This is a genomic window from Shewanella sp. Actino-trap-3, from assembly GCF_002836275.1.
Lineage (GTDB): Bacteria > Pseudomonadota > Gammaproteobacteria > Enterobacterales > Shewanellaceae > Shewanella > Shewanella psychromarinicola.
Window position 1 is genome coordinate 1 of the sequence record NZ_PJCE01000001.1, and the last position, 230,686, is coordinate 230,686.

The following is a 230,686-nucleotide window of genomic DNA, read 5'->3' on the forward strand; positions in this document are numbered from 1 at the left end:
TTTTATTCCTTACATACTTACTCATACAATTAATCAGACTGGGCGTTATCAGGAAAGTTCACCCATAAAATGATTTTTTTGAATAAATTTTATCAAGCTAAAATATATTGAGCTAAAAATAATCACGAGTCTTATGGAATACGCATTAATCTTATTAAATAATTATTAATAACAATACGTTGTTAATCGTTATACTAAGATCATAATGTCTACATTCAACCTGTTGGTTTTTCCCGAGTGCAAATGGGGCCTGCGGTTGGTTATGGTAGCCGTCGATGATGACTTTTGGCTTGGTTTATACCAATACGTAAAGAGAATTCACAAAATGAGCCTAAAAAAAGGGCAACCAATGTGGTTGCCTAAGTCGTTCTTTGTGGGTTGTGAATAACGGTGCGCTAGCGTGTTAACACTCCCCAAATAGGGATGATGATGAACAATAAACATAAACTGTAGTGGCAAGTAAATAAGAGCTTTGAATACACACTAAACCGTTGGAGGAAGACGTTTAGTGAGTTCGTGTTCTTACTTGCTACATATACTATGACTAGGGCTATTTGGAAAAGTTCATTAAATGATGTACTAAATTTAAACGTCATTAATTGTGAGGATTTGTTCATCTTTGATGGTCGAAAGTGGTTCGATATACACGGGTGTTAATCGAGATGTACAGTATGTTTTCTACTTAGTTATCGATTGTTAGTGTGTCGTGATGACACTTAACAAGTCCTACTTAATCTCAATTCTGAAAGGCGATCGGATAACTTGTTAAAAAAGGGTCTATTTCAAGTCTGTAATATTAAACTTTCCATGTCTTTTGTTAACAAGATCTATTGCAAGTCGATACAACTTCGACCGCGGGGAAAAGCGCTGTTTGATAACGGGTTATGAGCCCCTGTTGAGGTAAGTTATTATAAGTAAGACACAAATAGTGGCACAACGCCTCTAGAAAGTTCAATAAATGGTAAATATGCGATCAAATCTATAGACATAAAAAAAGGCAATCAAATAATTGCCTATCGATCGACTTAGCGATCAAGGGGACCGCGCTAGAAGTCCCAGGGAGATGATGAACAAAAGTGAATATCACTGTTACTAAGTTTGAGTACGTGGTGGTTTAAAAGTTCAATATAAATGTATTTTTTTAGCCAAATAATGATGTTTATTTTATATTGCATATTTATCATAAACTTAAGTTTTGATGTGTTTTGATGTGTTTTGATGTGTTTTGATGTGTTTTGTAATGTGTTTTTTGTGGTTTGAGCGTATTTAATTTGAGCATGTTCAATTCGGGCATATCGTTAAATGGAAATGTTATTGACTTAACATGGTCATGGAGCGTCCGCCTATGCCCCAAGAAGTAAAGTAAGGCGATTAACATGACATCAATCGCCCAAAGCAAACTCGCATACATTATGGATTAACGGTATTCGATTACAGGTAAAAGCCTCGGCTAACTTAGCAGCTTTTCAATAATAGCGTTAAGGTCTTCTGGCTTAGTGGTTGGCGAATAACGTTCAATAACATTTCCTTGTTTATCGACTAAGAACTTAGTGAAGTTCCATTTGATAGACTCACTAGCCAAAAGGCCTTTGGCAGACTTTTTAAGGTGTTGGTACAAGGGGTGACTATTAGCACCATTAACATCAATTTTACTGAATAGCGGAAACGTAACCCCAAAGTTGAGTTCACAAAATTGGCTGATCTCGTCTTCATTACCTTGCTCTTGCTTACCGAATTGATTACAAGGAAACCCCAAAATAACTAAACCACGATCTTTATATTGTTGATATAAGGCTTCAAGACCTTTGTATTGCGGTGTAAATCCGCATTTACTTGCCGTGTTAACAATGAGCATAACTTTATCTTTAAAGTGCTCCATAACAACGTCTTTGCCTTGAATGTCTTTTACGATAATAGGGTAAATTGCAGCGGTCATGTGAAGCTCCTTTATATGAAAAGTAAACTATAATATAAATATGGTTGGCTGGCAATTTAGTTGCGCACAACTTAATTTATCTATTTGCTTATAAATACTAATTTCAATATAGTTTGCGCATAATTTACTATCAAGGATTAAGGACGGGCTTATGAATGAATTGAAGAACGAACTTAACTCTGAAGATGAAATCGACTCCAATTCGCAGCCACAAGCTGATGTCAGTCACGTGGTACATTTATTAACGGAAGCCGAGGGTGATGAGCAGGCCGAAATGTTCAGTGAGATTTTGACTGAAGCTGAACCAGGTACAATTGCTTTACTTTTAGAATCGTTACCGCTGGATGAGCGTTATGATCGTTGGCAGCAAGTTGATGTAGAAGAGCGTGTTGACGTTTTAAACTTAATGCGTGCAGATCCTCGTTTAGGCATAGTGAAAAAAATGCCAGACGAGGAGTTAGACCTACTCTTTTCGCAATTAAGTCCCGAAGATCTTATCGAGTGGAGTGATACGTTACCAGACAATATTACCGATCGTGCATTAGCACAGATGGGGGAACGTCAGCGCAAGCACTTCGAACTGTATGATCAATATTCTGATAATGAAATCGGTCGTTATGCTGATCACCAAATGTTGGCGTTAAGTCTTACGTCTACGGTCGCGCAAGGGCAACGTTTTTTTCGTCGAATTGATTTAGATTGTAATGACCACCTTTTTTTGGTGGATAATAACGATAAATATCTAGGGACAGTGCGTCGTTATGATGTTTTTAAAACGACCGATCTTGATACCCAATTACAGGTATTAATATGGGAAGACAGCCGGGTTATCTCTGCCGACTCATCTTTGATCGAAGCGGCCGAAGCCATTGAGCATAGTCGTGAGCTTGAATTACCGGTTGTCGATGATGACGGTATATTGATTGGCCGAATGACACTGAGAACGGCTACAGCCCTAGTGCGTGAGCATTACGAAGCACAATTAATGGCAACCGCAGGTATGGATGAACACGACGATTTGTTTGCTCCTATTATGGTGGGAGCAAAACGTCGTGCAGTGTGGTTAGGGATTAACTTACTCACTGCTTTTTTAGCTTCTGCGACCATTGGATTATTTGAAAATGTGTTGTCGCAAGTGGTGGCATTAGCGGTATTGATGCCTATTGTGGCTTCAATGGGCGGTATTGCAGGTAGCCAATCGTTAACACTGATGATCCGCGGTATGGCAATGGGGCAGATTTCTGCCGGTAACGTGATGTCGTTGATGAAAAACGAACTCGGGATCGGTGCACTTAACGGCATGTTGTGGTCGATTGTCATTGGTATTGTTGCCGGGTGGTGGTTTAACGATACGATAATGGGCATTGTAATTGGTTGTGCCATCTTAATTAATATGGCGGTTGCGGCTATTGCGGGTGTTATGGTGCCAATGATCTTACAACGTTTTAATCAAGATGCGGCATTATCAGGATCGGTCATTCTCACCACTGTCACCGACGTGGTAGGTTTTTTTACCTTCTTGGGATTGGCCACCATATTGTATCTGTAAAGGTGCGGTATTGCTTACATCAAAATGCACTGAGTCAACATTGGGCTAGCCTTTGGTTAACGTTGTCCAGCGCCTCGACGATTATCACGTATGCTGTTATTTAGCTTCAATTCGCCTTGCGGGTAAAACAAATGACACTTTTAATATAGCCTGACTTGAAAGAGACTTATTGCTATCGGTTTAGCCTATATCTTATTCCAAGTTGAGGTCATTTAAATGCTCTTGAGTCTCTCAAGGTCATTTTTTGATAATAAAAAAGCAAGTTACAGGTAACTTGCTTTTTAAACTCGATGAGACAATGCGGTTAAATTATTTCCACTTAGGAGGCGCTAACTCCATTTCTGGATTATCGTCAAAGTAGCCTCGCTTGGTATCTCGGCGGCGTTGTTTTACTTTTTTCGATTTTGGTTTTCCCTTTCCCTCGATGTTATCGCCCCATGGCGCATCGTCTTCATCAAATTCAAATGAGTGTGACATTTTTAACATTCCAGATAACTGTACCTTTTTTGGTACAACCCCTTTTTTACCTAAAGTTAATAATAAGCTAAAGCGAAATATTTAATCCTTGATGGTAAAAATTATTGCACGTAGAAATGACAATTCAATTTTTGGCGACAAATAAACATTCTTTGCTGTGTTTGAGTTCATTTAGGCATAGGGATAATTGTTGTTGCCAGGGGTTTTGTGTGGCAATGGTGTGTGATAAATCGCTATCTAGCGCACTAAATACTGGCCTATTGACGATTGAAGCATATTGTTCTGATGTTATAGGCTGTAAATAAATCGGTTGACGTAATAAGCCTAACCCTATCGCTTGTGTTTTTATCGCTTGTGCAAACTCATACCAAGTGCATATGCCAGCATCACTCCAATGGTAAATAGCTGACCATTGTTTTTGTAAACACAGTTTCCACAAAAAACGCGCAAGATCATCAACCATTGTCGGGCTGCCGGTTTGGTCATTAACAATATTAATCGGGTTTTCTTTACTTGAGCCTATGGCTGCCTGATTATGCGTCTGTGACATTAACTTCAGCATAGTGGTCAGAAAATTATTGCCAGTATGATGGTAAAGCCAAGAGGTACGTACAATGCAAAATAGATCAGATTGGTAGCTCAGTAGTGTTGCTTCTGCGAGTAATTTTGATTGCCCATAAGTATTAATAGCCGCTGGTTTTTGTGTCACCAAATAAGGTGTCGATGAGCCGCCATCGAATACATAATCTGTTGACAATTGGATCAGTTTAATCCCATAAGCACTAGCCGCTTTAGCGATATACTCAACGGCTAATGCATTGGTTTTTATCGCGGACTCAGGGTTAATTTCGGCTTTTTCGACGTTGGTATAGGCTGCGCAGTTAATGATGATATTGGGTCGATAATAAGCCAATGCTTCGTCAATACGTTGTGGCTGAGTAATATCAACTTGTTGGTGGCTGAGCTGGATCAGTTCCAGCGTATTAGGCTGAGTACGTTTTAAGGCTCGGGCTAGTTGACCTGTTTGACCAAAGGTTAATATTTTCATTGAACGTGAGCCAAATACCATTGGACAGTGCGGTATAAGCCATTAAAGAAGGTATGTTTAGGTGTCCAATTCAATGTTGTGGCCAATTTACTGGCATCAATGGCATAGCGACGATCATGTCCGGGTCTATCTTCAATATGCTCAATGAGTGAGGTAAAGCCATTGCCACTAGCAAGGCGATGATCCGGGAGTAATTGGCTAAGGTGTGCGCAAATCGACCTCACTACCTCAATATTAGTTTGCTCATTATTGCCGCCTACCGTATAGGTTTCACCCACGTTGCCTAAGGTTAATATTGTCAGTAAAGCTTCAACATGATCATCGACATAAAGCCAGTCTCGAATTTGTAGACCATTACCATAGATAGGAATTTGCTCACCCGCTATAGCGCGGGTAATGGTCAATGGGATCAGTTTTTCTGGATGTTGGTATGGGCCATAATTATTAGAACAATAACTGATTAAAATGGGTAAACCATAGGTTCGATACCAGGCTTTGACTAGATGATCGCTTGATGCTTTACTTGCTGAGTAAGGTGAGCTGGGTGCATAAGCACTTTGCTCATTGAAAAAGCCTGTGCCGGGTAAGTCACCAAATACCTCATCAGTCGAAATATGATGGAAGCGAAATCGTGCAGCCTTAGCGCTCAATAAACCATTATAAAATTGTCTGCTGGCTTCTAAAAGTTGATAAGTACCGACTATATTAGTCTGAATAAATTCTGCAGGACCTGAAATGGATCGATCAACATGAGTCTCTGCCGCTAAATGCATGACGGCGTCGGGTTGAAACCGATTAAATACTTGGGTTAATAATTGAGCATCACAGATATCGCCTTCGATGAAATGGTATCGTTGACTTTGGTTTAGCATTTTAAGGCTGCTGGGATCCGCTGCATATGTCAGCTTATCGATATTAATGACACTGTGATGGGTAAAATTAATGATAAATCTGATTAGTGCCGATCCAATAAATCCACAACCACCAGTAATCAGTATTGCGAGTGCTTGTTCGTTTCTGTGTGTCATTGTTTTAGGCCAAATGAGATAACCTTAGGGTTTAGCATCGGGTTATCTTTGTCTGAGACGAGAGGAGCAAGGTGCTGTTTTAATGGCCATTGAATATTGAGCACGGGATCATTCCATGCGATGGTTTGATCATCATCTGGTCGATAATATTGTGAACATTTATAAATAACATCAGCGATGTCAGACAATACGTAAAAGCCATGAGCAAATCCCGCAGGGATCCACATTTGATAGCCATTTTCGTCTGAGATTTCTTGGCCTATCCACTTACCATAGGTTGTAGACCCTTGACGAATATCGACAGCAACGTCAAAGATGCTTCCTCTTGCTACCCGGATTAATTTACCTTGAGGGAAGTGTTGCTGGAAGTGAAGTCCACGTAAGACATTATTAATAGAACGCGATTGATTTTCTTGGACTAGTTGAGGAACATCTAAGTTGTTTTGGGTAAACGCGTCACTAAAGGTATTTTGGCGTAACGTTTCCATAAAGAATCCACGCTCATCAATGAACTTACGTGGGCTAAAAATCATCACGTCTTTGAGTTGAGTGTTAATCCATTTCATCTGGAAAATTCTTATTTAATAGAGACAGTAAGTATTCACCATAACCACTTTTTAACAGTGGCTTAGCCAGTTTTTTGAGTTGTAATTGATCAATTAATCCCATCGAATAGGCTATTTCCTCAGGGCAGGACACTTTTAAACCTTGGCGTTTTTCTATTGCAGCTATGTATTGTGTCGCTTCTGCCATGGCATCGGGTGTACCAGTGTCTAGCCAAGCGGTTCCTCGGCCTAAGATATTGACTTGAAGATTATTATTATCAAGATATTGATTTATCACATCCACTATTTCGAGTTCTCCTCTTTCAGAGGGGAAGACTTGCTTAGCGTAATAGCTTGCCTTGTTGTCGAAAAAATACAGCCCTGGCATGGCAAAATTTGATTTGGGTTTAGCGGGCTTTTCTGTAATAGAAAGTACTTGATTATGTTTATCAAACTCAATAACACCATAAGCTTGTGGATTAGCAACGTGATAACCAAAGACGGTGGCAGATGATATTTTATTAGTTGATTGTAGAGTGTGTTGTAATTGATGGCCATAAAATAAATTATCCCCTAAAATCATTGCACAAGGACTACCATTCAAAAAAGGTTCAGCAATAATGAGTGCTTGTGCGAGTCCTTCAGGCTTTGCTTGTGTTGCAAATTCAATGTTAATACCCCATTGATGGCCATTGTGCAGCAGTGATTTAAAAAGAGGCAGATCGGTAGGCGTGCAAATAAGCAAAATCTCTGTAATACCAGCCTGCATCAATGTGCATAGCGGATAATAAACCATAGGTTTATCGTAAACGGGTAATAACTGTTTACAGACAACTTGGGTGATAGGAAATAGTCGAGTGCCTGAACCTCCAGCTAATAAAATACCTTTTCTCATCAATCTTTCTTTAAGTGACTCATAAATGAATTTTAGCACAGCTAAAATCAATTAAGCAGATTTGTTATGGGTGTTATTTACCTAAGCCTTCAATTATATCAAGGCTATATCGCTCTGCATCAGGGCCTTTAATTCGCTGAAATTTCACATCTAATAAATAGAAGTGATCTGAATAGACTCGATAAATATGCTCGCGATCTAAATGATAATATTACTCGTTTGATCCTATTTGAAGGTGCCTTTACCTCGATAGGGATGAGGATCGCTATCTAAACCTATGGTGTGGATGGTGCATGTAAGTTCGAGTTTGGGCAAGGGAACATGCCACGATAAACACCTGCCATTGCAAGGTTGCTTTGCAGCTTGTTGCTATATCAATCGTGAGATTGTCTAGTTGGTTGGCTGCAGCCTAAGATTACCCATCCGAGTACTAAGCATAAATTTTTCATCTAAGCCCCCTTTAGATACAAAATTGTCGTGCATATGATCCTCGGCAGTTTTGGTGTTATGTGTCTACATTCAATGATAAAAAATCTACAAAAGGATTTTCTAGAGTAGGTGATACTATTTTAAATGGTTGTTTTTAAATTGTTGTTTTTAATAGATTATTTTTAAATGGCTATTTAACTCAAGTTAAACCAGTATCATGAGGATTACTTGATAATAGGTGACCAGAGTGTACTCGTGATTTTATCATCAATCGATCCAAGCGTTAAAATATAGCTAACGCATAGATTTTGCGCCTTAATGGTTAAACTTTAGTCGGGATATCAAAAAATTGTTTTATCTCATCTATTCTATCCATTGCATCTTGATAACCCAAATCAATCAAGGTTGTGGTATAGCTTTTTTCGAATAATAGATATGAGACGATACTTGAATCTGACTGTCGATTAATGCCAAAAAACTTCAATAAGGTTTTGATTGCAAATGGCATATCATCATAAAATCGATCCGCAATTCGGCTGAGATCTTGACTGGGCTTTATGACCAATGTCTCTATATGGCGAAGATTTAATGAGTCACGTCCTTCTTTCGACATGAATGACAACGTTTGATTTCCTTTCTGTAACCTTTCTAAATCACTGTTTAATGTATCCGAAAAAATCGTGTCTAATAAATGTCCTCCTATTGTTGCTGTTTTAGGATGATGTTCAAACTCGATAGGGAAATTTTTGTGTGGACTTTCTAAATTAATAACAAATATTTTATTGGCACCAAGGTGGACCGGACTTGATAAGGGAGAGAGTTGATGGACTGACCCATCGCAATAATAAGCCTGATTAAGTTTAATTGATGGAAAGACCATCGGGATAGCAGAGCTTGCAAGTAAATGCTCAGTATTTAATAAGCTGCGAATACCACTTCGTTTAGCACTTTGCCAATTTTCAATGTGTTTATTGCCCTGATAAAAACTATATGATCGTGAATTGTTATAACTCGAGGCGTCGACACTTATCGCCTTGAGTGCATTGTTACTGATGTTGCGGTCGATTCTTTTAAAATCGATAAGTTTATCCAATAATTCACGTAATGGTTGATTATCAAGTAGGCTTGCTGCGTCCGTACTCACCTTATCGTCTTGTAAGCCTTTGATTGCCATTCGCCCCAAATGTCTTAACACTTGGGGGATGGAAGCCCGATAGACTTTATGGGTTTCAAAATGACGCCACACCCAATCCAGTTTTTTTATGCCCAAATGAAAGCAAGATGCGTGGGTTGCCAGAGATGTTGCGTTAATGGCTCCTGCCGATGTCCCGCAAATGATATCAAATGGGACATTATGGTTGCGTGGGTAAAACTGCACTAGCGCTTTCAATACGCCTATTTGATACGCAGCTCTTGCCCCACCGCCACCTAAAACTAATGCTGTTGATACTGACAATATCTATCCTTAACGTTTTAAATGTACTTATTTTTAGTATGAATTCTTTTTCGAGTTTACACCAGTTACCAATAAGTCGACTATGCTATTTATTGTCTGTTTCTCATCTTATTGCGAGTAAGCAGTCTATGAGTAAGCATTGAACATTAAATATTACTGATCAAAAAGGTATCATCTGTTTTTCTAGAAGCAATAAAAAAACGCACCATAAAGTGCGTTTTTAAAATGTATTGTTGTGAATTATTAAGGGTTAACCTTTAGCTGCCTTGGTTAAAAACGCTACAATCTCATCAAATGGGATATCTTGTTTCTCACCAGTACGACGATTTTTGTACTCAAATACGCCTGCATCGATATTGCGGTCGCCAATAACCACAACATGGGGTAAGCCGATTAATTCCATATCAGCAAACATAACACCAGGACGTTCTTTACGATCATCCATTAATACTTCAATACCGGCATCCGCTAAGTCTTGGTAAAGTTTTTCAGCGATGTCAGCAACACGATGGGATTTATGCATATTCATGGGTAAAATACCCACCGAGAATGGTGCAATTGCTTCTGGCCAAATAATGCCGCGATCATCGTTGTTTTGCTCAATGGCAGCAGCCACAATACGGCTCACGCCGACACCATAACAACCCATCAACAACACCTGTGCTTTACCGTTTTCATCTAACACTGTGGCATTCATTGATGTAGAGTAACTTGTTCCTAACTGGAAAATATGGCCGACTTCAATACCACGAGCCATTGCATAAGTACCAAGGCCATCTGGGGTAGGTTCACCTTCAACCACATTACGAATGTCAGCAGCGGTTGCTAAAGGGAAATCTCGCTCCCAGTTGATACCGAAATAATGCTTATCTTCAGCGTTAGCACCCGCGGCAAAATCGCTCATCACAGTAACACTGTGATCAACAATAATCGGCATAGTTAAGCCGACAGGTCCTATAGAACCAGGACCTGCGCCAACGGCATCTCGAATTTCAGCTTCTGATGCAAATTCAAATGGCGATGCTACTAATTCAAGTTTGTCGGCTTTGACTTCGTTAAGTTCATGATCGCCACGGATAACTAATGCCACCAATGGTGCTTCTTCAGTCGCGCCTTTAACAATTAAGGTTTTAACTGTTTGGGTGATGACGACATTAAATTGCTCAACCAATTCGGCAATTGTTTTTGCGTTAGGTGTCGCGACCAACGTCATTGCTTCAGTTGGCTCTGCGCGTGTTTGGGTTGGCATAGGTGATTCAGCTTTTTCAATGTTAGCGGCATAGTCGCTGCCCGTTGAATAAGCGATTAAATCTTCACCACTGCTTGCGAGCACATGGAATTCATGCGACATGCTGCCACCAATAGAGCCCGTATCAGCTAGTACAGGGCGGAACGATAAGCCCATACGAGTCAGTATATTGCTGTATGCGGTATGCATTGCATGGTAAGTACTGTCCATGGTTTGTTGATCTAAATGGAAAGAATAGGCATCTTTCATCAAAAATTCGCGCGCGCGCATGACGCCAAAACGTGGACGTACTTCATCACGGAATTTGGTTTGTACTTGGTATAGTGTTAACGGCAGCTGTTTGTATGAGTTTAGCTCTTTACGGACTAAATCGGTGATCACTTCTTCATGGGTTGGTCCCAATACAAAGTCACGATTATTACGGTCTTGGAAACGCAATAACTCAGGACCAAATTTGTCCCAACGGCCTGTTTCAACCCATAGATCAGCAGGTTGTACTAACGGCATTAATATTTCGATAGCGCCTGTTTTGTTCATTTCTTCACGAACAATAGCTTCAACTTTACGTAATACACGTAAACCTGACGGTAGCCAAGTGTAGAGACCTGAAGCATTACGACGGATCATACCGGCACGTAACATTAACTGATGACTAACCACCTCTGCATTTGCAGGGGTTTCTTTTTGTGTTGAAAGCAGGTACTTGCTAACTCGCATTCCCAATGTCCAAAATAGTTACTATGAATGAGCATCATTTTAGCACCTGCTTCAATGATGTCACCTGCTAATTCGACTCAAAAGTAGGCTTTGTGGTGCTTTAATGGCGGGATATTATTATTTAACTTCCGCGCCGGATAATAAACGGTTATCAAACCACTCTTTGTCCTGCTATCTGTTTTGTATTCTCTTATACATTAAAATGCCATAGGCACGCTATTGACGCATCAATGCGCCTTGTTGGTAAACAAATGGAAAGTTTGATATTGCAGACTTGAAGTCAATCCGTTTTATCGATTTATCTCATCTTCTATTTCAAGTGGAGGTTATTTTTTACGCCTATCACCAATGACTCGGGCAGGATTACCAGCAACAATGGCGAAGTGTGGAACATCTTTTGTGACAATGCAGCCCATACCAATAACAGCATGATCCCCAATGGTCACACCGTCAACAATGCCTGCTTGAGCGCCAATCCATACATCTTGGCCAATCACGACACCTTTTGATGTTGCGGGTTGTTGATAAACGGGTGTTTCGGGTGACATGCCATGATTAAAGGCATAAATAGTCACGTTATTAGCAATGCGGGTTTGGCTGCCAATTTTGATGCCGTTGCGGCCGCCATCTAAACTACAGCCATGATTAATGGCCACTTCATTGCCTAGGGTAATTGGACCATGCATAAACACATCGGCGGCAATCATGCATTGATCTCCAATGCTGATGTCTCTACCGGGTTCGGCAAAAAGCTGAGCTTGTGGCGCTATAAAGCATTGTTCACCAATATGAATAGTTTCAAGCTGACGCAACCGCTGCTGAATGTCATCTTGCCAGGGCTTTGCCCATGTTAAATGTTTTGCTTTAAGCGAAAAATACAGCCATGGCATCCATGACAAACGTTTTTTGTGTTGAGCTTGGTAATCAATGTCTGTCATTGGCTTAATCCTTTAATAATGTCACTTTGGTCGGTTTAAGCTCTAATACTTCGATACCTTGAGAAGTGATATGCCAAAAAATATCTAAATCGTACAATGCAACTTGATATAATTTGGGGTCATCTTTATTTTTTTTATAAGCGGGTCGCGGGTCTTGAGATAATACCCCGTTAATTAATTCGGCTAAGCCTTGGTATTGTTCTATAGCAGCATATTGAGCTATTTGTGTCAGCGCTATTGCGGTATAAGTTACCGCAATAAGTACGGGAGCATCTTGGGCTATGCCGCTTTTTGCATCGACAATGGCATCAGAAAAAGGAATATACGGTTTAATATCAATGATGGGAGTACCGTCTAATAAATCCATCCCCGATATTATTAAACAGACTTTACCTTTGCGTTGAACCACGCCATGGAGTTTGACCACTGACTGGCCAATACCATTGGGGCGAAACGTTGAACGTGTGGCAAATACGCCCAATTTTTCATTACCACCTAAACGGGGAGGGCGTACCATCGTTTTCCAGCCTTGTGCTATATTTTCATGGAAACAAAATAATAACCATAAGTGCGAGTTTTGTTCTATCCCTCTGACGGCATCAATGTGATTAAAAGCAGGTTCAAATTCAATATAACCAACCACATCGACTAAGCCGGGCTGACGCGGAATACCAAACTTTTGTTTATAAGGTGTTCGGCATATTGCAACAGCATTTAATTGGCTGCTAAATGGAACGCGAGATCTGTTATTTATAGGATCTGTTTGACCGTGTTGATCGTTACCTTGTGTCATGCAATACCTGGATTAAACATAAAAAGGAAATCAGACATAAAATATAAAAAATCTTGATGAGTATTATATGGGCACTCATCATTTATAGGCTACCAATATATTATATTGAGTTATTATTTTTCTGTAGGCGTTTTAATGGCTTGACCTACGCATAGTGCACGACTAAAACAACTGGTGTCCGCTTCTGCAAGAATAAAGCAACTTTTAACCACGAATCCATTAGCGCCCAAATCGGCTGCTGCTCTTCTAGCATTAGTACGTGCAACGGCCATTTGTGGCGGTGCATCTTGACTGCTTTCTTGACAGGCTTCACCTTCAACTAAGCCTAATACTGCAAACGGTCCTTTTGGTAGTTGGTTACCTTCGTATAATTGGACATCACTGGCTTTAAAGTAATCATTGATATTTTTACTGTCTAAATTACTTTTGAATGTGTAATCACTTGCACAAGCACTCAATAATAATGTGATACCGGAGACAATAAAAATAGGTTTAAGAGGAAAAGTCATAGCCGTAACCTTCTATTAATGGGAAATGGATCAACAAGGGTGAGTTTACCTTGTCTGATGGCGATGATAAAGCGATTAAAGGCCATAAAAAAAGAGCTTACCGAAGTAAGCTCTTTTCAAATTTAAGGGGTAATTGTGTTGTTAACCATTAAGTCAGAAAAATTATTCCATACCAGGAATTAAAAATTCAGCCATGTTCTTTCCGCTATCAACTTGTTGTTTGAATACGGTTGGCATACGCCCTTGACCAGTCCATTGAATTAATTTGTCATCAATGGTGATTTGATATTTTGGTGGACGTGGTGCACGTTTTTTGGTCGACGTTTTAGCTGAAGAGGTAACTTCACCTAAATCTTCAATTGATAAACCACTGTTTTGAATTTGGGCAAGAATTTCAGCAATACGTGCATTACGCTCAGCATTAGCTTCGAGTTCTAATTTCTCTTCTTCTTGACGTTCGGCAATAATTTTTTCTAATTTTGCAGCGGCTTCACGCAAATCATCAAGCGACAATTCTTTTACTGCAGCTTTAAAACGGCGACCGTGGGTTAATATGTGTAAAAGTCACTCATGATATGTAGTTTCCTAATGATTGATTTATAAAATAAACAGTTATAAGATATAAAGTTATTAACGTTTCAGTGCCACTGATGGTTTATTTAGTCGTTATTCTTAATCTAAATCAGATATAAATCAGATTATTTGTCTAATTATTACCAATACAGCTAAATAAATACTGAATATAGATGTAATAATAGAAACTATTTGGCATTGAATCAAATTAAATTATCTGTTTATGAAATAAAATTTAACTCAGCGTTCTCATTAAGCCCTAATTCAACTCTGTTTGTTTAGTTTGATTGCCACCATAACAACAAAAAATATGTAAACAAGCGTTTGACTTTGATTGACGTTCACGTTAACAGGACGTAAAGTTAACCCATCTTGCATTGGCAAACGCCAATGTGTTGTCCAAATGCATTGAAGGTGTAGGAAGGAAACCCTATGAAAGTATTGGTGCCAGTTAAACGCGTAGTCGACTCCAATGTGAAGGTCAGAGTAAAAGCTGACAACACAAGTGTTGATATGACAAACCTTAAAATGGCGTTAAACCCATTTTGCGAAATTGCGATAGAAGAGGCTGTTCGCTTAAAAGAAGCCGGTATTGCTACTGAAGTTGTGGTAGTGAGTGTTGGTTCTAAAGCGGTGCAAGAACAATTAAGAACAGCAATGGCATTAGGTGCAGACCGAGCGATTCATATTGAAACCGATGAAGAGCTAGTGCCGTTGTCTATAGCAAAGCTTTTAAAAGCGGTGCAAGAAAAAGAGCAAGCGCAATTAATTATTTTTGGTAAGCAGTCAATTGATGGCGATAACAATCAAACTGGACAAATGTTAGCGGCTTTAACTGATATGCCACAAGCAACATTTGCATCAGAAGTCAACGTTGAGGGTGATATTGTTACGGTTATCCGTGAGGTAGATGGTGGGTTACAAACCTTAAAAATGCCATTACCTGCGATTGTTACGGTTGACTTACGTTTGAATGAGCCTCGTTATGCTTCATTACCTAATATTATGAAGGCTAAGCGTAAGCCATTAGAGATAATGACGGTAGCAGATCTTGGTGTGAGCTTAAAGACACATCAAACGGTACTAAGCGTTACGCCTCCTGTTGAGCGTAAAGCAGGCATCATGGTGTCTTCTGTTGAAGAGTTAGTTGATAAGTTAAAAAATGAAGCGAAGGTGATCTAATATGACCATTTTAGTATTAGCAGAACACGATAATATCAGTCTGAAAACTGATACGGCTAAAGTGGTTAGCGCTGCTGCAGCCATTGGTGGTGATATTCATGTATTGGTTGCTGGTGTTGATTGTTCTGCCGCGGTAAGTGCAGCACAAAGTTTAGCGGGTGTGAGTAAAGTCTTAGTAGCAGATGCGGCATTATATGGTGCTCAATTAGCTGAAAATGTTTCAAAACTGGTCGTTGAAATAGCGGCGGATTACGAATACATTTTGGCTGCGGCTTCGAGCGTAGGTAAAGATACCTTACCGCGTGTGGCAGCATTATTAGACGTTGCTCAGATTTCTGAAGTGATTGAAGTGGTAAGCAGTGACACTTTTGTACGCCCTATTTATGCTGGTAATGCACTTGCTACAGTACAGAGCTTGGATGCTAAGAAAGTCATGACTGTGCGCTCAAGTGCCTTTGATGCTGCGGTCTCAACAGGCAGTGCTGAAGCGATAAACTTAAGCCAAGCAATTGATGCCCGCACTGAATTTGTATCTCAATCGTTAACTGAATCAGTCCGTCCTGAACTCGGTAATGCAGGCATTATTGTGTCTGGTGGCCGTGGCATGGGTAACGGTGAGAACTTTGCTTTATTAGAGCAATTGGCAGATAAACTAGGCGCGGCTGTTGGCGCATCTCGTGCGGCTGTGGATGCTGGTTTTGTGCCAAACGATTTACAAGTGGGTCAAACGGGTAAGATTGTCGCACCTGACTTGTATATTGCGGTAGGTATTTCTGGTGCGATTCAACATCTTGCCGGTATGAAAGATTCAAAAGTGATTGTAGCGATTAATAAAGATCCAGAAGCACCTATTTTTCAAGTGGCTGATTATGGACTGGTTGCCGATTTATTTGAAGCGGTACCAGCACTGAATAATCTCGTATAATCGGGCTTAAATTAGAGAGATGCGAGTTGATCTAGTCAGCAATGGCTACTGATGTAGAAGTGTTATTGAGCGTCTTGTCGATCGATTCTAAAAGGTTTCTACTCACTAAGGTAGAAACCTTTTTTATTGGATTACTTTTGGATCTATCCTGATCTTGAAAAGAGGTTTCCGTTCAAATGTCGACGCTTGTATGCCGTTGCTATTTCTGTGCCCGTTAGGCTAGCGTGTGTTTTATGTAAAAACGTTACATTAATGCTATGAGGTTGTGGTTTAAGTTGGTGTTATTGTTATTTGCACTTCCGTTAAGTGTTTTTTTGCTGGTATTGCATAGGCTACTTATGGTTGTATGTCCGCGCTGTTTGTAATGAGCTTTAAGTACAAACAACAAAAGTAGAGGTGCGTTGCATAAAAGTCATGTTGAATTGGGTGATGCCAATAATTCAACATAAAAGGATGCAATGCCGAAGCAAATGGGTCTATCAAGCGCATTTGTTGGGGCAGTTCTTGAAAGGGACTGCACTGTCATGGTGTTTTTTATCGATAAGATAAAAATAATGATATTCATATTAAATGGGTATTGCTGTGGAGTGCTACTAGTAAGTTGTGCATATGCTTTCTGTGTATGCTTAGTCTTATTTCTAGTGTTGCTTCATTCGTATCCAACGAAGACATAAATTAACTATTATGATGACAAGTTATGCCGATTCGGCTCTTTCTGTATTGCCTCCTCTTGTGGCAATTGCGTTAGCCATTTTAACCCGTAAAGTTTTATTATCCTTAGGTTTAGGTATTATTTTTGGTGCCTTATTACTCACTCAGTTTTCGCTGGTTGGAACGGGTGAGTATATCGTGCAAACCGCTAGCCAGCTTGTCTGGAAAGACGGTGAGCTGAGTTCATGGAATGTCTATATTCTAGGGTTTCTAATTGTACTTGGGATGATCACTGCGCTGATCACCGTGAGTGGATCGGCTCGAGCGTTTGCCGATTGGGCTAAACTGCGCATTCGTAATAAGCGTGATGCTAAGTTAATGACCATTTTTCTCGGTTGTGTAGTCTTTATTGATGATTACTTCAACAGTTTAGTTGTGGGTTCTATTTCTCGACCTATTACAGACAGATATCATATTTCACGCGCTAAACTCGCCTATATTCTTGACTCTACTGCAGCTCCTATTTGCGTTATTTCTCCTGTATCGAGCTGGGGGGCATATATTATTGCGCTCATTGGCGGTATTTTAACGGCGCATGGTTTTGCTGATTCTGGTCATCTAAGTGTGTTCATTCAAATGATCCCAATGAACTTTTATGCGTTGTTCTCGTTACTGTTATTAGTGTGTGTGGCGATTTTTGGCTTAGATGTGGGTCCAATGCGCCAGCATGAATTTAATGCACTTCGAGGTAACTTATTTGATGAATCAAAAGGCAAGCCACCTGGCGCCGTGACCGATTTACCGGAAGCTGACACCGGTAAAGTGATTGGGTTGTTTTTACCTATCGCCATATTAGTGTTTGCGACCGTTTACTTTATGGTTTCCAGTGGCGCTGAGGCATTAGTAGCCAAAGACCAAGTGTTTAGTGTGTTAGGCGCATTCGAAAATACAGACGTCAGTTTTTCTCTATTTTTTGGATCTTTAGTGGGATTGATTGTCACCATATTGTTAGCGTTCCAGCAGAAAGTTGAGCTGTCTATGCTGTTCAAAGGAATGTCTGTTGGTGCACGTTCAATGCTACCTGCAATTTACATTTTATTATTTGCTTGGACTATTTCCAGCGTAATTGGTCAGCTTGAAACCGGTAAGTACATGGCCAGTTTGGCTACTGACAACATTCCATTTGCTTTGTTACCAGCAATGTTATTTTTATTAGCTGGCATTACCGCATTTTCAACCGGAACGAGTTGGGGCACCTTTGGCATTATGCTACCGATAGCGGCCGATATGGCGATGGGCAGTGATAGCACAATGATGTTACCTATGCTGGCAGCGGTGCTTTCTGGTGCTGTATTTGGTGATCATTGTTCGCCTATTTCAGACACCACGATTTTGTCATCAACCGGAGCCAGTTGCCATCATATTGACCATGTTGTGACTCAGTTGCCTTATGCACTTATTGCGGCCTTGATTAGTTTAGTGGGTTATATCGTACTTGGTTTTACCGGTTCATTAATGGCCGGGCTTGTTTGTTGCTCGATATTATTTGTGATCAGTATTGTGATCCTGCGCTTTTGGGCTAGAAAATGCGCGATATGAATAAGGCTGCTTTTTGTAAATGATGGTCTTGTTCAGCTGAATGGTCTCACTTTGTGTCGCATTGAAAAATGGCGTATGGGTAACGAATACGCCATTTTTGTTTTTCATTACGATGCTAGAAAAGGTAATATGGACGATATTATCTGGCTAAACATTAGGACGCTTAACTTTGGCGCAACTGTATTTTTACTATTCGGCGATGAATGCCGGTAAATCAACTTCATTACTGCAGTCTTCTTATAATTATCGTGAGCGCGGTATGCACACGTTAGTGATGACGGCATCAATAGATAATCGTTATGGTGTTGGTAAAGTGGCATCGCGTATTGGTATTGAAACTGAGGCACAGGTCTTCGGTAGCACCGATAATTTAACTGAGTTAATTTCGACTTCGAATCATGAGCAAAAAATTCACTGTGTATTGATTGATGAATGTCAGTTTTTAAGTAAAGCCCAAGTCAGGCAGATAACACATGTTGTAGATAACCTCGATATCCCGGTGTTATGTTATGGCTTGCGCAATGATTTTCAAGGTGAATTGTTTACGGGTAGTCATTACTTATTAGCGTGGGCAGACAAGCTAGTCGAACTGAAAACCATTTGTCATTGTGGCCGTAAAGCCAACATGGTGGTTCGCCTTGATCATGAAGGTAATCCAATGCGCGAAGGTGAGCAAGTTGAGATTGGCGGTAATGAAAGTTACGAGTCGGTTTGCCGTAAACATTTTCGCGAATTTTTGTGGGATTAACACTTAATTACTGCGACAGAATAAAATAAAAACCGCTTCAATGGATATTGAAGCGGTTTTTTTTAGGATTTTTTACGGTTGTTTTGACAGCATCATACCGTGATTAAAAGTCGGCTTCTGCGAAATCGACAATATCGGCGCTGCTAGACTCAATTTGTTTGCGTAGGCTGCGAGTTTGGCTGCCCCAGTAGCTCATGAAGAATTTTGCAGTATTAAGCTTAGCTTGATAAAACTCGGCTTCTTCAGTGCCAGCCTCTAATGCGGCCAATGATGTTGCCGCCACACGGGTCCACATCCAAGCGAGTGCGGTAATACCAAAGAGTTGCATATACGGCATTGATGCTGCGCCAATAAGGTCTGGGTTTTTGCTGGCTGATTGCACTATAAAGCCAGTGGCTTTTTCAAGATCGCCCGCCGCATCCATTAACCCTGCAATATAAGGCTTCATGGCTTCGTTGCTAGCGTTTTCTTGAATTAACTGTTTCACCATGCCCGACCATAACGTTAATGCTGCGCCTTTGTCGCTCAGTAGTTTTCGGCCAACTAAATCGAGGGCCTGTACGCCATTTGTGCCTTCGTAAATCATCGCAATACGAATATCACGCACATACTGCTCCATACCCCATTCATTAATATACCCATGCCCGCCATAAACCTGCTGGGCATCAACACAAGCTTTAAAGCCTTGGTCGGTGACAAAGCCTTTAACAATAGGCGTAAACAAGGCGGCAAGTGCATTAGCTTGTTTAGCTTTTTCAGGGTCTGCATGACGTTCTACTTGGTCAAGCCATAACGCCTGTTGGCCCATTAGCGCACGTGTACCTTCATTGAAAGACTTTTGTGATAACAACATACGTCGAATGTCACCATGCACTAACAAAGAGTCTGCGGCTTTCTCAGGTTGTTTAACACCACTTAAGGCGCGGCCTTGAATACGATCTTTGGCATAGACCAATGCATTTTGGTAAGCAATATCGGATACGCCTAAACCTTGAATACCGACACCTAAACGCGCTTGGTTCATCATGGTGAACATGGCTTTTAAGCCTTGATGCGCTGCGCCAACTAATTCGCCTATTGCGCCGTCAAAATGCATTACACAAGTCGAGTTGCCGTGAATTCCCATTTTATGTTCAAGGCCTGTCGCACTCAGAGTGTTTGCTTCGCCTAGGCTGCCATCGGCATTGATTAAAAACTTAGGCACTGCGAATAACGAAATCCCTTTAACGCCTTCTGGCGCATCAGGCAGGCGAGCTAATACTAAGTGAATAATATTTTCGGCTAGATCATGATCACCCGATGATATAAAGATTTTCTCACCACTAATGGCAAAAAGCTCATCACCGGCTGGGACAGCCTTGGTGCGAAGTAAAGCTAAATCGGTACCAGCATGGGACTCGGTTAAGTTCATGGTGCCGGTCCACTCGCCACTGACTAGCTTGGCTAAGTACTTTTGCTTTAATGCATCACTGCCGTGCACATGAATAGCCGAATAAGCACCATGGGTTAACCCTGGATACATAGCAAAAGCCATGTTAGTAGCCGTTTTCATTTCGGTAGCAAATGTGCCAATAACTTCTGGCAGACCTTGGCCGCCAAACTCAGGATCGCAAGTTAATGTGGCCCAACCATCTTCTACATATTGCTTATAAGCTTGCTTAAAACCAGAAGGGGTAATGACCTTGCCATCGACCAGTTTACAACCTTCCAAGTCACCACTAGCATTGAGAGGCAACATGATGTCGGTAGTGAAGTCGGCGACACCTTGTAAAATTGCATCAGTGAGATCTGTGTCTAATTCATCAAAGCCGCGTAAATCAGTTTGCTGATAAACATTAAGCAGTTCAGACAGAATGAATTGATAATCACGAAGAGGAGCTTGGTAAATTGGCATAAGGTCGTTCCTTGGTTATGTTATATTTAAGTTTGGTCTCGGTAATAAGTCGTAACCATTGCTACTGGTCGAATCAGATTATGTATGCTTATCTAACATACGCAAATTCGAGTAAAAACTCAGTTTTTTACATCAGGGTAAACTTATCTTTTTGGCGAAGCTGTAACGATTTATTTACTCTTTAATCTCTCTGTTGCTTACCTCTATGTTAATACCTTACTTGGGCTTGGAAAGATCAGTACTAATAAAAGCGTTTTTATATACAGCAAGCGGATACAAAGTGGGATTTGTCCGGTCTATATAAGCTCAACATGGAATAACAGATGGAATAACAGATGGGATAACAGATGGGATAACAGATGGGTTAAATTAATCTATCAAAATAATGTTGAAGCTTAAGATCCTAAAAATATAAGTATTTGAAGCGGCTGAAATCTCACTGGCTAGCAGGAGTTAAGACGTTGCAAGATTTAATCAAGGATCCACAAGCATGTTATTCAATTCGTGGGGATACTTCGGGATTTAAGCCAATTTTATTATGTTCTATTAAGTAACTTATCTCACTGAGTCTACATAGCATCCAGCAGCAAAAGAACCAGAATCACAAGAACTAAGAGTAACAATAGAGTGGTCGCAATTGACCAACGCTGCAAAAAGTATTCACCGGTGTCGAACGCGTTTTGCCAGCCTCGCTTTTGCCAGAATCCCTTCCATCTGGCAAACCATGAAGCACGCAGTTCTGGCAACGTCTCGTTTCCCATCCACCTTCCCCAACGAATGAAGGCATCAAACCAGCGCTCTACAGTCAATTCCGTGAGGTTCTCATTGCTCGATGCGGATGTTTCCCCTCTATCCTTGAACCATTCTAACCCTGCGGTCATCAATGCCAGCCCCCATCCTAGAGAGGCAACGATGACATGGGCCGAGTCTCCATATTGGTTCCATAGGGCAGGTTCTATCAACCCCATCCCCAAGCCTATAACAAAGCCTCCCGTCGAAATGAAGAAAACACAGATAAGTCGCTGTTTCCATTGAACCCACAAAACCGACAGCATGGCATAAAGGATTGTCGCAAAGCCGATAGCTATCAGCACGGCCCCAGCCATGGGTGCGGTTAGTTCACCCAACGGCAACCAACGCAGGCCACAAAGCAAGCCAGTGGCGACGGGGCCGAGCCACAATAGCAGCGCCATCGCCGGCCGAACCGAGTAATAGGACAGAGATAGCCATCGATGTAATGGCCACACTCCTACCTTGAGGGCGATGCCGACAATGACCATCGATAGATAAAAAGAGGATGACTTTGATAGCGTCATTGCTTTGGCTAAGGTGGCGAAGTCCAGATATTGTGTTGTTGCTGTGGCCATCATCATGGCCTCGAATAGCAGGATGTCTGCCAGGATCAGTAGCACCAAATATATCCGCCCAGCGCGGCGCGTAGTTTCATCACCATGAGCAAGCAAGAGGCCAATACACGAGTAGCTCATCAGAGTCGTAAAGCTGAAGAAGACCATCATATCCGTCGCCAGCACTGCGCCAATCTGCCCCACCATAAATAATAGCAATAAACTAGTCTGTGGATTATAGATATTACGTTTGGCTGGCGTAGGGAAAAAGGCTGCTCCAACGCCCCACACCACCACCGACATAGCCAGCCACCAGCGGGATAGCGCGTCGACACCCAAGCCAGCGCCCTGCCAAAACCAGGGCAGTTCAATAGCAAAATCCACAGGGATAAACACGAGCATAACAGCTGGCAACAGCGCCATATGTATCGGCCTGGGTAGGTGAGTGTGCAGTGCAGGGAACGCCAACAGCAGCGGCAAGCCTAGTGCGGATAAAAGTAGGAATACACTCACTATGGCGTTCATTAGGCAAATCCTCGACTTACAATTAATCGAGTCCATTCCAATAGGTTAAACGGTGCAGACGCCAGAAGCCCCAAAGCCAATGTCAACAGCGCGGTAACCACGGGGGGGAGAAGTAATGTCCAAGCGGTCTCTTTATTTCCAAAAGATCGTTCGGCCGGCCAGTTATCGGGAGGGGTCTTGAACCAAGCAGTATACAATATGGGTAAAAAGTAGGCTGCGTTGAGGACACTACTTACCGCCAGAACATATATCACCCAGCCTTGCCCAGCGTCCAATGCCCCCAGCCCTAGATACCATTTGCTAAAAAAACCTGCGAGCGGCGGCGCACCTATCATACCGAAGGCGCCAATGGTGAATGCCGCCATGGTCCAAGGCATCCGACGTCCAACCCCGTTCATCTCGCTGATTTTATGAATTCCTAAGGTCTCGGCGAGGTTACCTGCGCACATAAAAAGGGTGATTTTTTGCACCCCCTGATGCACTAGATGGATCAGACCTCCCAGCGTCGCGATAGGACTGGCAAGCGCTATGCCTAGCACGATATAGGACACTTGGCTGACGGTAGAAAATGCGAGTCGACGTTTAAGTTCGTCCTGAAATAAGGCACGCAGCGAGCCATAAATTATGGTCGCAGCAGCCAGTGTCGCTAGGGGCAAGGTTAGCCCCAAACTGTTAGCGAACTCAATGCCATATACTTCATAAACAACCCGTATTATGCCAAATGCGCCCGCCTTTACCACAGCAACGGCATGCAGCAGCGCACTTACGGGCGCAGGGGCAACCATGGCCTGAGGTAGCCAGCCATGCAAGGGGATCAAAGCCGCTTTTACACCCAAGCCGGCAATCAACAAGCCGAAGATTATCATCAGCGTTGGGTGCAAAGAGGCATCAAGACCAGATAGGAATCCGCGATCGGTAAACTCTAGGGTGCCAGCAAGCGTATAGAGCCACACAGATGACAGCAGCAGCAATGCCCCCCCAATGATAGTATAAATTAGGTAATTTCTGCCGGCCTGGCGTGCTATGTCAGTTCCGCGGTGGACAATCAGCGGGTAAGTACACAGGGTCAGTAGTTCATAAAACAACAGGAAGGTAATCAAATTCCCCGCAAGGGCAACACCTGTAGTGGCAGTGACACACAGACTGAAGAAGCCAAAAAAGCGGCTGCGATGAGGTGACTCCTCCAGATATCCAATTGCATAAACGGTAGTGACCAGCCACAGTCCGGAAGAAAGTGTCACGAAAAGCATCGCCAATGGACCGGAACGCAGAACCAAATCGAGTCCTGGCAAGAGGGCTAGGCGAGCCTCAAAATGATAGCCATGTAACATGCCCCAAAACATTCCCCCGACCAGCACAATCTTAAATAGCGCACCTGCCAGATTAAGCATTGTGCGGGTGACGACACGATCCTCGGGTAAACAGAATATTATCAGTCCCGGCAAGAAAGAGCTGGCAAGGATCAACAAGGGCAGAGCCGTATTCCAATTCATCCACTATATCCTGTGCCAATAGGGGAACCCATTTCTAACATTGCCAACGGCCAGTAAGTGAATATGCCCAAGAGCACTGCTATTAAAGCCAACCCCAAAGCGCTCCACTCCATCGTGGCCGGCAGCTTTCCAGCTTGGCTTGTCGGCTCGTCATGGGTGAAAACATGGCCAATGACTTTGAACACATAGCCAGCGGCCAGAAATCCACCAAGGAGCAGAATAATTCCCCACCACCACTGTCCTGATTCTATTGATGCCTGCAGTAATAACCACTTGCCAATGAACCCCCCGCTGGGCGGTAGCCCCATAATACTGATACCTGCTAGGGCGAATGCCGTCAATGTCAACGGCAAGCGTTGGGTTATAGGTCCGAGTTCCGCTATGCGGTCATGCCCCCCAAAAAACTGAATATTACCCGCAGCCATGAACATCGCCGCCTTAGCCATGGCATGGGAAAACAACATATATAGCGCCCCCTTCCAGGCAAGGCTAGTCCCCAGCGGAAAAGCCAGAAACAGATAGCCCAGCTGCGATACTGTCGAGTAGGCAATAAGTAATTTTAAGCGTGTCTGGCGTAGCGCTTGGATTCCGCCCCAAAGGACGGCCGCGGCGCCAAGCAGTCCCAGCAAATTAGCGAATGAACCACCCTGCGTTTGAAAGAACTCCAGCCACATGCGTAGCAAAATATAGAAGGAAGCTTTCACCACCAATGCGGACATGAGCGCACTCACGGGGGCTGGGGCTGAAGCATGGGCGGGCGGCAACCAAAAATGCATTGGGAAAAGAGCGGTTTTGAGCAGTAGGCCGGTACTTATCAATCCCACTGCCGCCCACACCGCAGGCGACGGTTCTACTCGTTGTGCTATTATTGCGATGTCCAGACTACCAACACTGTGGTAGATAAGGGCAACGCCCAACAGATAGAACAAGGAGCCCAGTAGGCTGACCAATAGATAACGCATGGCTGAGATCAGAGCGTTGGCGCTACCGGCTAACGCCACAAGAGCTACCGCCGTTAATCCCAGTAATTCCAATGTGACATAGAGATTGAAGATATCAGCTGACAGAAATAGTGCATTGAGCGCCCCGCACAGGAGTAACCACAACGGCCAAAAATGGTTCGCTTTATCGCGACTGAAATAACTGCTGGAATAGATGCTGATACCTAGACCTACTAGCGCCGCCATCAGTAGCATTAGCAGACTCAGACCATCTGCGTAAAGATCGATGCCCAATGGCGCCCCCCAGCCACCTATGGGGTAGCGCAGCGATCCTAGAGCTTTGAGTTGCCAACCGAGCCCAGTCACACATGTCAAAATAACCAGCGAAGTCAGCAGGCTCAGTGATTTAGCTTTTGCCGGAAACAGGAAGCAAAGCATACTCCCTATTAAGGGGAAGATGATCGGCATCACAATCCACGGAACTTGCTCCAATATTAACGCCATGCAGCGGTCTCGTTCTTTTTAGTGTTCAGAGCCTGTCCTTAAATTACTGCAGAACTCTTTTACGAACCCCGACAGCTCAACAAGCCGGGGCCTGCCAGTTCCAAATATGGCCATATACCATCGAGTGGATCGCAGGCCTGAAGCATAAAAATTCGACTAATTTGTCTGGTAGTCCTTTCTTGCTGTACTGCAATATTTGGTTGTGAAGTCTGCATGGCACTCAATCATTGAGACAATATGACATGGCCGATATTTTCTCGGTCCCAGACACCAAGATATCATTCACAATCTCTGTCCACGAGTTCGATTTTTCCGATTGCCTTTTTTATCCTTAGCATCAAAATGAGTGCCAGCGCAGTCGCTGACACGGCAACCACGATACCGGTAATCACCATGGCATGAGGCACAGGATCTGGTTGGACATCATTATTACGTGAAGCCAATGATACCAAAACCAGAAACACCCCGGTGCACATCACATTGATAGCCAGTATTTTGCGCAGCAAATTAGCATAAACGATTAAAGCGTGCAGGCCCAAAACGAGCAAACCCAACCCAAGTAGTGCATAGAGGTAAATATGGCTCACTTGTCTTCCCCCTTCGGCCGCCCACCGAGGAACAGTGCCGCCAGTGTTGCACCGATGGAAAGGGTAGCCGCCGATTCGATCATCAACATCAGTTCACTGGCCAAAGTTGGTGGATATTGTAAGAATTCGTCTCCGATCAGCAACGCCCCCGTACCGGCCATGATAAACATACCTAGACCCAAGACTAAAAGTACTCTCAACGGAAGCCCTGAGTAACGGTTGTCTATCCTCCATCCGCAAATCCGAAGCAGTACACCAGCCGCTCCCAGAAGAGCACCTGCTTGAAAGGCTCCCCCCGGCGCATCGGCGCCTGTCCACAGCAGGTACCCGGCGACTAAAATAAACACGGGAACCAGCTGACGTGACATGATGTCCAGAATCAGGTCCGGGTCTGATCCGCGATAAGCCGGCATATCGCCCAAAGACCACACGCCAAGCAGAGCTGCCAGCAATACTGCCATTTCCAGCAAAGTATCGTAACCGCGAAAATTCAGAAGCACCGCACTCACAGGATTGTGCGCGCCACTGATCGTGATGCTGTCGGCCAGCAATGTTGGCAGATCTTGCGCAGGTTCAGGTATAGACAATACGGCATAACTGAGAACAACACCGAGCGCCAGCAATAACGGCAACAACAACCAAGGCTTGGTATCCATATTATCTCTCCTAGTTTTGCGCTGCCGCCAGACTTTGACTGGATTGCAGTTTATAAAAGGAAACAACACTGAAGTCGCTGACAAGGGGAAGGGGAGTCATAATGCCGCCAGTGTCTATCAGTGAAATGTTATTCATATCAGGTTCGAACTGATTCGGGTTATCCAGTATCTTTTTACTCCCCATTTGTTTCTCCCTCAATCGAATTATGTGGAATAATTTTCTGACCTTCCTCACCATCAGACACATCGACGCAGGGATCCTTAAGCCGCGCAAACGCCGCCAGCAACAGGGCGCCAGTCAGGCCAGCACCAATAGCCGCCTCAGCCAGGGCAAGATCAGGAGCATTAAGCCTTACCCAAGCTAAAGCCATTAACAATCCAAAATTGATAAACAGCACAATCGACTTGAACATATCCGGGCTGGCGAGTGCCTGCCAGGCTAGGTAAAACAAGCTCATTCCCAACAGGCTATCAAAGCCCCAGTAAAGCAGGTTTAACGTTTCCAAGGCTTGATACCTCGCTGCAATGCACGTCTTGCAATCAAATGGGACGTGGTTGCGCTAGCGAGCATAACGAACGCCCAGATAAGCAGCAGTTTCCCAACGATGAACCAGCTTTGTGCCTGAACAGCCAATCCTGCGACCACCAGACCCAGACCCACGTTGTCGGCTTTGGTCAAGGCATGCAAGCGAGTGTATACATCTGGAAACCGCAATAAACCCAGAGTGCCTGCTAGGAAGAAGACGCCCCCAGTGAAGAGCAGTATGCTGGAGAGGACATTAATGGGTGTCATGCTTTGTCTCCCTATCGCCCCAGACTCGCCGGACAAAGGTTACCGCGGTTACCGCCGCAAGTAAGGCTAATACCAACGCCACATCATGAAGGGCTGGTTTATCCGTCGCCTGAGCTAGTAATAACATTACAGCCACTGATGTGGTGCCGAACAACTGAGCCGTCAACATGCGATCCGCTTCAGTGGGGCCACGCAACACTCGCCACATTCCAACAATGAGATTCAGCAAGAGGAACAAAGCCAGTGAGATATATAGAGTTTGCATAGTGATTTAATCGTCCAATATAACCGGGGTTTTAAGGCCCAGTGGTTTGACCGCGAGTAGGAAGCAATCTTTTTGATTCAGGATTGATTTTGCAGTATTTCCCATAACAACAAGATCGGCATCGATACGCCTAGCCAGCGCAGGTATTTGTTTACAAACCGCTTCCTTTACAAGATGGGTTTTGGGGTTAAGATAGTTAAAAGTATTCTGCACCATATTGACGCTTACCTCGCACACTAGATTATTCAGAATAGCCTCGTGTTGTGCCCAACATGCTGGACACAGGCGTTAATTTCTCTTTCCTATAACGCTTTAATTGCCATAACGTATGGATACATTTCAAAATATAGTTAATGCATGCACGATATGCCACTCGGCAGCATCGGCCAGAGCCAGAATACTGACAATTTAGTTTATGCCGAAATTCCCTCTCCGGTTGTAGATAAGTGTCATCGACATAGACTAGGGTGACTCTGTGGGTCTTTGGCACGACTTGATTAACCAAACTGTACATAGGCACTTGGGCAAAATATGCATATCGTCACTGTCAAACAACCGTGCTAACCAATTTTGATATTCAGGTACTACTATCACTATATCGTGGCCGTTTTGCACCATATCACGTATGACTTTCAAGAAAGGAATACCAACGAACACCTTAGTTTCGATCTTAATCCGTTTAGCTAATTGATCGACGAATGCTTCTAGTCGTTGTTTGTGTATACTAACCATTGCGGCTGCAAATCGGCTAAGCCTGTGCCACCATCAGACATCCCAACTCTTCACATTAATGTATGGCGCTTCGTTAACTACCATTAAGCAGGCCTGATTATTCTCGGCCAAAGTGACGCTACTCTCCAGCTCTTGTGCGCAAATGTCATTGGTTCCAACTGGAAACGTCTGTCTTTAAATATCTTGATTGCATTTATCTTCTTTAGCATCTTGCAAAGAGATCTTGAACATTTTGGCCACTATTTTTTCTAACGTCATTAGTTCCGACAACACATTTTTTCGTGTATCAAGCACATGAACTTTTAAATGGTTTTTTCCCAAATTGACACTTAATGTACCAGGTAACAGACTGACCGTATTAACCATAAATACACGGGATATTCCCGGTGGCAGATGTAAGGGAAAATCAATTAGGCCCGGGGCTATGGGTATTTTTGGATTTAATGCGCACCACGCGACATCGGCACCACCACGAAGGGAGTTCCAAATAAAAAAAGGTATGAAGCGTACAGAGTGAATCACCGAGCAGGAAAAAGGAGACACCAGTACCATACTTATCAACGTAGCAACGAGCACTACCGGAGCGCCAACCAACCATGAGTTGACTGACCCCTCAGTGAGCATCACCCACATAAAGGCAAAAGCAACCACGCGAAACCATGCTATTGGAAAATGAATATTCATCAAATCGTTAAACCAGCTTTTACTTGATAATCTACTCATCCCTCATCCCTTATCTCCTAGAACCATTTCGTCGTATAATGTAATACACCCATATACGGCATCATTACTAGGGGCAACTCCTATTTCTCCTAACCAGCGACAGCAGCCAATCTATAATCTGCTAATTCACTAAATATGCTTTGGAAAATGCTCGTTTATTCGTTTTATCGTGCTCCACCAAAGTGTAGGAGTGATCCCGTCTAGTTAGTCGTATTTCTGAATGATTACCGTTGGACTCCACCAGAAAAGAACGCTGCCGGTTCTATTTACATCATTAAATGACGAGAAGGCTTTTTTAATTTAGTTACTTCTCGTTATTGATAGAAGCACTATTTGCCTACATTTATGTAACGGAACCTAGCGCACTGCAGAGCGTTTCTGCTCAGCTGGATCAATTTTATTACAACTCCGAGTGACGAATATTATCGTATTTAATGGCTTATTTCATCATCGCAAACTCCGTTACTTCAATGTAATACACGCTAAAAAGATTTTATATTCAGAGTGTTAGTCATCCAATAAGCACATTTTTACGATTCCACCATTTGAGGTCATCACAGTGTATTAAAGGGAAACTCCAAAGGTAGTGGTCAACAATTATTGGCCAAGGTTTTTGGAGCATTCCAATATAACCATGTAGATTAATTTGACATCAGCCCGCAATCATATTGAGGAGCTTGGTTTCACTGTAATGTTGACCTTTTATCTGCTTCCTAAAAATGGGTACAACCACACGTCGGTATCCTTTCTTATTTTCGACTTCAAAAAAAGCGTTCAATTGGAGTATTAATCTTGCTGTGATTTATCCGACTACGATTGGCCCCTCTGTCGGTTACTAAGTTCATCCAAAACTCTACCAGCAACCAGAATGAGTGACATAACAAAGTTGTCTATTGCCATATCTCTCCCCTAAGTTGGTTAATATATAATTGATTCATATTGCTTTACAAAAGTTGATTTCGATCAACTTTTGTACCGATACTTAAGCACAAACTTACGCTATTGGCTAATCTGAAAATAGTGACTTGTTCACGTTTTGCTCAGTTTTTTAACCTCATTTTTGCTGGTGGAATATTAGAGTGATAATTTATTGGCTACTCTAAAGATAGTTACTTGCTCTCGTTTTGCTCAGTTTTTTAACCTCATTTTTGCTAGTGGAATATTAGCGTGATAATTAGTTGGGGAAGCCTGCTCGTCAGCTTTATTAAGCTTACCGATAGATGCTTGTTTAATGACGTGAATTGAGTTTTTTTCAAGCGTTTTACACAGTAAAAATTAGCTTGTATAAGGAGATTTAAATGGACAAAGTGTTTATTATTGCTCAAATGGAACAGGCACATACCGACGCGGTCGCCAGCGGATTGCAACTGGCTAAGCAACTGAACAAAACGGCGGAAGTCTTTGCTTATACTTATGCCTATTTCAGCGGTGCTGAAAGCTATAATCCTCGTTTAGTCAGCGTTGCTCAAAAGCAGTTAATGGATCAACGCCAAACCGACTTAAAGCAGCACTTAGCGGCGCTCAATGATGAGGATGTTCCGGTACACATGGTGTGGAGCAAATATTTATTTGAACATGCTTGTCATCATTCGATCCGTCATGGATTCGACCTTATGGTAAAGGCGGTGCATCATGCCGATCATTACTTACCTACAGATTGGCAATTAATACGCCATACTCGGATCCCGTTGTTATTGTTAACGGATAATCCGCTCCATAAAAGCAATACTATTCTGATGGCTGTCGATCTCGCTACCCATGATCCCATTAAACAACAGCTCAATAGCGTTGTGGCGGCTTATGGTAAGCAACTTGCCAAGGCTACGGGGGCTCAATTGCATTTAGCCTATATTCTTAGAGTGCCCAAAGTATTGCGCGATATGGATTTACTTGATTGTGATGCCCTGGTGAAAAAGGCCTATAAAGACCATCAAAAACAGATAGCTAAATTTAATATGGATCCTGGATCCGTGCATATCATTGCTGGTGAACCAGAGCTGTGTTTATATGAGTTAGCCTGTAGACTGAAGAGTCAATACTTTGTGATTGGTGCGCGGCAACGACAGGGGGTTTTAGGACATATTATAGGCAATACTGCCGAATCAGTTTTGGGCCGCATGCGAACAAATGTATTGATTATTCCTGCGGATGATCAATTGCTTGCACCTTTAACCTAGTCGCTTAGTGTACACATTTACCGCCATACCCGCCGTCAGATCTGATCTCTGTTACTGAGCGGTTCATTTTCTATAATAAACAAAGCCCGTATCATTGAGTATATCAAGAGTCGCGGGCTTTGTTGATATTGACCGTTTACGCTTAATTAAAACGTCATTTCAGGTACGTGTGCTGGGACGATTAACTTACCAGCGGTTTTGGCCACAATTTCTTCAACGGTAACGCCGGGCGCGCGCTCAAGTAAATGGAACGCACCTTCTTTAATTTCCATAAAAGCTAAATCGGTCATCACCCGTTTAATACAGCCGTAACCGGTTAGCGGTAACTCGCATTTTGACAATAGTTTAGAGTTGCCGTATTTGTCTGCGTGCATCATGGTGACAATAATATTGTCAGCACCGGCGACTAAATCCATCGCGCCGCCCATACCTTTAATCAGTTTTCCGGGGATCATCCATGAGGCAATTGAGCCGTTAATATCCACTTCAAATGCACCCAATACGGTGAGGTCGACATGGCCGCCACGGATCATGGCGAAGCTTTCTGCTGATGAAAAAAATGAAGCCCCTTTTACCGCTGTCACCGTTTGCTTACCAGCGTTGATAAGGTCTGCATCTATATTGTCTTCAGTAGGAAACTCGCCCATCCCCAACAAACCATTTTCTGACTGCAACATCACTTGTATGCCATCAGGAATATAGTTAGCTACAAGGGTAGGGATGCCAATGCCTAGGTTAACGTAAAAGCCATCTTGTAATTCTTTTGCTACGCGCTGGGCGAGTTGTTCTCTGGTCAATGCCATGGTGTTATCTCCCTTATTTTGCCGCAGCGGGTGCTGTTTTGACTGTGCGTTGCTCGATACGTTTTTCAAAGCTGGCTTTGATCACGCGATCGACATAAATACCCGGTGTATGAATGTGGTCTGGATCGAGCTCGCCAGGTTGAACAATTTCTTCTGCTTCAACTACGGTAATTTTACCCGCGGTGGCCATCATCGGATTGAAGTTAGCGGCGGTTTTGCGAAACACCAAGTTACCCATAGTATCGGCTTTCCACGCTCGCACTAAGGCAAAATCAGCGCTAAGTGATTCTTCTAATACGTAGTGACGACCTTTGATTTCACGGGTTTCTTTACCATCAGCAATGGGCGTGCCGTAACCTGTGGCGGTAAAAAACGCAGGTATGCCAGCGCCGCCAGCACGAATTTTTTCAGCTAGTGTGCCTTGCGGAGTTAATATAACGTTGAGCTCACCCGATAACATTTGTTGTTCAAAAGTGGCGTTTTCACCCACGTAAGAAGCGATCATGGTCGAAATTTGGTGTTGTTTCAGTAATAGCCCTAAACCAAAGTCATCGACACCGGCGTTGTTTGATATTGCCGTTAAGCCTTTAACGCCCAATTTAACCATGTGGTTAATTAACCCTTCTGGGATGCCACACAAACCAAAGCCGCCGACCATAATGGTCATGTCATCTTTTAATCCTGCTAGTGCTTCTTCATAGCTGTGGACGACTTTATTGAATCCTGCCATCTTGTTGTCCTTATGGTTATATTTATATCAACTGCCAGCGTTATGTCGTGCCAACTATTTTCAGTATATGTGATTATGCTCTGATTGCATTTGCTACTTTGGACCCATTAGTGCGCCCCAATGCGCGACTAATAGTGTCGCCAGCTAGTGCAAGTTTTGTTAAGTCTATGCCCGTTTCTATGCCCATGCCATGGAGCATGTAAACAAGATCTTCTGTGGCTAAATTACCCGATGCACCTTTGGCGTAAGGGCAGCCTCCAAGGCCGGCTACCGAAGCGTCAAACACGCTGACACCTGTTTCAAGGCAGGCGAGTATATTGGCAAGTGCCTGACCGTAAGTGTCATGAAAATGCAGGGCTAATTTATCCACGGGTACCACATTAGCAACGGCTTCGACCATTTTACGGGCTTGGTTTGGTGTGCCAACGCCAATGGTGTCGCCAAGGGATATTTCGTAGCAACCCATCTTATAAAGGATTTCAGATACTCTAGCGACTTCACTGACGTTAATATGGCCTTCGTATGGGCAACCGAGTACACAAGACACATAACCGCGCACGGCAATATTGTGCTTTTTGGCAGTTTCAATCAGCGGAATAAAGCGCTCTATTGACTCATCAATGGAGCAATTAATATTTTTTTGGCTAAAGGTTTCTGATGCCGCGCCAAAAATGGCCACTTCATCAGCGCCAGCAGCGAGCGCCAGTTCAAAGCCTTTTAAGTTAGGCGTTAATGCACTGTAAACCACGCCAAGGCGGCGATTAATTTGACGTTTAAGTTGCTGAAATACCGCATCCGAGTCGGCCATTTGTGGCACCCACTTAGGCGACACAAAGCTGCCAGCTTCAATACGCTTAATACCCGCATCGGCTAGTTGCTCAATCAGTGTCAGCTTGTCTGCGGTTGTTACCGGCGTTTCATTTTGCAAACCATCACGGGCGCCGACTTCAAAAACGCTCACTTTAGTGGGCAGCATTTATGCTTCCTCGACGCTGGTTTCATTCACTAATGGCTCAACATTTAACAGTTGGGCACCATCGCTGACAAGCTCGCCGCTTTGGAAGTAAAATTCACTGACTACGCCATCAAACGGCGCTTCAATGGTGTATTCCATTTTCATCGCTTCCATTACGAGCAAACCCTGGCCTGCTTTGACTTCATCGCCCACTTCCACTAAATGGGTCACCACGGTGCCATTCATTGGCGCTTTAAGTTTATCTGCATGGTTAACCACGTCCTCGGCCACTTGTGCCAAGATTGCTTTAAAGTGGTAACTGCCTGACGGTAAGAACAGGGTGAAGTCATCACCTTGATGGCTTACTGGGATTTTACTTTTATGGCCGTTAATTTCTGCTAAGAGTAAATCGGCTTTCAGCTCACCCGCTAACGTCAGTACTTGGTCGTGTAAACACAGTTGATATTGCTCGCCAACGGCGGTGAGTAACAAATCATGTTGCTGAACATCGGCTGCGGCATCGGTTAATAACGACACCCGATGTACGCTGGAGCTGTTTAATCTAAAGCCGCTCACTAAGCCCCACGGTGAGTATGGGTCAGCGCTATTAATTGCCAATGCTTTAGCCGCATGCTTACGTGACAGTACTTGAAAAAGCCCTGCTAGGGCTAATGCGGTATCGGCTTCAATGGCCGCATCACCAATTAAGGTGTCGCCATAACGTTCAATAAAGTCAGTACAGAAGTCTGCAGCAGCAAAGGCTGGGTGTTCAGCTATGTTGGCTAAAAACTCGATGTTATGTTTAAGGCCACTTATTTGGTATGACTCAAGCGCATGTACTAAGCGTTGCAGTGCGCTTGGTCGCGACTCATCCCACACAATCAATTTGGCGATCATTGGGTCATAAAAGTTACTGATGACATCGTTTTCACGAATGCCCGAGTCGATACGCACATGGCGATTTTGCTCAGGTTCACGCAAAAAGTTGAGCTTACCGCTGGCGGGTAAAAATTCGTTTTGGGGATCTTCAGCGTAAATACGCACTTCAAATGAATGACCATGAATACGCACTTCATCTTGGCGAAGCGGTAATTCATTGCCACTGGCCACAAGAAGCTGCCATTTGACAAGATCTTGGCCGGTGACCATTTCGGTGACGGGGTGTTCGACCTGTAAACGGGTATTCATTTCCATAAAGTAAAAGCTGTTGTCGGTATCAAGTAAAAACTCAACCGTACCGGCACCGACGTAATCAATCGCCTTAGCGGCGGCAACCGCGGCATTACCCATCTGGGCGCGTAAATCATCTGATAAACCCGGTGCAGGCGCCTCTTCAACGACTTTTTGATGGCGACGTTGAATGGAGCAGTCTCGATCGGATAAGTAAATGGCATTACCTTGACTGTCGGCAAACACTTGTACTTCAACATGGCGAGGTTGACGTAAGTAGCGTTCCATCAAGAGTTTATCGTTACCAAATGACGAGCTGGCTTCACGGCGTGCGGAGTTAATCGCTGCAAGGATTTCGCCGTCGTTTTCGACGATGCGCATACCTTTTCCGCCGCCACCATAAGCCGCTTTAATTAATAGCGGAAAGCCAACGGCTTTAGCTTCGGCAATCAAGGTAGCGTCAGTTTGATCTTCACCATGATAACCCGGCACTAGCGGTACATTGGCCTTAGACATGATTTCTTTAGCGGCACTTTTACTGCCCATAGCATCAATCGCGTCACTACCTGGACCAACAAAGGCGATGCCATTTTGTTCACATTTGCGGGCGAAATCGGCATTTTCAGACAGAAAACCATAACCAGGATGGATGGCTTCTGCGCCTGACTTTTTTGCAATCTCGATAATTAAATCGGCTTTTAAATACGAGTCAGCAGGGGCACTACCACCTAAGTAAAACGACTCATCTGCCATGGCCACATGACGGGCGTCTTTGTCGGCGTCAGAATACAAAGCAATGGTGCGTACCCCCATGGTTTGGGCCGTTTTAATAATACGACAAGCAATTTCACCACGGTTTGCGATCAGTAATTTGGTAAACATTATTGGGCTCCTTGTGGATCAGATTTGGCGGTTTGCCATGCTGGGGGTCTTTTTTCAAAAAAGGCATTAAGACCTTCTTGACCTTCATCTGATACTCGAATTCGAGCAATCTGCTCGCTGGTGAAATTGAGCGTAGCGTCGTCGATCACGCCATCTTCTAATCGTGATACTAAGGTTTTTACCCATGCCATGCCTTGTGGACTGTTGGCATTAAACGCGGCAATAAATGGCGCAGCAGCGGCGTCTAAATCATCATTGATCTCGTGGACCACTTGATGGGTTAAGGCTACATCGGCACTAAAACGTTCTGCGGTCAGCATAAAGCGACGAGATTGGCGGTTACCCATGGCGCGCAACACATACGGACTTATTACTGCGGGAATAAGACCGAGTTTCACTTCGCTTAAACAGAAGCTAGCGCGAGCAGTGGCAATGGCAATGTCGCAGCAACAAATCAGCCCTAATGCACCACCAAAGGCGGCACCTTGAACGAGGGCTATGGTTGGTTTGGGAAACTTGTCCAGTACATGCATCAGCTTGGCAAGCTCATGGGCGTCAGCAAGGTTTTGGCCAACGTCCATTTTTGCTTGTTTACGCATCCAGTTTAGGTCTGCACCTGCACTGAAGTTTTTGCCATTGGCACGTAAAATGAGCATATTGCATTGACTGTCACTGGCAAAGGTTTCGATGGCGTTGATCATTTCGCTGATCATCACTTCATCAAAAGCATTGTGAACTTCGGCCCGGTTTAAGGTGAGCTGTGCAACGCCTTGCGCTACACCACATTCAATGTGTTTATATTGGTTTGATAACATTGTACTTACTCCTAGTTAGTTGAATTAACCGCATGAGTTACATGCGAAACACCCCAAAACGGGTGTCTTCAATAGGAGCATTTAACGCTGCCGATAAAGCTAATCCGACAACGTCACGAGTTTGTGCTGGGTCAATAATGCCATCATCCCAAAGACGGGCGCTGGCATGATACGGATGACCTTCTTTTTCGTATTGTTCAACAATGGGTTTACGGAAAGCTTGTTCATCTTCTGCAGACCATTCAACCCCTTTACGGGCTAAACCGTCACGGCGCACGGTGGCTAATACACCCGCAGCTTGTTCGCCGCCCATCACTGAAATACGGGCGTTAGGCCACATCCACATCATGGTGGGTTCAAATGCGCGGCCGCACATGCCGTAGTTACCGGCGCCATAACTGCCACCGATAATTACAGTAAATTTAGGTACATTGGCACAAGATACCGCAGTGACCATTTTGGCGCCGTGCTTGGCAATGCCTTCATGTTCGTACTTTTTACCCACCATAAAACCGGTGATATTTTGTAAGAACAATAATGGGATTTTACGTTGGCAACACAGTTCAATGAAGTGAGCGCCTTTTTGCGCCGACTCGGAAAAAAGAATGCCGTTATTAGCCACAATTCCTACCGGATAACCATGGATGCGAGCAAACCCGCACACTAAGGTTGCGCCGTAGTTGGCTTTAAATTCGTCAAAGTCAGAATCGTCAACCACACGGGCAATCACTTCTTTTACATCGAACGGCTTTTTAAGGTCGGTACCGACAATGCCGTACAATTCATGGATATCAAATTGTGGCGGCTTAGCTGGACTTAATAAGCTTTTGATGTGTTTTTGGTGATTCAAACGCAGTACAGCTCGGCGAGCAAGCTCGAGTGCGTGGTCGTCATTTTGCGCCAAGTGATCCGCAACACCAGATATTTTAGTGTGAACATCTGCGCCGCCGAGCTCTTCTGCACTGACTTCTTCTCCGGTTGCCGCTTTCACTAGTGGCGGACCCGCTAAAAAGATGGTGCCTTGATCTTTAACAATAATAGATTCATCTGCCATCGCTGGCACATACGCGCCGCCCGCGGTACATAAACCCATTACCACCGCAATTTGCGGAATACCTTTAGCTGACATTTGTGCTTGGTTATAGAAAATTCGGCCGAAATGATCGCGGTCTGGAAACACTTCATCTTGGCGGGGTAAATTGGCGCCCCCAGAATCAACTAGGTAAATACACGGTAAGTGACAGCGACTGGCAATGTCTTGGGCCCGTAAATGCTTTTTCACGGTGATAGGATAATAAGTACCGCCTTTTACTGTGGCATCGTTGGCGATGATCATGCATTCAACACCACTGACACGGCCGATACCAGCGATAACGCCGGCTGCAGGCACTTCTTCGTCATAGACTTCGTAGGCGGCAAATTGCGATAACTCTAAGAAGGGTGACCCGGGATCGAGTAGCTTTTCAACGCGTTGACGAGGCAATAATTTACCTCGCGACAAGTGACGTTCAAGGGCAACAGGGCCACCGCCTTGTTCGATTTTTGCCAGCTTTTGTTGGAGATCGTTGACTAATAACGCCATGCTGTCTGACTTGGTTTTAAATTCGTCACTGCGAGGATTGATGCGGCTGCTCAGTTGCGTCATTTCTATGTCCTTAATGAAGCAAAAAATAGGGGGCTTGATAAGGGCGACATGACACGTTGAAGATGTCGCCCTACAGAGGGCAAATGTTGCTTACTTTGACTCGTTAAATAATTCGCGGCCAATTAACATGCGACGAATTTCTGAGGTGCCCGCGCCAATTTCGTAAAGCTTGGCATCACGCAGTAAACGACCAGTGGCATACTCGTTAACATAACCATTGCCGCCAAGAAGTTGAATTGCATCTAAGGCCATTTTAGTCGCAAGCTCTGCGCTGTATAAAATGGCACCTGCTGCATCTTTACGAGTCGCTTCACCACGGTCACAAGACTTGGCCACGCTGTAAACATAAGCCTTTGCGGCATTCATGCCAGTGTACATATCGGCTAACTTACCTTGCACTAATTGGAATTGACCAATCGATTTGCCAAATTGTTCACGCTCATGAATGTAAGGTATGACGATGTCCATACACGCTGACATAATGCCTAATGGACCGCCAGATAACACAACTCGTTCGTAATCAAGGCCACTCATTAACACTTTAATGCCGTTATTGAGGCCGCCTAAGATGTTTTCTTCTGGTACCTCACAGTCTTCAAACACCAATTCACAGGTGTTTGACCCGCGCATACCCAATTTGTCGAGTTTTTGTGCCTGACTGAAACCTTTAGAATCGCGTTCAACAATAAACGCGGTAATGCCATGTGCACCCTTGTCTAAATCTGTTTTAGCATAAATAACATAGGTGTGAGCGTCTGGGCCGTTAGTTATCCACATTTTGTTGCCATTCAGAATATAGCGATCGCCTTCTTTACGGGCATGTAGCTTCATTGACACCACATCTGAACCGGCATTAGGTTCGCTCATAGCTAAGGCGCCAATATTCTCTCCACTGATCAGTTTAGGCAAATATTTTGTTTTTTGAGTGTCATTTCCATTACGGTTAATTTGGTTAACACACAAGTTTGAGTGAGCACCATAACTTAGGCCGATGGATGCCGATGCGCGTGAAATTTCTTCCATCGCAACGACATGGGCAAGATAGCCCATGTTGGCGCCACCATATTGCTCATCAACGGTTACGCCTAATAGCCCCATATCGCCAAGCACTGGCCATAATTGATTAGGGAAGGCGTTGTCGATATCGACTTGGGCGGCCATTGGGGCAATCTCGTTAGCGGCAAAACCACGAACGGCATCACGTAACATGTCTACGTCTTCACCTAAACCAAAGTTTAGGCTGGTATATAAGTCGCTCATATGCATGTGTCCTGTTGAATTTATTATTATCTGGCAAAACATTATCTACCAACGCTTATATGCGTTTTTGGCAGTGGAGTATTACGTTAGACTTAATTGAGTAAGCCTTTTATTATTATCAGTATTATGTCGCTAATTGGCTTACTTGCTCTTTTTGAGGCTATTGTCTTCTAACGCGACTCGGCATTGCTGCTCGGCCGAATTCAGCTCCATTAGCACCACTTTAATGTCGTCCATTTGCTGTTGTAGAGCCGATTTTTTTTCATTAACTAAGTCAAGCATGGTGTTGAGCTGCGTTGAGCTACTTTTATCTGCATCGTAAAGTTCAAATAGACGACGCGTTTCTGCTAACGAAAAACCGAGGCGTTTGCCGCGTAAAATGAGTTTTAACCGCACTCGGTCTTTCAGGCTGTATATACGGGTTTGTCCGCGACGCTTAGGTTTAATCAAACCTTGGTCTTCGTAAAAACGAATACTGCGGGTGGTGATATCAAATTCTTTTGATAAGTCACTGATTGAATACGTTGATTGAGGGCTATGGGTTGTGCTCATCATGTCACCAAAAGTGTTTCTTTTGATGCAAGATATATGAAGTTTACGTAAAGGTAAAGTTTGCATGGCTTTTTTCGATATATTACCGACAGTTAAAGTGTTATTTTTGCTTTCCACTCTATCGATTGAAGAGCCCTAACTAGTTGTTATATTTATTTTTATGTTAATAACTTGAACGCTCAACCTTAAGCTAAACACTTGGATGGGTCTAACGGTTTTCTTATTGATTATCGTGGCTATTATCCTTTTGTCTAATAGGGCAATTTAATGAATTCTGCTCATAATCATTGTAATACAAGTTGATTAACGGAGAGCGATATGGCTGATTTAGGACTATCAATGCACGCACAATCGATAGCCGAACCCGAAGTATTCTGGTTACAAGCCGCCGAAGCCATCAGTTGGGATCTTACTCCTAAAACGGTATTAGACGACAGTCAAAAACCTTTTTATCGCTGGTTTGCCGATGGCAAGATGAATACCTGTTTTAATGCGGTAGACCGTCATGTGTTAGCTGGCAGAGGCGAACAAACAGCGATCCATTATATTAGCCCTGTGACGCAACATGAATATTCCGTTAGTTATCAATCGGTACTGGCGCAGGTCAAAAGACTGGCGGGCTTAATGGTCTCGCTGGGTGTAAAGAAAGGTGACCGTGTGGTGATTTACATGCCCATGGTGCCAGAAACGGCCTATGCCATGTTGGCGTGTGCGCGTATTGGCGCGATTCATTCAGTGGTCTTTGGTGGTTTTGCGGCCAATGAGTTGTCTACGCGGATTAATGATGCCAAGCCAAAATTGATTTTGTCTGCTTCATGCGGTATCGAACCTTCAGGTGTGGTGCCTTATAAACCGCTACTAGATGATGCTTTAGCTCAAGCTAGCCACCAAGTCGATCACTGTATTATTTTAAATCGTACTGAATACAAGGCTGAATTACTCTCGCCCCGCGATCTTGATTGGTACAATGCGCTGGTGGATGCGCCTGATGCTGATTGTGTATCGCTGGATGCAACTGACCCATTGTATGTGCTGTATACCTCAGGCACGACAGGACAACCAAAAGGGGTGGTGCGTGATAATGGCGGTCATGCAGTTGCATTGGCGTGGTCGATGAAACACATTTACGACACAGGTGTCGGTGATGTGTTTTGGGCTGCATCGGATGTTGGCTGGGTGGTAGGGCATTCATATATTGTTTATGGACCGCTATTGGTAGGTGCCACCACCGTTATGTATGAAGGTAAGCCCATTGGTACTCCTGATGCTGGCGCCTTTTGGCGGATTATCGAACAAAAGCAAGTTCGCAGCTTTTTTACTGCACCGACTGCCATTAGAGCCATTAAACGCGAAGACCCTGAAGGCGACTTCATTAAGAAATTTGATTTAAGCTGCCTCAAGCAAATGTATTTAGCGGGTGAGCGCTGTGATCCAGACACCTTAAATTGGAGTCAGCATCATTTAGGTAAACCTGTGATTGATCATTGGTGGCAAACTGAAACAGGTTGGCCAGTAGCGGCAAACTTGATGGGAACCGATCCGATAGAAATTAAACCGGGATCGCCAGCGCGTGCCGTGCCGGGTTATCAAGTGGAGATCCTCGATGCGATGGGGCAACAAGTGGCACCCAATGAAAGCGGCAATGTGGTGATAAAGCAGCCATTACCTCCTGGCACATTAACGACCTTGTGGCAAAACGATAAACGTTATATTGACAGTTACTTATCTATGTATCCTGGATATTACTTAACTGGTGATGCTGGCTACATAGATGAAGATGGCTATTTGTACATTATGAGTCGCATCGACGACATTATTAATGTCGCAGGACATCGTTTATCAACAGGCCGATTTGAAGAAGTACTTTGCCAACATGAGGCGGTAGCCGAGGCGGCGGTGATTGGTGTGCAAGATAAACTAAAAGGCCAAGTGCCTCTTGGGTTGGTGGTGCTTAAAAACGGCGTTACCTTGTCAGATGAAGCATTGTATAAAGAGTTGCTTGCACTGGTACGCCATGAAATTGGCCCCGTGGCTTCTTTTAGGCTAGTGAGTGCAGTACAAAAATTACCTAAAACCCGTTCAGGAAAAATATTGCGAGCCACAATGCGTAAAATTGCTGACAATCAAGACTACACCATGCCGGCCACCATTGAAGATCCACAAACCTTAGACATAGTACGTAATGCACTCACTAAAATGGGTTATGCCAATGCGTTAACGACTGAGTTGACTAAATCTTAGTTCAGAGCTTTCAGTGGTACTCATCCCTTGTAATGAGACCATTACTCAGGCACAGCGGTGTTAGTCGACCTGCTAGTATACTTTTTAGTCATTTTATTTTAGCTTCAGTAGCGCGTCGACATTGTATTCGACTAATAAAAAATCAGAAACGCCAATGGTGTTTCTGATTTTTCTATTGTAGCAATCTGTTAATTAAATTGAGCATACATTGTAAAAAACAGCGTTTCCGCATTTTGTTACTGGTAATTTAGTTACAAGAATCGCTATAATTGCCAACCAAATGGATTCGCACTACGCGATTAATCTCTGTGACCTGTGGGAACTACACTAATGAATAACCACATCCAACAATCACACGTCGGCGTTATCGGCCTTGGTGTTATGGGCAAGAACCTCGCATTAAACATTGCTGACAACGGCTACCATGTTGCAGTTTTCGATTTAGATACTCCAAAAGTCAACGCAGCTGTGGCTCAAGAAGAAAATGAGCGTAAAGCGGGTACGGCACCGCGCATGCAAGCTTGTAATAATCTTACAGAAATGCTTGCTAATTTAGTTGAGCCTCGAGTCATTGTATTATCTGTGCCTGCAGGAGCGCCTGTTGACGGAGTCTGTAAATCGTTAATCGAAGCTGGTATTGAAGCCAATGATATCGTTATTGATACGGGTAATAGTCTTTGGACTGACACAGTAGAGCGAGAGTCTCGCTATAAAGGACAGTTTATCTTTTTCAGTTCGGCTGTTTCAGGTGGTGAGGTTGGCGCGCGTTTTGGCCCTTCATTAATGCCTAGTGGCGATGAAAAAGCATGGCGTTATGTTGAACCTATTTGGAAAGCGATTGCCGCTAAAGTTGATTCAACAACTGGTTTACCTATAGAACGTTTTGAGCCGGGTAATCCGGTCACCGAAGGTGAGCCTTGTACTGCGTATATAGGTCCTGCAGGTTCTGGTCATTACGTTAAAATGGTTCATAACGGTATTGAATATGCGGATATGCAGCTTATTTGCGAAGCCTATCAATTGCTTAGCGATGGTTTAGGCATGTCAGCTCATGATGTCGGTGACATTTTCAATGGCTGGAATAAAGGTATTCTTAACAGTTACCTTATGGGCATTAGCGCTGAAGTCTTGCAACAAGCCGATCCGCTAACGGGTAAGCCATTAGTTGAAATGATCCTTGATAAAGCAGGTCAAAAAGGCACTGGTTTATGGACGGCAGTGAGCAGCTTGCAAATTGGTTGTCCGGCGCCAACGATTGCAGAAGCGGTATATGCTCGTGCTGTCAGTACTCAAAAAAACTTGCGTATGCAGCTAAGCACAACGCTAGCGGGTCCAGCTCCCGTTAGTTTTAGTGGTGCAGAGAAAACGGAATTTATTGCCAATCTTGAAGATGCTTTATATTGCGCTAAAGTCTGTTGTTATGCTCAGGGATTTGAGCTCATGGCGATGACAGCAAAAGAGCAAAATTGGGCTTTAGATTTTGCTGAAATTGCTAAAATATGGCGTGCAGGCTGTATTATTCGCGCGACGTTTTTGCAGTCAATTACTCAGGCTTATCAAGAAGATGTAAGTCTTACAAACTTATTGATGGCCGATACTTTTAGTCAAACCTTGTCACAGAAGCAGCTTAACTGGCGTAAAACCGTTGCGGCCGCTGTTATGCAAGGCATTCCAGCACCATGTATTAGTTCGGCGATTGCATATTATGACAGTTACCGCAGTGAAACGTTACCAGCGAACTTACTACAAGGCCAACGTGATTTTTTCGGCTCACATACTTTTGAACGTACTGATAAGCCAGCGGGTGAGAAATACCATTTAGATTGGAGTGCGAAGCAGCGTACTTTATCTAAAGTGTAATGACCTTCACACTTTAAAAAGGCGCCTGATTTTATAATGAGGCGCCTTTTTAATTATTCAGGACGTTAAGTGATAGATGACATTTAACAAATAGGACATTCAGGTTAGTGAAAAGTACAATCCAACGCTAAACAGCACGCTGAAAATCATAGTTAATTTAGCGGTTTGTCCCAATATCGGATTCAATGCTTCACCAGAATTCTCGTGAAATTCGCGGCTGAGATTACGCGCAATGATTAACGAGGCTCCCGATAACAATACCGGTAATCCATCCAATGAACCTAATAAAAATCCCGCGATAATGATACCAAAAGGTAAGTAGACAAAACTTTGATATAGCACTTTAGCCTGTGCTTCACCAATTCTTACCGCAAGGGTGTTTTTACCTGCTTTGGTGTCGGTTGAAATATCTCTAGTGTTATTGACCAGCATGATGGCAGCATTAAAAAAGCCAATGGCACAACCGAGTAACCATGCTGTTATGGTGGTAGTTCCTGCTTGTAAATAGTAACTGCCAACAACGGCCACTAAACCAAAAAAAACAAATGCTGCTATTTCGCCTAATCCATGTGAGGCAAGTGGATAGGGACCGCCGCTATAACATAACGCGCCTAAAATAGAGGCTGCAGCAAGAATGGCAATAGGCCATCCTCCGTGAAGTATTAATAATGAACCGACTAATAATGATGTGATCAAGCATCCTATCATGGCATTTCGAACTGATGAGGGCGCTAGGATACCACTTTGAGTCACTCTTAAAGGTCCGATACGCTCTTCAGTGTCAATACCATTTTTAAAGTCAAAGTAGTCATTAGCGAGATTAACTGAAATTTGTAATAATACGGCACATAGCATTGAGGTAAACGCGATGAGTAAGCTAAAGTGTTCGAGTCCAATTGCCAGCATGTTTCCGATTAATAATGGACCAATTGCCGCAGGGAGCGTTCGAGGACGAATAGCAATAAACCATGATTGCATTGAGCTAGGTTGCATAATATTGTGAAACGCAGTGTTGATTAGTCATGTTAATAGCATACCAAAAATTCAATTACGGTGCAGATATGAATCTTTGCGTTGCATCACTCTTTTGCGATTTGTCATAAGATAGCTGAAATACAACAATTACCATAGAATAAGCTAGAAAACATAAGCTTAACTAAGGTAACCTTAACGTTAATCCATGTCGTAAAGAAGGTGTTATGAGTCAGGTATTAAACGATTTATTGTCATTGTTGTCACTTGAGCAAATTGAATTAGGCTTGTTTCGTGGTCAAAGTCAAGATTTAGGCTTCGGGCATGTGTTTGGGGGCCAAGTGATGGGACAAGCGTTAAGTGCTGCAAAACAAACGGTTAGCGAAGATCGCCATGCACATTCTTTACATTCATACTTTTTGCGTGCCGGTGATGAAAAGTTACCGATAATTTATGATGTTGAAAATATGCGTGATGGAGGCAGTTTTAGTGCGCGTAGTGTGAAGGCTATTCAGAAAGGTCGACCCATTTTTTACATGATATGTTCGTTCCAAACAGTCGAAGAAGGCTTTGAACATCAAGATCTCATGCCTGATGTGCCAGGACCTGAAGGTTTATTGAATCAGCAAGAACTCGCGATGACCATGCGTGATAAAGTACCTGCGAAAATGCTCGAAAAATTTATGGCAGATTCTCCGATTGAAATGCGTTTAGTTCACCCCGTTCATCCTATTGCGCCAAGTGCCACAGAGCCTAAACGGTATGTATGGTTGCGTGCCAATGGGCAAATTCCATCGGACCACAGCATTCAAGAATATTTATTAGCTTATGCATCGGATTTTAATTTTTTAATGACGGCAACTCAACCGCACGGTGTGTCATTTTTAACCCCAGGCATGCGTATGGCCACCATTGATCATGCTATGTGGTTCCATCGTCCATTTAATATGGGAGAATGGCTCCTATACTGTATTGATAGCCCTAATGCTGGTGGTGGACGTGGATTTGTGAAAGGGCAGTTTTTTGATCAGCGAGGACGTCTTGTGGCTTCTGCCACACAGGAAGGTTTACTCAGGATGACCAAGTAGGACGCTAATATGATAATAATTAACAAAGGCATACAATTAGCGGTTGTCGCTTTGATTGCTATGATGTTACATGGATGTACGACAATCGAGCCTGAAAAACCCATTATTGTTAATGGTTATGCAGGATATGCAGAAAAAATTACCTTGCCAAAGGGTTGTAAAATCAATATTGCATTAATTGATTTCAATACCCCAGGGGCCATAATTGCTCAAAAAAACTTTGATATTGCCAGAGTGCCTGTTCCGTTTAAATTTAGCTTACCAGCAGGGCTAATTAGTCGTGGTGTCGATTATGGTGTGGTGGCGATGATCACTTACCAAGGTAATGCGATTTTTCAGACCTATGATAAGTTCCGTGTGATCAACAACGGTCAATTTACCACTCAAGTGTTAATGAAACGCGTTAAATAGCCGCTTCGTAACCTTGCTCACAAACTCTTATCCCCGCCATTGATTAATATACTCGGCGGGTAATAATCTTTTTCCTGCCCTATTTTGTTGTTTAGGTGGTCTATGACAGAGTTTACGCCAACGTTGCGCTCCCATGCTGAAACGCGCCTAATTTGGGCGTTGTGCTTAGCTTCTATGGTGATTTACATTAACTTGTACACATTGCAAGGTATGCTGCCGTCTATTGCGGAGCATTTTGATGTGTCGGGCGCACAAGCCACGTTAGTGTTGTCTGTGACTAGCTTTACCTTAGCTTTCTCGTTACTTTTCTATGCTTTGTTATCCGATAGAATTGGACGCTTAGTGCCCATTGTTATGAGCTTATGGTTGCTGGCAGCATCAAATATTTTATTGGTTTTTGCACAAAGCTTTGATGCTTTAGTGTGGGTTAGATTACTGCAAGGGATATTATTAGCAGCAGTGCCTGCTATTTCAATGGCCTATTTTAAAGAGCAGTTAGATCCAGTTTTTATGCTTAAAGCGGCTGCTGTGTACATAATGGCAAACAGCATTGGTGGCATTGCGGGTCGATTATTGGGCGGGTTAATGGCCCAATATTTATCGTGGCAATCTTCAATGGGATTAATTTTTATTGTGACACTCATGGGGGTTGCGTTTGTTACATACTTATTGCCACGTAGGGAGATTAAACCTTCTGTTATAAAGGAAAAAATTAATTGGCGCCGCAAAGCCAAACAAGATTTTAATGGTTTTATGTTTCATTTATCTGATACTCAAATGCGTTTGGCTTATATAATTGGCGGCTTAGCATTTATGATGATGGTTAATCAGTTTAGCTTTATTCAGTTACATATTATGGCCGAACCTTATGGACTCAGTCGTTTTCAAGCCACATTAATCTTTCTATGCTACCTGAGTGGCACCTTTGCTGCGTGGCTGTCGGCTAAATGGATTGTACGATATGGGTCAATGCCGTTATTTAGAGTGGCATTATGCCTAATGGTTGCAGGCACATTATTAACCTTGGTGGATACCTTGACTGCGATTGTGGCCGGCTTTTTGATTACCGCTTGCGGTTTTTTCTTAACTCACAGCTGTTGTAATTCGTTTGTGGCTATTCGTGCCACGAGTCATCGTGCTAAAGCGACGTCGTTGTATTTATGTTGCTATTATCTTGGTGCATCTTTAGGTGGGCCATATTTAATGCTGTTTTGGCATAAAGCTGAATGGAATGGCGTGGTAGTGGGCTCTATGAGTCTTTTGGTGTTGCTCCTTGTTACTATTTGGCGCTTAGGGAAACATCAAAAGCAAGTTATTGATGTTTCCAAAGCCGATTAACTCTCGATAAAGTCGTAAGCGCCATTTTTTGAGCGTCTACGACCATAGCCATATCACCAGACCGGTGAATAGTACCACTGGCAATTCAACGTCTTGCTGTTTCTGTTGTTGCAATAAACTCAAACCATCGAGTTGCGGCATATTAATATCATATATAGCAATGCCCAGCCAATTAGCGGTAAGTTAAAAAATACTTTAACAACTTACTCACCGGGTAAACGCTGTTCTATCAATTCTTTAAACTTAAGTGCTATTTGTCCTTTTGGCGTGCTCTCGGCCACGAGATGCGAAAAAGTAATTTCTATCGTTTTAGCAAAAACATTAAAACTCGCCGCGAAAACTGAAGCAATAGTTGCTAGCTTAGCCATTGACTTTAGTGGCGGTGTAAAAGGTGATTGTTGATTTTTTTATGATAATTAGCTTCCTTTTTTTAGGGTTATATTTTCCTCAAGGAGCTGACTTGCTCTAGAACAAGTACGCCATAAATACTTATGAGGATAGATAATAAGAAGCAAGCATCTGGCCGTATGTTATTAATATGTAACTAATTGAGGTGTAATAGCTTTAATTTATATAGCTATGTGGGAAGTTATTTTGTGTGAGGATTGTCACGCAGCGAGAGATGGTCATGGTTGGAAAGTCATACGTTAGCGTTGATGGTGATGTTATAGGGTAGTGGTGGCCGAAAAATATGAGTTTAAATGGATTAAATAAAGAGAATTATAAGGTAATAAAAAACCACCCGAAGGTGGTGTTTTATTAATGTCATATACTGAATATGCATTAGTTACCAAATATTTGGTGGAGCTACACGGGATCGAACCGTGGACCTCTTCACTGCCAGCGAAGCGCTCTCCCAGCTGAGCTATAGCCCCAAATTCTAGCTAATATAACTAAAATTTGAATATGGTATCCCATAGGGGATTCGAACCCCTTCTAGACGAATGGGACACAGTTGATACGTTATACTCTGTATCGAGTGAATACTCGTCAATGTCTGTAGGCTAAACATCAACGCTTTATAGATCATCAAACAACTCTTTCGAATTATGTTCAACCATCTTAAATATGGTATCCCATAGGGGATTCGAACCCCTGTTACCGCCGTGAAAGGGCGGTGTCCTAGGCCTCTAGACGAATGGGACACAGTTGATACGTTAAACTCTGTATCGAGTGAATACTCATTGGTGTCTGTAGGCTAAACACCAACGCTTAATTACCTATATTGAAATTCAAAACCCTAAGGATCCGAACCCCTGTTACCGCCGACTCTTTATAAACCAAAGTGGGCGATGTCCTAAGCGCTATTTCTAGACGAATGGGACACAGTTGATACGTTATACTCTGTATCGAGTGAATACTCGTCAATGTCTGTAGGCTAAACATCAACGCTTTATAGATCATCAAACAACTCTTTCGAATTATGTTCAACCATCTTAAATATGGTATCCCATAGGGGATTCGAACCCCTGTTACCGCCGTGAAAGGGCGGTGTCCTAGGCCTCTAGACGAATGGGACACAGTTGATACGTTAAACTCTGTATCGAGTGAATACTCATTGGTGTCTGTAGGCTAAACACCAACGCTTAATTACCTATATTGAAATTCAAAACCCTAAGGATCCGAACCCCTGTTACCGCCGACTCTTTATAAACCAAAGTGGGCGATGTCCTAAGCGCTATTTCTAGACGAATGGGACACAGTTGATACGTTATACTCTGTATCGAGTGAATACTCGTCAATGTCTGTAGGCTAAACATCAACGCTTTATAGATCATCAAACAACTCTTTCGAATTATGTTCAACCATCTTAAATATGGTATCCCATAGGGGATTCGAACCCCTGTTACCGCCGTGAAAGGGCGGTGTCCTAGGCCTCTAGACGAATGGGACACAGTTGATACGTTAAACTCTGTATCGAGTGAATACTCATTGGTGTCTGTAGGCTAAACACCAACGCTTAATTACCTATATTGAAATTCAAAACCCTAAGGATCCGAACCCCTGTTACCGCCGACTCTTTATAAACCAAAGTGGGCGATGTCCTAAGCGCTATTTCTAGACGAATGGGACACAGTTGATACGTTATACTCTGTATCGAGTGAATACTCGTCAATGTCTGTAGGCTAAACATCAACGCTTTATAGATCATCAAACAACTCTTTCGAATTATGTTCAACCATCTTAAATATGGTATCCCATAGGGGATTCGAACCCCTGTTACCGCCGTGAAAGGGCGGTGTCCTAGGCCTCTAGACGAATGGGACACAGTTGATACGTTATACTCTGTATCGAGTGAATACTCATTGGTGTCTGTAGGCTAAACACCAACGCTTAATTACCTATATTGAAATTCAAAACCCTAAGGATCCGAACCCCTGTTACCGCCGACTCTTTATAAACCAAAGTGGGCGATGTCCTAAGCGCTATTTCTAGACGAATGGGACACAGTTGATACGTTATACTCTGTATCGAGTGAATACTCGTCAATGTCTGTAGGCTAAACATCAACGCTTTATAGATCATCAAACAACTCTTTCGAATTATGTTCAACCATCTTAAATATGGTATCCCATAGGGGATTCGAACCCCTGTTACCGCCGTGAAAGGGCGGTGTCCTAGGCCTCTAGACGAATGGGACACAGTTGATACGTTATACTCTGTATCGAGTGAATACTCACCAATGTCTGTAGGCTAAACATTAATGCTAATTATCTAATTAAAGATGAACAAGTAAGTGGTGGAGCTACACGGGATCGAACCGTGGACCTCTTCACTGCCAGCGAAGCGCTCTCCCAGCTGAGCTATAGCCCCTCTTACTTAATGCTTTTGAATATGCTACCAGAATAACCTGACATCATGTCTCAACTGCGAGGCGCATTCTATGCAGCATACCCAAAAGTGTCAACTCGTTTTTTAGGAATTTATTCTATTTGCTACAAATTCAATCGCTTTGGATATTCTTTGCGCAGATCTTTCTTTTCCGATTAAGAACAAGGTTAAATCTAACGCTGGAGACTGTCCTGCGCCTGTAACCGCAACACGTAACGGCATGCCAACTTTACCCATACCAACATCAAGTTCCGTGGCAGTGGCTTCGATAGCGTGATGAATATTCTCTACACTCCAATCATTTAGTTCAGATAACTTTTGATTGAACAATGTTAAAGGCTCTAGTGCCACACCTCGTAAGTGCTTTTTAGCTTGTGCTTCGTCGAAATCGCTAAAATCTTCATAGAAATAGCGACTAGAAGCGGCTAACTCTTTTAATGTTTTAGCGCGTTCAGATAATGCAGTCACAATTTCCGTTAACGCAGGGCCATTACTGATATCAATTTTTTGGTCATCCATGTGCCACTGTAAATGTGTTGCTACATAAACAGGATCAAGTGACTTTATATAATGCTGATTTAACCAAATTAGCTTATCGGTATTAAAAGCAGAAGCCGCCTTATTGATATCATCTAATTTAAACAGCGTTTTCAACTCTTCCATTGAAAATACTTCTTGATCGCCATGTGACCAACCTAAACGAACAAGATAATTTAATAGTGCTTCAGGTAAATAACCATCATCACGATATTGCATCACACCTACAGCACCATGACGCTTAGATAACTTGGCACCATCGTCACCTAAAATCATCGATACATGGGCATATTCAGGAATTGGAGCACCTAGTGCTTTAAGGATGTTGATTTGGCGTGGAGTATTATTGATATGATCTTCACCACGAACAACGCAAGTAATGCCCATATCCCAGTCATCAACGACAACACAGAAGTTGTAAGTAGGAACACCATCGGTGCGCTTAATGATTAAATCATCAAGCATATCATTTGAAATTTCGATGCGCCCACGAACGTGATCATCAAATATCACACTGCCTTCGACGGGGTTTTTAAAGCGAACAACAAAAGGCTCGTCAGTATCACGAGGAGCAAGGTTTCGACAGCAACCGTCGTATTTTTGTTGTAAACCCTGTGCCGATTGCTCTTCACGCATTTTTTCAACACGTTCACGTGTGCAATAGCATTTGTACGCAGAGCCATTATCTAGCATTTGCTCAATAATTTCGTTGTAACGATCAAAACGCTTAGTCTGATAATAAGGACCCTCATCCCAAGTCAAACCTAACCAGTTCATACCATCAAGAATAGCATCACAGGCTTCTTGAGTTGAACGTTCAATGTCTGTGTCTTCAATACGCAGTACGAATTCACCATTATTAGCACGTGCGTGTAACCATGAATACAGAGCAGTACGGGCACCACCTACATGAAGAAACCCTGTTGGACTTGGGGCAAAACGCGTCTTAGTTGTCATAATCGGACACTAACCTATTTATAAACGTCTATAAAAAGACAAACAAAAAAATGTAGCGTCATTCTAACAGTCTAACTGAGTAGTTGAAATGGCGGACGCGCAAACCTGAGGCGGTTTTTGAATTTTCTTTATTATTAAACTCAATCTCTTGTTTAACAAAGCATCAAAGCGAACAATTTTAGCTCGACTGACATTTTTTTAAATAAAAAGCGTTGACAGGCTTTGCTCGCTCCCTATAATACTGCCCCACACAGCGAGGTCGATTAGCTCAGCTGGGAGAGCACCTCCCTTACAAGGAGGGGGTCACTGGTTCGAGCCCAGTATCGACCACCATGATTTTATTTATGAAGTCAATGTTGTTAATTATATCCCAGGTCGCTTAGCTCAGCTGGGAGAGCACCTCCCTTACAAGGAGGGGGTCACTGGTTCGAGCCCAGTAGCGACCACCATATAATTAACTAAACTGTTAGAGTCCCAGGTCGCTTAGCTCAGCTGGGAGAGCACCTCCCTTACAAGGAGGGGGTCACTGGTTCGAGCCCAGTAGCGACCACCATTTCTCTCATAGAGTGGTGGACTTGAAAGTAAAATATCCCAGGTCGCTTAGCTCAGCTGGGAGAGCACCTCCCTTACAAGGAGGGGGTCACTGGTTCGAGCCCAGTAGCGACCACCATATTTTACACGCTTTTTTACAAGAATAGATTGATATCCCAGGTCGCTTAGCTCAGCTGGGAGAGCACCTCCCTTACAAGGAGGGGGTCACTGGTTCGAGCCCAGTAGCGACCACCATATCAATTTAGATTTTGCGTTATATCCCAGGTCGCTTAGCTCAGCTGGGAGAGCACCTCCCTTACAAGGAGGGGGTCACTGGTTCGAGCCCAGTAGCGACCACCATATAGCTTTACTGTTAATCTCATCACATTATCTCGCTGCATCTAATAAACCCCCTAAGCTTTACGATTTTTTGTATATCAATAAATTTTCTATTTGCTAAGTCTTTAATGTAGATGTTTTTGTTGGATTGGGTTATCTCGGCAAACCGCAATAAAAAACCACTCAAAGTTGAGTGGCTCATATTAGTTTATTTTAATAATTTAAGTACTTAATTAATCTAACCCTAAAAACCCTCCAGTTTGATGGGCCCAGAGTTGCGCATAGATGCCGCTGGCATTAATGAGCTCTTGATGGGTTCCTTGTTCAACAACACAGCCTTGATCCAATACAATGAGTCTATCCATAGCCGCAATCGTTGACAGTCGATGCGCTATTGCTATCACGGTTTTGCCTTCCATTAATTTATAAAAGGATTCTTGAATCGCTGCTTCAACTTCAGAATCGAGTGCTGAGGTTGCCTCATCAAGCAATAAAATCGGCGCGTTTTTTAATAAGACACGTGCAATGGCAATTCGTTGACGTTGACCACCTGAGAGTTTGACTCCACGTTCGCCAACTTGAGCGTCAAGACCTTTATTACCAAATGGGTCAGTTAAATTTTCAATAAACTCTGCCGCTTGTGCTTGAGTGATTGCCGCCATTAATTGTTCATCACTTGCATGGGGATCGCCGTACAAGATATTTTCACGAATTGAACGGTGCAATAACGACGTATCCTGAGTCACCATACCAATATTGGCACGTAATGAATCTTGGCGAATATCCGTTATTGGTTGATTATCAATGAGTATTTCACCTTTTTCCACATCATGGAAACGCATTAGTAAGTTCACTAAGGTCGACTTTCCTGCGCCTGAACGTCCAACCAGACCGACTTTTTCACCCGCTTTAATGTTCAGGTTTAGCTGCTCAATAACGCCCGTTTTCTCGCCATAATGAAAACAAACTTGATTAAAGTCTATTTTACCTTGATTAACAACAATGTCTTTGGCGTCGGGTTTATCTTGGATAGCAATGGGTTTAGATAGCGTGTTCATACCATCGGTCGCCGTGCCAATATTTTCAAAAAGTGAGCTGATTTCCCACATGATCCACTGTGACATGCCATTTAAACGCAACGCTAAACTCACGGCTATGGCAATGGCGCCAACCGTAATCGCACTGTCAGCCCATAACCAAATAGACACTGCGGTGATGGTAAATGCTAAAAGGTAATTGATGATTTGTACCAAAACATTAATTATCGTCACCAAACGCATTTGGCCATAAACGGTTTTTAAGAAACGCGTCATACTATCTTGGGCATAGTCGGCTTCTTGGGTGGTATGTGAGAACAGTTTTACGGTTGAAATGTTGGTATAACTGTCAACAATACGCCCTGTCATCGTTGAACGAGCATCGGCTTGTTCTGTGGATATTGCTTTTAGCTTTGGCACTAATTTCCATTGAATCAAGATATAAGCAGCCAACCATAGGAGCATGGGTAACACTAAGCGCACATCAGCAGCGGCAATCATGACAAGCATAGAAGTGAAATACACTAAAATATACATCAGTACGTCCAGCAATTTCATTACCGTTTCACGTACCGCAAGCGAGGTTTGCATGACCTTTGTGGCTATTCGTCCAGCAAAGTCATCTTGATAGAAAGAAATACTCTGTTTGAGTAAATAACGATGCGCTTGCCAGCGAATGGCCATGGGGAAGTTACCCAAAAGCGTCTGGTGCACGATAGACGAATGTAGCCAAACAATCACAGGAATGACCACTAAGACAACCACCGACATGGTAATTAACGTCGTGCTTTCATCTTGCCACAAAGTTTGCGGGTTTTTGGTCACTAACCAATCGACTAATTTGCCCATAAAGCCAAACAGTGATACCTCCAACATCGCCAGCACCGCCGTAAGCACCGACATGATAATTAATGGCCTACCAAATCCGCGGGTATAATGGCGGCAAAATGCATATAAGGTATTGGGTGGCTGACTCGGTTCTTCTTGTGGTAATGCTTGGGTCAATGATTCAAAAAATTTAAACATCTAATGCTCTAACTTCATGGTGATAGTTCTGCTGACTAGGATAACGTAAAATGGCCAAATGTAATCGGTTAAATTGTTACATGATACGAAACGATTGAGTTCCGTTTTCCGCTAGTCGTGGTGGTTGTGTTTCGGTAAAGTAATCACTTAAGTACGCAGTGCAGGGAAAATGGTTCAGTTTTCGATTGAACCTGATTAACGTAAAGAGGCTAGCGAGACTAATGGTACAGATCCACAGCGATTGTAATGTTGCAGCACAGATTTGCCGGCAGGCTAGATTAAGTCGTGACGCTCGCTTTGATGGTCAATTTTTTACTGGGGTGCTAACTACAGGTATCTATTGTCGATCAATTTGTCCCGCGCCTGCGCCTTATGAGAAAAATGTGCGTTACTTTGATTCTGCTGTAAAAGCAGCTAATGCTGGATTGAGGCCTTGCCTTCGATGTCGACCAGATAGTGCACCAAGCTCATTTGCGTGGTTAGGGACTCAAACAACGTTAATGCGGGCAATAAAGTTGATTGAGCAAGGCTTTTTAAAAGGCGACAATCCAGGAACTGTGGTCAAGCTGGCAGAGAAACTAGGTATTAGCAGTCGGTATTTGAATAAACTCTTTAGCCAAGGATTGGGTAAATCCCCTAAACGCTTTGCGTTGTACCAACAGTTGATGTTTGCCAAACAGTTATTGCACCAAACACCATTATCGATGACTGAAGTTGCCATGGCTGCGGGTTTTAATAGCATCAGGCGGTTTAATGAAATATTTAAACAAGAATTACGATTAACCCCAAGTGATTTACGCCAGAAAAGTCGGTCCTCAACGAATGTTATTCACCCTCACAAAGATAACCAAGTGAGTACTTATATTAAACCAATAACATTAGCCTACAGACCACCCCTCAATTGGGCGAAGATGTTGGCTTTTTATGTCTTTCGCCAAGTCGACAATATGGAAGTCATTGATGATATTACTGGCCGTTATGGTCGAACGTTTTCATTTGATGGCGTGGAGGGTTTTTTTTACATTTCACCTCATAAAGATAAACCCCAACTTGATGTGAGTATTTACTTAGTTGATGCCAATGATATTAAGTTTTTACACGATATAGTGTTGCAACTTCGTCGCATGTTCGATTTAAATGCCGACATGGATATAATCCAGCAGGCATTATTACCCATCATCGAATTAGGTGCCAAAATTGATAGTGGTTTGCGTATTCCTGCCGCGGGCAGTGTGTTTGAAGCTGCTTGTCGAGCCGTTTTAGGGCAACAAGTGAGTGTCCTGCAAGCGACTAAATTATTAAATTTGCTGGTCGAGCATTATGGTACCTCACTGGTAATTGATGGTAAAACTTGGCGATTATTTCCGACGCCAGAAACTATTGCTACGGCATTATTAGATGAACTTAACATGCCTGGTGCGCGAAAATTAGCCTTAAATGCCTTGGGGGAATTTGTGCATCAACACCCAGATTCTATGCCTGATGATTGGCTTGCGGTAAAAGGTATTGGCCCGTGGACAGTTGCTTACGCTAACATGCGAGGCTTGAGCGATCCTGATGTTTTTTTGAGCTCTGACTTAGTCATTAAAAATCGCCTGCATGCGTTACATGAGCAATCGGGTAAAGCCATTGAAACACCTAAATCATACCTAAATATTGCCGCTGAGATCGCAAAACAAGCATCACCGTGGGGCAGTTACTTAACATTTCAGCTTTGGGATAACGATCCTGTTATTGCAAAAAAAGGATAATATTATGCCCCAATTTGCCTTACCTAAGCTTCACGCTTTAGTGACAAGTCCTGTTGGTTTACTCTCGCTTAAAGCCTCTGAGCATGGGTTAACGCATTTACAGGTTGAGGATCTCGTTCAAATAAGTTCAACAGTAGAAATTCAAACTCAAGTTACATTGCAGCAAAGTGACATAGTGCATGCTCAAGCTTTACTGTTACAGGCTCAGCGACACATTGATGAAACTGTGTTCCAGTTAGCTGAGTATTTCGCTAAGCAAAGGCAACAATTTGATGTGGCCTTAGCGCCGAAAGGGACAGTGTTTCAACAAGAGGTTTGGCAAGCATTGAGTCAATTAACATTCGGTCAGCGTTGCAGTTACAGTGATATCGCTAATACTATTGGGCGACCTAAAGCCGTTAGAGCTGTGGGGGCCGCAAATGGTGCTAATCCAATTGCCATTATCGTCCCATGTCATCGGGTGATAGGCAAAGGTGGTAAGCTAACAGGTTATGCTTATGGGCTCGACATGAAGCAATGGCTACTCGACCTAGAAGGGATTGACGAAATTAACTGATTTATCTGACTGCTGCGCCAAAGTACGTTAAAATGACCGATTGATAACCTTTTTTTGAGCGCATTTGATACATGACCCAAGCTTCTTTAGTCACGACTTTTGCTGAATTTGGCCTGCAAACCCCATTGTTGGCAAGATTAGCTGAGCTTAATTATATTCAGCCTACACCAATCCAAGCTGAAACCATTCCCAGTACGCTAACCGGTAAAGACTTACTGGCGGGTGCGAATACAGGCTCAGGTAAAACAGCGGCTTTTGCTCTGCCGATTTTACATCAATTAATGAATCGTCGGGCAAGATCATCTGCTAAAGGTAATTTTGTGAGTGCATTAGTCTTGGTACCCACACGGGAATTAGCCAAGCAAGTTGCTGACAGCTTTAAATCCTATGCGGTTCATTTAAATGGTGACATTAAAGTGGTTGCTGCATTTGGTGGCGTATCGGTTAACACTCAAATGTTAGCATTGCGTGGCGGCGCGGATGTGGTAGTGGCAACCCCAGGCCGTTTACTCGATTTAGTCTCTTCTAATGCACTCAGGTTGTCTCAAGTGTCAACGTTGGTGCTTGATGAAGCTGACCGTATGCTAAGCCTTGGTTTTACTGAAGAACTGACTCAAGTACTCAACTTCCTCCCTAAGCAAAAACAAACGTTATTGTTTTCAGCGACTTTTCCTGATGAAGTTCGCCAATTAACGCAAGCGTTGTTAGTGGATCCTCTTGAAATACAATTACAAAGCGCTGAGACGAGTACCTTAGTGCAGCGTGTAATGACGGTTAACCGTGAAAAAAAGACGGCATTACTTGCACACTTGCTACAACAACATCAATGGCGCCAAGTATTGATCTTTGTTAATGCCAAAAATAGTTGTAATCATTTAGCTGAAAAATTAGCTAAACGTGGTATCACTGCAGAAGTCTTTCATGGTGATAAAGCCCAAGGCGCGCGAAGCCGGGTATTAGACGGTTTTAAAGCGGGTGAGATTCAAGTACTCATTGCGACAGACATTGCTGCCCGGGGTCTCGATATTGAAAAATTACCTGTGGTAATTAATTTTGACTTACCGCGCAGTCCAGCAGATTATATGCATCGAATTGGTCGCAGTGGACGTGCGGGAGAAATTGGTTTAGCGTTGACCTTATTGTCTCATGACGAGTATCATCACTTCTCTGTAATCGAGAAGAAAAACAAAATTCGCCTTGAACGTGAACAAGTTAACGGATTTGAGGCTGATGATGTTGTGCCTGAAACCGTACTCGAACAACCTAAACCAATGGCTAAGCCAGAAGGTAGTGGTAAAAAAAAGCGCAAAAAAGTAGCCTCCGTTAATATTGGTATTTGGGCTAAGAAATCTGATTAGTAGTAGGTAATATGAAAGATATTTTTTGGTTAGTTGATAAGCAAGTCGCAGGCCGTAGTGGTCCAAACAAAGATGCATGGGACTTAGCTGAATTAAAGCAAGCTGGTTTTGCTGCTATCGCATCATTAAATAATGGTGAAGGTTGTGATGTCGATGCTATGGCAGAATTAGGCTTGCGTCATAAAGTGTTTAATTTACCTGATAATATGCCACCTAAACCACAAGATTTAGCCATTTGTGCTGAGGTATTACCTCAGGTATTAGCATTCATTCGTGAATGTGAAAGTGAGCAAAAGCCAATATTATTGCACTGCAGTTCGGGAATTAATCGTACTCAAATGGTGATGGCTTATTATTTGATGGAAAACGGTGCCGCCCCTTTGCATGCTGTTAGCCAAGTCAGAAATGCCTGCGGGTTAGCGTTTGATGCTGAAGGCTGGGATCAATTTGTTTATGACGTGCTTTACGAACTGCAAGCCGCTTCGAACTGATTTATTTGAGTTTTAACCTCATAGTTTTAGACCTCATAGTACTAGGGAGACAATTGATTGGAGCTGTAACTGATTAAATCAATTGACTCCCTTTGTTGTTTTTACCGAACATCTCCACATTCTCGAATGTTATATTCAGCCCTCTATCCGATATTCATCGGCAGTAAAGCTTATTACAGTGGCCGTGATGATTTACATTGTAGTCGGAACATTTCAACCATTATCGACTATGCCCGTTACACTGACTGTTTGCCGAGAAAAGAGCATTAAATACTACAAGCCTGTTTTACATTGCGAGTAAGCGATATCTCTTTTACCAACAGTGGGGCTTGATTGAGTGTAAATCGAATATCGTCTAGTAATAGCTGCATTGATTATCGGATGAATTGCTAATTTTGTGATTTATAATGATATTTGCAGATAAAATAGCTGGCTAAAGTTAGTCTATATTCTGACGATAAATGCTATAGTGAAGCTTATTTCAGTCTTCAGATGAAGGGGTAGTGATGAGTCCGAAAACGAGCAAAGCGAATCAATCGCAGGGTCTATTGCTTTTTAAGTTAAATCAAACACAACTGTTTGCTTTAGGTACTTTAAAAATTCGTGAACTTGTGCCGTTTACTCCTTTAAATAAAATTCTGCACTCCCACTCTTCCATTATGGGTGCAGCCACTATTCGGGGGATAACTATTCCGGTTATCGATATGGCTGCTGCCATTGGTTATAAACCTGTGACCGAACAAGAGCGTAAAGATTGCCACATCATTATTACTGATTGCCAGCGAATGGTGATAGGTTTTCTTGTGCGTTCAATCGATAAAATTATTGAGTGTAACTGGCGTAATATCGAGGCGCCTTCCAGCAACTTAGGTAAAAATGCCTTTCTAACCGGTGTAACTCGTTTTGATGATCAGTTAGTTCAATTACTGGATGTCGAATTGTTACTATCAAAAATCTTTCCTGATGATCCTCTTCGTAATCGAGCCATATTAACCGATGTTCAACGTGAAAAATTAACACCATTACAAATTTTACTGGTGGATGACTCAAAAGTGGCCCGTAAACAGCTGTCTGATGCACTAGACTCGATTAACATTGCCTATCAAGTGACGGCAGATGGTCGCGACGCACTAGATATTATGCAACAAGCCGCTACAGACCGAAAACCAATTGATTTACTGGTGAGTGATATTGAAATGCCTGGTCTTGATGGTTATGAATTAGCCTTTGAGGTTAAAAATAATCCCGAAATTGAACACGCGTACATAATTTTACATACATCATTATCCAGCGAAATTAGTGTCAGCCAAGCTAAACAGGTCGGAGCCAATGAGGCATTAACTAAGTTTGATGCTCAAGAGTTAATTGAAGCGATGCTTAGAGGCGCTCATGCATTGCAGTCTGCTTAATATTTAATAGTTGTTTCACTGTTAGTCTTTCATGGCTTTTAACATTGATAACAATTTAGCATCAAAAAAAGTGCAACCATTAAATTAACGTTTACTTTGCGAACGATGGTTGAATTTTTTTACTCATTTGGCATCAAGACTAGACTTATTACACACCATCCTGATATACAGCTATAAGGCTTTTACAGTGTCAGTATATTCGATGTTCATAAGGTAATGCTTAACCGTTAATGAGGGAGTGCTATCCCTGAAAACGAATTGATTGAAGTGTATTTATTGAGTGTGAGTTAATTGCACATTAATAAGTAAAATGAGCAGGGTGTTTTTAGTAATAGCATTGTTATTATCGATAATGTCATGAGTATCGTAGCATACGTGTTATATCACTATATGTTGTAAGGTGGTTAATGTGGATGTTACCAGTATTGTGATGTTTCCTTTTTAAAGATAAGCAAAATCTTGATCATAAAAAGCCATAAATATAATAATCATAGGTTAAACAATGAATCAAAAAAAATCACTGTTAGCTCGTATCGCTAGCGGTAGCCTTGTGCTACAAATTATCAGCGGGATCATTTTGGGCGTGATTCTGGCAAGTATTTCAACAACGGGTGCCAATAATGTGGCTTTTCTGGGCTCACTCTTTGTGGGGGCACTGAAAGCCATTGCGCCGATTCTGGTTTTTGTTCTGGTTGCATCATCGATTGCCAATCAAAAGAAAAATAGTCAAACCAATATGCGCCCGATTATTATGTTATATCTTCTGGGTACCTTTGCTGCCGCATTAACGGCGGTATTATTCAGTTTTGCGTTTCCAACCACCTTACTGTTAACCGCAGGCATTGAAGGCTCAAATCCTCCTCAAGGGATTGGCGAAGTTATTAATACCTTATTATTTAAAATTGTCGATAATCCAGTTAACGCATTAGTAACGGGTAATTATATTGGTATTTTAGTATGGGGAGCAGGCTTAGGGATAACCATGCATCATGCCAGTGACAGCACCAAGCAAATGCTTTCAGATGTCAGTGACGCTGTATCAAATATTGTCCGCTTTGTGATCCGGTTAGCGCCGATAGGTATTTTTGGCTTAGTGGCTGCTACGTTTGCCGAAACAGGTTTTGAAGCACTAGCCGGTTACGGCCAGTTACTCATGGTACTCGTGGGCTCTATGTTATTTATTGCCTTGGTTGTTAACCCCATTATCGTTTATGCCAAAATCAAACGTAACCCTTATCCCTTAGTGTTTAAGTGTTTACGTGGCAGTGGTGTTACGGCATTTTTTACTCGTTCAAGTGCTGCCAATATCCCGGTCAATATGGCCTTGTGTGAAGAGCTAAAACTGCATAAAGACACTTATTCGGTATCGATTCCATTAGGTGCCACCATCAATATGGGCGGCGCTGCTATCACCATTACGGTATTAACCTTAGCTGCAGCTCATACTTTAGGTATCGAAGTTGATTTTATGACGGCATTGTTATTGAGTTTGATGGCTTCTGTTTCAGCTTGCGGTGCTTCAGGTGTTGCGGGCGGTTCGCTATTATTAATCCCACTGGCGTGTAGCTTGTTTGGTATTTCTAATGATGTTGCGATGCAAGTTGTGGCTGTCGGATTTATCATTGGTGTGATCCAAGATTCTGCAGAAACCGCATTAAATAGTTCTACTGATGTGATCTTTACTGCTGCAGCGTGTGAAGCTGCTGAAGCAAAAGAGGCCTCTCAAGCCGGCTAATATTGTAAAGATATATTGATTGAAGAAATGCCGACGCGATTGTGTCGGCATTTTTTTTATTTAATTAGCTGCGAATTAAAATGGATGCTGACTAAAGAAAGTCATCTCGACTTGGCTGTAAGGGTGGGTAATCGTTAGCAATTGCGCATGTAAATTTAAGCGCGTACTGGCATTAATTGTCTCCATATCGCCATAAAACTCATCACCTAAAATGGCATGACCAAGCGACAGCATATGAACCCTAAGTTGGTGAGTGCGACCTGTGTGCGGTTTCAGTTCCATCAAGGTTGACTGTGGCCTATGTTCAAGCACTTGGAAGTAGGTCAACGCAGCTTTGCCAGAGTCGGTGAGCATTTGGAATGGTGGCGAATCAGGATTAGGCCCAATGGAGACGTTTACTTTGCCTTGTTGTTCATTGACGTAGCCCATGACTTCGGCAATATACACTTTTTTAGCTTGGCGATTTTGAAATTGAATTTTTAAATGCGATTCTGCTTTTTTAGTTCGAGCAAAAATCATGATCCCAGAAGTGTCACAATCTAAGCGATGGATCAGAATGGCTTCAGGATAGCTTTGTTGCAAGCGAGTGATTGCCGTATCGTGTGTGTCAGGTGAACGTCCTGGATTTGATAATAGGCCTGAAGGTTTATTGATGACGATAATGTCACGGTCTTTATAGCGTATGTCCAACCATGGGATCGAAGGAGGTTGATATGTAAAGATGTGCATTATGGGTTATTCTCTTTAATTGAGTCAGATTCAGGTATTCGTATTACGAAAAATTAACGTCGCCAATACTACCGCCGCGAATACTAACAAAGTTTTACTCATAACAAAAAATCAATTGTCCAGTTGAACAGAGGCGTTTAACTAAAGGCGGGTGACCAAGTCGCTAACCACAAGCGCAATGACATTCCCCAACCGCTGGTCACGCCTGAGGTAACAAAACGGATATTATTGTTGGTATCAATGATATAAATAGCGGGTAAAGCCATTGCACCCCATTGTTGGCTTAATAACGCAGCCTGAGGTTGGTATTGTTGATTGATCACTTCAAAATCATAATGATGTTGTTGCATAAAGCGACTAATTTCAACATCAGATCCTGAAGCTACCGCAATGGAAATGACCTGATAATCTTGATTAAGATTAACCGAGTTGACCATAGGAGAGGTCACTTTGCACACCGGACACCAAGTACCCCAAAAATAGATCAAGGTGGGTTTATTGTTGGTATTCATCGGTCTGATATTTATTTGCGTGTTAGCAGAGGTTGAGGTAAACAATGATATGGGTTTGTTGGCTATCGTGTGGGCTTGAATTGGCGTGGCGATACCTGTTCGCATATCTCGTTGTAAATAACTGGCAAGCGTGAACAATACCACTGCGATGAGTATTATATCGCGAAGGCTAGTTAGCCAAAACCGCCCGGATGTGAGTGTGGATTTTAGGTTAGTTAACCATGATGTCATACTTAATTAACTCCATTATTGCTCAGTGTTAAGGTAAATATTCAGCCGGAGTTTTACGACTATAAACTTTGCTATAGGCCATTAATTGCGGATAAAAGGTTCTAAATGCAATTTCAATATCAATATAAATCTTATCAATATCGTTAATGGCATGATCAAACAGTTCCGGTTTTGATAAGCGACGACTCACACCTTTAATCGCTTGATCTAATCCTTGCCTTGTTTGGTAACTACTTAACCAATCTTGCTCAATAATTTGTGGCGCAATTGCCTGTAATGTCGGGGGTAATTCAGGTGTCGTGCTAAGTTGATGGTATGCTTTTTGGCAAAATTCATCCAATGGCTGGTGATGATACTCTTCCCAATAAAACGCTAAGTAATGATCAAAGACTAAATCAACCAGTATCGGTGCAACGCGGCGTGAGGTTTTAGGGAATAACTTGAGTAAGTCGATAATAATTTCATGACTGTCAGTAACTTGGTCTATCTGACGATGAAGCCATATCCCTTGTTGCAGATGTTTTGGATGTTGCTGTATATTACCTTTTGCGAAATCGCCCGACAAATTAGCGACTAGGTGAGTATTGCTGATGTCGGCTAAATGTAAGTGAGCTAAAAAGTTCATAAATTGTACTTCTAATTTTATTATTTTACAGTATGATACTAACCGATTGTAACAAAGCGTTACGAAGTGGCGAGTGTGTGGACCTAATGATAACGCTTTATCGAAAAATGTCATTGAGTATTGAGCATTTCTCGTTGTGACGGCTAGAGGTAAGTGCTTTTAAAGGGTATAGGATTAATTATAGGGATCAAGGATGATGAAAGATTGGATTAAAAAATTATTGGGCAGGTCTACAGCGACCAAAAGAAATAAAGTATACATCGACATGCGTTATGAAGTGCATTCATATAAATCGAATGAAATCTTTTACGCTGCTAAGTCAGATCCGATTACTCGCGATGATCTCGACACTGAGATCATAGAGCAAAAGCCGACAACATAATCAGTAAACTTGATCTTAACCTTTGCTCGCCATAGACTAGCGGCCGTTTTTACTGTTGAGATAATACTATGCGTGTTGCAGATTTTTCATTCGACCTACCAGATGAGCTGATTGCTCGCTATCCGACAGCACAACGCAATGCCTCGCGTTTACTCACGCTAAGTGGCGAAAACGGTGAGCTTGTTGACAAAAAATTTACTGATTTACTCAATATGATCAATCCTGGTGACTTGATGGTGTTTAATAACACTCGAGTCATACCAGCGCGTTTATTTGGCCAAAAGTCCACTGGCGGTAAGCTTGAGATCCTCGTTGAACGTATGCTGGACGATAAACGTATTTTAGCCCATGTTCGCAGCTCTAAATCCCCTAAAGTTGATACACTTATCGATTTAGACGGCGGATACCAGATGAAAATGTTGGCGCGTCACGATGCCTTATTTGAACTTGAGTTACTTTCTGATAAAACCGTATTAGAAGTGCTTGAAGACGTCGGTCATATGCCTCTACCGCCTTATATTGATCGTCCAGATGAAGATGCTGATAAAGAGCGTTATCAAACGGTATATAACCAAACACCAGGCGCTGTTGCAGCACCGACCGCAGGCTTGCACTTTGACGACGCTATGCTGGCTGAACTAAAAGCTAAAGGCGTCAATATTGCTTTTGTGACATTACATGTTGGCGCGGGTACCTTTCAACCAGTTCGGGTCGATAATATTCTGGAGCACAAGATGCATTCAGAATGGGCAAACGTTCCTCAAGATGTCGTTGACCTCATTGCGCAAACTAAAGCCAACGGCTATCGTGTGGTTGCCGTTGGCACGACGTCTGTTCGTTCACTTGAAAGTGCAGCTCGTGCCAGTGGCGATGGTCCACTAAAAGCCTTCAGTGGTGATACCGATATTTTTATTTACCCTGGCTTTCAATTTAAAATAGTCGATGCCATGGTGACCAATTTTCATTTGCCTGAGTCGACATTAATCATGCTATTAAGTGCTTTTGCCGGTTTTGATGAAGTGATGAACGCCTATCAGCATGCGATTACGCAAAAATACCGCTTTTTTAGCTACGGTGATGCAATGTTTGTGACGAAAAAAGCCCCCTAAGCAACGAATTTGATTTAAAATACTCGCCCACAGTAGTGGGCGTTTTTTTGATTTAATGTGTCAGTAACCTTGAAGTGCTAAAATTCGCCCTCATTACTATAGAAACTAAACGAGTCAGACTGTTTATCTGGCAAGGTGATTTATGAAATTTGAATTAGATACAACAGATGGTCGTGCTCGTCGCGGACGTCTTATTTTTGATCGTGGCACTGTTGAAACGCCTGCATTTATGCCAGTGGGAACTTACGGTACGGTAAAAGGGATGACGCCTGAAGAAGTGCGTGCTACCGGTGCCGATATTTTATTGGGTAACACCTTCCATTTATGGTTACGTCCTGGTGAAGAGATCATGCGTAAGCACGGTGACTTGCACGACTTTATGAATTGGCAGCGTCCTATTCTAACGGACTCAGGTGGATTCCAAGTGTTTAGTTTGGGCGACATCCGTAAAATCACTGAAGAAGGTGTCCATTTCCGCTCACCAATTAATGGTGAAAAGATTTTTTTAGATCCAGAAAAATCAATGCAAATTCAGAATTCTTTAGGTTCTGACGTGGTAATGATTTTTGATGAATGTACCCCATATCCTGCAACACATGACGAAGCGCGTAAGTCGATGCAAATGTCACTGCGTTGGGCAAAACGCTCGCGTGATGAATTTGACCGCTTAGAAAATCCAAACTCTTTGTTTGGCATTATTCAAGGTGGGGTATTCGAAGATTTACGTGATGAGAGTGTAAAGGGTCTTTTAGACATAGGTTTTGATGGCTATGCCGTTGGTGGCTTGGCTGTGGGCGAGCCTAAAGCTGATATGCACCGTATTTTAGAGCATGTTTGCCCGCAAATTCCAGCTGACAAACCTCGCTATCTAATGGGTGTAGGTAAACCTGAAGACTTAGTGGAAGGTGTTCGTCGTGGCGTCGATATGTTTGACTGTGTGATGCCAACGCGTAATGCCCGTAATGGCCATTTATTTACCAGTGAAGGTGTGATTAAAATTCGCAATGCACGCCATCGTGATGATACATCACCATTAGACACTAAGTGCGATTGTTACACTTGTAAAAACTATTCACGTGCTTATTTGTACCATTTAGATCGTTGTAATGAAATTTTAGGTGCGCGTTTAAACACCATTCACAATTTACGTTATTATCAAATTTTGATGGAAGGTTTGCGCGGCGCAATTGAGACAGGTACATTAGACGCCTTTGTTAAGGAGTTCTACACCAGTCTAGGTCGTGAAGTACCTGAGTTAATCGATTAATTTTAGCTAATAAGAAGAGAGAACTATGTTTATTTCAAATGCATATGCAAGTCCAATAAGTGGAATAGCCGGTGGCGAAACCATGCAATTAATTTTCATGCTCGTCATGTTTGGATTAATTTTTTACTTTATGATTTTCCGTCCACAGTCAAAGCGTGTTAAAGAACACAAAAACCTAATGGCGTCGATTTCAAAAGGTGATGAAGTGTTAACCAGTGGTGGCATTCTTGGTAAAGTGACCAAAATCGCTGATGAAAGTGATTATGTGTTATTAGCCATTAATGATAATAACCAAATCACAATTAAAAAGGATTACATCGCAGCGGTATTGCCTAAAGGTTCTATTCAGTCGTTATAAGCCAAGAGGGCTATGGTGTGTTAAATAAATACCCAATGTGGAAAAACATCATGGTGATGCTTATCATCGCCGTTGGTAGTTTTTATGCAATTCCAAATTTGTTTGGTGAAGATCATGCAGTACAGATCGTCGCGACTCGCGGCGCTGAAGTCACTGTATCGACACAAACGACTGTCGTTGATCTATTAGAGAGTCAGGATATTGCCGTAAAGCGCGCCGAGCTTGAAAATGGTCAGTTATTAGTTCGCGTACAAAATCCTGAGCAGCAGTTGGTGGCGAAAGAGGCTATCGCTGAACTACTTGGTCAGAAATATACCGTTGCGTTAAATTTAGCACCGGCAACCCCAGCATGGCTTGAAGCTGTTGGTGGGTCGCCAATGAAGCTAGGTTTAGACTTGCGCGGTGGTGTTCATTTCTTAATGGAAGTGGACATGGGCGAGGCGGTCCGCAAAATGGAAGCGGCTAAAATAGCTGATTTTCGCAGTCAGCTTCGTGAAGAGAAAATTCGTTACGCCGGTATTCGTAAAACCCCGAAAGGGATTGCGATTAAGTTTCGTGATGCTGAAACGGTTGTCGAAGCTGAGGATTTTTTAAAAATCCGCAGCAATGACATGACCTATACCGATGCGAGTAGCGGCGATGAGTTTATGCTTCTTGCTACCATGAGTGATGCCTACCTTACGCAAATTAAGGAAGAAGCACTGAAGCAAAACATGACCATCCTTCGTAACCGTGTCAACGAGCTTGGTGTCGCTGAGCCTGTCGTACAACGTCAAGGCGCAGAGCGCATTATTGTTGAACTGCCAGGTGTACAAGACACTGCTCGTGCAAAAGAAATTTTAGGTGCTACAGCATCGATTGAATTTCGTATGGTTGACGACAAGGCGGATGTAAGTGCCGCGGCAAATGGTCGTGTACCTGCCGGAGCAGAAGTGTACAAACGTCGTGAAGGCGGGATTGCCGTATTGAAGAAAGAAGTCATGCTCACTGGCGATCATATCACTGGCGCGCAACCGACTTTTGACCAATACAGCCGTCCACAGGTTGCGATTAATCTTGACGCCGAAGGCGGCTCGATTTTCTCGAACGTCACCAAAGACAATATCGGTAAGCCAATGGCTACATTGTTTATCGAATATAAAGATAGTGGTACACGTAATCCTGATGGCACAGTGAAAATGACTAGGATTGAAGAGGTCATTTCGGTTGCCACGATCCAGGCTCGTTTAGGTCGTAATTTTGTGATTACGGGTCTTGAGCACTCTGAATCACAGAGCTTAGCGTTACTGTTACGTGCCGGAGCGCTTATTGCTCCTATTACTATCGTAGAAGAAAGAACGATTGGTCCAAGCTTAGGCGCTGAAAACATCCAAAACGGTGTTCAAGCAATGGTTTGGGGCATGGTTGTTGTGCTTATATTCATGATGATTTACTACCGTGCGTTTGGCTTTATTGCCAACTTGGCATTGATGGCTAACTTAATCATGGTTGTTGGTGTGATGTCGATGATCCCTGGTGCGGTGTTAACCTTACCTGGTATTGCTGGCATGGTATTAACGGTGGGGATGGCAGTAGACGGCAACGTACTTATTTTTGAACGTATCCGTGAAGAACTCCTAAACGGCCGCAGTGTACAACAAGCCATCCATGAAGGTTATGGTAATGCGTTTTCAACCATTGCCGATGCCAACATTACTACCTTTATGACAGCGTTAATTTTATTTGCTGTTGGTACCGGTGCGGTTAAAGGCTTTGCTGTTACCTTAATGATAGGTATCGCGACTTCGATGTTTACAGCCATTATTGGCACACGCTCAATCGTGAATGCGGTTTGGGGTGGTAAACGCGTTAAGTCATTGTCTATCTAAAGGAGAAGTTGAATATGTTTAAGATATTTTCAGTAAAGAACACCGTCGACTTCCTTCGTCATGCAATGCCTATCAGTGTGATGTCGATGATCTTAGTGATAGCCTCCTTTGTGTCGCTGGGTGTCCAAGGCATTAACTGGGGATTAGACTTTACCGGTGGTACTGTTGTTGAAATGGAGTTTTCAGCTCCTGTTGACTTGAGTGCTTTACGCGCGAAGATGACTTCAGCGGAAGCTGAAGGGGCGGTAGTACAGAACTTTGGTTCAAGCCGCGATATATTGGTTCGTTTACCGGTAAGAGAGACCTTAAAAAGTGATGTGCAAGTAGCAGCAGTATTAGCAGCTGCTCAAACTATTGATTCTGCTGTAATTCAAAAGCGAGTTGAGTTTGTTGGACCACAAGTGGGTAAGCAATTAGCAGAGCAGGGTGGCTTAGCTGTTATTGTTGCGCTTATTTGTATTCTTATCTACGTATCATTTCGTTTTGAATGGCGTTTAGCCGCAGGTTCTGTTGCGGCGTTAGCCCATGACGTTATTGTGACTTTAGGGGTGTTTTCGGTATTACAGCTTGAGTTTGACTTGACTGTATTGGCAGGTTTATTGACCGTTGTGGGTTACTCACTTAACGATACTATCGTGGTGTATGACCGTATCCGTGAAAACTTCCTTAAAATGCGTAAAGGTAGCCCTATAGAGGTTGTGAATACCTCAATCACTCAGACCATGAGTCGTACAGTGATAACCACAGGTACTACATTAGTTACCGTTATTGCGCTGTTCTTAAAAGGCGGCACAATGATCCATGGCTTTGCGACGGCATTGTTATTAGGTATTTTTGTTGGTACATACTCATCGATTTTCGTGGCCAGTTATTTAGCCGTTAAATTGGGTATCAATCGTGAGCATATGTTACCTGTAGAGATTGAAAAAGAAGGTGCAGATCAACCTGCAATGATGCCTTAATAGGCATGATTAATATCAATCACTAAAAATAAACCCTGGCTTTGCTGGGGTTTATTTTTTTATGACCAGGTTATTTCTTTGTTGGCTTAAATGAACTTCACAGGCAGCGACTAACGTTTTGTACCACAGCGTGTGTGGATCGATTATCAATGCTTCCCACCCATCACAGCCTAGTATGTCAACGGTGCTAAAAAGCAATCCTGATGGCGTGAGCTTGACCGTGGTTCTAAACGTGCCGACATCAGTGTCTAAACGAGAAATGGTTACCTTAGTCATGATATAGGGTGATGGTGTAATCAGCTTGACCATTTTCGGTTGAGGTAAACTCTCCGTGGCCAAGATAGTGTTGCAGGTTATGGGTCCCCGAGTCCGCTATTACGCTAAATTGGCTTTGTGCAACGCCTTGTGAAAATAATCCATCATGTTGTAATACTAATGTACCCGCTATCTCGGGGGTATTTATGGTTAAGTGCTCTATCCCTACAAATACCGCAGAGCCATCTTTTTGATACGACATCACAAAGCGGTTCTGTGCAGCACCACTGATATCACCAGAGTAAGTTTGGGCAATTTCTGCAATGGTTTGTTTGCTGCTATCGTCATGTTCTGCATAAGCAGATTCATTCCAAGCAGTGATTTGAAAGATACCTTTTAAGACTATTTTTGTCATCTAGCATCCCATTAATGATGTTATTGAGTGCGAATGACTCATACAGCGTTAAGATAATCATTGTTTATGATAAATGTCCAATTTATAAACAGTACTCGACAGATTTTGATTGAGGCAGTAGGATGAAATTAATTTGCCAGCAAGAGCAATCACGGTGGATAACGCATGGAACAACGAAAAGTATTATTGGCCGGTGGTAATTTATTACAGGCTCACACATGGAAAGGGCTACTGGAAACCAGCGGAATAGACGTTGATCTTAAAGGTGAAGCTCTCATTGGTGGTGTAGGAGGTTTGCCGATTGAAATGCAGACGGTTGAGTTATGGGTAGCAGACAGTCAACTTGTCGCGGCACAAACGTTACTGGATGCACATGATATCGAACAGCCTCAATGGCAATGTGTTCAATGCCACGAAATAAACGAAGGAAGTTTTGAATTGTGCTGGCAATGTAGTTCGCAACAAAGTGAAATGCATAACGAATAAGCGCTTGTATAAGATTATTTTTTTCTTAAACTAGTGAGTAAACCACTTTTAGGTTTATGACGTATGTAGTGCTAATTTGTCGCTAATGAGTGACTTTACTTAATTTAAGGAAACCTTATGCAAGCAACCCCAGCATTCGCCAGTTTGGTCGATTCTGTTATGCCTCATGTCACCTTGTTAACCATTGAACAATATCAACAACAAGATCAATGGCTATTAATTGATGTACGAGAAGATAACGAGTGGCTGCAAGGACATTTACCCAATGCCAAACACTTGAGCCGCGGCATTATTGAACGCGATATAGAGCATCGTTTTCCTGACAAAAACACCCCGTTATTGCTTTATTGCGGCGCGGGTCAACGTGCAGCGTTATCGGCCTATAATCTACAACTTATGGGCTATACACAAGTCGCTTCAATGATTGGTGGGTACCGCGCTTGGATCCAACATCAATTTCCTATTGTTGAAGACTGAGTAGATTAATGCAATATTTCCCATTGTTTGTGGATACTCAAGGTCTACAGGTTTTAGTCGTTGGCGCTGGTGAGGTCGCCACGCGTAAATTGGATTTGCTGTCTCGTACTGATGCTCATATTCATGTAATAGCGCCTGTGGTCGCTAATGACATTGAAAACTATCATACCCAAGCTCGGATCCAGTTGTCTCGTCGTGAAGTGTGCCGTGATGATATTGCCAACGTCGATATCATTTACCTCGCCACTGCCGATGAGCAGTTGAATATGGAGTACGCAGAATTAGCGACTGAGCGTGGCATTTGGGTCAATGTAGTCGATAATCCTAAGTTTTGCAGATTTATTACACCTTCAATAGTGGATAGAGGCCGGTTAGTCGTTGCCATCAGTACCGCTGGCGCCGCGCCAGTTTTTGCTCGAACTATCCGTTCACGACTCGAAACGATGTTACCGTCATCGTTAACGCCTTTATTTGATTTTGTTGCCAGCAAGCGAGAGGAAGTTCAAGATAAATTACTTGCAGGTAAAGATAGACGTTTGTTTTGGGAACGATTTTTTACCACTAACCAAGATAAATTTGATACGTTAACCGAGCAGCGTTTCCATAACGCTTTTCAAGATTTTAGCGTTAAAGGTGACATTATTCTATTAACTGAGGATACGCCAGCACATTTATTGCCTATCGCAGCAATGCCCTTGCTACAGACGTTAGACGTTGTCTTCAGTGATAACCCGCTTGACAGCGAGTTTAATGAGTTATTAAGGCGTGATGCAAGCAGAGAAACGCTACCATTATTAAGTGATATTACCCATCAATATGAACATGGAAGTCGTATGTTAATAGTGTCTTCTGTTGCAAAAGTTGCCCAGTTAAGTGCGCATTTTCCCATGGCTAAACATTTACGCCCTGGCGCTATTTAACCCGATAAGTACGATGTCCTATTATGCCGAGTCTACTTTGTAGTAGACTCGGTTTTTTTATGTTAGTTGGAACCCTTTATGGCCGCTAAAGCTACCGTTTTTAAAGTATTACTGCAGATAGCAGATATGGATCGTCATTATTATGCCGATCATCAATTTACCTTAGCGCAACATCCCTCTGAAACGGATACCCGTATGATGGTTCGTTTATTGGCGTTCGCCTTAAATGCCTCTGAGTCATTAGTGTTCAGCAAAGGGTTAAGTGTTGATGATGAAGCAGAACTTTGGGATAAAAATCTAACGGGTGAAATCGATCTTTGGGTTGAGTTTGGCCAAGCTGATGAGAAGTGGCTCAGAAAAGCCTGTGGTCGCTCAAAACAAGTCATTCTTTATACTTACGGTGGCAGAAGTGTACCGATTTGGTGGCAACAGAACCAACAAGCGTTTACCCGTTACGATAATTTAGCTGTAATTAATCTTCCAGAAGATGCAGTGAAACAAATGGATGTATTTGTTAATCGAAATATGACATTGCAAGTGAGCATTAGTGAGGGACAAATATGGTTGTCGGATGCAAACAATAGCGTATTAATCGAGCCTGAAACCTTAAAATGATCGAGATTGCACATGGTGGTCGTTATCATATTTAAGACCACAAAAAAGTGAATTTAACCTTAATTTAGCAAAAGTTAATTAAATTTAATCAAAAGGGTCTTGTACTAATAAAAACACAGGCAGATAATTAATTCATGTAGTGGACATCATGAAAATATATAACTGATTAATATATATGGTTTTTTGTTTCTTGATGATTGTTGATTAAGGATGTTATTGTGAAGAAGTTAGCCCTATACCCAGTAGAAAAAATTGATGAATTAACCTCTCCTGATGTTCATGAAGATATATCAGTACTATCTTCAGCGCTAAATGTGTTCACTGACTTTAAGAAAGTGACTCCGCTGGTTATTGAATCAAATACATCCGCTGTTAACGTTGAACATTTAATGCAGAAATCTCATGTTCGTCTTAAATTAGTGATTGATAATGCAGATCGATTTATAGGTTTAATCAGTTTTGAGTCTTTACATAATCAAGAGATATTAAAACGTGTTGCAGCCGGGCATCAACGTGAGCAATTAAGTGTAGCGGATTTTATGATCCCTAAAGAAGACCTTAAAGCGATTGATTATGAAGATTTAAGTTATGCAAGAATTGGCGATGTGATAGAAACATTAAAATCTGCGGGACAGCAACATTGTTTAGTATTAGACCGTGTAAACCATGCTATCTGTGGTGTGTTGTCTGCTAATGATATTGCTCGGCGATTAAAACTTGCTGTCGATGTGAGTACGCCCAATTCATTTGCTTCAATATTTGAAGTTATTTCGAATAGTCAGCAGCCATCAGTGTTGCAATCACCGCAGCCTCATGTTTAATCTATAAATAATAAAAATAGCCACATCACGTGGCTATTTTTGCGTTCAATTGAATATATTATTGAAAGCTTAAGCTCCAAGTGTCGATATATCCGCTGTCTTGGTTTGCATTATCAACGGCTTTTAATGTCCATATACCACTTGATTCAACACCTGCCATATTAGCTGTGTAAGTCTGGGTTAGGTTATCGGTTCCGCCACCTGTGTTGTTATGAAGAACAACCGTTTGACCTGTAGGGCTAACTAACTGGATTTTTAAATCACCGATATAAGTATGAATAATCCCGATAGACACCGATACCGTTCCTGAATCGCCAGTGCGGTTAACATTAATAGGGCTGACTATGCCAGTAGTATTATTATCTGGAATAGTATAATTACCCGTATTAGTGTAGCTTGCTGGACCTCCAGTGTTACCACCACTCGTATTACCAGCAGTGTAATTAGCGACTAAACTGACACCGCTAAATGCACTGTAACCTTGTACCATCACATAATAAGTACCAGATTGAGGCGTCGCAATTGGGCAAGACTCTGCATTACCACTTTTCCAAGGACGACAGTCGTAACTGCTGCTGGTAGGTGATGCGCCATACTGCACATACAAGTCAGCATCGCCTGTACCACCACTCATGGTAAAGCTTAAGTCTTTTGCACCTGTTGGCACATCTAACGAGAAATATAGTTCATCACTTTTTGCACCAGCTAAACCGGTTTTAACAGCGCCTTTTTCAAGTACACTGTCTCCAGATCCGGTTCCCGGATCGGTTGGACCATTACATGATTCGTCTAGATAAGCTTTTGCTGCAACGGCATTAATCATCCCGTAACCTGTTTGGTTATCACGACCCGCAACGCTTAAGTCATCTGCGGTTGCATTGAGTGCAGCACGCACTTGGCTAGCGCTACATTCTGGATGATAACTCCACACTAATGTGGCGACACCTGAAACATGCGGCGTTGCCATTGAAGTACCATTATAATATGCATAATCTCGGTTCCCTTGGTTGCTCACCGTGGTTGATTGCCCCAACTTGGTTTTAAGAGCAAGCCCTGTTGTCCGATCGATAGAAACTGAAGGCACTGTAATGTCACTATTTGCATCAACCAGAAATGGATTTTGTAAGCCAGGTAACGCACTATTACTGTAAACAATGATCCCAGCTGCCCCAGCATCTTTACAGGCTTTGGTTGAGTTTATTTCTGGATAGCTTGAGCCTTGATTGCCGACTCGCTCGACTAAACAGATTTTGTTACTCATATTACCGCAGTTAACACTAGTACCACTCACGGTACATTCTGCCAGTGTGGCCGTTGCACTTGCGTTAATAGGTGCAGCAGTGTAACTGCTTCCAGATGGTGTCAGACGGTTATGCGGCACTACGCCATTACTAAAATACGACTGAGCACCAATGGTGATATCGGCCAAACGTCCTTCACCAACCGTTACGGTTGAAAGAATCGCTTCACCGGGGCCGGATATTTCAACTTGATCTGTATATTGTGAAAACGCGGCATGATCCAGATTGCTATCAACCGCTGCCACCGACATCACACCGTCGTAAGATGCTGGATAGCTGTAACTACTGTCTCCTGCGTTGCCTGCTGCTGCAATTAATAATACCCCATTATTATAATGAGTATTCAATGAATTACGCTCAGTAGTAGTTGAACCGCTGCCACCTAAACTCATTGTGACTACATTGGCGCCACCTGAATTGACACACGTATCGATAGCGGCCACGAGTGATGATGAGTAACCCCAGCCTGCTTCGTTAAACACTTTTACCACATGAATATTGGCATTTTGGTTAGGCATAACCCCGACCACACCTTCGTTATTTGCAATTGCCGCAATAGTACCTGCCACATGGGTTCCATGGGCATTATTGTTACCTGGTTGATACCAGTTCCCTGTACCTGAGTTATTGGTTCCCGTAACGTTGTTTGCATTTAAATCGTTGTGGCTACGATCGTAGCCAGAGTCGATAATACAAATAGTGCGATTACCTGCTTGGCTGTCACTGAGTACTGTCGCGCCAACAAAGGTTTGTCCCCAAGGTGTTGTTTCTGCAAGTAGTCTACGTGGTGAATCCTCTTCAACATATTCAACATCTTGGCGTAAACGCAATGCATTAATAGAAGGCGAGTCGAGTTTGACCGAATAACTATTGCTACGACCAACGCGTTTCATTTCTCGCGCTTTTACGCTGTTCAAGGCGCGAAATTGACTGAAGACTTCATTTGAGCGAGGCTCATAAGACATGCTATTTGTTTCTGATTGCACGTCCACATTTTGTACTGCAGAACTGTTGCTGAATGTTTGCGCTGCGTTGTCATTTCTAAACTTAACAATATAACGTTTTGGTAACGGAGATTGTTGTTCAATTTGTTGGTTAGTTGCAGAGAGTTGCAAGGGGGTCGGAGCAGCATTGATTTGAGTTGAAATGGCTAACGCGAGTGCTGTCATGCTAAGCACGACAGCTGGGTTTTTATGCTTTTTCATATTATCTTCCATGTTACGAGGGTGACGTAATGTCTTTTATAATTATGTTTTATTGATAAGCTTATTCTGCCTATCTGTATAAAAGGTAATCACTTTTTCGGTACATGTAAACAAGATGTTAATTGGTGTCGTTAGTAAACGAGTATCTTAAACTCTACTATGTGAATACTTATTTGTTATATTTGAATTTAAAATCATATTTCCGCCCTAAAATATAACGTTATCTATCTAATTATAATAGAGTTAATGTTATAATCCGTTTAACTTAAAAGTGAATAGATAAAGCTGTATATGCTAATAAATAATTAACTAATACTAAGTGTAAACAATACTTTGCGGAATGATGAATATGGAACGATACTGATAAAACAGAGTGTATTGATACTAGGGGGTTAGCAAGGCAAGCCATTAGATTCTTGAACTTAAAACCACAGTAATAAACCTGTGGTTTTAGACTTGGTTGATTTAGCTGGTTGCTAAGATTATCGTGATGACATCAAAGTGTCGAAACCGCCAGCGTTATAGGTGTTGCTGTAACCTTGTTTTACTAATGATTCCTGTGCAATACCACTACGGCGACCGCTACGGCAATACAATACAAGGTCAGTATCTTTGGCCAAGTTAAGTTTTGCAAGTTCTGGCACTATTTGATCAAATGGAATGTTAATCGCACCGTCAATATGCCCCGCAGCAAACTCTTCAACAGTGCGAACATCAATTAACGTGACACCGCGATCTATTTTTTCCCATGCAACGCTAGGATCTTGCTCTGTTGCCCAAGTTGGCATTATTGCTGCCGATAACATGACTAATAGCGCCGATATGATTTTAACAGACAGCAGCATAGATTTTTTAAACACAATAATTTCCTTGTTATTTATTTAAGGCTATTTCAGCTGCGGTTTTGATCCCAAATTTTTTCATGACCATTGCCGCAGGACAAAAGCCTGTGAAGGCACTCTGGAATAGATTAGCGCCTACAAACACGGTTAGCCATACAAAATGTGGACTGACGGTTGCGGTTAACACAATGGATAATAAAACCATGAAGCCTGCAAAGGCCATAACACTTCTCTCTACTGACATATCGAGCTCCTTATTGGGCGTTGCCCAGTTAACAACATAATCTTGTTACTTAGCTGTGATAACGAGTTTATTTTTCATCACCGAAAAATACAATACAGGGATCACCACTAACGTTAAAATGGTTGAGATAAAAATTCCAAAAATTAAACTGATGGCTAAACCGTTAAAAATAGGGTCATCAATAATGAATAATGCGCCAATTATTGCCGCTAATGCAGTCAACATAATCGGCTTTGCCCTTACCGCACCTGAGTGGATCACGGCTCGCTCTAAGGGCACTCCCGCAGCCGTTTGTTGATTAATGAAATCAACCAGTAAAATAGAGTTTCGAACAATAATGCCTGCTAATGCAATCATGCCTATCATTGACGGTGCAGTAAATTGTGCGCCTAACAAAGCGTGTCCAGGCATAACCCCGATAATGGTTAATGGAATTGGCGCCATGATGATTAACGGCACGATATAAGATTTAAATTGACCCACAACGAGTAAGTAAATCGCAATCATACCGACGGCGTATGCAATGCCCATATCACGGAACGTTTCATAGGTGATTTTCCATTCACCGTCCCACAAAATGGAAACGTCGGTTAATCCGTCTGGCTGATTCACCAGATTTTGTTTAATAGGATAACTTGAGTCACCTTGTTCATTTTGTTGATTAATTTGACTGACCATATCAAACATGCCGTAAAGTGGACTATCTGTTGGTCCAGCCATATCGGCAATGACCATGATCATTGGCACCATATTTTTATGAACAATAGGTGCATTAATCACTTGTTGTTGCACCTCAACCAACTCTGTCAGTGGTACTGTTTCACCTGACTGACTCGGTAAACGTAATAACAGTACTTGCTTTAGGTCAATTTTAGCGGCTTCATCAAGTTGTAATCTAATTGGTGTGGGATGTGTTAACTGTGCTTGGTGCAAATAACTGACATCCTTGCCATCAACGGCGGTGCTAATGGTGTCGACGATACTGGCGTAAGACACTCCCAATAAACGGGCTTTATTACGGTCAATAACCACTTGCCACTTTTGTTGTTGCGCAGGCAAATAGATATCCATATCAACAACGTGTTCGGTGTCTCTAAAACGCTGTAATAAGTCATTGGCTGCTTGCTCGCGTAACTCAGTGTTGGGCGCATAGACCTCAGCAACGATGGGTGACCAAACGGGTGGTCCAGGTGGTACTTCAACAATTTTGATATTGGCTTGATAGCGTAGACCAATTTGTTGTAGCGGCTCGCGTACTGATGAAGCTATGGTATGGCTGTCGCGGTCTCGATGTTTTTTATCAACCAGATTGACTTGAATTTCACCGAGCTCTTGGCTGCTGCGTAAAAAGTAATGACGTACTAAGCCATTAAAATTCATCGGGGCATGGGTGCCTGCGTATAACTGTAAATGCTTGATTTCTTCAACAGAGGTAAGATATTGACTGAGATCTTGCAGTACTCTTTGAGTTTGTTCTACTGGTGTGCCTTCAGGCATGTCGACCATTACCTGAAACTCTGACTTATTATCAAAAGGCAGCATTTTTAACACTACAGCTTGCATAGCGGGCAAGGCAATAGCGAAGCCAATCAATAAAATGATCCCTAAAGCCAGACCTTTACGTGCTTTTGGAGCATGCTCGCCGAGTAAAAAAGGACTCATTATTCGCGTAAATAGACGTGTTAATCGATTGTCTTCTTCTACTGGTACGCCAGTATCAGTCGGTGCATTATTTGAGCTATGTGATTTTTTGTGAGGTTTTAACAACTTACTGCTTAGCCATGGGGTCATAATAAACGCGATTAATAACGAAATAATCATTCCCATACTGGCATTAATCGGGATAGGGCTCATGTATGGGCCCATGAGTCCTGATACGAATGCCATTGGTAATAGGGCGGCGATAACAGTAAAGGTAGCTAATATGGTTGGCCCACCGACTTCATCAACGGCAATAGGGATAAGTTCGCTAATGGGTTTATCACTCATTGCCATATGCCGATGAATATTCTCTACCACCACGATGGCATCATCGACCAAGATGCCGATGGAGAAAATAAGTGCAAATAATGAAATACGGTTTAAGGTAAACCCCCATGCCCAAGAGGCAAACAAGGTAATGGCTAGGGTAATGATAATGGCAACGCCGACGACGGCGGATTCACGTAACCCCATGGTGAACAATACTAAGAGTACCACTGCCGAAGTGGCAAAAATCAATTTAAACAGAAGGGTATTCGATTTATCTCCGGCGGTTTTACCGTAGTTACGGGAGATAGCGACATTGACATTATCGGGAATTAATACGTTATCGACGGCATCGATTTTAGCTAACACGGCATCAGCAATGTCGACAGCGTTTTGCCCGGCCTGTTTGCCAATGGCGATAGTTACAGCAGGGTAAGTTCCCTTATCGGTTACATGCCAAACGTGTTGTTTTGGGATATCACTTTTAAGACTCACATCGGCGATATCGGATAAATATACTGCGCGGGGAAATGGACTATTATCCGTTGTTGTATCACTCTGATTAACTTTAATCAGCAGATTATCGACATCATCAGGCGTCTGTAAAAACTGCCCAGTTTGCAGTTTTATTTCTTGATTAAACTGCGTCATCGAGCCGACTGTAGACAGTTGGTTATTATCTTGCAAAGCCGCACTAATATCATTGAACGTCACGCCGAAACTGTTCATCTTGACAGGATCGATACGCACATTTAACACCATTTCGTGGCTACCTTGGCTATAAATCTCTCGAGTACCCGGTATTCGTTTTAGTTCGGTTTCTAGGCCTAATGCAACTAAGGTAAGCTGTTCTGCGGTTATGTTAGGGTCTTGAGACCAAAGTGTTAATCCTACGATAGGTACATCGTCAATACCTCTAGGTTTGATTAACGGCTCACCAATGCCCGCCGCATGATTAAACTTATCGCGGTTTGAATACAGTTGATTGTATAAATTAACCACGGCTTCATCTCGTGGAACGCCGACGTCAAAAATAGCGATAATGAGCGCGCCATCGGGCTGAGAAAATGAGTAAAGGGTATCAATGCCTTTTATTTGAGAAATGATCCGTTCTGCAGGCAAGGTGACCTGGTTTTCAACTTCCGTTGGTGTAGCACCTGGGTAGGGGATAAACACATCTGCAAAAGTGACATCAATTTGCGGCTCTTCTTCTTTGGGGGTAATAATCACTGCAAAAAGGCCGAGTAATAAACCTAAAATAGCCAGTAATGGAGTAATAGCACTGTGTTGAAATGCCTTTGCTATAGAGCCTGAAATGCCGAGTTTCATTGATTCAGTTGGTGTTGTCATCAGGTTTACTCCTGACCTTTCGCTGCTGAGGACATAATTAAATATCGTCCAGCATCGATAACAATTTCATCGCCTTCCAGTAGCCCTGATAATACTTCAGCAGTATTATGTTGACGATCTATTCGGCCTATACGTACTTGGTTAAGCACTATTTCCCCCGCATTTTTGCGATACACAGAGGTTAAGTCACTGACTTGGTGTATGGCCGATAATGGGATCATCAAACTCGTTCTGCTTGGAAAGTTTACTATTACTTTGGTCCATTGACCCACGATGACATCTTGCATATTACTGACATCAAGATTGACTCTAACTTGATGTTGGTGTGTCAGAGGATCGGCAAATTGATACACTTGGATATCATTCGAAGTGATTTCATCGCCGTTTAATAATTGAATAGTAACTTGATCTTGTTGTTGCACCTGAGCAACATCTTGTTGGGGAATTTGAAATACCGCTCTAAGGTGCTGAGTATCATAACCGGAGAATAAAGCTTGGCCGTAGGATATGGTTTCACCTTGTTCAACGAAGCGGTGGGTCATTCGGCCACGGAAAGGTGCGCTCACTACGGTGTAACTCAAACCTTCTTTAGCTTTTACTAATTGTGCTTGAGCGGCGCTAATAGCTTGTTTGCTGGATTTGGCTTTGGCAGTGGCTTCATCCATTGCACCTTTTGATATCGCCCCTTTGGGGAATAATGCTTTATAACGAATATACTGTGCTTGAGCTTCAGTGTTTAACGCTTCTGCTTTGGCGAGTTCAGCTTCAGCCCCTGCTAATCCAGCCCCTTGTTCTTTATTGGTAATTTCCAATAAAGCCGCGCCTTGTGGAACTAGGTCATTAACATCAAAATGGATATTCATGATCCGTCCCGAGGTTTGCGCAGACACAGTTGCAGCTTTAATGGCTTCAATTTTCGCATCGTATAATCGCGGTTGATATTGTTCGGAATACACCAGCTTTAATGTATCAACATCAGAGGCTTGGGCTGCGCTGGGTAAAACTATTGTGGTGAGTATGGCACCAAGGAATAAATAATTGGATAAGCGAGACATATTGATAGCCTATTCGGAAGTCTATAAGAAAATTCTAATGGACTTTCGCCTGTTACGCAACCGATATATTATAAAACTTTATAAATTAGAACTCAGTGATATAACAGCTATAAAAAAAGCCGCCAATTTAAGATGAAGGCGACTTAGTTTAAAAGGGTGATGCTGTTCTTTAGTCTGTGGTGAGTGGACGAAAAAAACAGTAAAGACTAATGATTAAATAGTAATAATTGAGTACTGCTAATTAAAAACTGTAGTTATATTGTACTGAGTAATAAATAGCATTAGATCGGGTTTGTGCTGAAATCTCACTGTTGTAGCCAGGCACTTGAGCAAGAAGATTGCTATTTTCTAATACAGTAACATCTTCTCCTCGGACAAAAGCAATGCCTAAATCAACGCTCGATTTTTGATTTAAATCGTAACTGACACCCGCGGTATACCAAGTACGATCAGAATCAGGGATAGATAAAGATGAATGCTGATTAACTACGCCTTGATCTGTTGCGATACCAGCCCGTAGAGTCCAATCTTGAGTGAGGTTATAGGTTGCACCTAAACTTAGGAACCACGAGTCTTTCCAGTGATATTCTTTTAAGTCTGCTTGGTCGACACCATTTGAACCGTCTTTAACCACGATTTTGTCGAATGCACTCCAATTAGTCCATTGAGCAGTATAATGCACGGCAAATTTATCCGTTAGCTGGTGGAAACCGGCAAACTGAGCAATATCAGCGATAGGAATATCTATTTCATTGTATTGAGAGTAAACGTAGTTTACATCACCTTTGGCGGACAGTTTTGGGCTAATACGATAGCTTAGACCAAAGCGGTTATCCGGGTTAACTTCATAAATCACGCCCACAATCCCACCCAAAGCCCAGCCATCAGCATCAACATCAACTAAGTTACCAACCTGTGGGTTTTCGCTTGTACGTGTCAGAGTTCCGCTGCCATAAACTGCATCAATACCAAAACCAAAACTGAACTCATCATTCACACGATAAGACATACTGGTGTTGAAGTTAATGGTAACCACTTCGGTGTTACCCAATAAATCTACCGGCGGGGGCAGCGGTACAGCATTGCCGTTAATAGTAGGGGTTCTGTTTGCCAAGTCGCCTAAATCGGTGCCGGTGCCATAGTTACTGAATACGGCAACACCGAAAGCCATTTTATCGTTAATTGGGTTGATGTAGTAAAAATTGGGGATGACTTTTGCTTCTGCAGCATGATGTTCACTACCAAAATCAACACCTTGTCCGTCAAAATTTCCTTCAGCATCCGATACCGATACATCGATATCAGCATAAATGATGCCCAAAGATAACGCGGTTTCATCAAAAAGAGCCATTGCTGCAGGGTTACGAGATAAGACAGATGCATTGTCAGCAATAACCGCATCTCCAGCCATAGCACGACCGATACCGGTAGCTGATTGGCTATTTAACTGGAAACCGGCTGCGGATGCTTGGGTACTAATTAAGCCTACAGCCAGAGCAATAAGGGTTTTGTGGAACTTATTCATTATGATTTCCCATTTATTATTACCGTTTTGGTACAAAGTTTATTCATTTCAGATATTTGACGGTTAAAAATTAGGGCATTTTAGGTAAATGTGAACAATGTGACAACTCCGACCAGATGTTAGTTGTTGTTAATGTTATGTTAATTGTTATTTTTAATGGTGAAGTAGGTGTTTGATAGCATGACAGTATAGGTAAATTATCGTCAGTATTAATACGACAATTAATAGGCGGGGAGATGTCAATTAACGTTTATTTATACTGAATGATGTTAAATCAAACAAATAACGATTAACCATAATCGGCTTAATATGACGTAACGTCATCTTTTTTTGAATTTTTTGGTAACTTAACGCCATTACGGTAGTGAATAACTCAACCTCTGAGGGAGAGACGCTGAGTTATCAAGATCAGTGAACGACATAAAAGTACTATGATTTTAATGATTCACGAAAAGCCGTAAAGTCGGCGATAGTTTTTTGTGTTGGTGGTGATACTTTACTGACGATGACGCCAATTAACATTGCAAAAATAAATCCAGGTACGATTTCATATAAATCAAAAATACCGCCAGTCATTTGTTTCCATATCACTACCGTTATCGCACCCACCAAAATGGTTGAAATCGCACCATTCCGACTATAGTTCTGCCAAAAAAGCGATAATAACACCACGGGGCCAAATGCAGCTCCAAACCCCGCCCATGCATAACTGACGAGCCCTAAAACACTGCTTTCAGGATTGAATGCAACCACTCCAGCCACTAATGCGATAGCGATAACGCCAATTCTTCCTACTAGCATTAATTCTTTACTGCTGGCTTGGGGACGCAACCATTTAAGATAAAAATCTTCTGTGATCACACTGGAACAGACTAATAGTTGTGAATCAATCGTGCTCATGATGGCAGATAAAATAGCCGCAATGAGTAAACCGCCAATCCAAGGATTAAAGGCCACATGAGCTAAATAAATAAATACCGTTTCTGAGTTCTCAAGTGGATCGGCAGCAAAGTAAAGACTGCCAGCAATACCTGTGGCTAAGGCACCCATTAGCGATAATATCATCCAAGTCATCGCGATACGTCGGGAAAGCACTAAATCATTCGGGTTGCCGATAGCCATAAAACGAGACAAAATATGCGGTTGACCGGAATAACCTAATCCCCAGGCCAGTAGAGAGACAAGTCCAATAACCGTGGTGTTTTCATTAATAAATGACAACATGGCTGGATCAATTTTTTCAAGACCTGCTTGTGTATCTGGTTGACTAAAGATAGATATTGGCACGATGATTAATGCTATTAACATTAAGCAACCTTGAAAGAAGTCTGTCCAACTAACGGCAAAGAATCCCCCCACAAAGGTATATGAAACAATAATAAATGAGCCGATTATTAAGGCGACGGTATAATCGAGACCAAATACCTGTTCAAATAATATCGCGCCGCCCACCATGCCTGAAGATGCGTAGAAGGTGAAGAATATGATGATAGTTAACGCTGAGATCGATTTTAATAGCCCATGAGAGTCATTAAAACGGTTTTCAAAAAAATCGGGTAACGTTAAAGAATTATTGGCAACTTGGGTATAAATACGCAAACGTTTGGCGACAAATAGCCAATTAAGCCAAGCGCCAAACACTAATCCAAAACCAATCCATGCTTCGCCTAATCCGCTTAAATATACGGCACCGGGTAAACCAAGTAATAACCAACCTGACATATCTGATGCACCCACACTCAGAGCGGTTACCGCGGGGCCCATTTTTCGACCACCGAGAATGTAATCATCGACAGTATCGGTTTTACGGTAGGCCCAGTAACCAATGCCCATCATTAAAGCCAAGTATCCGATAAAGGTAATGAGGATCGGTGTTTGAATTTCCATATGGCTTCCAATTAATTATTTTTATGGCCAACATGCTTGTAGAAGTTAAATATAGTTCACACCTTGAATTATTCAAGTGTAAAAAAATCCGCTATTCAATGAAGTAGCGGATTTTAGATTGTCATCAATATCATTTAAATAAAGGTGCTTTCAACTTCTTTTTTGATAAAATCAAGATCCGAAGCGGGTTCTCCAACCAAGACCATATAGGCATCAGCTGTTTGAAAACTTTTGCCTTTATATTGGTTATCAGCAAAAGCTTCTTCTAACACAATACGGCTTTCTATGGGAACAATGAACAAGGTGACCTTGTTTCCGTGCTCGTCGGCCATCACCAAGTGCAATGATTTGACACCTTGGAAGTCACAATATGAGGTGTAAAAAACGCGCCCAGGTTGTTGGATAAACTTCGAATCACGTAATCCATCTAAACTGGCTAGTTTAAAGTTTACGTCATTAAAACCAATATCTTGTTCCATGATTAATGCTTTGGTTTCATGGTGAACATGAGCCAACGAGTTTTCGCCTAAGTTTACGGGCGTAAAGCGCAATAAACTAAAGCTGACACCCACAATAAATGCGACCGATGCAGCCATTGCCATCATATAACGAGAGTGTTTTTTACTCTTTTGATGTTGACTCAATTGCTGTCGTAAAATCAATTTATCAGCCAAATCATTAGGTACGCTAATATTGAGTGCTTGGATGAGTTTATGGTCAAAAGCTTTTAGGTCTTTGACAAATTTAGCATCGTCTTTATTTTCAGCTAAATGAGCTAAAAATTCATCGGACTGATTATTGGGGTCACCATATGCTTGGCGACGAAACTGTAGATCATCCATTTGATTGACCTCTTACCTCAGGTGCTTCGAGAGCGTCTTTTAACTGGTTTCTGGCTCTAAATAAACGTGTCATTACCGTATTTCGATTGAGCTCGAGCATGGTGGCAATTTCATCACCACTAAACCCGCCGATCAGCTGCAATAACAGAGGTTCTCGGTATTCGATATCGAGTTTACCTATTTGACGACGTAACCAATACTGTTCAGTATCTTCTTCATGACTTGTTGAGCGAACATCTTCAAGTAATTCTTGTTCCACGTCGCTGTAGTTAAATTGTTTACGCTCAAAACGTCTGGCATTTTCCCGTCTTAAAATGGTAATTAACCATGCTTTAGCGGCTTTATCGTCATTTAAAGAGTCCAATGCTCGCCACGCTCTTAAGAACGTTTCTTGAGTAATATCTTCGGCGACATGTTTATCACCACATAACCAAAAGGCGTAGCGAAAAATGTCGGTATGAAGGGCCCTGACAAGGCTATCGTATCGTCGTTGTTTTGTTAGCATCTCAGATAAGACCGCGGGTTCGGACTTTTTCTTTCGCAGGTAATCAAACATTTTTTAACTTTTTTGAGTTAATAATATGTAACAGCTTAAAAAGGGGATGGCTTAATAGCAAGCTAAATAGCAGAATTCACCTGCTACCTAGCCTTTTGATACTAGGGGTTAAGCTCTGCAATTAACGATTTTTTATAGGCAATGGATGGTTGCTGATACGCTAAAATCGCATCCATTAGCGTTTTTTTGTCCATTGCTTGTGGTTGGCTACTGTATCTATCAGCTTGTAATTTATGAATGGCAAACGCAAGCTGTGTTGATAGTCTGCTTATTTGGGTCAAACTCATAGGTTGACCTAAGCACTGACTAAAATATTGTTGTACGGCCTTTATTGCACCACTGCTGTCATTACGATCACAGGCATGAATAATGGCATTTAATCCCGTTGTCGCATTTGTTGTAGGTATTTTTTTACGTTTGGGTGTTTCATCACTAATGGCAACGTTTGCTATCACGGCTTTACGCCATAATATGAGGGTGATTATCCAAAGTACTGCCAATATTGCGCTTATATAAGGCCAATAACCTGCGGATTCATTCTCGGTAAAACGAGCTGTTGATGGAATATTTGTCGGGGTAACAGTGCTGCCAATCACATTAATGGTGCGAGCAGGAAGCGTGGCAAATTGTTGTTTTTTAAGATGCGGATTCCACCAAGGAACACGTATCTCGGGTAGGGTATAGGTGCCTGGTTTTGTTGGCACAATGGCAGTGGTTAAACTGTATTGAGATACCACTTGATTATCACGTACAAAAGTTTGTCGTAACGGCTTTTCTGGGTACGCCTTTAATCCCTCAGCAAGCGGAATGTCGATATCAGGTAAGCTGGTGTTATCGGTATTGGAAGCGATTAAACTGATAGTGCGAGTGATCGGGCTGCCCACTTCAAATTCGCTGATATTATCTGGCCAGGTTTCTTTTAACACCGCAATATCACTGACCAACCATTTTCCTTGATAGCTTGGTGGCGTTGGGTTGATTTGAATGACTTGCCTTTGTGCTTCAGTTTGTATTGGACGACTTTCGTTAAAACCAAACATACCATCACGTCTTGCTGCTTCCACTAACACATCGCCTGAAAAACTCGCGCCATTAATCACCAACTCGCCTGGAAGATCGGCAATAATACCGTAGGTGCGCTCAATCACTCTAAAGCGACGACCCTCGACAATTTCGCTGCCGTCTTTGTCATCACCGATTTGCTTGACTTGCGCCCCTTCAATCACGGGGGCACTTAACACTCCGCGCTGTAATTCTACTGCAAGGTATAATTTTACTTTATAAGTGATTAATTGCCCGACATAGGCGTCGGATGCAGGGGTGTCAACATCAATAAACACATTTTGTACTTCACTTGGCTGAGCACCTTGTGGTATCACTTTTAGAGTGATGGGTTGAGAGCTAACGCCAGTGATATTGAAAGCAGGTATGGTGACATTACCTAATGATTTAGGTGACAATAATATCTGCCAGCGGGTTTCTTTGCTGGTGTCAAAATTAATCATTTTGGTGCTACGGCCAACACTGGTTCTGCCGACAATAAAGTCATTGAGCAATACCGAGGTATCTAATGCGCCGGCATTGAGATCATCATCGGCAATAACATCGAGTACTAGGTATTCACCAGCAACAACCGGGTTACGGTCTACGGTTGCTTGCACTTGGCTAAGTGCAAAGACGGGGGCTGCAATGATGAATAGCAATAGGCTAAAAAAGGTTCTAATTACCACTGTTCATTATCCTTGGTAGGTTGGCTATTTTGACGACGTTTTTGGTATTCAAGTTGCATTTTGTTGCGGATCAACACTTGTGGGTCTTCATTAATGGCACGTAATGCACGCTGCATGTCAGCAGGTAAATCATCTTGGTTCATTTGCGAAGCCGATACCACTTCAGCAGAATCACTTGCTGGCTTATCTGTTGTACTTTCCTCTGTAGATGATGCACTCAATGGTTGTTTTTCGGTAGGCTGATTTTGTGCTTGGCCTGACTCTGCTTGCATGCTGGCTTCGTTACTCAGTGATTTGTCATCGCTCGGTTTTTTATCACTTTGCTGAGATTGGCTATTACTCTGTGAAGGTTCTGAATTAGCTTGCTCACCAGCTGCTTGGCTATTGTCGCTGTTGTCTTGTTTATCACTTTGTTGCTGCTGAGGATCAGACGGTTGATCTGTACTTTCCTCTGACTTGCCTTGCGATGGTTCTGCTTGATCGCTTCCAGTCTCGTTTTGTGACGGGTTCTGTTTCTGCTCATCGCTTTGTTGATTATTTTGCTCATCGTTTTGCTGATTTGATCGTGACTGTTCAGAGGACGACGAATTAGAGTCTTGCTTAGATTTGTCTGAATTTGATGGGTCAGACTTTGAGTCATCTGACTGTTGGCCATCACCTGATGGGTCTTGATTTGACTGATCAGATTGTTTTTGTTGCTCTCGTCTTTTTTTAGCCAGCTCAAGGTTTTGCTGTGCTTCAGCAAATGGAGAACGTACCTCTAGGGCTTGTTGATAACGGTTAATCGCTTCTTGATAATTGTTAAGCTGCATCAGTGCATTACCTTGATTATACAATCCGTTTGCACTGTTATCTTGCTCAAATCCTGCTAGTGCTTGTTGATAATTACCGGCTTTGTATTGCGCAGAGGCTTGCCATTGTGGGTTCTCGAATGTTTCAGCGGCTTGGGTAAATTCACCTTGCTCAAACGCTGATTGTGCTTGTTGATCTTGGGTTTTCCATAAGTCTTGCCAGATTGAGGCTTGTGCAGGTTGGCTATTGACGGCACTTAAGCTCATTAAGGTGCCAAGTAATAGTAATGGATTCAATATTAGAGTGAGCAATCCTTGTCTAAAACTCATTAACATCGGAATAATTAATAACATGGCAAGATATGGCCCCAGATCTTGCCAGGTTTCACCAACAAGTTCAGTTTCGGTTGCATCGCCTTCTGACGTTAGCCAGTGGGTTAACGTTGTGACATCGCTGCCATCGGTTTGGGCTGGCACAAGGATCCCTTGATGTTGTTGCACAAGTTGTTGCAACAAAACATAATCGGTTTTAGTCACTACCACTTCGTTACTATTATCACGCAGTAATTGGCCGTCAGCTAAACGAATGGGTGCGCCTTGCTTACTGCCAAAAGCCATGATTGATAAACGATAACGGCCGTTGAGTGCATTTGTGGCTTGATCATATTGTTGTGCAGAAATGCCATCGGTCATAACAATGATATCACCACTGACATGGCCCCCTTGAGCCAGCAGCTTTTCTGCTAGTGATAATGCTGCCGTTAAGTTTGAGCCTTTGGTCGGCATAATATCGGGTGATAATGTAGGCAGTAAATTTAAAATGGTGCCACTGTCTCGGGTTAACGGACTAATAGTGTAAGCATCACCTGCATAGGCAATCAGCCCGGTTTCGCCTTCTTTTAATTCGTTGAGTAAATCGGTCGCTCTAAATTTAGCATAGGACAAGCGGTTCGGGCTTAAGTCAGTGGCATACATGGACTGGGACATATCCATAATGAGCACTCGTCCTTGCTCGGTAGCAAATACTGGCAGGCTTTGTTTATTCAATGCCGGTCCTGCAAGCGCGATCACTGCAATCATCCAACAGGCAATTAATAGCCATTTAGGTTGATGAGTTTTATCGACTGTTTGAGTGATCAGCAACTGACTTAAATGCGGAGCAATATACTGCTTCCATGCAGATTGCTGGCTATGTTTACGCCAAAATAATGCACTTAATATCACCACCGGAATAAACCCGATTAGCCACTCTGGGCGAATAAAATGAACCATTACTTTTTCGCCTCTTTATTAGCGTTTGTTTTAGGCACTAACTGAGCAGGCCATTGCTGTTGCAAGCTGATTAAAAAACTGATTAATAATGACATTAATAACGGCCAATAAAATAATTCACTTTTGGGGCGGTAGCTCAATTGATCTCGACTCACAGGTTCTAACTTGTCTATTTCTTGATAAATGCTTTCTAGTTCTTCACTGTTTCGGGCTCTAAAGTAACGACCTTTGGTCATGTTGGCTAATTTTTTGAGTTGGACTTCGTCTAAGTCCATTGATGGGTTAATGCGCTCTTTGCCAAAAATAGTTCGCCGTTCTAAGATTTCTGCGCCAACACCAATAGTGTAAATGGTGATATTACGTTTAGCGGCAATTTGGGCGGCAATATCGGGTTCAATATTGCCGGCATTATTAGAACCGTCCGTGAGTAAAATCAGTACACGGTTACTTTCATCTACTTTATCAAAGCGTTTAACCGCCAGCGCGATAGCTTCACCGATAGCGGTTTGCTTACCGACTAAACCTATTTGTGCATCGTCTAGAAATGTGGCCACAGAGCGACGGTCTAGGGTCAGTGGTGCTTGTAAATAAGCATGGTCAGCAAATAAAATCAGTCCGAGTCGATCACCTTTACGGCGTTCGATAAAGTCACTTAGGACATGTTGTATCAGGGTAAATCGGTCCACTGTTTGATTGTTTATTACCATGTCTTCAATTTGCATGCTGCCTGATAAATCGACCGCTATCATTAAGTCACGACCTTTTGAAGGTAATTCAATTGGATCGCCTAGCCATTGTGGCCTAGCTACCGCTAACAATAGACATATCCACATTAACCAATAACGTTTACGGCCGCCTTTATGGCTTATTGAGTTTGTTTTTGTAACCGTAGTGGTGATGCCGGGTAATTGTAAATGTCCGCCGACATTGGTTAAATTGATGCGCTTAATTAACAACGGCAACGGCAGTAAGATTAATAACCATGGCCAGTAAAATGCTAACATTAGGCCTCCTGATGGGTATGGTTGGATGTTAAGGTCGCATCACTAAAAGGACGTTTATTGCTTAGCCAGCCTTTTGCTAAACGGTGTAATTGTGCATTTTCGGTTTGATCTAAGCCACTCGCTTGATGACGCTTAACTAATAATGGACCGATTTTATGTTGTTGCCCAGGCGCGAGACGAGTATCTAACCAATCAAACCAAGGTTGACCATTGAGTTTGGCGAGGTGCTCGCGTGGTAAATAGGTTAGTGCAGTGCGTTTGAGTAAGCTATTGACTTGTGCAGCAAAGGCATCATCGTCAATATTATAATTTTCTAGCAGCGCCAGCGCTATTTTTCGTGGTGCATGATATTGATGTTGCTTGTAAAAACGGTAACTCAGCCAACTCGCTAAGGCGACAAATACTACCGCGATTATCCAATATCCTAGTGCAATAGGCATAGCGCTAATAGGATCGGGTAACGCAATATCTTGCAATTGCCCTAAAGCGGATGCTTTAGTATCGATTGGCATTGGTTGTGTTGGTAAATTCTGAGTGGTCATTTAACGTAAAATATCCAATTGTGCACTGAGAGGTTTGGCAGCATCAATGAATTTGGGTTGTACTTTGATCAAATTCATTAAGGCAAGAAATTGTTGCTGCTGTGCTTGTTGATCCGCTAACCAAGCCTCATAACTTTGCCGTGTTAAGGTTAGTTGTTGTTGGCCATCACGAACAGGTAAGGCAAATTGTTTGGGTAACGCTAAGGTCCCTTGTCTTAATGGGTCGGTGACCACAAACGCGCCGATATCACAGTGACGCGATAATTCAGTTAAGGGCGCTAAACATTGTTGGTTAATATTTTGGCCGTCGGTGATGATCCAAATAAGTGATCCCGGTTTGGCAATACGTTGCAACCGTTGGCAGGCTTTAAACATGTGACCTGGATCCGATGACAATTGATTAATTTGGCTTAATTGCTGTTGATGAACATTAATAAGTCCTGAGGTTAACTGTAAAATCCCTTGGCGACGGCTTCGCGGTTTGAGTTCTAAATGAGTACTTTCACTAGCAATTAATGCCCCGAGTCTATCGCCATGGTTAATGGCATTCCAACCTAAGGTTGTGGCTAAATGGGCCACTTGAACTGATTGTAATAGTAGCTGGGAGCCAAAATATGCACTGTGGCTTAAGTCAATTAACAACAGAATAGGGCGTTCACGTTCTTCAACAAAAAGCTTGGTGTGCGCGACGCCTGTACGAGCCGTTACTCGCCAGTCGATAGTACGAACATCATCACCATTTTGGTAATGACGTACTTCGGCAAACTCCATCCCGCGGCCTTTTATCTGGCTGTTTCTGTGACCCGATAATGTTGCTTTAGCCCGCGATGGGCGATCGGGTATCGCGCGCGATAAGCTTTGACAAGCAATAAGTTCCTGCTCGTTTAAGCTCATACCATCACTGTAAAGTGGTAATGAATTAGTTTGGTTCATCATAATCTAATCATGTTTAATCGTTGGTGTCCGTATTGTAATATTTACGGTACGGCAACTTGGCTAAGAATGTGATCAATCACCTGATCTGCAGTGACACCTTCCGCTTGTGCTTGATAACTGAGCAATAAACGATGACGTAAAACATTGGGTGCAACCGCTTGAATATCTTCTGGCGAGACAAAGTCGCGTTCATGCAACCAAGCACGTGCTCTTGCACAACGTTCTAATGAAATCGTGGCTCGAGGGCTGACACCATATTCAAGCCATTTGGCTAAATCAGTGCTGTACCTTGCTGGTTGGCGAGTGGCCATAACAATTTCAACAATGTATTTCTCTAACGGTTCAGCTAAATAAATCTCTAATGCCTGATCCCGGGCGGCAAATACGTCGGCTTGAGCGACAGGCTCAATGGTCGGCAATTGATGTGTTTTGGCCTCTTTACGCGATTGGCGTAAGATTTCGCATTCTGTTTCAGCGCTAGGATAATCAAGATTAAGATGCATTAAAAAACGATCTAATTGTGCCTCTGGTAGCGGGTAAGTGCCTTCGTTTTCAAGTGGGTTTTGTGTCGCCATGACTAAAAATAGCGGCGGTAATGGATAGCTGTGTTTACCGACGGTAACTTGACCTTCGGCCATGGCTTCTAATAAAGCAGATTGTACTTTAGCTGGGGCACGGTTAATTTCATCCGCTAAAATAAGATTATGGAAGATTGGCCCCGCTTCAAATTCAAATGTACCCGTTTGCTGACGATAAATATCGGTACCGGTTAAATCAGCTGGCAGTAAATCTGGAGTGAACTGAATACGGTGAAACTCGCCTTCTACGCCATCGCATAATGCTTTTACTGCACGGGTTTTAGCTAAACCTGGCGGTCCTTCAACTAATAAATGTCCGTTGGCGATAAGTGCGATCAGCAAGTTTTCAGTTAATACGGGTTGGCCTAACACTACAGTATCTAAATAGGTTCGTAGTGAGTGGAAACGACTTAACGACATAGCGGTACTCAATTTATTTAGTTTGCATTGGGGTTATTAAAACCTATGTTATGAATTCTATTGGTTTTTGGCTAGTAGGATTAACACATTTTAACTATTAATGAAGCAGATAGTTATAAACGCCTGTTTAAAACCATGCAATAAAAAGTTAGACTTAGATCACGCTTTGATGGTCTGACCAGACTATCTAACAAAATAGAAACTTACCGGCCGAGCCGAGATGAACTAACAATAATAGAGGGTGGCACATGAGTGATAGACAACAGGTAACGAATTCCCGGGGTGAACGCATTGCGATTGTTGCCGGTTTAAGAACACCATTTGCGAAACAAGCAACCGCTTTTCATGGCGTATCTGCGCTGGATATGGGCAAAATGGTGGTAAATGAGTTGCTGTCTCGCTCTGAAATCGACCCTCAATTAATTGAACAACTTGTTTATGGCCAAGTGGTACAAATGCCCGCAGCGCCAAACATAGCCCGTGAAATTGTACTCGGTACGGGAATGAATGTGTCAACTGATGCCTATTCGGTGACCCGAGCTTGTGCGACTAGTTTTCAATCTGCCGTCAATGTGGCTGAGTCAATTATGACGGGTAACATTGAAATCGGTTTAGCGGGTGGTTCTGATTCGTCGTCAGTATTACCGATTGGTGTGTCAAAAAAGCTGGCACATGCCTTTGTCGACTTAAATAAAGCGCGTACTTTCAAGCAAAAGTTTGCTATTGCACGTCGTTTAGGCCTGAAAGATCTTATGCCAGTACCGCCAGCTGTTGCTGAGTATTCAACTGGTTTATCGATGGGACAAACTGCAGAGCAAATGGCTAAAACCTATCATATTAGCCGTGCTGATCAAGATGCATTAGCGCACCGCTCGCATACATTGGCGACAGAAGCGTGGAATTCAGGTTATCTGCGCGATGAAGTCATGACCGCTCATATTCCTCCGTACAAACAATTTATTGATCGCGATAATAATATTCGTGAAGACTCAGTATTAGAGTCTTATGCCAAATTGCGCCCAGCCTTTGACCGTCAACACGGCACGGTAACAGCGGCGAACAGTACGCCATTAACTGATGGTGCCTCTGCAATCATTTTAATGAGCGAAGGTCGTGCCAAAGCCTTAGGCTATCAGCCAATGGGTTACATTAAGAGTTACGCGTTTACTGCTATTGATGTTTGGCAAGATATGTTGATGGGTCCATCGTATGCCACACCTTTAGCATTAAAACGTGCGGGTATGGAATTAGAGGATTTAACCCTGATTGAAATGCATGAAGCGTTTGCAGCGCAGACATTAGCGAACATGCAAATGTTTGCTTCTAAAAAGTTTGCCCAAGAAAAATTAGGTCGAGATCGTGCCATTGGTGAAATCGACATGAGTAAATTTAACGTATTAGGTGGTTCATTGGCTTATGGCCATCCTTTTGCGGCAACCGGTACTCGATTGATCACCCAAGTCTGTCGTGAGCTTAAGCGTCGTGGTGGTGGTACAGGTTTGACAACGGCTTGTGCAGCGGGTGGTTTAGGCGTAGCAATGATTTTAGAGGTGGAGTAATGAGCATGGAAAAGACATTTAATTTAGCTCGTCGTGATGATGGTATTGCGATTTTAACCATGGATGTTCCTGGCGAAACCATGAACACCTTAAGGGCGGAATTTGGGCCTGAAATTACAGAAATTTTAGCTGAAGTTAAAGCTGATCCAAGCATTACAGGTTTAGTCATTATCTCTGGTAAAGCGGATTCATTTGTTGCTGGTGCTGACATTAGCATGCTCGCGGCATGTAAGAGTGAGCAAGATGCTAAGGCATTATCACAACAAGGTCATGTGCTATTTTCTGAACTTGAAGGATTATCTATTCCGGTTGTTGCTGCGATACATGGTGCTTGTTTAGGCGGTGGCTTAGAGTTAGCGCTAGCATGTCATTTACGGGTATGCAGTGATGATAAAAAAACCATGCTAGGTTTGCCCGAAGTACAACTGGGTTTGCTGCCTGGCACGGGTGGTACCCAGCGTTTGCCTCGTTTAGTCGGTATTACTACAGCACTTGATATGATGTTAACCGGTAAGCAAATTCGCCCTAAACAAGCGTTAAAAATGGGCTTAGTGAATGATGTCGTACCTAATTCAATTTTATTAGAAACCGCAATCGAGCTGGCTAAAAAAGGCAAAAAAGCCATTAAGCCAGTGGTGCAATCTAAAATTAATCAGTTTTTAGAATCAACATCATTTACGCGCGACATCATTTTTGATCAAGCGCGTAAGCAAGTGTTAAAGAAGACTCAAGGTAATTATCCTGCTCCGACTAAGATCATAGACAGTGTTCGCCAAGGTATGAGTAAAGGTATGGTGAAAGGTCTTGAGGTCGAAGCGACTCATTTTGCTAATTTGGTGATGTCTAAAGAATCAGCCGCACTGAGAGGACTCTTTTTTGCTACTACCGAGATGAAAAAAGAGACTGGCGCTGAAGGCGCTGTACCTCGTAAAGTCAAAAAAGTGATGGTATTAGGTGGTGGCTTAATGGGCGGCGGTATTGCGTCTGTGACCACAACGAAGGCTAAAATCCCCGCTCGAGTGAAAGATATCTCTGAACAAGGTTTGAGTAATGCCTTAGCTTATGCTTACAAGCTATTAGATAAAGGGGTTAAACGTCGCCATATGACGCCTGCGGCCCGCGACAAGTTAATGGCGTTAATGACCACAACCACTGAGTATAAAGGCATTAAAGATGCTGATATCGTTGTAGAAGCAGTATTTGAAGACCTCGCATTGAAACATCAGATGGTGAAAGATGTTGAACGTGAGTGCGGTGAAAACACCATTTTCGCATCCAACACTTCATCTCTGCCGATTGGACAAATTGCCGAAGCAGCAAGCCGTCCTGAAAATGTCATTGGTCTACATTACTTCTCTCCAGTAGAAAAAATGCCGTTGGTTGAAGTTATTGCGCATAAAACAACGTCACCTGAAACCATTGCAACGACCGTGGCTTTTGCTCGTAAGCAAGGTAAAACGCCTATTGTGGTACAAGATGGTGCTGGTTTTTATGTTAACCGGATTTTAGCGCTATACATGAATGAAGCGGCGCAGTTATTACTCGAAGGCCAACGAATAGAGCATTTAGACGGCTCGTTAGTGAAGTTTGGCTTTCCTGTCGGTCCAATGACTTTACTGGATGAAGTGGGTATTGACGTTGGCGGCAAAATTTCGCCTATTTTAGAAAAAGAGTTAGGCGCACGTTTTAAAGCACCTGCTGCATTTGAGAAGTTACTCGCCGACGATCGTAAAGGTCGCAAGAATGGCAAAGGTTTCTACCAATATGGTCCTAAAGCGAAAAAAGCTAAATCAGTTGATGAGTCAGTTTACAAAGTGCTCGATATTTCAATTGCTTCAGATAAAGAAGCAAAAAATGTGGCTGAGCGTTGTACTATTCAAATGCTCAATGAGGCCGTTCGTTGTCTTGAAGAGGGGATCATTGCTTCTGCTCGAGACGGTGATATCGGTGCGATATTTGGTATTGGTTTTCCGCCATTCTTAGGTGGCCCGTTCCGTTACATTGACACATTAGGTGCAAGTAACTTAGTGGCGACATTACAAGGTTATCAATCACTCTACGGTGAGCGTTTCTCACCGTGTGATACGTTAGTCAAAATGGCCAAGGATGGAAGTCTGTTCTACACAAAGTAAACTCTTTGTTGTATAGATAGCTTTTTAGTTATCACATTGTAATAAAAAAGCGGCAATAACTTGCCGCTTTTTTATTTGTTAAAGGCATACTTTTGCCTGTTTTTTAATCGATACGTTACTTCTTTTCGGTATAGTACACATTCTTAAGTATGATAACGTTATTTGATCATGGGATCAGATGCCGCCATTAAGCTGTCATCGCACGGGTAATGTGATGTTAATATCATCACTTACAAGTTAAATAAGCGTCGAAATGGTGTATAGGCAGGGATTAGATTAACTGAGTTATTTGAGGTTCAGTGATAATGCAGTTTAGTTATTCATACTAGTTTTATCGAGTATTAGTTGTGGTTTTTTTATTTAGTTTGCTGCTTATCAATATGGAATATAAATAAAGTATTGGTGATGCATAGGCTGTATTCTAGGGCCACTCACCTATGTTTAGCAGGCACTAACGCTTGGCTGATATGAAAGTATGTCGACATGGTCGATATAGAATGGACGGCTAAGCCTATGTAGTCTGCGTCAGAAACTCAACAAAAAAGGAGCTAATGCTCCTTTTTTGTGGCTGATGGTGAACCATCCGTCAGTACTATACCGACTACTTCCACCACGCTTTAGCTTGGATCACTTCGAGGTGGTTTAGACCTTCAGGTAATTTTACTTTCTTACGAGCTGGTTTTGCTAAACCAAGTGCAATTTTTAGAGAAGTAAACATAGGATTCTCCTTAAGCTGTTTGAGTGTCAAGAACTTTAATGTATGGAATACCAGCTGTTTGGGTATCGAGAACTTTGATGTATGGAATACCGGCTATTTGGGTATCGAGTACTTTGATGTATGGAATACCGGCTATTTGGGTATCGAGTACTTTGATGTATGGAATACCGGCTATTTGGGTATCGAGTACTTTGATGTATGGAATACCGGCTATTTGGGTATTGATGTATGGAATACCGGCTATTTGGGTATCGAGTACTTTGATGTATGGAATACCAGCTGTTTGGGTATCGAGAACTTTGATGTATGGAATACCGGCTATTTGGGTATCGAGTACTTTGATGTATGGAATGCCAGCTGTTTGGGTATCGAGTACTTTGATGTATGGAATGCCAGCTGTTTCTAAATCATTGTTCTGCTCGATAACTTTTATAGTTAAATTTTTGGCTGATTTAGTTTCAAGTCCATTTTCCATTGCAAAGCTACCAATAGATAATGCCGATAAAACTGCTACAGTAATTATTCCTTTAATCATTTTAATCTCTCTTATATTTGGTAATTCAAGCTCAGGGTTAAATAACAATATTATTTTTACAACTGAACCTAGAAATGCATTTGTCATGCCAAATATATGAGGAGATGATTTATTTTTTAATTAACCTGCCGTTTAGAGTGTCAAATTTGAGTTTGTCTGCAGTGAGCATTAACTCAAAGTCTGCTTCTTTGATAGGCTTACTGTATATATACCCCTGAATTTCTTCACAGTTAAGTGCTTTTAAAATGTTGAGTTGTGAGGTTTGTTCTACACCTTCACCAACGACCGTCAACCCCATATTATGGGCAATGGTAATAATAGAATCGACCATCTTGAGGTCGCGGTCTGATTTATCAATATCATCAACAAAGGTTTTATCAATTTTTAAACAGTTGATAGGGAATCGTTTTAAATATGATAAAGAAGAGTAACCGGTACCAAAATCGTCAAGAGCGAGGCTAATACCCATTTTTGCCAATTGTTGCATCACTTTAATGGCTTGCTCTGGGTTTTTGATGACAGTGCTTTCAGTGATTTCCAGTTCTAAGTGTTCAGCCGGTAGCTTTGTGAGGCGTAAAATAGACTCTATGCGTAATAGTAAATCAGGAAGTGCAAATTGTTTTGATGACAAATTGACCGCAACGCGACCACTAAATAGTCCTAGTTCCAACCATTTCTGCGCAGCAAAACAGGCTTTTCGCATTACAACATCACCAATTTCAACTATCAGGCCGTTTTCTTCAGCAAGTGGAATAAATTCATTCGGTCCTATCAGGCCTAATTTAGGGTGATTTAATCTCACTAACGCTTCCATTCCAGTGAGGCGATCTTTTTTTACATCGACTTTAGGTTGGTAATAGACTTCAAATAAATCATCTTTTAGTGCTTCCCGAATTAAACTTTCGATTTCCAGTTGGCGTAAAGCATTTTGGTTTAATGATTCTGAATAGAACTGATAGCGGTTACCACCCCCTGACTTAGCGTGATACATGGCGATGTCCGCTTTACGCAATAAGGCTTGCTCGTTTTGCTCATCTTCAGGATAAAGCACAATGCCGATACTAATACCTAATACTAGCGAGTCATTATTAACAGTGAAGACGGGTTTTAGACAGTTAATGACTTGGGTAGCTATGGCGGCACAAGAACCTATATCTGGGAGTTGATCGACGAGTAAAGCAAATTCATCACCACCGAGACGGTATAAGCTGGCATGTTTTGGAATGGTTGACTGAATTCGCTCAGCAACACCAATCAATAAATCATCACCAATTTGATGGCCTAAAGAATCATTGATACGCTTAAAGTTATCTAAATCGAGTACCATTAAGGTGTGATGAATGTCTTTTTTGACTAAGTTGCTTAAGGTCACTTGTAAACTAGAACGATTAGGCAGCCCGGTAAGTAAGTCATTATTAGTCAGTTTTCTGAGCTCTTCTTCTTGCTGTTTACGGCGGGTAATATCGGAAAACACGCCAACGTAATGACTTGTTTCGCCTTGCTCATTGTATATGGCGTCGATTGTCAGCTCGATTAAGAAGAAACCGTCTTTGCCTTTACTTGCTTCAATTTCACCGCTCCAACGACCTTGTTGTTTTAGTAAATTTCTTATTTGTTCAGAATAACTTGCTGGATAGCGAGTGAAATTGAGTATTTCATGGACAAACTTCTCTTTTGTAGAGGCTGTTAGTTCACAACAGGCATTATTGACTTCAACAAATTGATACTTCTCATCGAGAATAAACATCCCTTCAGAGATATTCTCAATTGCTCTAGCGAACAAGCGTAATTGCTCTTCTGCTTGTTTAATATTATTGATATCTTTAATGGTGCCCGTCATCCGCAGCGGCTGATCTTTTTGATCGCGTTCAACTATTTTGGCTCTGTCTAATATCCATATCCATTGCTGGTTACGCGCTTTAACACGATAAGCAATTTCAAAATGGTCGGTTATCGCATTAAAATGATCGTTTAACGCTTTTGTGACTCTATCTCTATCGAGAGGGTGGATATTACTTTCTTCGTCAGCATTACCCGAGCGGCGACCATCTTGAGGGAAGTCTAAAGAACCCCAAATGTTAGAACGGTAGATTTTGCCACTTTCAATATCCCAGTCCCACATTTCATCGCCACTACCCCATAAAGACAGCTTTAACCGCTCTTCACTCTGGGCTATTTGTTTCTGAATTTGTCGACGACGGATAATTGCTTTGAATGATAGTAAAATTATAATAAGAGTTAATAAACCATATACTAATTTAGCTTGTCTTGATAACCACCAAGGAGGAGTAATTAATATAGATAAGCTTCTGATATCTGATTTTTTACCTGATAGTTTATTTACCGCATAAACTTTGAACTCATATTCTCCTGCAGATAAATTGGTATATGTTACAGTATTATTACCATTTGTTGGCAGCCAGTTTTCCTCAAGATTTTCTAAGTAGTAAAAAAACTCATAATTAAAACTTAGATCTCCTAAGATATTAAATTTAATAGTAAATGGATAGTCAGAATGCTTTAATGTTATTTTATTTTGATCATTTAATGGCTTTTTAAGAATGCCATCTCCGATATTTGTTGGAGTATTAAATAAAAGAAGTTCTTGGAAGTTGATAGTCTTTACTTGTTCTTCATCTAATTTTTTTACAATATTATTTGGGTTAATTAAGCTTACTCCATTACTGCTGCCTAATAATAACCTATCATCTAAAACTAGCGATGCTTGAGTGTTGTAATCCTCCGATGATCCATTGTTCGTTCCTAATGTATAGTTAACTTTATCAGAAAGATCGATGATGTTAACTTCTCGATTGGAGGCTGCGATTATTTTATTATTTAATTTAGTTAACGAGTATATTATTTTATTTCTACTTAATATTTTTGATGCTTTTGATATTTCTAAATCTTCACTGTTTTCTATTAAATATACTGAATTTCTTGTTCCAAAATATATATCACCATCAACCTCAAGTAAGTTGAATACGAAATCGTCGTCAAAAAATGACTCTATTTTATCATTTTTATATCGAAGCAATCCATTTTGAGATGCTATCCATAGTGAGTTATTTATCAGTAAGGTGTCATAAACAGGATAACTAGATTTTGTATAAATAACTTCCACAATCTCGCCATTAACTTCCATTTTATATATATTCCCAGTGAATGTAGATACATATAGGAAATCATTATATTTTTTTATATTAAATACATTCTCGTTGATTAACTTCTTTTCAATGCCGGATGTTAGATTTTTCATATATAAACCAGAAGAAGTCCCGATAAAAAGGTTTTCTTGGTCAACTAATATAGATTTTGGACCATGAGGGACATTAACTTTTTCTTTTTATGAAGTGTAGATTTTGTTGTAAATATTTAATAAACTATTATCGCCTATTAAGTAAATTTTCTCATTATTTGAAGATATAGACCATACACTTTCTTTTTATATTTATTCTATTAATGTAATTTGCATTGTGAGCTATTACTATAAATCCATCGTTATAGTTTGATATATATTATTGTTTTTCTTTGATAAATGTTTTTAAGTTTCTTTTCTCAATGTTTAGCTGACCTATTTTTGCTATAAATTTTTATTGTAGCTTAATGAATAAATCTCATTCTCGTTAATAGATACCGTTTTGTTTCGTATATTGGTGCTTATGTTTGTTAATTTTAGGTTTGATATTTTCTTTATACTATTAGAAATATCAAAACACCATCTTTAGTAGTCGTTACTACTTTTTATTTATTAGGCCAAATCATTTGTGTTAGATAATATTTTGTCAACGTATTGTCTGTTATAGAAAATAAATTCTTCATAATTTCTTATATATTTCTTTGTTAAGAATAACTATATTCTTAATCTCTTTTATTGTGTTGTTTTCGAATGAGTAGTTAACTTTTAAACTTTTATAGTCATAAGACAAAAACTTATTATTTAAACCAATGAAAATTTTATCATCTTGTTTTGATATTGACCAAATGGCTTGATCACCAATTTGAGTAGAAATACTGTTTCTACTGAATGACTCTGTTTCTTTATCAAATTGAACGAGACCTTTATCCGTCCCAACTAACAGCACGCCATTATCATCTATAAGCAAATTGCGGATAAAAGAACTGGGGAGAGACTTTGCATCGTCACCAGCATAGAACTGTTTAAACTCGTTACCATCAAAACGGTTTAAGCCATTGATGGTACCAACCCAAACGTAGCCCTCTTTGTCTTCTACAATGGCGGTAACGGTATCTTGTGATAAACCATCGGCAACACCATAATTGGTATGATTGAGTAGAATATCAAAATTTGATTCGGTGTTGTCAGCTTCAATGGCTGTTACGCCAAAGCTACAAATAAAATAAATACAGATTAACAATAAAATTTTAGGCATAATTTTTATACTTATTCTCTTTCGATGCCGCAAAGAAGTTGATGAATTGTCTACTTTTTCAGAAACCTGAGCCTTTGTCAAAAGCATGTTAACAAAAAAGGTGTGATTGATAGGATATTACCTAAAAATTACGATAGCATTGTCTAAAAGTCGCCTTTTAATCAATAGCTTATGGGATATTAACGTTTTATTTAGTATTTTGCACCGTTAATATTGGTAGCGACTATTTTGTAACCGTAATCGCTGTCTCTTTTCTGAACCTTTCTGCCGTAGACATTTACTAAAACTTAAATTTATCCGTCTGTTGTTTAAACGTTTTTAAGTCTACAATCATATTATTTGAACGCAGGCTCGCTTGACTGTGATGTTGTTTACCGCTGTTAAACAGGACTAAGCGGTCACAATCTTTACTGCGCATGTGAGCCACCATAAACTTAATCAAATCTGCTCTTGTGAGCTTTTCTACTTCAGCCACGACCATCTCACGTTGATTAAATTCATAATCACGGTTTCCTAAGCTCACCCAATAGCGTTGGCTGCGTGTTTTTAGGTTAGTATCGTGCTCCATTATTTGACCTATCATGCCTCGTTTAGTACTTTCCCATTGTTGATTGGTTATTTGCATCACGGCATAATTAAAGTCGGCGATGAACTCATCTATGGCTTCGAGTAGTTGTCTTGGACCTGTAGTGGGGGATTGAACATAGAAAATCATCCCTGGATGTCGGTTTAATGGCAAGTAGCCTGTTCCTACCATGTAGCCTAATTGTTGTTTAGTGCGTAACTCATGGAAAAAGGTTGATGACATTGTATGGTTTAGTAGGCTAAATAATGCCATACGATCAGGTGTTGCCATACGAGACTGATAGTAAACAATAATCGCGCTGTCTTGGTGATCCATGGTTTTTTCGCGAAGCAATGAGCCTCTTTTATCGAGATTGATAAGTTCGCGAGATGCTTCAGCGCTTGGCTTTGTTACCAAAGATAATAAATGCTGCAAACGCTTGGCGAGTAGCTGAGCTTCTTCAACGAGCCAATCCCCGAAAACTAATCCTTCAAGATAAATCTTTTTGTAAAATGCGCTAACATGATTATGCAAATCATCAAGGGTCAGTAGCGTGAGTTCTTCAGCCATTGTTGTCGGTTCAAAACTGCTTTTTTGTAGTGTGACCGTTAAGCTGGTAAATAATTGTGATATTGGCTTAGCTTGAGCAACATTATTCCAACTGCGTAATATCTGTTTTTTAATCATGTTAAAGCGCTGCTCGGTAAAATTACGCTCGCGTGCTTTTTTGATTATTAAGGTTAATAGCTTTTCTTGGTTACCAGTAAAGCCGGTTAAATGGAGGGTAATGCCCCCTTGGTGGGGGTAGATATTGTAGTTAAGGCCAGCAACCTCTGCTTGATATGTTGGTTCTGTCAGGTAATCGATAAGCATTTCGACGTACAGTCTTGTTAATGCTGCCTGTCTTGGCGTTGAGCTAGCTTGATCGGAATCTAATGATAAGTATAAATGCCCTTTAGGGACATTGAACTCATCATCTTTTTTATGCCAAATACGGTAACCTTCACCTTCAGCAACAATAGTGGGTACTGGTGTATTACTTTTGTTTGCTCGAGCTTGTGGATCCGAGACAATAAACGGATTTTTTTCAGGTAGTTTAAGATCTTCTCTTATTGAAACCGTAGACCATTTTTTTATTTGTTGAGCTTGTAATGGCCTAACTTGGTAAGGGGTGTCGTACCATTGGGCTTGATTATCGACCTGAGACTCTTTTGCTACCGTGAGGAGACGCATATTGGTCGCCGACATCAATGAAAGGAGGTGTTTTGTTTCATCCTCAAGCATCTCATCCATGCGATAGTCGCCATAAATAATGTTTTCAATATCGTAATGGTGCATGTTGATGCTGAGATGACTCGCTAAATCCAAGGTTTTGATCTGTTCTTGGAAACGAAAGGCAGTATCAAGTAGATTGGCACGTTCTTGGTAACGCCATGCTTGAACACCTTGTTGCTTTATCAGTTCGATATATTCAAAGACACAAGAGACCACTTCATTTAGTTCAGTAAATCCCTTGTCGGTTAGCTGTATGCTGATCGAATAATCTTTGAAATTGTAGCCATTTATGCCACCGCCAGCAGATAAATGGTTGGCTAATCCGTGTCCTTTTAAATAAGACAATAAACTCCCCGGACTTTCATTACCGAGTAAGTGGCTAATAAAGGTGAGAGGTTTACGTTTATAAAATTGGTCTATCTCTGGGAGTGAAAAGCAAATACTGAGTCGTTTTTGATCTTTCAACGGTACAATTTGTATATGTGTTTGTTGCTGAACCTCGGTTATCAGTGCTTCAGAAGGATAGTGTTTACTTACATTTCTATTGAGTATTTTTGAAAAATATTGTCTAACGATGGTGTCGAGTTCTGCGATAGGACGAGGCGCTACAACGCACAACGTCATAATATTAGCACTGTAATGTTGCTGATAAAAAGCCAGCAGTTCATCCCGAATGTCTGCTTGTTTACCTGCTAATGTCGCTTGGTTACCCACAGAGAATTTTGAAAACGGATGTTTTGGGTTAACGGTTTCTTTTTGAACTTGGTAGACTCGACGAATGTCATCTTTTAATTTTAAACTAAACTCCGATTCTATTGCCTGCCTTTCTCTATCCACTAACTCTAAATCAAACTTGGGAGCAATGAAAAATTGACTAAACCGGTCTAACGAACCTTCTAAAGCTTCTGCATTAATGCTATAAAAAAAGTTAGTTTGTTCTGTGCCTGTCCACGCATTATTGTTTCCACCATGTTGATTAATATAAGCATGGTATTCACCTGAGTCTGGATATTTTTCTGTGCCTAAAAACAACATATGCTCAAGAAAATGCGCCATACCAGGCCGTTCAACGGGATCGTCAAAATGACCAACACTGACAGCCATTGACGCTGCAGCTTGATTCGATTGCATATCTTCAACCAATAATACTCGAAGTTGATTGTCTAACACTCGATATTGGTACTGACGATGATCATTTTGGCTTTTATAAACTGCTGGAAATTCAGGCAAGAGGAGACTCCAGAAAAGATAACTTGTTATATATTGATCTTGTTATTACTTTTTAGCAAATTACCTTGGCTTGTTTTATTCGATTATCGACTAAAGTTTATCGAAATAAGCTCAATTCTAGGTTTGTTGTTGCGCTGATTAACGCTACAATTGGCTAAGAATGATAATAAAAACATCACGAGAGAAGTATGCAGCTATTTTTGATGCGCCATGGTGAAGCGGGTTTTGATGCACCGTCAGACAGGGAACGAAAGTTAACTGATATTGGCCGTATTCACACAGGTTTTATGGCTAATTGGTTAGCAAAACAGGTTAGCCATTTTGATTTGGTTATTGTGAGTCCTTATTTACGTGCACAACAAACATGGCAAGAAGTCAGTAAACACCTATCCGATCCCCGTAAGTGGTTAGTGCTTGATGATGTCACTCCCTCTGGAGATGCCAAAATGACTGTTGATATTGTGCTTGCTTATGCAGAGCAATATAAAGCGGATAATGTATTGGTTATTGCACATATGCCTATTTTAGGCTTTATGGTTAGTGAACTTGTGGCAGGTATTGAGCCACCGTTGTTTGCTACGTCTGCGGTGGCTCACATTGACATGCATGGCCAGCACTCTAGTTTTGTGGCTATGACTGCACCACATCAAGTTATTGTGTAATGGCAATATTGGTTGTAATCATGTGTACTCATAAAAAGGTAAGTCAGCACTTACCTTTACTAACACTTTTTGCGCTTATTACCTCGAATTAACGTCGGTGAGGTTGCTCACCAATATCAATTAATACCAATAACGCTGCATCGCCACCCCATTCTTTTGGCGCTTGATGGAATGCTTTTACGTTTGGATGTTGCGCTAACCACATTGGTGTTTGCTGCTTTAAAATCCCCATACCATAGCCGTGCATGACACAACAACATATTGTGCTTTGCTTAACGCATGCCTGGATAAGTGCTGCTAATTCAAGTTTGGCTTCAGCTTGACGCATCCCGTGTAAATCAAGCAGTAGGTCAGGTGAATAGTCACCACGTCTTAAACGTTTTAATTCAAGCTTATCTGTATTGGCATTAATCCAACGCATAGGACCATTAATCGGCAGAAGCGGCTGATATGTATCCGAAAAATAACTGTCAACATGGATCTGACGTTCTTTTATTTCGAACTGTTGTTTGGGTTTGACAGGCTGTTTAAAGTAGTGGGTATCTTGTTTTAGTGGTTTGATACCATCGATTAATGTACTAAACAGCGATAAGTCTACATAATTATTGTCTTTCATCGGCGTATTGTATTGAATTTTAGGTCATCTTAATAGACATCAGTTACAATAGCTGAGAAGAATTTTTAAGGAGTGTGTTTTGGATAAGATCTTTGTAGATGAAGCTGTCACTGAGTTACGTACCATAGCTGATATGTTGCGTTGGGCTGTCAGTCGTTTTAATGATGCTAACATTTATTATGGCCACGGAACGGATAATGCCTGGGACGAAGCGATTGCATTGGTTTTTGATGCTCTACATTTACCCGAAGAAATCGGCCAGCAGGTTATTTTAAGTAATTTAACCAGTAGCGAAAAACACAAAATCGTTGAATTGATTATTCGCCGTGTACGTGAACGTTTACCGGTTCCGTATTTGACCAATAAAGCCAATTTTGCCGGACTCGAATTTTATGTTGATGAGCGCGTACTTGTACCACGCTCACCGATAGCAGAAATGATCAATTATAAATTTAGCCCTTGGTTATATAATAAACCTGTTAATCGCATTATGGATTTATGTACCGGCAGTGCTTGTATTGCCATTGCTTGTGCCTATGCGTTTGAAGATGCTGAAGTTGACGCCTTAGATATTAGTGAAGATGCACTTGAAGTGGCCCAGATTAATGTTGAGTCTTTGGGTGTGTTAGAACGTGTTTTCCCGATTCAATCCGATTTATTTTCGGCGATCCCGAAAGGTCCTCATTACGATTTAATTGTATCTAACCCTCCATATGTTGATGCTGAAGATATTGGCGATATGCCTCAAGAGTATCATCATGAACCTGAGATTGGGTTAGCGTCTGGTAATGATGGCTTAGATTTAACCAAACGCATTCTGGCGAATGCGGCAGATTATTTGACCGAAACCGGTTTACTTGTGGTTGAGGTGGGTAATTCAATGGTGCATTTGATTGAGCAATATCCTGATATGCCGTTTACTTGGGTTGATTTTGAATTTGGCGGTGATGGTGTGTTTGTATTAACTCGTGATCAGCTAGTTGAAAATGAAACACTTTTCGCCATCTACAAAGATGGTGAATAATCGCGATAACATTAGCGACAAAAATAGCACTCAATAACGTGAATAATTAATAGAGGTAGTTAACGCGCATGTCAGGAAATAGTATTGGCCAAAACTTTGTTGTGACAACATTTGGTGAAAGCCATGGTGTTGCTCTAGGTTGTATCATTGATGGTTGTCCTCCAGGGCTTGAGTTAACCGTTGAAGATATGCAACGTGATTTAGACCGTCGTCGTCCTGGCACGTCACGCTACACTACTGCCCGGCGTGAAGCCGATGAAGTGAGAATTCTGTCAGGCGTCTTTGAAGGTAAAACCACTGGCACCTCTATTGGTTTGTTGATTGATAATACCGATCAACGCAGCCAAGACTATTCCGACATAAAAGACACGTTCCGTCCTGGTCATGCCGATTATACCTATCAGCAAAAGTATGGCATGCGTGATTACCGTGGCGGCGGTCGCTCGTCTGCGCGTGAAACCGCAATGCGCGTTGCTGCCGGTGCGGTTGCTAAAAAATACCTTAAACAAGTTCATGGCATTGAAATCCACGGCTATCTTGCTCAATTAGGGCCAATTTGCGCCGAGACCATCGATTTAACTCAAATTGAACAAAATGCATTTTTCTTTCCTGATGCCAGTAAATTACAAGCATTGGACGAGTATATGCGTGGTTTACGTAAATCTGGTGATTCGATTGGTGCCAAGATAACTGTGGTGGCAACTGGCGTACCTGTGGGGTTAGGTGAACCAGTATTTGATCGCCTCGATGCTGACATTGCCCATGCACTAATGGGCATTAATGCAGTGAAGGGCGTTGAAGTGGGCGATGGCTTTGGGGTTGTCACTCAAAAAGGCTCTGAAGGTCGCGACTTAATGTCACCACAAGGATTTGCGTCGAACCATGCTGGCGGAGTTCTGGGGGGGATTTCATCCGGTCAACCTGTTGTGGCTCATATTGCGCTAAAGCCGACCTCAAGCATTAGTGTGCCTGGTCAAAGCATGACAGTACAAGGTGAAACGATTGAGATGATCACCAAAGGTCGTCATGATCCTTGTGTCGGAATTCGTGCCGTACCCATTGCTGAAGCGATGCTTGCTATCGTGTTAATGGATCATTTATTAAGACATCGTGCTCAAAACCACGATGTGACCAGCCAAACGCCCGTTATCGGAATGCGCTAATGTCCTCAGTTATATGTCCTGAGCCGGATTTACGCTGGCTCAGTGCTTGTTATTTCTTTTTCTTTTCTATTCTTGGCATCATGGTCCCCTATTTGGGGGTTTTCTTTGACAGTCGAGGCTTCAATGCCCAAGAGATAGGTTTTTTGTTGGCGATATTAATGGCTACTCGCATTGTCGCACCTAATGTGTGGGCGGCGGTTGCTGATCGAACTGGCATGCGTTCAGAACTGATTAAATTAGGTTCTTGTGCCGCGGCGATCACCTATATCAGTTTTTTCTTTGATGGCAGCTTTGTCTATTTAGCGATTAGTCTGGCGATATACACGTTTTTTTGGAATGCGATTTTAGCTCAGCTAGAAGTGATTACCTTAGAAACGCTAGGTGACAAAGCTGAGCGTTATGGCGCTATTCGCAGTTGGGGCAGTGTGGGTTATATCGTGTTGGTGATCAGTGGTGGTCTTGCCATTGATTATTGGGGCCCTGAAGTGTTGCCCTATATGGGCATGATATTGTTTTTAGGTTTGTTTGCGTGTTCGTTACCTTTGCCTGCTAACCGCAGCGTTGTCGTCAATAAGTCCGAACGACCTAAGCTCAAGCTTGATGCCTCATTAGTGTGGTTTATGTTGTCTGCAATGTTACTCCAGATGAGTGTCGGACCATTTTATGGCTTTTTTGTATTGTATCTAAAACAGGTTGGCTACTCTGAGACCATCGCGGGTTTGCTGGTTGCCTTAGGCGTTCTAGCCGAAATCGTTATCTTCTTTTATTCATCTCGCCTTATTCGCCAATACGGTATCCGAGTATTACTCGTGGTGAGTATTTTACTGACGGTTATTCGCTGGCTACTTTTAGCCTTTGGCGTTGAATACGTTTCATTATTGATAATCAGCCAATTATTGCATGCATTTACCTTTGGTTTAGTGCATGCGGCCTCAATCCATTTTATTCATCGACACTTTAATGTCAGTCATCGCAGCACAGGACAAGCATTATATGCCAGTGTCAGTTTTGGTGTGGGCGGCGCATTAGGCACATGGATAAGTGGCATTATTTGGGGGGATGGTAGTCAAATTATGTGGGTTTGGATATTTGCAGCAGGTTGTGCTTTTTTATCAATGCTTGCGGTTATGATGATCCCAAATATTAATGGCGCAGCATCCGCAAACGCACTACAAAGTTAATCTCAAATTGTGTTGTCGCAACAGCAAGGAGTCGACGTGAAACGTTTTCGCTTAGGGGTAATTATTAATCCACTGGCAGGATTAGGTGGGAGTGTCGGTTTAAAAGGCTCTGATGGTGTTGCTAATGATGCCATTGCCAAAGGAGCCATACCTAAAGCGCAGCAGCGGATGCAACAAGCCTTAGCGGTAGTGCTACCTTTTGCTGACACGATTGATATTATCACTGCATCGGGCGACATGGGTGCAGATTTGTGTCGTCAAATGGGGTTTCAAACAGATGTTGTGTATACCTGTAGTGCAACGACATCTTCGCTAGATACCCAGCAAGCGGTAACTTATTTACTTGAACAACAGTTAGATTTACTGCTTTTTGCGGGGGGGGATGGCACGGCTCGCGATATTTCTGCCGTGGTTGAAGACAAGCTACCTGTATTAGGCGTTCCTGCCGGAGTCAAAATTCATTCAGGTGTTTATGGCATTACGCCTCATGCTTCAGGGCTCGTGGTGAGCATGTTGTTAAAAGGTGAGTTAGTCAGTTTAATGTCTGCCGATGTAATGGATATTGATGAAGTTGCGTTTAGGCAAGGCACTGTCAGAGCCAAACGCTTTGGCGAAATGATGGTTCCTGCTGAGCCTAGATATATTCAAGCGGTAAAAATGGGTGGCAAAGAAGTTGATGAACTCGTGTTAGCTGATATTGCCGCTGACATTATCGAGTCAATGGAAGATGAGCTTTATATCATGGGTTCAGGTAGTACCGTTGCGGCGGTTATGGAAGACTTAGGCATTGATAATACCTTGTTGGGTGTCGATGTCATTCAACATAAAGCGCTAATTGCCAGCGATGTTACTGCTAAGCAATTACTTGAACTCACAAATGATACAGAATCTTGTCCTGCTAAATTGGTGATAACCTTAATTGGTGGTCAAGGTCACATATTGGGCCGCGGTAACCAACAATTATCGCCAGAATTAATAAAACGCATAGGAAAAGACAATATTTTAATCTTAGCCACAAAAACTAAGCTTAAAGCACTTGAAGGCAGGCCATTAATTGTGGATAGTGGCGACCCTGAATTAGACAAAGCACTCACAGGCTATTACAAAATAGTCACTGGCTACCATGATTACGTGATGTACCAGGTTGCCAACCCAGATTTAGTGGAGAACTAAACCATGTTAGAACTGTACGATGCCGCATTAGAGTCTTGGATGGAAGACAGTGTTAGCAATAGCGACGATGATGCATTATTTGCGTGTGGGTATTTACAAGGTCACATAGCGGTAGTATTAGCCGAATTAGAAGTGGAAACAGAACAAGATCTACCAGCTCTGGATCTCAAGTTGGTGAAATGCTTAGCCTTGGCAAATGAAGAGTTAGAAGAACACGATTTTTCATTAGTAGAAGCTGCATGGCTGCAATTACGTCAACGTATTGTGGTTCAAGCGGCATAACCGGAAAAGATTAATCTGCTTTATGGCAAATATTCAAACGAGAGTGACAATTGGATTAGTTAATCCTAAAACCCCAGTCAATGTCGGTGGCATCATGCGTGCTGCAGGCTGTTATCGGGTCGATAATGTTTGCTATACCGGTAAACGTTACGAATTGGCCGCTAAGTCGGGTGATGCTCAATACGATGTGGACACTAAAGATGCTGCAAAGCGCATTCCTTTGGTCGGCGTCGAGTCATTACTCGATAGCGTGCCTGACGGAGCAACGATTGTGTGTGTTGATCTCGTCGTTGGGGCAACGCCATTGCCTTTATTTACTCATCCCGAAAATGCATTTTATATTTTTGGTCCAGAAGACGGCACTATTCCTCAGCAATTGATTGATGCAGCAACCGCGGTAGTTTACGTACCAACCGTTGGCTGCATGAATTTAGCCGCATCAGTGAATGTACTGCTTTATGATCGCCTTGCAAAAATGACCCAAATGGATGCTGGTGATGAGCTGATTAGACAAAGCCGCGATAATAACAATCGAACCAAAGTGAAGCATTGGTTAAAGTAATTTTCCTGAGAATACAATAAATGCCGGATGAGAAATCATCCGGCATTTTTATTTAAGCGTTTTAAGGTAAAAATTCACTGACGCTAAGGGTTACCAAGTCACATAGACAAAGCAGCGGTGTTTATTGGCCTTGTTAATTGATTGACATGATATTAAGCGCAATAGCATAAACATGCCAAATAGAAACTCGAGAACGTGGTTATTTGCTAATGTTAGATTTTTAGACGCGGTTTAAATGTGGAACATTCATTGATAAAATCTTGAATTATGAACTTAAGTGGTAGAAGTTGTGTGTAGGAAAACAACCGTCGAAGCGCCCTTAAATGCGAATAGTGAGGTTTGTGCTAAAGGTCAAGTAACCGTCATTAGATTGATGACTTCGTAAGACTTAATGGTTCAGAATGAAGCCTTTTTAGGAATATATAGATGTCGATATTAACGAGTTTATCTCAGTGGTTACCGTTTGGAAATGTGTCAGAAATGAACGCCGAAGAGGTGTATAAGCGTCTTAAGACAAATGATATTCAGATTGTAGATGTACGATCGAAAATGGAATGGAATAAGTCACATATCGAAGGCTCGTTAAATCTGCCCATAACAAAGCTTTCAATTGACACGATAAAACAGCTTGATCTATCACAAGAAATAACCACCGTCGTGATATGTCTATCAGCCCATCGTAGCATCCCAGGCGTTAGAAAACTTAACCAGTTCGGGTTTGAGGATGTTTATCAACTTGAGGGAGGAATGCTTAGCTGGTGGCAGTCAAAGTTGCCAACATCAACTATGACACATTAGGGCAGAGAGACTAAGTATGACGTTAATATTTTTGCATGGTTCAGGCTGTACTCGTGTTGTCTGGGAGCAGCAACTGTTTTGCTTTAATAATTGCTTAGCACTTAACTTACTGGATCACCCTGAAGGTAATGCGTTAAATAACGTGAGTGATCTCGCATAGTGGTGGGTCATTTACACTAAATAGACAAACCTGTTAGATGTGGTATTAATCTTTGAGGTACGCTCCTTTTCTACAAGATCATTTACCTAATGCTGAGATAGTGATTATTGCAGCTGGAATACACATAATCTTCGCTGAACAGCCATATTTAGTCAACAACAAGATTCAGGGATTTCTAGTAAGCCTCTAAAAAGTATGAGTATTGAGTCAGATGAGATATTAACTGCTGTGTTTTGCTCTAAGCATGAACATTCATAGTGATTTTGATTAGATAAATAAAGCGAGCAGATTAAAAGTCAGGAAAATGACTGTAGGAGTTGGATTGCTTACTTCTGATACGTACGAACTTCGCCAGTGGGTTATGAATAGCTGAGCCCGACGAGATATTAACTGCTTTTTATAACTAAATGGATTATAAAATACATTAATTTAAAATAAGTTAGGTAAAGCTAGGAGGTTTTAAAAAGAGGAATAACGATAAAAATGGTTGCGGGAGTAGGACTTGATAAAAAACTACAACCTTCGACTCTTTATTTATAAAAAGCTGAGCCCGACGATCTAGCAATTGTTCCATTATGCATCTGACAACGCTATCAATTATTTTAATTCTATTGACTAAAGAAATGGTTGCGGGAGTAGGACTTGAACCTACGACCTTCGGGTTATGAGCCCGACGAGCTACCAACTGCTCCATCCCGCGTCCGATAAACGCTATCAATTGTTTTTATTCTATTGATTAAAGAAATGGTTGCGGGAGTAGGACTTGAACCTACGACCTTCGGGTTATGAGCCCGACGAGCTACCAACTGCTCCATCCCGCGTCCGATAAATACTGCTTCAATCTGTCATGTTAAACTTGCTAGTTAGCGCGTTTAACTGTCTGCTTCAAAGCGGGGCGAACTATAGCGATCCCCGTTTATATTTGCAAGTAAAATCTAGGGGTAGTCTTTTATTTGCTGGTAAAATAAGCGAGTCACTGCTTTATCGTACGATATTGAGAAATTAACCCTAAAATAAGCGAATTTTGCAGCCCATTTCGATAAGTCATTGGGGTTATGTGTTTGTGCAGGTATAATGTTGCACTGAATTTTGCGTAACCGATGACTGACTAATACATGTTTAATTTTTTTGCTGCAGCCCCAAAGGGGTTCGAATATAGCCTTGCTTCTGAACTTAAAGAGTTTGGCGCAACCGACGTTAAAGAAAGTGTTGCTGGAGTGTATTTTTGTGCTCCACTAGAACTGGCTTATCGAATTACATTATGGACTCGCCTAGCGAGTCGTATCGTATTAGTGATCTATAAAGGAGCTTGTGATTCTGCTGAGCAACTTTATAACGCAGCATACTGTATTGATTGGCCATCGCATTTTTCCCATAAAAAAACCTTCAGTATTGATTTTCATGGCACGGGTGGTTTTATTAATAACACTCAATTTGGTGCGCTGAAAATTAAAGATGCTGTTGTTGATCGCTTTCGCGATGATGGTACAGCGCGTCCGGATGTTGAACGTGTTAATCCAGATTTTAAAATTGATGCTCATTACCGTAATGGTCAACTAACTATTTCAATGAATTTCTCTGGCGCTTCATTACATCAACGCGGATACCGTTCAACAACAGGTGAGGCACCATTAAAAGAAAACCTTGCTGCCAATATGTTGGTACGTAGTGGCTGGCAAGCAAATCCAATTACTGTGCTTGACCCATTTTGTGGTAGCGGTACGATATTGATTGAAGCTGCATTAATGGCTGCAGACATTGCTCCTGGACTTAAACGTGAAAAATTTGGTTTTGAAAATTGGCAGAGCCACAATAAAGCCATGTGGCAGGTTATTTTTGACGAAGCTCAAGCGCGTGCAACCTTGGGTAAAACACGTTGTAAACTCAAATTTTACGGATCAGACATAGCACCGCACTTGATTTCTATTGCTCAACGTAATGCTGAAAATGCTGGCGTAGCTGAATTAATTGAATTTAGTGTTTCAGATGCGCTGGATGTGATGCCTCCCGTAAGTGAAGGCTTTTTAATTTCGAACCCACCCTATGGTGAGCGTTTGGGAAATGTCACTGAACTTTTACAACTCTATTACCAGTTAGGTGATAAGTTTAAGAAAGAGTTTGGTGGCTGGAAAATTGCCATGTTATGTAGCGACATAGAGCTGATTTCATCGCTTAAATTAAAAGCGGATAAGCAAATGAAAATGTTCAACGGTGCATTAGAATGTGCTTTTAACATTTATACCTTACACGCAAACAGCACTCGTCGAGATGTGCCTGTATTGCCAGAAGGTGCTGATATTACTGATATCGCCCCAGCATTTGCTAATCGTATTAAAAAGAATATTAAACAGTTTGAAAAATGGGCTAAAAAAGAGCGCATCGACAGTTACCGTTTATATGATGCAGATTTACCAGAGTATAACGTTGCGATTGATAAGTATGTCGATTATGTGGTTATTCAAGAGTATTCAGCTCCAGCAACCATTCCAGAAGCAGTGACTAAACGTCGTCTTAGTGACGTGCTATTAGCATTGCCAGGCGCATTAGGTATCCATCCCGATCGCATTACCTTAAAAACCCGCGAACGTCAGAAAGGAGCCAATCAGTATCAAAAGATTGACGAGCGTAAATTGGAAGTTATCACTCAAGAATATGGTGCTAAATTCAAGCTTAACTTAACCGGTTATTTAGATACTGGTTTGTTCCTTGATCATCGTGTTACACGTAAATTGGTCGGTGATAAATCAAAGGGCAAAAATGTCCTTAACTTATTCGCTTATACTGGTTCTGCATCTGTACATGCTGCGATTGGCGGGGCTAAATCGGTCACTACAATCGACATGTCTAATACCTACATCAATTGGGCTAAAGAAAACTTCGCCTTAAATGGATTGTCTGGTAAGCAATATGACTTTATTCAAGCAGACTGCTTACAGTGGATTAAAGACAACAGTCAACAGAAGTTTGACCTTATTTTTATTGATCCTCCTACGTTTTCAAATTCAAAACGCATGGAAGACAGTTGGGATGTACAACGGGATCATGCAGAGATGTTAGGCGGATTAATTAAACTACTGTCTCCAAATGGCGAACTTGTTTTTTCAAATAACAAGCGTAAATTTAAAATGGATATCGAAACGTTGAACCAAGCGGGTATCGACGTGACTAATATCGACCATCTATGTTTACCGCTGGATTATAAACGTAATCCACATATCCATAATGTGTGGCTACTGACTCATGCAAAAAAATAGTGCAGTAGCTTATGTGCTTTATCACACAGAGGGTTGCCATCTGTGTGATATAGCCCAAGCACTGGTTGAGCAAACCGCAATACATTATCAGCACATCGATATTTGTGATAACGCATCACTTACAGAGCGTTATAGCATGAGCATTCCTGTATTTGTACAGGGAGAGCGTGAGTTATTCTGGCCTTTCGATGCCGCACAATTACAAGAATTTTTAGGAGTTTAGATTGAGTCTGGTACGGATTAATAATGGCTCGTTAGCCTACGGTTACATTCCTTTGCTGCTAAATGCAGACTTTACCATTGAACCTGGTGAGCGCGTGTGTATCGTCGGTCGTAACGGCGCCGGTAAATCAAGTTTAATGAAAGTGCTATCAGGTGATGTATTACTTGATGATGGTGAGTTTAATATTACAAATGACGTTAATGTTAGTCGTTTACAACAAGACCCACCTAAAGCAGAAACCGGAACTGTTTACGCTTATATCGCGGCGGGTCTTAAAGAAATTGGTGAAGCTTTAGAAAAGTATCATCAATTATCTCATGATGTTGCAGAAGCTAATCCTGAGCAGATGGATCGTATGCTCAATCAAATGCAGCGTCTGCAAGAAGTGTTAGATCACAATGACGGTTGGCAATTAGATTCGCGTATTATTCAAAACTGTCAGTTATTAGGCTTAGATCCCGATCAGCCATTGAATGAGTTGTCTGGCGGTTGGCAGCGTAAAGTGGCATTAGCTCGCGCACTCGTTGTTAACCCTGATTTACTGCTGCTTGACGAACCTACTAACCATTTAGATATCGATACCATTGAGTGGTTAGAGCAATTCTTATTAAGCTTTAAAGGCGCAATCGTGTTTGTAAGCCATGACCGTGGCTTTATTCAACGAATGGCAACACGTATTGTCGATTTAGATCGTGGTGTGGTCATTTCGTTTCCAGGTAACTACCAAGCATATTTAGATGGTAAGCAAGAATGGTTACGGGTAGAAGCCGAGAAAAACGCTCATTTCGATAAAAAACTTGCTGATGAAGAAACCTGGATCCGTCAGGGTGTTAAGGCTCGTCGTACTCGAAATGAAGGTCGTGTTCGAGCGCTAAAAGCATTACGAACTGAACGTAGCGAGCGTTTAAATCGTCTAGGTAACGCCAAAATGGCCGTGTCTGACGCCGATCGTTCTGGAAAGTTAGTCTTTGATATTAAAGATATTAACTATAATTTACCGGATAAAAATTTAGTTAAAAACTTCAGTACTACGGTAATGCGTGGCGATCGTATAGCATTAATTGGTCCAAACGGTTGTGGTAAATCGACATTAATCAAACTGTTGATTGAAAAGTTACAACCTCAGTCTGGCGAAATTAAAGTCGGCACTAAGTTAGACGTTGCCTATTTTGACCAGTATCGTGAAGCGCTTGATCCTGAGAAAACTGTAGAAGAAAACGTGGGTGAGGGTAAAAGTACCGTCACTATTAATGGCCAAGATCGTCATATTCTGAGTTATCTACAAGATTTCTTGTTTTCACCCATGCGTGCCCGTACGCCGGTCAAAGCACTTTCTGGTGGTGAAAAGAATCGTTTGTTATTGGCGAGATTATTATTACGTCCAGCAAATCTAATTATTCTAGATGAACCAACAAACGATCTTGATATTGAGACCCTAGAGTTGTTAGAGTCACTACTTGCTGATTTTGAAGGCACATTACTCATAGTCAGTCACGATAGAGCATTTATTGACAATACTGTTACCAGTAGCTGGTGGTTTGCAGGTAATGGTCAGTGGGCCGAATATGTTGGTGGTTATCAAGATGCGGTGGCTCAAGGCGCAAAATTTTATTCTGAGGAACCAGTTGCCAGTAATGTTGTCCAACCTGCAGCAGTGGTTGAAACAAAGTCTGTAAACATCCCTGAGAAAACAGTCAAAAAACTGTCTTATAAATTGCAACAAGAATTAGATACGCTTCCGGGCCAAATGGAACAGCTCGAGCAAGAAATTGCGCAAATGCAGTTAGCCGTAGGTGGTGCTGATTTTTATAATCAACCGCAGGATTCGGTTAATAAAGCACTGCAGTTGTTGGCAGAAAAAGAACAAAATTTAGACGTTTGCTTTGAGCGATGGGAAGAGCTTGAGTCACTGAAGTAAAGCATAATAAAACAGGAATAGTTACATGAAGTTAAAGTTTGATAAAGCCTTATCCCTTGTTGCGATAGGTGTATTAAGTGTCATTGGAACAGTTCAAGCTGCGCCAGTATATGAGATTGTTAATATTGAAGATTTCAACCTAAATGGCACCATTAACGGTACACGTAATGGCTATGCCATGGCGGTGAACAGTGAAGATGAAGTTGTCGGTATTTCAAAAGGTAAAAAGAAACTTAGCACCGAAGACATTGAAGGCGGCATCATTGATGTTGAAGATGGTATTTCTGATGCAGAAGAAATTACCTATTCAGTATTAAAGCCAATAGAAGCAAATAACTTCACCGTCACTACCAGTGCAAATGCCGCTGAAGGCGCTTGGAAACCTTCATTTTATAGCCTAGCTGGTACGACTAATCCTACTGACGAAGACAGTAATGGTGAAGTCATTGTTAATTCAATTGATAGCTTCTTCTATGGCCTTAACAGTAATGGCACTAAAGTAGGTGCTTATACTGGCGTAGAAAAAACCTTAGCTTATGAAGGAACCAGTACCACCCAAGAGCTTTGGTATTATCGTGATTTTGAACTGCGCGCTATCGCAGTGAAAGATGACGTCGAATATTCATTGCTTCCTCCTTACACTACCTATGAACGTCTACAAGACGGTGATACTAGCGCTGCGACCGTTGAGTTAGGCGGTTCATCAGTAGCAGCGGACGTAAACGATAATAACCTTGTTGTCGGTTATGGTAGTACCGCATTAGTGTCATCAAGTGTTAAATATGTAGATAGCTGTATTACAAGCGCAGAAGACACCGATGCAGATAATCCTACGCCACTCGCTGTTTGTATTCAAGATTCTCAGTATCCAGACACTAACAGCCGTCGTGACATTCTTTATCAAACACGCGCTTTAGTGTGGGATTTAAATAATATTGATGTTGATGGTGTACCTGAGCGGACTCAATTACCGTTAGGCTTAACCCCTGCAGCAAATTCGACGCTAATTTATACTGCCCAAGCATTGGGTGTGAACAGTAACGGTGATGTTGCTGGACGCTCTCATGTTTATCGTGATGATAATACCGATAAATTATATTTTGATGCTGCTTACTGGAAAAAGAATGCCAACGGTGAATATCAATATAATTGGGTAGATATGGATGACGACGTCACTAGCTCTATCGCATATGATATTAACAATGATGGTATGTTAGTGGGCAGTTATCGCAAATATATTGGTGGTTATTTACGTGATAAATTCTTCACGTTAGATACCAATAATCCAGAACAAGGAATTGTTACGCCGAATGACTTCCAAACCACATTGTCGGATTTAAGTAGCAAACCTAAAGATATCAATAATAAAGGTCAAGTTGTCGGTTATATTGAATCCACTTACGACAAAGAAACGCCTCGTCCAAAAGTGGGGTTCTTATTTGACAATAACACCAGTGAGTTTGTTAATTTAAATGATCGCCTTACCTGCGGTTCTAAAGGCTACGAACAGAATACTGATGGAGAGTGGGCTCGTCATCAAGTGAGTATTCAAGACGGCACCGGTGAAATTCTAAACTACAACACCGACATTCAAGTCGTTGAAGCTAATAATATTAATGAAGACGGCACTATCGTAGGTACGGCGTTTATTCGTAAACCACAATATCAAACAGATGCCATTACTGGTAATGTGCTTGTCGGTGAAAATAACCTACCGTTATTTGAACTAGACGGTAACGGCGACCCAGTGACAGCGTATTTGCCGCGAATGGTGATTTTGAAGCCAACTTCTGGTGAAGCGTGTACCACATCGGATGCCGTTGAAGAAGAGGCTTATGTACGCAAAGGTGCGGCCAGTTTTGCTTGGTTATTCACCTTGCCATTATTATGGTTACGTCGCCGAGTGAAAAAATAGGCTTACGGTAATCACAGTCATCTAGCACCTCAAACATGGGGTAGTCTAGAAACACAGAAAATCGAGGATAAATTCCTCGATTTTTTTTAACTTAATTCTCAATACTTTAATAAAAAAGCATTGAAATGAGGTTATTTTTAATTGATTTTGGTCGAAAAACGTTCTATTCCTATGTTTAAGGCTTCAGCTTCATCATGTCAAACAGAAGCCTGTCACTGAAGAGGACGTATGCATGAAAAGACAGAAAAGAGATCGTTTAGACAGAGCATTTTCAAAAGGATTTCAAGCCGGAGTAGGAGGGCGTTCTAAGGAGATTTGTCCCCATTCGAATCTGGATTCACGGTCTCAATGGTTAGGCGGGTGGCGTGAAGGTATTGATGGCCGTCTTAATGGCCTATTTAATAAGTAACACTTAACTTAACGAGCAACACTTAACAAAATGCCCTCACGACGAATGTCGGAGGGCATTGAATAACGTAAATTAACGCTGTCACCACATAAGCGAGTGTATTTAGAATGTTGATGTGTCGCTGAAAATACCCACTTTTAAATCAGTTGCTGAATATATTTGACGGCCATCGACTTCCATCGTGGCATCTGCAATACCCATCACCAGTTTGCGGTGAATCTTACGTTTAATATTAAGCTTGTAAGTGACTTTCTTTGCATCGGGCAAAACTTGTCCGGTAAATTTCACGTCACCGACACCTAATGCACGACCTTTCCCTTCAGCGCCTTCCCAGCCTAGGAAGAAACCGACAAGTTGCCACATCGCATCCAGGCCTAAACAACCAGGCATTACTGGGTCAGTGATAAAGTGACAATCAAAAAACCAAAGATCTGGGGTGATATCGAGTTCGGCAACAATTTCACCTTTACCATATACACCGCCATCTTGATTAATGGTAATGATACGATCAATCATCAACATATTGTCGACAGGTAAACGTGGTCTATTTGGCCCTAAAAGGTTGCCATGACCACATGCGACAAGTTGCTCTTTAGTGAAACTATTAGCTTTTTCCATTTAAATCGGTACCACTTAATTGATTGATAATCCCAATAAGATAGCGAACACGTGTAAGCTAAACAACTCCGATCACTAAATAATCCGTAATCGAGCTAACAATTTAGCAAAAAAGTTCAATTCCACGTCGTCATCATCTTGTCCTGCTAATTTATCTAAACGCTGTTGTACTAATCCGTACAGCGTATTTTCAGCAAAGTCGTTCTCTTCATTGGCGACTCCAGCAGGCATTTGCATCAGTAGTTCAACCGCTTGATCCATATGCTCAATAGCATGGATATGAAATAATCCTGTATCAATGGCTTCAATTACAACAGGTTCGAGATTAAGCTGTAATACATTGGCTTTAGGCATAATAACACCTTGTTCACCTGTTAAGCCCCGACGTTGACATAAATTAAAGAAACCTTCAATTTTTTCATTCACACCACCAATAGCTTGTACATTGCCAAACTGATCTAATGCGCCCGTTACCGCTAAACTTTGGATAATGGGCTGTTCTGCTATGGCAGACATTAAACAGCAATACTCAGCGAGTGAAGCGCTATCACCGTCGATTTCTTGATAAGACTGCTCAAACACAATATTAGCATTGAGATGTAGAGGCGCATCACGGCCAAAAATACGGTACAAGCAAGCCGAGAGGATCATCATGCCTTTTGCATGAATATTTCCACCCAGCTCTGATTTACGTTCAATATCTGCTACTTCACCGTCACCGTAATGAACAGACGAGGTAATTCTTGCTGGTTCACCGTAGGTATAATCGCCTGTATCTATAACAGTCAGGGCATTAATTTGGCCTACCATAGCGCCTTTAGTGGGCAGATTTATAAAATTGTCATCAAAACTTTGAGCCGAATATACTTCAGAGCTATTGTGACGGAACTTTAATTTTTCGAGTGCTTTCGCTATCGCAGAAGCATTTAATACAGATTGACCAGAATAAGCTTTTGCTTGTCCTAATAGCTGCCTAAACTCCAACATACTTAAGCTCAAACGTTGCTGATGTTCAACCAAACGAGAGCTATACCAAAATAACGGTAATAAACTTGATAGCTCTAACTCAACCGATTCAGCATGGGCAAGAACGTTCAGCCACTGCACATATGAAGATTCAGGATGCTGTGTCAAATCGACTTCATTGCTCATTTCAGCCAGTAACGGGAAGTGACGATTAAAGTTGCGATCTTCAACACGAAGCTGACTATACGATAACCCAGAGCCCACAAGCACAATCTTACAATTAAGTGGGATCGGGGTTAACTCATTATTGATACGATAAAAACCATCATGGATAATTTGCATCAACAAATCCCACAAGCTTTCACGCTGCCATAATGACGTTAAGCAAATAAACACAAAATGATTTGTCGCCAATGCACCAGGTTTATACACGCTGGATTTATCCGTTTTAATCATTTTCCCGAGCAGATCTGCCCGGCGAATCGTTCCTTGTAAATAACAACAAAGCGACTCTTGTTTGGCAATAATACCCACATGTTCAGGGGGGAGTGTTTGCTGCCATTTAAACTGAATATCTCCATCTTCTTGCGGCTTTTTAGTGGCAACAAGGTAATGGTTTGAAGGCGTATTCGCTTGGGTAACCAACGCATCGATAAATAGTGGTCTATCGACACCCAAAAAATCAGCAAGAAATAAATGTTGCGAATCAATTTTACTCATTAGTTTGAAGGTATCAACAACGCGTTCTTGGCCAAGTAATATATGACTTGGAAAAAAAGCTGAAGTCGATGGATCAGGTAAATGATATTGAGGAGCGAGTTTGGCACTAGGCAGTAACGTTGAATTCATATAGTGGTAATTTAGCTGCGACAACGAGAAATAATGCAATGATATTAGCATAAAGCGCCGTAAAGCCTTAGCAGATTCCACCCTTAGAGGTCATCTCATGATTATTGAGGTGATTTCAGTCTACAAAAGTCACCCAACGGACCTCGGCGATATTAAATAATGCTTCAATGATGACAAAAATATGAACATGCTGATTAAATGCTATGCATTCAGATGTTTTTTTTAAATTTATGGTTTACAACCAAACGCGTTACTTATATTATTCAGCCCGTTCGGAGGGATGGCAGAGTGGTCGAATGCACCGGTCTTGAAAACCGGCAACGGTTTATCCCGTTCTAGGGTTCAAATCCCTATCCCTCCGCCACATTCAACAAAAAGGCCTTATCGAAATGATAAGGCCTTTTTGTTTGGGCGAAAGATAGGACTTTGAACCCAAGGGTTCCTCTTTGTTACAAGCAAGCTATCCCTCCTCAAGATTCAAGACAAAGGCCATCAGAAATGATAAGGCCTTTTTGTTTGGGCGAAGATAGGACTTTGAACCCAAGGGTTCCTCTTTGTTACAAGCAAGCTATCCCTCCGCAAGATTCAAGACAAAGGCCATCAGAAATGATGAGCCTTTTTGTTTGGACGAAAGATAGGACTTTGAACCCAAGGGTTCCTCTTTATTACAAGCAAGCTATCCCTCCGCAAGATTCAAGACAAAGGCCATCAGAAAAGATAAGGCCTTTTTGTTTGGGCGAAGATAGGACTTTGAACCCAAGGGTTCCTCTTTGTTACAAGCAAGCTATCCCTCCTCAAGATTCAAGACAAAGGCCATCAGAAATGATGAGGCTTTTTATTTCTAGCGTTTGAGGAGCTCTCCATAAGGATTGACTCAGACAATGTATCTGCTTTTTACATAAGTAGAGCGCCAAATAACGTAAACTTTACACGTATCTGTTTAGCCAAATCGTTACGCGATAAGGGCTTCCCCTTTGATGTAAAAGTGTCGCTGCTGACTCGTGATAGAGCTGAAGCGCTATATCCCTAATAATCAGCCGTAATCTTAATGTTGCAGGCACACTCAAGAAAATTATCAAGTCTATTGACCATACAACCCGTATCAATGACTTTATCCGTTATGTCGATGAGGTGATTAACAGCCTTAGAGCCCAGTTTGATGATGACTCTGATGTTACGATCAACATCACGCCAAAACGTCATGCCATCCCCATTAGAGACACTAAATTGTCTCAACATCGCGAAACTACCGCTATCGCTCAATCAATGCCTGCAATAGCGTTAGAAGAAGCGTTAACATCATTTATTATCTCAAAACAAAAATCAGCCATTAGGCCGCTATCTAGAATGAAACAAACTGACCGCGCAGGCATTTTTCCAGCAGCAGGCCTTGCGGTTCATGCTTTGAGTAAGCTTATGTTTTATGATCAGATCTCGATATACATGCGAACAATACTGGCTGCCTATGTCGCGATGAACTATCACGTTCTTGGGGAACCCTCGGCGAAACAAGGCCATATTCAACGCATCACAGGGTAACTGCGCCGTCATGCGCTGGCTCATCTAACAGCCAATCACGGCTCGTGAATAGACATCGATAATCACCGCCAGATACAGCCAGCCTTCGCTGGTGATTAGGTACGTGATATCGCCGACCCATTTCTGACTCGCGCCAGTCGCGTCAAAGTTCTGCTCCAGCAGGTTTTCTGCCACGGGAAGCTGATGGTTGCTGTCAGTCTTGACCTTACGTGCTGCTTTAGCTACTAAATTTGCTTTTCCAAGCTGTTAATAATGGTTTTTACGCCAGCATGCACAATCTTCAACTAAATCGACTGCTCCATAACGTGCTTTACGTAGGTCAAAAATGGCTTAAATATTGTCATCTCTGCAGTACCTTTTTTGCAATCGTTCACTTGATTCTTGACCTGATTTTCGCCCGGCATAATACCTACTTGGCGTGACACTCAGCACCCGCGCCATTGCTTTGAGACGGAATTGATGCTGGTGTTCAAGCATCAATTCGAATCGGCTTATTGTTGATTTTTCGCGAAGTAGTCGGCCGACTTTTTAGGATAGCTAAATCCTCTGCTTGCTCGGCCAGCTGGTGTTTAAGTTTCATGATTTGAGCGGCTTGCTCGCTTCACACTTACTGATACTGGATTTTTTATCAATCGCCGAGCGCCAGTTGTAGAGTTGCGACTCATAGATTTTTAGTTGTCGTGCAGCTTCTGCAATACCAACACGTTCAACTTCAGGGTTTCGGCTTTAAATTCAGGGGGGATGGGTCTTGCGGGTCTTTTGGGTTGTCATATTTACCTTGATAAGTCATTTTACTCACCTAGCGTGGTGTCCAAAAGTATTGGATCAGATCTGAATGCCACTTACACAGTTATTTTTACACTCTCAGCAATGGCTTTGGTGCGTCGTTTAAGACGGTATATCAAGTCGTTGTTCCAATATGTTTTTTATAGATTTGTCGCATCAACCTAACCTCTTACGCAATTACACATGCAGCATCAAGCTGTTTAGCCTAGTTACTCTTTTCTAAGCTCAGTCGATCTAAGCATTTTCTATGAGCTTGTTCAGGATATTGTCTTTGGCTTAAATCATGAGTTGGAAGCCGCCCTAAATCGCTGTCAATACACTTGATCAAGGTTCAAATTGATTGGCTGACCATTTTTTTGCTTGGTGAGTCCTAGGGCTATGTCGTGGATGATTGCCCTTTAAATGCAGGTCTAACTTTTTTTAGTTGTTAGTCTAATTTACATCAACATTTTATTGTGGCAGGGAAAGGATTTAACTCACAAGCAACATAATTCTTATTGATTTTTACAAATTAATAACTAACATGGACAAAAGTAAGCGCTTACATTTTGGGTTTGAGTGTCAGAATTAAGAATAATCACGACATGAAAACTTAATTAATCTTATAATAAACAGTAGGTTGGACTTAATTGATGAAAAAAAGTTCTGGTACGACCAAATATTTGTCCCTTGGTATCTTAGCGTTGGCTATACAGGGGTGTGGGGGAGATACTAATACTTCCACAAATTTGGACAAGGTGAATATCTCAGGCCCTGCTACGGGCTGGGAAATGGTATGGAGCGATGAGTTTAGCGGTACCAGTATTGATGCGGCTAAGTGGTCCCATGAGATCGACTGTGCGGGTGGCGGAAATCAAGAAGCACAATGCTACACCGATGCTCCTGAAAACTCTTGGGTTGCAGATGGCATCCTTAACATCGCAGCTTTAAAAGCCGCTGAGGGGGCCGAAAAACCTTACACTTCTGCGCGACTTTCTACTAAAGGGAAGGCTGACTTTCTGTATGGACGTATCGAGATGCGTGCCAAGTTGCCAGTAGGACAGGGCAGTTGGCCAGCATTTTGGATGTTGCCATCTGAAAATGTTTACGGTATTTGGCCAAGAAGTGGCGAAATCGATATTGTAGAAGCGGTTAACCTGAAGGCTAAAGATGCCGAAGGTAATCCAGAGGCACACGTATACGGTACGCTTCACTACGGTCGTGAATGGCCCAAAAATGATCAATCGGGCAAAGCTTATACCCTGCCTGACAATATTAATCCTGCTGATGATTTTCATACCTACTCAATTGAATGGCAGCAAGGTGAAATTCGCTGGTATGTGGATGATTATTTGTATGCGACTCAACGTCGTTCAGAACTTAGATATAACGCCAAAGAGCAGCCCGTTGGTTTAGCGTATAAGGGGTGGTATACCGAGTATTATGACCAATCTAGCGGGGACTTGAATTTAACTTGGAGCAATCAGCCCTTTGATGAAAAATTCCATCTGATGCTCAACTTTGCCGTGGGTGGCGACTGGCCAGCATCGGTGAATGAAACCGGCATTGATGAGACCGCCTTTAATAGTGAAAACAAGTATTTAGTTGATTATGTTAGGGTTTATCAGTGTGTTTCTAACCCAGATACTGGCAAAGGTTGTGAAACTGTTCGCCCTGGTTACGATAATCTTGATGATGCCTTGGTTGAAGGTAAGGCGCCCGTGCCAACGCCTCCATCGGATGGTGTGGCAAAGGATTTACTCATCTTTGACAGTACGCCAAACCCAAACTGGGCCGCGTGGGATTGTTGTGGTGGTTCAACCCCAGATTTAGTCGACGATGCAGACAAAGGTGATGTGTATCGTTTTGTGGTGGGAGAAACCCCAACGGTTAATGGGTTTATCAGTCGTTCAGCGTTTATCACTGATCCTGCAGGTGTGCCAAGTCCTTTTGATGCCTCGCCTATAGAATCAACTGGTGTGCTAAGTTTTGCCATGAAGTTGGTTAGTGCGCCCGCAACGGCCGATGCCACATGGTCAGTGAAGTTAGAAAGTAATGAAGGTGCAACAGCTGTGGAGTTGCCCATTACTGATAGCACTGAAGGACTCGCCCCAACGGTAGGCCAATGGCAGACTTATAGCTTTTCGCTTTCTTTGTTAGCGTCCAAAGGTCTGGATCTATCTGCTATCGATGTGTTGATGGTGTTCCCTGCATGGGGAAGCGGCAATGGTGCCGAGTATCTAATGGATGAAGTCAAGATTGCTCGACCTAATTCAAGTCTGCCCTCTTTGGTGGTCTTTACCGATAACGAAAACCCTGATTGGCCAATGTGGGATTGTTGCGGAGGCTCTACGCCTTCAGTCGTATCCGATGATGCGGAACATGGAATAGTGTCGGAGTTTACCATTGGCAGTGCACCGACAGTGATGGGTTATACCAATCGCACCGAGTTTGGTGGTTCTGGCACTGCGTTTGATGCCACCGCTATATACGAAAAAGGTTTGATCCAGTTCGATCTTAAAGTGGTCAATGCTCCGAATACCGCGGATGCACCTTGGTTGTTCAAGGTGGAATCAAATAATGGTGATTCGGCCGCTGAATTGGCGTTAACCGCGAGTGTTGAAGGACTTACTCCCAGTGCGGATTGGCAATCATTCAGTTTCCCCTTAGTGGATCTAGCGGCAGCAGGCCTTGATATCAGCGCGATTGATGTGTTGATGGTGTTCCCAGCTTGGGGGCTGGGTGAGGGCACCGTATATCGTATCGATAATGTAAAAATCTCACAACCCGGTGCAGACGGCCCTTCTACTGATAGTTTAACGCTGTTTGTCGATCAAATTGCCGATGCTTGGTCGATTTGGGATTGTTGTGCAGGCAGTACTCCTGAAGTCGTGTCTGACGACAATGAGCATGGCGCCGTCGCAGAATATGTGATTGGTGAGCAACCAACCGTCGTCGGCCTTTTCGCTGACGACGGGGTTTACTACGATGCCAGTGCTGCCGTCTCTACGGGAGTGGTTCGCTTTGAGATGAAAGTAGTCAGTGCACCAAGCGACCCGAGCGCGGAATGGAAATTCAAGATCGAATCTGGTGATGCAAGCACTTCAGCGGAGCTTAGCTTGTCAGGTAGTCTTGAAGGGATCAATCCGGTTGTTGGTCAATGGCAGACGTACACTTTTCCACTTCAAACACTAGCGGATGCTGGACTTGATTCCAGTGCAATTGATGTCTTGATGGTCTTCCCTTCTTGGGGCACAGGAAATGGCGCGGTATTCAGACTTGATAACGCCATCATAGGTACGCCTTGATTGATGAGGTGACAGTGCTCAATCAAATAAAACCAGTGGAATAAGACTGTTTCAATTCAAAGAATAATGAGGCATTTATGTGCGAACAAAAATTCAGACTCAATAGATTGTCAGCCGCCTTGGCCGCTATTATGGGCATAGCAATCGTCCCCAGTGCTTTCGCAGCAGAGGAAGTACCTGCGATTGATGAATCAACAATCGAAGTGATTGAGGTTCGAGGAATAAAGGGAAGCCTATACCGCTCCATGGATATTAAGCGTGGCTCAAATGGTGTGGTAGATGCGATCTCTTCTGAGGAGTTAGGTAAATTTCCAGATACCAACCTTGCAGAGTCATTGCAACGTATCACAGGGGTGACCGTCAGCCGTGCTAATGGGGAAGGTAGTCAGATCACCGTGCGTGGTTTTGGCCCTGAATACAACCTGATCACCGTAAATGGCAGACAGATGCCTGGTACAGGCTACACTCGTTCATACAATTTAGAAAACCTATCATCCGAAGGGGTTAAAACACTTGAAGTGGTTAAAACGGCTCGTGCTGAAACGCCGACAGGTGGACTTGGTGCTACCGTAAACATCGTTACCCAAAAGCCGTTAGATAATCCGGGGCAATCTTTTAACCTATCTGCTAAAGGGATTTATGATGAGTCCAATGAGCTGGGAGATGATATTACCCCTGAACTAGCGGCTGTTTACAGCAATACCTTTCTCGATGACGATTTTGGCATCATGGTATCGATATCACAGCAGGAACGTGATTTTCGTCAGCAAACAGCCAATGTTCAGGGGTGGATTGCCCAAACTGATAATAGCCGTTTGCCGGTTCTTTCGGGGAGTCAGGGCATAGACCACCGCCAAACGGATGCGGATGGCAACCCCATAGCACATTTCAAAGATGCCGATGGCAATGACATTGCACCATTTTTTATGCCAAGGGACATGAATTTCAGTATCAATGATGTTGAACGCGAACGTACCAATGGCATGGTGTCACTGCAATATAGCCCTATTGATAGTCTAGTGATCACCGCTGATTATACAGGCACCCGTGCACTAACTGCGACCAATGGTTATGGCTGGGGTATTTGGAACTCTTCAACAGATGGTTCACCGCTCATTGCCTATGAAATCGATGAGAATGGGACTGGGGTTTATTCGCAGACCCGTGGTGGCGATGGCTCATTTACTGCCGAGCGCAACACCACAGAAGTTAAAGCCGACAGTATTGGTTTAAATCTTGATTGGAGTGCTAATGACAATTGGCGCTTTGCCTTCGACTATCACGATTCATCGAATAAGATCGATAACGGTGCCGATAAAGGATTGGGCAGCGCTGGTCAGATTATCTTAGGTTCGGATCAGTTGACCTCTAAGGTTTATGACTACCGTACTGGCGATATTCCCCATTATTTGATCAACTGGAATAATGGGACTAACCAACTAGATCCTGGTGAGATTGACTCTAATTTTAGTCAGTTTATTCATTCTCCAGGTGAGAGTGATATTCAGCAGGCTCAGTTTAATACTAACTGGTACCCTGATTTTACTGATTATTTAGTTAAAGTTGATTTTGGCGCCTCTTACACTAAGCAGTCTATGTCCGGCACGACTGCATGGAGTGGCTTGCGTGGTGGCCCAGGTTTTAATCCATCTTACACAGAGATCTTCCCTGATGGCATGTTTCAGCTTAATGATGCTTCAGGCCTATTAGACGCTCTAGGGGGGGGGAGCATAAATCCTGACTACTATTATACCTTTAGTTTTGATGAGGCTATTGCACGTCAACTGGCTTACATTACCCCGGAGGTCGCGGGTGATAATTACTACTCAATCGACCCCTATATGGACGGGATTGATAGCTCAAGCCTAGTGGAAGAGGAAAGTCTGGCGCTATATTTGACAACCCAATGGGGTTTTGACATTGGTGATGTTGCTGTGAACGTAAATCTGGGTCTGAGATATGAACAAACGGATACATCGAGCACGGTTAAACAAAGGGTTGAAGAGCAAGTTGTTTGGGCGAGTCCTACAGAATGGATCATGAAGTATGTGGATGGTGGAGATGATAACTATTTCACCCAAACCGGCGATTATGATGTTTGGCTGCCTATGCTGGACATTGACGCCGAGGTGATGCAAGACGTTGTGGTTCGTTTTTCGGCAGGTAAAACTATTGCACGTCCGTTACTGGGTGACATGGTTGCTGGCAGAAGCCTAAGTGGTAGCCCTAAAATTGGTGCTCGCCGTGGAGGAAGTGGTAATCCTGGTCTTCTCCCTTTGGAATCGTTTAACTTAGATCTGTCTTTAGAATATTACTATGCCGATGCCAGTTATGCGGCCATTGGTCTATTCCATAAGGATGTAGATAACTTTGTCTCGCGCTCGACGTCACAAGTGACTATTGACGGTTTGAACGATGTCTATAATAGTCCGCGTTATCTTGAGACTATTACCCAGCTAGAGACTGCAGGCACCGCTGTCAATGAAAATACTATTTTCGAGCAAATGATTGCCAATGGTTATGGTAATGCAGATGGTCAGATTGCGGCATTAGACTCTGATCCTCTAATTGTCTGGGATCTAACCAGTCCAGTAAACAGTACTAGAAAATCAGTACAAGGGATTGAATTAGCGTTACAACATGTATTTGGTGAGTCGGGCTTTGGTCTTGGAGTCAATGGCACATTTGTCGAAGGCGATGTTGAGTTTGACCCTTACAGCTTAGCGCAGCAACAACCGCTTGAAGGCTTAGGTAATTCAGCTAACTTCCAAGCTTTCTATGAGAAGGATGGGCTATCGGTGAAGTTCACTTACGCTTGGCGTGATCGCTATCTGATCGGTGTGGGCCAATCTCAGGGTTCTGCTGATGCGCCGCCACAGTATGCCAAAGATTTTGGTCAGCTTGATGCGAGTATCAACTATGATGTTAACGAATATCTAACGGTATTCTTGGAAGGGATCAATATTAACAATGAAGTTGAGCAAGGCTACGGTCGATTTGAAGAGCAGTTCCTATTTGCTCGTCAGTACGGCAGCCGTTATGCGTTAGGTGCACGAGTATCCTTCTAACGCCTAATGTAGAGGAGTTATAAAGAGGTACACAATAAAAAAACGCTGAGCGCTTGCTCAGCGTTTTTTTTGCGAATTTCCCCAATATGGTGTGTGACTTTTTCGTTATCGTGTTTGTACTCTAGTCATTGAGAGTTTCACAGCTGCAATAGTTTTTCGTATTCAAGTTCAAGCCGTTGCTCGGCCTCAGCAATGGTTAATGTAAACATGGGGTTTTGCTAAAACCTTTCTGCGGATTTAACATGCCTTCCCCCCCCCCCCCCCCGATTGTTGGCTAAATATCAAACAATAACCTTCGCTTTATTTACCCTTTAAAAATAGTAATTGAAGATGGCCAGACCAAGACAAACTATCGTTAGCTTAGAATATACGCCTTACTATCACCGTTGTTTGCGTGTGGTGCGTAAAGCTTTTCTGTGTGGCATTGACAGCTCGACAGGTGATAATTTTGAGCATCGTACAGAATGGATGGCTACTCTCATTATTGAGCTGTCTATCATCTTTGCCATTGATATTTGTGCTTATGCATTCTTGTTAATAAGCCGGGAGTAACCATTTGCATGTGGTGATTAAAGTCGATGCAGACAAGGCTAAACACTGGTCAGATAAAGATGTACTTATGCAGTGGCATAAAGGCTTTAAAGACAAATTATTAACTCATAAGTATGTCAAAGGGGAAGACCTTAACCAATTTGAGCGTCAAACAGCCGATGAATGAATTATGTTAATTGATATCAGTTGGTTTATGCGCTCCTTGAGCGAGCCGATTGCTCGAATGGCTAACAAAGAAGGTAAGTGCACAGGCAGATTCTATTCGCCGCCATTCATGGCGCTCTCCCTTCGGGCCAGCTAAAGCTGTTCAAATTCATTCCCGATGAGGGCGGTTTAAATCTCAGGTGTTACTCGACGAAGCAGCTGTTCTGAGCTGTATGGCTTATGTTGACCATTTTTAATAGAAAGGCCTATCCGTGCCAAGATGGCCGCAACCCCTGAAACCTCTGATTACATCAGTATTCAACGTCGAATCAATTCAGCCATAAAAGGCGAGCAACCAACAGAGTTGTTACTTTTTGTGGGTAATGAGCACTTAAACATGCCTAATGGGTTAATGTTTAGTGTAAAAGACTACATTGAACTGGTCGAAGATATAGGCAGGATTATTCGAGAGGATAAACATGGCGCCATTAGTGCGGGTAACCAAAATATTCTTAATAGATTAAACATTGCTCCTGAAAACTGGTTAAAAATCACCACTGAATTTGACGGGTTATTCAAAGGTGCGGTAGGGGGGCTTTGCCTGCATTAACAGACATTGCTAGCATTTGGACCGAAAACGACGACAAAGTACAGCCAACTGCCAGCGCTGGCAGTGTGCATAAACAATCACGTCTTAATCCCACAAAACCATTTTCTACTTGATTGATATCAAGCTTTTCTGTTGTATTGATTCTAGCTAATGAGTCATTTTGTGGCTATTGAGTGAACATTTTTTAAATCATGCGGTTGAATCTGTTCGTTTAGAAAATGATAGTAGGTGTTGGCAACTCAAAACGAAAGGAGTTATGTGTTACCTTAAAAATGGGTGGCATATTTTAATTGAGATAGTGATCTTATGCTCTTGGTTAAGAGCATATCATGAGCTCTGTTCACCCTGACTGAGTAAACTAGACCATATATGGCTTGATTATTGTTACTATTGTGCCATGAAATAAATGGCAACATAGGCTGAAAACTCCACATTAATGCCAGTAGAAGCAATCATATTCTGCACGTCCCATCATATCCTGCACATATAGACAAGAATTAACCTAAGGGGTCTTTTAGAATGAACAAAGGAAAGAATAGCGGCAGTCTTAATTTGCCAGTTGACACTTTCAGTAGCCACACCCCTACACCAACATCAGTTTCGCACTCCATACCCACGGGTTTCGTTTGCGTGCGCGGCGCCCGAGAGAACAACCTGCAGAACGTCGACGTTGATCTGCCCCGGGATTCGATAGTCGCCTTCACTGGGGTGTCCGGCTCCGGCAAATCCTCCTTGGCCTTTGGCACCATTTTCGCTGAGGCCCAGCGACGTTTCTTCGAGTCCGTCGCGCCGTACGCCCGGCGTCTGATCCAGCAAGGCCATACGCCTCAGGTGGACGAAATTACTGGATTGCCGCCAGCCGTCGCACTGCAGCAGCGCCGAGGTACACCCAACTCACGCTCAAGCGTAGGCACAGTCACCACCCTATCGAACTCCCTGCGGATGCTTTATTCCCGAACAGGAATCTACCCTGATGGGGCTTTGCGCCTCGAGTCGGACTCCTTCTCACCCAACACCGCCATGGGCGCCTGCCCTAAATGCCAGGGACTCGGAACCGCACACACCGTCACCGAGGCATCGCTGGTGCTCGACCCTTCACTGAGTATCCGCGAAGGCGCCGTCACGGCTTGGCCTGGAGCGTGGCAGGGTAGGAACCTGCGCGACATTCTGACTGCGCTCGGCCATGACGTGGACATACCTTGGAATCAGCTGTCCCGCGCCGATCGCGATTGGATCCTGTTCACCGAGGAACAACCCGTGGTCGACATCATGCCGGAGCGGGAACGGCCCCGGCCCTACAAGGGAAAGTTCTGGAGCGTGCAAAGTTACGTGATGCACACGCTCGCCGATTCAAAAAGCGCTTCGGTGCGTAACCGTGTACTGAAATATGTCGAATCTGGGCCGTGCCTAATATGCGCGGGCAGCGGACTGCGCAGCGAAGCACTCGCCGTTACCTTTAACGGCCGCACCATAGCCGAGCTCAACAGCTTGTCGCTCATCGAGCTCCGCCGCGTGCTTGACCGTCCGGCGGCTGCCAATACCCCGGGTGCGACTATCACCAATGATCTCACTCGCCGCCTCGTCGTGCTGCTCGATCTAGGCCTCGGATACCTGAGTCTAGGCCGTGCAACACCCACTCTATCTCCTGGTGAAATGCAGCGACTGCGCATTGCCACCCAGCTGCGCTCTGGGCTCTTCGGCGTAATCTACGTACTCGACGAGCCCTCCGCTGGGCTGCACCCGGCTGATGCCGAGCCGCTCCTCTCCGTACTCGACGAGCTCAAATCTAGCGGTAACTCAGTTTTTATCGTGGAACACAATATGGATGTGGTGCGCCGCGCCGACTGGGTCATCGACGTCGGCCCGCGTGCGGGAGAGCAGGGCGGAGAGGTCCTCTACAGCGGACCGACGGCGGGACTCAAAGAGGTACCCGCCTCGATCACGCGAAAATTTCTCTTTGCAAGCGAGCGCCCCGTTCCGGCCGCACGCGAGCTGCGACAACCGCTCGGCTGGCTTGGCCTGACGGGGATAACCCGCCATAATCTACGCGGCCTCGACGCTGAGTTTCCGCTCGGCATACTGACCGCGGTCACGGGTGTCTCGGGCTCAGGCAAGTCCACTCTAGTGAGTCAGGTACTCGCCGAGGCCGTTGGCCTGCACCTTCATCCTGATCTGGACCCCAGTGCTGGGATCGCATCCACTGCCTCGGCGATCAAGGATAAGGATGATCAACCCGAGCCTAAACCCGTCGAAATCACCACGGTTGAGGCGATCACCGGGGCGGATCTTATCGATCGACTGGTGCGCGTTGACCAGAAACCGATCGGTCGTACACCGCGATCCAACCTCGCCACCTATACCGGCCTGTTCGATGCCGTGCGCACCACATTCGCCGCTACCCCCGAGGCTCGGAGCCGAAAGTTCGGTGCCAGCCGGTTCTCGTTCAACGTGCCGGGCGGCCGCTGCGAGACTTGCCTTGGCGAGGGATTTGTGGCGGTCGGTCTGCTTTTTTTGCCTGGCAGTTACACGCCCTGTCCCGATTGCGACGGCACGCGGTACAACCCTGAGACCCTCGAGGTGACATACTGTAACAAGAATATAGCCGAGGTGCTGGGGCTTACCGTGGATGCGGCAATGGTGTTTCTCGCCGATGTGCCCTCGGCGTTGCGTAGCCTTAAGACCCTTAGTGAGGTGGGGCTCGGCTACCTGCGACTAGGCCAACCCGCCACCGAGCTTTCCGGAGGCGAGGCGCAGCGCATCAAGCTCGCGACCGAGCTGCAGCGGGCACGCCGCGGGCATACGCTGTACGTTCTCGACGAGCCCACAACCGGGCTGCATCCTGCCGACGTGCTACTGCTGCTCACCCAGCTCAACCGGCTCGTCGATGCCGGCAATACCGTGATCGTGGTCGAACATGATATGGACGTGGTTGCCGCCGCCGATTGGGTTATCGACATCGGCCCCGCAGGCGGTGACAAGGGAGGCAGCATAGTGGTCGCCGGCACGCCCCATGCCGTGGCCGCCCACCCGGCGAGCCGAACTGCGCCCTACTTGGCCCAGTGCATCTCTACCACCTGAGTTTACTGCCTGTCGTGGCAAATTCAGCAGACCTGACGCGACGGGCCCCCAACCCCCGCGCCAGTTCATAAGCCGCAATGGATCCCACGCAGACTTGCTGAGTATGATGTGGGTCAATTAACATGGCCAGACCAAGACAAAAAATCGTTAGTTTAGAAGATACGCCTTATTATCACGGTTGTTCGCGTGTGGTGCGAAAAGCTTTTCTGTGTGGCATTGACAGCTCGACAGGTGATAATTTTGAGCATCGGCGGGAATGGGGTGATTCTCGCATACTAGAGCTTGCCACCATCTTTACCATTGATATTTATGCTTATGCACTCTTTATAATGAACAGGGAGTAATCACATGCATGTAGTCATAACCGTCGATGCAGATAAGGCTAAATACTGTGCATGTCAATAATATGGCTGCCCAGCCTCGCTGGCTAAATATTAAACACTAAAATTTCATTTACGAAACAAGCGAATTTATATTTAAAACAATATAGGAATTGATTTAATTGACATTTTTCTGATTCAGCAATAAGGGAATTTAAGTAAGCAATTGTGGGTTTTATGTTAGATTAACCTACCTACCAACCAATCGAAATTAAACGACTAATTTTATATTGAACACGAGATACTTGGGTTCCTATTTTTAACAACACCCTCCATCCGCCACATTTCTGTTTGGCGAAAGAGCATAGATGTGAATTCGGTCATTTCTTTTTAAAAAGCAAAAACAAGCGTGGTGCGCTCAGTCACCGTAGCCTGAGTAGTATAGACGGCTCAATATTCCCGCAGAAAACGGGCTTAACATAAGCAAATATTTTGATTACTTTTTTTTACGGTAAGCTAGGGTCATAGCAAGCCCTGAGTCAATATTGTCAACACTGGGGTGTAAAGGCGGCAAAGCGTTCCGTGTTAGCAAACACAGGCTATATGGCTAAGCGTTTAAAGCTTATTCTTTGTGGCATATCTTTATCGATAATATGAAACAGTTTGAAGCCTGTGGGCATATAGTAGCCCAGCCGTCGGCTGTGCCGATCTAGCATTATCTATAGCAATATCGTATGGACATAAAAATTATCGTGTTAGCCGATTACTAAGGGGCGTTAGGCTATGATGATTGAGTTTTATTGTGGTAAATCTTTGAGGCAAAGCTAACTCACTTTTACCTCAAAAGACTTATCCAGGTATTAACTGGCATTAGGCAGGATGCTCTTGCTTAGTAATAAGCCTGCACTAGGCCAATAACGCAGGCTTACAAAATGAAGGTGGCGACTTTCTTGCTCAAATCTGTTGCACGGTCTTTGAGCATTTTAGCTTGGTTTAGATGGGTCATAGCCGATGAGGTGATCTGATCGGTGACATCTTTTATCGCGACTGTATTCTTCGTTATTTCGCTCGTCACCTGTGTTTGCTCTTCTGCTGCTATGGCAATTTGTCCCGCCATGTCAGAAATCACATTCACCGCTTGGGTGATCTCTTCGATAGCTTGTGCTGCAGCGTTAACATCATCAACACTGTTACTCGCCAATCCCTTACTACTATCCATCAAGTTAACTGCTTGTTTCGTGGTATTTTGCAAGGTTTCGATAGTGGTATAAATCTCTGCGGTAGAGTCTTGAGTTCGGTGGGATAACACTCGCACTTCATCTGCAACGACAGCAAAACCTCGACCTTGTTCACCAGCACGTGCAGCTTCAATGGCCGCATTGAGTGCCAATAAGTTAGTTTGCTCTGCAATCCCCTGAATCGTAGTTAAAATGCCAGAAATTGCTTGTGCATGAACGCTTAATTCACCCATCACTGTCGTGTTTTCATCAACTTCCGATGCTAATGAATTAATGGTGGTGCGGGTTTTATCGACCAAAGCTTTACCTTGAGTACTGCTTTGGGCTGATTGCTGCGCCGCCGCGGCTGTACTTTCAGCATTAGTAGCAATTTCCTGAGTTGCGCTCGACATTTCGGTAACTGCAGTGGCAACCATTGCCACTTCTTGTTGTTGGCGTTGTAGTTCATCGACACTAGATTGGTTTGTGAGCAGACTCTGCTCTGCATCTAAATTCAGTTCGGTCGCCAGTTGACGAATATGGCTGATCAGTTGATGTTGACTGCTCACAAAGCGGTTAAAGCTGTCTGCTAGCACGCCGACTTCATCTTGACTGTCGACTGTGATGCGTTGGGTTAAATCACCATTGCCGTCAGCGATGCGTGATAAGGCTTGAGACACTCGGCTTAATGGCCCAAGTAACAGGCTTAATAACCATGAAATCGCTAGCACACTGATAATTAATACTAATATAGCCAGCCCTAATTGGGTTAACATTAAACTGGTCAGTGGTGCTTCTAGAGTTAGTTTGTCGAGTACAAAAACGAGTTGCCAATCGGTGTTAGGGATCTCAACACCCCATAGCAGTTTATCTCGGCCTTCAGAGTCAAAATAAGCTGAAGCAAATTGACCTGACTGGCGGCTCGATTGGATTAATTGACTGTTTAGCTGAGCGTCAATATCGGTAACTTTGCCCATCAATTTACTTGAATCTTTATAGGCAATTACGGTACCGTCTTTATGCATCATGATGGCATAGCCGTTGGCTGGCAGCGACATTTCGTTGACGCTATCCACTAAACTGGCAATCGATAAATCACCACCGACAACGCCATTGCGGGTCGGTTGAGCCATAGTGACGATCGGTACTTTAATGGCCACACCCATGTAAGGCTTGGTCATAATTGGCCCGCCTGCTTGTTGCGTTTGACGGTACCAAGGACGGGATCTAGGATCGTAGCCGGTACGATCAATGCTCGGATCTGCGTCGACCATGACGCCATTGCTGTTACCGAAATAGGCCAGCTGAAAATCGCCGGAGATTTGTGCTTGCTGCAAGGCATTGAGCGCATCACCTTCGACCTTAGTGGCGACAGAAGAGATGACTCGTTGGCGATCAGCCAACCATTCTCCAATTCGCATCGCTTGTTGTTTACCAGATTGGTTTACCTGATCAACACTACTTTGCAGTAACAAGGTTTTTTGGGTGGAATAGCTGTGCCACGATAGCAGTCCAATGACAACCGCAAGGGCGAGGACAACCGATAACAATATCTTTTTCTTTAGTGAATATGACTTCATATTGAGTGCTAATACTGTTGTTGAATTAAATTGAAAAACGGAAATAAATACAGCCATTTGGTAGCTGAATTTAGAATGTGAATGGAGATGGAGAACCATCTGAATCGTGTAATTATTTTCGCATACATAATAAAAAAACGAAATAAAAGTCAATGATTTACAGTGTAACCTTGATCTGTGTAGCGATTAATCAATATGATTGACTAATTAAGAATATTTATTTGTAGTTGAAATATCAGCCAATGTAAAACCCCGCAACTATATAAATCTCACTTGTAATATCCTTGTTTGAAATCGTTACATCTAGTGTGTTGACACTCAACGGGATTAAAACCCAGTCGCCCAAGAATTCTGGTCAACATTTAACCATTACTCTTGTCTTTAGTTACCTTTATTGACTTGTAGGTAATGAATGATGGTCTTATATTGTGCCAAGGTGTGGGATGCTAGCCAACACCGAGGAAGCCTCGTTGTCTTCGCCTTATTCTCATCGCTCTTATAACAACATTGATAAAAGTATCCATCACCATCCTATAAACTGCAGGTTGATAGTCAGCTATATACGCTCTATGGGTGAGTTATGCTGGCGCCAGCCGTTAACTGATGTGGCATCACAAGTGAGCATCATTAGACACAATATTGCGTTAGAATCTTGCATTAGAATCATGCGTTAGAAGAGCTCATCGAAATGCTCTACGGGTTTGAAATTGCTGTGGGTGATGCTTTGGAACCCATTCAAACGCAAAGAAGGGATGACTCAGACGGGCAAGAGTCTAGTCAATTGGCGTTTTGCTCAAGCGTAAAAATATTTAGCATTAGACTGAGTCCTATCTAATCGGAAAAGTCACACTAAATTAGATCCCGTACACCCAATAACACATCTTTCAACTAGATCCCTTTGGTGTACTGATTTGATATGGTGGGTTGTACCTGCTCCGTAATCCTCTCAATTGCTGCTTGATCACCTGCAATCAATCTGCGTAATGCCTCGATAAAATCAGCTTTTGACCCATTGATCTGTGTGGATGTTTTAATATCTCGTAAATCCACCAACAGGCTAGTGAACTTGCCGGCCAAGTCAGCGACAATATCCAAATTCAGGAAGTTGTGATTGTTGTATAAACTATTGTGTGAACCCTTTTGTTTATCAATAATAAAAGCATGGTCCTTCAGATTGATGATTGATGCATGCTTAGCGCACTTCGGCAGGCACTGGTTATCTATTTTATCTTTTTTACAACCGGTGACTTGGTGGAAAAAACACTGGCGGCTGGTCATTAATAATGTGGGATGATAAATGCTGTAATGTAGCTCGAAAGCTTCTGGGCATTTAATCGATCTGATTTGCTTTCGTGCGAGTTCGTTCGAGATAAAAGCGCCGCTACAATGAAAAGTCCGTTTTAGCGCTTCAAGACTAAACGAGTTACTCAGGTTGAGTTGGGGGCCTGCTATCCAGTCAATATTGGCTTTAAATGCTTCAAACCCGATACCAGTATTATTAGCCACAATATGTTTAGGCTTGACGGCTTTAAGCAGGGCAACGGCTTGGGAGAAGTCATCGCCAATAAGGATTGATGGAAACCAAGGAACCAGATTTGGATTGTCGTTAAACAATTTAACCAGCCGATTGAAGTGCTTGCCTATCTTTTCGGGTATTAGGTAATAGCAAATGTCAGCGATTTCACCCAGTTCAATGTCTTTGTCACTTGCAATCAATACTACCAGCTTTGCTGCGCGGACTTCCTTTGAGCTGGCGTTAGATTCTAAAACAATACTGGGTACTTGAACGTCTTCAATGAGTGTTTTGCCACCATTTAATTTGTGTTCAATTTGGCGTTTAAGTTCAGTTATCAACTTATACGACAGGTTGGTGCCATCAGTGAAACGTTCAAAATCAAGTTGTTCAATCCGGTACTTATCATTATTGAAACTGCTGAAGCGTTTGGTTAATGTTGCTTGGTCAATCGAATGGGATGCCGGTTGTTTATGGGTGTCAACGCGAATGGAAAAGCCTTTATCATCAGCAGTAACATCGACGTCAAGCTGACCATTTTCTTGGGTGATAAACGTAAACTCAAGCGGGATTTTATCTATGACCATGCTGCTCGTTAGTTTATCTAGCGTCTGGATAATATCTGTTTTATCGTCGTAAATTTTCTGCTTCACCGCATCGATTTCGACCGTGCTTTTTGCATTGGTAAGTTGGATAAAATAATCGTTACTATTGTCACGCGGGTTATCAATAAACATATCTTTATTGATATTGTTATTGAGATAACCATCGGTAAAATCACGATTAAAAACTTGATATAAATTAATTTTTTCATCAACAAGTGGTTGGTTTTGCTCGTATCGCTGTAATTGCTTACGCCAAGTATTCACCACAGTGTACACATAATGAGGCTTCTTGATCCGACCTTCAATTTTGAGTGAATCTACTCCAGCCTCAACAAGCTCAGTAAATTGGTGATAAGCAGAGTTATCTTTCATGTTGAGAGGGAATTCTTTAGCCGCTTTTGCAGGTTGATAGGCGTCGCGGCAGGGTTGGCTACAACGTCCTCGGTTGCCTGAATTACCGCCATGAACGGAGCTGATATAGCAAAGCCCTGAGAAACTGATGCAGTTTGAACCGTGTACAAAAACCTCCGTCGCCATATTCAAGGCGTGCGACACTTGAGTTAGGTCGCGGATCTCGTCAAGGGTTAACTCGCGTGAAAGATTGGTTCTGCTCGAGCCTAATTGATGTAAAAACTCGATTTGGCCACTATTGTGAGTAGTGACCTGAGTCGAAGCATGAATGTCTAAGCTCGGAAAGTAATGACCAAGAATGTAGAACAACCCCAAATCTTGAACGATAACGCCGTCTATATCAGTATTCACTAGGCGGTTTAACAGCCTAAATAACGCCGGAATTTCCGTTTCAATAATGATGATATTCAGGGTGAGATACATCTGACAATCGTGCTTGTGTGCTAATGCAAGTAGAGGGTTGAGCTCATCAAAGCTGACATTTATCGCTCGATTTCTTGCATTGAAGTTATCTAAACCAAAATAAACCGCATCTGCGCCAGCAACAATGGCTGCTTTAATGGCTTCAATATCGCCGCCAGGGGCAAGTAGTTCGATTTTTTTATTCACTGAAATAACTCGGGTTAACGAAAGGGGACTGCTTTTACAACAGCGGCGTATTTTACGGGGTGAGAAGCCGCATGTCTATGCGACCACACAGATGGTGACCGCGATGGGTCAATCAAGTTGACATTATATTGCCAACCACAATTATCGGTGAACTTTTAACCACTGTTTTGGTTTTTTGTTACCTTTATTAACTTGCTGGCAATGAATGATGGCCAGACCAAGACAAACAGTCGTCAGTTTAGATGACTCGTCTTATGATCACCGTTGCTCACATGTTATCCATAAACCGAATGACAAGCTTTAGCGAAACCGCCAGCGTTAACAACTTCGGTGAAATAGTGCAGTGCTTTAAGAACTCTGTGCATAACCAAAAGGAATGAAGTTAATCATTAATATTCATTTTTTTTATCATTTGAGCAAGCGTAAACTCTCAATATCAACTAAAAAATCGATATTTGAAACGAAATGTTATCTCCATTAAATACCCATAGCGCCTTTTTGAAGGGCAAAACAACCTTAATCGTCCAAGTGAGTGGTCTATGTTTATTTGCTTGGCTATGTCAGTGGGCGGCTCACTCGGTTCATTCTGTTATTCCAGGAAGCGTTATTGGCTTAGGCGTATTATTGATATTATTATCTTGCCAATGGCTACCCGAAAAAGTCGTCAACCAAGGCTCGGCATGGTTAATTGGCGACTTACTTTTATTTTTCATTCCGCCCGTTGTCGCGGTTACCAAATATAAATCAATACTAGAAAACTATGGTGCTGAGTTGATTATGTGCATGTTACTGGCCAGTACCAGTGTGCTATTAGGTACGGCTGTTATCGTTGACAAGTTATTTAAGTTTGAACGTAAACAACGTCTAAACACCATTTCCTCACAGCGCTCACACCTTAAGTAACCGCTCTTTCAAATTGAATTTAATGGGTAGCAACAATGAACGATTCATTATTAGGCGCTTTGTGTTTATTACTCACATTGGCAGGATATTACCTCAGTAAGCGGCTTTATTTACGCCAACAACGGGTTTGGTTTGCCCCCATTATCATGGCCCCGACGATTATTTTGTTGACCGTGGTTATATTTCAAATTCCACTGGTCGATTACTTTCAATTTACCCATTGGCTGCCCGCTTTACTGGCACCTGCCACGATTGCATTTGCGGTGCCCATTTATCGTGAACGGCTACTAATCAAACGTTATCCGTTAACGATAAGCCTTGGGGTAATGGCTGGGTTATGTTTAGGCGTTGGATCCTCATGGTTGATTATCCATTTCACCAATATGCCGTCAGCGCTTTCTCGTAGTTTAATCGTAAGATCGGTATCAACCCCGTTTGCCATAGAAGCAACAAGTGCATTTGGTGGCATACCGGAATTAACCGCAATGTTAGTGTTAGTCACAGGTATTATGGGAATGCTGATTTGTGAGCCCCTTTTTAAAGCGGCTAAGATACAAAGCAGCTTAGCGAGGGGGATTTCTTTAGGGGCATCTGCACATGGCGCTGGAGCGGCTAAAGCGAATCAAATTGGTCGGGAAGAAGGGGTTATCGCCAGTTTAACCATGATTTTTACCGGTATTGCCATGGTTATCACCGCGCCCTTATTTGCGTTACTGTTTTAGCTCACCTCAGAGCGGTTTAAGCCATTACTGTGAGTGGCGCGGTCTAAAAATTTATGTATTAAAACAAGAGTGTGGAATGGGTTGATCCATTCGTCGCTATTAGGTCCCATTCCACATTGATTGTGGGTTCTATTGCTAAACAGGCCATACAACGCGAACAGCTATAACAGAAAAAAGTTGATGGGTTCGCTTGTCCTGATTTAACAATGGATCACCCATTGTTGCGCTTTCTTCTCGCTTGGCAAAACACCTTGTGTCTGCTGGGGGTAAACTGCGAAATAAACTTTGCGTCTTCAAATCAGTGAAGTCATTACCATTGTGTTATTTTATCGCTCCGTTAAGCACTATTACGGCTAATTTTTTGCCGTTACTCCACCAAAGAATGTCCTGAACTCTTCAGTTATACCGTCAGATATTGCTTGCCCGCTGCTGAATCGGCTTCAATCTGCCATGATACGTTGATTAAAATCAAACGTTCTATGCTATGTATGTCTGCATTTTTCATCAATACCCATGTTGAGTCGACTGTAAAAGTTATTAACACATGAAGACGCTTTGTGAGCAAAAGAATGGCAAGTTTGATATGGAACCGGTGAAATATTCATATTTTGCTTATATGCCTCATCTTTGAACTCGATGAGAGGTTAAGTAAATTATCTGACAATGAGCCCAAATCGTTTCAGACTTAATACTACTCTGATGTATGCTTCGCACTTCGCTTGACGATACGTTGTGCGTTAAAATCAAAAAAGGATCCATTTGATGTGGTTACAACGAGAATTGACTCTTAAGACACAGCGGCGAGGATTTCATTTAATTACCGACGAAGTGATCACACAGCTGCCCGAGCTGAGATCCATAAATGTTGGATTATTACATGTGTTTATTCAGCATACCTCTGCATCACTAGCGATTAACGAAAATGCAGATCCCACTGTTCGTGGCGATATGGAGCGGTATTTTAATGTACTCGCACCAGAAGGTGCGGCATACTTCCAGCATACAGATGAAGGTGCTGATGATATGCCTGCTCATATTAAGTCGACGTTGATAGGTGTTAGTCAGACTATCCCTATTACTAACGGGCACCTGAATCTTGGCCTTTGGCAAGGTTTATATTTATGCGATCATCGCGATCATGCTTGTTCGCGCACCATTATTGTCACGTTGCAAGGTGAATGATTTAAAAGATTAAATGGCAATGTTAAGGAAACCGTGCTGGATATTTTATATACATATTTCACGTTCAACCATGACTTTACTTGTGTCTGTAAATGTAAAGATGTTAAATTTAGGCATCAAAGGTAGATGGGTAAAATATGCAATTTTACCAGCGCAGTTTTAGCATAATATTTTGGCATATTATTTTGCCTATAAATGTTTTATATATAAAAAATGGCCCTAAAATCCAAAAATAAATTACGCATAATAATAGGTGGGTTAACGTGATATCTGTATATTTGGTTGATGACCATGAACTCGTGAGAACGGGGATCCGTCGTATTTTGGAAGATGAGCGTGGTATTAAAGTCATCGGTGAAGCACCTGATGGAGAAACCGCGGTACAGTGGTCTCGACAGAATGAAGCAGATGTCATTTTAATGGACATGAATATGCCAGGTATGGGGGGATTAGAAGCTACTCGTAAAATTTTGCGATACCAGCCCGATGCAAAAATTATTGTATTAACTGTACAAACTGAAGATCCATTTCCGACAAAAGTGATGCAGGCGGGTGCCTCTGGGTATTTAACCAAAGGGTCTACTTCACCTGAAGTATTACGCGCTATTACTCAAGTAGCTCGAGGTCAACGTTACTTGTCGTCAGAAATCGCCCAGCAAATGGCTCTCAGTCAATTTAACCACTCTGATGAGAACCCATTTAGCAGTTTATCTGAACGTGAGTTGCAAATCATGATGATGATAACCAATGGCGAGAAAGTTAATGATATTTCTGAAAAATTAAATTTAAGCCCGAAAACCGTCAACAGCTATCGTTATCGGTTATTTGCTAAGCTTGGGATCGGCGGAGATGTTGAGTTGACCCGTTTAGCTATCCGTTACAAAATGCTCGATACAGGTTCATTTTAGTCGGGAATACGTTATTCCTCGCAACGCATTAAGTAGCTTTAATCATGTCCAGTGGTTTTAACGCCAAATCCTTTTTAAAAAATGTTACCTCAGCGCCTGGGGTTTATCGTATGTACGATAAGCGCCAACAGGTTATTTATGTTGGTAAGGCCAAAGATCTTAAAAAACGTCTTAGCTCCTATTTTCGAGTCAATATACCCAACATTAAAACCCAAGCATTGGTATCGCATATCGATCATATTGATGTGACCGTTACCCATAGCGAAACCGATGCGTTATTGCTTGAAAACGATTATATCAAACAGTACATGCCCAAATACAACGTACTGCTTCGTGATGATAAATCGTACCCGTATATTTTGTTAAGTGGCCATAAACATCCTCGATTGGCATATCACCGTGGTCCCAAACGTGAAAAAGGTCATTACTTTGGCCCTTACCCTAATGGTGGTGCAGTGCGCGAGAGTTTGCATTTAATGCAAAAATTGTTTCCTATCCGCCAATGCGATGATTTGTACTACAAATCGCGATCTCGCCCTTGTTTACAATATCAATTAGATCGTTGTAGTGCGCCTTGTGTCGGAATTGTCAGTGATGAGGAATACAGCGAGCAGGTTAAATTAGCCAGTCTATTTTTACGCGGTAAAGACAAGCAAGTGATATCGCAATTGGTGGCAAAAATGGAAATTGCTGCCATTGATATGGAATACGAACGCGCGGCACAATATCGCGACCAAATCACCGCTTTAAGGCGGGTTGCAGAGCAGCAGGAAGTATCGAATCAGAAAGGGGATATGGATGTCATTGGCGTCGACTATGCCTCTGGTATTGCGTGTTTTCACCTATTGTTTATCCGCGACGGCAAAATCTTTGGCAGTCGCAGTTATTATCCTTCTGTACCTGCAGAAACTGCAATCGAAGAGGTGTTGTCGTCATTTTTAGGCCAGTTTTATCTCAATGCCGATATCCAACGTACCATTCCCAAAGAAGTCATCCTCAGTCATCACTTTGACGGCATAAAAGAGTTGCAAGCCTCTATTGAACAAGCACTAGATAAAAAGTTTGAATTAAAAACGCAAGTGCGTGGTGATCGGGCCAATTTTTTACGCTTAGCCATGACTAATGCCAGTAATGCTGTTGCCACGAGATTGTCCCATAAAAATACCGTTGAACAACGGTTCCTATTACTTGAAGAAGCACTTGAGCTTAATGAGCCTATTAAGCGGATGGAGTGTTTTGATATTAGCCACACTATGGGCGAAAGTACTGTGGCCTCGTGTGTGGTGTTTAATCGAGAAGGGCCGCATAAAGCCGATTATCGCCGTTATAATATTACCGGAATTACCGGTGGCGATGATTATGCTGCTATGGAGCAAGCGATAAGCCGTCGATTCGATAAAATTGATAACAATGGCAAAGTACCTGACTTGGTCTTTATCGATGGTGGCATCGGCCAATTAAGAGTGGCGCAAACTATTGTTGATGAGAAGTGTGTCAATATTGATCATCCGCCATTACTCATTTGTGTGACCAAAGGCGAAGGGCGCAAAGCCGGACTCGAAACCTTCACCGTTGGTGGCAGTGAACAAACCTTTGAACTCCCGAGTGATTCGCCTGCATTTCATTTAATGTTACACATCCGTGATGAGTCACATCGATTTGCGATTGCCGGACATCGTAATAAACGCCAGAAAACACGTAACACCTCTACATTAGAATCTATCGCCGGAGTGGGTCCTAAGAGGCGTAAAGCCTTGTTGCAACATTTGGGTGGAATACAAGAAGTCAAAGGCGCTAGCGTGACTGAATTGACAAAAGTACCCGGAATTAGCTTAGAAATGGCACAAACAATCCATGATACATTGCGAGGGGGCTAAATTTAAGGCAAAATTGGCGCTGCTTCTGACAATTTGGTCTTTTTATGCCGTTTAATTTACCTATTGCACTGACATTATTTCGTATTGCTTTGTTGCCCGTTTTCATAGCCGTTTTCTATTTACCTTACTCATGGGCACCATTTGTTTCAGCATTTATTTTTTGGTTGGCTGCACTGACCGATTGGTTAGACGGTTATGCCGCTCGCAAACTAGGTCAGCTAACCCGATTTGGCGCTTTTTTAGATCCTGTTGCCGATAAAGTCATGGTGTCGACAGCATTAGTGTTGTTGGTTCAGCAAAATGATAATATGTATTTAACCTTAGCTGCATTGTTTATGATTGGCCGAGAGATTGTGATTTCTGCATTACGTGAATGGATGGCCGAAATTGGCAAACGTGGTGTGGTAGCCGTTTCTTGGATTGGTAAATATAAAACTGCCGCGCAAATGGTTGCCATTACTGGATTAATTTGGAAACCGACGCCTTTGCTAACCGATGTTGCCTTTGGGTTGTTTTATATTGCGGCCGCACTGACGTTCTGGTCGATGATAAGTTATATTTCAGCAGCTTGGAATGATTTAACTGCTGAATAGCATAATAATACTTCAATAAGATTATTTAGTGCGCAAACAGTCATAATTGCGTAAATCAACAATTGACACTCGAGGTTAATTCGGTAAAATGCCTCCCCGTAGACAAGTGACGAGTTAACAGTAAGGCTTAGGTTTTTGTTAACTAACACATCTCTATAGTATTAGTTCGATAAGATAAGTTGAAAGACGATACCTTTCTTACATATACAATAAAGCATTAAAACGATTGAAATGCGACATTAGCTCAGTTGGTAGAGCGATACCTTGCCAAGGTATAGGTCATCGGTTCGAACCCGATATGTCGCTCCAATTTCTTATCTTATCCGATGGATTAGAATTTGGTATAAGTATGGCGCGATGGCAGAATGGCTATGCTACGGATTGCAAATCCGTCTATCTCGGTTCGACTCCGGGTCGCGCCTCCACAAAATTTTAATGGTTACTTTTAGTAACGGTTAAAACAACACTTTGCCCGAGTGGTGGAATCGGTAGACACAAGGGATTTAAAATCCCTCGCTGAATAAGCGTGCCGGTTCAAGTCCGGCCTCGGGTACCATCATTTACATACGTAAGTATGGTGTAAAAAAGCCTCAACATTAGTTGGGGCTTTTTTATGTCTGAAATTTAGTGATAAAGAATAAAGATGAAATCCCTCACGCTCTTGTTGAGCATCAGGCGTGTCAGTTCAAGTCCGGCCTCGGGTACCATCATTTACATACGTAATTCTTTGTAATAAAGAATGGTGCAAAAAAGCCTCAACATTAGTTAGGGCTTTTTTATGTCTGAAATTTGATCGTCAATGGTAACAAACGTTAGCAACGCTGAGAGCGATAAAAGCGAACGAGCCTAGATACTAGAGCGGACTTCGTCCTGCTAGTTCGCTACGCGGCTATAAGAGCGGGTGATTCGGATAGTAGTTAGGTTCTCTGGTTTCAGTGAGTCACGGCGAGACTTCTGTTTGCGGCGTGTTGTGCCTAGATACTAGGGCGGACTTCGTCCTGCTAGTTCGCTACGCGACTATAAGAGCGGGTGATTCGGAGTAGTTAGGTTCTCTGGTTTAAGTTAGTCAGAGCGAGACTTCTGTTTGATGTGGCCACAGAATGTCAGCCAGACGCCTTGCCCGGCTCACCAATTTAGTTGCAAAGAGTCTTCAACGATCTCAAACTCTGAGCTGAATTTGTTAATTTTCAAATCAATAAAGCTAACTCTTTTTTGCCCGACGTGAAGTCGTATGAAGCGTTGTTCACCACGATAAGAGTGAACCATCTGTATCACCAGATGACCCTATGGCTCTGAATAAAGTAGCGAGCCAGACAATGTAACGAAGTCCATTGGACGGGAACAGAATCGTGAGAGGACGTTCTTCCTGATAACCACAATCGGGTGAGTGCTAGGGAGTCAGTATGATGAACATATGTGAATCCACGAAAGGTGCGTTATACGAGAAGCAGCGGAAGTGGTTTATACGCTGTGGCCAAAAAGGCAACGAGAGCTGGAAAGAGATTGGGCAATGCTCTTTCGTGATCATATAGCTCTTCGCACTAGAGTGGGCATCTAAACTGACATTACGCTTCATACGGAACACGGTAAGCCTGAATCGCTTCCATTGGGAAAGTTATCTGTGAAGATAGCCGATAGTGGTGCAGGTAAAGGAGGCTGGAGAAAGCCAATGCTGCATTGTAATGATGCAGATACAGACCTTGTGTCTGGCACGAAAGTGAGCCCACTTCCAGCTGGTCTCCCGTTGCAAGAAAATTAAAAGAACTTTGTTAATGGAGAAACGCAAATGATGACTTCGATTGAAGTTAGTGCCTCTCCTTGCTTTGCTCAACGATAATCCAAAGATTGGAAAGTCATGGAGCAGAAAGTATCAAAGCTTCGAGTGAGTATTGCAAAGGTAACCCCTGTGGTTACCGGGTAACATAGTACGCCTTAGTGGAGGCTTGAGCCGTATGCAGTGAAAGTTGCACGTACGGTTCTTAGGAGAGCGGCACTTGGTAACAGGTGCCGCTTATCCGACCTTTAAGTGTTAGTCGATGATATTGTCAGCTCAATAAAAATGCATTGCGGCGTACAAAATCCAATCAGATTATGAGCACAGATAAATCTTACTCTGCCCTAAATTTACGTTATTGACTGCAAGGCTCGAATAATTCGGAGTTTAATCTATTGCTTGCACCATGCTTCCGGCATAATGGCGCTAAGTACTTAACAGAGTCGTTATAATGGATAAGCAGCAAGACAGTTACATGACTGAAGAAACACTAATTGAAGTAGTCGAAAATCAAATCGCCGACAGTGAACCCAAAAAGGTAAAAGAAACCTTGATGCGTTTAGTCATGACAGGTACACCGCGTGAAGAAGCGATTCAATGGATGGCGTGCGCGTTGGCTATCGAAGTTTTCGATGTCATGAAAAATGGTTCCTCTTTTAACGAAATACGTTATGGCCAGCATTTGGATGCACTACCGAATATTGATTGGATGGAAGATCAATAGCAACCCATAAATTCCTGTCCTGTTAATCCCGATAAGTGACATTATCGGGGTCTCATCGAAAAGTATAAAGAAAGATGTTGGATTTATATCTTCGATGAATAGTGTTGGAGCCTGTTTAGATAATGCTGTTGTAGAGCTATTCTTTGGCAGTGTGAAGCATGAATGGCTGTTAAATGTAGTGCATTTGACTCGAGGATCCATGAAGCGAGATGTTGAGGAATATATACGCTATTACAACCATTAACGCTTGCACACAACACTTGGTGATTTAACACCAATCAGCTATGAAAAATCACACAGTAAGGTGTCCGGTTCCACTTGAGCAGAATAAAGAATAAAGAATGAAGAATGAAGGCATGAAATACGCGTAACGAATATGTCGTGTGGCTATCAAACGTTCATCTTCTTACGGCGTCGACTTCCCGCTTCTCAGAAGTGAAAGTAACGAGACGTATCGATATGAAGACGGTCGTTTCGAATTCCGCTTAGCTATCGACCTAGAAAACGCGTATGGAAACGAAAAGAAAACAAGAGCGATATGCATCGCAACTGACAAACAGATCTTCTCTCTTACCTGTAGATAAACATCAAGTTAAATCGACCCTATAAAAATCATGGTTATAGATAAGTCAGCGCTATAACGCCAACAACTGGGGTAAGTATTCGCTGTCTAATGCGGCTATCTCAACTTGTTCTGTCAGTACATCATGTAAAATTTGATGGCTGGTTAGCGGGTTGGCCAGTACCACTCTAAATACTGTCGTTTGTTGGCGGAAGTATTTTGCCGGTTTAATCCGCGTCCGGGACACAAATGATTTGCCTTGTTCGCGTTGATACTTTTGAATAAATTGGGTTAATCCATCCAGTAGCTCGTTAATTTTTAGCACCAATTCGGTGTCATTGTTCGATATTGCCTTTGTCAGTATTGCTTGTACTGATTTTGGAACATAACGATAGGTCAGCAAACATAACTCAGGCGCAGTGACTAACTCAAAATCGACATGACGGTCGATGATTGAGGCAAAATAACGGGCTTTTTCTAGGCTATTATTAATGAGGATCTCATAACCATCTCTACCAATAATCTGTAGGCATGCATGTACTAGCATTGCCATACCAGGACGTGAGCCTTCAAGCGTATGACTGCCTAAATCTTTTGAACCTACTCGTAAGATATATTCAGCATGATGGACAATGGCGTTGGCCAGTTCAGGGTCTTTAAATAACACCATACCCGCACCCATAGGGACGTACATTTGTTTATGGGCGTCGATAGTGACGGAGTCTGCTAACTCAATGCCGTTAAGCAGGTGACGATATTTGTTGGATAATAAACTGGCGCCGCCCCATGCTGCATCAACATGGAAGTGACAATTTAATTCGCGGGACAAAGCGGCCAATTCTGTTAAGGGATCCACATTACCGGTTTCGGTCGTGCCGGCTACGCCCACAATAGCCATCACTTTAATATTCTGCTGTGCCAGTTTAGCCGCGGTCTCACGCATCGCGACAACATCGACCTTATGATGTTCATCCGTTGCGATGCTAATGATATTATCTCGGCCAATACCTAATAAGTCTGCGCTCTTACCCAAAGAATAATGCCCCCGATCGGACACTAAAATGGCAAGGTCATCATAGCCATAAAAGCGAAGTGCTTTAGTCATTCCTTCACGAGTAATGCCTTTAAATTCGCCGCTAGGTTGTAATAAGCGGTTTCGGGCAATCCACAGTGCGGTAATGTTAGCAACGGTGCCCCCTGAGCAAAATGCCCCGAGCGAATGATTAGCGCTGTGCATCCATTGATGATAAAAATCATCTGATTGTTGATACACCAAATGATGCATCATGCCTAATACTTGGCGCTCTAACGGAGTAAAAGCTTTTGATGTCTCGATTTTAACCAGATTTTGGTTCAGTCCCACCATGATCTTCGACAGCGGCAACACAAAATAAGGTAATGCTGAGGTCATATGACCAATAAAACTGGGCGCCGCGGTATGGACTGAATGCGCGACTAAATTTTGCATGATTTCGTCTGCATAATCAGAGACAAATTTAGGCTCGGAGGGGATCTGATAAGCGTTAAAATCGGTTTCAATTTCTGAAAGAGGCTTTTCCAGTGCGGCGATGCTGTTGCCTAAAAAACCAGCAAGGTCTTGTGACAATTTCTGCTCAATAATGCTCAACGTCGAGGTTGAAGCTTCAGGCGCGGTAAAAATGCGCAGTAAACTGTCTTCTGAAGCGCTTGCTTTACGGGGGATTTTCGAAGTCATTTTGCTTGCCGTAATGATGAAAACTCCATCCTGTTAGCGTTGACTGATGCTTTACGATTAACGCCGCACCTTCAGGATGAAATGAGGGTGCTAACTTTACTGTATGGCTGGTTACGCTTCAAGTATTTATCGTGTTATTGCTGATGATTAAGTTCAATAAATTCTCGCAGCGTCTTAATTTTTGTGGTCGAATTCGGTTCGTGGTATACGTGTTTAAATCGCTAGGTAATGTGTGCCTCTTTAGTGACGCTGCGTTAATACCTTGCAAAGCCGCCGCAAAATGGACCTGCAGAGGTCAGTAGTCCCTAGGGTACAGCATGTTAGCATTGCATATACGGCACAAACACCTGTGGGTATTTGTGCCGTATATGATTACTTTTTAGTAAATGAAAGCGATAAAATAGCAGCAATATTACGGGCAGTATTAGTGAGATTAACTTGTGCTTCAGACAAGACTTGTTCTAATGGTTGTAGCGCAGGGATGATCGGGAAAATAGCATGCATGCCTTGGGCTAAAATAGCATCTGCATTTGGGCCAAGACATCCGGAAATACCAATAACGGGAACATTTTGTTGCTTAGCGATATTCAATACTCCCATTGGGGTTTTACCAAATACTGTTTGACCGTCAATGCGGCCTTCACCCGTAATGACTAAGTCGGCATTGTGACAATATTGTGCCAGTTTAACGCTCTTAGTGACGATATCGACCCCAGGTTTTAAGGTTGCGTTTAAGATTGTCATTACACCAAACCCCATGCCTCCAGCAGCGCCGGCACCTGGATGTAAGCGGCAATGAGCATCAATGGATTGGCTCAGCTGTTGGGTTATGGTGTGTGCAAAATGGCTTAGCGCTTGGTCGAGTTGCTCAATCATCTCTGTAGTCGCCCCTTTTTGAGGACCAAAAATCGCACTAGCACCTCGAGGTCCGCATAACGGGTTATCGACATCACACGCGACTTCGATAACACAATCCTTAATAGCAGGATGGAGCAATTGAACATCTACATGATGCAATGTGGTCAGCGCAGCGCCCCCAAAAGGTAATGGCGTCATAGCTATATCGCTTAGTTTTACGCCTAAGGCTTGCATCATTCCTGCGCCAGCATCATTAGTCGCGCTGCCGCCAAGGCCGAGGATAATGTGCCTGATCCCACGGTTTAATGCATCGGCAATTAACTCACCCGTACCAAAACTGGTGGTCAACAACGGATTACGTTGGGTTAACGGCACATGGTGTAAACCAGAGGCGGCGGCCATTTCGATAATAGCGGTTTGGTTTCCAGTCTCGTTAAGTTGTCCTAACACGCCATAAAATGCGTTAACAGGTGATCCTAAAGGGCCTGTTACTGTTAGGTTAATAATTTGCCCTTGTGTGGCATCGACCATAGCTTGTACCGTGCCTTCACCGCCATCGGCCATTGGCACTTTACAATACTGTGCATCAGGGAAGATAAGCTTAAAGCCTTGTTCAATGGCATTGGCCACTTCAAGCGCGCTTAAGCTTTCTTTAAATGAATCAGGTGCAATAACGATTTTCATAGAAGGCTCTATTTAGTAAGTTACAGTAAAAATAAGCTTAGCAGGTAAACAGTGATCATTGCCGTGATCCCTTGGACCAAGGTTGCCATTGTTTGGGCTCGGTAAGCTTGCTTGACACTCATATGACTAAACTGAGTAACAACCCAGAAGAAACTGTCATTAGCATGAGATACGGTCATTGCGCCTGCACCAATGGCCATTACCGTGAGTACGCGGCCCATTTCGGAGGCTAAACCAATATCGCCTAATAATGGTGCCACTAATGCAGATGTTGCAACTAATGCGACAGTGGATGAACCTTGCGCTGATTTTAGCGCGGCAGCAACGATAAAGGGCATAAAAATACCGACGCCCAAAGCCGATAAACTGCTGCCTAAAAATGCACCAATTTCAGTGGCTTTTAATACTGCGCCAAATGCACCGCCAGCACCGGTGATCAATAAAATAGGCGCGGATACCACTAAGCCTTGGCTAATACGTTCGCTAAATTCTTTGATTTTCTGGTTACTCTTTAGCAGAGGTAAAGATAAAAATAAGCCAATCATTAACGCGTTAACAGGTTGTCCTAAAAAGACTAATAAATTAAATAACCCCTGTTCATCAAGCGGTTTTGAAGGGAAGTTAGCCACTGTTCCTAAACAGATAAAAATAATAGGCACAAAAATAGGCGCAAATGCTTTAAGGGGGCTGGGTAATTCGCCGTATGTCTGCTTCAGATCGTCAAAGTCTGGTAGTTGTGCATTAAGTTCTTCAGCACCTTCGCCGTCAGGTTGTTCGTTGGCAAAACGGTTAGCCCATAGCATACCTGCAAAAGCGGCTATAGCAGCAACAAACACACCGACAGCAATGACCAGTCCTAGTTGTGACTCAAGCCCTAGATTGCCCGCCGCTGCGATAGGGCCCGGGGTGGGTGGCACAAAGGTGTGAGTGGCATATAATCCCGTTGCTAGCGCGACACTCATGGCTACTTGCGACACTTTCATACGGTTAGCCATCGATTGTTTCAATGAATTTAAAATAACAAAACCTGAATCACAGAAAACCGGGATCGACACCAAATAACCAATCATTGACATGGTTAGGGTTGGAAAGCGCTGGCCAAACAGTTTAATGACAACATCTGCCATGGTAATTGCCGCGCCGCTTTTTTCGAGAATAGTACCAATAATGGTACCTAATACAATGACTAATCCGATATAGCCTAAAATGCCACCAAAACCGCCAGTGATGGTTTTCGCTATTTCATTGCTGGGTAAGCCATAGGCAAACGCCGTTAGAAACGACGCTAAAATAAGGGTTAAAAAAGGGTGTAGTTTGAATGTAGAAGTGGCGATGACGATGAACGCAATCACGCCGAGTAAGATCAATATTAGTCCCATAGAATACTCGTTATTTTTTTTATTGGAATGGTTTAGTGACCCATCATAGTAGACTATTACCGATAAATTACTTTATTCATCCGCACTGATAAATGCATTATAAGAGACATTTTTTGTGCTAATGCACAGTTAAGTGTTGGGCTGATGGATGAGTTGACCTAAATAGAGACTCAGTAATCCATTAAAACTGTGTAAATCGATATTGGTGATGGTTTGAATTTTATCTAATCGATAACGTAATGTATTTCGATGTATAAACAAACTGTTAGCACAGGTTTGTATGTCACCCATATGTTCAAGATAAGCGGTGAGTGTTTTTTGCAATTGTTGATTCTTGTCCACTTCAATGAGTTTCAGGTAGGGTCCGGCAAGCGCATTACCTCGCCAGTGTTGACGTAAGCCTGATAAAAGCACCTGTAAGCTGTAATCCTGGTATAAATATTTACTTTTTGTTGGGTGTAATTTTTTGCCAATATCCATGGTTTCTTTGGCGGTGCGGTAAGAGTAACTGATGCCTAAATCACCATTGAAATAATGGCCTAATGAAATATGTAGGCTCAGTTGCATGTTTGCTGGCAAGCGTTTGAGTAATTTGTTGATGCGTTGATTTTCAAGTTCAGGGTCAAATTGTTTACCGTCTAAAAACGCGGGTTTTAAAATAACTAATTGGGTTAACGAAGTCATCGCAATTAAATTATCTCGTACAGGATGCTGTAATAAAGACAGTACTTGTTTTAACGCTTGATTATCTTGTTGGTACATGGGGTTATTACTGTCGAGTTCGATGATAGCGGCCACTCGAGGTAAGCTCAAATCGATACCTAATTGTAATGCCCATTGCTTTAATGAAGGTAAGTCTTGTTCGGTGGCATGAATAAGCTGTGAAATAAACTCTTCTTTTTGACGATTTTGCCATTGTAGTTGTTCTTGCAAATTAGCTTGCTCGACAATCATTTCAGCGGTCATTTTAAGCAGCTCGCCATAATGACTTAATGTGCCTGGTTCGCCCGTAATACCGATAACGCCGACAACTTGACCTTGATAATGCAATGGTAAATTAAGCCCAGGCTTTACCCCTTGTAGGTTTGAGGCAATAGTTTGACTGATCTCAACGTTGCGATTTTGGCTGATAGCCAATAATGCGCCCTCATGTACGGTGCCAATTCGATCGACTTCGCCCGATCCCAATATAACAGCTTGAGCATTCATGACATTGATATTATGGCCAATAATTTTCATGGTCCGGTTGACAATTTTAGCCGCAACTTGGGTATCAATCTGAAACATGAAGTTCTCTAAGCAATAAATATCAGTACTGAATGATACCTGATGTTGGTCAGGTATTGGGAGGCTGTTAACCCACAAATGTGTTCAAAAAGTAAAAAGAAGGGCGCATCTTGTGAGATAAAGGCGAGGTAATAGAGATGAAGAACAAGAAAGATAAGCAGGAATAAAAAGTGGTCAAAATTCGTTTGCCCAAACACAATATCAAGTCATGCACTTTGTTAATACAATGTTAACCAAAGGCCTGGTGGCAAGTTTTTATTCAATCAAGTATTCGCGAACATTTTCCCATCCATGGATTATCTGAAGTGATATAAAAACGCCAACCTGGATAAGGTTGGCGTAATGTGTAGTGTAAGTGAACCCGTTATAGGACGGTTATTTCACTTACAGAGTATAACGGACGTTAAGCATAATCATGTGTGCAGTATAATCATGCTGTAAGTTGCCTAAACTCATCACGTTCCAAATGGTATCAGGTTCGATATCATTGGCATCGTCATTATCAAGGTACTTTTCCATTTTGTAGTCTATGCGTAAGGACATTTTGTCTGTCGCTTGATATTGTGCATAGACATTAATGTTATGTACTTTGGCAAAATAGTCACCGTAGTCACCACTAACACCTTGTCTGACTTGGGTAGTACTGTCTGAGTCAGAGTAGGTATAATCTAATCCTAGGCGTAAACGACTATCCATTAAATTATTGTAACTTAAGCCAGCACCAACGACATCGACCGTGTCTTCAATATCGGCTTGCCAAGTGGCGATACTAACATTAGCACTACCAGATTGAGCTGATTTTATGATTTGATGGTTATAAAATGTATTTAGATTAATATCATTACTAATCATGTAGTTAACATTAATATCATAGTTGGTGTCTTTTGATTCAGTTAAGCCAATTTGAGTGTCGGTATAGTCATCAAACGCGTAGCGTACACCAAAATCTATGTTCAAGTTATCTATAGGTGTGTGGTTAATGCGTGCTTCAACTTGGGTGCGGTCGCGGTCGGCAATGTAATAGCGGCGTAGCAGTGGATTTTGCTCTGATGATGACGATTCAGATGCTAGATATTCAGAACCATCTCTTTTGCTGAAACTACCTTTAAGCCACATATCCCACATATCAAAACTATTAAGGCGTAAACGCGCCCAAACGTTATTGTCGTCAGTGGTTTCTCTGCCTTGATTACTGCGCTCGTCTCGTCTGAAGTCATAACCTGCATCAAGCTTAATATCATGACTAATACGATAGTCGGTTGATAATTTGGCTCGATGGGAAGTGTGATCATAAGGGGTGTTGTACACCACTTTGCCGGTTAAATCGTTAATACTAATTTGAGTCCACTGCTCAATTTGGGTATTGTTTTCTCTGTCGTTATAATCATAACTGCCAGTCAGACGCCATGCACGACTCAGTTTGGTTACCGCTTTCAATGTCATGCCGGCGATGTCGACTTTGGCATCAATACTGTCAGCTGGTAATGAATAGCTATAACCTAAGCTGGTTAATTGCTGATCTTGGGTCATTTGGCCTAAGCGTAAGCGACCACTCAAGCTAGTGATGGAATCGTTATATTGGCCCATTAGTGAAATAGTATGGGCTTCGTTATCGGGGTCGAGTGCAATGTAACCTCGGGTTTGAGCCCCAAAAGTGGGATTAAAGGCACTGTCAAAGCCAAGCTGTTGGTGGTTATTACTAAACACAGAACCACTGTAGTTTAAGCTGGTAAACCAATTATCACCGCGCAGTTTAATCCCGGCGTTTAAGATGTCTGTGGTGTAATCAACCGGCTCTGCCAGCATCATAGATTGATTGAAGAAACTGCCTGAGGCAATTTTGGTTCCAGTTTTCTCTTCGCGCTGAAAATTGACGTAGGTTTTGAATAATGATTCGGTTTGATATTCAAAGCCTAGACTAGCCAGTTCACGTTTTAGTGACAGTTCAAATGGGGTTAAACTGTTATATAACATTGGCATGTCTGAACTTGCACCCGCGGTTACCCAATCACCCGCTAGTGTCAGGTTATCGCTGCCGATATTTTGATAAGGGCTCAATGCATTGTTGCTTTGATAAGTTGCAATGGACCGATAGCCTAGATTGAGGCGATATAATCCAAGTTTACCGGCATCAATCTCCATTCGACCGTTGTCCATGCCCATGTTATTTGCGACAACTTTTGCTTGGTAGCCATTGTCACCTCGATACTTGATATCGGCATCAACTTTACCCGCGGTTTGATTACTGCTATTAAATGCGTTAGCTGATTGAATATCGTCTTCGCTGTTGTAACCAATACCAACACCGACAGTTCCTGTGGTACCTGTTTCGACGGCACAAGCCTTACAATTCCAAGCATCATATTTAATACTGTCGGTTTTAGCATTTGCTAGGCCATAACCATCAGCCATAAGGCTAAAGCTGGTGCTAGTGAGTAACGCTAAGGTGATGATGTTTAATTTAGTGTTCATAGTATTAGCTCCTTAGCGCTGCAGTAACTTACCAGACGGATGGTTTGAACCATGTACTTGGCTGTGACAATTCAAGCAGCTACGCCCGCCAGTAAAGGCATTACCATTTACCGTTGAACCCATGTCGGTGTTGCCTAGATAAGCATTGCTTGTATGATTGTCACTCGCATGACATTGCTGGCACAGTTGTGGCGCGCGCGTTTTGAGCATGGCGTCGTTTACCGAACCGTGAGGATTATGGCAATTGACGCAATTTTCGGTGACGGGTGCATGCTCCCACAGCTTTGGGCCGCGTTTCTCTGCGTGACATGAATAACAGGTTTCATTCACAGTGGGTTGAACAAGGTCTGCGTCACTCATACTGCCATGGGCGTTATGACAGTCGCTACAGGTCATTTGATTCCATTTCATTGGATGACTTGAACGTTTATTCATGTCGGCTTTTTGTCTGGTGTGACAACTGGTACACACTTCCACTTCAGTTTGCTTTGACAATATAGGGTCGTGTTCAGCGTGCACGCTATGACAAGATGCACATGCCACATCAGCATTGGCGTGATGGCTACTGTCCCATGCAACACGTTTGTCGTCGAGGTGACAACTCATGCACACACTGTTTTGCTTATCTGCGGCGAGTGTAGACGTTGGGCCAAATGTAATCATAGGCTCTTTACCACCCCGATTATGTGATCCTAATGGACCGTGACAAGCTTCGCACTGTAATCCTGCCATTGGGCTTTTTGACGAGTCAATTGAGCCGTGCGCACCCTTAAAGATGGCCATGACTTTTTCTGATCTTTTATGACACATTAAGCAAGTGTCAGCGCCTTTAGTTGAGTATTTTCCTTCGGCGAATTTTTTATCTAACGTGGCTTCAACTTCGGCCGGCGTCATGTTGGCATCCCATTTTGCTGCCTGTACAGGATTCGACACCAACAGCGACGCGGTGAGGCAGAGTAGGGCTAAAAATATTGTATTAATTTGATGTGTGGTCTTCATAAGTAGACTTCCTAATTTGTCCATTTAAATGGTCATTGGTTAATAACATAAGTCATAACATGAGAGAGAAGCAGGGCTTCTCTCTCAATGAACAAATTAAAGTTTCACTTGTGTGTGGTTTTCAATGGTAGGTGCGTGGCAGAATAAACAGGTTTCTAGCTGCGCGGCATCATTGGCTTCTTGATAGTTACCATTAACAACCGCGCCCTGATTTTCAGCATGTTGTTGAATAGCTTCAAAGCCGTGACAAGAAGCACACGTCGCAGTGATTGGTGTTGTATAAAGGCCAGCAGATGTGGCTAGTGCACCTTTAACTCTGAATGCATCAAGATTAAAGTCATTGTGACACTGGGTACAGTCTTTGATAATGCCTTGCTCGCCATGAACACTGTGCAATTTCATTTCAATTGCACCTTGATTTGCACCGGAAGCATAGGTGCCGTCAGGTGTGTGACAAACCACACAAGCATCCAAACCGACAGTGAGTTCGCCATTAAGTTCGCGAGCCAATTGTTCGGTCATCACAAAGCCTGCATGGTGACCTTTATGCAACTCAAAGGTGTCGCCATGACAATTATCACACGAGCCAAAATTGACAGAGTCAATGTGACGATAGCTAGGCGCATTACCAGAGAAAGTACCTACTGTGAATTCGGCTTTCATGCTGGTGGTCGCTACGCCGTCAGCGCAATCGATGGCTTGGATACCGTCGTTACACATTTCAAGACCAATAAAGCTAAAGGCGGTATCTGTGTCGCCTGCGCCAAATGGCAGTGATGCAATGTTATAGACCAAGTTACCGGATTCAATCACTACATCAGTTTGTAACAGACCCGCTGTGATAAAGTCTTTACTGATTTTGGCTAAGCCGCTACCTGGGCTAGCTTTATATCCCATAATTGGGAAGTTAGGTCCGACGTTCGTAATGGTTTCAACGCGTTGAATTTTGCTGACTAAGCTTGTTGCGTCAATGGCCGTACCGTTGGCATCTAAAATGGTTACCGATAGGGTCGCTGATTTGTCATCTGGGCTGGCTTTATTGGCGGTCAATGTGGCTGTCATGCCATATAAATCGATGAATGCTTTTTTCTGAGTATAAGCCGTAGTGTGTAACTCTTCTGTCCAGTTAGCATTATGGCACGCAACACAATTTGAATTATCAACTTGTTGTGAGTGACCTTGACCGATTTTAAAGTCAATGTCGGTATGGCAACTTGAACAGGTTTCCATGGTAGGAATACGAGTCCAGTTACTTGATTCGCTAAGTTGTTCAGAGTCGACATGACAAGTGGTGCAATTATCTTGCACTATGGCATGTGCTGTTTCAGCACTCTTGTCCATGTTGCGACCATACATTTTGGCATTGTTGTGAACATTATGGATCAAATGACTAAACTCATCTTGAACCTTGTCTTTTTCAATGGCCAGTTCGTTGGTATGGCACGATGTACAGGTTTCTAAATCAGTGTAGCTATGATAAATGCTTTCACCCTTTGCATGGCAGGTATTACAAGTGGCTCCGCTAACAATGTTTTTGGTGTATTTAGCTTCGAAGCCTTCACCGTCAAAATCTTCGGTAATTTCAGTACGCGGCACACCGGTAACGCCATCTTGCAAGGTGGATGCACTTGCTATGATGTTATAACGCTGTGTCAGCTCTGAATTAAAGCCTTCAACATTGACATTAAAGCTATAATTTCCATTACCATGATCGGTAAAGGTTTTTTCTGAACCAATAAATTGCCATTGGGCTGAATTACCCGCGCCACTTGCGCCAACAGGAATGAGCTGAACGACTTTTTTAACTTCAAAATCTTTAAGGCCAGCTACTGGGAGGTCTTGTTCATTTGTCGCAAATACTTCAATCGTCGGTTTGCCGTCTTGATAAGTGACTTTGGTTATATCTAAGTTTAGCGTGTTAATCGCTGCAGCCGGCTCGCCACTAGGGTTGCCTGGATTACCTGCTTCACCATCATCGCCACTGCCACAACCTACCATTGTCATTGATGCTGACATAGCAAGTAATAATGCCATTTTTGTGTATTTTTTATTCATCATTTTTTCCCTGCAAAGGTCATCCGTCTAACTTACTGGCAGTATGTTCTGCAATTATCTTATTCAGTTAAGTTGACGTTGGAATTAATTTTCCCAACACTAAGATTACGTTACAAACAGCTACTCGTCTTTAAAGCGAACGTAATTGTGTGATGGCGATCAGCCTATTAATAAAGAGGTATATAAAATACAGAGTATATTGAGGGTTATTGTTGGTACAAAAAAAAAGACCTTAGTAATACACTAAGGTCTTTTGAAGATAAAACGATAATTTTATTTACATTTTAGGGTTAAAAACCGTGTGTTTTAGTGACGCGATCTACTGTATGACAGGTTGAGCATATTTCCGATGCACGATTACGAACATCGCCTTCACTGATCCCATCAATAATACCGCCATTTATCTCAATATGAGACTCGGCGGCGTCAGTAAGATACTTTTGGTGACAACTTAAACACGCTCCAGTATCTGATGACACCCAAATATCTGCACCAGTTTCGAGGTCGCCATATCGCCACACTCTGTCAGTGGCTCTACCAAGTTCGATCCCATCTGCAGTATGGCAGGTTTTACAGTCGCTTTTTAACACAGTGCCAGACTTAACCCCGGCATGCTTGAGGTAATGGCCTTCAGCACCGTGTGCTTTAAAGGCAAAACTGGTCGATTTTTTGCCACCAGGGTACGTGTCATCACTCCTAAGGGTCTTATCAGCGGTATGACAGGTTTGGCAATTAACACCATTGTCATAGTGATAGACTTCTTGGTTGTGACAACCTTGGCAGCTTTGGGTATTGATAATGTTTCGACGCGCGGCTGTGGTTTGGCTATTGTCTACAGCGCTTGCTGCCATAACGAAATGATATGGGCTACTTTTGATTTCCACTGTTTGGACATCATCGGTACTGCACGCGGTCAATTTCACTTCAGGTCTACCGTAACCACCATGGTTATAACAGGCTTTAACCGCAGACCATAGTTCAAAGGTTTTGCCGACGTAATCGGTCGGTAAGGAGACGCTATCCCAAACCAGGGTCCAGCTATTGTCTGTGTTGGCGGTACCTTCGCTTAATCTAAGACGACGATTACGGTAACTGGCATCGCTATAAGCGGGGTAGTTTTTGTCGCTGTCCCATGCCATCACCACTCGGCTGCTTTGGTCGATAAACTCAGCCGGGATGACCTGATCACTGGCATCAGTAAAGCTGACGTTAGTGCTGAACTTGTTGTCAGTAGTCACAGTAACATCGCTAAAGACCACTTTCATGGTTTGGGTTTCGCTATAGGCTTTCATCACATCGCCATGAGCTTCTTTTGCACTGCGACCATAGCCTTCTTCAACATGGCATGAAGTACAATTTGTGCCGGCACCAACATGGTGCTGAGTCGCTAACTCTGTGTGGCATGCAATACAAGCGGTATCACTTTTATTGGCATTAAACAGCGCGGCATCTTTAGGTGCATTAGTCCCTTCTACGTGACATGCACTGCAATCAGCTGCGGGTTTTTGTGGGTACATGACCTTACCGTAATTGTGTAATCCGCCGCCATAACCAATCACTTTGTATGGTGCTGCTACATCGCCATCGGCAGTGCTGGTCACGCGATCTTGGCCCTTATGAATAGCATGGATCATATAGGTAAAATCGACACTGTTACCGGTTTCAGGATCGCCCGATGTTGCCGTATGACAAGAAGCACAGTTTTCAAGATCGATTCTACGACCACCGTGTAACGCTAAGCTTTCTGGTTGATGGCAGGTATAACAAGCTTCAATCGATACCACATCACGTGACGTAATACCTTCAGTTAATCCGCTTGAAGGTTGAAAGTCGTAATGGGCATTTGCAGTGATTAATGGCTGCTTTAATTCTAAGGTAATACGTTGAGTGTCATCAGCTTGGTAAGAGATACTAATTGGCTCGGTAACTTGAGCAATATTAGTTTGAAAAGTGTATGAGTAAGAGCCATCTTGATTATCGACTAAACAGTCAGCACATTTTGATGCTGCCTCAACCTCAGCCTGATATTGATCAGATGGAGAGATATTGGTTTCACCATCAGGGATCCAACTGGCATTAGGTTGCTTTGTTGTATTGATATAAGACTGCCATTGATAGCCGCGGTCGACTTCAACCTTAGCACCATCAGCACCGACCATTTCCAGTACAGGAGTTAATTGAGCCATGCCAAAACGAAGATCGTGATCTTTTGTTAGCCCTAATACAGCAACACCATTGGCATTTCTAAGGGTAAAGGCAACATTGACTTTTCCATCGACGACAGTGGCGTCGGTAAATGTCGCGTTTAACGTTGATGTTGCATCAATATTGACACCAATAATACCATCTGGAGCATCTTCGCCATTGGTACCATCACTGCCTCCACAACCCGATAGCGCTAAAGCTATAAGCCCTGCACTCAATACCGCTTTTGCAGCGGGACTAACTATTCTTGTCTTCATCATGTATTCCCTGCATTTTTTGTTATCTCGCATGTCACTATCAGATAGATGTGTGCGGATTTTATTTCAATCTTATGTTAGCTAACCTTGACTACTTACTCATTGAATTATGTGTAGAGTTGTGACTAAGATCTGACTATTCCTTTGTGAGTAACGCGGCTTGGTAAGAATTAAGCCTGTATTGAGACACAAAGTGGCATCATGCCCAAAATGCTAATGTGCGCGGTTGACTCACTTGCGAATAAGTTATTGGGTGTTCGTTTTAGCTAAGTAACCGCAGATCGGAATGAAAAACCATTATCAAAAAATGATTATCAAAAACCATTGTCCTGCTAACGCCCTTACATTCAACTGTAAAATACCGGCTATTGATGTGTTAATTGACTCTATTAGCAAACAATCAGGCAAGTTTGATATAAAATATTTTGTCCTTTACCTATTTACCCCCGCTATTATCTCTGGTTGAGGTTAAGTATTGTGCAGTTAGGTGGAGGATTGAGAACTAATTAAGATAAAGGCTTGATCAAGCCAATAGGTTAGGGGATAATCTCCCCGTTCTGAGACATAAGCTTTATATTTTATGATCCAGAAGTCAATGGTGACCCTAGGGTCCCCCCGCAACGATAACTTGTGAACTCGGCCAGACCTGGAAGGGAGCAACCGCAGCAAGTGACTCGTGTGCCGGGGTGTCGGCTCTAGGGGAGCCTCCAATACTCCCCGTGTCATTTTTCACCAAATCACCAAATCACCAAATCACCAAATCGTTCAAACGTTAATACTCGTAATCTGCTATTTATAAATCCATTGATTAAACGAATGATGCCCATATTGAGTCTAAATAATAATTATAGTTATTAAGTGTTGATTTTTTTATGATTAATGCTCAGTTCTACATCGATTAATACATGTTAGATTATCGTGGCTGTTCGCCCGCGAGTGCTGCGGCTTCTTCTTTTAAGCGTTTTTGCAAATTCATTTTGAGGAATTGCCTTGACCGTTCGAGTGCTTCATTTATTTCGGTTTTCATCTGCTGTAGTTCTTGATAATTTTCGAAGAAATACGTATCAACTAAATGGCGAATGTACCTAACGGGTAATTGATTCAATGTGACACAGCATAAGTCTGCCAAGTACTCTTCTGGCAATTCTTCCATTAAGCCTTCATCTCTGAGTGTTTCCATTAATAGAACTTCATAATAGTTTCGGATCTCTAATTGCATTATTACGCTCCATTGAGACGGTTTGATGTATCGACATGAGTGTTAATGTCGAGAGTATTGAGGTTAACTCTGTGGTGCATTTTTTGATTGGCACGGCTTAATGCAGTCGTCACCATGATTCATTTGCAGCAATTAATAATTGGCTATGGCGATGAGTTAATTCTGCCTCATTACGACTATAGCCTCCCCCTATGACCGCTGCAAGAGGGATGTTATGCATTTTTGCTATTGATATTACCTGTTTATCTCGAGCGAGAATACCTTGGTTTGAAATAGCGAAATATCCGAGGTCATCATGTTGATGGATATCGACTCCCGCATCATAGATGATCAGATCTGGCTGATGGAGACGGATCAAGTAAGGTAATATTTGTTGAATGTGTTCAAGATAGCGTTTATCGGTACAGCCTTTATCGAGATCGATATCGTGGTCAGATTGCTGTTTTCGGGACGGGAAATTTTGAGCACAGTGGATCGAGCAGCTAATGATGTCTGGGCAGCCTTGAGTGAGGGTCGCCGTTCCATCGCCTTGATGAACATCGCAATCAAAAATGAGTACTTTATCTATCTTTCCGGAGTCAATGGCTGATCTAGCTGCGATAACCAAGTCATTAAAAATGCAAAAGCCACTACCATAATTATAGTGAGCATGATGATAACCACCGGTTAAATGAATTGCTATTCCATGTTCAAGCGCTAAGTCGGCACACAAACGGGTACCATTTACCGCGTGTAAAGTACGGGTGACTAATGCTGTACTCCACGGGAAACCAATGCGCCTTTGGGCTTTGTGATCTAAGGTGCCATTGATAAATTGTTCTACATACTGCGGGCAATGTACGCGAAAAAGGGCCTCTTTGGTCATTGGCATCGGAGTATGACGACATTGCTCAATCAACAAGTGATGTTTGAGCGCATGCTGGTATAAATTATGATATTTGGTCGTTGGAAAACGATGGGTACTAGGCAACGCCAGCTGTGAATAGCTGGCGTGATATACAAAAGGGATAGACATTAAGATTAGAGTTGCTTGATTGCCCAGCCCATAAATTCTTTCCGCGTTTTATCGTCGGCTTGTAACCACCAATACTGCAGCATTTGTTCGGCTTTTGCCGGACTCGGTTTCTGCGCCGTTGCTGCCGGTACTGGAGTGACAACGGGGGCGCTCATCGTCGCTGTTGCAACGTCTGCGATTACCGGTAATGTTTGTACCGATTGGCTAGCGTTACTCGTTGCTGAAGCCGATAAGGTTTCAATATCATGTTGTTTTTTACTTTGAAATAGACTCGTCATAAATGATTCGTCAGTAAAATCAGTCTGTTTGACACTGTAAGTAACCGACCCATTGTCTTGACGAGTAATGCTGATTTGTGGTTTTTTTGCGAACGCTTTTGGATTTTTGATCACCTTGCCTTCAGCAGCCTGCAACAGGTATTGATGATCGCCATCCACCATTAACGTTAAAATTAAAGGTGTTGATTTTACAAAGGTTTGGCTATCACTAAAGGAATCATCAACCACATCATAATAACGAATAGCAATTTTATGGGTGCCATTGGTTAACGCTAAATCTGATTGGTGGTTAAACATACTGGTTTCAACCTCTGTACCATCAAGCGCTAGATACTCAAAAGACATGGGAATAGTCAAATTAGCGGCTAGAACAGATGATGACGATAACAATGCCAAAAGCGCACTAGTGGTAAATAAAGATTTCATTGTTTCTCCTTAACGTGGGTGAATTTGTCGAGGCCGTTCAAAAAGTTGAATACGCTCTTCTATATAACTGGTTGCTTGTTTACATTTTCCTAAACGACGATGCGTTGATAGGATATCATTTTGCAATTTTATCTTGTCATCACTATGACAGAATTCAAGATTTGCTTCCAATTGTTGTATTTTTTGCTCTATTTTTTTTGCCCAATTTAAATGTTTATTGAGTTCTGCATAGAGTTGATGGCTGTTTTGCATCACATTACTGGCGATCCAACCAAAGCCACTGTCTTGTATTGTTTGTTGTTGTTTTTTAGCATATCGAGCCCGATTACTGGCTTTACGCTGTTGTTCGGATTTAAGATTGATGTCAGTGGTAAGCAATGCTCTGCGTAACGCACTAAATCGGTCTTGAATCCGATCGCAACTGAGTTGGATAACATTGCTACCCAATTTAAGGAAAAGTTGCTTTTCGAGTTGTTTGATATCTTTACGTAATTGTGTAATGCAAGGGCTTAGTTGAGCACCTTGTTGGGCAAATAACTGACTGTTAAAACGTTCAATATCTTTTAATGATTGACGTTGAGAAGGTGCCAAATTTTGGTCATGAATTAAGGCATCTTGTTCAAGCTGCACGAGCTGCTGTTTTAACATTGAGACTAATTGTTGGGTGTTCATACCCATGCACTCCACGTAAGATGGACTGCTATCGACAATACCATAATAATAAATATTGGTTTAATAAAAGGTATTCCGAATCGAATCGCGCTTCTTGCGCCGATAAATGACCCCGCCATCATACATATACCCATCCACAAGCCAAGCATCCATTGCACTTGCCCCACTGAGGCAAAGATAATTAATGCTGTAATGTTACTCACTGCTGTCATCACTCGCGCTAAGCCACAACTGTGAAGTAGAGGGAGCTTATGCAGTGAAATAGATGTTACCGTCCAAAAAGCACCAATACCAGGCCCTGCAAAACCATCGTATCCACCCAAAAGAAATCCTTGGCTAATCTGTTTGTACTTTGGCGAGCGAGATTTGGGGACAGTTATATTTTTTTCGCCCATGGCTTTGGGGTTAATTAAGGTGTAAATCGCGATACTAATAATCAGCAATGGCAATATTTTTTCTAACCATTTAGCATCAATAAGAAACACTAACCCACAACCTGCAATAGATCCTATCAGTGTGGCAAAAAAGCACGCTTTCCATAATGCAGGGGTAAATAAATGTTGTTTATAAAAGGTGTAACTTGAGGTAAGAGACCCAAAACAAGCAGCAAGTTTATTGGTCCCTAAGGCTAAATGTGGTGGAATACCGACGGTCAGCAATGCCGGAATAGAAAGAAGCCCACCACCGCCAACTATGGCGTCGATAAAACCAGCAATAATACCTATGACCGCTAATACAGCCCAATGGCTAGGGTCTAATAATAAATCCAACTCAATACCTATTCGATAACACGTCTAAAAGGAGGAAGGGCATCAATTAATGATTTGCCATAACGTTTAGTGACCAAACGACGGTCTAAAATGGTCACTCGGCCATAATCTTGCTCATTTCGTAACAGTCGGCCACAACTTTGGACTAATTTACGTGAAGCATCGGGAATTGTCAGCTGTAAAAATGGGTTACCGCCTTTTACTTTTACATATTCGGCGTGAGCTTGTTCTACCGGTGATGTAGGAACCGCAAACGGGAGCTTGGTGATGATCAAGTTTGTTAAATAGTCTCCCGGTAAATCAAGGCCCTCAGAAAAACTGCCTGTGCCGAAAATAACACTGGGTAGCCCCTCATCACAACGTTTTTTGTGCTGCGTTAATATTTGCTGGCGCGGGATTGCACCCTGAACAAAAAGCTGGTCCTTAGGGATTTTACCTTCGACGAATTCAACCACTTTGTCCATTTGCCAATATGATGCAAACAGCACTAAGGTGGCCATTTCACCATCGATTAATGTCACAATATGTTGTGCCAGTTCGGCGGTGTAATTATCGTTGGTAGGTTCATTAACCATTTGAGGAATGAATAAGGTTGCATTATTCTCATAGTCAAAAGGCGATAGTAAGGCTAAAAAGCGACTGCCATCGTTGATTGATAATCCGACTTGGTGGGCAAAATGGTTGAAGCTATTTAACGCCCGCAGCGTGGCACTGCACAATACCACTCCAGCAGCCTTTTGCCATAACATGGATTCAAGCATAAAGCCGACTTCTATGGGTGATGAACAAAATAAATAATCTTGTTGTTTGCCGGTAATTAACTCCGCCCAACGTGCCATAGGCGCGCCTTTTTTGCTGTCTTCTTTGGCCATCATCTTCCATAGCTTATGTAAGTTATCTAGCCTTTGTAAGATGAAGCCGGTTTCAGACAATAACCCTTCCGACTGATGTTTAGGCACCTCACCATCTTTGATGGCTTCATTTAAGACTGAGACCACTTTATTAAATTGCTTTACCGCGGCGCCGGATGCCGTGGCAAGATTTTCTGCCTGTATTAATAATGATTGCGGTAACTTACCGTGTTCAAAACGAAGCCTAGATTCAGGATTGGCAAATAGCTGGGGTTGAGTATCACAATAATGAGCAACTTGGGTCAGTAAATTGGTTAATTCTGTGGCGTGATCGAGCATCGCTTGAACTGGAGCGATAATATGGGTGGTTTTAAGTTGATTTTGTAATTTTGAACAGGTTTTTGATGCCTTATCTAACCAATCGCATGCTCCCCGCAGTGTCGCTTGCGCACTGGAGAAATCTCTGGCAACAAGGGGCAGGTGATGAGCTTCGTCGATGACATAAAACATGTCTTCTGGTTCAGGTAAAATGACGCCACCGCCGAGCTCTAAATCGGCAAATAGCAGGCTGTGGTTAACAATTAATACATCCCAAGTGTCGACATCTTCACGGGCTTTATGAAACGGACAATTATGGTGAGCCGACACTTGACGATGGCAACTGTGCTTATCACAACAAATTTGTTGCCATAAAAAATCAGGAATAGGATGCTCTAAGGTATCTATTTCGCCATTCCAGCGTTTTTGATGAAAATCTTGATGTAATTTTTGTAATTCATTAATTTGACTCTGATCGGGTTTAGTTTGCCACATGGCTATTTGTGAGCTGTCTTGTGCACCAATCATGGCTTCAAGTTTGGCTAAACACACATAGCGTTGACGACCTTTGACTAAACCAAACTTAAACTCAATACCTGATTGTTGTAAAAAATAAGGCAGATCCTTATGCAGTAATTGTTCTTGAAGTGCTACGGTTGCACTGGCAATGCAGACTTTCTTTTTACTGGCGATAGCTAAAGGTATCGTGCCTAATATATAGGACAAGGATTTACCAATACCCGTACCCGCCTCAACCACAATAATACGACGGTCTTTGTCATACTCACCTGCTAAAGTTTTAGATATTTCCGCTACCATATAGTTTTGTTCGCGACGAGAACGAAATTGCGGCATAGATGCGGCAATTTCTTTATAAATGGTGCGAATTTGACTTTTTATATTATCCGCTAGCATAGGAAGTATGATTTCTACATAGACTGAATTATGCTGTACATAATAACAGTGAATTAGCATGCCACGAAGTAATAAATCAAATTGAGTAAACTTGTGCAGGAATTCAAACCCGTAGTGAAGCCGACAAATCATCAACCTACTTATACCAATGTGATGGGACAAGTATTAACTCGCCATGCCATTTATCGTCATGGGCAATTAGTCCTCCAGTATTATATCAAAACCGCTCAGGGTCCTGTCTTAGCAGAACTTTATCACAGTGAGGTGATATGTTTTTGCCGTCAACAAGATGTCAATCAATTAATTAACACCGTCGGTTTTGCGCTTAAAGCGCAATCGATATCACTGATGAGCTTTGCCCATGAGCCCATTAGTGCCTTGTATCTTAAGTCAAATACGCAATTAAAATTACTCAGTCGCATTGCTAATGATGTCGGTATTAGTTTATTTGAAGCCGATATAAGGCCTGAGCAACGCTACCTTATTGAGCGTTTTATCGCCTTAGATATTGAATGCATAGGGCATTATCAAGAGGTTAATCCCGCTTCAACCATTCCAGTGTTATCGATTAATCGTGCCAGAAAAATGCCCACAAACCCACTTGCCTCGATACCGTTGAAGATGATTTCGTTGGATTTTGAGTGCAGTTTTGCCGGCGAACTCTATTCGGTTGGTTTGTATGGTGCCGATTATCAATGCGTGTTTATGGTGGGCGAACCACAACCAGAGTGTCATGACTTTATCATTTGGGTTAAGGATGAAGTTGAACTTATCCATCGATTAATTGCGTGGTTTAGCGACTATGATCCCGATATTATTATCGGCTGGGCTGTGGTGACCTTTGATTTAGCCTTGTTGTTCAAACGCTGTGTTTTACATCAAATTCCATTAATCATAGGCCGAGGTAATAGCGAACTGAGTTGGAAAGTGGCCGACAAATATCGACCTGAGACATTATCTCTACCTGGGCGTGTAGTCTTAGATGGTATTGATTGGCTTAAAGCCGCGTTTTATCAATTTGATAGCTTTTCGTTAGAGACGGTTTCGCGGCAATTATTGGCTGAAGGTAAAGCCATTGACCATGTTGAAAATCGTGGTCAACAAATTACTCATTTGTTTGAGCAAGATAAAAATGCACTGGCTTTTTATAACATGACTGATTGTCGCTTAGTGTGGGATATTTTTGAAAAAACCCAGCTATTAGATTTTGCACTTGAACGCGCTAAGTTAACCGGCTTGGAGTTTGGCCGCGTTGGCGCATCGATTGCGGCATTTTATCATTTGTATCTACCACACTTACATCGAAGTGGCTTTGTGGCACCAGCATTCCCCGCAAGTGAAGGGTTAGAAAGCCCTGGCGGCTATGTGATGTCCTCTATCCCGGGTTATTATAAAGATGTCTTAGTATTAGACTTTAAAAGCCTGTATCCGTCGATTATCAGAACATTCCTTATCGATCCTAAAGGCTTAGTCGAAGGGTTACATGCGACAAATTTACATAATGATACCACCGCCGTGGATGGCTATTTAGGCGCTAAATTTAGCCGGGACAAGCCCATTTTACCGGCATTAGTCGCCAGCCTTGCAGAACAAAGAGAGCGGGCTAAACGTGATAAAAATGCCCCTTTATCGCAAGCGATAAAAATTATTATGAATTCATTATATGGCGTGCTTGGCTCTCGAGGCTGCGTATTTCATGATGCAAAATTAGCCAGTTCTATTACCATGCGCGGTCATCAAATAATGAAACTGACCAAACAATGGATAGAAGAATGCGGCTATCAGGTGATTTATGGTGATACTGATTCCACATTTGTGTGGTTAGGGAATAATCATGGCATCAAAGATATTCAAGCCGTCGGTAAACACCTGTCGGTATCAATTACTCAACGTTGGCTTGATTGGTGCGCACAAGAATACCAATTAAGCAGTTATCTAGAACTCGAATTTGAAACACATTTTGAACAGTTTATTATGCCCACGCTTAGGGGCTCAGATGAAGGCAGCAAAAAGCGTTATGTCGGTGCGGTGTTCAATGATGAGCAACAATTGAAGCTGACTTTTAAAGGCATGGAGCAGGTGAGAAGTGATTGGAGCCCGATAGCGCGTAGGATGCAATATCATTTGTATGAACTGTTTTTCAAAGGTGAGGATATCATTGATTACCTGAGCAATGAGATCGCGGCCATTAACAATGGTGCCAGAGACGATGAACTCATTTTTAAAAAGCGCTTAAGACGCAACGTTGAAGATTATACCGCTAAATCATCACCCCATGTAAAAGCGGCTAAACAGCTTGGTGAAATTTTAGGCGACGTCAACGTTACTCGAAAAGGTCAACAAATCCGCTACATCATGACTCTTACTGGTGCCCAAGCCATTGAAGCAAAGACACAAAATATTGATTATGAATATTACATTAGTAAACAAATTAAACCCATCGCAGAGCCTATTTTGCAACTGTGTGGACATAGCTTTGACTCACTGGTAAATAATCAACTCATATTGCTTTAAGTTTACTAACCTAAGCCTCTACTTTATGTCTTTTAGCGCGAGATAAAATGAGCTGTCTTTTTCTTTGTATTAATTAACAATTTATTAAGTACAGGGGGGTTAAGCATCGTTTGATAGCTGAAATCTGACTATCTAAAGTCATGATAGATCCCGCCGGATACAAAATGTTAAACAACTGCTACTTATCCCTATTATGAACAGTTAACATTTTTATGTTCGCCATAATAATAAAAATATCAACTTCGAATAAATCAAAAGCAAAACATGATGTTAGGTTTTTATTTGGATTTGGATATTTATTTTATTTGAACATGATTTATTTCAAGTTGTTGTTTAAATTGATAAAAACTAGCTGTTCATATTTATTAACAGCTTTAGTTGTTACATCTGATTAACTTTTGCGCTTATGGTGTTTCAAATGTTGATTAGTTGTATTAAATGTGATTTTATTGCACCTGCAATTGAGTGTTTGTAGTCAATTCGTTGCAAGCCCTCATTCGATAGACACCTAAAATGGTCGTCAATATTATAAGAAAGACATAAAAGTCCAGGGAGATAGACAATGCATAAGAACGTATTAGCTAAATCAGTGCGCTTAGCACTGATCGGTGGTGTAGCTGCAACTGCAACTGCATTCGCTGCACCAGTAGCTTTTGCTGCTGAAGATGGCGCAAAAGTAGAACGTATCGAGGTAACTGGTTCACGTATTAAGCGTTCTGACCTTGAAGGCGCTTCGCCAGTTACCGTTATTACAACTGAAGATATGAAGATGGAAGGTAACTTTACAGTTGCTGACGCACTTCGTAACAGTAACTTAAACTCTTTCGGTTCATTCTCTGAGCGTTCAGGTAGTTCTGCACAATCGCAAGCAACGATCAACTTACGTGGCGCTGGTTCAAGCCGTACCCTAGTACTTATCGATGGTAAGCGTTTCCCAGGTTCACCAACACTAGGTGGTGCATCTGCTAACTTGAACGCTATCCCAATGGCCGCAGTAGAACGTATTGAAATTTTAACTGACGGTGCATCTTCTACTTATGGTTCTGACGCGATTGCTGGTGTTGTTAACATCATCATGAAAAAGAACTATCAAGGTATTGAATTCAACGTTGGTGGTGGCTCACGTGACCAAGACGGTGGTTTGACAAGTAAAGAATTCTCGGTTGTCGCTGGTTATCAAATGGACAAAGGTAACATTACTTTCTCATTTGACCACCAAGACCGTAAAGGGATCTCTGACGCAGACCGTCCATATACGGCAGCAAGCATGACAGACTTCAATGGTGATGGTGAAATCCAAGCCTATGAAGAAACTGCTGGTTGGAGTATCTATGGCGCAACAGTTGCGGCACCTGATTTCTCTACTACTCAAGCATCACTATTATGTGATGACTTAGAATCAGAATACGGTTCAAATGTATTCCAAACTGTTAAAGCAGACAACGATTGGGGTGGAGCTGGTTCTACTTACTGTATGTATGCGTTTGCTAACGTTTCTTATAACAAAGCCTCTACAGAGCGTAATACAGTCTATGTTGATGCTAACTATGAAATTGCTGAAGACGTAGAATGGTTTGGCCGTGTTATGGTAACTCAAGGTAACTCGTTTGGTCGTTATGCGCCTCCAGCTGCAGCTTGGAATAGCATGGCTGCAGACAACCCGCATAACCCATATGGTGAGGAAACTACTGGTTACTTCCGTTGGGTTGGTATTGGTACTCGTGATGGTAACGTAGACGATTATAACCAAGATTACCTTACCGGTTTACGCGGTACTATCAGTGCACTAAACGATGCTGAGTGGGAAGTTTACTACCATCACAATATCGCCGATAACAAGTCTATCGGTGAGTACTACTTAAGCTATGCCGGTCTTGCTTATAACCAAGCAAATGATATTGATTTAGGTTCTGAAGCTGGCATCAATAATATGAAAGCTACAACCTTAACTCAAGGTCGTGCCACATTTGATCAGTACAGTGCAGGTCTTGGTTTTGATGCGTTTGAATTACCTGCTGGTGCCGTTGCACATTATGTCGGTATGGAATATTTTGACCAACAGTATAGTGAAGTGTATGACGCTCAGTCAGAAGCTGGCTTGATTGGTGGTAGCGCGGGTAACTCTGCAGGCGGCGATCGTCAAGTATGGGCAATGTTCTATGAAGCGGTTCTACCGATAACAGATGACGTTGAATTAAACCTTGCGGCTCGCTACGATGATTACAGTGATTTTGGTAATAACTTTGCGCCTAAGGCCTCTGTTCGCTGGCAAGCACTGGAAAACGTTGTCGTACGTGCGTCGTACTCTGAAGCGTTCCGTGCTCCAGCATTAGATCAGTTATATGCGGCAACCACATTCAGCGCTGAAAGTGGTAAAGATTATCCATTCTGTCAACAATCAGGTACTTCTGATGCCGATTGTAGCGAAAAACAGTACGATACTTACATTCGTGCTAACGATACCCTAGGTCCAGAAACGTCAGAATACATCAACTTTGGTGTAGCATGGGATATCATTGATGACATCGGTATTAAGGTTGATTACTTTAACCTCAATATTGATGATGTAATCAGTCAACGTACTAACACCAACGTAATGCGTGGTATTGCTGCGGGTACGCTTGAAGAAAATGAAACTTTCTATGTTAACCGTGCTCCAACTACGGATGGTTCATTAGGTCGTGCTTTAGAAATTGGTACTGGTTACGGTAACACTGACAAGTTAGAGATTACTGGTATAGATGTCGCGTTAAACGCGAAGTTTGAAACAGCAATTGGTGATATTGGCTTTAACTGGAACAACAGCTTCGTGCTAGAATACATCGAAGAAGTTGAAGCTGGCGGTGAAGCGATTGATACGGCTGGTTGGAATGGTTCACCAGACTATAAGTCTAACTTTACCACTAACTACAGCATGGGTGACCATCGTGTATCTTGGAACATGAGCTACACAGCTTCTACTTATGAAGATGATGACACAGGTAACTTAGATTCTTGGTTAATCCACAATCTAAGTTATGTGTATGATGCGGGTAACTATGGTTCACTACTGTTAGGCATCAATAACCTAACAGATGAAGATCCAGTGTTGAGCTCTTTTGGTACATACGATAACGCTGATCTGTATAACAACTACGGTCGTGAATATCGTGCAAGTTATACTCTTAAGTTCTAAATTCTAATAGCTCATTAATTAGATACAAGAAAGGCTCCTTCGGGAGCCTTTTTATTTAGTCTATTATGAACCCTCAGCTAGGATAATAAACGATGTTTAAACCGCTCTTTGTCCTGCGGTCTGCGTTGCTTTGACTTGTCATCGACACGCGATTAACACATAAATGTGGCTTATTAGCAAAACTAATGGCAAGTTTGATATTGTGGACTTGAAATAAACCCGTTGTTATCGATTTACCTCATCTCCCATCTCGAGTTGAGGTTATTTAGCAATATGTTGTGATTAATTGAGGAGATCAAATGAATAATCACTGGAGTGAATATTGGCAACAAGGACACACAACTTCATTCGGTGAGGCAATATCAGGTAATTATGAAGGGATATTGAAAAGTGTTTGGCAACCGATATTTAATGGTCTAAATGAAGATTTTTTGGTAGTCGATGTTGGCACGGGTAATGGCTCTTTACCTCTTTTATTGCGTGACGGATTATTAACCAGTGAGTTAACCGGTAAAGTGATTGGTGTAGATTTAGCTGAAGTCAGTTTAGTTAACTCGGAAAATCAAAACGGCCATAAAATCGACATAGCCTTAATGTCTAATACTCGCTGTGAACAACTCCCTCTTGAATCAAATTCTGTTGACCTTTATATATCTCAATTTGGTTTTGAGTATTCAAACGTTGAAAAGTCACTTGAAGAAGCGACTAGAGTGTTAAAAGATGGCGGTCAGTTTGGCATTGTTTTTCATCATAGCCGTTCAATGATCCTTAACCGAAATAGAAAGATTTTAACCTTAATAGAAAAAGAAGAAGTTAATTTACTGATTAATTGTTTAACTAAAATGGCCAATGCCATGGGCAATATCACTAGTCAAAAAGATGTTGAGCGAATTAAGAAAGACCCTAAATGTGAAGATATTAGAGCAGAAATTAATCATTTGATTAAATTGTTAGTCGTTTTCGATGAAGCCGCTGCCCAGGATTCTGATTTAATGCGTTTTGTGGCTGAATTTTTTAAGGCCGGCTTATTTTGGCCTGTTACAAAAAAATTGCAATTTATTGAATTTATTACAATACAAATGGAAACGTTAAGACTACGATTAACTGAATTGATCAATGCTTCTTTTGATGAATCTAAATTGGCAATCTTTGTCGATAAACTCTACCAAAACAATATGATGTTAAATGAACTTAAAGTACTTAAAAGTGAACAAAATGAAGTTTTAAGTTGGTATTTACATGCTACAAAATTTATTTATCAATTAGAAAATAGATAAATAGAAGGTAAAGTTGTGTTGCCGTATTTTTGTAACTAACTGAATGAAAACAAATAATATTTTTATATTAGCATTAAATTATCACGCATTTATGTTAAAGACGTTTGATTATTAACCCTTCGTCAACATTGACCGCTTTAACTGTTCTTTCCAGTAGTTTTTAAACTTTGTAAATGTTGACATAGGTCGACATTTTGTGAAATGATGCCAGCGGGTCTACACTTTAACCGGTGTAGAAAAGGGAAGAAAAACTAACAATCACAAGAAAAAGACGTACTTAGTTGAAGTAACATTGATTAACAATTTTAGATCAAGGTTATTTTGCAGAGTTGAACTTTTTAATTCACTTCAAATTGGTTGGGAACTATGTCCAAGGTAAGCAATAGAACAAAAATCGCTACTGCACTTGTTGGCGCTCTGGCTTTAGCTGGTAGCAACTTCGTTGTTGCAGGCCCTCTCGCTGAGGTTCAAAAAGCCGATAGCAGTCTTAATGCTGCATCAGCTGCGTCACAAAAGAAAGTCGACAAATATTTCGACCAAGCACAAGACATGCTTTTTGAGTATAGCAACGTTGCTGATGAGCGTGAATCACTGACATCATACAATGATTACGTTGCGGGCTTAGTAGCTGATCAACAAAATTCACTTGATTTAATCCAGACTGATATCAACGGCGTAGATAAACTTCGCCAGGGTGTTGTGCCATTAATGTTTAAAATGGTCGATGCTTTAGAGCAGTTTGTTAATTTAGATTTACCTTTTAATTCGGAAGTTCGTCATAACCGAGTTGAAAATCTAAAAGATATTCTTAATACCGCAGAAGTTACATTGGCAGAGAAATATCGTCTAATACTTGATGCTTATAGCATTGAGCGTGAGTATGGTAATTTTGTTGCAGTTCATACAGGTAAGCTAGACCTAGACGGCAAAGAAGTCTTAGTTGATTTCTTTAATTTAGGCCGTGTTGCTCTCTATGCCCAGAGTTTAGATCAGAAAATAGCATGGATGTATGATGCTGATGCGAAAACCTGGAATAAGTTAGAAGACAGCTATCTACGCGACATCACGAAAGGTATTCGTATTGCTCGTAAGCAAGGCGCATTAGACCTATTCGCATTACCAATTCCTGCTGCGGAGACTGCACAATAATGAAGAAGTTAATTACATCAGTGCTACTGGCTGCAACTTTCTCTTTAACAGCTGGTATGGTTTATGCTGCAGATGCACCAAAAACTATCGACCAATTGTTACAACAAGTTAAAGCAGACCGAGCTAGCGAAGGTAAGTCAAACGTTAAGCGTGAAAAAGAGTTTCAGGCTGAGCGTGGTGATAAAGCCGCATTGCTTAAACGTGAAAAAGATGCTTTATCTGCTGAAAAGCAACGCGGTAAAGATTTAAACCAAGCCTTCTTAGATAACGAGCGTAAAATTGCTCAGTTAGAAGAAGACTTAAAAACTGCTCAAGGTGACTTGGGTGAGATGTTTGGTGTTGTTAAAGGCGAAGCCGGTGATTTTTCTGGTAAGCTAGCCGCGTCTAACATCAGTGCTCAGTACCCTGGTCGCGATACTTTTATTGCTGAACTAGGTGCACGTAAATCACTGCCTAAAATTGAAGAGTTAGAGCAATTTTGGGAAGCACAATTATTTGAAATGGTTGAGTCAGGTAAAGTTGTTAAATTCGATGGTGATGTTACGGCCATTGACGGTAGCGTAGTGAATACTGCTATTCACCGCGTCGGTCCTTTTAACTTAACGGCCGAAGGTAAATATGTTGTTTACAAACCTGATCTTGGTTTAATTCAGCAATTATCACAGCAGCCTGAAGGCTACCAAGTGAGCGCTGTTGATTCGTGGGAGAACACCACTTCAGGTGTCGCTCCTTTTTATATCGATCCGGCCCGCGGCGTGTTATTAAACATCTTTACTAATAAAGCTAGTATAGAAGATCGTTTAGAAGCCGGTGGTACTATTGGTTATATCATTCTTACCTTGTTAGCAATCGGTGCGTTAATTGCTGTTGAGCGTTTAGTGACTCTGACTCTTGTTGGCGGTAAAGTTAATCGTCAGCGTAAGAGCATCGAAAACCCTGGCAACAATCCTCTAGGCCGTATCTTAAAAGTATATCAATCGAATAAAGACGTTGATGTTGAAACGCTTGAACTCAAACTTGATGAAGCTATCTTAAAAGAAACACCCGCTTTAGAAGCGCGTATTTCAATTATCAAAGTGATTGCGGCTATTGCTCCTATGATGGGTCTATTGGGTACGGTTACCGGTATGATCGCAACCTTCCAATCTATTCAATTATTCGGTACTGGTGACCCTAAATTGATGGCTGGTGGTATTTCTATGGCGCTTATTACTACTGTTCAAGGTCTTATTGCTGCATTGCCTCTAATGCTGTTACACGCAATCGTAGTTGCTCGTAGTAAGTCTATCGTTCAAATTCTTGAAGAGCAAAGTGCTGGTATTATTGCAGAACATGCTGAGAAGAGGGCTGACTAATGATGCTAATCCTGATGGACGTATGGGATTCCGTCAGGGGCTTCATGGCCTCGGGAGGCGATGTCCTCTGGTTGGTTGCAGCAGTGCTATTCCTGATGTGGGTGTTAATGCTTGAGCGTTATTGGTATCTAAATTGGATATCACCAAAACAACATCAAGCCGTTATAGCCTCTTGGGAAGCAAGAGAAGAGACAACTTCTTGGCATGCTCACCGTATCCGTGAAGCTTGGATATCCCAAGCGAGACAAGATTTGAATGCACGTATGCTGTTAATCAAAACCTTAGTAGCCATTTGTCCAATGATTGGTTTATTAGGTACTGTAACCGGTATGATTTCAGTATTCGATGTGATGGCAATTCAGGGGACGAGTAATGCTCGTTTAATGGCTGCTGGTATCTCTATGGCTACAATGCCGACAATGGCAGGAATGGTTGCGGCGCTATCGGGTGTGTTCTTTAGCACGCGTTTAGACTCAAAAATGAGAATCAGTTTAGAAAAGCTAAAAGACAGCATGCCTCACCATTAGAGAGAGATTGAACATGGCACGTAAGAAGCATTCCACTATGGAAGAGGAAGCGCAAATTGATATGACTCCGATGCTAGACATCGTGTTTATCATGCTGATTTTCTTCATTGTAACAACATCGTTTGTTAAGCCATCAGGCTTAGACTACAACAAGCCGAAAGCGTCACAGGCTACGTCTAAACCATCGGCAAACATCTTTATTGGCATCAGCAAAAATGGTGTCATTATGATGGAAAACCGTCAGGTTGATATCGAACGTGTAACGGCTAACGTAGAGCGTATGTTAGCTGAAGCACCTGAAGCAGCTGTATTGATTCAAGCAGACAAAGACTCTTTACATGGTTTAGTCGTTAAAGTACTTGATAACGTTAAAGCGGCCGGTATTGACAAAATTTCAGTATCAGCGGGGAATGACTAATATGCTAAGAGCACTCGTATCAATAATCATTGGTGCTGCAGTGACTTTTGGGCTGTTTGCTTTCATGGCTTTTCTGGTCGGTGGTGGTGCACAACGCAACGCTGACTCAGAGGAAACCCCTGTTATTGAAATTACGATGGATAAACAGGATTCGAAGGCACAGAAAAAACCAAGGGTTACACCTAAGCCACCTCCACCACCGGAGCAGCCGCCTAAGCCGGATACTACTCCGCCTGATACATCATCTAATATTGATACCAATATGGCGTTCAATATGGGTGGTATAGAATCTGGTGGGCCCAGTACTGGTTTTAAACTCGGTAACATGATGACCCGCGATGGTGATGCTACCCCTATTGTTCGTATTGAGCCTCAGTATCCGATTGCTGCTGCTCGTGATGGTAAAGAGGGTTGGGTTCAACTTAGCTTTACAATCAACGAACTCGGTGGTGTCGATGATGTTTCTATTATCAAGGCTGAACCTAGACGTTTATTCGATCGTGAAGCAATTCGTGCATTGAAAAAATGGAAATACAAGCCAAAGATTGTTGATGGTAAGCCATTAAAACAAACGGGTATGAAAGTACAGCTTGACTTCACACTAGAGAAAGGGAGGTAGATAATGCGTAAAGTTACTAGTATCGCTACAGTGTTATTACTTTCAGTCTGTGGAAGTGCATTGCTGTCTAACTCTGTAGTTGCTGCTGAAAAGTGTGAAATTGACACCCGTCAATCTCGTGCTGTGGGCGATAGCGCTGCAAAAAAAGTTCAAAAATCTTTTAAAGCGTATACAGAAGGTAATTTAGACGAAGCAATTGCAATTTTGCTTGAAGCTAATGCTAGAAACGATTTCGACAAAGCGTATGTCGATCGTATGTTAGGTAACTTCTATGCTGAAAAAGGTCAGATGAAAACAGCTATCAAGTTTTTAAAGACTGCTGTAGATGCTGACATTCTTGGTGGTACCGATCATGCTGCAACAATGCGTTTGTATGCTGATTTGTTACTACAAGAAAAAAAGTTTAAAGAAGCAATTCCATATTATTATAAGTGGATGGACTTTACCTGTAACTCTGATGCGCAAATGTATCGCAGAATTGGTATTGCCCACACTGAGTTAAAAGAATGGAATAAAGTGCTTCAAGTTGCTGATAAGGGATTATCTTTATCTGAAACACCTGATAAAGGTCTGTATCAGATGAAGTTAACTGCTTACTTTAACCAGAAAAAGTACAATGAAGCCGTAAAAGTATTAGAAACTATGGTGCCGTTGTTCCAAGACGATAAACGTCTCTGGGTTCAGTTGGCTCAATTTTACTTGATGACTGAAAACTATGATAAATCACTCGCAACATACGATTTGGCATACAAGAATGGCTTTTTAGAGACAGACAGTAACATTACTCGTTTGACTCAATTGTTAGCTCAAAAAGGCGCGCCTTATAAAGCTGCTACGATTTTTGAAAAGCACATGAAGTCAGGCCTTATTGCTGAAAACGAGAAGAGTTTTTCAACACTTGCTGGTTTTTATCATAATGCTAAAGAGTTAAAAGAAGCCGCTTACTATTATGGTAAAGCAGCTGCTGTTAACAACGAGGGTGATTTGTTTTTAAAACAAGGTCGCATCCTTTCTTTAGACCAAAAGTATCTAGATGCCATTCCTGTGCTTAAAAAAGCACTTGATGCAGGCATTGATAATCCTGGCGAAGCTCAATTTGAGTTAGCTTTATCATACTTAAGCCTTAAAAAGTACAAGTCTGCTTATCAGCGTGCACTACTTGCCGCAAAAGATGAAAAGACTGAACGTAGTGCTAAGAGCTATATTTCTTACATCAAAGAAAAAGCCCGTATTCACAACGTAACACTTTAATCTAAGCTTGATTTAAAAAGCCCCTTTTAGGGGCTTTTTTATTAGCTAGTAAAAATAATAGAGTCATTTTTTTGGCCCGCTTATTTTATTGTGTGAATAGGTTGAATATTACAGCGTGAAATCTACCGAGCGACGTTAGGGTACTATTAATTGTTAGTTTGTGTGTTTTTTGTTGAAGTTTTGTTTCTTGTAAAGCTAGCCAAAGATACAATGGTTGTAACTTGTCGATTTTAAGACTTTTTCATTTAGATTGAATCGCTGCAATGGGATAAATCAGACCACTAATATTAAGCCTTTGACTCTATTAGGGTAACAAGGCGTGAGTTAATTTGTGTTAAGGAATAATAATAATGAATAAAACATTGTTGGCGTTAACGGTGTCCTTACTATTGGCCACTCAAGGTTGTTCAGAAGGCTCGACGGTTTCTTCTACGTCTGAAAAGACCTCAGAGTCTAGCGCCGCCGTTATGCCTCAATCTGCTTCAGAGCAGTATTTAGCGATGGTTGATGATTTTTTTAATGCTCAGTTAAAGCTTGAACCCATTTATGCCACCTTTGTTGGGGTTAACGATTATAATGACCAATTTGGTGGTGCATTAACTGAAGAGTACTTAGCGGCCCGTCATGACTTGAATAGTCATTACTTTAGCCAAGCTAAAACCATTGATGTTGAGAAGCTTCCTGCTTCACTTAAATTGAGTTACGACATGTTCATTTATGATCGTAACATGGCGCTTATAGGCGAAACCTATCCAGAGTATTTCTTACCTATTAATCAGTTTTCTAGCACAGTATTTACCATGGTGCAGCTGGGAAGCGGTGAGAGTGCTCAACCATTTAAGACTGTTAAAGATTACCAGAATTGGTTATTACGATTACGGGGTTTTATTAACTGGACTAAGCTTGCACAGCAGCGGATGGATGAAGGTATTGCCAGTAAAGTGGTATTACCTCGAGTGCTTGTCGAACGCATTATTCCTCAGTTAGATGCCCAACTTGTTGCAGATGCAGAAAGTAGCTTTTTTTATTCGCCAATAACCTTGCTACCTGACGATTTTACAAACGCACAAAAATCAGCATTAACTATCGAATATACACAACTTATCAATACTGAGTTATTACCTGCATTGACTCAGTTACGTGACTATGTGAAGAATGTCTATTTGCCGAACTCTCGTGCTTCAGATGGTTGGTGGGGATTGCCAAATGGTAAAGACTGGTATCAACATTTAGCCAATAGCCACACCACAACAACCCTATCCGTGGATGAGATCCACCAAATTGGTTTGTCTGAAGTGGCTCGTATTTTAACTGAAATGGACACGGTAAGAGAGCAAGTTGGTTTTAAAGGCGATTTAAGCGCTTTTTTTGCTTCTTTATCGTCAGAACAAAAGTATTTTTTTAGTGACAAACAAGATCTTATTGATGGTTATATGACGATTAAAGATCATATTAATCAGGTTTTACCAGAGTATTTCAATGTGATGCCCAAAGCGGATTATATTGTAAAACCTGTGGAAAGTTTCCGCGAAAAATCTGCCGCTGGTGCATCGTATGAATCACCTGCAGTGGATGGCTCTCGCCCGGGTACTTTTTATATCAATACCTACAACTTAAAAGCACAACCTAAATGGGGTATGACAACCCTTTCTTTGCATGAAGCAGCCCCTGGTCATCATTTTCAGATTTCGATTAAGCAAGAGTTAACCGATGTTCCACAATTTCAACGTTTCCAGGGTTATACCGCATTTGAAGAAGGCTGGGCACTGTATGCAGAATACTTAGGTGTTGAGATGGGCGTATTTAGCGATCCATATCAGTACTTTGGTAAATTATCAGATGAAATGTTACGGGCAATGCGATTAGTGGTTGATACGGGGCTTCATGCAAAAGGTTGGAGTCGTGAGCAAGCAATTCAATATATGAAGGACAATTCGCCTATGGCGGAGTCGGATATCATTGCTGAAGTGGAGCGTTACATGGCTATTCCTGGTCAAGCTTTGTCATATAAAGTGGGCCAACTGACTATTTTAAGATTACGTGCCGATGCAGAAAAAGCCCTTGGTGACAAATTTGATCTTAAAGGTTTTCATGACCAATTGTTAACATCAGGATCATTACCGATGGCCGTGATGGAAAACAAAATTGCCGATTGGATTAAAGCTGAATCAGCAAAATAAATGACGAACAGATGTGGTGACTTAATTATGTCATCACCTTGTCGTTATGTTAGTGTTATTTTTATTTAATATTACATTTTTAGGAGCGATATTATGGTACAAGCAACGGCTAGACACCTACTCGTAAGCACCCAAGATCAATGCGAATCACTCAAGCAACAGATCGAAGCTGGTGCAGACTTTGCCGAGATTGCTAAGGCAAACTCTTCTTGTCCATCTGGGGCGCAAGGTGGTGATTTAGGTTCTTTTGGTCCTGGAATGATGGTTAAAGAATTTGATGAAGTGGTGTTTAGCGCGCCATTAAATACGGTTCAAGGTCCGGTAAAAACTCAATTTGGTTTTCATTTACTTGAAGTCACTAGCCGCAGCTAGCGCGTAGTGATTATGTGATATCGAATGGCAGCCTAGGCTGCCATTTTTATTAATGAACTAAGAGAGGATGTATGCAAATAAATCTTTATAGTGAGCGCTTGAAATTGCGACATTTACAAAGTAAAGATTGGGAGCATTTTCTACGCTTACATCGTGATAAGGGTATCAATCAACATATCCGAAGTATTGAATCTGAATCGGAAATTGTTGCTAAATTTGAGCAGCGCAAAGCGATATGGCAATTTGGATCTGGAGACTGGTTATCTCTCGTTATTGAACGGATCGACACCAATGAATTTGTGGGGCTTATTGGTTTTAGATGCGACGATGCAGAATTAAGACGCGCCGAAGTAGGCTACCTTGTAGCACCAGAACAGCAAGGTTTAGGGTTTGCAAGTGAAAGCCTGCAAGCCTTAACGGATTGGGGGGCGTTACAATTTAGTATGCATAAATACATTGGTATTTGTGCTCAAGAAAATACCGCATCACGTAAGGTACTAGAGAAGGTTGGTTTTATTCTTGAGGGAACATTAAGACAGAATAGCTGCATTGATGGAATATGGTCAGATGACTGCTGCATGGGATTACTAACAGCACAAAGAGAGTAGCCCTTTTTTCTCATTCTGGCTTGCAAGTTAAAATAAAATCTTCGTTGTACTATATTCTAACGGGCATTTGTCACATAATGCGTAATACAACTGAAAACAATTCTCGTTAACAAGTGAAACTTTGATCTAGATTTGAGTTTAACTGTTTCAGTTCATATAAAATTTTAACGTTATTAATGTAGTTGAAGGTAGTGTTACATGAAGCTGAGTGAACTTAAGCCTGGTGATCAGGCGATTATCTCTGAAATCGGTCAATTAACGTTACCGCAAACTGTCAAACGTAAATTGTTATCTATGGGCATTACACCCAACACTCGTTTTCATTTTATACGTCGAGCCCCTATGGGCTCGGGTGTTGAGTTAGATTTACGTGGCAGTAAATTATGTATGCGTTGTGATTTAGCCGATATTATCGAGGTAGTTCTAAAAAATGACTAAACAATTTCACTGTGTCACCGTGGGTAACCCCAATGCAGGTAAATCGACTCTTTTTAATGCACTTACAGGTGCAAGCCAGCAGGTTGGCAATTGGTCAGGTGTAACCGTAGAAAAGAAAACCGGTAAGCTTAGTTACTCTGGTACTGATGTTTTTCTTACCGATTTACCCGGCATATATGATTTATTACCCGCAGGTAATAGCTGCGATTGTTCATTAGATGAACAAATCGCCCAGGCCTATCTTTCAAATCAACAAGTGGACGCCATTATCAACTTAGTTGATGCCACAAACGTTGAGCGTCATCTGTATTTAACCACTCAATTACGTGAGTTAGGTATTCCGGTTATTGTTGTCATTAACAAAATTGACGCAGCTAAAAAGCTGGGGATCAATATTAATGCAGATGACATGTCGGCACGACTTGGTTGTCCAGTCGTCACAATTTGCTCACGTAAGCAAGCCGATGTTGAACATCTACAGACTGAATTATTGGCATTATTGAAAAAAGGCGACACAACATCATCGTTATTACTGCAGTATCATGCTGATATCGAGGCAAGTGTCACAGCTTTACAGAAGCAAAATGACAGCCAAGGTCTTGTTGAGTTAAGCCGCGGACAAGCCCTTGCTATTTTAGCCAACAGTCATGGAAATGGCTGTGGTACCAGTGAAACGCAATTACACGACACGGTACAACAATGTACCCAGCGGGTAGAGCAAGCTGGTGAAGATATTGATATTATGATCGCGACGACACGTTACGATTTTGTGCAACAGGTGTTTGAAGCTTCAGTCAGTCAAGGTACACACGTTAGTGCCACTGATAGACTCGACAAGGTGGTGTTGCACCCCGTTTTGGGCATCCCAATCTTCTTGTTTGTTATGTATCTGATGTTTTTATTCAGTATTAACGTAGGTAATGCATTTATTGACTTGTTTGATATTACCGCGGGTGCCATTTTTGTTGATCATTTTGGGGCTTTGCTGTCGTCAATGGGCTCACCTGATTGGCTAGTGACGATTTTAGCTGGCGGTGTTGGCCAAGGTATTCAAACTGTCGCGACGTTTATACCGGTTATTGCAGCGTTATTTTTAGCCCTCTCGGTACTTGAAGGGTCTGGTTACATGGCTCGTGCAGCCTTTGTCGTTGATGGTTTAATGCGCCGTATTGGTTTGCCGGGCAAAGCCTTTGTGCCGATGATTGTTGGTTTTGGCTGTTCCGTTCCTGCCATTATGGCAACGAGAACCTTAGGCAGTGAGCGTGAGCGGATCGTGACAGGTATGATGGCACCGTTTATGTCTTGTAGTGCTCGCTTGCCTGTTTATGCGTTATTCGCAGCCGCATTCTTTCCACAGTCGGGTCAAAACTTGGTGTTTTTACTTTATATCATTGGTATTTTTGCTGCGATTGGTACTGGTTTATTACTGCGTAAAACGGTATTGCCAGGTACAAGCAGTGCCGTTGTTATGGAGCTACCAAGTTACGAAATGCCTAAATCTAAAGCGGTGTTCTCTCGCACAACTAAGCGAACTAAAAGCTTTATTATGGGCGCGGGTAAAACCATCATTATTGTGGTGACGCTGCTTAACTTTGTTAATGCTATTGGTACTGATGGCTCTTTTGGGCATGAAGATAGTAAAGAATCATTACTCAGCGCTGCGAGTCAACAAATCACACCCTTTTTTAGTCCAATGGGGATTGAGCAAGATAACTGGGCGGCAACAGTGGGTATTATTACCGGCATTTTTGCTAAAGAAGCTGTAGTTGGGACGTTAAATAGTTTATACAGCACCGTCGATGGTGATGACGTAGAACTTGTGTCTATTTGGGATAGCGTCAAAATCGGCTTAGCCACCGTTCCGGCAAATTTATTAGGCATAGAGCCAGGTGACCCATTATCAATTGCAATAGCGGGTATTACTGATTTAGATGAAGCTGCGATGGCATTGTCTGTTGATTCCTCCACATTCAGTGCGCTTCAAACAGGCTTTAAAAGTCAGATAGCGGCATTTTCATACTTGTTATTCATCTTGCTTTATACGCCTTGTGTGGCCGCTATGGGGGCCTTGGTTCATGAGTTTGGTGCTAAATGGGCTCGTTTTGCTGCAATTTGGACGTTTTCACTCGCCTATGGTTCGGCGACCGTGGTTTACCAAGGCGCGACCTTTACTCAACATCCGCTGCAGTCGGCCAGTTGGATCTGTTTCTTTGTTGTGGCATTGATTGGGTTTTATCTCTGGTTAAATAAAAAAGGTAGAAAAGCCCAACAAATTATTCCTGGAATACGCATTATCACGGAATAGTTAACCCTAATCCTGTTTGATTTAAACCATAAACCCAGCTTTGCTGGGTTTATTTGCTTTATAAGGTTAACTTTTTCGATCCTAGTAGTTGTAACTACTTAAGTTCTGTAGGATCATCTATTTTTATTCATATTGCCATTGTGCGCCAAGAGGAATTCCATGAGTCATGTGGACACCGAAGTACGTCCAAGTAACTTCATTCGTAATATCATAGACGAAGACCTAAAAAGCGGTAAGCATAGCCAAGTACATACTCGTTTCCCACCAGAGCCTAACGGGTATTTACATATTGGACATGCTAAATCTATTTGCTTAAATTTTGGTATTGCCAAAGATTATCAAGGTCAGTGTAACTTACGTTTTGATGATACAAATCCTGAAAAAGAAGACATCAATTATGTTAATTCTATTCAGGAAGACGTGCGCTGGTTGGGCTTTGAATGGTCTGGCGATATCCGTTATTCATCGAATTATTTTGAGCAGTTACACCAGTATGCTGTTGAGTTAATTAATAAAGGGCTTGCTTACGTTTGTTTTTTAAATGGTGAGCAAACAAGAGAATACCGGGGTTCATTAAAAGAACCGGGTAAAAACAGTCCTTATCGTGATACCAGTATTGAAGAAAACCTCACGCTGTTTGAAAAAATGCGCAAAGGTGAATTCAAAGAAGGCGAATGTGCACTGCGCGCCAAAATCGATATGGCATCGCCTTTTATGTGTATGCGTGATCCTATTATTTACCGTATACGTTTTGCCCATCATCATCAAACGGGGGATAAATGGTGCATTTATCCTATGTACGATTTTACCCATTGTGTTTCAGATGCGATTGAAAATATTACTCATTCAATTTGTACGTTAGAGTTTCAAGATAATCGTCGTTTATACGATTGGGTCTTGGATCATTTAGACGATTTTAACATCCCGGATCGTACGCGTCAGTATGAGTTTTCGCGTTTGAATCTTGAATATACTCTGATGTCTAAGCGTAAGTTGAATGATCTAGTCGTACGTAAACTCGTCACCGGTTGGGATGACCCAAGAATGCCAACGATTGCGGGCTTGCGTCGTCGTGGTTATACGGCTGCATCTATTCGTGAGTTTTGCTCACGTATTGGCGTCACCAAGCAAGATAATTTGGTTGAAGTAGGCATGTTAGATGCCTGTATCCGTGAAGAGCTTAATGAGCATGCTCCTCGAGCAATGGCAGTGTTAAGACCGATAAAAGTCGTCATTGAAAACTATTCGAATACTGAAACCGAAACCATTATTGCTGCTGCTCATCCAAACAATGAAACCATGGGAACTCGTGAGCTGACATTTGGGCGTGAGCTATTTATTGACGTCGCAGATTTTAAAGAAGAGGCAAATAAGCATTTTAAACGACTGGTTTTAGGTAAAGAAGTCCGTTTACGTAATGCTTATATTATCAAAGCTGATCGGTGTGATAAAGACGCTGATGGTAATATCACAACGGTTTATTGTACCTATGATGCAGATACTTTAGGCAAAAATCCTGCTGACGGTCGTAAAGTAAAAGGGGTTATTCATTGGGTTGAGGCATCAACAGCGAAACCTGCTGAGTTTCGTTTGTATGAACGTCTATTTACCAATGTAAATCCTGCGGCTTTTGAAACGGTCGATGAAGTCCTTAACCCCAATTCACTTACTGTGGTCAAGGGACTGGTTGAACCTAGTTTGGGCAATGCATCGGCTGAAAAAACCTACCAGTTTGAACGTGAAGGTTATTTCTGTGCTGACAGTAAAGATTCTAGCGCTGAACATTTAGTGTTTAACTTAACCGTACCGTTACGAGATACTTTTGCGTAATCAAGGTCATTAGTAAAAAAAAGGCGCTGAATGCGCCTTTTTTATATCATTTTTTCAATAATCAATAATCAATAATCAATAATCAATAACTCATAATAAGTTACCAATAAATTATTGCATCATTGGGCCTAAGCCAATACTCCATAAAATCACACTACTTGCCATCAGTGCGACTAATAACACCAGACCAGCGGTCACTACTGAGCTTGCATAAATAAAGCCTTTTTCTTCAGGGATATTCATAATAATAGGAACACCTGCATACAGAAGATAAACCGAATAGGATAAGCCAATTAGTCCGATGACCATAATGAACCATAGTACAGGGTAGAGTGCGGCTAGACCGACCATAAACAGGGGCGTCGCAGTATAGGACGCTAATTCAAGAGCTTGTGTATAGGTTGGATCTGCATCAAACGTCCTACCCATCCAAAAGGCTAAATAAGCAAGCGCCAAAACGCCAATAATTAAACCAAAATACATCGCAATTGACATCAGTAATGCGCTTTGTGATGTAAGAAATAACGGTTCTCCAACGCCAGGATTCCAACCAATGTGTGCCGTTGCAAAATAAGCACAAATTGCCGGGATAAGTGCGATAAGCAGTATATGGCTCAAACTGCTTTTTAGCGCTTCATGATTTTTTTCAATTTTTTGCCACTCTTGTTTCGGATGAGTGTACAGTCCCATTAAGTGATTCAATACCATTATAGTTATCCTTGTTTAGCATTTTTTGACCTAGTTCGCCAAACAACGACGAACTGACTACAGCTCTTTACCCACCGCCTTAATCAGTCCACATCTACTTATCAACAGGCGTTATTGTGTTGGCATCACACTGAGATGGTTCCATTGCCAACATCTATGTTGTTAAGTTATGACTCTATCCCAATGTAGAGTCATCATTTAAGGTGATCGATTGCATCTGTTACAAAATCGTTAAAATAAGCTGCTTAGCTTATTTATTAAACATAAATAGACTTTCGTCAAGTGGTATTACGTTTTTGACTTCAGAAAAGATCGTTATATAGGTAAAATAACCTTAGTTTTTTTGAAAGGATTATCCATCTTATGCAGCAATTACTGGTCCCTATTTATGACTTTCTAGGTTGTGAGACCCCAAACAGTTGGCTTGAACAAGCAAAACAACCTGAACAATTAACGCCACTGTTGATCGACCATTGCAACTGCGAGCTTAAGGCTGCTCAAACGGCTATTTTAATGATCCGCAAATATGCGATTGATAAAATTAGTTCACATCTATTAAAGGCTTGGGCAAAACCCTATGAGGATTTTATCTATCAACCAGACCGTAATGTGCAAGCATTTTTGGCTCGTGATAGTAAAAAAAATGATATCACCAGTGAATTAGTCGCCAACAAAGACTTAACCAATAGTGCTGACTTAATGAGTAAAATGGTGCGCCTTACCAAAGAAGAGTTTCATCATTTTGAACAAGTCCTGCAAATTATGTCTGCACGCGGTATTGACTACCGTAATATTCGCGCAGGCCGTTATGCCAAACAATTAATTTCTCATGTCCGAACTCATGAGCCTGAGACCATGATTGATAAGTTGATTATTGGTGCGTTTATTGAGGCGCGTTCGTGTGAGCGATTTGCCAAGCTTGCGCCGCACTTAGATGATGACTTGGCTAAGTTTTACACTTCATTACTTCGTTCAGAAGCTCGGCATTATCAGGATTATTTAGCTCTTGCTGAGGTTGTAGCAGGTAAAGATATTAGTGTACGAATTAATTATTTTCGAGAAAAAGAAATGCAGTTAATTTTGTCAGTAGATACAGAGTTTCGTTTCCACAGTGGAATACCGCCTCAATAATCAATAATCAATAATCAATAATGGCGCTATATAAACCAAGACTCACAGTTGATATCAATTCTGATACCTTCAAGTGAGCCTAGTTTGTTGCGGAAAAGGGTAATGTTACTAACTCACAACCTTTATCACTGACATTTAGCACGCTGCCTTGAGTATACCAATCACCGACCACCACACGTTGTTCTTGAGCTGTGAGCTGATGAATCGCGGGCCGATGTGTATGACCATGGATCATTCGTTGGCAGCCAGTACTTGCTAGTAGTGCTGTGACCGCGCTTGGCTCAACATCCATAATTTCGTGGTGTTTGTGCTGATTGTCTTGCACACTTGTTTGACGAATTTTAGCGGCAATGTTTAAGCGGGTCTTTTTAGGTAAGTGGGCGTAAACCCAGCGAACAAGTCCAAAACTTCGAAAGCGTCTGAATCGCTGATAAGCAATATCAAGTGTACAAAGGCTATCACCATGCAAAATCACGGTGTTAACACCGTACAAGTTGATACAATACACCTCAGGCAATATTTTCATACCTGCGCGTTGGCAAAATTGTTTGCCAACCATAAAATCACGGTTACCATGAATAAAGTACACTGGTAGGGTGTCTGATACCGTTTTGATTGCCTCCGCGATGGCAACACTAAAGGGTTCTGCAATATCATCACCCATCCACACTTCGAATAGATCGCCGATGATATAAAGCGCTTCAGTATTGTCTAAACCATGGTTTAGAAAATACACAAAGGCTTGAGTAATATCGGGGCGATCAACACTCAAGTGCAAATCGCCCACAAAGATTGTTTTTTTCACAATTACGCTTTAACGCTAACGCTTTTGATCACAATGGCTTCTAATGGCACATCTTGATGCATGCCATTGTTACCGGTTGCAACATTCTTGATTTTTTCAATAATATCTAAGCCTTCAACGACTTCACCAAAGACACAGTAACCCCAGCCTTGAGAGGTTTCTGATTTAAAATCAAGGAAGGTATTATCATTTACGTTAAAGAAAAATTGTGCCGTTGCTGAATGCGGATCAGACGTTCTCGCCATTGCAACTGTGCCTTTACGGTTAGATAAGCCATTGTTAGCTTCGTTTTTGATTGATGCTTTAACACTTTTTTGGCTCATCTCTTCAGTGAAACCACCACCTTGGACCATAAAACCGTCAATAACACGGTGGAAAATCGTACCGTCAAAAAAGCCATCTTCAACATACTGCATAAAGTTAGCGGCAGTGATAGGCGCTTTTTCTGCATTTAGTTGCAAAGTAATATCGCCGAAATTGGTATGTAAAGTAATCATGTTATCTCACTTGAAAAAATTGATTTGCGCGATTCTAACTTATCTTAAGTGCCGCTTAAAGTGCATTGTTCAAAACAGGTGACATCATGGTAGAATCTGAATTAATATTTCCCGTTATAAATTAGTGTAAAAGAGACCATTCGATGTTAAAGATTTACAATAGTATTAGCCGTGATAAACAAGAATTTATACCAATAAATCCAGGTAAAATCGGAATGTACGTCTGTGGCGTGACCATTTACGATTTATGTCATATTGGTCATGGGCGTACCTTTGTTTCGTTTGACATGATAGTACGTTATTTACGTTACCTAGGTTATGAGGTGAATTTTCAGCGTAATATTACCGATGTTGATGATAAAATCATCAAACGGGCAGCTGAAAACAATGAATCTTGTGAGTCACTTACTGAGCGCTTGATTGCCGAAATGCATAAAGATTTTGACGCATTAAATATGATGCGACCTGATTTTGAGCCTCGGGCAACGTTACATATTGAAGAAATTATCGATATGGTTGAGCGTTTACTGGACCGAAAACATGCCTATGTCGCCAGTAATGGCGATGTCTTATTTAGTGTTGCCTCGTTTCCTGAGTATGGCCAGTTGTCAGGTCAAAACCTTGATCAACTTCAAGCGGGTGCTCGAGTTGAAATTGATAATGCCAAACATAATCCGATGGATTTTGTGTTATGGAAAATGTCAAAACCCGGTGAGCCGACATGGGAATCACCTTGGGGACCTGGTCGTCCTGGTTGGCATATTGAATGTTCAGCCATGAACAGTAAACATTTGGGATCACATTTTGATATTCATGGTGGCGGCTCTGATTTACAGTTTCCTCATCATGAAAATGAAATTGCTCAGTCTTGCTGTGCCCACGATACGCCTTATGTAAATTATTGGATCCACACCGGAATGGTGATGGTTGACCGTGAAAAAATGTCTAAATCATTAGACAACTTTTTTACCATTCGTGATGTGCTTAAGCATTATGATCCTGAAACGGTACGTTACTTTTTATTATCCGGTCATTATCGCAGCCAGTTAAATTATTCTGAAGATAATTTAAAGCAAGCTCGTTCAGCATTAGAGCGTTTATACACGGCGATTAAAGACTTAGACTTAACCGTCGACGCAGCTCCTGCTGAAGCGTTTGTGGCCAAGTTCAAGTTGGCAATGGATGATGACTTTAATACGCCTGAAGCGTATTCGGTTTTATTTGAGATGGTACGTGAAATTAACCGTCTTAAAATAACCGATATGACTGCCGCCTCTGCATTAGGTGTGCGTTTGAAGCAATTAGCGGATGTGCTGGGAATTATGAGCCAAACACCAGATGCTTTCTTTAAAGGTGAGGGCAGTGATGATGAAGTGGCAGAAATTGAAGCGCTTATTGTCGAGCGTAACCGCGCCCGCACCGAAAAAGATTGGCCCGCAGCTGATGTCGCCCGCGATCGCCTCAATCAACTAGGTGTGATCTTAGAAGACGGACCAAGCGGCACCACATGGCGTAAAAAGTAAGTCTGACATTGAAATGATCCTTTAGCCTGCATTTATGCGGGCTTTTTTATTGCTTCGTGTTGACCTTGTTTTACCAGTTCATCTAAGCAATCTAATGCATTGGTTGAATGTTGCCAAAATGTATTAGTTAATACTTGTCTTGTTTGTGGACTACAAAACGCTTGTCTTGATGAGTCGGCTACATTTAATGAGGGTTCAGCATTGACGGCCATGTGTTTGAGCATATTTTGCAACTCGGCAAAGTTATAAACACTGGGCCCAGCAGCAGGAAGTTTCGCTACATAAGAATATTCACTTCTGCATTCGCTGTGATAGTGCGCCTTATCAAATGGAAAAAAAGCGATATCGCATTTGTATTGTAATGCATCAATGTAAATCGATGAGTAGTCAGTGATCAGTAAATCTATTTTGTTGATAATACCGTATATGTCGTCCCATTCGGTAATATTGATGATATTAGGGTATTGATCCAGTTCAGCCGCAAAATGCACTTCATTTGGATGTAATCGCAGTAATAGTATTTGGTTTTGATCGATCAATTGTGTTGACAAGGCTTTAAAATTAATGGCCTCAGCATAAATGTTATTATTGTCATTGGTTAAGCTTGAATCTCGCCATGACGGCGCGTAAAGAATAACGTGTTTAACCTCTTGATTAGTAAATGGTGTTTGATGATTATTGATTTGATAATAACGATGATAATCGGTACGAGGATTACCACAACAGAGAAACTGCTCGTCTGTCATTTTAAAGCCAGTGCGAAAAAGCCCTTTCACCGTATCACTGGCAGCAAGCATGAAATCGGGTTTGACGTACTGTTGATGATACAAGGCTTTAGCATTTAATTTTTGCGCCCATGTCGATGGATGATAAACCGAGTGTAACGGTCCATTACTGATATCAAATTCGATTTGTTTTAATGGTGAACCATGCCATAAATTAATTTTAATAGCACCCTTAGCAAAGTACTGATTAATATCACCAATATAACTATTATAAATATAGTATTTAGCCGTTAATGCATGAAAAACGCCCATTAAAGACCAACGATAATAAGCTAAATAGCCTTGTTGTGTTAACTGCTTAATGAGTGCTTTATCACCCGATATCCAAATCGCGGTAATGGTTTGTTGTCTTTGCCAATGGAGAAACAAGTATTTGCTATTATCTGCAAACTTGTTTTTATAGCAGCCCATGACCGCTTTATGTTGCTTCGGTATCAAACCTGACAAACAATAAAGCGTTTGAGTGATGAGTAATCTAATACATTGATCAACATAGCTAAATAACATGTTAATTCCTTATGCAATATTAGCGCTAACGGGATGATTTATTGGATCTGGAATCACTCTGTTGGCAAGATTATTCTTAATTTCTGTCGTTGAAATTTGTTGCGTGCGTTCAAGATAAAATACGTTACAGATATCAGATAAATCATCAAATTTACCTTTCCAGTCATCACCAATAGCAAAGATGTCAGCATTTAGCCGAATAATATCATTCCTTTTCTGGCGCCAATCGTTTTCAGCTATCACCTCATCAACATATTTACAGGCTGCGACAATTTCTTGTCGTTGTTGAAAATTGAAAAACGCGGCCTTACCTTTAAGCGCATTAAATTCGTCGGTGGATACCCCCACAATTAGCTTATCACCAAGCTTTTTTAAGCGTTTAAACAACCTCACGTGTCCAAAATGAAATAAATCAAACGTGCCGTAAGTAATGATAGTTTTCATGGAATACCTCAAGTCTTGATATATGAATTAACGAGCATTGATTGAGTGGGTTATTTGCCATAATCGACGCAGGTAACCTAGTTGACTTAATGGTTGAAACTCCATTTCAACCAATTCTATTTCTTCCTGTGGGGTCGTATCATTCAGTAGGATTTGTACCGGACCAAATACACCATAACGTGCATGTTGGTGACCCAGAGAACTTGCGCCAAAGAGCAATAGCTCACCTTTAACGACGAGCCACAATTGTGGCAACTTTGCCAGCACCGGAGCGTTGATGGCGATTTCAATCAAAGAGATAAGCTGTTGCTGATTATTACTGACGCAAATCCGTTTAATGGGATGTTTAGGCCGTTGAATACAAGCTACCAGTAAACTGATTAACATAATCGGTAGGGTTAATAGAATTAACAATGCCGCCACTAATCGGGTGATAAATGACACCTTGGTTAATTTCTTTACCTTGAGATGACATGTAGAAACAAGACTAGGATCGTTGACTTTAACCCAAGTGTTTTTGGCAATATCGATAATGTAATCTTGAGATACAATTTGATTGCTAACATTAAGGTTATTACCAATGTATGTATTGGGTAATACGATACTATTGCTTAATTCGCTATTATCGATATAACAATGCTGGCCGATCACGATCGCACCGTGACATTTTACCTGATTATTTAAATAGGTATTGGCTCCAATGTTGCCGTAAGTTTTTTGGTTTGCAAAACTAGGGTGCTGTGTTTGATGTTCAATTCTAAGTTGGTTATTTTTTTGCGCGGAATCAACTCTACGGCCTTTTAAGCCAAAGGTGTCGGCATGTTTAATAATATAATGGTTTGCGGCAACAAAATTGTCGATGCTGTCTAGATGGAAAGCCATACCGTGTAAGACTTGATTAATGGTTTTATCGTTATCTTTTTGGGGAGCGGCTAATGGCCAATTTAAATTGTGCCCATGTAAGCGGCCTTCGGGTAGCATTAATAGTCCAGGGTTTAGATCGCTCATTGAGGCTAGCACAAATGCTTGTTTAACCTGCTTGGCAAATTCAACAAAACGTCTAATACAAGGTGTGCGAACAATATCACCCCTCACGACTAATAGAGACTGATTAGGGTCTAATTTCATCCGTTTTAATACTGATTCAATATCTTCTTCTGGTTTGCTTAAAAAATATTCGATAGTTAAATTCCATCTAGCACCGTTAGCAACATGGGATTCAATTTCTGCAGCATTATTGGCGATGACTAATTTTGCACGGGTAATACCCGCTTGAGCAAGATCTTCAAGGGTATAGTCAATTATTGCTTTGTTGGCCACGGGTAATAACGCAGCACAGTATTGACGATTCAATGGTGCCAGTTCGGTCGCTGAACGGTTGGCAAAAATAATGGCTTGCATATCCTTACTCCTAGTATGCACCCCGGGCGAAAATAACTGCCGGAATGGTCTTAAATAATAACTTAATGTCTTTTATCAGTGATTGTTGGTAGATATAATCAACATCAAGTTCAACCTGTTTGTCGAATGGAATGTGAGATCGGCCAGATACTTGCCAAATACAGGTAATACCGGGTTTAACCATTAATCTTCGTCTATCTGATAACTGATATTGGTTCACTTCACTGGGTAATGCAGGACGCGGGCCAACTAATGACATATCGCCTTTAAAGACGTTCCAAAGTTGTGGTAATTCGTCAATTGATAGCTTACGGATCCAAGCGCCGATGTGAGTGATCCTAGGATCAGATTTCATCTTAAACAGCACCCCACCTTGCATATCATTCTGTGCAGTTAATTTACCCAATCTAGCTTCTGCATCGGTAAACATTGAACGAAACTTAAACATAGTAAACGGTTGATTGTCTTGTCCTGCACGGGTTTGGCTAAAAAATACATTGCCTTTTGATTCAAGTCGTATCGCACAAGCCGTGAGTAATAAAAGCGGAGACAGCATCAGCAATAAGCTAGCCGACGCACTAATATCCAATAGCCTTTTGCTGATTTGGTTTAACTTTATTTTGCTGAAAAACCATCGTTGTTTACCCCATGATTTTCGCTGTGTGGTAGCGTCTAAAAGGTTGACGTTTATCGATGTCGCAACCAACGGATTTGCATTTTGAGACGGCGTTGATGCAAATTGCAATGTGGCTTTGTTTGCACTCTTATGCGCTAGTAATCGCTGCGCGATCAAATCAATTAATACCCGCAGAACAAACAATGGGTTGCCAATAATATATCGACGCCACATTCTCTTAGGCTCTTGCATTAACCGCCAAGTCCATTCCATTCCCATTTGACGGAGTGCCAAAGGTGCACGAGTGACCGCATCAGCATAAAAGTCGAATAACCCTCCGACACCAACGGCTGCTCCCACATTCAACTGATGCTGATGATTAGCTATCCACATCTCTTGAGTAGGAGCCCCCATAGCGACCAATAAAATTCCGCTATCAGACTGATTAATATGCTTAATGACGTCCTCAGTTTGATGAGCTTTAAAATAGCCATCTTGTATGCCGGCAATGCGTAATTGGGGATAACGTTTTGTCATGTTCGCCGCGGCTTTTTCTGCTACGCCAGGTTTAGCACCTAAAAAATAAATAGATGTGCCATTTTTGGCTGCTTGTTCACATAAGCGTGGAAACATATCGGTGCCATTAACATTATCTTTAAGCACAATGTGGTTGTATTTACAGGCTAAGCGCAAACCACTGCCGTCAGCAAAAACCTGCTTGGTTTGATTTAATACTTGGCGATACTCAATATTGGTATGGGCAATATTCATGCAGTCTGTATTGACGAATGCGAAAGCGTCACAGTTACGGCTTCGGCCACTGGTTAATAAGCTATCAATGGCTTGTTTCATGGTGACGTTACTAATCGCCACTTTGAGTAAGGTAAAATGGGTCTGGCTAGTGCAAACCATCTTTGATGACAAGGTATAACCTATTAAGCAACGAAGGGTTGTTAATATATAGCGGCTCACTGAGGCATTTAATTTCGGGTCAATGGTAAACTTGTCATAGGCAATACCCATTCTTGAGTGCATTTGGCTAAAGGACATTAAACCTGGACGGACTATATAGTCTTGATATTCCAATACCTCATATTGATATTGACAACCCACAAAGCCAAGCTCACCTTTAATCACATTAATGAGGCCTAACCAATAGGACCATTGCGGCTGAATAAATTGTAATAACGCGATAGGTTTTTCATTGCCGCTGTGTAAATAGACCACTTCAATCGCTTGAGCGTGCTGATATTTCAAGTAACAAGCTTTTAATAATAACAACGGACTGACCAAGAGTAGTAATATCAAGCTGATAATTGATTCAACTATTCTGACTGACCATGAAATGTTTTTGATGTGAGTGCGCATAAGCCACCTCGATAACCATTGTGGTACGGATAGGAAACTCGGTGAGTTTCCTAATGAGTTATCTAGATAATGCTTAAATCGTGCCACTATTTATAATGTTGATTTGTATAGGTTTATTTTGATTTTTTTGGGTTTGTTTCACCTGATTGCAGTTTGCAAAGCAGCTTGCAATCAGATGATATTGCTTGAATGAACCTTGTTATAAGAACGCGGATGACACGCCGTCACGGATAATCTTGTATTTTTGGATTAAACCAATGATTTTATGTCCTACACTTTCACACCAATGGTAGCAAATTGCCGGCAGTATCCATTGTAAATAAGCGGCACTCACAGTGCTAATTGTCCTGCCCATTTCATCGATTAGAATTTTAGGTGACGTTTGCAATGCTTGGGTGGCTAATTTGGCTGCCATTTTGCCATCTTTCATTCTTATTGCTTGACGAGCTAAATAACGTAACTGATAAGCTCGTGCAACATTTTCATGACGTTTTAATAGTTTAGGAGCAAAATATCTTGCCTTGTTGATCATTTGCTCCCAAGAGGCAAGCTGCTTTAGTAAGTTAGCGGATAATCCGCCATGGTTAAGTCGATAATAAGTTAACGGTTGCGGCAATCCTTCCATTTTCCACTTAGTGGTTGCCACAATACGCAGCCAACATTCGATATCTTCAGATTGACGAAATTTTTCATCAAAATAACATGAGTACAACTCATATTTGTATACCGCTTGAAAACGAATATCATCCAACGTTTCGCGACGGATAACGGGTGCTGAGCCATTACCAACCGGATTACGGCAAAGTAAATGTGCAGCATCAATATTAGTTAACTGTGGCATTTGGTAAAAATCAATCGTTTTGCCCTCATAGTTCATAAAGCTTGAACGTGAAAAGCTGATCCCCACCTTAGGGTTTTCGTCTAAATGGGTGCAGTGACGCTGCAGTTTTTCTGTATGCCACATGTCATCGGAGTCAATAAAGGCGACGTATTTACCTAAAGCATGACGAATTCCGGTATTACGAGCAGCTGCCAGTCCTTTGTTTTCAATATGATTAATGATACGGATACGAGGATCGATTATTTTCTGACAAATTCTCAGACTATTGTCCGTCGCACAGTCATTAATGATGATAAGTTCAAAATCAGTAAATGTTTGACTTAAAACAGATTCAATGGCTTGTTTTACAAATTTCTGCACATTATAAACGGGCATGATTACAGAGATTTTAGGGCTCATGATGATTCTCCTACAGGGCTTAATTGGAGAGTGCTTTTAAACACTCTTTGATAGCTATAAATACTCACTAGCGGTAACGTGATGAGATAGGTGACCATTACTGTTTGAGCTACGGCAACGAGGCTATATTGACAAGCAATACTGATGACCACGGCATATAGAGCGGTTAGTAATAGGTTGATTTTCAAATTGACTTGGCTTAAGCCATTAACGAGCAATAATTGACTAGCGGCTTCGCCTAATGGCCTTGCTAAACCACTCAGACACAAAAACAGGAATACACTCACAGCATCCGTTGCGAGCCATTTATCGCCATAGACCATGGGCACATACCAATGTGATAACAGGCTTTGTAATAAAATTATCGGGATGGTTATCGCCATAATGGCAGCAATGCTGCTGAGATATTTAGCACAAAGATCGCGCTGTAAAGAACTGCGTTGACAAAGGTGACTGTAAAACGCGGTGCCAAAACTTTGTATTAAGCCAAGGCTGATCCCTAAACTGATGTTATAAGCAAAAAAGTACACTCCGAGTGTCTCTACCCCCATAAAGAAACCAATTAGCAAGTAATCGATATTTTGTCTAAGGGTGGTGGTGAGATCGCTTAAGCTCACCGGAATACCAAAAGCTAACAACGAGGTTATTTTAACCAAGTTGATGTCCCTAAAGGTGTTCGAAGTAGACAGCGTTTGAGGAAGAGGATTTTGATAACGATGGATCGCAATCCAAATAAAAATAACCAGAACTTTGGGTAAAATAATGGCCCAAATTCCAAAGCCTAATAATGCCAATGTGGCCGTTAAAAACGCATCTATTAGGGTCTGCCATAAATTAGCTCTGCCCACAATACGCATATTATTTCTACGCAAATTTAATGTTGCATACTGCATACCCATTGGTAGAAATAAAAAGCTCGTCGCCATTAGCGCGATAGGCATAACCAATTGAGGAGATTGGTAGTAGTTCGCTAATGGAAAACTAATCGCCACCATAAGCAAAAAGGCAATGATGCAGACGATGACATTGACCCAGTTTGCACTGTTAAAGTGGTCGGAAAAGGTTTGATCATCCATGCGAATTAATGCCGCTGAGGTAATACGGCGAGTGGCGGTGCAAATGAGTTCAAATAGGGTGAGTACGATTGCTGCTTGGCCAAAAATTTCGGGCATTAATAAACGCGCTAAAATAACACTGGAAACTAAGCGGATCATCCGGCCACTAAATTGCGCAGAACCAAGCCACATCATACTTTTCCCCAACCCCGCAAAGCCTTGATTTATGAGTTGGCTTGATTGATATAACTTATTAACGTGCCAGTTTTTCATATTAATCCCAGGGTAATTTACTGCATAGATGCTATGCCTCGTAGGGATTGATACATAAATTGTGCCATATTTTAATGCATTGTTTTATATGGTTTATTTGTTTTTTTAATTGAGAAAGGCGATTTGTGAAAGGTCGTGTTGCAGATTGCAAAAGCAAAATGCAACGTTCGATAGTCTGGAGGGCGTAAGCTTTATTTGTTGAATCTGTCGAGAAAACCCTGTGATCCGAGCGGAGCGAAAGTCGCAGAGTAGTTCACTTAACGAATATCGCTAAGTGATAGACTTGATGAGTAAATGACCTTGATGAAATTGATTTACTGCTTGGTGTCAACAAGGTGCGATGGCGCGGTCGGTGGATCAATAAGCGCTTTGCCCAAAATGATCAACCCAGGCCAAAATAGATAAGCGAGAATTTCTAAGTTTTCACCAAAAGTGTATAGCATTAACAGCATCAGTATCGCCATGCCTACTTTTGCCAATGGGTGGGTAAAAATCCTCAGCAATAACACCACAAATGTCACTAGCATGGGAATAGCCAGTGCTATAGCCCCCACCAAACCTTTGACAAATAATAGCCCATACCAAGTATGGTGAGAACCAATTGGCATAAACTCCACCATATGCGGTCCTCGCTCAACAATACCATGACCAAACATAACCGCTTCGTTCCACCATCGTTCAACAGCAATATCAGCTAAGGACTGTCGAACCCGAGTGGAGTCTGCTCTGGCTCCTTTCACCGCAGCAATAGTCATGGTTATTTTATTCAGAATGGATTCACCAACAAATCCAGTCGCTAAAATGATAGGGCATAATATAAAGTACAGGAGTGGGGTACGGACAAATTTTAGCATCGAGAAGTAGCCAAATAAGGCCATATAGCAAATTAAGGCCAGCCGAGATTGAGACATTAGCACCATAAGTAAACTGCCAATAACCCCCCAACGTTTCCAACGACGAGAAGACTCTTGAAGTGCAAAAATAAAATATAAATTGCCCAACATCCCTAATGCGGGAGCCCAAGGTGTAAATAAACGCCAGCGCGGGATCCCACTGCCAGGATCTATCTCATATAAGCTTAATGAGAAAAACTCAGGCCCTGGGCCACCAATAATACTTAATGGGGAAACATATAAGGTACTGGGTAATTTAAGTAGCCATGCCAGTACAAATATCGGCAGCAATATAACGGTATGTTTGCAGACTTGACAACACGCTCGGTAAATAACTTGCGGCCTAATGTCTAAACAACCAATTACAGGAAAAATAGCCAATAAAGCCCATCCCTTAGCCCAGCCTATACTCGACTTTATTAATTTGGCTATGCCCAAGCCCTGTTCAAGATGGCCAACAATAAGGGCGATTAACATCACCCACATACCTAATAACCAAATATACAGCGTTAAGCTGATGGTACTTGCGGGTTGATAAGACAGCTTTTTGACCAGTAAGCGACAAAATAAAATCCAAGCAATAACCGGAGCGATAATATAAAGGGCTCCCACTAGCCAAAACAAATAGCTGTAGACTATGGCTTTGTAGACGATTCTTTCGTCAGCATTTTGCGGAGTAACGGTTTGCGGATCCATAAAATACTCAGTCCTATTATTGCCATAAACGATGCGCAAAAGGCCGCAACAAGTAATAACATGGTCGCCAAATTATCTGCTTTAGAAGCAAATGAAGGTGGCGACAATAATTGCAATAACGGATAGGCAGTAAAAATATCCGCTTTACCTACATCCATTTTGGCTACAGCAGAGGTCATTACCGCGGTGGCCAGTTGATGAGCTCGATGTAAATCTTCTAGTTTTGCGGCATCATCATTAGACAAGTCTAAACGGATTTCCCAGTGTACAATTTGTTCATCCAATGTGCTAAGTTGTTGCTTTAAGCCAAGATGTTTAGCCCTTAGTTGTATCAGTTGCCCCATTAACTCTGCGCGGCCATCAATGTCTTTTAACATCAGTATATTCAGTAGCTTGGTTTGTTGTATACGCTGTTTTTGTCTTAATAATAACGTTATACGCGCTTCTAAGGCCGTTTGTAGTTTAGTTTCTTCGGCACGTAAACTGGTTATTTGTGGATGATTAGTTCCATAATGAGCGGATAGGGCATGTTGTTGGCCCATGGTGTCATTGTAAGCCATTAATAGCTGCTGAAAGAGCTTATCATTATGCAGCTTTAACAGAGCTGCGGCCTCATCAGATGATGTTCCTAAATGTTGATGTAGACTTTGTTCTTCCGCTTCAATTCCGGTTAATGTAGACAGCATATTGACCCGACCATGGCGTAATCGCTCAATGGTTAATGCGAGTTCTTTAAACTGATCAAGTGATACTAAACCACGTTCTGACTGAAAGGCTAAAATAGCATCTTGAGTCTTTTTTACTTTGCTATTGTAGCCAGCTAAACCTTGACTAATGCCACTATCTCGAAGATTCACTTCATCGGTACGAAGGTCGCTGAGCAGCTGTTGTAATGAACGATATAATGCCCAACCTTTATCTTGCGCTTCTTGAGCTGTACCGCCTTTAACGCTAAATTCCATTAGACCCGTTTGGCTGGGTAACGTAAGCTTTGGCTTACCGAGTTGTGCAACGGACATTTTTAATTGTTTTGCCGCCTGAGTCATTAACATATCACTGCTAGATATGGCTTTATAATTTTCTCGAGGATCAATTGCCGAACTCAAATAAGGTGAGCTAGATGAGCTGGTTGCTTGGCCTACGCTATCTAGGTTAACTAATGCTCCAGCACCATTACCGGGTAAGATTAATATCCACTTTGACACGTAAGAGGTGGGTTTAATCACCAGTAATATCGACGTCATGATCCAGATAATTAATAAGCTCATCATTGCCGTTTTAAGATATAAACGCTTACGTGCTTTGGGGGTGAGTTTACTGCCTTCCAATGCTGCCCGTTTTATCCAAAATAAGTAAGCCAATTCGCTTAAGCTATTATCTTTGGCATCATTGATTTGATAATCAGCTTCATTGTTATTGTGTGCCCTTTTTTGCTGGTTTTTGTCTTCAATAACATTATCCATGACATGCTCCTTATAACCAGCCAATTAAGCTGCTTGGAATAATGACGTCGGTTAGGCTACGTGCAAGTTCACGGAAGTTGGTCATTCTTGAGTCATAACAGGCAATGCCATCACCCGGTAATAACACTGGGTTCATATTATTTTTCCAAGATTGCTGTATTAACCCATCAATCGAACGTTCGACTACATCCATCTGATTCGATAATGGATTTTTAGTCACTAATAATATGTAACGACTGGCATTGGTTGATTGCGCGCCGCCGACACAGTTGGCTGCAATGGCGCCATGGAGTAAGCGTGTACCGTAAGGGAATCGGGTGGCTTCTCTGTCTACTGCTGATTGGCTGTTTGAACTTGCTGGTTGGGTTAAGTTAGACATAAATACTCGAATACCCGGTGTTGTAATCGGCGATGGTCTAGCCAATTCGTCATTGAATTGGTTTGTTGAGGGGACATACACTTTGTCCCCTGCCATTAAGGTAAACTCTTGAATCGATTCGCCGGTTAAAACACCTGTTAAGTCGATGCGGTATATCCGATTATCACGAATAACATTCACCGCCGTTAAATCGGCATCTGGACGAATACCTCCAGAAGAACGAAGCGCTGCATCAATGCTTCGCTCAGTGGCTTGATCACCAGAAAAATCACTTCCGTCATCTTTAGTTTCAATGGGTTGTTTTTTATTAATCATGTGCTGACCAGGTTCATATACCGCGCCAGAAGTGGTGATATTAATCGGGGCCCAACTGATGGGCACAATGCTGATACGGATAGCAGCAGGTTGCATCAGTTTTTCAATGATCAATTGATGCCTGATGGCATCGTTCAATTGTATTAAGGTGAGGTTTTTTGCTGATACACTTTGAATGAATGGCAGGTAGATATTGCCATCGGCATCAATTTCAACGGCTTTACTGAAATCTTCACCGTTTAAAATATTAATATCTAATTTGTCACCCACCGACAATTTCAGTTGGGCTTTTTGCCATTGCGAGTCAATTAAGCCCGGGGCAAGGTGTTGCGCCTTAACACCTTCTTTAGTGAGCAAATGGCTGTTTGCATTAATGTATGGATTATTGATTGGCACGTTTTCAATTAAGCCCAATTTAAGATTATTTGGACGTTGGGCACTGATCTGTCGATCATAAGGCGTGTGCTGACCAAAATAGTGGCATTCACTTGAGGTCGTTAACTGGCAAATATCTTCGCTTGCTGGTCTATTGGGGGTGACGCAAGCTGAAACACTTACGCAAAATAATCCAATGAGCGTAACGTGGGATAAGTTTGTCATGATAAATTCCTTAATAAGTAAAGCCCAATAATCTGCCCGTATTGACACTAGCGGGTCATTTCTTTTAAAGGCGTATCTTCATGCAGCCCATCAAGCGCTTGCTCTTCAGATTCATAAATATCCATAATATGATGCAACCGAGTTAACTCAATTAATGCTCTCACGCTGGAATTTGGATTTAACAACACAATATTCCCTTGATAATGCATGGTATTTTTACGTGCAGAAATCAAAACTGAAAGCCCACTTGAGTCAATGTATTCAAGCTGGCTCATGTCGAAGACCAGTCGAGTATTACCCTTGTTGATGTATTCTAAAATAGCGGCTCTATATGTTGGCGTTTGTGCCATTACCATTTTTCTTGGTAAGCGAACTACACTCGCGTGTTGTTGTGCTTTTAATTCGAAGTTCATAATGTCGCCCTCTGATTTATCATGTAACAAAGTGAATATTGGTATTATCAATCATTGATTTTTATATCATCGGCTGAGAATATCTTTAATTACTAAAAGATATTGCAGTATATGTGCCAGTTATTTTATTGTTTAATTTCAATTGATTGTATGTATTCGAGAGTGTTTTTTGCAAATTGAGGGTGAGACTTTGCAGATTGCAATGCATTGGTGCATGCCGGAGGGGGTTATTTTTAGTGATAAGTCAGTTCTGACGTGCAGCGAAGATTTTAAAAAGCAGTAAGCTGGACTAATTTACTGCTTTTATAAGGGTTCGTAATCGTTATTTCTGTCTGTAAGTGGGTTAGTTTCTTAATAAACTCATCCTTAGGTGGCTGCCTAATACTGTGGGTTGATTCCACACCTGATCCATCCAACTATACATTATCCATAAACCCCGACCATGTTCCTCATTTTGATCAGGACAATCAATCAAAGCGGGTAATTCGGTATAAAGAGCATTATCAAGTAAGTCGACGATGACGCTATCGGTATTACAGTGCATTAATAAGGTAATGTTGGCAGCATCACAGCTTGTGTGTTGAAGGATATTATTGACGCCTTCTAACGTACAGGTAATGACTTTAAAACGCTGTTTATCACATACTTGGTTGTTCAGCATAAATTGTTCTAGTTCGATACAAAATTGCTGCTGCTCAATAATTTGAGGCGTTAAGTTTAATTGTAAACTATTCATAATGCGCTCCTTATGGCATTTTATCACTTATGGATCCCGATGAATTAACCGCTTTGTTTGCCTGATGGCTTTGCTGGTTATGGCTTTTTTGGTGTTCAACAGACTTTTTCTGGTGCCACAGTCTGTTGGAAAACAACATAAGTGACATGTCGTCTTGTGCTTCACCTTGTTGCCACATTGACAATGCATGACGAATACGATGGATCATCGCATCACCACTAATTGCGTGGTTGACAATGCATAATGTTTTGAGCCGTTCAAGACCAAACATACCCAACTTCGGATGGTTAATTTCATAAATACCATCAGAAAAAATCATTAGATGTTCATCATCAGCTAAGTGACCTTGGCAGTCGATATATTGAGTGTTTTCATCAATACCAATGGGTAAACTCGAAGGGATGTCGAGTGACTCACAGCGATGTTGGCTGATGAGAAAGGGCTGTGGGTGACCGGCATTGCACATTTCATATTGGCCACTTTTACTGTTGATTTTTCCTATTATCATCGTGGCAAATTGACCGTGCTGGCAGGGGTCTGAAAAAACCTGATTAATGTAATCCATTAGTACTGCTGGAGATTGATGCCAATCTACTCGACTTGGGTTTAATGATTGTGCCAGGGCGAAACTTTGCATTGCGGCCCCCGCGCCGTGACCTGACACATCGATTAAGAAAAATCCGATCCATTGGTCGTCAATAGTAAAGCATTGAAACATGTCACCGGCCAACTCATTTGCTGCAGCGAAATAATGATTCACTTGCCAATTTTCTAAGATGAATCGTTTGTCAGGTAATAATGCATGTTGCAATTGAGCGGCTTGCTTCAATTCATATTTTTTCTGATCAAGTAATTTTTGTGTTTTATGAAATGCCTGATTAAGTGCATTATTTTGTGCTTTCATTATCTGTTGTGCCTTAATCAGACGAATAGCGGCGATGACACGCATCTTTAGCACTTTGGGTTCAAAAGGCTTAGCTAAATAATCATCTGCTCCAGACTCTAATGCATAAATGAGGTCATCAGTTGCATTATTACCGGTAAGTAACAGTATGTAAGGAGGTGAATCAGTTTGTTTCAATAATTTACAGACGGCAATCCCAGTTAATTTAGGCATACGCCAGTCGCTGATGAGTAAATCAATGGGGTGATTTTCACACAAGGATAAGGCTTGTTGCCCGTCGATACACTGATGCAATACGATGTTGCAATCTTCAACCTGCAGCAATTCCAACAGACTTGCGATAAACAGTCTTTCGCTTGTCGAGTCTTCTGCGAGCAGTATATTGATAGTGTGTGTTAACTTAGCCAGATTCATGTTTTACTCCAATGTTGACCTTTGAAGGTTTACTGATCAACCTTCACACTGTGTCTTCGGTGTTAATTCCACTATTAACCCATAACTACAATCAATAACTACAAGCAATAACTATTCCATTCTTCAAATAACTTTTAAAACATGATCTTGTGAAAATTTATTTGCTATACCTGTTTTCAATTTTCAATTTGCAATGTCGTTATTGCAAAATGCAATAGCCTCATCCATAGTAATTGTATAAGACGTTTATCAACGTTATTTGCTGGTCCGTAAGGGAGAGGGAATTTGTCTTTTCGATTGAAAACGATTATAGGAGTGGTACTGATTGAAGCCATATTGCTATTTATTTTGGTCTACACCAGTATTGATTACCTCAAACAATCTAACCAGTCTGAAATTGAGAAACGAGCGAGCCTAACCACGAGCTTATTTTCGGTAGCGGCTAAAGATGCGCTAAATGAGTTGAATAAAACCACCTTAAGAGAGCTAGCCAAAGAGCTTAGTCACAAACAAGAAGTCAGCTACGTTTATATTTTTAAAAATAATCAACTTATCGTCGCAATGCACAAAGAGTCCAGCAATGTTATATGGGGCGTTGATGAAGTAGGCCAAATTGATGAACAAAACAATATTTTTGATATAACCAGGCCAATAATTAAGGATGGGCTTGATATTGGGGCTGTTCAAATCGGATTTGACCGCTCTGGATTTGATGCCTTTTTAATTCAAGCTTCTAGCCGGCTTTTATCTATTGCGGCTGTTGGAATACTCCTCGCCGCACTATTTTCTTGGTTATTAGTTGTGTATTTGACTCGTAATCTGATGCAATTACAAATAGCCTCAAAACTTATTTTGCAAGGTAAAACCGGGGTGCAAATACCGCTTGTCGGTAAAGATGAAATTGCTCAAACCACCACTGCTTTTAATCAAATGGTACAAAATATTGATTCAAGAGCTCATGCCTTAACGGGAGCAAACGTCAGATTAAATACTATTTTAGAATCAGCTGCGGACGGATTTGTTATCATTGATGTTAACGGCTTGATTACTGAAGTGAATAAATCTGTGACCCGTCTTTTTGGCTATAGTAACGAGGAGCTGGTGGGTGAAAATGTTTCTATACTGATGCCAATAGCCGATCGAGAAATGCATGGCCACTATATAAAGCGTTACCTTGACGGGGCTGAAGCTAAGATAATCGGTACCGGCAGAGAGTTGATTGCTGAACACAAAGACGGACATCAATTTCCTATTGAGTTGTCAGTGTCTAAAATGGTCATTGATAACAACATTTTATTTTTGGGATTTATTAAAGATCTTACTGCAATAAAGCTTAATCAGAAAGCGGCTGAACGAAGCCAGTCAATTTTACTGGCGACGCTTGAGGCAAGCCAAGATGCATTAATTACTATTGATATTACCGGTAGTGTAGAAGAATTTAATCCAGCAGCGATTAAGCTTTTTGGTTATTCCCGCGAAGAAGTGTTAGGTAAATACTTAGAAGATTTAATTATTCCTAAGGCATTGCAACAAGCTCATCGAAAAGGTATGGAACATTATCGGCAAACGGCCAAAGGGGCGGTGTTGCACAAACGGATTGAGGTACCCGCCCACAATAAAGATGGTAAAGAGTTTCCCATTGAGTTAAGGGTCATACCTATTCAGCTGGGAGATGATGTTTTATTTACCGCATTTGTACGGGATATTTCTGAGCAAAAATCAAAAGAAGAAGAGTTGCGACTTGCCAAAGAGCAAGCTGAAGCAGGCAGTAAAGCTAAATCACGCTTTTTAGCCACCATGAGTCATGAAATCCGCTCTCCATTAAATGCCGTGCTGGGTAGCGTTGAGTTACTCTTGGGGTCATCGCTTCAAAAAGAGCAACGAACTTATGCTACAACGGCTAAAGAAGCGGGCGATGCGCTATTAAACACCATTAACGATATTTTAGATTTTTCTAAAATTGAAGCAGGGCAAATGGTGCTTGAGTCTCATGAGTTTGAACCCGATAACCTAGTAGCTCAGGTGCTGCAGATCCTTGCCAATAAAGCATTAGAAAAAGGCGTACATCTTGCCAGTTATATTAATCGCAATGTTCCACAGCGTTTAGTCGGTGATCCTCAGCGGCTTCGTCAAGTGATCCATAACCTGGTTGACAATGCGATTAAGTTTTCAAATTCAGGTTGTATTACTGTAGAAATGTGGATACCAGATAGTCATAAAGAACGTGTTGAGCTATGTTGTTCAATATCAGATCAAGGTATTGGTATCAGTGTGGATGCTCAAGCAAAGCTATTTGTTGAATTTTCCCAAGTTCACGACACCCATACCACTAATTATAAGGGGACGGGTTTAGGGTTAGCGATTTGTGCCGAATTGGTACGGATGATGGATGGTGATATCTCGGTGGAAAGTGAACTTGGTAAAGGCAGCCGATTCAATTTGTTTGTGACGCTAGATAAAAGTACCAAAGCAATAAATCATTATGCAAAATTACCTGAACATTCTCGAGTGCTGATTATTCACCCTGATAAGCAATTGTGCAAATTGGTAAAAAAACAGTATATAGAATACGGTGTAAAAACAACGTATATAAATGATGTCGCTAACGTTTTTAAACTATCGCGAGTTCGGGGACGGTTTGACCTCATTTTACTCGATGATTCATACATTATGTCGGTTGATAGAAAGTTATTGAAAATTTTACATAATGACTTTTTATTGCCACAAGGTATTTTAGCTGCATTGAGCACTGGAGTGAATACTCAAGTGTCGCAACTATTAAATGAAATGGGCATAGAGCAAGTCGTTAACAAACCCCTTAGTCGCGCGATGTTGCTAAATCTAATCAGCGGATCAACCCAAGAAACCAAACTTGAATCGCAACAGCGAGATAATGTTTCATTTCCTCAACACTGTAAAATCCTCTTGGCTGAAGACAGTCCTGCAAATCAAATGGTTGCAGGAACGATGTTGACTAAACAGGGGGCTAATATTGATTATGCTAACAATGGTGTAGAAGCGGTTAACATGGCGCTTAAAACTGACTATGACATCATTTTAATGGATATTCGTATGCCAGAAATGGATGGGTTAGAGGCGACAAGCCTTATTTTACAGCAAAAACCTAAACAAATTATTCTGGCGATGACAGCCAATGTATTCAAAGAAGAGTTAGAGGCGTGTACTCAGGCAGGAATGCTTGATTTTATTGGTAAACCGGTCAATAGCAAAGATTTGATCGACGGTGTCGCTAAGTGGGTTAATAAAGCGCAAACATCAACACGCGATGAGCCAGAAGATCAAGTCGAAATAACTTTGCAGCAAAAGATGGCGCTTGAATTACCGCATAGTGTTGATTGTCCCTCAGAGGAACAATCTGAGGAAGACATTAACATGAATTTACCTTTATCACTGTCGCCAAACAATGATATAGCTGCTGTCCAAAGCAATACATTGCAAGAGACTAAGATGAACATTGGCCTATTAAATTTTGATGTAATAGCTAATTTAGTCGATGTTATTGGCGAAAAAACCTTAAAGAAGATGCTAAAGGTCTTTTGCCAAGAAGTACAAATGAGAATAGAAACATTACAAAGACTAGGACCTGACGGTGACATGAGTCGAATTGAAGATGAAGCTCATACCCTAAAAAGCAGTTCTGGTAGTTTTGGGGCTGCAGCATTGTATGAAGCTGCTAAAACGTTAGAAGTGGCTTCAAGAGAGGGCAGGGATCCCATAGCAGAATTATTAGAACAGACTATTGTCATAGCAAATCAAAGTGTTGATGTAATTAAACAAATTTATCAATTAGATGATTGAAGATTCATTTCAACAACTGAAGGATCATTATGGGATTTCGAGTCGTTTTAGTCGAAGACAGTATATCTTTAGGGGCGCTTTATACCGAATACTTATACAGCGAAGGTGCCGATGTCACTTTAGTGCATTATGGTGAAGATGCGCTAACAGAAATACATCGTCAACCGCCAGATATACTTATTCTAGACATCAAACTGCCTGATATGTCTGGAATGGATATCCTTGCTCAGGTGAATGAAAGCCATCCAGATATTACAGTGATAATGATCACCGCTCACGGTACTATTGATATTGCTGTAGATGCTATGCGGTCCGGCGCGTTTGATTTTTTAGTTAAGCCATTTGACAGTAAACGTTTAGCGATAACGTTACGTAACGCGTTGAAGCAAAGGCAATTAGTTAAACTGGTTACACAGTATGAAAACAGCCTACCCAAAGCCAACTATCAAGGGTTTATAGGTGAGTCATTAGCCATGCAAACCGTGTATAAAACGATTGATTGCGTCGCTAATAGTAAGGCTTCGGTGTTTATTTTTGGTGAAAGCGGTACTGGCAAAGAGGTCTGTGCACAAGCTATTCATAATGTGGGTAATCGCAAGCATAAATCATTCATCGCACTCAATTGTGCTTCTATCCCAAAAGAGTTGATCGAGAGTCAGATTTTTGGTCATACCAAAGGCGCTTTTACTGGGGCGGTGAGTCAGCGAGATGGGGCTGCAACACAAGCTGATGGTGGTACATTCTTTCTTGATGAAATCTGCGAAATGGAGCTTGAACTACAAAGCAAGTTACTGCGCTTTATTCAAACCGGAGTATTTCGTCGAGTGGGGGGAAGTAAAGATGAAAAGGTCGATGTGAGGTTTATCAGCGCCACCAATAAAGATCCTTGGCAACAAGTGCAAGAAGGCTTGTTTAGAGAAGACCTGTATTATCGATTGCATGTTATCCCGATTGAGTTGCCTCCACTCAATCAGCGCGGTAAAGATATTTTATTAATTGCCAATAAACTGTTAAAACAATACGCGAAAGAAGAACAAAAAAACTTTAAAGGCTTCAGCGCTGCAGCTCAAAAGCAACTTCAACTGTATGCTTGGCCTGGCAATGTCCGACAGCTACAGAATATTGTTCGCCAAATTGTGGTATTGAACAATGCCGATGAAGTCGAAGTAGCCATGTTACCCTCGCAAACCAGCAAACCGTTATCAAATCTGGTTCAGGCTCCTAGTGTGTATGGCGTTAATCAAACCGTTGCCGTTATGCAAACTGCGCCGACAAGTTCTGCACAACCTGAAAACAGCACTCTTGATAATACGCCATTAAGTGACATCAATACGGTCGTGATTGAAGCCTTATGGAAAACTGAGAAGCGAACGATTGAAACCGCAATTGAACTTTGCGAAGGCAATATCCCAAAAGCGGCAGCTATGTTAGATATCAGCCCCTCTACGATATATCGAAAGAAGCAATCTTGGGATGATATGGAGCTTAAATAGTCGTGTTGCTGTGTAACAAAAAACCTGCAAATACAGGCTTTTTGTCATAGAGCTGCACGATGTTAACTATGGTAGTGCTCGCAAGCGTATAAAGTATTTTCAAGCAAACTGGCAATGGTCATCGGGCCAACTCCGCCAGGAACCGGGGTAATAAATGCCGCATTTTTAGCGGCAATATCAAATTCAACATCACCCACTAGGCGGCCATTATCCAAACGAGTGATACCAACATCAATAACAATCGCGCCGGGTTTTATCCATTCGCCAGGAATAAACCCTGGTTTACCCACAGCAACAACCAACAGATCGGCCTGACGGACTTTTTGTTCTAAGTTTTTAGTAAAACGGTGACAGGTTGTGGTGGTACAACCGGCTAATAATAATTCCAGTGTCATTGGACGACCGACAATATTTGATGCACCCACCACGGTAGCATCTAGACCATAAGTATCGACACCGGTTGATTTGATTAAGGTCATAATGCCCATAGGGGTACATGAACGTAGCACTGGAATGCGTTGTGCTAAACGGCCGACATTATAGGGATGGAAGCCATCAACGTCTTTATCTGGACGTATACGTTCAATGACCTTTGAATCATCAATATGATCAGGTAGAGGAAGTTGTACAAGGATCCCATCAATGCTTGGATTAGCATTACACTGGTCGATTAGAGCTAATAGTTCTGCTTCAGTAGTGTTGATGTCGAGGTCAAACGATTGCGATTCAAAACCGACTTCCTCACAAGCTCTGCGTTTACTGCCAACATAAACTTGAGATGCGGCATCACTGCCCACTAAAAGAACCGCAAGTCCTGGCGCGCGAAATCCAGCTTGTCTACGTACTGCTACTTTTTGTTTTAGTGTGGTGCGGATAGATTGTGCAATGGCTTTACCGTCAATAATTTGAGCAGTCATGGCTGTTGAGTTTCCTTTGAGTGGCGCGGGTGTTGAAGTCAATTGTCGATCGGCGGTTATTCTAGCAGGCGTATTGAAGAGTGTCATTTGCTAGACGAGGAAAATACAGTGAATAAACTATTCGCGCTATGATACTAATCATAGTTTTTGCTGCTAAATTCGGCATATAGCATTTAGGGGTAAAAAAATCGTTGACGATAGCAAGGTGACTCGTTAATATGCGCTCCGTTCTCGAGACAACCTTGTTATTGTTTATCGATAATATAAAACTCGAATACAAAACTAGATTTTCGGTGATTAGCGCAGCCCGGTAGCGCATCTCGTTTGGGACGAGAGGGTCAGAGGTTCGAATCCTCTATCACCGACCAAATTAAATGTTATTTGCTATCATAGTGAGTAACAGAACAAGTAAACTTGTTCAGCCAGACAGGATACAGCGTTTAGCTGTGACCATGCGCCCGTAGCTCAGTTGGATAGAGCACCCGCCTTCTAAGCGGGTGGTCGCAGGTTCGAATCCTGCCGGGTGCACCATTTCAGTGGTGATTGTAGCTCAGTTGGTAGAGTCCCGGATTGTGATTCCGGTTGTCGTGGGTTCGAGCCCCATCAGTCACCCCATTTTTTCTGATTAACTCAAACTATCGTATAAAGACCCTTTATGGGTTGTCGTTATGTTTGTTTTGGTCACGATAATTATTTTGCTGCAGAGCATTATCAACCTAAGTCAACAATCTCATTTCGCACATTAAACGTGCAAACACATCAAAATTGATCACAAGTCGGCTTTTTTATCACGTAAATCGACCTTTTCAGGCTCGACTCTGTTAAAAACGGTAGCTATAATGTCGCGTCTTGATAAATATCAAAAATAAGCTAACTGCACCAACAGCGTCTTCAGCATCATTAATATCGCTGTGCTGGGTGTCAGAGCTAAACCCGTGGTCAAGAAACGAATATCTAATGGTTGAGTTGTCGACCATTACAAAGAACGTTAGACATATTTCGAGGTAAAACAATGCAAGTTTCTGTTGAAACAACTCAAGGCCTAGAGCGCCGCCTAACTATTTCTGTACCTGCTGAGCAAATCGAGAAATTGGTTAAAGACAATGTATTGCGCGAAGCAAAGCGTGCTCGTCTTCCAGGTTTCCGCCCAGGTAAAGTACCTATCGGCGAAATCAACAAGCGTTATGGTAAAGCCATTCGTCAAGACATCACTGGTGAAGTGATGCAACGCAACTTTATTGAAGCGGTTGTGGCTGAAAAGTTGAACCCAGCGGGTGCACCAGTATTTACTCCTGGTACAACTGAAGGCGAAACATTTGAGTTCGTTGCTACGTTTGAAATTTATCCAGAAGTGGTACTAACTGGCTTAGATAACATTGCCGTTGAACAGCCTAAAGCTGAAGTAAATGATGCAAACGTAGACACTATGATTGAAACGTTACGTAAGCAGCACGCTACTTTCGCTGCGGTTGAACGTGAAGCAGTTGCTGACGATAAAGTTAAAATGAACTTTATTGGTACTATTGATGGTGAAGAATTCGAAGGCGGAAAAGCTGATGATTTCGAACTTCAATTAGGCAGCAACCGTATGATCCCTGGTTTTGAAACCGGTATCGTAGGCCATAAAACCGGTGACGAATTCGAAATCGAAGTGACTTTCCCTGAAGATTACCATGCTGAAAACTTGAAAGGTAAAGCGGCTAAGTTCGTTATTACCTTAACTGAAGTTCAAGCGGCTAATCTACCAGAAGTGAATGATGAGTTTGCCTCTTTGTTTGGTATTGCGGAAGGTGGCTTAGACGCACTTAAGACTGAAATTCGTAAAAACATGACTCGCGAACTAGAGCAAGCGTTAAAAGCGAATGTGAAAGAGCAGGTCATTACTGGCTTACTTGCAGCAAATGACATTACCATTCCTAAAGCACTTGTAGAGGGTGAAGTGAATGTACTTCGTCAACAAGCAATGCAACGTTTTGGTGACCAAACTGAAAATATGCCAGAACTTCCGGCTGAACTTTTCACAGAACAAGCTGAGCGTCGTGTTAAGATTGGTTTGCTATTAGGCGAAGTGATTAAGACCAATGAGCTAAAAGCTGAAGATGATCGTGTCAATACATTGATCGAATCTATGGCTTCAGCGTATGAAGATCCGTCAGAAGTTGTGTCATACTACAACTCAAATAAAGAACTTATGCAAAACATGCGCAATGTAGCGCTTGAAGAGCAAGCTGTTGAAGCTTTGTTAACATCAGCAAAAGTAACCGTTAAAGACGTCGCTTTTGAAGAATTTATGAACAAGGCTACCGGACGAGCGTAAGCTAAGCTTGACTTAACAAGCCGTTCGCCATTTATAATGGCTCGTATGAGGTTCCTCATGCGGGCCATTTTTATTTTAGGGAAATGAATAATGCATAAAGCACCAGAATCAGTACTCAATGCGCTTGTACCTATGGTTGTTGAACAAACAGCGAAAGGTGAACGTTCTTATGATATATACTCTCGTCTATTAAAAGAGCGAGTCATCTTTTTAGTTGGCCAAGTCGAAGAACACATGGCTAACCTCATTGTTGCTCAACTATTATTCCTTGAGTCAGAAAGCCCAGATAAAGATATTTATTTATACATTAACTCTCCCGGCGGTTCCGTAACGGCAGGCATGGCTATTTATGACACTATGCAGTTCATTAAGCCTAATGTGAGCACTGTATGTATTGGCCAAGCTGCGAGTATGGGCGCCTTCTTATTAGCCGGTGGCGCTAAAGGTAAACGTCATTGCTTACCGAACTCACGAGTGATGATCCATCAGCCATTAGGTGGTTTCCAAGGTCAGGCATCAGACATAGCAATTCATGCTAAGGAAATCCTAGGCATCAAGAATAAATTAAACCAAATATTAGCTGATCATACTGGCCAGCCGCTAGAAGTGTTAGAGCGTGATACTGACCGTGACAACTTTATGAGTGCTACACAAGCTGTTGAATATGGTATTGTCGATTCATTACTAACAAGTCGCGGCTAAAACGGGTAGCTGATTTTTTAGTTACATTAAGGTATTCTGTATTGAGAGACGTTCGGTCATCAATGTGGTTATGATAAGTATCTGCAAGCAGGGCTTAGGTTAGCTTAAGTTGTAAACAGAGGTAGAATAATGGTCGATAACAAAAATAACGGTGACAGCGGCAAATTGCTGTACTGCTCTTTTTGCGGAAAAAGTCAGCATGAAGTGAGAAAACTCATTGCTGGTCCATCAGTTTATGTATGTGATGAGTGTGTTGATTTGTGTAACGACATCATCCGTGAAGAAATCAAAGAGATTTCTCCTAAGCGTGATGAAGACAAGTTGCCGACACCCCATGAGTTACGCAAACATCTTGATGACTACGTAATAGGTCAGGATCAAGCTAAAAAAGTGTTAGCCGTAGCGGTATATAATCATTATAAGCGTTTACGTAATGGCGCAATGAAAGATGGTGTTGAACTTGGTAAAAGTAACATTTTACTATTAGGCCCAACCGGTAGCGGTAAAACATTATTAGCTGAAACACTTGCACGCTCACTGAATGTCCCTTTTGCTATGGCTGATGCAACCACATTAACCGAAGCTGGTTATGTGGGTGAAGATGTTGAAAACATCATTCAGAAGCTACTGCAAAAGTGTGATTACGACGTTGAGAAAGCCGAGCGTGGCATCGTCTATATTGATGAGATTGACAAAATCAGTCGTAAATCAGACAACCCTTCAATTACTCGTGATGTGTCGGGTGAGGGTGTTCAGCAGGCGTTGCTTAAGTTAATTGAAGGCACTGTTGCTTCAATTCCGCCACAAGGCGGACGAAAGCATCCACAACAAGAATTCTTGCAAGTGGATACGTCTAAAATTCTGTTTATCTGTGGTGGAGCATTCGCTGGACTTGAAAAAGTCATTGAGCAACGTGCACACACAGGGACTGGAATTGGCTTTGGTGCAGAAGTAAAAGGCGAAGCAGATAAAGCGACTATTTCACAGATCCTTAGCAAAGTAGAGCCTGGTGATTTAGTGAAGTTTGGGTTAATCCCTGAATTTGTTGGTCGTCTACCTGTTGTTGCTACGCTAACCGAGTTAGATGAAGCGGCATTAGTACAGATTCTATCTGAGCCTAAAAATGCATTAACTAAGCAATACAGTGCATTATTTGAGATGGAAAATGTCGAGCTTGAATTTCGTGATGATGCATTACAAGCTATTGCTCATAAAGCCATGTCACGTAAAACCGGTGCCCGTGGATTACGTTCTATTGTTGAAAGCATCTTGCTCGATACCATGTACGATATTCCATCGACTGAAGGCGTGATCAAAGCGGTTATTGATGAATCAGTAGTGAAAGGTGAATCAGTTCCTATTTTGATTTACGAAAATACAGAGACACAGGTTGCTTCAGGCGAGCAATAATTGCTCTGATAGCAAGTAAGTTGATAAATAAGGAGTCCATTGGGCTCCTTTTTTCGTATTGCCCATTGAAACTGATAACATTACCCCAATATAATTATTATTAAGTCTATTTCATTAAACGGAATCGAGCCATGACTAAAGAGCGTGAAGCGCATATCGAACTCCCCGTATTACCACTGCGAGATGTGGTGGTATACCCACATATGGTAATTCCGCTATTCGTAGGACGGGAAAAATCAATTCGTTGCCTTGAATCGGCAATGGAACAAGACAAGCAAATTTTATTAGTCGCTCAGCGAGACGCTGATCTTGACGAACCGACCAAAGACGATATTTTTGATATTGGTACGGTAGCCTCTATTTTACAGTTGCTTAAATTACCAGATGGCACGGTTAAAGTATTAGTTGAAGGTGGTCAACGAGCCAAAATCAAGCAATACACCCAAGAAGAGGCATTTTTTACTGCAACAGCAGAATACCTCGAGTCACAACAGTTAAGTGACAAAGAGGAAGAAGTGCTAGTTCGCAGTGCGATTGGCCAATTTGAAGGCTACATTAAGCTAAATAAAAAAATCCCACCTGAAGTATTAACGTCATTGTCAGGTATTGATGAAGCCGCTCGTTTAGCTGATACCATGGCTGCACATATGCCATTGAAGCTTGAAGACAAGCAATCTGTGCTAGAGATGATCAATGTCGGTGAGCGTCTTGAATACCTGATGGCAATGATGGAATCGGAAATTGACTTGCTTCAAGTTGAAAAACGTATTCGTACCCGTGTTAAAAAACAGATGGAAAAAAGTCAGCGCGAATACTATTTGAATGAGCAAATGAAAGCCATTCAAAAAGAGTTAGGCGACATTGACGAAAGCCATGATGAATTTGAAGTGTTGGCGCGTAAGATTGAAGACGCTGGCATGCCAAACGACGCAAAAGAAAAAGCCATTGCTGAGTTGAATAAGCTCAAAATGATGTCACCAATGTCAGCTGAAGCCACTGTTGTGCGCAGCTACGTTGACTGGATGACTGCGGTGCCTTGGAAACAACGCTCTAAAATTAAGCGTGACTTGGCCAAAGCACAAGAAGTACTTGACGCAGACCATCATGGGCTTGAAAAAGTCAAAGAACGTATTCTTGAGTATTTAGCAGTACAAAGCCGAGTTAGGCAGCTTAAAGGGCCCATTTTGTGCTTAGTAGGACCTCCAGGCGTGGGGAAAACCTCGTTAGGTCAATCTATCGCTAGGGCTACTGGTCGTAAGTATGTTCGCGTTGCATTAGGCGGCGTGCGTGATGAAGCAGAAATTCGCGGTCATCGCCGTACTTACATTGGTTCTATGCCAGGTAAAGTCATTCAAAAGATGGCCAAAGTAGGCGTTAAAAACCCATTGTTCTTACTCGATGAAATCGACAAAATGAGTTCCGATATGCGTGGCGATCCATCGTCAGCGCTATTAGAAGTACTCGATCCAGAACAAAATGCAACGTTTAACGATCATTACCTCGAAGTCGATTACGACTTGTCTGATGTGATGTTCGTTGCCACGTCAAACTCAATGGATATTCCAGGCCCTTTGCTTGACCGTATGGAAGTTATTCGTTTAGCTGGTTATACCGAAGATGAAAAGCTTAATATTGCTAAGAAACATTTATTGAGTAAGCAAATTGAACGTAACGGCCTTAAAGCAAAAGAAATCAATGTCGACGACAGCGCTATTTTAGGCATTATTCGTTATTACACTCGTGAAGCGGGTGTGCGTTCATTAGAACGCGAATTGTCGAAGATTTGTCGAAAAGTAGTTAAGCACATTCTGCTTGATAAAACGGTCAAAGTGATTGACGTTAACCAAGATAATTTAAAGTCATTTCTAGGTGTACAACGTTTTGATTTTGGCAAAGCAGAATCGAACAACCAAATTGGTCAAGTGACTGGCCTTGCATGGACTCAAGTCGGCGGCGATTTGTTAACCATCGAAGCCACCTCAGTAGCAGGTAAAGGTAAATTAACCTATACCGGTTCGCTGGGCGATGTGATGAAAGAGTCTATTCAAGCAGCAATGACGGTTGTACGCGCTCGCGCAGAAAATTTAGGCATCAATAACGACTTTTATGAAAAACGTGATATTCATGTGCACGTACCAGAAGGCGCGACACCAAAAGACGGTCCTTCAGCCGGTGCAGCAATGTGTACCGCGTTAGTGTCTAGCTTAACGGGTAACCCAGTGCGCAGTGATGTTGCTATGACAGGTGAAATCACCTTACGTGGTGAAGTATTGCCCATTGGTGGCTTAAAAGAAAAGCTATTAGCAGCGCATCGCGGCGGAATTAAACACGTATTAATTCCTCAAGAAAATGAACGAGATCTGGAAGAAATTCCAGCCAATGTGATTGCAGATTTAACCATTCATCCAGTACGTTGGATAGATGAAGTGTTGAAATTGGCGCTTGAACGACCAGTTGAAGGCTTTGAAGTGGTCAAAAAATAGCTTGTTAGTTAAAAAGTTGCTACAGAGCATAAAAAAAATGAAAAAAGGGGCTTAACAAAGCGCTGACCTGTGGTAGCCTAGGTCGGTGGAGAGTCAGTCGCACCAAGCCCTTGGGGCATCTGACGTAGAGCTGTATCCAATTTCATTTTTTGGTTTTCGTACTAAGTTTGGTGTGTTATCAAACTTATAAAATAAAGCCTCCGCAGACCGCTCTAAGCATAGATTTGGTTGCGGCGCGACAATAACATTCAAGGGGATGACATGAACAAATCTGAACTAATCGAGAAAATCGCATCTGGTGCTGATATTTCTAAAGCTGCTGCTGGCCGCGCACTGGATTCTTTTATCGCTGCGGTAACTGAAGGTCTTAAAGATGGCGATAAGATTTCTCTAGTTGGTTTTGGTACTTTTGAAGTACGTCAACGTGCTGAACGTACTGGCCGTAACCCACAAACGGGTAAAGAAATTAAAATTGCTGCTGCGAACATTCCTGCGTTCAAAGCTGGCAAAGCGCTAAAAGACGCTGTTAATTAATTATTAACAACGTGGCCTTTGTAAGGCATTCGTAAAGTAAGCACTGCTTAGGCGGTGCTTTTTACGAAAAGCAACCTGTAATATGCGCGGCATAATACATGTTGGGAGTATTGGGTTTTACCCGTGGTAGCGTCTGATAACTCCATATAATTTACAATAAGGCGCAGCCACAAGGTGATGCGCCTTTTTATTTTATTAATCGCAACAAGCGAGAATTCAGATGTTAGAAAAAATTCGTGAAGGATCACAGGGGATTGTTGCTAAAACAATTCTAGTCCTTGTGATACTTTCTTTTGCTTTTGCCGGTGTGAGCAGTTATTTAGGCTCAAACACGGGTGTACCTGCTGCAGTTGTTAATGGTGACGCAATCGCCGCCAACGATCTAGAACAAGCTTTTCAAAATGAACGCTCTCGTATTGAGGAACAGCTTGGCGAAATGTTTACCGCATTAGCGGCTGATGACTCTTACATGAACGGCATTAAACAAGGTGTATTAGATCGTTTAATTGCTGATAAACTCATTGATCAAGCTGCTTATAAATTGGGCTTACGTGTATCTGATGAGCAAATCAAACAAGCGATTATCGAAGAACCTGCATTTCAAACTGATGGTCAATTTGACAATGAACGCTACCTAGCAGTATTGCGTCAGTTAGGCTATCAAACCACAAGTTTTAGAAACATGATGCGTGTTGATATGACTCGTCGTCAGTTACTCACCGCACTAGTGGGCAGTGAGTTTGTTTTGGATGGCGAAGCTAAGCAGCTTGCACAAGTTCAAGGCCAAACCCGTGATATCCGCTACTTAGTGGTCGATTCAACACCTTTTTTATCAAGTGTGTCGGTGTCTGATGAAGAAGTGCAAAGCTATTACGATGCTAATTTATCGCAATATATGAGCCCTGAAAAAGTCAGTCTTGAGTATGTTGAATTGAATGCTGATGAAATGGCTAAAAACAGTGAAACCTCTGATGAAGAAGTAAAAGCTTATTACGCCGATAACAAAGCACAATATAAAACGGCTGAAAAACGTCTTGCTGCGCATATTTTTGTTGCCGCAACCGATGACGACAGTGCAGATAAAGCCAAAGCTGACGCCATTGAAGCCAAGTTAATAGCGGGTGAAGATTTTGCTGAAGTGGCAAAAACTGATTCTGATGACCAGCTTAGCGCTCAACAAGGTGGTAAGCTAGATTGGTTTGAACAAGGTGTAATGGATCTGGCATTTGATGAAGCACTTTTTGGATTACAAAAAGATCAAGTCTCGTCAATTGTAAAAAGTGAGTTTGGCTATCACATTATTAAGCTACTTGATTTACAAGCCAGCCAAGCGACATCGTTTGACGACGTTAAAGCCAAAATAGTAGCACAGCTGCAACAAAAGAAAGCGCTAGATGTATACTATAGCTTACAAACTAAGCTGGCTGATACCAGTTACGAAATCCCTGATTCTTTAGCTGAAACCGCGCAAGCTGTTAATGCGAAAGTACAAACAACTCAGTTATTTTCTCGTGACGACGTACCTGCTAAATTTAACACCCCAGAGCTTATCAAAGCGGCGTTTTCTGACCAAGTGTTAGCCAGTGGCATGAACAGCGATGTGATTGAACTTGCGCCAAACCATGTTGTGGTGATTCGCATAAAAACACATCAAACAGCAGGCATCATCAGCTTAGTTGATGTTAAAGCGGGTGTTGTTGAACGTTTGAAGCAAGATAAAGCCAATGACGGTGCGCGTGATAAAGCCGCTGAATATATGGCGCAGTTAAAAGCGGGTAATAACACCTTAACCGGTGCAACCTTAACCGCCTTGCCTAAATTAGGTCGTTTCAATCAAGACATCGACCAAGCCATTACCAACAAAGCCTTTAAGATTGCTGCTCCTGCTGAAAACAGTGTCACTATTGACACTGCATCATTAGCTACTGGTTATGCGGTTATTGTTGTTGATAAAGTCAATGAAGCAGAAGGCATCAATGACAAGCTGATCAATACGCTTAAACAACGTATCGCGCCTCAATACAGTGAAGCTGATTACCGTGCTGTGATCACCTCACTAAAAGCGGTTGCTGAAATTGAGTATCCTGTTGCTGACTAATTAAGTCATTTTAATAGTAAGTAATAACAAAAGACCTAGGCTAGCCTAGGTCTTTTTTTTAAAGGTAATATAGGCATGAAACCATTAACCAGCGGAGATGATATTGAGCGATTTGAGTTATCGCATTATTGCGATGAGACGTTTGAGCTTATCAAGCAGGGAGTCTTGCAGATTAAGCGGGTTATATTTGAGCGATGTCAGTTTATTCAATGTGATTTGAGTCAGAGTGATTTCAATCACTGCCAGTTTATTGAATGTGTCTTTAGTCAATGTAATTTAAGCGTGTTATCTGTCGTCGCCACTGAGTTTGATGATGTTATTTTTCGCGACTGTAAGGCGATAGGTATTGACTGGACTAAAGCTCAGTGGCCGCAATTTATGACTCAAACCAGCATTAAATTTGAGCAATGTTTACTCGATGGCAGTAACTTTTACTCGCTTCATTTACCCGAGATAACATTGGTAGATTGTCGTGCCCACGATGTTGATTTTAGAGAAGCCAATTTAAGCAAAGCCGATTTGCGACGGACAGATTTTACTTTAAGCCAATTTAGTCATACTAATTTAAGCGGTGCTAATTTTACCGATGCAAGCAATTATCACATTGACATCACCCGTAATGAGGTTAAACAAGCCATATTCAGCCGATTTGAAGCCTTGAGTTTGTTAGAAGGCTTAGATATTCAATTAGTTGATTAATTTCATTATTCCAATTTTGGTTAAACTTTGGCTAAACAATGGCTAAAGAGTAGGTATTATTGCCTGCGCACAAGCAACAAGTTAATTTAAATTAGTTAGGTTCTGATAGCGATCGGGATGTGATGACTTACACCCAAAAGGAGAAGACATGAGCCACAGACTTGATCAGGCATTTGAGCGATCATTAGCCTATTTAGATCAGCACTTACATGAGCCGTTTGACCTGGGGATGTTAGCTGATATTGCCGATATACCACAAAGCCATTTTGAAGCGCTATTTTATGCGCTGTATCATATCTCCATTGACGCCTATGTCGAATTACTAAAAAGCCTAGAAGCCGCTCATTTATTAGGTTTTGGCAAGCAAGTTTCTCTGACTACAATCGCGGCTAAATTGGCCTATCGTAACGAACAGCACTTTATCGAATCGTTTACTCGCAGTATTGGTCAAAGCCCTCAATCATTCCAACAAGCGCCTGATTGGGGCAACTTTTTTGCTAAGCAACAACCGCTTAAATCGTTTCAAGCAGATGTTAGTCAGCAAGAGAAGCAACCTCACTCCGTTGATATTGTATCGTTTGATACGCAAGCATTAGCGGTGATGGAACATCATGGTGATCCGGCTTTATTACCTCAAACCATTGCGCGATTTATTGAATGGCGTCGA

Annotated in this window: 176 protein-coding genes, 22 tRNA genes, 1 other RNA gene, 6 pseudogenes and 1 riboswitch (1 of these 206 cut by a window edge); of the genes and pseudogenes, 98 read left to right on the forward strand and 107 right to left on the reverse strand. The window is 42.1% G+C overall.

From position 1 onward, the window contains the following. Positions 1 to 1,450: 1,450 nt before the first annotated feature. The gene (locus CXF80_RS00010; RefSeq protein WP_101030162.1) at positions 1,451 to 1,936 is read right to left on the reverse strand and encodes a glutathione peroxidase; all 486 of its coding nucleotides are present in this window, start codon (positions 1,934 to 1,936) and stop codon (positions 1,451 to 1,453) included. 151 nt (positions 1,937 to 2,087) lie between these two features. Here CXF80_RS00010 and CXF80_RS00015 point away from each other — a divergent pair, with 151 nt between their 5' ends. After that, positions 2,088 to 3,485, forward strand: coding sequence for a magnesium transporter (locus CXF80_RS00015; RefSeq protein WP_101030163.1), 1,398 nt, complete (start codon positions 2,088 to 2,090; stop codon positions 3,483 to 3,485). 309 nt (positions 3,486 to 3,794) lie between these two features. Here the strand turns inward: CXF80_RS00015 and CXF80_RS00020 are convergent, their stop codons facing one another. The 11 genes from CXF80_RS00020 to CXF80_RS00070 form a co-directional block, all read right to left on the reverse strand. Further along, a complete protein-coding gene (locus CXF80_RS00020) occupies positions 3,795 to 3,962 on the reverse strand; it encodes a small highly charged protein (protein WP_101034621.1) in 168 nt (55 codons plus the stop codon). 124 nt (positions 3,963 to 4,086) lie between these two features. Continuing rightward, positions 4,087 to 5,010 carry a dTDP-4-dehydrorhamnose reductase gene (rfbD, locus tag CXF80_RS00025; protein WP_157822156.1) on the reverse strand — a complete coding sequence of 308 codons (924 nt, stop codon included), beginning with the start codon at positions 5,008 to 5,010 and terminating at the stop codon, positions 4,087 to 4,089. Next, positions 5,007 to 6,038 (reverse strand): dTDP-glucose 4,6-dehydratase, encoded by a 1,032-nt coding sequence (rfbB, locus tag CXF80_RS00030; protein ID WP_101030165.1) that lies wholly within the window; start codon positions 6,036 to 6,038, stop codon positions 5,007 to 5,009. The genes rfbD and rfbB overlap by 4 nt, the downstream gene beginning before the upstream one ends. Then, positions 6,035 to 6,604: a dTDP-4-dehydrorhamnose 3,5-epimerase gene (rfbC, locus tag CXF80_RS00035; protein ID WP_101030166.1), complete on the reverse strand. Its 570-nt coding sequence runs from the start codon at positions 6,602 to 6,604 to the stop codon at positions 6,035 to 6,037. Before rfbC ends, rfbB begins: the two co-directional genes overlap by 4 nt. Beyond that, a complete protein-coding gene (gene rfbA, locus CXF80_RS00040; RefSeq protein ID WP_101030167.1) occupies positions 6,591 to 7,478 on the reverse strand; it encodes a glucose-1-phosphate thymidylyltransferase RfbA in 888 nt (295 codons plus the stop codon). The genes rfbC and rfbA overlap by 14 nt, the downstream gene beginning before the upstream one ends. 751 nt (positions 7,479 to 8,229) lie before the next feature. Next, on the reverse strand, positions 8,230 to 9,363 hold the full coding sequence (locus CXF80_RS00045; protein WP_101030168.1) for a patatin-like phospholipase family protein: 1,134 nt from the start codon (positions 9,361 to 9,363) through the stop codon (positions 8,230 to 8,232). 250 nt (positions 9,364 to 9,613) lie between these two features. After that, positions 9,614 to 11,329: a proline--tRNA ligase gene (locus CXF80_RS00050; protein ID WP_101030169.1), complete on the reverse strand. Its 1,716-nt coding sequence runs from the start codon at positions 11,327 to 11,329 to the stop codon at positions 9,614 to 9,616. Positions 11,330 to 11,655: 326 nt separating this feature from the next. Beyond that, entirely contained in the window at positions 11,656 to 12,267 is a 612-nt protein-coding gene (locus tag CXF80_RS00055; protein WP_101030170.1) for an acyltransferase, read from the reverse strand. Between the two features lie 4 nt (positions 12,268 to 12,271). After that, a complete protein-coding gene (gene tsaA, locus CXF80_RS00060) occupies positions 12,272 to 13,060 on the reverse strand; it encodes a tRNA (N6-threonylcarbamoyladenosine(37)-N6)-methyltransferase TrmO (protein WP_101030171.1) in 789 nt (262 codons plus the stop codon). Between the two features lie 113 nt (positions 13,061 to 13,173). Continuing rightward, complete coding sequence (rcsF, locus tag CXF80_RS00065) at positions 13,174 to 13,569, reverse strand: Rcs stress response system protein RcsF (RefSeq protein WP_101030172.1); 396 nt, start codon at positions 13,567 to 13,569, stop codon at positions 13,174 to 13,176. Positions 13,570 to 13,731: 162 nt separating this feature from the next. Then, positions 13,732 to 14,124, reverse strand: a complete 393-nt coding sequence (locus tag CXF80_RS00070) for an H-NS histone family protein (protein ID WP_101030173.1) — start codon at positions 14,122 to 14,124, stop codon at positions 13,732 to 13,734. Between the two features lie 450 nt (positions 14,125 to 14,574). On the opposite strand from CXF80_RS00070, the gene CXF80_RS00075 reads away from it, so the two are divergent. The 4 genes from CXF80_RS00075 (at position 14,575) to CXF80_RS00090 (ending at position 19,247) form a co-directional block, all read left to right on the forward strand. Then, complete coding sequence (locus CXF80_RS00075) at positions 14,575 to 15,324, forward strand: electron transfer flavoprotein subunit beta/FixA family protein (protein ID WP_101030174.1); 750 nt, start codon at positions 14,575 to 14,577, stop codon at positions 15,322 to 15,324. A 1-nt stretch (position 15,325) separates the two neighbouring features. Beyond that, positions 15,326 to 16,249: an electron transfer flavoprotein subunit alpha/FixB family protein gene (locus tag CXF80_RS00080; protein WP_101030175.1), complete on the forward strand. Its 924-nt coding sequence runs from the start codon at positions 15,326 to 15,328 to the stop codon at positions 16,247 to 16,249. 383 nt (positions 16,250 to 16,632) lie between these two features. Further along, a riboswitch (Lysine riboswitch) is annotated at positions 16,633 to 16,850 on the forward strand. A gap of 83 nt (positions 16,851 to 16,933) precedes the next feature. After that, positions 16,934 to 18,499, forward strand: a complete 1,566-nt coding sequence (locus tag CXF80_RS00085; protein WP_101030176.1) for a Na+/H+ antiporter NhaC family protein — start codon at positions 16,934 to 16,936, stop codon at positions 18,497 to 18,499. A gap of 169 nt (positions 18,500 to 18,668) precedes the next feature. Then, positions 18,669 to 19,247, forward strand: a complete 579-nt coding sequence (locus CXF80_RS00090) for a thymidine kinase (protein WP_101030177.1) — start codon at positions 18,669 to 18,671, stop codon at positions 19,245 to 19,247. Positions 19,248 to 19,350: 103 nt separating this feature from the next. Here CXF80_RS00090 and CXF80_RS00095 read toward each other — a convergent pair whose 3' ends face one another. The 12 genes from CXF80_RS00095 to CXF80_RS00150 all read right to left on the reverse strand — a co-directional run bounded on the left by CXF80_RS00095 (position 19,351) and on the right by CXF80_RS00150 (position 29,706). After that, a complete protein-coding gene (locus tag CXF80_RS00095; protein WP_101030178.1) occupies positions 19,351 to 21,141 on the reverse strand; it encodes an acyl-CoA dehydrogenase C-terminal domain-containing protein in 1,791 nt (596 codons plus the stop codon). A gap of 569 nt (positions 21,142 to 21,710) precedes the next feature. Continuing rightward, positions 21,711 to 23,012 (reverse strand): proton-conducting transporter transmembrane domain-containing protein, encoded by a 1,302-nt coding sequence (locus tag CXF80_RS00100; protein ID WP_101030179.1) that lies wholly within the window; start codon positions 23,010 to 23,012, stop codon positions 21,711 to 21,713. After that, positions 23,012 to 24,505, reverse strand: coding sequence for a complex I subunit 5 family protein (locus tag CXF80_RS00105; RefSeq protein WP_101030180.1), 1,494 nt, complete (start codon positions 24,503 to 24,505; stop codon positions 23,012 to 23,014). The genes CXF80_RS00100 and CXF80_RS00105 overlap by 1 nt, the downstream gene beginning before the upstream one ends. Continuing rightward, entirely contained in the window at positions 24,502 to 25,950 is a 1,449-nt protein-coding gene (locus CXF80_RS00110) for a complex I subunit 5 family protein (RefSeq protein WP_101030181.1), read from the reverse strand. The genes CXF80_RS00105 and CXF80_RS00110 overlap by 4 nt, the downstream gene beginning before the upstream one ends. 278 nt (positions 25,951 to 26,228) lie before the next feature. Then, entirely contained in the window at positions 26,229 to 26,537 is a 309-nt protein-coding gene (locus CXF80_RS00115) for an NADH-quinone oxidoreductase subunit K (protein WP_198554713.1), read from the reverse strand. Continuing rightward, positions 26,534 to 27,193, reverse strand: coding sequence for a hydrogen gas-evolving membrane-bound hydrogenase subunit E (gene mbhE / locus CXF80_RS00120; RefSeq protein ID WP_101030182.1), 660 nt, complete (start codon positions 27,191 to 27,193; stop codon positions 26,534 to 26,536). Before mbhE ends, CXF80_RS00115 begins: the two co-directional genes overlap by 4 nt. 10 nt (positions 27,194 to 27,203) lie before the next feature. Continuing rightward, complete coding sequence (locus tag CXF80_RS20340; protein WP_157822157.1) at positions 27,204 to 27,377, reverse strand: hypothetical protein; 174 nt, start codon at positions 27,375 to 27,377, stop codon at positions 27,204 to 27,206. After that, the gene (locus CXF80_RS00125; RefSeq protein WP_232772013.1) at positions 27,367 to 27,699 is read right to left on the reverse strand and encodes a Na(+)/H(+) antiporter subunit B; all 333 of its coding nucleotides are present in this window, start codon (positions 27,697 to 27,699) and stop codon (positions 27,367 to 27,369) included. Before CXF80_RS00125 ends, CXF80_RS20340 begins: the two co-directional genes overlap by 11 nt. Next, entirely contained in the window at positions 27,687 to 27,986 is a 300-nt protein-coding gene (gene mnhG / locus CXF80_RS00130; protein WP_101030183.1) for a monovalent cation/H(+) antiporter subunit G, read from the reverse strand. The genes CXF80_RS00125 and mnhG overlap by 13 nt, the downstream gene beginning before the upstream one ends. Beyond that, entirely contained in the window at positions 27,973 to 28,215 is a 243-nt protein-coding gene (locus CXF80_RS00135) for a monovalent cation/H+ antiporter complex subunit F (RefSeq protein ID WP_232772014.1), read from the reverse strand. The genes mnhG and CXF80_RS00135 overlap by 14 nt, the downstream gene beginning before the upstream one ends. 42 nt (positions 28,216 to 28,257) lie before the next feature. Then, positions 28,258 to 28,467, reverse strand: a complete 210-nt coding sequence (locus tag CXF80_RS00140) for a hypothetical protein (protein WP_101030185.1) — start codon at positions 28,465 to 28,467, stop codon at positions 28,258 to 28,260. 690 nt (positions 28,468 to 29,157) lie between these two features. Next, positions 29,158 to 29,706, reverse strand: coding sequence for a Na+/H+ antiporter subunit E (locus CXF80_RS00150; protein ID WP_101030187.1), 549 nt, complete (start codon positions 29,704 to 29,706; stop codon positions 29,158 to 29,160). A 1,298-nt stretch (positions 29,707 to 31,004) separates the two neighbouring features. Between CXF80_RS00150 and CXF80_RS00155 the strand changes: the two genes are divergently transcribed. Next, positions 31,005 to 31,883 carry a universal stress protein gene (locus CXF80_RS00155; RefSeq protein ID WP_101030188.1) on the forward strand — a complete coding sequence of 293 codons (879 nt, stop codon included), beginning with the start codon at positions 31,005 to 31,007 and terminating at the stop codon, positions 31,881 to 31,883. A 146-nt stretch (positions 31,884 to 32,029) separates the two neighbouring features. Here CXF80_RS00155 and CXF80_RS00160 read toward each other — a convergent pair whose 3' ends face one another. The 8 genes from CXF80_RS00160 to CXF80_RS00195 form a co-directional block, all read right to left on the reverse strand. Then, entirely contained in the window at positions 32,030 to 32,686 is a 657-nt protein-coding gene (locus CXF80_RS00160) for a 3-oxoacid CoA-transferase subunit B (RefSeq protein WP_101030189.1), read from the reverse strand. Positions 32,687 to 32,699: 13 nt separating this feature from the next. After that, positions 32,700 to 33,416 carry a CoA transferase subunit A gene (locus tag CXF80_RS00165; protein ID WP_101030190.1) on the reverse strand — a complete coding sequence of 239 codons (717 nt, stop codon included), beginning with the start codon at positions 33,414 to 33,416 and terminating at the stop codon, positions 32,700 to 32,702. Positions 33,417 to 33,489: 73 nt separating this feature from the next. Beyond that, positions 33,490 to 34,392, reverse strand: a complete 903-nt coding sequence (locus tag CXF80_RS00170) for a hydroxymethylglutaryl-CoA lyase (RefSeq protein ID WP_101030191.1) — start codon at positions 34,390 to 34,392, stop codon at positions 33,490 to 33,492. After that, entirely contained in the window at positions 34,393 to 36,423 is a 2,031-nt protein-coding gene (locus CXF80_RS00175) for an acetyl/propionyl/methylcrotonyl-CoA carboxylase subunit alpha (protein ID WP_101030192.1), read from the reverse strand. Next, positions 36,423 to 37,238, reverse strand: a complete 816-nt coding sequence (locus tag CXF80_RS00180) for an enoyl-CoA hydratase-related protein (protein ID WP_101030193.1) — start codon at positions 37,236 to 37,238, stop codon at positions 36,423 to 36,425. The genes CXF80_RS00175 and CXF80_RS00180 overlap by 1 nt, the downstream gene beginning before the upstream one ends. Before the next feature lie 37 nt (positions 37,239 to 37,275). After that, a complete protein-coding gene (locus CXF80_RS00185; RefSeq protein ID WP_101030194.1) occupies positions 37,276 to 38,883 on the reverse strand; it encodes a carboxyl transferase domain-containing protein in 1,608 nt (535 codons plus the stop codon). 90 nt (positions 38,884 to 38,973) lie between these two features. Beyond that, positions 38,974 to 40,143 (reverse strand): isovaleryl-CoA dehydrogenase, encoded by a 1,170-nt coding sequence (locus CXF80_RS00190; protein WP_101030195.1) that lies wholly within the window; start codon positions 40,141 to 40,143, stop codon positions 38,974 to 38,976. A 141-nt stretch (positions 40,144 to 40,284) separates the two neighbouring features. Then, positions 40,285 to 40,695: a MerR family transcriptional regulator gene (locus tag CXF80_RS00195; protein ID WP_101034624.1), complete on the reverse strand. Its 411-nt coding sequence runs from the start codon at positions 40,693 to 40,695 to the stop codon at positions 40,285 to 40,287. A 318-nt stretch (positions 40,696 to 41,013) separates the two neighbouring features. Between CXF80_RS00195 and CXF80_RS00200 the strand changes: the two genes are divergently transcribed. Together CXF80_RS00200 and gndA are read left to right on the forward strand one after the other, a co-directional pair. Then, positions 41,014 to 42,936 carry a propionyl-CoA synthetase gene (locus CXF80_RS00200; protein WP_101030196.1) on the forward strand — a complete coding sequence of 641 codons (1,923 nt, stop codon included), beginning with the start codon at positions 41,014 to 41,016 and terminating at the stop codon, positions 42,934 to 42,936. 330 nt (positions 42,937 to 43,266) lie between these two features. Continuing rightward, positions 43,267 to 44,796, forward strand: a complete 1,530-nt coding sequence (gndA, locus tag CXF80_RS00205) for an NADP-dependent phosphogluconate dehydrogenase (RefSeq protein WP_101030197.1) — start codon at positions 43,267 to 43,269, stop codon at positions 44,794 to 44,796. A 99-nt stretch (positions 44,797 to 44,895) separates the two neighbouring features. Here the strand turns inward: gndA and CXF80_RS00210 are convergent, their stop codons facing one another. Beyond that, on the reverse strand, positions 44,896 to 45,789 hold the full coding sequence (locus tag CXF80_RS00210; RefSeq protein ID WP_269801251.1) for a 1,4-dihydroxy-2-naphthoate polyprenyltransferase: 894 nt from the start codon (positions 45,787 to 45,789) through the stop codon (positions 44,896 to 44,898). Positions 45,790 to 45,995: 206 nt separating this feature from the next. On the opposite strand from CXF80_RS00210, the gene tesB reads away from it, so the two are divergent. The 3 genes from tesB to CXF80_RS00225 all read left to right on the forward strand — a co-directional run bounded on the left by tesB (position 45,996) and on the right by CXF80_RS00225 (position 48,605). Next, positions 45,996 to 46,856 carry an acyl-CoA thioesterase II gene (tesB, locus tag CXF80_RS00215; RefSeq protein ID WP_101030199.1) on the forward strand — a complete coding sequence of 287 codons (861 nt, stop codon included), beginning with the start codon at positions 45,996 to 45,998 and terminating at the stop codon, positions 46,854 to 46,856. A gap of 9 nt (positions 46,857 to 46,865) precedes the next feature. Next, positions 46,866 to 47,267, forward strand: a complete 402-nt coding sequence (locus tag CXF80_RS00220; RefSeq protein ID WP_101030200.1) for a YbaY family lipoprotein — start codon at positions 46,866 to 46,868, stop codon at positions 47,265 to 47,267. Positions 47,268 to 47,369: 102 nt separating this feature from the next. Next, positions 47,370 to 48,605 (forward strand): MFS transporter, encoded by a 1,236-nt coding sequence (locus tag CXF80_RS00225; protein ID WP_101030201.1) that lies wholly within the window; start codon positions 47,370 to 47,372, stop codon positions 48,603 to 48,605. Between the two features lie 2 nt (positions 48,606 to 48,607). On the opposite strand, the pseudogene CXF80_RS20345 reads toward CXF80_RS00225, so the two are convergent. The 10 genes and pseudogenes from CXF80_RS20345 to gltX form a co-directional block, all read right to left on the reverse strand. Further along, a pseudogene (locus CXF80_RS20345) lies at positions 48,608 to 48,788 on the reverse strand (response regulator); the annotation flags it as partial. Positions 48,789 to 48,811: 23 nt separating this feature from the next. Then, positions 48,812 to 48,973: pseudogene (locus CXF80_RS20655) on the reverse strand (C4-dicarboxylate ABC transporter); the annotation flags it as partial. A 431-nt stretch (positions 48,974 to 49,404) separates the two neighbouring features. Next, positions 49,405 to 49,480: transfer RNA gene (locus CXF80_RS00240), tRNA-Ala, on the reverse strand. 194 nt (positions 49,481 to 49,674) lie between these two features. Further along, positions 49,675 to 49,750, reverse strand: a tRNA-Glu gene (locus CXF80_RS00245). 298 nt (positions 49,751 to 50,048) lie between these two features. Then, positions 50,049 to 50,124, reverse strand: a tRNA-Glu gene (locus tag CXF80_RS00250). A gap of 298 nt (positions 50,125 to 50,422) precedes the next feature. Beyond that, a tRNA-Glu gene (locus tag CXF80_RS00255) sits at positions 50,423 to 50,498 on the reverse strand. Between the two features lie 298 nt (positions 50,499 to 50,796). Continuing rightward, positions 50,797 to 50,872: transfer RNA gene (locus CXF80_RS00260), tRNA-Glu, on the reverse strand. A gap of 298 nt (positions 50,873 to 51,170) precedes the next feature. Then, positions 51,171 to 51,246, reverse strand: a tRNA-Glu gene (locus CXF80_RS00265). A 97-nt stretch (positions 51,247 to 51,343) separates the two neighbouring features. Continuing rightward, positions 51,344 to 51,419 (reverse strand) — tRNA-Ala (locus tag CXF80_RS00270). A 102-nt stretch (positions 51,420 to 51,521) separates the two neighbouring features. Next, positions 51,522 to 52,931 carry a glutamate--tRNA ligase gene (gene gltX, locus CXF80_RS00275; RefSeq protein ID WP_101030202.1) on the reverse strand — a complete coding sequence of 470 codons (1,410 nt, stop codon included), beginning with the start codon at positions 52,929 to 52,931 and terminating at the stop codon, positions 51,522 to 51,524. Positions 52,932 to 53,188: 257 nt separating this feature from the next. Here gltX and CXF80_RS00280 point away from each other — a divergent pair. The 6 genes from CXF80_RS00280 (at position 53,189) to CXF80_RS00305 (ending at position 53,822) form a co-directional block, all read left to right on the forward strand. Further along, positions 53,189 to 53,264, forward strand: a tRNA-Val gene (locus tag CXF80_RS00280). 40 nt (positions 53,265 to 53,304) lie between these two features. Further along, positions 53,305 to 53,380, forward strand: a tRNA-Val gene (locus CXF80_RS00285). A gap of 28 nt (positions 53,381 to 53,408) precedes the next feature. Further along, positions 53,409 to 53,484, forward strand: a tRNA-Val gene (locus CXF80_RS00290). 41 nt (positions 53,485 to 53,525) lie between these two features. Beyond that, positions 53,526 to 53,601, forward strand: a tRNA-Val gene (locus CXF80_RS00295). A 40-nt stretch (positions 53,602 to 53,641) separates the two neighbouring features. Then, positions 53,642 to 53,717 (forward strand) — tRNA-Val (locus tag CXF80_RS00300). A gap of 29 nt (positions 53,718 to 53,746) precedes the next feature. After that, positions 53,747 to 53,822: transfer RNA gene (locus CXF80_RS00305), tRNA-Val, on the forward strand. 212 nt (positions 53,823 to 54,034) lie between these two features. Here the strand turns inward: CXF80_RS00305 and CXF80_RS00310 are convergent. After that, positions 54,035 to 55,864, reverse strand: a complete 1,830-nt coding sequence (locus tag CXF80_RS00310; RefSeq protein WP_101030203.1) for an ABC transporter ATP-binding protein — start codon at positions 55,862 to 55,864, stop codon at positions 54,035 to 54,037. A gap of 221 nt (positions 55,865 to 56,085) precedes the next feature. Between CXF80_RS00310 and CXF80_RS00315 the strand changes: the two genes are divergently transcribed. The 6 genes from CXF80_RS00315 to sstT all read left to right on the forward strand — a co-directional run bounded on the left by CXF80_RS00315 (position 56,086) and on the right by sstT (position 63,164). Further along, entirely contained in the window at positions 56,086 to 57,615 is a 1,530-nt protein-coding gene (locus CXF80_RS00315) for an AlkA N-terminal domain-containing protein (RefSeq protein WP_101030204.1), read from the forward strand. A 4-nt stretch (positions 57,616 to 57,619) separates the two neighbouring features. After that, positions 57,620 to 58,171, forward strand: a complete 552-nt coding sequence (locus tag CXF80_RS00320) for a methylated-DNA--[protein]-cysteine S-methyltransferase (protein WP_101030205.1) — start codon at positions 57,620 to 57,622, stop codon at positions 58,169 to 58,171. 71 nt (positions 58,172 to 58,242) lie between these two features. Next, positions 58,243 to 59,529, forward strand: coding sequence for a DEAD/DEAH box helicase (locus tag CXF80_RS00325; protein WP_101030206.1), 1,287 nt, complete (start codon positions 58,243 to 58,245; stop codon positions 59,527 to 59,529). Positions 59,530 to 59,540: 11 nt separating this feature from the next. After that, positions 59,541 to 60,020, forward strand: coding sequence for a dual specificity protein phosphatase family protein (locus tag CXF80_RS00330; protein ID WP_101030207.1), 480 nt, complete (start codon positions 59,541 to 59,543; stop codon positions 60,018 to 60,020). 506 nt (positions 60,021 to 60,526) lie between these two features. Next, entirely contained in the window at positions 60,527 to 61,429 is a 903-nt protein-coding gene (locus CXF80_RS00335; protein ID WP_101030208.1) for a chemotaxis protein, read from the forward strand. A gap of 502 nt (positions 61,430 to 61,931) precedes the next feature. Next, positions 61,932 to 63,164 (forward strand): serine/threonine transporter SstT, encoded by a 1,233-nt coding sequence (gene sstT, locus CXF80_RS00340; RefSeq protein ID WP_101030209.1) that lies wholly within the window; start codon positions 61,932 to 61,934, stop codon positions 63,162 to 63,164. 75 nt (positions 63,165 to 63,239) lie between these two features. Here the strand turns inward: sstT and CXF80_RS00345 are convergent, their stop codons facing one another. From CXF80_RS00345 to CXF80_RS00355, 3 genes are all read right to left on the reverse strand, one after another. Further along, positions 63,240 to 63,893 (reverse strand): RluA family pseudouridine synthase, encoded by a 654-nt coding sequence (locus CXF80_RS00345; protein ID WP_101030210.1) that lies wholly within the window; start codon positions 63,891 to 63,893, stop codon positions 63,240 to 63,242. A 137-nt stretch (positions 63,894 to 64,030) separates the two neighbouring features. Then, positions 64,031 to 64,636, reverse strand: a complete 606-nt coding sequence (locus CXF80_RS00350) for a protein disulfide oxidoreductase (protein ID WP_101030211.1) — start codon at positions 64,634 to 64,636, stop codon at positions 64,031 to 64,033. 28 nt (positions 64,637 to 64,664) lie between these two features. Beyond that, a complete protein-coding gene (locus CXF80_RS00355) occupies positions 64,665 to 65,261 on the reverse strand; it encodes an acyl carrier protein phosphodiesterase (protein ID WP_101030212.1) in 597 nt (198 codons plus the stop codon). A gap of 193 nt (positions 65,262 to 65,454) precedes the next feature. Here CXF80_RS00355 and CXF80_RS00360 point away from each other — a divergent pair, with 193 nt between their 5' ends. The 6 genes from CXF80_RS00360 (at position 65,455) to secF (ending at position 71,207) form a co-directional block, all read left to right on the forward strand. Then, positions 65,455 to 65,643 carry a hypothetical protein gene (locus tag CXF80_RS00360; RefSeq protein WP_101030213.1) on the forward strand — a complete coding sequence of 63 codons (189 nt, stop codon included), beginning with the start codon at positions 65,455 to 65,457 and terminating at the stop codon, positions 65,641 to 65,643. Positions 65,644 to 65,711: 68 nt separating this feature from the next. Then, on the forward strand, positions 65,712 to 66,752 hold the full coding sequence (gene queA / locus CXF80_RS00365) for a tRNA preQ1(34) S-adenosylmethionine ribosyltransferase-isomerase QueA (RefSeq protein WP_101030214.1): 1,041 nt from the start codon (positions 65,712 to 65,714) through the stop codon (positions 66,750 to 66,752). A 142-nt stretch (positions 66,753 to 66,894) separates the two neighbouring features. Further along, positions 66,895 to 68,019: a tRNA guanosine(34) transglycosylase Tgt gene (gene tgt / locus CXF80_RS00370; protein WP_101030215.1), complete on the forward strand. Its 1,125-nt coding sequence runs from the start codon at positions 66,895 to 66,897 to the stop codon at positions 68,017 to 68,019. Between the two features lie 25 nt (positions 68,020 to 68,044). Continuing rightward, positions 68,045 to 68,377, forward strand: a complete 333-nt coding sequence (yajC, locus tag CXF80_RS00375) for a preprotein translocase subunit YajC (RefSeq protein ID WP_101030216.1) — start codon at positions 68,045 to 68,047, stop codon at positions 68,375 to 68,377. 17 nt (positions 68,378 to 68,394) lie between these two features. After that, positions 68,395 to 70,245 carry a protein translocase subunit SecD gene (gene secD / locus CXF80_RS00380; protein ID WP_101030217.1) on the forward strand — a complete coding sequence of 617 codons (1,851 nt, stop codon included), beginning with the start codon at positions 68,395 to 68,397 and terminating at the stop codon, positions 70,243 to 70,245. Positions 70,246 to 70,259: 14 nt separating this feature from the next. Continuing rightward, positions 70,260 to 71,207 carry a protein translocase subunit SecF gene (gene secF, locus CXF80_RS00385; protein ID WP_101030218.1) on the forward strand — a complete coding sequence of 316 codons (948 nt, stop codon included), beginning with the start codon at positions 70,260 to 70,262 and terminating at the stop codon, positions 71,205 to 71,207. A gap of 268 nt (positions 71,208 to 71,475) precedes the next feature. On the opposite strand, the gene CXF80_RS00395 is transcribed toward secF, so the two are convergent. Next, complete coding sequence (locus CXF80_RS00395) at positions 71,476 to 71,877, reverse strand: DUF3224 domain-containing protein (protein WP_101030220.1); 402 nt, start codon at positions 71,875 to 71,877, stop codon at positions 71,476 to 71,478. 165 nt (positions 71,878 to 72,042) lie between these two features. Here CXF80_RS00395 and CXF80_RS00400 point away from each other — a divergent pair, with 165 nt between their 5' ends. The 5 genes from CXF80_RS00400 to CXF80_RS00420 all read left to right on the forward strand — a co-directional run bounded on the left by CXF80_RS00400 (position 72,043) and on the right by CXF80_RS00420 (position 75,196). After that, entirely contained in the window at positions 72,043 to 72,363 is a 321-nt protein-coding gene (locus CXF80_RS00400) for a putative signal transducing protein (RefSeq protein ID WP_101030221.1), read from the forward strand. Between the two features lie 117 nt (positions 72,364 to 72,480). Beyond that, the gene (locus CXF80_RS00405) at positions 72,481 to 72,840 is read left to right on the forward strand and encodes a rhodanese-like domain-containing protein (protein ID WP_101030222.1); all 360 of its coding nucleotides are present in this window, start codon (positions 72,481 to 72,483) and stop codon (positions 72,838 to 72,840) included. A gap of 8 nt (positions 72,841 to 72,848) precedes the next feature. Then, complete coding sequence (locus CXF80_RS00410) at positions 72,849 to 73,760, forward strand: precorrin-2 dehydrogenase/sirohydrochlorin ferrochelatase family protein (RefSeq protein ID WP_101030223.1); 912 nt, start codon at positions 72,849 to 72,851, stop codon at positions 73,758 to 73,760. Between the two features lie 78 nt (positions 73,761 to 73,838). Next, on the forward strand, positions 73,839 to 74,375 hold the full coding sequence (locus tag CXF80_RS00415) for a YaeQ family protein (protein ID WP_101030224.1): 537 nt from the start codon (positions 73,839 to 73,841) through the stop codon (positions 74,373 to 74,375). A gap of 218 nt (positions 74,376 to 74,593) precedes the next feature. Continuing rightward, positions 74,594 to 75,196, forward strand: a complete 603-nt coding sequence (locus tag CXF80_RS00420) for a CBS domain-containing protein (protein ID WP_101030225.1) — start codon at positions 74,594 to 74,596, stop codon at positions 75,194 to 75,196. 58 nt (positions 75,197 to 75,254) lie between these two features. Here the strand turns inward: CXF80_RS00420 and CXF80_RS00425 are convergent, their stop codons facing one another. The 15 genes from CXF80_RS00425 to CXF80_RS00495 form a co-directional block, all read right to left on the reverse strand. Continuing rightward, positions 75,255 to 77,702, reverse strand: coding sequence for a S8 family serine peptidase (locus tag CXF80_RS00425; RefSeq protein WP_101030226.1), 2,448 nt, complete (start codon positions 77,700 to 77,702; stop codon positions 75,255 to 75,257). Between the two features lie 482 nt (positions 77,703 to 78,184). After that, the gene (locus CXF80_RS00430; RefSeq protein ID WP_101030227.1) at positions 78,185 to 78,562 is read right to left on the reverse strand and encodes a rhodanese-like domain-containing protein; all 378 of its coding nucleotides are present in this window, start codon (positions 78,560 to 78,562) and stop codon (positions 78,185 to 78,187) included. Between the two features lie 13 nt (positions 78,563 to 78,575). Continuing rightward, the gene (locus CXF80_RS00435; RefSeq protein ID WP_101030228.1) at positions 78,576 to 78,788 is read right to left on the reverse strand and encodes a YgaP family membrane protein; all 213 of its coding nucleotides are present in this window, start codon (positions 78,786 to 78,788) and stop codon (positions 78,576 to 78,578) included. 45 nt (positions 78,789 to 78,833) lie between these two features. Continuing rightward, positions 78,834 to 82,106, reverse strand: a complete 3,273-nt coding sequence (locus CXF80_RS00440; protein ID WP_101030229.1) for an efflux RND transporter permease subunit — start codon at positions 82,104 to 82,106, stop codon at positions 78,834 to 78,836. Positions 82,107 to 82,111: 5 nt separating this feature from the next. Next, entirely contained in the window at positions 82,112 to 83,161 is a 1,050-nt protein-coding gene (locus tag CXF80_RS00445; protein WP_101030230.1) for an efflux RND transporter periplasmic adaptor subunit, read from the reverse strand. 241 nt (positions 83,162 to 83,402) lie between these two features. After that, positions 83,403 to 84,686, reverse strand: a complete 1,284-nt coding sequence (locus tag CXF80_RS00450) for an OmpP1/FadL family transporter (RefSeq protein WP_101030231.1) — start codon at positions 84,684 to 84,686, stop codon at positions 83,403 to 83,405. 429 nt (positions 84,687 to 85,115) lie between these two features. Then, the gene (gene putP / locus CXF80_RS00455) at positions 85,116 to 86,573 is read right to left on the reverse strand and encodes a sodium/proline symporter PutP (protein ID WP_101030232.1); all 1,458 of its coding nucleotides are present in this window, start codon (positions 86,571 to 86,573) and stop codon (positions 85,116 to 85,118) included. A 134-nt stretch (positions 86,574 to 86,707) separates the two neighbouring features. Further along, positions 86,708 to 87,415, reverse strand: a complete 708-nt coding sequence (locus tag CXF80_RS00460; protein ID WP_101030233.1) for a DUF3379 domain-containing protein — start codon at positions 87,413 to 87,415, stop codon at positions 86,708 to 86,710. Continuing rightward, a complete protein-coding gene (locus CXF80_RS00465; RefSeq protein ID WP_101030234.1) occupies positions 87,408 to 87,971 on the reverse strand; it encodes a sigma-70 family RNA polymerase sigma factor in 564 nt (187 codons plus the stop codon). The genes CXF80_RS00460 and CXF80_RS00465 overlap by 8 nt, the downstream gene beginning before the upstream one ends. Positions 87,972 to 88,072: 101 nt before the next feature. Continuing rightward, positions 88,073 to 89,701 carry a BatD family protein gene (locus tag CXF80_RS00470; protein WP_101030235.1) on the reverse strand — a complete coding sequence of 543 codons (1,629 nt, stop codon included), beginning with the start codon at positions 89,699 to 89,701 and terminating at the stop codon, positions 88,073 to 88,075. Beyond that, positions 89,695 to 91,764, reverse strand: coding sequence for a VWA domain-containing protein (locus CXF80_RS00475; protein WP_101030236.1), 2,070 nt, complete (start codon positions 91,762 to 91,764; stop codon positions 89,695 to 89,697). Before CXF80_RS00475 ends, CXF80_RS00470 begins: the two co-directional genes overlap by 7 nt. Further along, positions 91,764 to 92,768: a vWA domain-containing protein gene (locus tag CXF80_RS00480; protein ID WP_101030237.1), complete on the reverse strand. Its 1,005-nt coding sequence runs from the start codon at positions 92,766 to 92,768 to the stop codon at positions 91,764 to 91,766. Before CXF80_RS00480 ends, CXF80_RS00475 begins: the two co-directional genes overlap by 1 nt. Further along, positions 92,768 to 93,310, reverse strand: coding sequence for a DUF4381 domain-containing protein (locus CXF80_RS00485; RefSeq protein WP_101030238.1), 543 nt, complete (start codon positions 93,308 to 93,310; stop codon positions 92,768 to 92,770). The genes CXF80_RS00480 and CXF80_RS00485 overlap by 1 nt, the downstream gene beginning before the upstream one ends. After that, on the reverse strand, positions 93,311 to 94,246 hold the full coding sequence (locus CXF80_RS00490; RefSeq protein WP_101030239.1) for a DUF58 domain-containing protein: 936 nt from the start codon (positions 94,244 to 94,246) through the stop codon (positions 93,311 to 93,313). A gap of 41 nt (positions 94,247 to 94,287) precedes the next feature. After that, the gene (locus tag CXF80_RS00495; protein ID WP_101030240.1) at positions 94,288 to 95,244 is read right to left on the reverse strand and encodes an AAA family ATPase; all 957 of its coding nucleotides are present in this window, start codon (positions 95,242 to 95,244) and stop codon (positions 94,288 to 94,290) included. A 248-nt stretch (positions 95,245 to 95,492) separates the two neighbouring features. On the opposite strand from CXF80_RS00495, the gene fadI reads away from it, so the two are divergent. Continuing rightward, positions 95,493 to 96,803 carry an acetyl-CoA C-acyltransferase FadI gene (gene fadI / locus CXF80_RS00500; protein ID WP_101030241.1) on the forward strand — a complete coding sequence of 437 codons (1,311 nt, stop codon included), beginning with the start codon at positions 95,493 to 95,495 and terminating at the stop codon, positions 96,801 to 96,803. A 5-nt stretch (positions 96,804 to 96,808) separates the two neighbouring features. After that, complete coding sequence (gene fadJ / locus CXF80_RS00505; RefSeq protein WP_101034625.1) at positions 96,809 to 98,935, forward strand: fatty acid oxidation complex subunit alpha FadJ; 2,127 nt, start codon at positions 96,809 to 96,811, stop codon at positions 98,933 to 98,935. Positions 98,936 to 99,663: 728 nt separating this feature from the next. Here the strand turns inward: fadJ and CXF80_RS00515 are convergent. The 4 genes and pseudogenes from CXF80_RS00515 to CXF80_RS00530 all read right to left on the reverse strand — a co-directional run bounded on the left by CXF80_RS00515 (position 99,664) and on the right by CXF80_RS00530 (position 107,652). Then, positions 99,664 to 100,188, reverse strand: coding sequence for a hypothetical protein (locus CXF80_RS00515; RefSeq protein WP_101030243.1), 525 nt, complete (start codon positions 100,186 to 100,188; stop codon positions 99,664 to 99,666). 109 nt (positions 100,189 to 100,297) lie between these two features. Beyond that, positions 100,298 to 103,630, reverse strand: a pseudogene (locus tag CXF80_RS00520) (EAL domain-containing protein); the annotation flags it as partial. A gap of 376 nt (positions 103,631 to 104,006) precedes the next feature. Then, positions 104,007 to 104,582, reverse strand: coding sequence for a ligand-binding sensor domain-containing protein (locus tag CXF80_RS00525; protein ID WP_157822158.1), 576 nt, complete (start codon positions 104,580 to 104,582; stop codon positions 104,007 to 104,009). Positions 104,583 to 104,862: 280 nt separating this feature from the next. Next, positions 104,863 to 107,652 (reverse strand): insulinase family protein, encoded by a 2,790-nt coding sequence (locus CXF80_RS00530; RefSeq protein WP_101030246.1) that lies wholly within the window; start codon positions 107,650 to 107,652, stop codon positions 104,863 to 104,865. A gap of 188 nt (positions 107,653 to 107,840) precedes the next feature. On the opposite strand from CXF80_RS00530, the gene sixA reads away from it, so the two are divergent. Then, on the forward strand, positions 107,841 to 108,314 hold the full coding sequence (gene sixA / locus CXF80_RS00535) for a phosphohistidine phosphatase SixA (protein WP_101030247.1): 474 nt from the start codon (positions 107,841 to 107,843) through the stop codon (positions 108,312 to 108,314). An 88-nt stretch (positions 108,315 to 108,402) separates the two neighbouring features. Here the strand turns inward: sixA and smrB are convergent, their stop codons facing one another. Beyond that, complete coding sequence (gene smrB / locus CXF80_RS00540; protein ID WP_101030248.1) at positions 108,403 to 108,930, reverse strand: endonuclease SmrB; 528 nt, start codon at positions 108,928 to 108,930, stop codon at positions 108,403 to 108,405. 79 nt (positions 108,931 to 109,009) lie between these two features. Between smrB and prmB the strand changes: the two genes are divergently transcribed. The 8 genes from prmB (at position 109,010) to CXF80_RS19990 (ending at position 115,273) form a co-directional block, all read left to right on the forward strand. Then, positions 109,010 to 109,954: a 50S ribosomal protein L3 N(5)-glutamine methyltransferase gene (gene prmB, locus CXF80_RS00545; RefSeq protein WP_101030249.1), complete on the forward strand. Its 945-nt coding sequence runs from the start codon at positions 109,010 to 109,012 to the stop codon at positions 109,952 to 109,954. 68 nt (positions 109,955 to 110,022) lie between these two features. Then, entirely contained in the window at positions 110,023 to 111,117 is a 1,095-nt protein-coding gene (gene aroC, locus CXF80_RS00550) for a chorismate synthase (protein WP_101030250.1), read from the forward strand. Further along, positions 111,117 to 112,298 carry an MFS transporter gene (locus CXF80_RS00555; protein ID WP_101030251.1) on the forward strand — a complete coding sequence of 394 codons (1,182 nt, stop codon included), beginning with the start codon at positions 111,117 to 111,119 and terminating at the stop codon, positions 112,296 to 112,298. The genes aroC and CXF80_RS00555 overlap by 1 nt, the downstream gene beginning before the upstream one ends. A 36-nt stretch (positions 112,299 to 112,334) precedes the next feature. Next, the gene (locus CXF80_RS00560; RefSeq protein WP_101030252.1) at positions 112,335 to 113,471 is read left to right on the forward strand and encodes an ATP-NAD kinase family protein; all 1,137 of its coding nucleotides are present in this window, start codon (positions 112,335 to 112,337) and stop codon (positions 113,469 to 113,471) included. 3 nt (positions 113,472 to 113,474) lie between these two features. Beyond that, positions 113,475 to 113,753 (forward strand): YfcL family protein, encoded by a 279-nt coding sequence (locus tag CXF80_RS00565; protein WP_101030253.1) that lies wholly within the window; start codon positions 113,475 to 113,477, stop codon positions 113,751 to 113,753. Positions 113,754 to 113,775: 22 nt separating this feature from the next. Continuing rightward, positions 113,776 to 114,315: an RNA methyltransferase gene (locus CXF80_RS00570; RefSeq protein ID WP_101030254.1), complete on the forward strand. Its 540-nt coding sequence runs from the start codon at positions 113,776 to 113,778 to the stop codon at positions 114,313 to 114,315. A gap of 426 nt (positions 114,316 to 114,741) precedes the next feature. Further along, a complete protein-coding gene (locus CXF80_RS00575) occupies positions 114,742 to 115,113 on the forward strand; it encodes a rhodanese-like domain-containing protein (protein WP_101030255.1) in 372 nt (123 codons plus the stop codon). A gap of 16 nt (positions 115,114 to 115,129) precedes the next feature. After that, a complete protein-coding gene (locus CXF80_RS19990; RefSeq protein ID WP_157822159.1) occupies positions 115,130 to 115,273 on the forward strand; it encodes a hypothetical protein in 144 nt (47 codons plus the stop codon). A 624-nt stretch (positions 115,274 to 115,897) separates the two neighbouring features. On the opposite strand, the gene CXF80_RS00580 is transcribed toward CXF80_RS19990, so the two are convergent. Next, positions 115,898 to 115,973 (reverse strand) — tRNA-Met (locus CXF80_RS00580). A gap of 45 nt (positions 115,974 to 116,018) precedes the next feature. Next, a tRNA-Met gene (locus tag CXF80_RS00585) sits at positions 116,019 to 116,094 on the reverse strand. Between the two features lie 294 nt (positions 116,095 to 116,388). Here CXF80_RS00585 and rlmKL point away from each other — a divergent pair. The 5 genes from rlmKL (at position 116,389) to rmf (ending at position 122,992) form a co-directional block, all read left to right on the forward strand. Beyond that, positions 116,389 to 118,527: a bifunctional 23S rRNA (guanine(2069)-N(7))-methyltransferase RlmK/23S rRNA (guanine(2445)-N(2))-methyltransferase RlmL gene (gene rlmKL / locus CXF80_RS00590; RefSeq protein ID WP_101030256.1), complete on the forward strand. Its 2,139-nt coding sequence runs from the start codon at positions 116,389 to 116,391 to the stop codon at positions 118,525 to 118,527. Then, the gene (locus tag CXF80_RS00595) at positions 118,514 to 118,750 is read left to right on the forward strand and encodes a glutaredoxin family protein (RefSeq protein WP_101030257.1); all 237 of its coding nucleotides are present in this window, start codon (positions 118,514 to 118,516) and stop codon (positions 118,748 to 118,750) included. Before rlmKL ends, CXF80_RS00595 begins: the two co-directional genes overlap by 14 nt. Before the next feature lies 1 nt (position 118,751). Then, positions 118,752 to 120,668, forward strand: a complete 1,917-nt coding sequence (locus CXF80_RS00600; protein WP_101030258.1) for an ABC transporter ATP-binding protein — start codon at positions 118,752 to 118,754, stop codon at positions 120,666 to 120,668. 25 nt (positions 120,669 to 120,693) lie between these two features. Further along, the gene (locus tag CXF80_RS00605; protein WP_101030259.1) at positions 120,694 to 122,583 is read left to right on the forward strand and encodes a DUF3466 family protein; all 1,890 of its coding nucleotides are present in this window, start codon (positions 120,694 to 120,696) and stop codon (positions 122,581 to 122,583) included. A 232-nt stretch (positions 122,584 to 122,815) separates the two neighbouring features. Beyond that, positions 122,816 to 122,992 carry a ribosome modulation factor gene (gene rmf / locus CXF80_RS00610; RefSeq protein WP_101030260.1) on the forward strand — a complete coding sequence of 59 codons (177 nt, stop codon included), beginning with the start codon at positions 122,816 to 122,818 and terminating at the stop codon, positions 122,990 to 122,992. Positions 122,993 to 123,094: 102 nt separating this feature from the next. Here the strand turns inward: rmf and fabA are convergent, their stop codons facing one another. Further along, a complete protein-coding gene (gene fabA, locus CXF80_RS00615) occupies positions 123,095 to 123,610 on the reverse strand; it encodes a bifunctional 3-hydroxydecanoyl-ACP dehydratase/trans-2-decenoyl-ACP isomerase (protein WP_101030261.1) in 516 nt (171 codons plus the stop codon). A 75-nt stretch (positions 123,611 to 123,685) separates the two neighbouring features. Continuing rightward, positions 123,686 to 125,425, reverse strand: coding sequence for an AAA family ATPase (locus tag CXF80_RS00620; protein ID WP_101034626.1), 1,740 nt, complete (start codon positions 125,423 to 125,425; stop codon positions 123,686 to 123,688). A 274-nt stretch (positions 125,426 to 125,699) separates the two neighbouring features. Here CXF80_RS00620 and CXF80_RS00625 point away from each other — a divergent pair. Next, a tRNA-Ser gene (locus CXF80_RS00625) sits at positions 125,700 to 125,789 on the forward strand. Positions 125,790 to 126,451: 662 nt separating this feature from the next. Here CXF80_RS00625 and CXF80_RS19995 read toward each other — a convergent pair. Continuing rightward, positions 126,452 to 126,628 carry a hypothetical protein gene (locus CXF80_RS19995; RefSeq protein WP_157822160.1) on the reverse strand — a complete coding sequence of 59 codons (177 nt, stop codon included), beginning with the start codon at positions 126,626 to 126,628 and terminating at the stop codon, positions 126,452 to 126,454. 141 nt (positions 126,629 to 126,769) lie between these two features. Beyond that, positions 126,770 to 127,735, reverse strand: a pseudogene (locus CXF80_RS00635) (IS3 family transposase); the annotation flags it as partial. Between the two features lie 647 nt (positions 127,736 to 128,382). Between CXF80_RS00635 and CXF80_RS00640 the strand changes: the two are divergent. The 5 genes and pseudogenes from CXF80_RS00640 to CXF80_RS00660 all read left to right on the forward strand — a co-directional run bounded on the left by CXF80_RS00640 (position 128,383) and on the right by CXF80_RS00660 (position 138,833). After that, on the forward strand, positions 128,383 to 131,037 hold the full coding sequence (locus tag CXF80_RS00640) for a glycoside hydrolase family 16 protein (RefSeq protein ID WP_101030263.1): 2,655 nt from the start codon (positions 128,383 to 128,385) through the stop codon (positions 131,035 to 131,037). 77 nt (positions 131,038 to 131,114) lie between these two features. Then, on the forward strand, positions 131,115 to 134,105 hold the full coding sequence (locus tag CXF80_RS00645) for a TonB-dependent receptor (protein ID WP_101030264.1): 2,991 nt from the start codon (positions 131,115 to 131,117) through the stop codon (positions 134,103 to 134,105). A 330-nt stretch (positions 134,106 to 134,435) separates the two neighbouring features. Next, positions 134,436 to 135,484: pseudogene (locus CXF80_RS00650) on the forward strand (transposase). 446 nt (positions 135,485 to 135,930) lie between these two features. After that, entirely contained in the window at positions 135,931 to 138,489 is a 2,559-nt protein-coding gene (locus CXF80_RS00655; RefSeq protein WP_101030265.1) for an excinuclease ABC subunit UvrA, read from the forward strand. Between the two features lie 122 nt (positions 138,490 to 138,611). Beyond that, positions 138,612 to 138,833: a hypothetical protein gene (locus CXF80_RS00660; RefSeq protein ID WP_332871092.1), complete on the forward strand. Its 222-nt coding sequence runs from the start codon at positions 138,612 to 138,614 to the stop codon at positions 138,831 to 138,833. 901 nt (positions 138,834 to 139,734) lie between these two features. Here the strand turns inward: CXF80_RS00660 and CXF80_RS00665 are convergent. Both CXF80_RS00665 and CXF80_RS00670 read right to left on the reverse strand, forming a co-directional pair. Further along, the gene (locus tag CXF80_RS00665) at positions 139,735 to 141,606 is read right to left on the reverse strand and encodes a methyl-accepting chemotaxis protein (protein WP_101030266.1); all 1,872 of its coding nucleotides are present in this window, start codon (positions 141,604 to 141,606) and stop codon (positions 139,735 to 139,737) included. Between the two features lie 888 nt (positions 141,607 to 142,494). Continuing rightward, the gene (locus CXF80_RS00670; RefSeq protein WP_101030267.1) at positions 142,495 to 144,744 is read right to left on the reverse strand and encodes a peptidase U32 family protein; all 2,250 of its coding nucleotides are present in this window, start codon (positions 144,742 to 144,744) and stop codon (positions 142,495 to 142,497) included. 465 nt (positions 144,745 to 145,209) lie between these two features. On the opposite strand from CXF80_RS00670, the gene CXF80_RS00675 reads away from it, so the two are divergent. Beyond that, positions 145,210 to 145,647 carry a CidA/LrgA family protein gene (locus CXF80_RS00675; RefSeq protein ID WP_101030268.1) on the forward strand — a complete coding sequence of 146 codons (438 nt, stop codon included), beginning with the start codon at positions 145,210 to 145,212 and terminating at the stop codon, positions 145,645 to 145,647. Between the two features lie 35 nt (positions 145,648 to 145,682). Continuing rightward, a complete protein-coding gene (locus tag CXF80_RS00680; RefSeq protein ID WP_101030269.1) occupies positions 145,683 to 146,369 on the forward strand; it encodes an LrgB family protein in 687 nt (228 codons plus the stop codon). Positions 146,370 to 146,769: 400 nt separating this feature from the next. On the opposite strand, the gene CXF80_RS20000 is transcribed toward CXF80_RS00680, so the two are convergent. After that, the gene (locus CXF80_RS20000) at positions 146,770 to 146,913 is read right to left on the reverse strand and encodes a hypothetical protein (protein WP_157822161.1); all 144 of its coding nucleotides are present in this window, start codon (positions 146,911 to 146,913) and stop codon (positions 146,770 to 146,772) included. A gap of 218 nt (positions 146,914 to 147,131) precedes the next feature. On the opposite strand from CXF80_RS20000, the gene CXF80_RS00685 reads away from it, so the two are divergent. The 9 genes and pseudogenes from CXF80_RS00685 to CXF80_RS20715 all read left to right on the forward strand — a co-directional run. Beyond that, on the forward strand, positions 147,132 to 147,551 hold the full coding sequence (locus CXF80_RS00685) for a secondary thiamine-phosphate synthase enzyme YjbQ (RefSeq protein WP_101030270.1): 420 nt from the start codon (positions 147,132 to 147,134) through the stop codon (positions 147,549 to 147,551). 263 nt (positions 147,552 to 147,814) lie between these two features. Continuing rightward, on the forward strand, positions 147,815 to 148,459 hold the full coding sequence (gene uvrY, locus CXF80_RS00690) for a UvrY/SirA/GacA family response regulator transcription factor (protein WP_101030271.1): 645 nt from the start codon (positions 147,815 to 147,817) through the stop codon (positions 148,457 to 148,459). 44 nt (positions 148,460 to 148,503) lie between these two features. Continuing rightward, positions 148,504 to 150,336 carry an excinuclease ABC subunit UvrC gene (uvrC, locus tag CXF80_RS00695; RefSeq protein WP_101030272.1) on the forward strand — a complete coding sequence of 611 codons (1,833 nt, stop codon included), beginning with the start codon at positions 148,504 to 148,506 and terminating at the stop codon, positions 150,334 to 150,336. A gap of 44 nt (positions 150,337 to 150,380) precedes the next feature. Further along, entirely contained in the window at positions 150,381 to 150,929 is a 549-nt protein-coding gene (gene pgsA / locus CXF80_RS00700) for a CDP-diacylglycerol--glycerol-3-phosphate 3-phosphatidyltransferase (protein WP_101030273.1), read from the forward strand. A 233-nt stretch (positions 150,930 to 151,162) separates the two neighbouring features. Continuing rightward, positions 151,163 to 151,238: transfer RNA gene (locus CXF80_RS00705), tRNA-Gly, on the forward strand. Between the two features lie 42 nt (positions 151,239 to 151,280). Further along, positions 151,281 to 151,354, forward strand: a tRNA-Cys gene (locus tag CXF80_RS00710). 45 nt (positions 151,355 to 151,399) lie between these two features. Next, positions 151,400 to 151,485, forward strand: a tRNA-Leu gene (locus CXF80_RS00715). 1,669 nt (positions 151,486 to 153,154) lie between these two features. Continuing rightward, a complete protein-coding gene (locus CXF80_RS00720; protein ID WP_101030274.1) occupies positions 153,155 to 153,427 on the forward strand; it encodes a hypothetical protein in 273 nt (90 codons plus the stop codon). 88 nt (positions 153,428 to 153,515) lie between these two features. After that, positions 153,516 to 153,749: pseudogene (locus CXF80_RS20715) on the forward strand (IS3 family transposase); the annotation flags it as partial. Between the two features lie 313 nt (positions 153,750 to 154,062). Here the strand turns inward: CXF80_RS20715 and panP are convergent. The 8 genes from panP to CXF80_RS00765 all read right to left on the reverse strand — a co-directional run bounded on the left by panP (position 154,063) and on the right by CXF80_RS00765 (position 167,902). Further along, positions 154,063 to 155,703, reverse strand: a complete 1,641-nt coding sequence (gene panP, locus CXF80_RS00730; protein ID WP_101030276.1) for a pyridoxal-dependent aspartate 1-decarboxylase PanP — start codon at positions 155,701 to 155,703, stop codon at positions 154,063 to 154,065. A 372-nt stretch (positions 155,704 to 156,075) separates the two neighbouring features. Next, positions 156,076 to 157,245, reverse strand: coding sequence for a glycerate kinase family protein (locus CXF80_RS00735; RefSeq protein ID WP_101030277.1), 1,170 nt, complete (start codon positions 157,243 to 157,245; stop codon positions 156,076 to 156,078). Positions 157,246 to 157,265: 20 nt separating this feature from the next. Beyond that, a complete protein-coding gene (locus CXF80_RS00740; RefSeq protein ID WP_101030278.1) occupies positions 157,266 to 158,624 on the reverse strand; it encodes a GntP family permease in 1,359 nt (452 codons plus the stop codon). A gap of 129 nt (positions 158,625 to 158,753) precedes the next feature. Next, positions 158,754 to 159,911, reverse strand: a complete 1,158-nt coding sequence (locus CXF80_RS00745) for a sugar diacid recognition domain-containing protein (RefSeq protein ID WP_101030279.1) — start codon at positions 159,909 to 159,911, stop codon at positions 158,754 to 158,756. A 384-nt stretch (positions 159,912 to 160,295) separates the two neighbouring features. After that, complete coding sequence (locus CXF80_RS00750) at positions 160,296 to 162,383, reverse strand: MtrB/PioB family decaheme-associated outer membrane protein (RefSeq protein ID WP_101030280.1); 2,088 nt, start codon at positions 162,381 to 162,383, stop codon at positions 160,296 to 160,298. Between the two features lie 12 nt (positions 162,384 to 162,395). Further along, the gene (locus CXF80_RS00755) at positions 162,396 to 163,382 is read right to left on the reverse strand and encodes a DmsE family decaheme c-type cytochrome (protein ID WP_101030281.1); all 987 of its coding nucleotides are present in this window, start codon (positions 163,380 to 163,382) and stop codon (positions 162,396 to 162,398) included. A gap of 96 nt (positions 163,383 to 163,478) precedes the next feature. Next, positions 163,479 to 165,440: an OmcA/MtrC family decaheme c-type cytochrome gene (locus tag CXF80_RS00760; RefSeq protein WP_101030282.1), complete on the reverse strand. Its 1,962-nt coding sequence runs from the start codon at positions 165,438 to 165,440 to the stop codon at positions 163,479 to 163,481. Between the two features lie 287 nt (positions 165,441 to 165,727). Further along, positions 165,728 to 167,902 (reverse strand): OmcA/MtrC family decaheme c-type cytochrome, encoded by a 2,175-nt coding sequence (locus CXF80_RS00765; protein ID WP_101030283.1) that lies wholly within the window; start codon positions 167,900 to 167,902, stop codon positions 165,728 to 165,730. Between the two features lie 601 nt (positions 167,903 to 168,503). On the opposite strand from CXF80_RS00765, the gene ffs reads away from it, so the two are divergent. Then, an RNA gene (gene ffs / locus CXF80_RS00770) (signal recognition particle sRNA small type) lies at positions 168,504 to 168,601 on the forward strand. 211 nt (positions 168,602 to 168,812) lie between these two features. Here ffs and CXF80_RS00775 read toward each other — a convergent pair. From CXF80_RS00775 to dinG, 6 genes are all read right to left on the reverse strand, one after another. Next, the gene (locus CXF80_RS00775; protein WP_101030284.1) at positions 168,813 to 169,118 is read right to left on the reverse strand and encodes a late competence development ComFB family protein; all 306 of its coding nucleotides are present in this window, start codon (positions 169,116 to 169,118) and stop codon (positions 168,813 to 168,815) included. A 109-nt stretch (positions 169,119 to 169,227) separates the two neighbouring features. Beyond that, positions 169,228 to 170,133, reverse strand: coding sequence for a histone deacetylase family protein (locus CXF80_RS00780; RefSeq protein WP_198554714.1), 906 nt, complete (start codon positions 170,131 to 170,133; stop codon positions 169,228 to 169,230). 5 nt (positions 170,134 to 170,138) lie between these two features. Next, on the reverse strand, positions 170,139 to 170,837 hold the full coding sequence (locus tag CXF80_RS00785; RefSeq protein ID WP_101030286.1) for a DUF2057 domain-containing protein: 699 nt from the start codon (positions 170,835 to 170,837) through the stop codon (positions 170,139 to 170,141). Between the two features lie 9 nt (positions 170,838 to 170,846). After that, complete coding sequence (locus CXF80_RS00790; RefSeq protein ID WP_101030287.1) at positions 170,847 to 171,509, reverse strand: primosomal replication protein; 663 nt, start codon at positions 171,507 to 171,509, stop codon at positions 170,847 to 170,849. Then, positions 171,506 to 172,279 (reverse strand): TSUP family transporter, encoded by a 774-nt coding sequence (locus tag CXF80_RS00795; RefSeq protein WP_101030288.1) that lies wholly within the window; start codon positions 172,277 to 172,279, stop codon positions 171,506 to 171,508. The genes CXF80_RS00790 and CXF80_RS00795 overlap by 4 nt, the downstream gene beginning before the upstream one ends. A gap of 8 nt (positions 172,280 to 172,287) precedes the next feature. After that, positions 172,288 to 174,363: an ATP-dependent DNA helicase DinG gene (gene dinG / locus CXF80_RS00800; protein WP_101034627.1), complete on the reverse strand. Its 2,076-nt coding sequence runs from the start codon at positions 174,361 to 174,363 to the stop codon at positions 172,288 to 172,290. Between the two features lie 114 nt (positions 174,364 to 174,477). On the opposite strand from dinG, the gene CXF80_RS00805 reads away from it, so the two are divergent. The 15 genes from CXF80_RS00805 (at position 174,478) to glnS (ending at position 194,381) form a co-directional block, all read left to right on the forward strand. Beyond that, positions 174,478 to 176,877, forward strand: coding sequence for a DNA polymerase II (locus CXF80_RS00805; RefSeq protein WP_443018988.1), 2,400 nt, complete (start codon positions 174,478 to 174,480; stop codon positions 176,875 to 176,877). Positions 176,878 to 177,439: 562 nt separating this feature from the next. Then, complete coding sequence (locus tag CXF80_RS00810) at positions 177,440 to 180,052, forward strand: TonB-dependent receptor domain-containing protein (protein ID WP_101030289.1); 2,613 nt, start codon at positions 177,440 to 177,442, stop codon at positions 180,050 to 180,052. 299 nt (positions 180,053 to 180,351) lie between these two features. Continuing rightward, the gene (locus CXF80_RS00815; protein ID WP_101030290.1) at positions 180,352 to 181,329 is read left to right on the forward strand and encodes a class I SAM-dependent methyltransferase; all 978 of its coding nucleotides are present in this window, start codon (positions 180,352 to 180,354) and stop codon (positions 181,327 to 181,329) included. Positions 181,330 to 181,695: 366 nt separating this feature from the next. Further along, positions 181,696 to 182,478, forward strand: a complete 783-nt coding sequence (locus CXF80_RS00820; RefSeq protein WP_101030291.1) for a DUF3450 domain-containing protein — start codon at positions 181,696 to 181,698, stop codon at positions 182,476 to 182,478. Then, positions 182,478 to 183,833, forward strand: coding sequence for a MotA/TolQ/ExbB proton channel family protein (locus CXF80_RS00825; RefSeq protein ID WP_101030292.1), 1,356 nt, complete (start codon positions 182,478 to 182,480; stop codon positions 183,831 to 183,833). The genes CXF80_RS00820 and CXF80_RS00825 overlap by 1 nt, the downstream gene beginning before the upstream one ends. Further along, entirely contained in the window at positions 183,833 to 184,360 is a 528-nt protein-coding gene (locus CXF80_RS00830; protein WP_101030293.1) for a MotA/TolQ/ExbB proton channel family protein, read from the forward strand. The genes CXF80_RS00825 and CXF80_RS00830 overlap by 1 nt, the downstream gene beginning before the upstream one ends. A gap of 13 nt (positions 184,361 to 184,373) precedes the next feature. Further along, the gene (locus CXF80_RS00835) at positions 184,374 to 184,778 is read left to right on the forward strand and encodes an ExbD/TolR family protein (protein ID WP_101030294.1); all 405 of its coding nucleotides are present in this window, start codon (positions 184,374 to 184,376) and stop codon (positions 184,776 to 184,778) included. A 1-nt stretch (position 184,779) separates the two neighbouring features. Next, positions 184,780 to 185,397 carry an energy transducer TonB gene (locus CXF80_RS00840; protein WP_101030295.1) on the forward strand — a complete coding sequence of 206 codons (618 nt, stop codon included), beginning with the start codon at positions 184,780 to 184,782 and terminating at the stop codon, positions 185,395 to 185,397. 3 nt (positions 185,398 to 185,400) lie between these two features. Next, positions 185,401 to 186,648 (forward strand): tetratricopeptide repeat protein, encoded by a 1,248-nt coding sequence (locus CXF80_RS00845; protein WP_101030296.1) that lies wholly within the window; start codon positions 185,401 to 185,403, stop codon positions 186,646 to 186,648. Positions 186,649 to 186,998: 350 nt separating this feature from the next. Continuing rightward, entirely contained in the window at positions 186,999 to 188,828 is a 1,830-nt protein-coding gene (locus tag CXF80_RS00850) for a DUF885 domain-containing protein (protein WP_101030297.1), read from the forward strand. A gap of 93 nt (positions 188,829 to 188,921) precedes the next feature. Further along, positions 188,922 to 189,200, forward strand: coding sequence for a peptidylprolyl isomerase (locus tag CXF80_RS00855; protein ID WP_101030298.1), 279 nt, complete (start codon positions 188,922 to 188,924; stop codon positions 189,198 to 189,200). A gap of 71 nt (positions 189,201 to 189,271) precedes the next feature. Continuing rightward, complete coding sequence (locus CXF80_RS00860) at positions 189,272 to 189,808, forward strand: GNAT family N-acetyltransferase (RefSeq protein ID WP_101030299.1); 537 nt, start codon at positions 189,272 to 189,274, stop codon at positions 189,806 to 189,808. 198 nt (positions 189,809 to 190,006) lie between these two features. Further along, a complete protein-coding gene (locus CXF80_RS00865; protein ID WP_011638067.1) occupies positions 190,007 to 190,246 on the forward strand; it encodes a FeoA family protein in 240 nt (79 codons plus the stop codon). After that, on the forward strand, positions 190,239 to 192,551 hold the full coding sequence (gene feoB / locus CXF80_RS00870; protein ID WP_101030300.1) for a Fe(2+) transporter permease subunit FeoB: 2,313 nt from the start codon (positions 190,239 to 190,241) through the stop codon (positions 192,549 to 192,551). Before CXF80_RS00865 ends, feoB begins: the two co-directional genes overlap by 8 nt. Positions 192,552 to 192,710: 159 nt before the next feature. Beyond that, entirely contained in the window at positions 192,711 to 194,381 is a 1,671-nt protein-coding gene (glnS, locus tag CXF80_RS00875) for a glutamine--tRNA ligase (RefSeq protein WP_101030301.1), read from the forward strand. 111 nt (positions 194,382 to 194,492) lie between these two features. Here the strand turns inward: glnS and CXF80_RS00880 are convergent, their stop codons facing one another. After that, positions 194,493 to 195,089: a Yip1 family protein gene (locus tag CXF80_RS00880; protein WP_101030302.1), complete on the reverse strand. Its 597-nt coding sequence runs from the start codon at positions 195,087 to 195,089 to the stop codon at positions 194,493 to 194,495. 363 nt (positions 195,090 to 195,452) lie between these two features. Here CXF80_RS00880 and miaE point away from each other — a divergent pair, with 363 nt between their 5' ends. Beyond that, a complete protein-coding gene (gene miaE / locus CXF80_RS00885; protein WP_101030303.1) occupies positions 195,453 to 196,220 on the forward strand; it encodes a tRNA isopentenyl-2-thiomethyl-A-37 hydroxylase MiaE in 768 nt (255 codons plus the stop codon). A gap of 79 nt (positions 196,221 to 196,299) precedes the next feature. On the opposite strand, the gene CXF80_RS00890 is transcribed toward miaE, so the two are convergent. Next, a complete protein-coding gene (locus CXF80_RS00890) occupies positions 196,300 to 197,025 on the reverse strand; it encodes a UDP-2,3-diacylglucosamine diphosphatase (RefSeq protein WP_101030304.1) in 726 nt (241 codons plus the stop codon). 2 nt (positions 197,026 to 197,027) lie between these two features. Continuing rightward, positions 197,028 to 197,522, reverse strand: coding sequence for a peptidylprolyl isomerase (locus CXF80_RS00895; RefSeq protein ID WP_101030305.1), 495 nt, complete (start codon positions 197,520 to 197,522; stop codon positions 197,028 to 197,030). Between the two features lie 143 nt (positions 197,523 to 197,665). On the opposite strand from CXF80_RS00895, the gene cysS reads away from it, so the two are divergent. After that, entirely contained in the window at positions 197,666 to 199,045 is a 1,380-nt protein-coding gene (cysS, locus tag CXF80_RS00900; RefSeq protein ID WP_101030306.1) for a cysteine--tRNA ligase, read from the forward strand. Positions 199,046 to 199,077: 32 nt separating this feature from the next. Here the strand turns inward: cysS and CXF80_RS00905 are convergent, their stop codons facing one another. From CXF80_RS00905 to CXF80_RS00960, 12 genes are all read right to left on the reverse strand, one after another. Continuing rightward, entirely contained in the window at positions 199,078 to 200,337 is a 1,260-nt protein-coding gene (locus tag CXF80_RS00905) for a CDP-glycerol glycerophosphotransferase family protein (protein ID WP_101030307.1), read from the reverse strand. A gap of 9 nt (positions 200,338 to 200,346) precedes the next feature. Beyond that, a complete protein-coding gene (locus CXF80_RS00910; RefSeq protein ID WP_101030308.1) occupies positions 200,347 to 200,781 on the reverse strand; it encodes an adenylyltransferase/cytidyltransferase family protein in 435 nt (144 codons plus the stop codon). Positions 200,782 to 200,808: 27 nt separating this feature from the next. Continuing rightward, on the reverse strand, positions 200,809 to 202,182 hold the full coding sequence (locus CXF80_RS00915; protein WP_101030309.1) for a sugar phosphate nucleotidyltransferase: 1,374 nt from the start codon (positions 202,180 to 202,182) through the stop codon (positions 200,809 to 200,811). Positions 202,183 to 202,192: 10 nt separating this feature from the next. Continuing rightward, complete coding sequence (locus CXF80_RS00920) at positions 202,193 to 204,166, reverse strand: WecB/TagA/CpsF family glycosyltransferase (protein WP_101030310.1); 1,974 nt, start codon at positions 204,164 to 204,166, stop codon at positions 202,193 to 202,195. A gap of 199 nt (positions 204,167 to 204,365) precedes the next feature. Next, the gene (locus tag CXF80_RS00925) at positions 204,366 to 205,406 is read right to left on the reverse strand and encodes a glycosyltransferase family 2 protein (RefSeq protein ID WP_101030311.1); all 1,041 of its coding nucleotides are present in this window, start codon (positions 205,404 to 205,406) and stop codon (positions 204,366 to 204,368) included. After that, complete coding sequence (locus CXF80_RS00930) at positions 205,403 to 206,734, reverse strand: oligosaccharide flippase family protein (protein WP_101030312.1); 1,332 nt, start codon at positions 206,732 to 206,734, stop codon at positions 205,403 to 205,405. The genes CXF80_RS00925 and CXF80_RS00930 overlap by 4 nt, the downstream gene beginning before the upstream one ends. 314 nt (positions 206,735 to 207,048) lie before the next feature. Further along, positions 207,049 to 208,323 carry a capsular biosynthesis protein gene (locus CXF80_RS00935; RefSeq protein ID WP_101030313.1) on the reverse strand — a complete coding sequence of 425 codons (1,275 nt, stop codon included), beginning with the start codon at positions 208,321 to 208,323 and terminating at the stop codon, positions 207,049 to 207,051. Next, positions 208,263 to 209,786 (reverse strand): exopolysaccharide biosynthesis protein, encoded by a 1,524-nt coding sequence (locus CXF80_RS00940; RefSeq protein WP_232772015.1) that lies wholly within the window; start codon positions 209,784 to 209,786, stop codon positions 208,263 to 208,265. Before CXF80_RS00940 ends, CXF80_RS00935 begins: the two co-directional genes overlap by 61 nt. 10 nt (positions 209,787 to 209,796) lie before the next feature. Next, positions 209,797 to 211,080, reverse strand: coding sequence for a polysaccharide biosynthesis/export family protein (locus CXF80_RS00945; RefSeq protein ID WP_101030314.1), 1,284 nt, complete (start codon positions 211,078 to 211,080; stop codon positions 209,797 to 209,799). 47 nt (positions 211,081 to 211,127) lie between these two features. Continuing rightward, positions 211,128 to 211,493 carry an STAS domain-containing protein gene (locus CXF80_RS00950; RefSeq protein ID WP_101030315.1) on the reverse strand — a complete coding sequence of 122 codons (366 nt, stop codon included), beginning with the start codon at positions 211,491 to 211,493 and terminating at the stop codon, positions 211,128 to 211,130. A 343-nt stretch (positions 211,494 to 211,836) separates the two neighbouring features. Beyond that, entirely contained in the window at positions 211,837 to 212,229 is a 393-nt protein-coding gene (locus CXF80_RS00955; protein ID WP_101030316.1) for an ATP-binding protein, read from the reverse strand. A gap of 10 nt (positions 212,230 to 212,239) precedes the next feature. After that, positions 212,240 to 213,547, reverse strand: a complete 1,308-nt coding sequence (locus CXF80_RS00960) for a SpoIIE family protein phosphatase (protein ID WP_101030317.1) — start codon at positions 213,545 to 213,547, stop codon at positions 212,240 to 212,242. A 285-nt stretch (positions 213,548 to 213,832) separates the two neighbouring features. On the opposite strand from CXF80_RS00960, the gene CXF80_RS00965 reads away from it, so the two are divergent. Beyond that, positions 213,833 to 217,366 (forward strand): PAS domain S-box protein, encoded by a 3,534-nt coding sequence (locus tag CXF80_RS00965; RefSeq protein WP_101030318.1) that lies wholly within the window; start codon positions 213,833 to 213,835, stop codon positions 217,364 to 217,366. A gap of 29 nt (positions 217,367 to 217,395) precedes the next feature. Then, positions 217,396 to 218,859 carry a sigma-54-dependent transcriptional regulator gene (locus tag CXF80_RS00970; RefSeq protein ID WP_101030319.1) on the forward strand — a complete coding sequence of 488 codons (1,464 nt, stop codon included), beginning with the start codon at positions 217,396 to 217,398 and terminating at the stop codon, positions 218,857 to 218,859. A 62-nt stretch (positions 218,860 to 218,921) separates the two neighbouring features. Here the strand turns inward: CXF80_RS00970 and folD are convergent, their stop codons facing one another. Further along, positions 218,922 to 219,776, reverse strand: coding sequence for a bifunctional methylenetetrahydrofolate dehydrogenase/methenyltetrahydrofolate cyclohydrolase FolD (folD, locus tag CXF80_RS00975; RefSeq protein WP_101030320.1), 855 nt, complete (start codon positions 219,774 to 219,776; stop codon positions 218,922 to 218,924). A gap of 291 nt (positions 219,777 to 220,067) precedes the next feature. Here folD and CXF80_RS00980 point away from each other — a divergent pair. The 11 genes from CXF80_RS00980 to CXF80_RS01030 form a co-directional block, all read left to right on the forward strand. Then, positions 220,068 to 220,144 (forward strand) — tRNA-Pro (locus CXF80_RS00980). Positions 220,145 to 220,230: 86 nt separating this feature from the next. Continuing rightward, positions 220,231 to 220,307 (forward strand) — tRNA-Arg (locus CXF80_RS00985). 8 nt (positions 220,308 to 220,315) lie between these two features. Then, positions 220,316 to 220,391: transfer RNA gene (locus tag CXF80_RS00990), tRNA-His, on the forward strand. A gap of 397 nt (positions 220,392 to 220,788) precedes the next feature. Continuing rightward, positions 220,789 to 222,093, forward strand: a complete 1,305-nt coding sequence (gene tig / locus CXF80_RS00995) for a trigger factor (RefSeq protein WP_101030321.1) — start codon at positions 220,789 to 220,791, stop codon at positions 222,091 to 222,093. 90 nt (positions 222,094 to 222,183) lie between these two features. After that, positions 222,184 to 222,795, forward strand: a complete 612-nt coding sequence (gene clpP, locus CXF80_RS01000) for an ATP-dependent Clp endopeptidase proteolytic subunit ClpP (RefSeq protein ID WP_101030322.1) — start codon at positions 222,184 to 222,186, stop codon at positions 222,793 to 222,795. Positions 222,796 to 222,924: 129 nt separating this feature from the next. Further along, positions 222,925 to 224,205, forward strand: coding sequence for an ATP-dependent protease ATP-binding subunit ClpX (clpX, locus tag CXF80_RS01005; protein WP_101030323.1), 1,281 nt, complete (start codon positions 222,925 to 222,927; stop codon positions 224,203 to 224,205). A gap of 131 nt (positions 224,206 to 224,336) precedes the next feature. Next, entirely contained in the window at positions 224,337 to 226,688 is a 2,352-nt protein-coding gene (lon, locus tag CXF80_RS01010) for an endopeptidase La (RefSeq protein WP_101030324.1), read from the forward strand. A 261-nt stretch (positions 226,689 to 226,949) separates the two neighbouring features. Further along, complete coding sequence (gene hupB / locus CXF80_RS01015) at positions 226,950 to 227,222, forward strand: nucleoid-associated protein HU-beta (RefSeq protein WP_059745462.1); 273 nt, start codon at positions 226,950 to 226,952, stop codon at positions 227,220 to 227,222. Between the two features lie 220 nt (positions 227,223 to 227,442). Continuing rightward, positions 227,443 to 229,320 (forward strand): SurA N-terminal domain-containing protein, encoded by a 1,878-nt coding sequence (locus CXF80_RS01020; protein ID WP_101030325.1) that lies wholly within the window; start codon positions 227,443 to 227,445, stop codon positions 229,318 to 229,320. 75 nt (positions 229,321 to 229,395) lie between these two features. Further along, the gene (locus tag CXF80_RS01025) at positions 229,396 to 230,019 is read left to right on the forward strand and encodes a pentapeptide repeat-containing protein (RefSeq protein WP_101030326.1); all 624 of its coding nucleotides are present in this window, start codon (positions 229,396 to 229,398) and stop codon (positions 230,017 to 230,019) included. 148 nt (positions 230,020 to 230,167) lie between these two features. Continuing rightward, a protein-coding gene (locus tag CXF80_RS01030; protein WP_101030327.1) for an AraC family transcriptional regulator crosses the window boundary here: on the forward strand, positions 230,168 to 230,686 show its 5' portion. The gene runs 399 nt beyond the window's last position; 519 of the gene's 918 nt are visible here — the first part of the coding sequence; its start codon is at positions 230,168 to 230,170; its stop codon lies off the right edge, out of view.

Bases quoted from the DNA above. Each gene is read 5' to 3' on its own strand.
- CXF80_RS00325 (WP_101030206.1), top strand. From the start codon at position 58,243: ATGACCCAAGCTTCTTTAGTCACGACTTTTGCTGAATTTGGCCTGCAA.
- CXF80_RS00395 (WP_101030220.1), bottom strand. From the start codon at position 71,877: ATGACAAAAATAGTCTTAAAAGGTATCTTTCAAATCACTGCTTGGAAT.
- glnS (WP_101030301.1), top strand. From the start codon at position 192,711: ATGAGTCATGTGGACACCGAAGTACGTCCAAGTAACTTCATTCGTAAT.
- CXF80_RS00330 (WP_101030207.1), top strand. From the start codon at position 59,541: ATGAAAGATATTTTTTGGTTAGTTGATAAGCAAGTCGCAGGCCGTAGT.
- CXF80_RS00920 (WP_101030310.1), bottom strand. From the start codon at position 204,166: ATGCGCACTCACATCAAAAACATTTCATGGTCAGTCAGAATAGTTGAA.
- CXF80_RS00100 (WP_101030179.1), bottom strand. From the start codon at position 23,012: ATGAACGCCATAGTGAGTGTATTCCTACTTTTATCCGCACTAGGCTTG.
- CXF80_RS00735 (WP_101030277.1), bottom strand. From the start codon at position 157,245: ATGAAAATCGTTATTGCACCTGATTCATTTAAAGAAAGCTTAAGCGCG.
- CXF80_RS00345 (WP_101030210.1), bottom strand. From the start codon at position 63,893: ATGCACATCTTTACATATCAACCTCCTTCGATCCCATGGTTGGACATA.
- mnhG (WP_101030183.1), bottom strand. From the start codon at position 27,986: ATGACACCCATTAATGTCCTCTCCAGCATACTGCTCTTCACTGGGGGC.
- CXF80_RS00310 (WP_101030203.1), bottom strand. From the start codon at position 55,864: ATGTTTAAATTTTTTGAATCATTGACCCAAGCATTACCACAAGAAGAA.
- CXF80_RS00440 (WP_101030229.1), bottom strand. From the start codon at position 82,106: ATGACAACACCAACTGAATCAATGAAACTCGGCATTTCAGGCTCTATA.
- CXF80_RS00775 (WP_101030284.1), bottom strand. From the start codon at position 169,118: ATGCAATTAGAGATCCGAAACTATTATGAAGTTCTATTAATGGAAACA.
- CXF80_RS00515 (WP_101030243.1), bottom strand. From the start codon at position 100,188: ATGATTAAAGGAATAATTACTGTAGCAGTTTTATCGGCATTATCTATT.
- CXF80_RS00880 (WP_101030302.1), bottom strand. From the start codon at position 195,089: ATGGTATTGAATCACTTAATGGGACTGTACACTCATCCGAAACAAGAG.
- clpX (WP_101030323.1), top strand. From the start codon at position 222,925: ATGGTCGATAACAAAAATAACGGTGACAGCGGCAAATTGCTGTACTGC.
- CXF80_RS00765 (WP_101030283.1), bottom strand. From the start codon at position 167,902: ATGATGAAGACAAGAATAGTTAGTCCCGCTGCAAAAGCGGTATTGAGT.
- CXF80_RS00495 (WP_101030240.1), bottom strand. From the start codon at position 95,244: ATGTCGTTAAGTCGTTTCCACTCACTACGAACCTATTTAGATACTGTA.
- CXF80_RS00160 (WP_101030189.1), bottom strand. From the start codon at position 32,686: ATGGCATTGACCAGAGAACAACTCGCCCAGCGCGTAGCAAAAGAATTA.
- CXF80_RS00815 (WP_101030290.1), top strand. From the start codon at position 180,352: ATGAATAATCACTGGAGTGAATATTGGCAACAAGGACACACAACTTCA.
- tesB (WP_101030199.1), top strand. From the start codon at position 45,996: ATGAGTCAGGTATTAAACGATTTATTGTCATTGTTGTCACTTGAGCAA.
- CXF80_RS00905 (WP_101030307.1), bottom strand. From the start codon at position 200,337: ATGTTATTTAGCTATGTTGATCAATGTATTAGATTACTCATCACTCAA.
- CXF80_RS00640 (WP_101030263.1), top strand. From the start codon at position 128,383: ATGAAAAAAAGTTCTGGTACGACCAAATATTTGTCCCTTGGTATCTTA.
- CXF80_RS00445 (WP_101030230.1), bottom strand. From the start codon at position 83,161: ATGTCTCGCTTATCCAATTATTTATTCCTTGGTGCCATACTCACCACA.
- putP (WP_101030232.1), bottom strand. From the start codon at position 86,573: ATGGAAATTCAAACACCGATCCTCATTACCTTTATCGGATACTTGGCT.
- CXF80_RS00425 (WP_101030226.1), bottom strand. From the start codon at position 77,702: ATGAAAAAGCATAAAAACCCAGCTGTCGTGCTTAGCATGACAGCACTC.
- CXF80_RS00720 (WP_101030274.1), top strand. From the start codon at position 153,155: ATGGATAAGCAGCAAGACAGTTACATGACTGAAGAAACACTAATTGAA.
- CXF80_RS00085 (WP_101030176.1), top strand. From the start codon at position 16,934: ATGATGACAAGTTATGCCGATTCGGCTCTTTCTGTATTGCCTCCTCTT.
- CXF80_RS00830 (WP_101030293.1), top strand. From the start codon at position 183,833: ATGATGCTAATCCTGATGGACGTATGGGATTCCGTCAGGGGCTTCATG.
- CXF80_RS00785 (WP_101030286.1), bottom strand. From the start codon at position 170,837: ATGAAATCTTTATTTACCACTAGTGCGCTTTTGGCATTGTTATCGTCA.
- CXF80_RS00150 (WP_101030187.1), bottom strand. From the start codon at position 29,706: ATGAGTAGATTATCAAGTAAAAGCTGGTTTAACGATTTGATGAATATT.
- CXF80_RS00925 (WP_101030311.1), bottom strand. From the start codon at position 205,406: ATGAGCCCTAAAATCTCTGTAATCATGCCCGTTTATAATGTGCAGAAA.
- CXF80_RS00475 (WP_101030236.1), bottom strand. From the start codon at position 91,764: ATGGTTCATTTTATTCGCCCAGAGTGGCTAATCGGGTTTATTCCGGTG.
- CXF80_RS00685 (WP_101030270.1), top strand. From the start codon at position 147,132: ATGTGGTTACAACGAGAATTGACTCTTAAGACACAGCGGCGAGGATTT.
- feoB (WP_101030300.1), top strand. From the start codon at position 190,239: ATGACTAAACAATTTCACTGTGTCACCGTGGGTAACCCCAATGCAGGT.
- tgt (WP_101030215.1), top strand. From the start codon at position 66,895: ATGAAATTTGAATTAGATACAACAGATGGTCGTGCTCGTCGCGGACGT.
- CXF80_RS00570 (WP_101030254.1), top strand. From the start codon at position 113,776: ATGGCAAATATTCAAACGAGAGTGACAATTGGATTAGTTAATCCTAAA.
- CXF80_RS19990 (WP_157822159.1), top strand. From the start codon at position 115,130: ATGACGTTAATATTTTTGCATGGTTCAGGCTGTACTCGTGTTGTCTGG.
- CXF80_RS00945 (WP_101030314.1), bottom strand. From the start codon at position 211,080: ATGACAAACTTATCCCACGTTACGCTCATTGGATTATTTTGCGTAAGT.
- CXF80_RS00760 (WP_101030282.1), bottom strand. From the start codon at position 165,440: ATGATGAATAAAAAATACACAAAAATGGCATTATTACTTGCTATGTCA.
- CXF80_RS00210 (WP_269801251.1), bottom strand. From the start codon at position 45,789: ATGCAACCTAGCTCAATGCAATCATGGTTTATTGCTATTCGTCCTCGA.
- CXF80_RS00405 (WP_101030222.1), top strand. From the start codon at position 72,481: ATGCAAGCAACCCCAGCATTCGCCAGTTTGGTCGATTCTGTTATGCCT.
- uvrC (WP_101030272.1), top strand. From the start codon at position 148,504: ATGTCCAGTGGTTTTAACGCCAAATCCTTTTTAAAAAATGTTACCTCA.
- CXF80_RS00620 (WP_101034626.1), bottom strand. From the start codon at position 125,425: ATGAATTCAACGTTACTGCCTAGTGCCAAACTCGCTCCTCAATATCAT.
- CXF80_RS00855 (WP_101030298.1), top strand. From the start codon at position 188,922: ATGGTACAAGCAACGGCTAGACACCTACTCGTAAGCACCCAAGATCAA.
- CXF80_RS00895 (WP_101030305.1), bottom strand. From the start codon at position 197,522: ATGATTACTTTACATACCAATTTCGGCGATATTACTTTGCAACTAAAT.
- fadI (WP_101030241.1), top strand. From the start codon at position 95,493: ATGAGTGATAGACAACAGGTAACGAATTCCCGGGGTGAACGCATTGCG.
- CXF80_RS00170 (WP_101030191.1), bottom strand. From the start codon at position 34,392: ATGCTGCCCACTAAAGTGAGCGTTTTTGAAGTCGGCGCCCGTGATGGT.
- CXF80_RS00565 (WP_101030253.1), top strand. From the start codon at position 113,475: ATGTTAGAACTGTACGATGCCGCATTAGAGTCTTGGATGGAAGACAGT.
- CXF80_RS00835 (WP_101030294.1), top strand. From the start codon at position 184,374: ATGGCACGTAAGAAGCATTCCACTATGGAAGAGGAAGCGCAAATTGAT.
- CXF80_RS00360 (WP_101030213.1), top strand. From the start codon at position 65,455: ATGATGAAAGATTGGATTAAAAAATTATTGGGCAGGTCTACAGCGACC.
- rfbA (WP_101030167.1), bottom strand. From the start codon at position 7,478: ATGAGAAAAGGTATTTTATTAGCTGGAGGTTCAGGCACTCGACTATTT.
- sixA (WP_101030247.1), top strand. From the start codon at position 107,841: ATGCAGCTATTTTTGATGCGCCATGGTGAAGCGGGTTTTGATGCACCG.
- CXF80_RS00750 (WP_101030280.1), bottom strand. From the start codon at position 162,383: ATGAACACTAAATTAAACATCATCACCTTAGCGTTACTCACTAGCACC.
- rfbC (WP_101030166.1), bottom strand. From the start codon at position 6,604: ATGAAATGGATTAACACTCAACTCAAAGACGTGATGATTTTTAGCCCA.
- CXF80_RS00940 (WP_232772015.1), bottom strand. From the start codon at position 209,786: ATGGATAATGTTATTGAAGACAAAAACCAGCAAAAAAGGGCACACAAT.
- CXF80_RS00910 (WP_101030308.1), bottom strand. From the start codon at position 200,781: ATGAAAACTATCATTACTTACGGCACGTTTGATTTATTTCATTTTGGA.
- CXF80_RS00055 (WP_101030170.1), bottom strand. From the start codon at position 12,267: ATGACAGACATTGATTACCAAGCTCAACACAAAAAACGTTTGTCATGG.
- CXF80_RS00315 (WP_101030204.1), top strand. From the start codon at position 56,086: ATGGTACAGATCCACAGCGATTGTAATGTTGCAGCACAGATTTGCCGG.
- CXF80_RS00485 (WP_101030238.1), bottom strand. From the start codon at position 93,310: ATGACCACTCAGAATTTACCAACACAACCAATGCCAATCGATACTAAA.
- CXF80_RS00020 (WP_101034621.1), bottom strand. From the start codon at position 3,962: ATGTCACACTCATTTGAATTTGATGAAGACGATGCGCCATGGGGCGAT.
- CXF80_RS00200 (WP_101030196.1), top strand. From the start codon at position 41,014: ATGGCTGATTTAGGACTATCAATGCACGCACAATCGATAGCCGAACCC.
- pgsA (WP_101030273.1), top strand. From the start codon at position 150,381: ATGCCGTTTAATTTACCTATTGCACTGACATTATTTCGTATTGCTTTG.
- CXF80_RS00155 (WP_101030188.1), top strand. From the start codon at position 31,005: ATGGACAAAGTGTTTATTATTGCTCAAATGGAACAGGCACATACCGAC.
- CXF80_RS00320 (WP_101030205.1), top strand. From the start codon at position 57,620: ATGCCCCAATTTGCCTTACCTAAGCTTCACGCTTTAGTGACAAGTCCT.
- CXF80_RS00850 (WP_101030297.1), top strand. From the start codon at position 186,999: ATGAATAAAACATTGTTGGCGTTAACGGTGTCCTTACTATTGGCCACT.
- rcsF (WP_101030172.1), bottom strand. From the start codon at position 13,569: ATGACTTTTCCTCTTAAACCTATTTTTATTGTCTCCGGTATCACATTA.
- rlmKL (WP_101030256.1), top strand. From the start codon at position 116,389: ATGTTTAATTTTTTTGCTGCAGCCCCAAAGGGGTTCGAATATAGCCTT.
- CXF80_RS00225 (WP_101030201.1), top strand. From the start codon at position 47,370: ATGACAGAGTTTACGCCAACGTTGCGCTCCCATGCTGAAACGCGCCTA.
- CXF80_RS00190 (WP_101030195.1), bottom strand. From the start codon at position 40,143: ATGAGCGACTTATATACCAGCCTAAACTTTGGTTTAGGTGAAGACGTA.
- CXF80_RS00105 (WP_101030180.1), bottom strand. From the start codon at position 24,505: ATGAATTGGAATACGGCTCTGCCCTTGTTGATCCTTGCCAGCTCTTTC.
- CXF80_RS00465 (WP_101030234.1), bottom strand. From the start codon at position 87,971: ATGTTTGATTACCTGCGAAAGAAAAAGTCCGAACCCGCGGTCTTATCT.
- CXF80_RS00955 (WP_101030316.1), bottom strand. From the start codon at position 212,229: ATGAATAGTTTACAATTAAACTTAACGCCTCAAATTATTGAGCAGCAG.
- CXF80_RS01025 (WP_101030326.1), top strand. From the start codon at position 229,396: ATGAAACCATTAACCAGCGGAGATGATATTGAGCGATTTGAGTTATCG.
- CXF80_RS00595 (WP_101030257.1), top strand. From the start codon at position 118,514: ATGCAAAAAAATAGTGCAGTAGCTTATGTGCTTTATCACACAGAGGGT.
- CXF80_RS00645 (WP_101030264.1), top strand. From the start codon at position 131,115: ATGTGCGAACAAAAATTCAGACTCAATAGATTGTCAGCCGCCTTGGCC.
- CXF80_RS00605 (WP_101030259.1), top strand. From the start codon at position 120,694: ATGAAGTTAAAGTTTGATAAAGCCTTATCCCTTGTTGCGATAGGTGTA.
- CXF80_RS01020 (WP_101030325.1), top strand. From the start codon at position 227,443: ATGTTAGAAAAAATTCGTGAAGGATCACAGGGGATTGTTGCTAAAACA.
- secF (WP_101030218.1), top strand. From the start codon at position 70,260: ATGTTTAAGATATTTTCAGTAAAGAACACCGTCGACTTCCTTCGTCAT.
- CXF80_RS00970 (WP_101030319.1), top strand. From the start codon at position 217,396: ATGGGATTTCGAGTCGTTTTAGTCGAAGACAGTATATCTTTAGGGGCG.
- CXF80_RS00015 (WP_101030163.1), top strand. From the start codon at position 2,088: ATGAATGAATTGAAGAACGAACTTAACTCTGAAGATGAAATCGACTCC.
- CXF80_RS00745 (WP_101030279.1), bottom strand. From the start codon at position 159,911: ATGTTTCAGATTGATACCCAAGTTGCGGCTAAAATTGTCAACCGGACC.
- fabA (WP_101030261.1), bottom strand. From the start codon at position 123,610: ATGGAAAAAGCTAATAGTTTCACTAAAGAGCAACTTGTCGCATGTGGT.
- CXF80_RS00165 (WP_101030190.1), bottom strand. From the start codon at position 33,416: ATGGCAGGATTCAATAAAGTCGTCCACAGCTATGAAGAAGCACTAGCA.
- CXF80_RS00220 (WP_101030200.1), top strand. From the start codon at position 46,866: ATGATAATAATTAACAAAGGCATACAATTAGCGGTTGTCGCTTTGATT.
- CXF80_RS00180 (WP_101030193.1), bottom strand. From the start codon at position 37,238: ATGTTATCAAACCAATATAAACACATTGAATGTGGTGTAGCGCAAGGC.
- CXF80_RS00355 (WP_101030212.1), bottom strand. From the start codon at position 65,261: ATGAACTTTTTAGCTCACTTACATTTAGCCGACATCAGCAATACTCAC.
- CXF80_RS00140 (WP_101030185.1), bottom strand. From the start codon at position 28,467: ATGGTGCAGAATACTTTTAACTATCTTAACCCCAAAACCCATCTTGTA.
- CXF80_RS00185 (WP_101030194.1), bottom strand. From the start codon at position 38,883: ATGACGCAACTGAGCAGCCGCATCAATCCTCGCAGTGACGAATTTAAA.
- gndA (WP_101030197.1), top strand. From the start codon at position 43,267: ATGAATAACCACATCCAACAATCACACGTCGGCGTTATCGGCCTTGGT.
- CXF80_RS00675 (WP_101030268.1), top strand. From the start codon at position 145,210: ATGTTATCTCCATTAAATACCCATAGCGCCTTTTTGAAGGGCAAAACA.
- CXF80_RS00660 (WP_332871092.1), top strand. From the start codon at position 138,612: ATGGCCAGACCAAGACAAAAAATCGTTAGTTTAGAAGATACGCCTTAT.
- smrB (WP_101030248.1), bottom strand. From the start codon at position 108,930: ATGAAAGACAATAATTATGTAGACTTATCGCTGTTTAGTACATTAATC.
- rmf (WP_101030260.1), top strand. From the start codon at position 122,816: ATGAAAAGACAGAAAAGAGATCGTTTAGACAGAGCATTTTCAAAAGGA.
- CXF80_RS00490 (WP_101030239.1), bottom strand. From the start codon at position 94,246: ATGATGAACCAAACTAATTCATTACCACTTTACAGTGATGGTATGAGC.
- CXF80_RS00790 (WP_101030287.1), bottom strand. From the start codon at position 171,509: ATGAACACCCAACAATTAGTCTCAATGTTAAAACAGCAGCTCGTGCAG.
- CXF80_RS00400 (WP_101030221.1), top strand. From the start codon at position 72,043: ATGGAACAACGAAAAGTATTATTGGCCGGTGGTAATTTATTACAGGCT.
- CXF80_RS00335 (WP_101030208.1), top strand. From the start codon at position 60,527: ATGAGTCCGAAAACGAGCAAAGCGAATCAATCGCAGGGTCTATTGCTT.
- CXF80_RS00935 (WP_101030313.1), bottom strand. From the start codon at position 208,323: ATGGATCCGCAAACCGTTACTCCGCAAAATGCTGACGAAAGAATCGTC.
- CXF80_RS00350 (WP_101030211.1), bottom strand. From the start codon at position 64,636: ATGACATCATGGTTAACTAACCTAAAATCCACACTCACATCCGGGCGG.
- CXF80_RS00080 (WP_101030175.1), top strand. From the start codon at position 15,326: ATGACCATTTTAGTATTAGCAGAACACGATAATATCAGTCTGAAAACT.
- CXF80_RS00555 (WP_101030251.1), top strand. From the start codon at position 111,117: ATGTCCTCAGTTATATGTCCTGAGCCGGATTTACGCTGGCTCAGTGCT.
- folD (WP_101030320.1), bottom strand. From the start codon at position 219,776: ATGACTGCTCAAATTATTGACGGTAAAGCCATTGCACAATCTATCCGC.
- CXF80_RS00680 (WP_101030269.1), top strand. From the start codon at position 145,683: ATGAACGATTCATTATTAGGCGCTTTGTGTTTATTACTCACATTGGCA.
- CXF80_RS00655 (WP_101030265.1), top strand. From the start codon at position 135,931: ATGAACAAAGGAAAGAATAGCGGCAGTCTTAATTTGCCAGTTGACACT.
- miaE (WP_101030303.1), top strand. From the start codon at position 195,453: ATGCAGCAATTACTGGTCCCTATTTATGACTTTCTAGGTTGTGAGACC.
- CXF80_RS00820 (WP_101030291.1), top strand. From the start codon at position 181,696: ATGTCCAAGGTAAGCAATAGAACAAAAATCGCTACTGCACTTGTTGGC.
- CXF80_RS00450 (WP_101030231.1), bottom strand. From the start codon at position 84,686: ATGAATAAGTTCCACAAAACCCTTATTGCTCTGGCTGTAGGCTTAATT.
- dinG (WP_101034627.1), bottom strand. From the start codon at position 174,363: ATGCTAGCGGATAATATAAAAAGTCAAATTCGCACCATTTATAAAGAA.
- CXF80_RS00930 (WP_101030312.1), bottom strand. From the start codon at position 206,734: ATGAAAAACTGGCACGTTAATAAGTTATATCAATCAAGCCAACTCATA.
- CXF80_RS00175 (WP_101030192.1), bottom strand. From the start codon at position 36,423: ATGTTTACCAAATTACTGATCGCAAACCGTGGTGAAATTGCTTGTCGT.
- panP (WP_101030276.1), bottom strand. From the start codon at position 155,703: ATGACTTCGAAAATCCCCCGTAAAGCAAGCGCTTCAGAAGACAGTTTA.
- CXF80_RS00415 (WP_101030224.1), top strand. From the start codon at position 73,839: ATGGCCGCTAAAGCTACCGTTTTTAAAGTATTACTGCAGATAGCAGAT.
- CXF80_RS00950 (WP_101030315.1), bottom strand. From the start codon at position 211,493: ATGAACTTCGAATTAAAAGCACAACAACACGCGAGTGTAGTTCGCTTA.
- CXF80_RS00110 (WP_101030181.1), bottom strand. From the start codon at position 25,950: ATGGCGTTAATATTGGAGCAAGTTCCGTGGATTGTGATGCCGATCATC.
- CXF80_RS00845 (WP_101030296.1), top strand. From the start codon at position 185,401: ATGCGTAAAGTTACTAGTATCGCTACAGTGTTATTACTTTCAGTCTGT.
- CXF80_RS00410 (WP_101030223.1), top strand. From the start codon at position 72,849: ATGCAATATTTCCCATTGTTTGTGGATACTCAAGGTCTACAGGTTTTA.
- CXF80_RS00915 (WP_101030309.1), bottom strand. From the start codon at position 202,182: ATGCAAGCCATTATTTTTGCCAACCGTTCAGCGACCGAACTGGCACCA.
- CXF80_RS00865 (WP_011638067.1), top strand. From the start codon at position 190,007: ATGAAGCTGAGTGAACTTAAGCCTGGTGATCAGGCGATTATCTCTGAA.
- CXF80_RS00010 (WP_101030162.1), bottom strand. From the start codon at position 1,936: ATGACCGCTGCAATTTACCCTATTATCGTAAAAGACATTCAAGGCAAA.
- CXF80_RS00050 (WP_101030169.1), bottom strand. From the start codon at position 11,329: ATGCGAGTTAGCAAGTACCTGCTTTCAACACAAAAAGAAACCCCTGCA.
- mbhE (WP_101030182.1), bottom strand. From the start codon at position 27,193: ATGGATACCAAGCCTTGGTTGTTGTTGCCGTTATTGCTGGCGCTCGGT.
- CXF80_RS00435 (WP_101030228.1), bottom strand. From the start codon at position 78,788: ATGTCAGTAGAGAGAAGTGTTATGGCCTTTGCAGGCTTCATGGTTTTA.
- cysS (WP_101030306.1), top strand. From the start codon at position 197,666: ATGTTAAAGATTTACAATAGTATTAGCCGTGATAAACAAGAATTTATA.
- lon (WP_101030324.1), top strand. From the start codon at position 224,337: ATGACTAAAGAGCGTGAAGCGCATATCGAACTCCCCGTATTACCACTG.
- CXF80_RS00665 (WP_101030266.1), bottom strand. From the start codon at position 141,606: ATGAAGTCATATTCACTAAAGAAAAAGATATTGTTATCGGTTGTCCTC.
- queA (WP_101030214.1), top strand. From the start codon at position 65,712: ATGCGTGTTGCAGATTTTTCATTCGACCTACCAGATGAGCTGATTGCT.
- CXF80_RS00960 (WP_101030317.1), bottom strand. From the start codon at position 213,547: ATGAATCTGGCTAAGTTAACACACACTATCAATATACTGCTCGCAGAA.
- hupB (WP_059745462.1), top strand. From the start codon at position 226,950: ATGAACAAATCTGAACTAATCGAGAAAATCGCATCTGGTGCTGATATT.
- CXF80_RS00480 (WP_101030237.1), bottom strand. From the start codon at position 92,768: ATGTTAGCATTTTACTGGCCATGGTTATTAATCTTACTGCCGTTGCCG.
- CXF80_RS00755 (WP_101030281.1), bottom strand. From the start codon at position 163,382: ATGAAGACCACACATCAAATTAATACAATATTTTTAGCCCTACTCTGC.
- CXF80_RS00525 (WP_157822158.1), bottom strand. From the start codon at position 104,582: ATGCCTAAAATTTTATTGTTAATCTGTATTTATTTTATTTGTAGCTTT.
- CXF80_RS00825 (WP_101030292.1), top strand. From the start codon at position 182,478: ATGAAGAAGTTAATTACATCAGTGCTACTGGCTGCAACTTTCTCTTTA.
- CXF80_RS00780 (WP_198554714.1), bottom strand. From the start codon at position 170,133: ATGTCTATCCCTTTTGTATATCACGCCAGCTATTCACAGCTGGCGTTG.
- gltX (WP_101030202.1), bottom strand. From the start codon at position 52,931: ATGACAACTAAGACGCGTTTTGCCCCAAGTCCAACAGGGTTTCTTCAT.
- CXF80_RS00740 (WP_101030278.1), bottom strand. From the start codon at position 158,624: ATGGGACTAATATTGATCTTACTCGGCGTGATTGCGTTCATCGTCATC.
- CXF80_RS00810 (WP_101030289.1), top strand. From the start codon at position 177,440: ATGCATAAGAACGTATTAGCTAAATCAGTGCGCTTAGCACTGATCGGT.
- sstT (WP_101030209.1), top strand. From the start codon at position 61,932: ATGAATCAAAAAAAATCACTGTTAGCTCGTATCGCTAGCGGTAGCCTT.
- CXF80_RS00195 (WP_101034624.1), bottom strand. From the start codon at position 40,695: ATGAGCACAACCCATAGCCCTCAATCAACGTATTCAATCAGTGACTTA.
- rfbB (WP_101030165.1), bottom strand. From the start codon at position 6,038: ATGACACACAGAAACGAACAAGCACTCGCAATACTGATTACTGGTGGT.
- rfbD (WP_157822156.1), bottom strand. From the start codon at position 5,010: ATGAAAATATTAACCTTTGGTCAAACAGGTCAACTAGCCCGAGCCTTA.
- CXF80_RS00860 (WP_101030299.1), top strand. From the start codon at position 189,272: ATGCAAATAAATCTTTATAGTGAGCGCTTGAAATTGCGACATTTACAA.
- CXF80_RS00075 (WP_101030174.1), top strand. From the start codon at position 14,575: ATGAAAGTATTGGTGCCAGTTAAACGCGTAGTCGACTCCAATGTGAAG.
- fadJ (WP_101034625.1), top strand. From the start codon at position 96,809: ATGGAAAAGACATTTAATTTAGCTCGTCGTGATGATGGTATTGCGATT.
- CXF80_RS00840 (WP_101030295.1), top strand. From the start codon at position 184,780: ATGCTAAGAGCACTCGTATCAATAATCATTGGTGCTGCAGTGACTTTT.
- CXF80_RS19995 (WP_157822160.1), bottom strand. From the start codon at position 126,628: ATGACGTTTTGGCGTGATGTTGATCGTAACATCAGAGTCATCATCAAA.
- CXF80_RS00460 (WP_101030233.1), bottom strand. From the start codon at position 87,415: ATGGATGATCTACAGTTTCGTCGCCAAGCATATGGTGACCCCAATAAT.
- clpP (WP_101030322.1), top strand. From the start codon at position 222,184: ATGCATAAAGCACCAGAATCAGTACTCAATGCGCTTGTACCTATGGTT.
- aroC (WP_101030250.1), top strand. From the start codon at position 110,023: ATGTCAGGAAATAGTATTGGCCAAAACTTTGTTGTGACAACATTTGGT.
- CXF80_RS20340 (WP_157822157.1), bottom strand. From the start codon at position 27,377: ATGGGGAGTAAAAAGATACTGGATAACCCGAATCAGTTCGAACCTGAT.
- CXF80_RS00095 (WP_101030178.1), bottom strand. From the start codon at position 21,141: ATGCCAATTTACCAAGCTCCTCTTCGTGATTATCAATTCATTCTGTCT.
- yajC (WP_101030216.1), top strand. From the start codon at position 68,045: ATGTTTATTTCAAATGCATATGCAAGTCCAATAAGTGGAATAGCCGGT.
- CXF80_RS00575 (WP_101030255.1), top strand. From the start codon at position 114,742: ATGTCGATATTAACGAGTTTATCTCAGTGGTTACCGTTTGGAAATGTG.
- tsaA (WP_101030171.1), bottom strand. From the start codon at position 13,060: ATGACACAAGGTAACGATCAACACGGTCAAACAGATCCTATAAATAAC.
- tig (WP_101030321.1), top strand. From the start codon at position 220,789: ATGCAAGTTTCTGTTGAAACAACTCAAGGCCTAGAGCGCCGCCTAACT.